This window comes from Neobacillus rhizosphaerae, from assembly GCF_937468385.1.
GTDB lineage: Bacteria > Bacillota > Bacilli > Bacillales > Cytobacillaceae > Neobacillus > Neobacillus rhizosphaerae.
The window spans coordinates 1-230,686 of the sequence record NZ_CALBWS010000001.1 but is presented as its reverse complement, the minus strand read 5'-3'; the positions used below and the strand labels follow the sequence as shown (position 1 = coordinate 230,686).

Below are 230,686 nucleotides of genomic sequence, written 5' to 3'. Positions count from 1 at the left end.
TTGCTTGGATGCTGGAGTTCCCGTAAACCATGTGAACAATTTAGGTTGGTCCGCCCTACTCGAGTCTGTCATTTTAGGTAATGGCGGCAGGCTTTATTCTAATATCATTCAAGAACTTGTGGATGCTGGTGCAGATGTGAATGTACTAGATAGAGACGGGAAGTCTTCACTTCAGCATGCCAAAGAAATGGAGCAACATAAGGTTGTTAGCATTTTGAACAAGGATTATGTAGAATCGAATGAATCGATTAACAAAGCAAAAATGCTTGCTAGAATCGATAAGTATGAAGAGGCGATCGTAGAGGTTGAAAAAGGCCTTGAAAATGATAGTCAAAACCTTGATTTAAGATACTATAAAGGCTATTTCTTACAAGAATTAAAGTGGTTTGAAGAGGCACTTGATGAGTACAACAAGGCATTGGCATTAAATTCAAATGATTTGGATTTCTATTTCTACACAGCCAATTGTTTAAGGTTAATGAAAAAACCTGAAGAAGCCCTAGCAGAATATGATAAAGCTAGTGAGCTTAATCCTAATGAGACGTTTTATCGCTATCACAAATCCAATTATTTAAGAGAATTGGGAAGGCACGAGGAAGCAGTGCATGAAATGAATCAGCTACTCTCACTACAGCCGCATCGATATGATTTTTCATTTCATAAGGCAAATAGTCTGAGATCATTAGGTAAACATCAGGAAGCAATAGAGGCTATAGAGAATGCCATCGAACATGACCCGACGAATCCTTTATATCATATGCATAAGGAACAGTCTATTGAGTTACTTAATAAGAAACAATAGTAAGGGTATTTGATAGATTTTGGCCGAACTTCTCATCTATTCGTGGAGATGCGAACTTTTTTGGATTATCAATTGCAAAACTAATTGCTTATATTATTCTTTGAGAGCAGGAAAGAAATTGGGGATTAAGGAGCCTATTGACTGTATAATTTATACAACCATGGCGATTAAATTCATTACTTAATGCTTATTACAATTTAGTTGTAATAAAAAATAATAGATTTTTAAGGAGAATTTTACATGGGGAACGTATCTTTTTGGAAAAAGGGAGACTTTGCTGCTTCCTTCGGTTTGTTCGTTAATGTTTTGACAGACTTTTTAGTTATGATCTCATTATTAATTGGTGTAGTTGGTATGCCAAAAGAGTTTGTTTTTAAACAAATTGTTCCTGGCTTTGGATTTGCTGTATTGCTATCTGGCATTATGTTTGCTTATTTTGCTTATAAATTAGCTAAGAAAACAGGTAGAAATAATATTACCGCACTACCATCAGGTTCTAGTTCACCTGGTATTTTTCTTATCGTATTTGTGATTATGCTTCCTCTATATCATCAAACAAAAGATGCTGCTTTCACAACAACAGTCGCTGTGCTTTGGGGCTTTGTTGAGGCTGCCATTTTAATAATAGGTGCATTCCTGGGTGAAGCTATTAGAAAGATCGTCCCAAGAACTGTATTGCTAGCAGCCTTGGCTGGTTTGGCATTTGTATTCTTGGGTATGAACCCAATGCTACAATCTTTTGAAATGCCTGTAGTGGCATTTGTTGCATTAATAATCATCTTCATGAACTGGTTAAGTAAACATCCAATATTGAAGAAAATACCTACGGGTTTATTATTGATAGTAGTTGGAACTGCAATTGCTTGGATAGCTGGATATCAAAATCCTGCTGATGTTACTGAAGCTCTAAAATCATTCGGCTTTAATCCTCCTATGTTGCATTTAAATGGGTTTGCCGACAGTTTTAACGCTGCTTTGCCATATTTATTAACTGCTGTACCTCTAGGATTATCAAACTACATTTTTAATCTGGAAAACGTTGAAGCTGCTGCTGTTTGTGGGGATGAATACAAAACTAGAGACGTTATGCTTACAAACGGTTTTTGTACTGCAATAGGTGGCCTTTGTGGTAACCCATTCCCAGTAACAGTATATGTAGGTCATGCTGGTTGGAAAGAAGTTGGTGCAGGTTTAGGCTATTCTATTGCTAGCTCTGTTGCAATATTCCTATTATCGGTTTTCAGTCTTATGGGTCTGTTGCTAGCTGTTGTCCCAATTGCCGCTATTGTTCCGATGCTCGTGTTTATTGCGATTGTAACAGGGCATCAAGTTGTCAAAGAAAGTCCGAAATTTGAAGCTCCGGCAATCTTTGTATGTTTCTTCCCATGGGTTGCTAACTGGGCACTTGTTGCTGTTAATAATGCACTTTCAGCTGCTGGTATGTCGGTAGGGACAGCTGCCAATCAAGTTTCTTCACATGCCCTGCACAATGCTGGACTTTTCTACGATGGCTTGGTTGCTCTAGGTAATGGTGCTCCTATTACTAGTGTTATTTGGGGTTGTATAGCTATATTTACTATCCGCAACACGCCTATTGGAGGCATAATAGCTGCAGTGCTAGGAGCCGCTTTAACTTTTGTTGGTGCAATTCATACAAGCACTCTCGGACTTGCACAAGCAACTGCTATGCCTTTCGTTTGGGGATATCTACTAATTGCAGCATTTTTAGCGTATAAACTCTATGTAAATAAGAAAGATAATATTGGTCCTGTTACAGAGTAAAAATAAAAACCACTCAGGAATAAGAACATTTTGATCCTACTCTTGAATAGCAAACATAATCAAAGTTTATAAGATATATTTTTATAAAACTATCTGCAATAAATAATAGGAGGAATTTGATTATGGATTACATGAAATTGGCAGCAGAAGCAACGATTAAAGGGATGGATAAAAAAGTTGGGGGACCATTTGGTGCAACAATCGTTAGAGGCGATGAAATTATCGCTGTTGTAAGCAACACAATGATGAGAGATACAGACCCATCTGCACATGCAGAAATGGTAGCTATTAGAGAGGCTTGTAAGAAACTAGGCACAATGGATTTATCTGATTGTGTAATATACGCAACTTGTGAACCATGTCCAATGTGTTTGTCAGCTATCATTTGGTCAGGCGTTAAAGAAGTTCATTATTGTAACACAAGAGATGATGCTCATGATCATGGTTTTTCAGACATGCATCTTCGTAACTATCTAACTGGGGAAGATAAAAGCGTACTTAACATGGTAAAGGTAGAGCAAAGAGATGATTGTGACAATCTATTTGAGCATTTTCACAAACTAAATCAGAAGTAGGATTTCTCTACTACTTTTGAGCAGAAGAAAAGCAGACAATCTATCAGATTGTCTGTTTTTCTCTTTAGCTTGGGATTTAGTAATATCAATAAATAGCTTATTCTGATAAGTGAATTTGCAGAAATTCAATCATCTGATTAAGTGCATCTTGAACAACAGGATGATGAAAATCTTTATCAAATACATGCTCTCCATTTGGAATAGTAATTAACTTGGTTTCTATCTGTTCCTTTATAAGGGCGGCTCTCATAAATACAGATTGTTCGTAGGGAACATCTGTATCCTTTGTCCCGTGTAATAATAGGGTAGGTGGGTAATCCTTGGTAATATTTTGTTTCGGACAAAACTTTTGGAGTACTTCCTTATTAATTGTTGGATTAACACCTGTAATTTCTTGAATCCACTCTCCGTGCTGTCTGGCATATACATAAAGGAGAAATCGCTGTTCTATCGATGCCTCTGTTAAGATATGGTCTGAAATCAGCCTTTTCGCAAGTTCATTAGGAACTAGGTCTTTTTGGCAATAGAATTTGCTAGGACTCGTAGCCCAATTACCAACAATATCTCCATATCCATAAAAGGAGACGATTGCGCGTGGTTTATGAGTAAAGGTTCCTGTACTAAGAGCCAAAAAACCACCTGCTGAACTACCCACCACAGCTATTCTTTTGGGGTCAAAGCTAAAATGCTTTGGTCCTTCTGACTCTATCCAGTGAAGTGCGTCTTGAATGTCTTCAATGATGTCTGGTAGTTTTGTCTCAGGTGCTAGCCTATAATCAATAGAAAACAAGGCAAAACCATTATCAGTGTAAAGTTTTATCATTTCATCACTAATATCTTCTCTTGTTCCCCAAACGAGCCCACCACCATGAATATAAACGACAACGGGTGCGTGTGTATGGTTAGTTTCATAAAAATCAGCCTTAATTGTAAAACGATCATCTTGCTTGTATATAACTGTCTTCTTCATTAATCTTTCCCCGTCCAATCAAGAAAGTAAGGTAAAGTAAAGGTGTAACTATTATGATAAGAATATCGAATTTTAGTTTATCAAAATGCTGAGGATAAGTCATTAAAGATCCCTTTCAACAATGAACCAAAAAACTATCTTCACAAATGATAAAACTTTCAGAGGTTTTTCCATGGGAGTTACCAAACTTAAATGCTGCGGTAAATTTGGGTATACATACTTCCTTCAGCAATGTTTTCGAGAAAAAACTCACCAATGAGTTTTAAGTATTCTTCATCATCGAACATCTTTTTATTTTGTAATTCCATTTCTGCTAATCCTTCATAAGTAGAAAGAAGTGCATACGTATAATCTCCCCCAGAAACTGGTGCTAATAATTCTACCTTGTGATCATAATTTTCATTTCGAAATTTTTTAATCTCTTTTAAATTTTCAATTCCCTCTTTGAATTTATTTTGCTTAATCACAAACGTCTGATATACATATACAGACATTTTGGACACCCCCAAAAATTTTAACAAACTTAACTATACTATTTACGTAATCAGAGTATTTATTCTTCTCTTGTGAAGGGAGATTTAAGATTTTCCAGTTTATTTTATCCGATACCCAAATTTTTAATTTTCTATTGAGATAAAATAAAGCAAAAGAACTAGTTTTTGATTTTTAGCAGGAGAATGGAAATTAAAATGGAATAGAAAAGGTAAAACATTAAAACTAATGTCTTGCGGAACGCGTCTAAAAAATATAAGGATGTTATAAGATTCACGATAAAAAGGAAAAGTTGGGGGAAAATGGTTAAGTTTACATGGGTAATTTCACTTTTATTAGTAGGAAGTTTACTAGGATTAACTGGATGCGCCGAGCAAACGACGAAAGAAAATCCTGTCAAGGCCTCGGAACTACAAAAGAAAAGGGAAAAGGAGGAAGCCAAGAAGAAAGAAGAAGAAAAGCCGGTAATAGTAAATATCATCGATCCAAATACGAAAAACATGATTAAAACCTTTACTCCAAAGGAGATTGGATTTGGGATTGATAATGAAAAGTATAAAGCGGAAATAGGAATATGGGCAAAGGAACTAGCCAGAGGGACTAATGAAACCCTTGGTTATGACAAGAGGATGATTCTTGATAAGCTGGATGCAAATGGTCAAGTTATTAAAGGAACACCGCAAACAATCCTTAATGAATCAGAGTTAGTTGAAAAAATTCTTAAGGCTTCAGAAAAGGGCGGAAGTGTAGAAATACCGCTTTATGTCACTGCAAGTGGTTATAAACTTGAGGAGGCAGCAAATTTGGGCGAAGTCGTAATCGCTTCCTATACTACCCATTTTAATAGCAGTGTCGTTGGAAGATCTAAAAATATTGAGTTATCAGCACAAGCAATCAATAATATTATTATTGGAAACCAAGATGCCTTCTCGTTTAATACGACAGTAGGACCGAGTGATGCCGCGCACGGGTATCAAAAGGCACAGGAAGTGGTTGAAGGAAAATTGGTTGAGGGCATTGGCGGGGGCATTTGCCAGACATCTTCAACATTGTTTAATGCGGTTGATAAATTAGCTGTAAGTTATATAGAAAAGCATCACCATTCTTTGCATGTTGGCTATGTTCCAACAGGAAGAGATGCAACGGTTTCCTATGGAGGTTTTGACTTTAGATTCAAAAATACTTCAGGTGTACCAATTTTATTAAAAGCAATTGTCAGAAAAGGGTCACTTACTGTAGAGGTAAGGACAGCCAAGGCCTACCAGGGTCTTATAAAGAAGCGTAGTTAATAACTGAGTTGAAGAAGGTTTCACTAATAAAATCAAAATATCCCTTCATGAACCACTGATTAGATGGTTTATTGAAGGGTTTTTTATTTTTTGAAATTATGTTTGTATCCTCTCGAGATTATCTCATTTCTTCCCAATCTGTATAATGACCGCTGCCCTGACATCCTGAACATTCAAAGGAATTAAAGTAGGCAAATTCATTATAGGGGTAAACGGTATAACCTCGACCCTGACAATCAGGACATTTGCCTTGGTCTTTCATATTGGAGACATGATTTTGATAGCGCGTCTCTTTCCATTGATTAAATGAGTTGAGTAGTCCCATTTTCTTCACCTCATCTTTTTTCCTTAGTATGAAGAAAAAATGGAATTATTATACTTATGTTTTTCTTGAATTTAGGGAAACTATCGGAATGGACAATTCCACTTTTTATCTACTGAAGTTATTTAGTGATAATAAATTATATGAAAAATTGCTCATGTTTGTGAGTGCTTAATACAGTTACTACACTCTTTCCATTTAAATTGGATGAGTTTTTTTGTTATGAAATGGAGAATATTTTATTGTTAGGGAAAACTATTATGGAAGAGGTGATTTTGATGGGAAAATGGAATGAGCAGGCCGCGCCAAATAATAATTTAGCGCCAAAAACAATCAAGGCAGGAGAGTTAGTAGGGGATGAGGCAAAACAAGAGTTTTCCGAAGAATTATCTGATGGTGGGGAAAGGGATCAATATATTGAACTTGAACATAAAAATAATCGAAAAAATATGAAATAGGCAATTAAATTAGGAGTGGCGATTGCAAAATCGTCACTACTTTTAATTTGTAAAAAAAAATCCTTAACCTCTTTACAAAGTCAAATAAAAAATGTAGAATTTCTATGTACCTAATATTTCTAGGTAGGTGATAATCATGTTTAACCGTGAATTGGTAAAAGGCAGTACGTCCTTAATTTTGCTTCAATTATTACACGAGCGAGATATGTATGGCTATGAATTAGTCAAAGAATTAGAGCAACGGAGTGATAATGGCTTGAGTGTAAAGGAAGGAACTTTGTATCCAGCACTTCACAAGCTTGAAAAGCAAGAGTACATTGAGTGCTATTGGCAGGAGCAGGAAAAAGGTCCAGCGCGAAAATATTACCAAATTACAAAAGCAGGGAAAGAACTTTTAGGTGAAAAAACGCGTGAATGGCAGGACTTTGTTAAAGTAATGAACAAAGTTATAGGGAGATCAAAGCATGGAACGGCCGAAGAATAGGTTTCTTAGCGAGCTTGCAAACGGGCTAGGAAACCATCCAGATAAAGAAAATATCCTTCTCGAGTATGAGTCACATATTGAAGAAATTCTGTTGGAATCTTTTAATAGTACGAACGAGGAAGAGGTTGGCGAAAGGATTGTCTTACGGCTTGGCAGACCCGAAGAAATTGCTGAATTGTGGAGAGCAGAGCTAACTGTTACACCGAGTAATATGAAATGGATGTTTATTCTGTTAAATATCCTCTTTTTCGGGGGAGGCAGTCTATTAACACTCGCTCACAATCTTTTTCAATGGGAATGGTTGACAGTCATTTGGAATCACTTAACGGCAATCCCTACCTTAATTGCCTTTTTGTATCTGTTCTTTTGGGCATTACTCGGTTATGAAATTGGCAAAGGCTTCGGGCATGGTGGACGAACGCTTCTTAGAAAGACGTTTTTACTCTCACTCATACCAAATTTAATGTTAATGTTCCTAACGGTTTTTCAAATCATACCGCATTCTTGGTTCGCCCCATTATTAACAAAAACGTTTATTATAGCTTGTATCATTTTTACCGTCATCCTTTACCCAGTAAGCTGGATTGGCTACCGTTGGGGGAGGAAGGCCTCGATATGAGCAGTTTTTTTTGCTTATATACCTAGTAAAACTATATATATAGAAAATCTACACAAATGAGGGATGAAATAATGGAAATGAAAATTAGTAAAGCGGATTGGCTCTTTTTATTCTTCTGTCTGCTGCTTGGGATTCTAGCAGAAGAAGCGTTTTTCCGTGGACAAATCGGGATTTCCTATATTGTGTTTGTCATGGCATTTTATACGGTGTTTTTGTGGCGTTACCGTCGTTTCCCATTTTCACATCAACGCTTTGGCTACCTTGTGATTTGTTGTATATGGCTTCTAGCAACCAGTTATTTGTTAAACGATAACATACTTTTTTATGCTCTTAATATCATGGTGATTCCAGGATTAATTATTTTTCATCTTGTATTAGTTACCAGTCCGAAAAACTTCCAATGGGCGAAACCAGTCTTTGTTATCTATTTATTTTCAAGGCTTTTAGAAGCGATTAAGTATAATGCAGCTTTTGTAGCACTATTTGGAAAAGGTTTGAAGCAAGACGTGGATGAGGACAAATTATTAATCTGGAAAAAAATAATGATTGGGATGTTAATTTCCGTTCCAGTTTTGTTGATTGTATTAAAATTGCTAATTTCGGCAGATACTCAGTTTGAACGAATGATTGGCGGCATTCCAGATTGGTTCCGCATTTTGGATGCAGAAGTGCTTATCCGATTAATCATTATTCTCATCTACACCGGTGCCTTCTTCGGATTCATGCAGGTGCTAGTCAAAAAACAAATAAAAGTGAGGAAGCAACAAGCGGATACTCAAGTGGTCCATCTCGATTCGATTATCTCACTAACAGTCTTAATTGTGATCAATACGGTTTATGTTTTATTTACACTCGTTCAATTTAAATATTTCTTTGGCGGTACATTACAGGGTGACTATACCTATGCAGAATACGCAAGAAAAGGTTTTTTTGAGCTATTGTTTGTCACACTTATTAATTTGTCGATAACCGTTGTTATCCTAACCTTTGTTAATCATACCACAAGTGTTATGAAGCGAATGACTCAGACCATGTTAACCATCCTAGTATTAGCCAGTTCGGTAATGTTAAGCTCTTCCTTTTTAAGGTTACACCTTTATGAGGAGGTTTATGGGTTTTCATTCATCAGGGTGCTTGTCCATTCGTTTATGATATTCCTGGCCGTCATTTTCACCTATACATTGGTGAAAATTTGGGTGGAGAAGCTATCTTTATTTCACTTCTATTTTATTACTTCTCTAATATATTACACAACGATTACAGTGATTGATTTGAATAAAATCGTTGTGAAAGAAAATATGAACCGCTTTCAAACGAGTGGAAAAGTAGATGTTCATTATCTCAATAGCTTATCTTCTACGGGAGTGCTTGGATTAATTGAACTTTATAAAATAGATCAAAATATACCGGATTTACGAACCATTTTACAAGAGCAAAAAAATGAGGCCATGAAAAAGAGCTCTCCGTGGCAATCGTATAATCTAAAACGAGAGCAAGTATTAACAGAACTTAAAAAGCTAGATTTAGAATAGGAAGAACCTGGCATGCATAAAAAAATGCATGCTTTTTAAGTTCTTTTGAAACATTATTTATCCCAATTCGTCTAATAGAATTGAGAATGTTGCAAAAACATCTGTTACAATGAAAATAAGGGCAAGGTCTTAAGCTATAGATATTAAAGTTTTTGAGGTGGAAAAATGAAGCGATTGTTACGTGCAATTATTAGACTTGTTTTAATCTTAACCGGTTTTCTCTTTATTTTTAATCTTCCTTTATTATTAGGAATTGGAAAAGATTCAGTGGAAGTAAATTTCAACATGTTTTGGGAGAATGTAAAGGCAGATTTTCAATATTTACTACAGATAAAGGACGCTATGTACTTGAGCTTTTTTAAGGAACTGGATATATCAGGAAGTTATAAATACACTATGACGATACTCCTTGGCAGCCTAGCAGTTATTATTCTTGTTGCCATGGTTATGGCTATTTTAATTTTGATTGCTCCGAAAAAGGTTAGAAATCGATTAAAAAGCGGCGTCAATTTATTCGAAGCAGTCCCGGATTTACTGATAATTTTTCTTTTTCAGTTTTTTGTCATTACGCTTTATAAATCAACGGGTTTAAAGTTTTTACAGCTTTACGGTTTTATGGATGTAAAACCTTATTTTGTTCCAATTGTAACAGTCTCCTTCCTGCCGCTATTTTTATTATTACAGTTTCTCATTAGGGTCATTATTGAGGAACAAAATCAGCCATATGTTCTCTACGTAAAAGCAAAAGGAATGGGTCGATTAAGAACATTACTTGTACATATAATCCGCAATATTTTTCCACTTTTAGTTTTACAGTTAAGAACCATCATATGGGTATTATTATCAAATATTTATCTTGTAGAATTTATGTTTAACATTAACGGGTTTAACCGGCAATTTGGAAATGTTATTTTTCGCGGAGGAGATTTTGCTTCTCTAATAGCCAGTTTATTGATGCTATCTATTCCACTGTTGGTGATTGAAGCAGCAGGATGGTTGATTTCAAAGCAGATTAAAGGAAAGGAGGTCATCGGTTTATGAGAACTTATAAAAAGACACTCATTGGTTCTACTTTGCTTCTAATCCTTTTATTAATGAGTTGTTTATATCCATATTACGGACCTATTGATTTTAATCACCAGGTTCTAGTTAAAGATGAACATGGTAAAATAATTGACAGAGCTCCCTTTCCACCATCTGAAAAACATTGGCTAGGAACAACCCGCAATGGTGAGGACTTGCACTGGCTTTTACTATATGGTGCGAAATTTACGTTAATAACTGCATTTAGTGTTGCCGTCCTAAGGGTTCTTTTGGGTGGAATTTTTGGAATGTTCTTATCACTTTGGGCGCCATTTTTAAAAAGTTATTTTAATGACTTTTTTTTATCTATGCGGTATATACCGTCCATTTTAATTGCATATATTTTGATGAAATCAATTGTCGGGGCTCCTAACGATGTTGCCATCACCTCTATAGTTACTTACCAACTGATTATTTTAGTATTTATCGGTTTTCCTTCGGTAACCCTTTTTGCATCAGATATAACGGATGAGTTATTAAAAACCTCGTTTGTCCAAAGTTCATACTTATTGGGAGCGGGGAAATTACATATTGTAAGAAGACAATTACTACCGTACATGCGTTCTTATGGTATTTTATTTACCGTTCAGCAGATTATAAGTACCTTGCAGATCACCATGCAATTAAGTATTTTTGGACTTTTTCTTGGTGGAATCAATAGGGCTGGGATTTTTGGATATGATGATGCAGAAGATCGACCAAAGCCGGCATCCTTATCTAATGAATGGGCCGGATTGATTGGCCAAAATTTTACAGAGTTTGTCCTGTCACCTTGGATTGTCTTCGTTCCTGTTTTTGGTTTCTTCTTGGTTATTGTGATTGTCAATATGATAAAAAAAGAATTAGAAGACAATATCTTAGGGATTCAGACGATGAAAATGAAACGGAATAAAAAAGAAGTACCCCTTTCTGTGAAAATACCATCCAAGGGAAAATTTGATTTAATAAATTAAAATATAATGAACTCCATATTTTTTCAGGGAAGGGGCTACTTCAATTTGGTTATTATCGTTTCCTTTGTTGAAAAACAAAAAAACAGGATTTGATGATCCTGTTTTTTTGTATTGATGAAGGACTCATTATCAGTCACCGCTAAACATATCAAAAATTCCTTTTGCCATGCTGCCTTCATCTTTTGATCCTCCACGAGAAGGCGCAGCTGCAAATACCCGGCTGGCAAGCCTACTGAATGGTAGAGATTGAACCCAAACCGACCCTGGTCCGCGCAGCGTTGCAAAGAACATTCCTTCGCCACCGAATAACGCTGTTTTTACTCCTTTTACAAATTCGATATCATATTGAACATTGCTGGTCATCGCTACTAAGCATCCAGTATCCACCCGCAAGGATTGGCCAGGCAGGAGTTCTTTTCTAATAATGGTGCCTCCAGCATGAATAAAGCACATTCCGTCGCCTTCAAGCTTCTGCATAATAAATCCTTCACCACCAAAGAAGCCCACACCCAGTTTACGCTGGAACTCAATTCCTATTGAGACTCCTTTTGCTGCCGCAAGGAAAGCGTCCTTTTGACAAATAATTTTACCTCCATACTGTCTTAAATCCATTGGAATAATTTTTCCAGGGTAGGGGGATGCAAACGAAACGTGTTTTTTCACCATTCCTGTATTTGTAAAGGTAGTCATGAACAAGCTTTCACCGGTAAGAACACGTTTGCCAGCATTAAACAATTTGCCCATTATCCCGCTTCCTGTGCCGCTGCCATCTCCAAAAATAGTCTCCATATGTATTTCATCTTCCATCATCATAAAGCTTCCTGCCTCAGCTACAACCGATTCCTGCGGGTCAAGCTCTACTTCAACGAACTGCATGTCATCGCCGTAAATATGATAATCGATTTCATGGTTATTCATAGCCATACCTCCGTTTGTTAAAAATTTTATTCCTATATTCATTATAAAAAATTTATGAAAATAGTGCTAATTTAATATAAAAAAGGACGTCTGTAAAAACAAACGTCCTTTGCGTATTGAGGCGAAGAACCACACTCCACATAGTGTGCTCCATAAGGAATGTTCCTCGGCTTACACAACTCAGCTCATCGCTCAATTATTATAACATTTTTTTCGTGGAAGAACAAGCGATTTTTTTTTTTTTACAAAAGTCTTGATTATTTAATGCTATTATTCTATATTCAAATAATCAGATATATAAAGAAAACTCGTCGATTGGCAAGCCGTTAGGCGAAGACAGAGGCGTAGTTGCACTTATGCCTGATAGGAAAGTTCTACTTTCCTATCGGCCAAAAATAAAAAGATAAGAAGGATGAATATGTTTACTGACAAAAGATTCCATCATTATTCCTTAAGAAGCTTGCCAAAGGATCTCCTTGCAGGGTTGATTGTCGGGGTCATCGCGATTCCGCTTGGTATGGCGTTCGCAATTGCTTCAGGGGTGAAGCCTGAGTATGGAATCTATACGACTATTGTTGCCGGGATTCTCATCTCCCTATGCGGGGGATCAAAGTACCAGATTGGCGGTCCAACCGGAGCTTTTATTCCGATTTTGTTTGGTATTGTGATGACGTACGGTTATGAAAATCTTCTCATTGCAGGATTTATGGCTGGGGTTATTCTCCTATTGATGGGGATATTTAAACTTGGATCATTGATTAAATATATACCAAGACCTGTAACAATTGGGTTTACCACTGGAATCGCCGTCACGATTTTTACAGGGCAATTAGCTAGTTTCTTAGGTTTAGAGGGAATAAAGAGGCATGAGGAATTTATTAGAAACATTCAAGAAATCTGTATTCACCTTAACTCAACCAGTATTTTTAGTGTTTTAACGGCAGCTATTTGCTTGGGAACCGTTATTATCACCCCAAAGATAGCTCCGAAGATTCCGGGCCCCCTGATAGGGTTAATTGTTTCTACCTTGATTGCAACTGTCTTTTTCCCTAGTCAAGTAGCAACAATCGGAACTGCCTATGGAGATATCCCAAGTACATTGCCGAAAATTCATATCCCGACCATAAATATGGAGATACTTATTAAACTAATAAAGCCTGCATTTGTTATTGCCATGCTTGGTGGTATAGAATCACTTCTTTCGGCGGTCGTAGCAGATGGGATGACAAATAGTAAACATAACAGCAACAAAGAGTTAGTCGGTCAGGGAATTGCAAATATGATTACCCCATTATTTGGTGGAATCCCTGCAACCGGTGCAATAGCCCGTACGGCAACCAATATTAAAAATGGAGCTATTTCGCCTGTTTCCGGAGTCATTCACGGGGTAGTTGTATTACTCATTCTGGTGTTTTTTGCTCCTTATGCTTCGTATATTCCATTAGCAAGTATGGCACCTATCTTAATGGTTGTTGCATGGAACATGAGTGAAAGAAAGGTATTCACCCATATTTTAAAAACAAAATCAACCGATTCGCTTGTACTTGTGGTCACGTTTTTATTAACCGTTTTTGTCAATTTGACTATTGCAGTCGAAGTAGGCCTTATCATGTCTACGATTCTGTTTGCAAAGAGAATGAGTGATGTAATGGTTACTAAAAAAGCGCTGCCAAATCCGCAAACTAAACACGAAAAGCTTGAAACAGAGATGGTTACAGATACACACGACTGCCCGCAAATCAGTATTTTTAATGTGGAAGGCCCATTGTTTTTTGGAGCGGCCCTTACATTTGAAGAAACAATCATGAAGACCATTAATTATCGTCCAAAAATTCTCTTGTTAAGAATGGGAAGAGTTCCTTTTATTGATACAACAGGTGAAGCGAATTTATCGAGGATTGTTCACCATTTTTCGAAAAATGGTATAGTGATAATATCGGGTCTAAATTCTCAGCCGGAAAATGTTTTGAAAAAGACAGGCCTACTTGAAATCATTGGTGAGGAACATTTTTTTGATCACACAGGAGAGGCCATTCAATATGCTCTAACTCAAATTAATAAAAATAAATGCCTCGGGTGTAAACATTTTGCCTTTAGGGAATGCAAAAACCTATCAGTTGTGGAAAGTGTGGAAGGTAGCAGGAAAAAGCTTACAGCTACTTTCTAAGAGTAGAAAGGTGATGATGAATTGAATTTGGAAATGCAACGATTTAAAGCGGAGTTTTTTAAAGCATTAGCACATCCATTAAGAATCCGTATTTTAGAACTACTTGCAGAAGGGGACAAGAATGTAAACGAAATTCAAACCCTTGTTGGAAGTGAAGGTTCCGCTGTTTCACAGCAATTAACCATTCTAAGAGCGAAGAATATTGTCTCAGGCACGAAAGAAGGAAATAAGGTCATTTACACACTAAAGGACCCGATGATTATTGAATTACTAGCAGTAGCAAAGCAAATTTTTAACAATCATCTCGTTGATACAATAACCATATTAGATATGTTTAAAGAGGATGAAGAGGAACCAGCCATGCCGAAGAAATAAATTCTTCGGTTTTTTCTATTTCTATGTTGAAAAGGAGGTTATTGTAACATTTTGGAAATTATCGGTTTTTTGTAATATTTCAACCAGTTATTACTTAAAACATAGGTTAATATTATAGTAGAAGTACTTGATATTGTATTTTAGGATGGTGAATGAATATGTATGATTTGGTATTGTTGCACCCCCCAACGGTTTATGATTTTCGGAAAGAGATGTTGTTTACTGGTCCCATTAGCGATGTGGTTCCTTCTTCACCTGTGTTTGAAATGTACCCGATTGGATTAACAAGCATCGGCGATTATCTAGAACGATTTGGATTAAAAGTGAAGATTATTAATATTGCCAATCGTATGCTGTTAAATCCTAATTTTGACGTAGAAAAGAAAATCAGAAGAATTAAAACAAAGGCGTTTGGAATTGATCTCCATTGGCTCCCACATGCACATGGTAGCGTGGAACTTGCAAAAATTATTAAGAAATATCACCCAGATACACCAGTAATGTTCGGCGGACTATCCAGTACTTACTTTCATAAGGAATTGATTGAATATCCTTGTATCGATTTCGTTATCCGTGGTGATACAACAGAAAAGCTCATCTTAATGCTTCTGAATAAGCTAGAAAATAAATCTAATGACGGTTTTTTTGATATTCCAAATCTAACTTGGAAACGTGGAGATACCTACCATTTTAATGAGATGACCTATATACCTGACAGTCTGGATGAATTTAATTTACCTGGCTATCGTTATATCATTCGATCCGTCTTTAAGTATTTTAATCTATTAGATCCTTTGCCTTACAAAGGGTGGCTACACTACCCGAACACCGCCATCTTGACATCTAAAGGTTGTACGTATAATTGTTTGATTTGTGGAGGATCTAAGGATGCCTATGAGCTAAACTGTAATCGAAAAAAGTTGGTAATGAGGTCGCCAAAGAAAATGCTTGAGGATATCGCGTTAATTCAACGATTTACCAGAGCTCCGATATTTCTTTTAAATGATATCAGGCAGGGCGGACAAGAGTACGTTAATGAATTCTTTAGTGGATTAGAAAAAATGGACTTGAAGAACGAAATCGTTTTCGAATTGTTTAATTACGCAGATGAGGAATTTTTTAAGCGGCTCAACAAGGCTATACCTAAATATAGTATTGAGCTTACGCTCGAATCGGCCGACGAAGATATTCGTAAATATAATGGAAAACTTCCATGTACAAATGCTAAGGTAATTGAAATGCTCCAATATGCTCTAAAACATAACTGCGCTAAGATTGATTTATTCTTTATGACGGGAATACCTAATCAAGATTATAACAGTGCGATGAGGAATGTTGATTTTTGTGAAATAATTCACAAAGATTGTGGTGAAGATATGCGTATTTCGTATTTTGTTGCACCACTTTCGCCATTTCTTGATCCTGGAAGTCCAGCCTTTGAAAATCCAGAAAAATATGGCTATAAAAAATTCTGCCATAAGCTTGAAGATTTCCGTGCGGCAATGAAACAGCCATCTTGGAAAAATATGCTGAGCTATGAAACAAATAAAATGACTAGGGAGGATATTGTTAGAGCCACTTACGATTCTGCACTACAATTAAATGAGTTTAAATACAAACATAACATCGTTAATAAGGAAGTTCATGATGAAGTAGCTGCTAAAATTAAAAAATCAGTCGAATTCTTGCAACGGTTGGATGAGCTGTCACTTTTACCGCAAGAGGAACAAAAGATAGAAATGGCAACTATTAAGGAAGAGGTAGAGCAAATCAATCGGCACAGCATTTGCGGGAAGAATGAACTTAAATGGGAGGTTAAAAAGCTATTTGCTGATTTCCCATCGTTAACGTATATCGGTATGGAATTACTTGTGAAGGACATCATTAAAGGGCTAAAATGCCGTTTTGGAAAAATTGACAGACATATCGTTGTTAAGCCAAATCCGCAAAGTGGAAAAGTTGAAAAATAATGACTAAAAAGGCAGCTACAAATACTGCCTTTTTTATTGGATAATACTTTCCTACAAAATGTGACAAAAGGGACTGGGAAACTGTCCTTGTGAGGCCTTAATACTCCCAAAATTCCTACTAGTTTTAATTGAAAAATGTAGATTTATGTAGGTCTTTGTCAACCGTTCATTCATTGACTTTTAGGCTAAAAAATGATAAATTTTACTCAGCCGTTGCACGAGATTAGATTTATATAATAAGCTTGTTCAAAGTTTTAACCGATGTTTGGATAAGGAAATGAAGGTAAAGCTATCACGTTGTAATTTGGTGAATTTACACATGGCTTATATGTAAGCCAATAGGAGGATTTTTTCACATGAAAAACGGTAAAGTTAAATGGTTTAATTCAGAAAAAGGTTTCGGATTCATCGAAGCAGAAGACGGAAACGACGTATTCGTTCATTATTCCGCAATCCAAACAGAAGGTTTCAAAACTTTAGAAGAAGGTCAAGAAGTTTCTTTCGAAGTAGTTGAAGGAGCTCGTGGACCACAAGCTGCTAACGTAACTAAAAAGTAATTTTAAAAAAACTAATTATAACAGTCCGGACTATGCTCCGGGCTGTTTTTTGTTGTTTTCTAACAGTAACTTTTCACTTTTAATTGCCCATCATTAAGGATTTTCCAGCTCGTGGCAAATCGTATTTTTGCTATAATGATAGTATTGAAGAACACAGCAAAAAAAATTGGGGTGAAGCAGATGAAATTTATCCATACAGCCGATTGGCATTTAGGCAAGCTGGTCCATGGCGTCTACATGACGGAAAATCAACGGGAAGTACTTGAGCAATTCGTTACGGTCGTCGCGGAGGAAAAACCGGATGCAGTGGTCATTGCCGGTGATCTTTATGACCGATCAGTGCCACCAACAGATGCAGTAGAGTTACTTGATGAAATGCTTTTTAAAATCAATGTAGAGTTAAAAACGCCTGTTGTTGCAATCGCTGGAAATCATGATAGTGCAGAGCGACTCTCGTTTGGCAGCTCGTGGTATAAACATAGCCAATTTTATCTATCAGGGAAACTTACAAACAGCTTTAACCCTGTTCAAATTAATGGAGTGAATTTCTATCTTGTACCTTACGCAGAGCCTGGTGTCGTTCGCCAATTACTCGAGGATGATTCTATTCACTCCCATCAAGATGCGATGAAGACTCTAATTGGCAAAATGGAAGAATCTTTAAATCCACATGAACCGAACGTCTTAGTTGGACATGCCTTTGTATTAGGCGGTCAAACTTCGGATTCTGAACGTGTTTTATCTGTAGGTGGCTCTGGATGTGTTGGTGCTGAATTGTTCGAACCATTTTCCTATACAGCACTCGGGCATCTTCACAGTCCCGATGCGATATACCATAGTAAAGTGAAATATTCAGGTTCTCTCTTAAAATATTCATTTTCCGAAGCAAAACAAAGAAAATCCATCTCGATTATTGAAATGGACGAAAAAGGGGAATTTACTCATCGATATCGATCGCTCACACCGAAGCATGATATGCGTGAATTAGAAGGACATTTAGAGGAGTTACTTGATCCTCATTTTTATGAAAAAGAACGAATCGATGACTATTTAAAAATTACCTTACTCGATGAGGGTGCCTTAATCGATCCAATTAATAAATTGCGTCAAGTATATCCAAACGTCCTCCATCTTGAACGGAAAATGGATATTACCGATTTGAAGAAAAAACAATCCTTCAACTCTATCCGAAGTGAGAAAAAGTCGGAGATTGAGTTATTTGAACAATTTTACACGGAAATGACAACCGCCGAATTTACACAGGATAAAAAAGAAGCAATGGCTACGGTAATTGAAAAGGTTCTTAGAGAGGAGGGGTTGAAATGAAACCATTAAGACTTACGATGCAGGCGTTTGGTCCTTATGCAGGCTGTGAATCGATAGACTTTACCCAACTAGGGAACCGCACGATGTTTGTGATTTCTGGCAAAACTGGTTCTGGGAAAACCACGATATTCGACGCGATAACCTATGCGATATATGGAAAAGCAAGTGGCGAGGATCGTAATGGCCCTGAACTCCGAAGCCAATTTGCAGCCGATGACCTATTAACAGAGGTTTCACTTGACTTTACCCTACGAAATAAGGTGTATTCGATTACAAGATCACCTCAGCAACCGAAGAAAAAAGACAAAGGTGAAGGCTATACGCAGCTGGGAGCAAAAGCAGAGTTGTATATGTGGGATGAACATGGCGAGAAAAAACTACTGGCCTCTAAAATCAATGATGTTGAGGAAAAAATTAAGGAAATCATGTTAATCGATGCAAACCAATTCCGGCAAATCTTGATGATTCCACAGGGGGAATTCCGCAAGCTGTTGACCTCTGATAGTAAGGATAAAGAAGTAATTCTGCAGCGATTGTTCCATACTCAGTTGTATAAAATGGTCGAAGACAGGCTGAAGGAAGAAGCGACTGAGCTGAAACGGTCAGTTGAGGATCAGGTTCAATCCAGAAATGAGGCCATTCGCCGCATTCATACAGTGACAAATGGTGAGCTCCGCGACAATATTGACGCTGACAGTGTGAATGACACGATTATTATGCCGCTGTTACAATTAGAAATTGCCACGATGGGTGACATGCTTGAACAATTAAACAACCTATTTAAAGATAAACTTCAGCTGCAAGACCGGTTAAAGGAACAGCTCTTTGAAGCTGAAGCGATTTTGAAACAGCTACAAGCAAAAGAAAAATTGAAAGAACAAAAAGCACATCTTGAATCTCAAAAGAATCTCATTGTTGAAAAAGAACAGCAGGTGCAGAGAGCGCAAAAAGCAGCAATATTGGTGCAGCAAGAGGAGCTTTGCCATCGCTTAAAGCGGGATTCTGATAAGCTGACAGAAGATATCCATACATTAAAAGTGAAAATAGAAAACTTGAACGGGCTTGTTAAACAGCACGAGGCGCAGCAGCAAAAAGAAATGGAAAGGGAAAATGAGCGGCAAGCAGCCCTTGCTGAAGTGAATCATCTAGTTACGATCAAAGAGGATGTTTATTCTTATGCTGCCTTGGTTAAAGAAACGGCAATGAAGGGGGCCTTCTTAAAAACGACTAAGGAAAAGCTGCACACCATAGAAAGAAATTTTGAACAAAATGAAGAAATGATGAAATCCCTTTTACAACAAAAGTCCGAGATTGAAAAGGGACAGTTAACCTACTTAGAAAATGAGAGACAGGTTGAAAAGCTGCAAGCTGAACTTGATCGCTTTGAAAAATATGAAACCTTATTTGATCGTCATCAATCGACAGAGCAAAATCTAAAGGTGATAACCGGACATTATGAAAATACTATAGCGAGATTACAGGATGCGAAAGCACTTGTTGAGGATTTAGAGAGAAAATGGTTCCATGGTCAGGCCACACTCCTAGCTTCAAGACTTCAAGAGGGAGAAGCATGCCCAGTATGTGGGTCCGAGCACCATCCGTCCCCTGTATTACAGCAGGATGAAAGGATTCCAAATGAAAAGGATATGAAGGCCGCGAAAGATCAGGTTGCTAAATGGGAAAAGGAAAAGTCTGCAGATGAAGCAAAGCTTTACCAGAGCCAATCAGATGAAAAAACGCAAAAGGAAGCTGCATTAGAGATACTGCAGGAAATTCGTACCTACCGGGCCGATTTTACCGAAACGGATTTACTATATGCAAAAACAGAGGTTGCTACAGCCAAAAACTCGCTTCTTCAAATTCAGAAGGACCTTGCTAAACAGATGAAGCTACTGGACCAAGTGAAAATTGACCTAGATAAAAGGGAATCCGAAAGGGGAACTTTACAAAAATCGATTCAACAATTTACGGCTGAAGTAACAGATTTAACGGTGCAATTCACAGAGAAGAAAACGAATTTAACAAGAATGATGAAGGTCATTCCTGAGAATCTGCGTTCGGAAGCGGAATATGAAAAAGCACTATTAGCTGCCACAAACCAGCATGAAAGACTGGTGAAACAGCTTGAAGTTGCACAGAAGCAATTGCAGGAAGTCAGAGAAAAGCTTTCCAATGAATCTGCAAGATTACAAGATGCAGAAAAGCACTTAACCGACAAAATGCAGGAGCTTGCTACAGAACGTGAAAGCTTTATTCATAAATTGTCAGAGGAAGGCTTTGAAAAATATGGTATGTATGCTTCTTCTAAACTTAGTGAAGGAGAAATCCGAAGTCTTGAGACTGAAATCCGCAGCTATCGTGAAGAATTGCGCTCGGTTTCTGACCGATTGAATGAATTAATGGAATTTTTGACAGATGTAAAAACACCGGATGTTGAGGGATTAAAGGTTGAGCTTTCAAAGCTAGGACATGAAATTGAAGAACTTAATCAAAAGCATAATGATCTATTTGTTAAAAAGCGGGACAACGAAGAAATTTATGGCCGGGTGAAACAATTGAATGAAAATATGAAGGTGCTTGAGGAGCGTTACAAACTTATTGGCCATTTATATGAGATAACAAAGGGTCAAAATAATTTCCGAATCACCTTTGAACGATATGTACTAGCTGCCTTTTTAGATGATATTTTACGAGAAGCGAATGTTCGTTTAAGAAAAATGACATCTGGACGTTTTCAGTTATTAAGAAAAACAGATCGGTCTAAAGGAAATGCACAAAGTGGTTTAGAATTACTTGTGTTTGACCAATATACTGGCCAAGAACGCCATGTTAAAACCCTATCGGGTGGTGAAAGCTTTAAGGCATCTTTATCGTTAGCATTGGGTCTAGCTGATGTTGTACAAAATTATGCAGGGGGGGTATCTCTGGAGACGATGTTTATCGATGAAGGGTTTGGTACGCTGGATCCCGAATCACTTGATCAAGCTATTGAAGCATTAATGGATATCCAGAGCAGCGGACGTTTGGTCGGAATTATTTCACACGTTCCGGAATTAAAAGAAAGAATGGATGTCAGACTCGAAGTTATTGCAGATCAGGCTGGTAGTAAGACAGAATTTATGTTTACAAATTAAATCCTCAGAAAAAAAAGAGTATATCCCTAAAGGTGAGTCTTTGGGAATACTCTTTTTTATATTTTAAGAGGATCAACACGATTTATCAGAAAAAAATAGATTATATCAGCAAAACAAAAATTCCAACCTTCTTACTACTATCAAGCAAATTTAAGGCTACCTCGAAATCATCATAAATTAATGACATTTTAAGACAGCCTTTTCGCTTGTTTAAGGATGTTACCCTAATTCCTTCGCAAGAGCACGTCCAGCCTGCCTCCCTGTAAACAGGCAGCCACCGACGAATGTTCCTTCTAGGGAGCGATAACCATGAATGCCGCCCCCGCCAAACCCGGAAACTTCCCCAGCAGAATAGAGACCTGGAACTGGGTTTCCAGATGTATCTAGGACTCTACCGGATAAGTCAGTTTGTAGTCCGCCAAGCGTTTTTCGACTGACGATGTTTAGGCGGACAGCAATTAATGGACCCATTTTTGGATCAAGAATCTTATGTGGAGATGCTACTCTAATCAGTTTGTCGCCCAAATAATTCCGCGCACCGCGCATGGCGGTTATTTGCAAATCTTTTGTAAATTTGTTTTCTATCTCTCTGTCTCTAGCATGAATTTGCCGCTCAATGTCAGCAAGATTGAGTAAGTTTTCACCGGTGAGCTTGTTCATTCCGGCAATGAGTTCCGGCAAAGTATTGGCAATAACAAAGTCCTCACCTTTATCCATGAATGCTTTTACAGGAGCGGTCGGGCCAGGAAGGACGCGACCTAACACTTTTTTAATACTCTTTCCCGTTAAGTCAGGATTTTGCTCGGACCCTGATAAGGCAAACTCTTTTTCAATAATTTTCTTTGTTAAAATGAACCACGAATAATCAAAACCAGTCTGCATAATGGCATCAAGAGTTCCTAATGTGTCGAAGCCTGGAAAGTTCGGTGCCGGAAACCGCTTTCCTGTTGCATCAAGCCATAGGGAAGAGGGACCTGGAAGAATCCGAATACCATGCATTGGCCAAACTGAATTCCAGTTTTTAATGCCTTCTGTATAATGCCACATTCGGTCTCGATTGACGATTCGGCCACCTGCCTTTTCAGTGATGGCCAGCATTCGGCCGTCTACATGTTCAGGAACACCGGAAATCATTTTTTTGGGTGCATCGCCAAGTCGTGCCGGCCAATTTTTTCTAATCAGTTCGTGATTTCCACCAATACCGCCGCTAGTTACCATCACAGCTTGGGCATGAAACTCAAAATCTCCTATCGTCTCACGGGAACTTGCTTCCCCACGAGCAGCGGAGCTGTGAACGAGTATATCTCCACTGGCTCCAATAACGGTACCATTTTCCGTTAATAATTCATTCACACGATGACGTGGACGGTAATCGACAAGACCCTTTTCCATCGCTTTACGAACTCGATCCTCGAAGGGTTTTATTATTCCAGGGCCTGTTCCCCAAACAATGTGAAATCTTGGTACGGAGTTGCCATGCCCCTCAGCAAGGTATCCTCCACGCTCTGCCCAGCCCACCACTGGAAAAAATCGGACCCCCATTTCATATAGCCATTTGCGTTTTTCACCCGCAGCAAAATCAACATAGGCCGCAGCCCACTTTTTCCCCCAGTAATCCTCGTCTTCTTCTCGGTCAAAGCCAGCGGCTCCTAACCAGTCTTGCCAGGCAAGTTCAAGGGAATCCTTGATGCCCATCCTTCGCTGTTCGGGTGAATCGACGAGGAATAATCCACCAAACGACCACCATGCCTGTCCCCCAAAAGATGCTTCCGGTTCCTGATCTAAAAGGAGCACTTTCTTACCTGCATCTGCGAGTTCAGCAGTTGCCACTAAACCAGCAAGTCCGGCCCCAATCACAATCACGTCAAAATTCAAACTTCATCCCCCATTTCATAACGATTTTTCCAAAAGTTGTTATGTTTATTTTCTGAAAAATCAATATTTTTAATTATACCATGACTTTTTAAAAATATTCGATTACCTCATTGTTAAGTAACATTTCCTATGAATATTTTGGAAGTTATGGTATTGATTAATATGTCACAACGTGATATAGTCATGACGAGACATATCTATTTATGACATAGTTTCAACCATTTCACCATACATAGAACCTAGAATTGGGAGGTGAGGATTTTGGATATTGATAAAGTTTTAAAAAAATATGTACCGATGACAGAAACGGCGTTCTATATTCTTTTATCGCTAACGGAACCGCGCCACGGTTACGGAATTGTTAAACATGTAGAAGACATTACAAACTCAAGAATCTTATTAGGATCTGGGACCGTATACGGAACGTTAACGAAAATGCAAAAAGATGGAATCATTACGGTATTTGCTGACGAGGAAAGGAAAACAGTTTATGAAGTAACAGATACAGGGAAAAAATTAATCACTGCCGAGATTAGTAGACTCAAGGAACTTCACCAGAATGCATTGAAATTTGAGGGGGATTTTTTATGATCAAAAAAGTATTGAGGCCATACTGGAGTTATGATGTACAAAAAACAGAAAAATGGCTCTCGTCAATGGCAGAAGACGGTTATTTTTTAGTAAAGGTCAATCGCTTAACACGTTGCTTTTTCTTTCAACAAGGCGAGCCTAAGAAGCTAATGTACCGAATCGGGTACGATAAAATGCAAGGGGAGTCACTTTCGAAAGGGCTAATAGCAGAGGGATGGACAAAGGTTTTACGGACTGGCAACTGGTTTGTAACGGTTAATGAAAAGCCACTGGAGCAAATTAAAACCTCCCCTGTCCGGGAAGGAATTATTAAACATAATCGAATCATTATGTATATTTTCGGTGGCATAGTATTATATTTTTCAATTATGGCAGTATTTTTTCTAAGTATATTTGGACTAATTCTATTTTCTGCAGATTCCCAAGTTGAGGTTGAAGAAAGTCCATATTGGATTTTCACTTATTTATATTTTGGTGCCGTTATAGCCACATTCGCACTTTCACTTTATTCTGTTATTAAAATTCATCGGACAAATAAAAAATTAATGAATGAAAAAATAAATAGAGATGAATTTTTCGGTAAGACCCAAGGTGAAAAAAAACTAAGCAAAGTGGAAGAAAGGCAGTTAAAGCGTTCCGGACAACTGGTTAAAAAAAGAAAGCTTGGATGGATGTATGCTCCGGATAAACTAGAGAAGTGGCTCGAAAAAATGGAGGAAGAAGGATATAATCTCTACCGAGTCAGTAAAGCAGGAACGACCTTTCATTTTCTAATTGGGCACCCGCGAAAGGTAAGTTATTGTGCAGATTATCAAAACATTGCCGATGAAAGCTACTTTGATATCCACAGAGATGCGGGCTGGAAAAGTGTTTTCAGCTCACTTGGATCATTACAAAAATGGTCGATCTGGAGCCGTGAATATTCAGAGGACGAAGAACGGCCACAAATTTATAGCGATAAAACTAATCAATTAAAACATGCCAGAAAGATTGCTATCGCCTATACATGTTTGTTCCTTCCTTTAATTATTGCCTATCTGTTTAATTTATGTTTGGGTTTAGAAATGATTAGTCATCACAAACTAGATAAATTGCAAATTTTTAGCATGGTTATTATGTTAATAGCCATTCTGTCTTTTGGGAGCTATTCAATCAGGACATGGATGTATTACAGGCGATTAACAAAGCAGGTTGGTTGAAAATAAAGGGCAAAGACCAGAGTGGAGATTCCATTCTTTTTACTCTTTATGGTACGTGAAATTAATGGGATAAAGAGGTAATCCTTTCCTCATTGGAGAATAAATAAATAGTGCACTGTAGGAAAGGAGTATTTTATGAAAGTTTTTTTCAAAAATGCCTTAAAGGTTTCATTTACATCTCTGATTGCAACGATTATTGTGACCATTTTATTATTGGGTTTGCTAAATTTGGCAGGTTTTGATTCAAAAATCATCCATATGATTGGAAAGGTTTTTATTGCTATTGCCTTACCGTTTTTAATCTTGAATCCAGTATTTGGTTTCATTTACTCGTTTTTTGTCAAAGGAAAAATGAAAATCCTATTTATATTTTTACATCTTGCTTCTATTTGTACGATTTCAGTACTTGCGTTCATAAGTTTTATGTTTAGATATTTTGTCCCTTTTGCTCCTTAAATCGTAACTAAAGTACATTTAATGGAATTATGATAAGTTTGATAAATTGAAAGGAAAAATTTAACTTTAGGAGACCGTGTCATGAAAACAGAAAAAGAAAAGATGATCAACGGTGAACTTTATAATGCTGCTGATTCAGAACTTGTAAAAGAACGTGAGAATGCAAGGAGACTAACAAGATTATACAATCTTACATTAGAAACAGAGGGGGCCAAACGGACAGAACTCTTAAAAGAATTGTTTGGTTCAACAGGAGAAAATATATATATAGAGCCAACCTTTCGTTGTGATTACGGTTTCAACATTCATGTTGGCGAGAATTTTTATGCAAACTTCGATTGTGTTTTTTTAGACGTTTGTGAGATTCGGATAGGTAAGAATTGTATGGTAGCACCGGGTGTTCACATTTATACAGCAACGCATCCATTGAACCCGGTTGAGAGAATTTCTGGCGTTGAGTTTGGGGATCCAGTACAAATTGGTGATAATGTGTGGATTGGCGGGAGAGCCATTATTAACCCCGGAGTTAAAATAGGTAATAATGTCGTTATTGCTTCAGGTGCAGTGGTTACAAAGGATGTACCCGATAATGTTGTGGTTGGGGGAAATCCGGCAAGAATAATAAAAAATATTGAATTATAGTTCATGAAAGACTTTCAAATAGTATAGATCATCCCGTGATGTAGAATAATATGTTCATACATTGTTAGGGGTGATTTTTTTTGATGAAAAAAACAACATTCATTATTGCAGGCCTTTACGTATCGCTTTGTTTTAATTCCTTTAAAGCCCAGGCTGATGAACTACCCAGACTATCACCTGAATGTATTGAAAATATGAAAAATCGAGATGTGCAATACAATAAAGAGTTAATGAAAGATATAATTTCAAGTTTTAATTTGGATATTGATGATCATACATACCATGAGGTAACGGATAGAGATTTGGATGCAGCAAATCTTATCTATGGTGGAAAAGATATAGACGAGTATTACCAGTCATTACATAAACAATTTATTGTCGCCTCCCGCGGTAAGCCTACATTGTTTGTCAAACCTTCAGAAGCCTATTTGCTTTATAAACAGCCGGATAATACGAATGTCGCGGTACATTTAAAGCTCAACAATCTTAAATGGGAAGTTATTGAGAAGAATAAGAAAGGAGGTAACGCTGTTAAATATAAGCTGTTAAAATGTGAAAAGGAATACTTGAAGGAAAAGAGGGAATATAACAACAATGACTAATTATTATGACAAGGCATTCTCCTCTAATAAAGGAGTGGCCTTTTTATTTTTCTATGAAGAAGAAGGAATTGTGAATTGGAAAAGAGAATTTTTTTATTAACAAAGTAGTAAACAAGGATTTTTAATATTTTTTGAAATTTAAGACTTTAAGGAGAATTTTATTTTGATTAAAACTGAAAATGAAATACGTAAACTGATAAAAAGTGATAAATGGATGATGGATATTTTAAAAGCCGTACGGTCAATGAATTTGCCTGATTGCTGGGTCTGTGCAGGCTTTGTCCGGTCGAAAATTTGGGATGTTTTACACGAAAGAAACGAAAGGTCCTCTATTCCAGATGTTGATGTCATTTATTTTGATCCTACCAATCTTGATGAATTAAACGAGAAGAAACATGAGGAGAAACTAAGGATGATCCTTCCAGATGTACCTTGGTCAGTAAAAAATGAGGCACGGATGCATATTCGAAATAACATGTTGCCGTATTCTTCCTCAGTGGATGCGATTGCGAAATTTCCTGAAACAGCAACTGCCCTAGGGGTGAAACTAGACATAAACGACAAGTTGATTCTAACTGCTCCTCACGGAATTATGGATTTAATAAACTTGGAAGTTAAACCTACCCCCTTTTTCACAGAAAACATAGATCAAGCAGCCATTTATGAAAATCGAATAAAAAAGAAAAACTGGAAATCAATTTGGAACAGAATCAAAATCCATCATATTCAACCTTAACAAATGCACGATTTAATAAAAGGAAAAAAATGAAGTATTAGTACATTTGCTAGCGTTTCTTAAATTGCTTTACCAGAACAACTGGATGGCAGTTGCTCGCTTTAATTGTCCCATTAGGAAAAGCAACAAAAGAAACTTGATTTCCCACACTATTACACTCGTCCCTTTTATAAGGATGACTGTTTTAAACGTAAATAATATTTACATAATTTCCATCCATATATTTATTAACCTCCTACCGAAAATCAATCATTTCGCTTCAATTTAATGCCGGAGCATGAGAAAATAGAACTAATTCGGAAAAGGGGAACCTATATGTTTAAAAGATATACACCAAAGATAGAAGGTAGTAACTCAGTAGCAGAATTAAAAAAGCTTACTATTGGTGGTGTGGACCAATGGCTGTTAATAAGAGGGGAAAATAAAAACAATCCGTTATTGTTAATGATACACGGTGGACCTGGTGCAGCACAAATTGGTTTTAATAGAGATTATCAACAAGAGCTTGAAAAACATTTCATTGTTGTGAATTGGGACCAAAGGGGAGCGGGATTATCATATTCCAAAAATCTTCCAAAGGAAACGATGACGGTTGATCAATTTTTATCCGATACGATTGAGGTAACAACTTATTTGAAAAAAGCATATCAAAAAGAGAGCATTTTCTTAATAGGTCATTCTTGGGGAAGTATGCTGGGTTTGTTAGCAATTCACGTACACCCTGAACATTTTACACACTATTTTGGTGTTGCTCAGGTTGCTAGCATGAAAGCGACTGAAGAATTGTCATACGAATTAATATTGAAAAAGGCAACGGAATTAAACGACCAAAAGGCGATAAAAGAGTTAACACAAATAGGAAAACCACCATGGAACAGTCTAAAACATGACAAGGTACATCAGAAATATCTAGAGTTATTTGGAGGCGGTATCTCCCATGACGGAAAGTTAGTAAAGGAATTCATTAGAAAACTACTTAAGAGTAAAGAATACACCTTTTTCGATGCAATTAACCATGTAAAAGGACAGCTATTTAGTATGAAAACGATGATTAATGAATTAAGAGAACTTGATTTGAAAAATATTATTCAAAAAGTTGAAGTGCCGATTACCATGATTATGGGTAAACATGACTTAACGGTGCCTCACGCCCCAACACAAGCATTCTTTGACCAATTGGTAGCACCGAGTAAAGAATGGATTTCCTTTGAAAATTCAGCCCATTCACCTAACTATGAAGAACTGGAGAAATTCACCCAAGTAGTGTTAGATCGATTGAAAGGTTATTAGACACATTATTGTCAGGGGGGGATCAAGGGGTATTTTCTAAGATGATGCGAATTTTATCCGTATGAATTTTAGCTAAATTTTTTGTGGAATATTTGAAATTTTCCATACTTGCCTTTTTAGGAATACCCATATTAACTAACTGATTATCAAGCTTTTCAAGAATAAAACGGGTGTCCTCATCATTTTTTGCTCCACTGGATTCTGCTGCAGCTAAATCAATTTTAGTGCCGTCGTTTAATTCAATAATGTAAAAAAAATCACCTTTTGAGTGACCGAAAAATTGTTTTTCACCATAAACACCTGCTGTAATTTTAATAATATCTTTAAAGCTGTATTCCTTGCCCTGTGGTGAAAGAAAAGAATGGTCTACGATTTTATTATTGGAAACAACTGTAACATTTGTGAGTATTGAATATAGTAAAATGATATTAAATACCCCAAATATAGGAAGAAAAAGTTTCCTGTATTTTTTAAGGAAGACTGAAACTGATTTTCTTATATCATTATTAAAAAAGTAGAAAAAAACAAAGATTATATATAACTCATAAATAAATTCCAATCTTGAAGCAGGGTATTTAGTAACCCACATAATATAGTCACTAGTCGTAAAAAGTGAAACTTGAATAAATGAAATGGATATTAAAATACCTATTGTTACAATTAAAAGAGCAATAAATGAAAGTATTTTCAAAATAACAGATAGTAATGTTCTCAAACTTACAACTCCTAAACTTTATCGAACTTATGAAGATTATTATTTAAATCTTCAATAATTATATTTTCACTTTAATTTAATAGTAACAGATAAATCAAATAACAAAAATATACATTTTATAAAAAATTAGGGTGTTCCTTAAAAAAAGAACTGAGGGATGCTGGGAGAAGGTTACTAATAGAAGGGAATATTAGCATGATAAAAAAGTTTGATTTTCAAAATATGAATCTAGTTAGGGCTCTGTTTAATCTGCAAAGAGCATCCTATCTCGTTGAAGCAAAATTAATCAATTTTTTCGAAATCCCCCCGCTAAAGGAGTCTATGGAGGAGCTTATAGAAAGTCGCGAAACCTTTTTCGGATATTTTATAGGGGAGGAGTTGGCTGGTGCCATCTCCTTTACAAACGACAATAATGAACTGACAATTTGCCGGATGGTTGTCGATCCCAATCATTTTCGCAAGGGAATTGCACAAGCTTTATTGAAGTTTATCGAAAAAGAACATCCGGATTTAACAATGATGAAAGTTTCAACCGGAAAGGATAATGCTCCTGCCAAAAGTTTTTATTTGAAAAATGGCTTTATATTAGTAGGTGACCTTGAGGTGGTACCAGGTTTATATATTAGTAACTTTGAAAATAGAAAGAATGAACCTAGATGATAGTACAAGAGCCAACAACATTCTCGCATATTATTATGCCAAACGTTGTCTGTCAGTTAGTATAGACAACCAGATTGAGCCGTTTTATTTTATTTATGCATATGAGGCATTAAGCCGAGCCAATGCTTTATTAGGTCGTCATGATTTATCTAAAGGGCAAGTTGAACAAGCAAATGAATTTGCACACAAAGTTAAAGATAAAAAATCAAAAGAAATGCTGATAAAGGATTTGCAAATGATAGATTTCCTATAAAGTATGAGAGGAGAAAAGGATGGACGAGTCCAAATTCTATGCTTATTGTCTACAGGGGGATGTAACCGCTGCCTATGAGTACCTTCGCTCGATACCGAATAAAAGTAAAAAATATCAGCAGTTAGAATCCAAGTATTATCACCGTTTTTTTGGCGGAAAGCCAATTTATCGGTTTAAAACGGACGACCCCTGGATTAGAAAAGTTTTATTGGCTTATTTTCAATACTTCACTTCCGTATTAACCGGAAAGAATGTCGAAGAAGTGGAAACCCGACTTGTACAGTCGTTAGTGGGATTAATTTCGGATAAAGATTTTATCGACAACCTCGATTTAATCGAAGAGAAATTAGAGAGAATTTTTCAAGAAAAGGGCTATCGCTTCTTAGGTGGTGTGACGTCTCCGTTCAGAGGTCCCTATATTTGGAAGATAACAGATAAAAAGAACTTTATGGTTGAGCTACCACACCAAACAGTGGAGGTTACGGTTTACTTCTTAAGTAATTTCATTATGCAAAGCTGGATCCATTTTGCTACCTTTGGTGAAAAATTTGCCGGTGGCTGGGCTAAAGAAGATGGACTTTATTATGTTAATGAAAGTCCTAAGAAAAAGAGAACAAAACTTGATAGCAGTGAGTTTCAAGTCAGTTATTTAAAGCATGAGGCCCAGCATATTAGTGATTATTCTCGCTTCCCAAATTTGCAGCCAAAAGATTTGGAATACCGTGCCAAGCTGGTTGAACTAATTTATGAATCGAAACCGATTAGATTACTGAAGAAATTTTTTTATGAAGCTAAACATGACCCGAATTTTCCCCATCCCTATTCTTCCTATATCCTAATGACAAGATTGTCTAAACTGGCTTTTGGAATAGAAGAGATTCAGACCCTTGAAAATTGGAAGTCTGTGGATTCTGCATTGATTCGAAACTGGGCTTGCAATTTATATAATGGGCATACAGAACAACTCATAGTAAGTGGTGAAGGTACAGTGGGAGTCATCTAGTCTCCTTAAGAAATGACCAAAATTTGAAAAAACATCATCTTCGGTTGAGGATGGTGTTTTTTTAAACTTCATTCATGTTAAGCCAAAAAGGTTTGAATAACCCACCAAACATTTAAGTCTAATATGAGGACTGTAAATCCTGTTGTAAGGACAGTAGTCAATGGTTTGTTTGTGAGTACATCCGCTAATTCCTTCTTTTGTGTGAAGTGAATGAATGGAAAAATAAAAAACCAGAAGCAAAGTTCTGGTTTTTGTTATTTTGCTGGGTTTTCTTGTAGGAACCTAGTTAGTTCATTTAGGTTCTTAGATTGATAAACAACGCCATTATTATCAAAGAGAATGTAGGCTGATTTACTCTTAACGGAAAGCTTGGGATAAACTTTTTGAGCCATTTCTTTTGTAGGTAAGCTCAAAATGTTCTTGACATTTTTGATGATTTTTTGGTCTTTCTCAATGGGTGTTTTGTCATCCTCTTCACCAATAACCAGAAGAGAATAGGACTGGGCATTCTCAGCTAACAAATTCGGGTATGGAAAAGTGGAGTCTGTTTTCTGTTCAACGGTTTGTTTTAGTTTTTCAGGTGTTTGCTTTACTTCGTTTTTCTTTGGCTCGCTGTTCTGACAAGCTGCTAAGAGAATTAAACTTGCTATCATTGACCAAACCATCTTTTGCATATGCAATCTTCCTTTGTTGTAAAAATGTTCTTTTAATAAACATAGCACACTAATGAAAACTATGGACGTGATGAATGTGGAGGAATCGTGAAAAGAAAGCATTGTCTAAAAATGTTCTCTTGAACAAATGAGTCATAAAGGCTACAGTAGAATGGTAGAACGATTAAGAAGGTGGCAATCTTGGAAAAACGATATTTTACGATTGGCATGGCGGGACATATTGACCATGGGAAAACGTCGTTAACTAAAGCGTTAACAAATGTCGATACCGACCGGTTAAAAGAGGAAAAAGAGCGGCAAATCTCGATTGAACTCGGTTTTGCTCCGTTATATGAAGATACTGAAATTCAAATATCTGTTATTGATGTTCCAGGACATGAACGCTTTATCCGGCAAATGATTGCCGGAGTTGCCGGAATCGACCTGGTTGTATTAGTTGTCGCTGCGGATGAAGGCGTGATGCCGCAGACGAAGGAACATCTGGATATCTTAAAATTCTTAGGTGTGAAAAATGGTTTAGTCGCGATTTCGAAAATTGACAGGGTTGACGAAGAATTTATTGAGCTTGTTAAAGATGATATTTTAGAAGAGCTAACCGGCACAGTCTTTGAGGATGTTCCATTTGTACTCGTCGATAGCCTTTCAAACAAAGGTATCGAGGAAATAAAAGAATTAATTATTAAAACATTAAAAGAGCAAGAAATGCGGGATGCAAAGGGGGCATTCCGGCTTCCAATTGACCAAGTGTTTACGGTTAAGGGTCAAGGCACGGTAGTTCGTGGAACCGTATATGAAGGTTCTGTCGAGGAAGGGCAAGCACTAAAAATTATGCCAAAAGGGCTTGAGGTAAGAGCCAGACAGATTCAGGTCCATCATAAACAAGCTGGCAAGGCCTATGCTGGACAGCGGACCGCGATTAACCTTTCGAATGTTTCCAAGGAAGATTTAGAACGTGGGGATGTACTTGTCTCGTCTGAGCATTTTATTGTAACGAAAACATTAGATGTTGCTATTTGTGTAGTCGAGGATCTTGAACATATGGTCAAGCAGCGGATGCCGATTAAGCTTCATATTGGGACGGCAGAGGTAATGGGGCGAATTGTGTTCTTTGATCGTAACGAAATTGAAGAAGAAAATGGTGAAATTCTTTGTCAGCTACGGCTCGAGGAAGAAATTCTTACGAAGCGAGGCGACCGCTTTATTTTACGCAGGCCCAGCCCCCAAGAGACTATTGGTGGCGGCTGGGTGATTGATCCGCGTGGAAATAAGTATCGATTTGGAAATCAAACGATTGAAGAGCTAGAGAAGAAAAAAGTGGGGTCACCTAAGGAACGAATTACAGCTAGTTTGATAGAAGCGAAAACCTTGCCGTTAAACGAGTTGATTAAGCGGACAGCTCTTGATGAAGCAACATTAATTGAGCAACTAAATGATGCGGAATTTTTATTTTACAATGGAAAAGAATATACTCTTCAGCTGTTAATCAATTCTATTGAAGAAGATATTTTTGATCAGTTACAGGATTACCACCTTACTCATTCAATGAAGCCTGGTGTAAATAAGGCAGAACTTTTACAATCTATGCAAAAGAGATTCCCTAAGTCTTTGCTTGATTTTGTGGTTGAAAACGGAATGGAAAAGGGTGTTTTTAAACGCAAAGAGCAATTTGTCTCTCTTGCTGACTTTGTTCCCCATGTTCCGAAAAGCTGGGAGAAGCGAACAGAAAATATGCTCGAGGAATTGAAGAAGGATGGATTAAAGGTACGTTACCTAAAGGACTATTTTTCAAAGGCAGGAATTCCGGAAATTCTAGAATTCGATTTAAAAAGATTTCTGGAAGACCAAGCATTGCTTGTTCAGCTAGATGAGCAGTTTGCCTATCACGGAGAAGTGTTTAGTGAGGCTGTAGATAAACTTCGCAGCCAAACAGGTTTAGAGTTTGAAGTCGGAGATGCGAAAGATGTACTTGAATTATCTCGAAAATACATGATTCCATTTTTAGAGAGATTGGATGCCAAGGGATTGACGAAAAGAGTAGAGAATAAACGAGCTTGGAAAATATAAAAATAAACAGCCTCCATCAATCGGAATAAGTAGTTCCGTTTTCGTGGAGAAACATTTTAAATAGCTTATAAATTAGCATATCAATTAACATAGTTATTGGTATGCTTTTTTGTTGATTTAGCAACATTTATAAAGAAAATTAGTATAAAATCGCATAGCAAATAACCTACCAAATAACAACGTGACAATATCTATTGTCATCGTGTGAATTAGGGTGTTAATTTTATCGGTATTTGCTATATTAATTCTAAGTTCGTTGTGAAAAAAAGGAAGGGTAAATGGCATTTTATGTTAAAATGTTAAAATAGATTGTGAATATTTGAACTTAAACCAACGGGCAGGTTTTTTGAAAAACAATGGAGAATAAATTATAAAAAACCACCTTAAAAATCACCATGTAAGAACGAAATTCCCTTTCATTTTCTGTGGGGAATCCCTGCTTCATAGTTGGCTAAAGGGCAAAAATCCCAACAATTAATTGGAAAATAGTGTTAGAATGGTCAAATATAAGGGGGAGTGTAGCTTTATAAAAAAGATTGATTGTTTAAAACAAAGTTTTAATATAAAGATTGATAATTTGCAATAAAGTTTGATTAAAACATTCAAGAAGATGATATGAATTTGGAAATTCGTATTACCTTCTACTATTTCTTGGAATAATAATTGTAAGAATATTTCAGTATTCGATAATTTAAAGAATGGACAGGATGGAGGACTGCAGGTATGAATGTAAAAGATGTGATACCTAACTTAGTTATTATAATAAAACCTATTTTATTTTTTTCGACGTACTGAAAATATGAAATATCATAAAGAATATGTAGTAATGATAAAGGAGGGTATAATGTACACAGTTGGACAAGTAGCTAAATTTTTAAATGTTTCTAGAGATACCTTAAAATTTTATGAGGAAAAGGAATTAGTAAAGCCTAAGCAAAATAGTGAGAATGGGTATAGAAAATATAATCATTTTGATATATATGATATAACAACAGTAAATTTCTATAGAGAAATAGATATTGAAATAAAAAAAATACAAGAATTAAGAAAAGGTAAGAGTTTAGAGGGAATACAATCATTATTAGAAGAGAAAGAACAAGAGGTTTTAGAGAAAATAGAATATAAAAAACTACTGTTAAAAAAGCTTCAGGTCGTAAAAGAAGATTGCGAAAAAATTAAACAATTTCTAGGTGTATACGCAGTAAAAGAAATGAAGCCTTTAGAAATAAAAGGAGAAATAGAGCATTATACTGCATATGATGAATATGACACTCTAAAAGAAAGCACAGACAGTTTAAAAAAAGCAGTGATTCTCACATCTTTAAGAAGAGTCATACGTTTCAACGAAGAAGGTATTCTTGAAGATAAATTTATCATTGTAAGAAGAGTAGAAGATTGTGATAAAGCAATAGAAGGTGAAATTCTATCTCATCCAAAATGTATTTATACAGTTGTTGAAGATGGAAGATGGTCAACGGGTGGAAAAAATACTGACCATAAAGTGGAAGCTAGTTTAAGAAAAGTAGCAAAAGAAAAAGGGTATGAACTTTTGGGGCTTGTTTATATAAATCTATTACTTACCACTTATGAAGATGGACTTGAACGTATTTTTTTAGAAATTTATGTACCTATAAAGTGAAAATTTAATCAGTGGGGGGCTTTATCTTCCACTGGATATAGGAACACAACTAAAACCTGCACATACTGTTATAACTGGTGGAGAATTATTGCTCATTCATGCGGGGAAAATAATGCAGACATGTATTGACCTGTGAGTAACCCCTAGGTTTATGCTGAAGGTATTCGTAAATATGAGCGTTATGATATTGACGAAATACTTAGTTTGAAGCGGGGGATCTGTATGAGTAGAGAAAAGAAGCTAAAAAAGCCAGTAGCAAGTTTTATTCTACTAACCAATATCATTTTTTTGCCACTTTTTTGTCTTGTAGGGGCCATAAAGATATTGGGATTTCCTACATGGTTTTTTGATGTCGCGCGCTGTATATCAGCTTGGTCTTCAACCTTTGCTTTTGCAATACTATTTAAAAAAATCTATCCTGGGCAGAGTTTTATACATTTTGTTAAAAATAAATTCAAGACTAAACTTAAATTTTCTGTGATCCTTTCTGTAAGTACGATTCAAGCCTTCATATTTATTCTGATTTTGTTTCTCGTATTGAATAATAGTGAAGTAGACTCTATTTTTACTATATCTTCATGGGGAATGCTGTTCTATTACTTTTTAAAAAACCTTCTGTCAGGGCCACTAGGTGAAGAATTAGGGTGGAGAGGTTTTGCTCAAGTCGAGCTTCAAAAGAAGCATTCGCCATTAAAAACTTCGATAATCATAGGATTTTGGTGGGGTATGTGGCATCTACCCATATGGTTTACTACAGGGTTTATGGGCATGGATTTGATCAAATATATTCTATTCTTTATGATTTCAATCGTATCTACTACGATTGTCATGGCAGCATTTTATAATTTAAATCAGACTTTAATCATCCCAATCATCATCCATCAATTCTTTAATTTTTTTATTGGCTTAATAAACGGAAACTTAATCGATTTAATCATGTATAACGCAATTTTTTATTTAGTAGTAGCAGTTTTAATCATCATTATCAATCCAAAGAAAGTATTGTATGGCAAGAAAGCTACAACCATTATTAAAGGAAAGCATTACATGATTTAGTGATAGTTTGTACAGCAATACTTTTCAACTATCGGGTGCTTGAGCTTAATAGGATTCTGCGGAGATCTTTTTTCTTATTCGACTAACGGTCCAGATTAAAAAGTTATAGCGGAAGCTCTTTATCTTGTTACACTAAAGGGAGTTTAGTGCAATAAGGAAAATGACTTATTTATTTCGCATTTCACCTAATATATAGCCCTACTTGTATATCGATATTAAAAATTTGCAACGTCTTTAAGTGAAAAATAAAAGAGTCAGTTTTGGCTGACTCTTTGTTAAGAAAAATATCAATAATTCTATTGCCTTATAAAAATGATTATTTGAGCATCTCTGATTTGCTTTTTTAAATGGTTGCTTGCTCTGCATATTTTTTGAAATTATTTAGAATCGCTTGCCATCCTTGTTGTTGTACCTCAATTGGATTCTCAGTTTCAGCATCAAAAGTTTCAATTACTTCGGTTTCGTTTTCTCGACCTTTAAAAGTGATTTTAACTTTTCTTCCATCGCCCATTGTATAAGCGATAACCTCATGTAACTTTACTTCATCATAAATGCCACCAAAATCGAAACCAAAACTGCCATCTTTGGCTTCCATTCTGGAAAGGAATTTCCCACCTGCTCTTAAATCATTCTCAGCAAATGGTGTGTGCCAGTCATCCGAAGCTGCGCTCCATTCCCTTATATGAGTTGGCTCTGTCCAATATTTCCATACCTTTTCTACTGGTGCTTGAACTGTTGTTGCTACTGTTATTTTTTTAGATGTTTCCATTTCAGATTACCTCCTCATTAAAACGAATATTTTTTGACGGTTTGTCCACAATAGATGCCTGATTATATTGTATGATATTTCTAAATATTAGGCTACTTTTTCATTGGTTGCTTTTACCACCCCTGTACTCCATTTCTTCCCTTTAACTAACCTTGTAACAATGGGTGGCGTGCTATGCCTTAGCTGATACGGATGAATTTTCTTGTTAATGCCCGCTCGTTTTGAAATTCGCTTGATAAAAATTCTTAACTGGGCGATGCTCATTCGATGAGGATGATGTTCAGTTACAAAAATAAAAAGATTGTGAAGAATTGTACTTAAACAAACGGGTGCAAGAGTTAAAGATCCAGCTGCCATTTTTGGTGGCTTTTTTTGTTATTGAACTAAATGGCAGGAGTTGAAGAAAAATGTTATGGAGATTGACACATATATGGAAGGAAGAATATTGATATAATCAACACTATACTGTCATTATTTTTAAAAGAAAATTTGATTCTAGGGGACCTTGAAAAAATGAATTATTTTAAGTTTTTTATTTATCAAGCCTTATTAACTATTATTGGTATAGCAAATGATATTCTGTTTAGATATTATTTAAATGAATTGCCTTTCTTAAATAATAAGTTTATTTCAGCCTCAGTGGAGGCACCTATTAATTTGGTAATACTTTATTTTGTCTTTAAGTTATATGATTTATTAAAAACTAAATTACGATACAAGATTTTAATTCATATAGTTGCTTTTATTTTCGGAGCGGTAGCTTTAGGTTTAACTGGAAGTATAATGGATTTATAAAAATTCATAATCCATAGAAACTATTCTTCTTCAACAATAGGGTGCATTATTTAAAGATCCGGCTGCGGTTCCAGCGGGATTTTTCTTCTTCGACTAAATGGCAGGTTAATTGAATAAGTAACTTATAACAGATAATCACCGTCTATATAAAAAGGGGGAGGATGTCATGAAAAATATACTGCTACTACTATCAATATTGCTTTTACTCTTGGGAGGATGTTCGAACAGTATTTTCGAAAATGATACTACAATTACAAGTATTGAAATTATGAAATTCGCAAGTGAGTCACCAAGTCCTGAAGAATACAGAAAGCAAGAAGGAGAAATTATTTCAGTCATTAAATTGGAAGAAGAAATAAAGCGAATTATTAATTCCACTAAAAGAGCAAAACAAGAAAGCACTGAAAACAGTAATATTGCATTGCCAAATCATTTAATCATATTTAAAGAAAAGGAAGATGTAATCCTAACACTTGGCTATTATCCCAATATTATTAATTCAAAAGATAAATTCCTTGATATTAGTAAAGATAAAATGTATGTAACTGACGCACTGAATTTAATTGAGTAAAAATAAATATCCAAACTGTCTTGTTAAGCTAACGGGGTGCTTTTATTTAATACCGGAATACTTGGCGATCCTTTTTATTCTAGAATTGGATGAGGTTAATCATAATGCAATCTGCATTTGTTTCAATGTGTTAGTTGGTTTAAATGAGGTTAGATACAAATTAGGAGGTATTATAGTTGGCGTGGTTAAAGGGAGGTCCATTCCTTGAGGTAAGTTTTTTCTTGGCAATAAAACAGGATCTAATAAGAGAAATAATAGATAAACTATCTGATGTCCGCACAAAAATTGAAGTAATTGATAAAAATATAGAAGAAATAATAAATAATTTTAATGAAGGTTGTCCATATGATCCAGACTCACCTGAATCAGTAATTATTCATAGTGTGGATTTAAGGACCATTGTACACTTGCCAAGGAAACGTAAAGCTACTTTACATATAAAACAGGTATCTTCTAATGCTATCTTAGTTAACTTTTGGTTTTTTGGGAGTAGTTTTGATGCTCCTGAATGGAACCAAGTAGGGATAAAAGAAAATGAATTATCTGATTTCACTTTCTTTTTGGAAGACCTCTTCGAGACATTCGACTTTAAGATTGGTGGAATAGCTATAGAGGAGGATATACTTCAGATATTTGAATATGATGAGACTTATCCAAATGAATGCTATAAATTTGAAAACATTAACCTAAAACAGCATCCTTCATTTCCTTCATATTTTTATAATGTAATATGGAATGAAAAATACCAAAAGTTAGATGATATTCCCTTTAACTATCAAAGGATTAATAAACAGGGAATTATGATAATGTTATCAACTAAATATACTGAGTTTTAAATGGATAAATTTTAACGAGTCTTTACTCTAAAATTGAGCTGGTATTTCTTATTCATCTAACGGTGGCTTGAGTTAAACAAAGGGTTGCTGCTGCGGCTCTTTTTCTTGTTCCACTCCCTCAGTTTAGTGAAAGAAGGAAAAAATTCTACTAAGGCTGAATTTATAAATAATTAGTTAAATAGTGAGGTGTCTTTTTAATGCTTTACGAAGTAAGAATATGGGGTAAAGACTTAAAATGTGATGTCTGTTTTGAAAACCAATGGTTTAAAAGCACACTTAAAACAGAACTTGTAAGTGAGGAAAACGGCTGGGAATATAACAAAGAAGTTAGATATATGTTTGAATGTAAAAAATGCGGTAATTGTAGGATATTTGGGAAAGTATCTAACGAAGATAACATTGAAGATGTGAAAATAACTATTAGTCCTATATTGGAGGTTCCTCCAATTATATCCATTGATGTATCAAATATAAAAAAGTCAAAAGAGTTACATTTACTACTCAAAGAAAAGCTTGAGTTCCCAGACTTTTATGGGGAGAATTGGGATGCTTTTTGGGATGCAATTACAGGGCTTGTTGAGTTGCCTGATAAATTGGAGTTTATTGGATGGGCAAAGTTACAAAAAAAGTTGCCACGAGATGCAACAATAATGAAAAAGTGCTTGGTAGATTATAATAAAGAATCTTATGTGAAAAAATGTGAATTCATTTTCAACTAACGGTGTTTGAGTTAACAGCAGGGGGTGCGGCGGCATCCTTCTTTTTATTGAACTAAAGGGCAGTTTACTTCAAGAAGGAATTTAACAATTCAATGAAGAAATCAATGGATTATGCCATTATAGGAGGATTTAAATGTCCAATTTTATAAATGTAAAGGACTTTAAAAAATGGATACTAGAGAAAGATTTAGAGCGAGAAACTATTGAAGGGTTTTGGGAGAATTTTAATAGTTGGAGAGAAGAGTACCCTGAAGAATATGAAGAAACATTTAAGGAAGGCTTTAAATCTGAGAAACTTTCCATTTATATTAATACAGTTTCTTTTACAATTACAAACTATCCAGATGAGGACTTTAATCACGTAGTTTTAAGACTCAATTTTGAGTACGATGATTCAGTGATAGGCGAATATAGAATGGTTTTTGATTATGAAACAGGTGAAGTATTTGATGATATATTTAGTGTGTATTAATTCTGCACCTTTCTTAAGCTAACGGGAGTTTACTTGAATAAGGATTAAAGCTCCTTCTGTAGAACTATTGTTCTAACGATTCAGTTTTTATTGAGAAGACTTCGGAAAAAAGGTGAAGTTTATGGAATTAAATTTCTTTATTGAAAGAGTAACCATTATGGCTGGAATGGTTTATATTGCACATCAAGCCCCGCCTTCTGCTATTAAACGATGGATAGAAGAACAGGGATTATTTCAAAATGTTACAGAGTTTGAAAAGGATATTTTAGAGAAAAGTGAGATCGAAGTTACACCAACAGAGATAATGAGGTTAAAATGGTATGTTGAAAGCCTTTGGGCTTTAGTTTGGGTATTAGGCATAAACAATAATTTTCGCATAAATGAACCCGTAGGCGATAACTTAATCCAAATGGTTCCAGATGTAAGAAAGAAGCAGGATTTTTCTACGTTAGTAGCCAGAACATTTATGAGAAGCGAAAAGAAAATATATGAACAAGTAGATTTATTTTATAGGCTTCATTGGTACTTAGTCGATGCACGATTAAACGGAAAAAAACATAATAAGCTTGACGAAGGCACGATTATGGAAAGAAGAAAAGCACTCGAATGGGTCGTTACTCCTGGTGAAGAATGGGATGAAATAGATTTGAGTACATAAGCCTGGGTTGTTTCACTAACAAGGTGCGATTTTTGAATAGGGAGGATCGCTTTTTCCTTATTGAAGTATCTTGGCAGGTTGAAGAAGGAAAGGTATATATTTTATACAACTTAATGTTAAGGCTACTCTGCTGGGTGGCTTTTTTATTATTAGGCTCTGTTAAATTTTAATGTTGATATTTAAATAAAAAACAAGGGAAACCAGATTAATAAGGTTTCCCACTTCTTTTATGACTAATCTTTTTGTGACTATTGAACTTCTACAACAAATGTATAGGAAATTGTTCCGTTAGTCCATTCTGCTAATACTTCATAGATAAACTTACCTTTACTTGAAGGAACGATTATTTGATTAGCATCTTGTTCGATTTCTTTTTCTATTCCTTTTTCATTCCATAAATAAACTTTAATATCTGGGTTTCCTTCAATCTTAATATCAACCTTTTGATTTGGATTTGTGCTAATTGATTCCATATGCTCTGCCATTTGGTTCGGAGATGCGTGGTCTGTTTGCACAACTTCAGTTCCTAAACCTTTTTTTCTTTCCCATTTATAACCGCCTTTTTCCATCTGATATTCCATACCATTAATAATAATTATTCCAGTATAAGATGGAGGAAATTCACTATCTATGTCTTCAGTTCCTTTATCTACATTATTTGAACAACCCGTTATCAAAAATATAGAGAACACTAATATCATTATAAAAAAATGTTTTAATCTCAAAATATCCCTCCTTTTTTGAATTGACGATAATTTTTTTTAAAAGTTTCACTTCTTTGTCCTTATTCAAACCCATCTTATAAACAATAAACAATAGATTTTGAAGCTTTTTTTAGAAAATCCTTATAGTTTGTGAAGAATTGTACTTAAACTCGGGGGCGTTAGTGGAATAAGGAGCATTAAATTAATCAAACTTTTTTATAAAAAGTAATTCTGAAAAATAAAAAAGAGCCATCGTTTTGATCAATCTTTGTTAAAAACGATGGCTTTTTATATGCAGTGAAATCAAGGATTTAGAGTTATTTTTGATCAAACTTTATTCTAAAGCTACAGATATTTAATACCACTATAAAGATTGTGAAAAAATGTACTTCCACTAACGGAGTAGATTGGTGGTATATGTTGACAGTGATTTAATTTGGTTTATAATTGAGTAAATACTCAAATCTTAAGTCTATCAGGGGTGAATTTATTGGTATCAAAAAAGGATAAGATTGTACAAACTGCATTGGAGCTTTTTACAGAACATGGATTTAAAGCAACAACAACAAAAGAAATTGCATTAAAGAGTGGTGTAGCAGAAGGCCTTATATTCTATTATTTTAAAGATAAAAACGAACTTCTTAATCATTTAATTAGTGAGTTTTCATTTGTTGAGTCAATGTACAAGGAGATGAAGGAACTGTCGGAAATGAATCCCGTTCCAGCTTTAATTCAATTGGGACATTTATATTCCGATTTTTTATCTCGTAATAAAAGTTTTTTGTCATTTATTTGGTCCCCCGAAATGGTACAAAACAAAGATGTAAACGTAAAGGTTGTTGACCTTATTCATTCAATGTCTAAACAAATCAACACGCATCTGACAAGGGCTGTTTCTGGTCCTGTTAAAAAACAGACAATTGAATTAGCAACTTCAATGTTTCTTTCAACCTTATTAACGCATTTTTTAGTTGGGAAAAGAGCATCAGATGAAATCCCTCTTGAAAATGATAACTATATTGAGAGTGTAGTAAATCTTATATTAAAAGGACTTGATATTTCTAATTGAGCATACTATATTTTTTTTGAACGATATTGAGTATTTACTCAGGAGGCGTAATGTATGAATGATTTTATTAAAAAATATGGTCCATGGGCAGTAATAACTGGTGCAACATCAGGAATGGGATATCAATTTGCTCACAAATTAGCTGAACAAGGGATTTCATTAAGTACTAGTTGCACGTGAGGACGGGACTCTTATACAAACCAAAGAAATTATCAGGAATCGATATAATGTTCAAGTGAAAACAGTCGTAACAGATTTATCAACTCCAAATTCTATTTCTGAAATTGAAAAAATCACTCAAACATTAGAGGTAGGGCTATTAATCAACAATGCTGGTTAAAGCATTACCGGAGAATTTCATCGTGAAAATTGGGAGAACCAGAGCAAACTGCTTGAAACCATATTAAAAACCCCTATGGCACTTACACATTTTTGTGTTAATGAAATGGTTAAACGTGGTCGGGGTGGAGTCATTTTAGTTCCGGCCTTATGGAACCAGAAAACGTAGTATCGTCTCTTAGTTATCTTGGCACTAAGACTACCTTATTACCTGGAATGGCAAATAGAATTATTTTTCAAGGCTTAGGAAGATTTTTACCAAAGTATATAAGGTTACCACTATTCGAGAGTCTTATGAAGAAATTCAAAAGATGAAGCAAGGTGGGTTACTGTAACAAATAAATCCCTTAATTTCCACAAAACAGATTCTTTATTATGAGTTACGGGTACTAACGTTGTAATACAGAGTTATTAAGGTAGAAACAAGGTGTAAAGAGGTGTTGATAAATGAACAATATTCAAGTTATTATATGGCTTTTCCCTATACTTTTTATTATTCATGATTTTGAAGAAATAATATTTATGCGAGCATGGATAAGTAAAAATAAAAGTTATTTGTGTGATAGATTTCCTACATTATCAAAAAAGTTACTACATCATTTTGATCATATTACAACATCTGCTTTCGCTTTAGGGGTAGCGGAGGAATTCATTTTAATTAGTATAATTACAGTTGTTTCCTATATGACGAATTGGTATAGTTTATGGATAGGCTCATTTATTGCCTTTACTTTGCATTTGTTAATACACTGTTTACAAGCACTCGTAGTAAGGAAATATATCCCTAGTATTGTTACGAGCGTCATTTGTTTGCCTATTTGTATATATATTATTAAGCAAATAATACAGATATCTACGTTAAATACCATCACTTTGTATTCAATTTTGTGCTTTATTATAATGGTAATCAATATAGGTTTCATTCATAAGGTAATGGCTATATTTAGCAAATGGATAGTCCGATATGAACATCAAAGTTAATGAACATAAACAGAACTTTGGATAATGAACAATATTCTTATTATATGTAACAAAGATTATTCCCTTGTTCAAATAACGGGTACAATAGTTTAAGATCTAGCTGTCATTATGGCAGCTTTTCTTATTGTACAACGTGAAGGATAGTGAAAATTGCAAAGTTTTAAGGACAGATTTAAAATTCGCGTAAATCTGTCCTTATAGGGCAAAATATGTAACGGTATTGTGCTGGCAAGCACTTGCCTATTCTAAATAAGGAGTGAGATGAGTGGCTGATAAAAACGAACGTAACCGTGTCGATAATGATGCTGGCGAAGCGGTAGGAACTGGTGTCGGTGCTGTCGCTGGAGCTGCTTTGGGTTCTGTTCTTGGTCCACTTGGTACCGTTGCAGGGGCTGTTGCAGGAGGAGCGATGGGTAACAAAGTCGGCGAAGGTGCCAATGAGGCTAATGACAGTGTTGCGAACCGAGAAGATTAAACTTTAACCAAAGTGGCACTAAATGAATTGGATTCCCAAAAAGGGAGTCCTTTTTTTATTAAGCTAATTCAGCTTTTTTAGGTAAATTCCCAGTAAGATTGTGAATCAATTCACTTAAAGTAACGGGGGCGATGCTTCAATAACGGAGGATCGCTTTTTCCTTCTTCAATTAACGGTCACGATAGTTCCATATAAAGATGGAATTCATTTCTCTTTTATTCATATTTGACACCTATTGTTCACTTCTTGATCCTTTTAGATTCACGATAAGACACTATTCCAACTAGGACGATTTCAGGGTATTTCAACTAATACAGGAAGCAAACCAATGGGGTTTCTATTAAGTTCAAAAAGACCAATTTTTTATCACCTCAAAGTACAAGTTATGAAAGAATTTTTCAGCTTACAGAGAGAAATATTCTGCTTTTAGTACCATAAAAATTGCATTTCTATTTGAAGGGGATGTATTCCTTTTAAAGGAAGCTTAACAATTAAAAAATGACTTCCAGCAGGAAGTCATACATTAGGAGAGGTCTTTTACTTAAAGCGGGTAATTAAACTAAAGTAGGGTCAAATCTTATAATTTCTGACGTACTGATACTTGTAATGGGACAGCAAATTGTAGAGGAGCTGAAAGAGGAACTAATGTAGTTCCAACTGTAGTAAATCCAACAGGATAGACTCGTGGAGCTTTACCAGCCCCACAACCAATTTGCAAAGCTCCACCATTGACCATCGCACCAATTTTCAAAGTACTGATATCAAATGTTTGTTGAAGATGGTTATCCATTTTAATCACCTCTTATTAATATATGATTAAGAGTTAGGTTCAATTCTGATAATCATAATAATAATGCCAAAAAGTAAACGAGAAATTAACTCATATTGCGAGGTGAGATCATGAAAATTCTTGTTTGTGGTTATTGTGGAGGAGAAAAATTCACTTAGATAAATCCAGATCAAGACCAATGTAAAAAGTGTGGTGCACTTCTTGAAAATCTTTCTGATTACAAAGTCATCGAAAAGAATTAATTGCTCAATACGAATATATTGGTAAAGACTGTACTTAAAGTAACATGATTTAGTTCAATAAGAACTCCAAATTTAATTCAAAACGCTTGGGGTCACTTCATACTTCAAAGTGACCCCAAGCGTTATTTGTGTGCTAATTACAATGTTATTTAACCTATTGTTTATGTCGTTAAAATCATTGGTCATTTTATATTGTGGTTTAGCTTTTACTCCAAGTTATCGGAACTACTTACAATCTGAATGGGGGCTGTTTATTTTTTATTACGACAGGAATTCAGCAGGGTTTAAGCCGAGCTCATGGCAAATGTCTGCTACCATTTGCTTTTCATTATTATCAAAATTTCCATCAGCATAGCCGATTGCAATACAATAGCGGGCAATTAACCGGGCAATCTCAGGTTTTGTCCTTATTTTTCCAAGTGCACGGAATGCTTCTGCACGTCCCATCATTCGATCATTTTCCATCTTTGATACGAAAAAATTAAATTTTTGAATCACTTTATTGGTATCAAAAACACGTAATTCTTCACTTTGGTGAACAAATTCAAGCATTTTTTGCCGTTCCGAGGCATCTAAGTTACCATCAGCCATTGCTACTAGGGCACAGCCTGCCACCACTGCCTCAAGTACATCTTGGCTTTTATAACGATTGAACACATCTTGGGCTTTTCTCTTTTGAGTATTTGCCCACTCTGCATAATCCGTTTGTGAAGGGGACCACGTGCTTCCACAGTTGTTACAAGTTAACTTAAGTTGATTTTTCCCTACAAAACCGCCAAGTAAGCCTACAGGACCAAGGATTAACCCACCAATTGCTGCTTTGCCAAGACCGAATCCTTTTTTTCCTGTTCGAACATTTGAGGAATGGCAACGCGGGCAAATAATATCATCTCCACCATATGTGTTCTGTGAACTTGGTGTTGAAGGATATGTCGACTGTGCCGGATAACCATAGGCTGGCTGCGAGTATGAAGGCAGGCTAGATTGGTTTTGTTGGGATGGATTATAGCTATTTGGGTTCTGCTGAAAAGGACTATTTTGATTAGGATGGTGCTGATTTTGCTGGTACGAATTCCTTTGCTGAAAAGAGTCATGGTTACTTTGGCTCTGCTGATAGGTCGGCTGCACTAACGGTGGTGCTGATGGTGCACTTACAGGCGGGTCATCAACCGTTACACCGAAGTTGCGGCATAAAGCAGCTAATCCACCTTGAAACCCACTGGCAATTGCATTAAATTTCCATTCGCCGTTATGCCGATAAAGTTCTGCTGCTACTATAGCCGTTTCTACAGTAAAATCCTTTCCTAAGTTAAATCTTATTAATTCCTCATTGGTTAATTCATTAAAAATACGTACATACGCATCCGCAATTTGTCCAAAATTTTGCCGTTTAACTTGGGCATCGTGAATAGTAATGGTAAAGGCAATCCGGTGAATATGGGCTGGAACTCTGTTTAAATCAATTCTTATCTGTTCATCATCCCGCACACCTGATCCGATTCGGTTGTCTCCGCTATAAATAATCGAACCATTTCCACCTGATGGATTGTTATAGAAAACAAAATCCTGATCACTTTGTACCTTTCCAGTTTGCCCTAATAAAAATGCCGAGGCATCCAGATCAAAATTGGATCCTAAATGACTTACATTCCAACCTAACCCAACAACGACATTTTGCAGGCCGGGGTGAGCTTTTGTTAGATCAACTTTTTGCCCCTTGCTAAGAGTAACACCCACACTTTTCACTCCTCTTCCATTGTATATATGTACATTATAAATCTATTTTTTAAAAAGGGAAAAACTTCTAGGCGAATTTCTAGATATTTATCAGTTTATCTACTGTTAAATAATACGAGTATTGAAATGAAAAGTTTCAAAAAATATGCATTAATTGATCATTACCAGGGATGGGACTATAATACTATAATTAACGCAATTTTATAAACAATTTGAATAAAGGGAATTATTATTCTATAATAGATAGATAATTTGAATTAATTGTAAAGGGGAAAGACTATGAAATTATACATTTCAGTTGACATGGAAGGAATAACCGGACTTGTTGACCATACACACGTTGATTCCGACAAGTCGAATTATGAGCGCAGTAGAAAAATCATGACAGACGAGGCCAATTATGTCATCACTACTGCTTTTGAGGAAGAATGTAAGGAAGTCGTTGTAAATGATAGTCACTCGAAAATGAATAATCTATTAATTGAGAGACTCCATCCAGAAACACAATTAATTACTGGTGATGTTAAGCCATTTTCTATGGTTCAAGGATTAGATGGGTCTTTTGCTGGTGCCATGTTTGTTGGCTATCATGCACGGGCATCACTACAGGGAGTTATGTCGCATTCGATGATTTTTGGTGTTCGTAATATGTACATAAATGATGTTGCTGTTGGTGAAATGGGATTTAATGCTTATGTTGCAGGTTATTATGATGTCCCTGTTTTAATGGTTGCTGGTGATGACCGGGCGGCAATCGAGGCAGAGCAGCTTATTCCTAATATTACAACAGCGATTGTGAAAGAGACGATCTCTCGGTCTGCAGCAAAATCGTTAACACCGATCAAAGCCGGACAGATCCTCCGAGAAAAAACGGCTCTTGCAATTAAAAATAAAGGTTTAATGAAACCGCTTACTCCTCCTGATAGACCACTACTAGGGATTGAATTTGCCAACTATGGACAAGCAGAGTGGGCAAATTTGATGCCAGGAACAGAGATTATTCCTGGAACAACAACGGTCCGTTTTCAAGCCCAAAACATATTAGAAGCGTACCAAGCAATGCTGGTAATGACCGAATTAGCGATGAGAACAACATTCTGTTAGGAAGTGGTCGAGCATGAAAACTTACTTTTTTAAACGATTGATTGCTATGATTATCACCTTATGGCTCATCATTACCGGGACATTTTTCTTAATGCACTCGGTACCTGGTTCACCATTTAATGAAGAGAGGACCACAAATGAGCAAATCCAAAAAAACCTTGAATCCTACTATCAGCTCGATAAACCACTTTTAGTTCAATACGGCAATTACTTAATGGCTCTGGTCAAGTTTGATTTGGGACCTTCTATTAAAAAGTCATCCCAAACGGTCAATGATTTGCTTGGAAGAGGCTTTCCAGTTTCGTTTGAACTCGGCTTTTATACGTTGATTGTTGCGATAATATCCGGGATTACCTTAGGTGTGGTCGCCGCCCTTCGCCATAATGGTATCATTGATTACCTGTCAATGAGCATTGCTGTCTTAGGGATATCGATTCCGAATTTTGTATTGGCAACTTTTTTGATTCAACAGTTAGCGGTTAATATTCCAATCTTCCCAGTAGCTACGTGGTCTAGTCCAAAACATATGGTATTACCGATATTGGCACTGGCAACTGGACCGATGGCGATTATCGCTCGCTTAACTCGAACAAGTATGCTTGAGGTTTTAACCCAGGATTACATAAAAACGGCAAAAGCCAAAGGACTTTCACCAGTCAAAATTGTTTTTAAGCATGCATTAAGGAATGCGCTGTTACCAGTAGTAACTGTATTAGGGTCATTAGCCGCAAGTATTTTAACAGGAACGTTTGTTATTGAAAAAATATTTGCCATCCCTGGAATGGGGAAATATTTTGTTGATAGCATCAATAATCGTGATTATCCAGTCATTATGGGGACGACCATCTTTTATAGCGCCATTTTGATATTTATGCTTTTATTAGTGGATTTAGCATATGGTGTTCTAGATCCTCGAATTAAGCTTCATAAAAAGGAGGCGAAATAATGGAACTGCGCAAATATGAAAAACAGAATATTTCGCCAGATGTACCAGATGAATGGTTTGTTCCTTTAATCAAGAGAAATTCAGAAGCAGATGTAGTCGTGAGACCTAGCTTATCGTACTGGAAGGATTCCTGGTATCGGCTTTTAAAAAATAAATTAGCTATGGCTGGAATGGTTTTCTTAGTCTTTCTTACGATTCTAGCCATTTTTGGTCCGATGATATCACCTCATTCGATTGAAACACAAAAGTTAACGATGCAGAATTTACCCCCATCGAGTAAGTTTTGGTTTGGAACAGATGATTTAGGAAGAGATGTGTTTACAAGAACCTGCTACGGTGCACGAATCTCTCTATTTGTCGGTTTAATGGCTGCCCTTATTGATTTTCTTATAGGTGTTGTTTATGGAGGCGTTGCAGGTTACAAGGGTGGAAGAACCGATAATTTTATGATGAGATTTGTAGAAATTTTATATGGATTGCCTTATTTGCTTGTTGTCATTTTAGTGATGGTTGTCCTTGGCCCTGGTTTAACCACGATTATCATTGCCCTTTCGATAACTGGATGGGTTGGGATGGCGCGAATTGTCCGAGGACAGGTCTTGCAAATTAAAAATTATGAATTCGTACTAGCTTCAAAAACGTTTGGAACGAAAACTGCCCGGATTATCCGGAAGAATCTACTGCCAAATACAATGGGACCGATTATTGTTCAAATGACATTAACGATTCCATCTGCCATATTTGCCGAAGCATTCTTAAGCTTTATTGGCCTTGGAATTCAAGCACCGCATGCCAGCTGGGGTGTTATGGCGAATGATGGCTTATCTACGATTCTATCAGGATACTGGTGGCGTTTGTTCTTCCCGACCTTATTTATTTCGTTAACGATGTTTGCATTTAATGTTTTAGGTGATGGACTCCAGGATGCCCTAGATCCAAAATTGAGGAGGTAGCAGCATGGAAAAAATCCTTCAAATTAAGGATCTTCACGTATCCTTTTCAACATATGGAGGGGAGGTGAAAGCAGTTCGAGGGGTAAGCTTTGACTTACATAAAGGAGAAACACTAGCGATAGTTGGAGAGTCGGGCTGTGGAAAAAGTGTCACCTCCCAAAGTATTATGAGATTGATTCCTGAACCACCTGGTAAAATACACGGCGGAGAAATTATTTTTAAAAACAATGATTTAATCAAATTAAAAGAACAAGAAATGCGAAAAATTCGCGGTGCTAATATCTCGATGATTTTCCAGGACCCAATGACGGCCTTAAATCCTACCATTACCATTGGTGAGCAAATTATGGAAGGGATTGTACAGCATGAGAAACTAACAAGGACTCAGGCGAAAAGGGTTGCCCTAGCAATGTTGAAACTAGTTGGTATCCCTAATCCCGAATTACGGCTAAAACAGTATCCGCACCAGTTTAGCGGAGGGATGCGGCAGCGGATTGTCATTGCAATGGCGCTCGTGTGCCGGCCAGATGTATTAATAGCAGATGAGCCGACAACGGCCCTAGATGTAACGATTCAAGCACAAATTTTGGAGTTGTTTAAGGATATTCAAAAGAAAACAGGAGTCTCCATAATATTAATAACTCACGATTTAGGAGTGGTCGCACAGGTTGCTGACCGAATTGCTGTCATGTATGCTGGGAGAATTGTGGAATTAGGGACAAGAAGAGAAATCTTTTATCAGCCACAGCATCCATATACAAAAGGGTTGTTACAATCTGTCCCCCGCTTAGATATAGAAATGGAAGAGCTGATTCCAATCCCAGGCACACCTCCAGATTTATTTTCACCGCCGCCGGGATGTGCTTTTGCAGCGCGCTGCCCATTTGCGATGGAAGTATGTAAACGAGTTTACCCGTTTAAAACACAAAAGAGCAACAAGCATCATGTAGATTGCTGGTTGCAGGATGAACGGGCGCAAAAATTGGCATCATCATAAGTTTTTTATAAATAAAATTACTAGGGGGAAGAAGATGAAAAAGTTTACTACCATGCTGATTGCAGTTATGATGCTATTTGCTTTGTCGGCTTGTACAGCAAATAAGGATGCCGGAAGCGAGCCAAAGGATGATGGAAAAGGAAAGACTAACGAAAAGACAGAAAAGGTTCTCTATTTGAATAATGGGCAAGAACCCACTTCATTTGACCCACCAATTGGGTTTGATGCTGTATCGTGGAATTCCTTGAACAATTTAATGGAAGGTCTAACACGATTAGATGAATCCCATCAGCCCAAAGCTGCCACAGCAAAAAACTGGGATGTCTCACAGGATGGAAAAACCTATACGTTCCATATCCGTGACAACGCAAAATGGTCCAATGGTGATGATATCACGGCGGAAGATTTTGTATTTGCATGGAAACGTTTATTAGATCCCAATACGGGTTCTCCAGCAGCCTTTTTAGCTTATTTTATTGAAGGCGGGGAGGCTTATAACAACGGAAAGGGTTCTGCCGGTGATGTGAAGATAAAAGCTGTAGATAAAAAGACCTTCGAAGTGACGTTAATCAGCCCGCAGGCCTATTTCTTAAGTGTCATTTCAAATCCATGTTTCTTCCCAATTAATGAAAAAGTTGCAAAGGAAAATCCAAAATGGTTTTCTGAAGCAAGCACATTTGTTGCTAATGGTCCATTTAAATTAGCCGATTGGAAACATGACAGTGAGTTTACAATGGTCAAAAATGATAAATATTGGGATGCAAAAAATGTGAAAGTGGATAAAGTGCATTGGGCTATGGTTGATGATCCCAATACTGAATACCAGATGTATACAACTGGTGAACTAGATACGTCTCCCGTTCCAGCAGAGCTAGCCGATAAATTGTTTAAAGAAGGCGACGTAAAGGTAGAAGATCAAGCAGGTGAATATTTCTACCGTTTTAATTTGACAAAGGAGCCTTTCCAAAATGAGAATATCCGAAAGGCATTCGCATTGGCTGTTGACCAGAAACAAATGGTTGAGCATGTCACAAACAATAAGGAAAAGCCTGCCTATGGATTTGTTTCCTACGGATTTAAAGACCCTGACGGCAAAGACTTCCGTGAGAAAAATGGAGACTTAATTAAAACAGATGTTGCGAAAGCAAAAGAGCTTTTGAAAAAAGGGATGGAAGAGGAAAAGTATACGAAACTTCCTGAGGTTACATTAACCTATAGTACTAGTGATACGCATAAGAAAATTGCCGAAGCCTTACAGCAAATGCTCAAGGAAAATTTAGGTGTTGATGTGAAACTAGCGAATATGGAAAGCAATGTATTTGCACAGGACCAAAAAGCATTGAAATTCCAGCTTTCACGCAGTTCATTCCTAGCTGACTATGCTGATCCAATCAACTTCATCGAGAATTTTATCACCGGTTCTCCAATGAACCGTACTGGCTGGAGCAATGCTGAATTTGATCAATTGATTAAAGATGCAAAACATGAAAAAGATGAAAAGAAACGGTATGAGATGATGTATAAAGCTGAAAAGATTTTATTTAGTGCAGCACCAATTATTCCAATTCACTTCTACAACCAGGTGTACTTACAAAATAAAAAGGTAACAGGAATCGTGCGTCACCCAGTTGGTTACTTAGAATTAAAGTGGGCAGATAAAAAATAAAACTGGGAAGGGGATGTTCGTTTGAACATCCCTTTTCCTAAAAATCTGAAAGGAGAATTTGGGATGCATCTAGTAAAGCCATTTCGCCTAAAAAAAGGAGATACTGTTGGAGTCATTGCTCCTGCCAGCCCGCCGAATCTAGATAATCTTGAAAGAGGAATCGGTTTTTTACAGGAGTTAGGTTTAAAAGTCATGAAAGGGAGAAATGTCAGCAATATTTATGGCTATTTAGCGGGCTCCGATCAAGAAAGACTTGAGGATTTACATGAAATGTTTTTAGACAAAAAGGTTAAGGCAGTCATTTGTGCGTGCGGGGGATACGGAACAGGAAGAATTGCAGCAAACATTGACTACGAAATAATTAAAAATAACCCGAAAATTTTTTGGGGTTATAGCGATATTACTTTTTTACATATAGCTATAAGGCAAGAAACCGGACTAGTCACCTTCCATGGTCCAATGTTGGGGTCTGATATCGGAAAGGAAGATACCCATCGATTATCAAAAAATGGATTTTTGCAATTGTTTCAACCAACGGAGTTGTCCTATACTGAGCAACTATCACCATTAGAGGTGTTAGTTGATGGTGTAGCAACCGGTGAACTTGCTGGTGGGAACTTGTCCCTCTTAGTTAGTACGCTTGGTACTAAGTTTGAAATAGACACAAAAGGAAAGCTTTTGTTTATTGAGGATATAAATGAAGAACCACGTTCAGTGGACAGGATGCTGAATCAGCTTTATATGGCTGGAAAGCTTGAAGATGCTAGCGGAATTCTCCTTGGAGACTTTTGTGACTGTACACCAAAAAGAAGTCTATCGTTAACACTGGATGAAGTCATCAGTCATTATATAAAACTAGCAAACAAACCTGCACTAAGAGGATTTCAAATTGGTCACTGCAACCCGCATATTACCATTCCTTTGGGTGTTAATGCTATGTTAAACACAGCAGAAAAAAGACTATTTATCGAAAGCAGCATCATGTAAAGGACTGATAAATAATGAAGATTGAAACAATTAAAACATTTAAAGTTGCTGTCCCCCTTATTAAGCCTTTCAAAACAGCACTAAGGACCGTTACAACTGCCGAGGCTATTTTAGTAAAAATATACTGTGATAACGGAATCGTAGGCTGGGGAGAGGCTCCCCCAACCGGCGTTATCACGGGTGACAGTTTATTAAGTATTGAATCCGCCATCCACCATGTAATAAAACCTTTTTTAGAAAAGAAAAGTCTTTTAAACTATGAAATGATTTTTCAGGGCCTGAAAACGATTTTAGTAGGAAATCCAAGTGCAAAAGCAGCAGTCGATATGGCTCTTTATGACTGTCTTGCCCAATATTGCAAGTTGCCGCTTTATCAATTCCTTGGGGGCCACAAAAAAGAATTGGAGACCGATTATACCGTAAGTGTGAATGGACCGGAGGAAATGGGTGACGATGCTGTTTCTTACATCCAGCAAGGATTTAATGTATTAAAAGTAAAGGTCGGTAAAGATGATATTAGCACCGATCTCGAACGAATCCGCGAAGTTAGGAACCGGGTTGGTAACGAAATCAAAATTCGGCTGGATGCGAATCAGGGATGGACCGCAAAGGATGCCATTCGAGCTATCCGCAAAATGGAGGATAGCGGCTTACGAATTGAATTGGTGGAACAGCCTGTAAAAGCGGACGATATTGAAGGACTAAAACAAGTGACTGACAATGTCTCTACGCTTATTATGGCAGACGAAAGTGTTTTTTCACCAAAGCAAGCTTTTCAAGTATTGAAAACAAGAAGTGCTGATTTAATTAATATTAAGCTGATGAAAGCGGGCGGAATCTATCAAGCTCAGATTATTAATCAGCTCGCCGAGACTTGTGGTGTCGAGTGCATGGTGGGCAGCATGATTGAAACCCGTCTTGGCATTACAGCCGCAGCCCATTTTGCTGCAAGTAAGCAAAATATTACCCGTTATGATTTTGATGCGCCGCTTATGCTTGCAAAGGAAATTATTGATGGGGGAATTCAATATAATAATAGATTTATCACGATGCCAACAGAGTCTGGTCTGGGGATTAAAGAGGTAATTATTGAAGGGGGAGTTTCTGTTGGATAAATGGCTCGTTAATGTACCGGTTGCAACAGTTTGGACATCTTTCGATTCGGCCAGGGAAATAGATTGGGATGCCGTAACTAATCCCGTTAATATGGATGCTTGGTTACATGGTTTAACATATGAAACAAGGCTAGGTTTATGTGAGGACAACCTTGTCCAAACGCAAGTTTTATTCGGTCAAGAGGTTTTGCTGATGGAAGAAAAGGAGAATTGGGCACATATCATTATTCCCAGCCAGCCGTCTTCAAAAAATGAAAGCGGCTATCCTGGATGGGTGCCAAAGTCACAATTGGTTAGAAGTGAAGCTGAGTGGAATTTACATGATGGACCAGTGGTAGTTGTAACAAGTCCCAAAGCGATTTTATCTGGAGAAAACATTTTGGAACTATCATTTCAAACGACCCTGCCACTCATTAATGAAGAGGATTCAAAGGTATTCGTCCAAACTCCGAAAGGAATTGGTGAGTTAAGTTGGGAAAATATTGTTGTATTTGAAACAATGGCTGCACGTTATAAAGGGATGGGAAGCGATATTGTTTCAGCAGGAGAACAATTTCTTGGCCTACCCTATCTTTGGGGCGGCATGAGCAGTTATGGATATGATTGCTCTGGTTTCAGCTACTCGATGTGTAAGGCAAATGGCTATATTATTCCCCGCGATGCCCATGATCAAGCAAATGCAGGAAAAACAGTTCCATTATCAGAAATAAAACCAGGTGATTTATTGTTTTTTGCCCATGAAGAGGGGAAAGGAAGTATTCATCACGTAGGCATATATTACGGAAATGGGAAGCTACTTCACTCTCCAAACACTGGCAAAGCGGTAGAGATTATTTTGTTGGCAGGAACGATTTATGAACGTGAGCTTTGTGCAGCAAGGCGCTACTGGTATGAGACGGAGGCATAATGATGGAAAAATTATTACAGGTTAATAATTTGAAAAAGCATTTCCATTTGGGACATGGTGAGGTCTTGAAAGCAGTTGACGGGGTATCCTTTCATATCAATAAGGGAGAAACCTTCGGAATTGTGGGTGAATCCGGATGTGGAAAATCTACTGCTGGAAGGACAATCATCGGTCTATATGATCGGACCGAAGGGGAAGTTTTGTATAACGGAAAAAACATCCACAGCTTAAATTCGAAAGACCGGTTTGCTTTTCACAAGCAAATGCAGATGATTTTTCAAGATCCGTATGCATCGCTAAATCCAAGATCAACCGTCAGTGAAATCATTTCTGAACCGATGGAGGTCCATGGTCTGTATCCTAATAAAAAGGATCGTTTGAAGCGAGTCTATCAATTACTTGAGGATGTTGGCTTGAATAAAGATCATGCTAATCGCTATCCTCATGAATTTAGCGGCGGCCAGCGTCAGAGGATTGGAATAGCCCGTGCTCTCGCACTAGAACCCCAATTTATTATTGCCGATGAACCGATCTCTGCCCTAGACGTATCCATCCAGGCTCAGGTAGTGAACTTGTTGAAGCGGCTGCAACAGGAAAAAGGATTAACCTATCTGTTCATTGCTCATGACCTTTCAATGGTAAAGCAATTTAGTGACCGCATCGGTGTTATGTATTTAGGGAATTTAGTCGAACTAACAGCTAGTAAGGAATTGTATAAGAATCCTCTCCATCCCTACACACAAGCCTTGCTGTCAGCAATCCCGATTCCTGATCCTGACATCGAGGATAAACGGGAGCGAATTATATTAACTGGAGAGTTACCAAGCCCCATCAATCCACCAAGCGGTTGTGTTTTTAGAACGCGCTGCTCAATGGCAATGGAAATTTGTGCAACAGAAAAACCAAATTGGCAGGAAATTGATGCTGGTCATTTTGTATCATGTCACCTTTATAATAATAACAAAACTGGTGGGCACGATTATTCTCAGGTTGCCGTGACAATTTAGCCGATGAAAATTCTAGAAGCAAAAATAACAGAGGAAATTAAAGGATTAAAAGGTCGGATAGGTTTGGTTATTGAGATTGGAGAGGAACAAATTCAAGTGAATGGTCTTGATGTGTTTCAGTCCGCAAGCCTGATCAAAATTCCTATTTTAATAGAAGCACTAAGGCAATGTGAGGATGGGAAGATGAGTGAGAGTGATCCTGTCCCAATAGTAAAGGAAGCAATCGTGGGTGGGTCAGGTGTCTTGCAGGCCCTGTCACCTAATGCATTGTTAACAGTAAAGGACTTAATGACATTAATGATTATAGTCTCAGATAATACGGCAACAAATTTATTAATAGATCTATTGGGAATGAATACGATTAATCGTTTTTTGAGGCAGTTTGGACTAACACGGACTGAACTTAATCGAAAAATGCTGGACTTTCAGGCAATAGAGCAGGGAAGAGACAATTATACGAGCCCGCTAGACATTGTTCAATGTCTGAAGTGGATGAAGGAAGGGACTGTTCTTTCTAAGGATAGTCAGTTGATTGCGCTAGAAATCATGCGAAACCAGCAGTTTAAAGATAAGCTTCCAGCACAAATCGATCATAATCAGGTGTTCGTGGCCAATAAAACGGGTGAACTTCCAAAAGTGGAACATGATTGTGCTGTGATTCAATATGGAGCGAAAACCGCTTTTGTGTCAGTCTTGATGGACCAGCTTGAAAATTTACATGCTGGAAAGCAAACACTGAATATAATTGGAAAACATATTTATGATTATTTAGTTGATTAGGCTTAAAAAGGGACTGACTCATGATTGAAGTCAGTCCCTTCCTTCTTTTTTATTCATTCGAATGATTTACGTTATTATTCTTTTTTCTAAATGGCCACCAATTGGCTTCACCAAATGTTTTCACCATGACAGGTACAAACAAGGGAAGGACAATTAATGCGTACAAGGCAAGACCGATTAATAGAATTGTAGCAATTTCGAGCAATGATAAAACGCCGGATGGCATCATTGCGGCGAATGTCCCACCTAAGATGATGGCAGCTGAAATAATGACGGTGCCCATCTTTTTCATCGATTGCAGGATCGCTTGTTCAACCGGTAAATGCCGGTATTCATTGAACCGGTCCATTAAGAAAATACTGTAATCAATACCAAGCGCAACTAATATGACAAAGGCAAAGAATGGTACGGCCCAGCTAATTCCTGAATAACCCAATAAATGGACAAAAATCGATTCTGTTATAGCCATCGAAGTATAGTAGGTTAATATTAATGAACCAATTAGGTAAAGTGGCATAATGATAGAACGAAGTAAAATAATTAAAATGATACTAATCCCTATAAGCATAAGCACAACGGTCCGTGTATAATCTGCCTTGGAAATCATCTCAAGATCATTGTGCATACTAGACACACCACCAATGGCCACTTTTGCATTTTCAAGTTTAGTATCCTTAATTGCTCGTTTGACCGCGTGTTTAATTCCTGGGATTCGATCAATTGCTTCATTGGAATAGGGATTTTTATTAAAGACGACATCAATCGTCATTACTTTGCGATCCTTGGACAAATAGGCGTTGAGTGCTTGCTCAAAATCCTTGCTATCCAGCACGTTCTGCGGAATATAAAACCCGTTTTGTTTCTGCTTTGATACATCCGTCAGATAATCTTGGGCAGAATTAAGACCATCAGATACTTGATATAACCCATCAGCACTTTGGGTTAAGCCGTCTGAAAGCTGTGAGATTTGGCTACCCATGTCTTCAAAGCCTGTGAGGAGTTGCTGCTGCCCTTCATTTAAACCGCTTAAACCAACCGTAAATTTAGGAAGGCCATTTATGATTTTTCCTTGGCCGTCATCCATCTTATATAGTCCGGCTTCTAGCTGTTCAATGCCTGACAAAAGATGTTCCATTCCGTTTACCAACTGTTGTTGACCAACAGTTAACTTGGCAAAATTACTGTTAGCAAAATTAAGTCCGTTTGTGGCATCTTTTAGGCCGGCATTTAAGGTGTTTAGACTGGTAGCTAATGAAAGTTTTGGATCTTTTATTGTCGAATCAGTTGCAGCTTTTGCACCTGCTACGGTCATTTTAATTGCTTGATAGTTTTGATTTTGCTCGATGTCGGGATAATCATTTTTAAGATTTGTAAAATATTGATCTGTTGCTTTAAGAGATTGATGTAAAGAATCAAGACCCCCAGCGATTTGGTCGTAATTTTCGGCAAGAGTTGATAATCCTGTCCCAGCCTGTTTATAGCCATCTAGTAATTGTTTGCTTCCAGCTAAAACTTCTTTTGATTTATCCTTGATCTGTGCCAGCCCTTCTTTTATCTGGGTAGACGCAAGGGAGCCGCCTTTAAGTCCCTTCTCTATTTCTGAAAGACCTCCTTGAATATCTCCCATCCCTGTTTTTAAATCGTTGGTTCCTGTAATTAACTGACTAATACCATTTGTTGCTTCCTGGATTTTAGGCTGATTTGCAGCCATCTGTCCGCCAGCTTCAGAAAGACCGTCTCTGATTTTTTTAATCCCATCATTTCCTTTGCCCAGTCCGTCCCCAAGACTTCCCACTTGTTTTGAAAGATAAAAATCATCAATCGGAGTGCCAGTCGGTCGGGTGATAGAACGAATCGTTTTAACGGCAGTTACTTTACTCAGCTCCTGGCTAATTGTTTCAGTAAGGGCAATATAGTCGGATGTGTTCATTTTATCATCGTTTTTAATGACAATTTGCGTCGGCATCGATTCACCGGGGCCAAAGGAGTCAGAAATGATATTGAAGCCTTTTATCGAAGGATAATCATCGCTGATTTCTTCAAGCGAGTTAAATGATAATTGATCTTTATAGGTGAATAAGAATGGAACTGAAATAATGGCGACAATGATTAAAGCAATCAACGGTCGTGCTAGTGCAAATTTTCCGGCAAATCCCCAGAATTTACTATCACCATGCTCAAGTTTGCCTTTTGATGGCCAAAATAGTTTTTTTCCAAGTACTGCCATAAAAAATGGAACCACTGTAACGAGGGCAATTAACAGAATCGCAACCCCGACAGCGACGGCTGCTGCCGATTTGTAAAGCTGAAAGGTTGAAAAACCAATAGATGCAAATCCAATTAAAACCGCAATACCACTAAATAAAACGGTTTTTCCTGCAGTTCGATACGTGGTAATAATGGCTTCAATAACATGTTCACCTTTAGCAAGTTCCTCCTTAAAACGGCTAAGAAGCAAAATACAATAATCCGTCCCTATCCCGAAAAGTACTGCGACTAAGAAAATTTGCGTAAAGGTGGATATGGGGAAATTAACGTTATCAACTAATAAACTAACAATGGATTGGGCGGTAAGATAACTGAATCCTACTGTCACTAGCGGTATAATTGGTGCAACAGCAGATCTAAATACTAAGAGTAAAACAACCAAAATGAATCCAACTGTGATGCCTTCGGTTTTTTTCAAGCCTTCTTGTGAATTAGTAACAAGATCCTCATTAATCACCCAACTGCCAGTATAATAATGATTAAGTTTGACATGGTCAATCGCTTGATATAAATCTTTTGAAATATCTTTTGCCTCTCGCCCAGTTGCTGTCACTTTCAGTGATACGAGGATCGTTTTTCCATCCTTTGACACAAGCTGACCCTTCAATTGTTCCTGATTGAAATGGGTAAGAATTTCAGTAATGCCGAGTTCATTTTTGTTCTTTTCAAGCTGTTTAACAGCTTTTTCGGCCTTCGAAAAATCTCCTTTCGTTAGCTTTTTATCACTATGGAATACGAGTGCTGTTTGCAAATAGTTGCCTTTGTTTTCACTTGACTGTACATCTTTAAGAATTTTTTGCGCAATCGTAGAGGAGTACCCTTGCGGAACGGATATTTGTCCTTTCTCACGCACGAGAGTTTCCATATTCGGCGCTACGATAAAAAGAGTAGTGATAACGAAAATCCATGCGACTAAGATAATCCATTTTCCTTTAATTATCGCTCTCACTTTCAATTCCCCCCAATTCTTCCTGTTTCATGTTGTCCAATATCAGGGCCAATTTTTCATACGTATTGATAAAAGTGGTAATTTCAGTTTCGTTAAATTGCGTAATAATCGACTCGACTAATAGTGTAACTTTTTCTTGGCAATTTTGGTAAAGATTAATCCCTTCATCGGTTAAAGTTAAATAAACAACTCTTCGATCGTTTTCATCACGCGTCCTTTGAATCAGTCCTCTGTCGGCCATCCGATTGATAATCGCTGTAATCGCACTTTTATTCACCTGAAAAGCATCCGCTAATTCCGTCGAAGTACATTCCCCGGACTGATGGATATACCTTAATGTGAAGTGCTGATCGTTTGTCAATTCATTGCTAAGCTGTCCTTTAATTAACGACTCGGCTTTTTTATGTACTTGAAAGGAAACGGTTACATAGCGGTCAATTAATTCTTGAATAATCTTGTTGTCCATAGTGATTTTCACCTCTTCGAAAAATTAGTTAAACCATTTAACTATTCACTTGTTAAACTATATAACGGATTAAGTAATAGTGTCAATTAATTGTTTGGTTCATTATTTTTGTATGGAAAAGGGGCGGAGCGCCGCAAAAATGAATCACTTTAACCAGTTAAAGTGAAATGCCCATTTCACTAGACGAAAGATGTGAAGTCTAGCTCTGCTCTCACCGCCTTTATTAGGTGACTAAGGCATGTTCTCTAAATTTATTTCCATGGTTGGGTTGGGAGTTGAGGCTCATGATAGTTTTTTTAAGAAAATCTTAAGGAACTCCTTTCATAATGAGTTTATCAATGGCACAAGCAAATGGTGTGCAACAAGAAAATCTGAAGGGAGAAATTAATTAATGAAAAAAATGAGAAAGGCACATTTATGGATCGGCTTAATTGCCTCCGTTTTAATTTTTATGGAGTCCATCACTGGATTGTTGATGAATGAGCCTTGGTTAATCGGTCAATCACAAATTGAAGTGGGAAGGGGTACATTCCAATCGGGACAATATAATCAAGGACAGGCTACCCCAGGAACGACACAAGATTCAGGCCAAGCTAACGGCCAAACTAATGGTCAGTGGCAAGGACAGAATGGTTTTAATGGAGGTGGACAATTTCAGGGCCAGCGAGGATTTGGCGGCAACGGAAACTTTAACGGAGGATTTCGAGCACGGGAGTCTCAAGGAATACTAGGCACTATTCGCAGCCTACACGAAGGAAGAATTGGCAATACAAACATTAAGTGGTTAATTGACCTAGCTGCAATTGCGATGATGTTCCTAACTGGTTCAGGTATTTATTTATCGATAAAGGTTCTCCGTACGGAGAGGAAGAGAAAGAAGCGTCAGAACGATGACCTAGAGGGAATATCAAACTAAAGAATAGGCTGCCGAGAATCATCGGCAGCTATTATTTTGGCTTCAATATGCATGTGGAATATTTCTATCCAAATGATGATTGCCTTATTTATCTATTCAACAATAACTGTTCCTTTATACATTTTCATACCACAGCTAAAGGTGTATTCGCCTGTTTTATCAGGAGTAAAGGTTAATTTCGTTGTACCGGTTTTAAGGTTGATGTTGTTTAAATTAAAATCTGGCATCATAAAGGTTGAAAAGCAGCTATTATTACCGGGATTTTCAATTTCAAGTTCCACTGGTACACCTTTTTTTACGCGGAGTACGTTAGGAGTGTACCCTTTATTAGTGACTTGCATCTTGATTTTTGGAGTGCTTTCTTTCGTAACATCCACTTCCGTTTTATCAGCGGTTGAACCGCTTGCATCTTGGTTAACTTGTGTTTGTGCTTGAGCTGAATCATTTTTACCAGGAATTTTGACCATATCACTGCTATACATAAATAAAAACAAAGATACAATCACCACTCCTCCTGCAATAATGGCAAAAGGCGAAAGCTCTTCTGTATCAAGGGTAAATTTATTGTTCGTTTCCACGAAAATAAACGCTATCACGAATCCAATAATGACCACATAAAAACCTAATAAAATACCCAACAAAATTGTCGGATTGATAAATTGGATAAAGACACCAAGTATTGCGCCAATGATTCCGCCCATCAACCCAGAAATAGATCCCATGAGGATGGCCAAAATTCCGACGGGATGTCCAGCTAAGAATCCAATCACAAAACCAATAATCATACTAACACCAACGACAAGAAACATCTCACCAGAGAGAATTCCAGTGATACTACCGGAAAGTAGCCCTGTTATGACCGCAATAACCATGCTGATCATAATTCCTGATAGGTTCGTCAGTTTATCTTTATTTTGGTATACAAGATAAATAGAATAGCCGGTGCCAATAGCAACGATCGCTGCTGAAATAATCGAAAAAACTGTCATTTTATAGCTCCTCTTATGTGAATTTAATAGATTAAATAAAATAAACAACATAAGAGTATTATAAATGCAAATAGCTAATTCAAATTTGTATATTACGTGATTAATATGAATTTTTTATGAATCTTACTGAAGATAATTGTTCAGGAAGAATATTGGGAAAAGGTTATTTATCTTTTTCTTTATCAAGTGTATTTTTATAAATTCTCTTTAGGGCTTCATTTTGCATTTTGATGTAATCAAGTAAAAATTCTTTTTCTTCTTCCTCTTGCTCGAATTCATCCTTTTCATCTTTCTTCATGCACATCACCCCGTTTTTTCTAATACTTGCATTTTAACCTACTTATTGTTTAGTTTAAAGAGGAGAAAGGTGAGTATTTGAGGCAATTGATAAAAATTTTCTACGATAGAATTGACTTTTGAACTTGGGAACTATATAATTTTCAAAAATACTATTGAAACAATGACGGGGATTAGTAAATTGAAAATGTCTTACCAAGAGAGGAAACCACTGGTGCGAGGTTTCTTAAGACGGTCATTTGAACCTGCCTCCGAGTTCTGTATCGGATTAAATTGAAGATACATGCGGATAAAGTCCGTTATCATGGAAAGAGTATAAAGCAATGGCTTTATGAATTTAGGGTGGTACCGCCAGGCCTTGGTCCCTTTTTAGGATCAAGGCCTTTTTGTATTGAGAAAAGCACAAGCGCCCGTTTAGTGGCGTATCGACGGGAGCGCTTCGAATGAGTATTGGAAACACGGAGAGCAATAGCGATCCGATGTTGACTTATCGCAGGGAGTAGAACGAAGTACACTAGCCGTTGGGCGTTGAAGCTGGCCAATTCTCAAAGTCGAAAATTTTTTGCTTTTTTATAAAAAAAATAATGAGGTGTCAAAAATGGCTAAGGAATTTGTTAAAGATGTTACTAGCATGGACGAGGATTTCGCCCAGTGGTATACAGATGTAGTTACGAAAGCAGATTTAATTGATTATTCAAGTGTTCGCGGTTCGATGATCATCCGTCCATACGGATATGCTTTATGGGATAATATTAAAAATGAACTTGATCACCGTATCAAAGAAACTGGGCATGAAAATGTTTATATGCCATTATTTATTCCAGAAAGCTTGCTTCAAAAGGAAAAAGATCATGTTGAGGGCTTTGCACCTGAAGTAGCATGGGTAACTCATGGAGGGTCTGAACCGTTAGCAGAAAGATTGGTTGTCCGCCCAACGTCAGAGGTTCTATTTTGCGAACATTATAGCAATATCATTCATTCATATCGTGATTTACCAAAACTATATAACCAATGGGCAAACGTTGTCCGCTGGGAAAAAACAACTCGTCCATTCCTTCGCACATTAGAGTTTTTATGGCAGGAAGGCCACACTGCGCATGCAACCGATGAAGATGCCATGGAAGAAACCATTAAGATGCTGAATGTTTATGCCGAACTTTGTGAAACGATTCTTGCTATTCCAGTTGTAAAAGGGCAAAAGACGGAGAAGGAAAAATTTGCAGGTGCAAAAGCAACTTTCACGATTGAAAGCTTAATGCATGATGGTAAAGCATTGCAATCAGGTACTTCTCACCATTTTGGTACTGGATTTGCCGAGGCGTTTGGAATTCAATACACCGACAAAGAAGGAAAGCTGCAATATGTGCATCAAACATCATGGGGTTTTACAACAAGGATTATCGGTGCCTTAATTATGGTTCACGGCGACGATCGAGGCCTAGTCATTCCACCTAAAGCAGCACCAACACAAGTTATGATTGTGCCAATTGCCCAGCATAAAGAAGGGGTCCTTGATTTTGCCTATGATTTGAAGAAGTCGCTTGGACAGGTTGCACGTGTCAATATTGATGCAAGTGATAAAAAGCCAGGCTGGAAATTCAACGAGTACGAAATGAAGGGAATCCCAGTCCGACTTGAAGTGGGACCAAAAGACATCGAAAATAAACAGGTTGTGCTGGTAAGAAGAGATACCCTTGAGAAAGTAATCGTTCCTTTAGATCAATTAGATACAAAGCTTGTGGAATTATTGGATGACATTCAATCAAATTTATATAACAAAGCATTAATGCATCGTGAAGAGAGAACATCAATTGCTGAAAACCTTGTGGAATTAAAAGAAACCCTAGAAGCAAAACCTGGTTTTATCAAAGCGATGTGGTGCGGCGAATTAGCCTGTGAGGAAAAAATCAAGGAAGATACAGGAGCAACATCAAGATGTATCCCATTTGAGCAAGAACAGGTCTCAGATAAATGTGTTTGCTGCGGAAAAGACGCGAAACAAATGGTTTATTGGGCAAAAGCATACTAAAATAACTTTTTGACAGGGCTCTTCCATACTGGAAGAGTCTTTTTTTGACTCTACTCTAAAAGAGTGTACGAGGGTGAGAAAAAAAGACTTAGATGGGACTCAGAGAGTGACGATTCCACTTTAACAGTGATTTCTGCAAGTTTATCAGCGATTAGATCATTATTCATTTTCTAGAAAAAAAGGAATTCAAAGAATTTTAGCGAATTTTTACTATTTAGAAGGGGGAAGCATACATATGAAACCCATTTTATTAGATTTTCCAGAAGAGTTTTATACTAAGAGATTGTTCATACAAAAGCCAATGCCTGGAGATGGGAAAGCGGTATATAAGGCAATACAGGCATCATTAAATGAACTGAAGCCTTGGCTGCCGTTTGCACACAAAGAACAAATACAACAGGATGTAGAGGCAAATATTCGGGACGCACACGCCAAGTTTTTAATCAGAGAGGATTTAAGACTGCACATATTCAATCGGGAAACTGGAGAATTTATCGGTTCTTCTGGTTTACATAGAATCAACTGGGATGTGCCAAAGTTTGAAATTGGTTATTGGATTGATACGAGATATACCGGAAAAGGCTACATGACTGAGGCAGTAGAGGGAATCATGAACTTTGCTTTCAGTGAGTTGAAAGCAAGAAGGGTTGAGATTCGCTGTGATCCAAGAAATATTAGAAGTAAAGCTATTCCTGAACGATTAGGTTTTGTATTAGAAGGAATTTTAAAAAATGATGGTATTTCTGCAGATGGCAAAGAAATTCGTGATACATGTATATATGCAAAAATAAAGTGATAAATGAATGAAGAGCTCGAACTGGAGGTCGAGCTTTCATTCAATCAAGGAGATATCTTTTCAAATAGAATTTTGTAATCGCCAAATATTCACGGGTATAGGATTTAAAAACAGCCTTCAATGGTGTCTTTGCCGGGAGTCCATTCACAACTAAATCCTGATCACGGGCAATTGAAATCGCTCGATAAAGATGGAAATTATTCGTAACGATAAGTCCGAGCTTAGCATCTTGTGGGATCAGCTTTTTTGAAAAACTAATATTTTCATAGGTATCAGTGGAACGATCCTCTAAAATAATCCTCGACTCTCCAATCCCTTGCTTTACTAGTTCTCTTTTGATTGATTCCGCCTCAGAAATTTCTTCTCCAGGACCTTTTCCTCCTGATGCAATGACGAGTGTTTCTTTGTTTTTCTTTAAATACGCAGCTGCTGCATTAATTCTGCTAGCAAATGCCAGTGAAGGGACAGTACCTTTCACCCTTGCCCCAAGCACGATTAAATAATCTGCGTTCTTTGGTGCTTCCACATGGCTATACTGACTTATTTTAAATTGCAGCAGGCCAACATAGATCACTCCTAAAGCCACTAGAAAACCAAGTATTGATATCATTCTTTTCTTTTTCTTCATCTTTACCAATCCATTTCTACATTATTAGTAGCAATCGCATTAAGAGTACAATCATATTTTGATAGTACCATAAAATAACATTTTTTTAATATTTTTTTAAAAAAATGAAAAAGGCACATAAACTTTCATGCGCCTTTAAGCCATCGATATTAGTTTTTTATTCACAAACCCAGGAAAGTCCAAGTGTTCCAACACCTGTATGGACTCCGGCAACGGTTATTAGCATCAAGATTTCTGTTTCTAAATTTGGAAGTGTTTCGTTAATATATTTTTCAAGCTCGGTTGCTTTTTTAAGATCATTAGCATGGACGATGGCTACTTTGCTGACCGTTTTCGTTTCAAGGTCTTCTTTTAATTTATTTACCAGCCAGGCTATGGCCTTTTTTTCGGTACGAACTTTATCTTTAATCCTTGCTGCTCCCTCTTCAATCGATAAAATCGGCTTGATATTAAAAAGAGAAGCTAATATTTTTTGACCTCCGGATACTCGACCGCTTTTCTGAAGCTGATCTAGATTTGATGGAACTAAATACAATCGAGTGTGTTCGCGTAATCCCTTTAATTGTGTAACCACTTCTTTAACATCAAGCCCTTGTTCTACTAGGTCAATGCCTTTTTTTATTAAAAATGACAGTGGGAAAGAACCTGTTTGTGAATCAATCGCAAACAGTTTGAAGCCTTCCATCTCAGCTGCCATGACCGATGATTGATAGGTACCAGTTAACAAACTAGAAGCATGAATGGCAATGCCAAAATCGTAGTTTTCCTTTAATTCCTTATAAAGATCCACAAAGTCCGAAATTGACGTCTGGGAGGTTTGGAATTTCCCTTCTTCATCTTTCATTCGTTGATAAAATTCCTGTTCAGTAATATCAACCGTTTCTTTGTAGAATTCATTGTTAATGACAACGTGCAAGGGAATAACATGTATTTGATGATGCTCAATAAATTCTTTGCTGAGCGAAGCCGTTGTGTCGGTAATCCAAGCAATTTTGGCTTTGTTCATAATTATCCTCTTCCTCCAGTAGCATTCTCTTAAAAGTGCCAACTAAATATGTAAGTTTATTCATAAATAATGACCTAGGGCATATTGTCTAGAACTAGATTCAACAATACAAGAATGAAAACTATCCTACTAGTTATATTTGTCATGTTGAAAAATGAAAACTTTGTGAAGTTTTGAGGTCAGTAAAGACGTTAAAAGCAAGAGGAAGAAACTGAATGATAGTCATTTTTCGAAATGTGGCTTCTCTTTGGTAAAAAGCAGTAATATGTTTCGGTTTCATAAAAAAACAGGATAATTGGTCTAGCTCGAATTATTCAAATATAACATAAAGTGATTTAAATCACTTATCCATTGCGTTAAATTTCATATAATCACTATGCACATAGTAAAAACACACAAGGAGTGTTTAGTTTGTTAAATCAAAAAACAATTGAAATCATTAAATCAACGGTACCAGTACTAGAAAAACACGGAGAAACAATTACCACTCGATTTTACCAATTGATGTTCGGTAACCATCCAGAATTATTAAATATATTTAATCATGCCAATCAAAAACAAGGCAAACAGCAAAAAGCACTTGCAGGAACGGTATATGCCGCTGCCATGTATATTGATAATCTTGAAGCGATTCTTCCAGTGGTAAAACAAATTGCTCATAAACATAGAAGTCTTGGAATTAAGCCTGAACATTATCCAATTGTTGGTAAACACCTTTTATTAGCGATTAAGGATGTGTTAGGAGAAGCAGCAACAGATGAAATCATTGATGCCTGGGGACAAGCATATGCTGTAATCGCTGATGCCTTTATCAGTGTTGAGGCAGAAATGTATGATGAAGCGGCGAATAGGCAGGGAGGCTGGGACGGATTCCGCAACTTCGTTGTGGACCGAAAAGTGGTCGAAAGCGATGTTATTACCTCTTTCTACTTAATGCCTAAGGATAATAGGGGAATTGCTGATTTTATCCCGGGTCAATATATTAGTATTAAACTAGAAATTGCAGGTGAAAAGTACACACATATTCGCCAATATAGCCTCTCTGATGCTCCTGGTAAGGATTATTATCGGGTCAGTGTTAAGAGAGAGGCAGGAACCGCAAATCCTGATGGAATGGTATCCAATTATTTACATGATGGTGTGAACGTTGGAGATGTTTTAAAAGTAAGTGCCCCTGCAGGTGATTTTGTTTTAGATACGGAGAAAAATACTCCTGTTGTGTTACTTAGTGGTGGAGTAGGTTTAACACCAATGATGAGCATGTTAAAAACTATTGTTGAAATTCAGTCAGAACGTAGTGTTACATTCGTCCATGCAGCTGCAAATGGGAATGTTCATGCACTAAGAGGAGAAGTAGAGGATTTGTCTAAGCTTGAAAACGTAACTTCCTATTTCTTCTATGATTCGCCTACTGAAGAGGACCGACGGAACAATCGCTTTGATGTTGAAGGCTATGTAACACGCGAATGGTTGAAAGAGAAACTATCTATCACGGATGCAGATTTTTATTTCTGTGGACCGGTTCCTTTTATGAAAGCTGTTAATCGCTCATTATTAGAATTAGGAGTTAGGGAAGAAAGAATTCACTTTGAATTCTTTGGACCTAAGGGGAATTTAGAAGAATAAGAAACAGTAAGCCAGCTTCCAACAGAAAGCTGGCTTTTTTTGTGATTTTCATCATGAATTATCATAAATAAATTACTATGACTAGCTAAGGTAGGATAAAATACCAATTTGACATTTAAATCAGGAAAAAAGGGTATGCCGATCTGTTGTCCAATCCAAATAGGAAAGAATCATCGGGTACGAGCATAATCTGGAATCCACTTGTGGATTCCTTTTATCATCCCTGGAAATGTTAAGAAATTTCGAACCTTAAAGTATTTGTAGTAATATGTAGGAGTTGAAAGTTTGTTTCATATCTTAACTATGATTAAATTAAAGAAAAGGCCAGAAAGGATGTCATTCATGAATAAAAATGTCATACGTTCGATAACTGCCATAGCCGTATTATTTTGCCTCCTCTGGCTTATCGGGCTTGGCTGGGCAGTCGGTGAATATTATGCTGGAAAACCGGAGAAAGTTCCCGAGGCAAAGACCGTTAGCAAGAAGGTCGAAAATAAAAAAGGATTAACCATTGTGGCATTAGGTGATTCATTAACTAGAGGAACTGGTGATGAAACGGGAAAAGGCTATGTCGGTGACTTAATTGATGAAATTAAGGATAAAACAAAGCGTCCAGTGCAGCTTACCAACCTTGGAATTATTGGTCAAAGATCTGAACAACTTCGAAGTCAAGTGCAGGAAACTGAAGTTGGTCGTCAGATTCAAAAGGCAGATATCGTATTGGTGACGATTGGTGGCAACGATTTGTTCCGCGGGGGTCAAGGATTATCAGATTTTAAAACAGATGAAATTGCAACGATTGAAAAAAAGTATCTTGATAACTTGAAATTTATTTTTGACCAAATTCGCAAATACAATAGCAATGCTAATGTGTTTTTCATTGGATTGTATAACCCATTTATTGAATTAGATCAGGGAAAAGAAATGTCAAAGGTCGTTCGTCAATGGAATTATGATAGTGCAGAAGTAAGTGCCATCTATCCTAAAATCGTGTTTGTACCAACATTTGACTTATTTGAATTAAGAGTGAATGATTATTTATATTCCGACAAGTTTCATCCAAATTCAAAAGGATATCGTTTAATTGCCGAAAGAGTGGCCTCATTGCTCACCTGGTAAGGAGAGGAAATCGATGGAGAAAAAAATTACATTATCTGTTAAAAATATTAAAAAAGAAATTGGCAAAAGAGAAATCATTAAAGGGTTAACTTTTGATTTACAAGAAGGTGAAGTATTTGGTTTCTTAGGTCCAAATGGTGCCGGTAAAACAACCACGATTCGTATGATTGTCGGTCTTATCAAACCAACATCAGGTGATATCCACATCTGTGGATTCAATATTGAAGAGAATTTTCAGGAAGCAATGAGCAACCTTGGTTGTATCGTTGAAAATCCAGAATTATATCCATATTTATCTGGCTATAATAATCTTCTCCATTTTGCTCGGATGATTGAAGGGGTAAGGGAAGAACGAATTAGCGAAGTAACTGAACTCGTGGGTTTAACAGAAAGAATTCATGATAAAGTAAAAACCTATTCACTTGGAATGCGGCAGCGACTCGGAATTGCCCAAGCACTTTTAGGTGAACCCAAGGTGCTCATTCTCGATGAACCGACTAATGGACTGGACCCGGCAGGAATTCGAGAGATGAGACAATTTATTCGTTTTCTGGCAGAAAAGGAAGGGCTAAGCGTCCTTGTTTCAAGTCATTTATTAAGTGAAATACAATTACTATGTGACAGGGTAGCCATTATTTCAAAAGGGACGATTATTCGTGTTGACACCGTCCAGCATCTGCTTGAAAATCGGGAACGAGTGGTTTGGCGCCTTTCTCCTTTTGAAAAAGGAAAACAGGTTTTAAGCTTATTGACAACAATTGAAGAAAAAGAGGATGGTACCATCTTGACAGCGTTCGATGAGAAGAAAACACCAGAATGGAATAAACAACTGGTTGAAGCTGGTGTTTCGGTTATTGAAATCAATCGAAAAATGCCAGTGCTCGAAGACTTGTTCCTCGAATTAACGGGGGGTGATACCATTGAATAAGCTGATTCAAAATGAAATGATGAAGTTAATCGCCAAAAAACGACTAATTGTGATAGCGATTATCATAGGCGTTCTCGTAATGTTATTTACATATGCACAATACAAGCAAGTCCAAACACAACGTGAAAAACTCGGAACGAGTGATTGGAGAACCATTTTACAACAACAGATTGTTGATACCACTAATCGATTAAGTAGTAGCAGAATGACTGACGAATGGAAGAAACAGCTGCAAATATCCCTACAACAACAAAAATACTATCTTGACCATGATATCAATCCCACTGAGCCGGGTGCACCAACGTTTATGAGAATTTTCTTGGAAAGCTCCATCGATTTATTCATCCCATTAATGGTTATGGTCATCGCCAGCGATTTGGTTTCGTCGGAACACAGTCTTGGTTCGATTAAGCTGTTGTTGACGAGGCCGGTGAAAAGGTGGAAGGTATTGTTAAGTAAATATCTCACCCTTTGCTTGGCGATTTCATTGGTCATTGCGATAACAGGTATACTGTCCTATATAATTTCAGGAGTGGTGTTTGGATATAAAGGCTGGGGCGCACCAATCTTAACCGGTTTTAATGTAACGGACACAGGGTTAAACACCTCAGAAGTTAAACTTTTGAGCCTGTGGAAGTTTTTGTTAATGGATTTTGGGCTTGTGTGGTTTGTGGCTATTGTAGTGGGGACATTATCCTTCATGCTATCCGTATTAATACGTAGTACTGCTGCAGGAATGGGAGTAATGCTCGCTGCCTTAATCTCTGGGGCTATATTGAGTAATATGGTATCCTCATGGGAATCTGCCAAATATTTTTTTATGGTTAATTTACGGTTAACTGATTATATGAAAGGAACCGCTCCTCCAATAGAGGGAATGAATCTCTCATTTTCAATGATGGTATTGTTCGTTTGGTGGGCAGTCGCTTTATTCGTTTCATTTTTTGTCTTTACTAAGAAAGACGTTTATTAAAGAAAAGCTATTCCTTCGGAATTTCTTTTCTTTTATGTCAAAAAGATACGGTAAATCGGCACTTGTATTTGATAGAAAATTATAAATCTTATAAAATAGTTGAGTAGAAAGAAAAAAAGGAGGGTGAAAAATGGCATTTACATTGAAAAAAATTGATCATGTCCAACTTGCCGCGCCAAAGGAATGTGAGGAAGCTGCCAGAGAATTTTTTGCCGGAGTCCTCGGGCTAGTAGAGGTCGAAAAGCCAGAGGAATTAAAGAAACGGGGTGGGGTTTGGTTTGAATTTGGAACTTTTCAACTTCATATTGGGGTAGAAGAACCATTTTTACCAGCCAAAAAAGCTCATCCTGCATTTGTGGTTGAAAATATTGAAGAATTAAAAACTTATCTTAGCGAGAAGCAGGTTGCTTTTACTAGCGACGACAATCTCCCAGGAGCAAGCAGAATTCATCTATTCGACCCATTTGGTAATCGCCTTGAATTTTTAGAGTGGCAATAATCAAATGCAGTTAAAAAAACAGCCCAATTCCATATAATCGGAATAGGGCTGTTCGCCTTATAGGTAGGGGATGTAAGGCGTGTGCTATTAGGGATAATTCTAATCAATGAGTGGGCAGGGGAGGGGAATCCTGCCGACAGGGAAAAAGCATTTTTATCACAATCTTCGTTATTGTTTTACCGTAACTTTTACTGGTTCACGGCTAACACCAACGTGTTGCTTAATTATAAGAGATGGGCCGCCAAGATTAAACAGGTAGCGTGCCTCAATAACTTGCTTCATAAATGCTCCAAATAAGCCGGATAAGCGGAAATTACCTACTTTCCCAACAGCAGCCATAAGACCAATCGATGCAACTGAACCCTTATGGTGATATTCAAATGCTTTTAACGATTCACCTCGAATGGAAGAAACAATGTTCTTCGCACACAAAGGTGCTTGTTGCAGTGCCACTTGTGCAGTCGGTGCTAAGGCATTCTTTTCATCCTTCAAAAATAAAGAACAATCGCCAATACTAAAAACATTGTTCATGTTCTTAACGCGAAGATAAGAATCTACTGCGATTTTGCCCTTGACAATTGGTAACCCCCATTTATGAACTATCGTGTTTCCTTTTACACCACATGACCAAATTAATGACCTTGTAGGAACTTCAATATTATTTTCAAGTACAACTTTTTCAGGAGTACATTCAAGAATTTTCGTTCCTGTGATTAATTCAATATTTCGCTTTTCCAAAACGTTCATAGTATATTGAATGGACTGTTTAGGGAAAAACGGAATCACAGATGGGGCAGCCTCTATGGCAACAATTCTTATTTTTTCAAATGGAATATCGTGCTCTTTACATAATTTAGGTAAGCCATCAGCCAATTCTCCGAGCATCTCAATTCCAGTAAAACCGCCGCCAGCAACGACAAAGGTTAGTCGTGAAGGATCTTGATCTTCTTTATAAAGGTTAAATTGTTTAATGATATGATGATAAATAGCTTTTGAACTTCTAAAGCTTCGGATTTCTAACGCATTTTCCTTTATACCCGGAATACCAAACGTTTCAACCTCAAATCCAAGTGCAATTAATAAATAATCATAGTTAACCGTATCCCCGCCTTCAAGGTGCACAACTTGGCTTTTGATATCTACCGAAGATACGGATGCTTTAAGAAACTGTGTTTTGTTAGAATTGATTAGTTCAGGTATTGAGAGCGCAATCTGACGATCCGCAGCTGTGCCAACTCCTGTTTTGTGAAGCTGTGTTGTAAGGTAATGATAGTCATGTTTATTTATTAAGGTAACATCTGCTTCACCAGATTTTAATAATTTTTCTAGGCTTTTACTTGTGATTAATCCCCCGTAACCTGCGCCAAGGATCACAATTTTTGGTTTTGACATATTCCCCACTCCTAACACCTAATAATAGGTTTATTCTACGATTTATATTGTGAAGCATTTCACAATTGTGTTCTTAAAAATTAGAGCATACGCTCTTGTTTTTCTTGTGAAATATTTCACATATCTTCTATATTCATAGGATACGATAATTAGAATAAAATCTCAAGTATTTTATCACTAAAATTTTGTCAAATTGGTAAATTTTTTTTTGAAAAAGGGGAATAATAATTTCGTGCCGAAAAAAATTGAATTGATATTCTAAACATGAAATATGGAAGGTGAATTTATGAAGCTTAAAATGTTATTATTGACCCTGGGGTTTTTAGTATCAGTTCCAGGCTTTTCTGAAGCAAACGGTAAACTGCCTAACACCAAGGGGGGAAATTCGGAAAATGCACCTTGTGATTGTCAGGAAGGCAAGCACCATCATAATATGCATAGAGATTGGCAATCTCATATGGCTGAAAAAGAGCAAAAACTTCTTTTATGGGTTGACCAATTTTCTCCTGATAAAAAGGCCGAATGGACTAAGGTTCTTGCTGAAAAGAAAACTCTCAGCAAAGAATGGATGAGTCCGGAAAATGCCGGAAAACGGGAACAGTGGAAAAAAGCGAAGTTGGCCAAAATGGAAGAGCTAAAAAAGCAATTTGATGAAGGTAAGTTAACGAAAGAGGAATTTATTAAAAAGGCACACGGTGGAAAAGAAATAGGGCATTGGAAAACGTTCCATGATTTAAGAATTGCAGTTGGGAAAAAAGACGAAAAACAAGCAAAGGTTCTTTTAAACCAACTATTGGTTCAAACCAAACAGCATAATCAACGGATAAAAGAAATGTTGAAAAAGGAATAACGGTAGAAGAAAGAGCCAATTCTAATTCTGGAATTGGCTCTTTCTTAGGAATTATTAATAAATTATTATTTCTTCAACTCTATTTTATCTTGCTTTACTTCTTTTATATCTTCTTTTAATTCTTCTTTAATATCCTCAGCAATTCCTTCGGTTGCTTTTTTAAATTCACGGAGTGATTTACCAAAAGCACGTCCAATTTCAGGGAGTTTATTCGGTCCAAAAATGACTAAGGCAACAGTAAGGATCAAAATTAATCCAGGGACACCAATATTTGAAAACATTTTTTCATCTCCCAAAACGAATAATATCATCAAGTTTATTATAACTTTTTGTACAACATTATTCTACTTTGATTAAGCGAATGTTGCATGAATCATAAATAGAATTAAAAAGCCGATGGCTAGTTTAAAATGCCATTGATGATCTGCTCTCTTAAAGCGCTTTAAACCCATTAAGATGAGAAATAACAAAATAACCGTTGAAGCAATACCAGATAAATAGGTAAAGTTAAATTTAAATCCTCTGATAATGGCTAAAAGTCCGTGCAGTGCAACGATACCAGTTGATATGAGAGCGACAGGAACATGCCATTTTCTAGCCAGTTTAGCAAGGAATTGAAGAGGAGTTTTAACCTGAAAATCTCCTAAATGAAGATTCTTTATCTTTTTTGATTTTAATAATAGATAAATCGGATAAATGGACAAAACGGAAAAATAACCAATTCTTGAAATGGAACCTAATTGTTTAAATATCCCTTTGTAATGTCGAAAATCTTGAGTAAACAATTGCTGGTGATTAAGAAAGATTACTATTATCCCAGTAATAATCAAAATTATCGTTACCAGAGAAAATAGAATAATGATTTTTCGTTCTTTTGGATTAGGAATAATATTGGATAAAAAACCAGATTTTTTAGTTGCTGGTGAAGATTGAATGATTTAAATCACACACCTTTCATAATCAATTTAATGGTAGTATAACCAATAAATATTAAATTTTTATAAAAAGGCTATTAAAACATTCTAAATGAAAAAATAAAGTTGTTAGGGCTATCTTGCCCTAACAACTTCAACATCTATTTTTTTACCCTCATAAAAATCCTTTATTACTTTATCCGTATAAACCCAGCCTTTCCAGCCAATATGAATAGTATCCTTCATGAAGTATGGATCATATTCATGTTTGGAAAAATCAGCAATTTGAAAACCTTCGGACTCGATTTGATTCTTAATACGATCATAATACGCGGTACGGCCTTCTTTAGGAAAACCAGTATAGTCATACCATTTTCCGTTCACTGGAACAGAAATAAACAATGGATCTGCCCCTGACTGTTTAAGAAGGTCAAGCACCAATTGGAAATCATCGTATTCAGGAGATTCTCCATAGGATGCTCCTGCTTTCTTATTCTTTAATGATGGTACCAATTTTTTAATTTTATTATATTGGTAATTACTTACATAAAATTGATTATTCGTTGATCTTCTTTCACCAAAATGATTGGCTTGATCGACTAATTCGTGCCAATGTTTGTTTTTTACCTTAGGGCTGATTTCCCTCTTACGAGGAATGCCGCCTACCAAAGTATAATAAAGATCCTTTTTCACCATCAATTCACGATAGGCAAAGGCAATAGGCCGAACTAGCGTAGCCTTTCTTTTGGTCCATGGATTATCCGTTATCTCTGCTTTATACATGATTGATAGAAGTGGGTCGTTTTGAATGGGTGAAAATTTCAACAGTCGATGTATTGCCTTTCTCTTGATTGTTGGATCAATCCTTTTATTAAAAGCAAAATCGTATCCTTGTAGGGATGAGTAATTAGGAACAAAATGGGATTCGTCAGTCCCATTCGGCTGGAACCATTGTGGCGACAAGACGAAAACAATTTTCTTTCCCTTAAGCTCACCAGTATGTTCAGAAAAATTTAATAAATGAATTAATGATTCCGTTCCTCCTCGGCCAATAAGAAAAGGGGTAAAATCTTCTCTTGTTTCTTTAAAATAATTTGCCGGATGGAAACGATCAAGTCTTGCTAGTTCAGATGATCCATATATTGGCAAAAAATGTTTATCTTCCAGCATTTTTTGCTGAACATATTTACCTTGAAACATAAATGGATTTAATTCTGTTGCAGCCTGAGTGACTCTGGATTTTGGAATCATACTCTCAATCCATTTATTTGGTATCACTACCAAAATAACCATAACAAGAAAGGCTAGGATAATGGGTGAGAATACAGCTTTTTTCATTGCATATCAGCCAATTGAATGGCGATGTTGTTAGGGGTGTTCCAGACGTCACGATCGAACTCCGTGATCGGAACAAGTATGCCAAAACGTTCTTCGACTTGAACGAGTAATTCAACAGTCCCGAATGAATCTAATAAACCAGCGTCAAATAAATCAATATCTGGATTTTCCTTTACAATATCATCCTGGCAAATTTCAGCTAGTAAAGATATAACCTCATTTTTGAAATCCATAGTGATCAAACTCCTTTATGAAATAATTGTCCTGAGAAAATATAAAATCCAAAGCAAATAACATGGAAGGTAATAATAATAGCAATAATATGTGTAACCTTATTTTGTGGCCACCATTTGTGCTTTTTATTAAACCGTTCAAATGAATTGTAAGCTACCATTAATAATGCGTGGTACACCCCATAAATTATATATTGTACCTCTAAGCCGTGCCATATTCCCATTAATAAAAACAGTAAAATATAGCCAAGGTTGGAGAGGAGGTTACGGTTTTTAATCCATTTCTTCTTGGTCATCCAAAAGACGAATCGCATATAGACATAGTCTCTGAACCAAAAGGATAGGCTCATGTGCCAGCGATTCCAGAAGTCCTTAATATTCCGGCTAAGGAACGGCTTATTAAAGTTTTCTGGTGATTTAATGCCCATAATATAACTAACACCAATCGCAAAAGCACTGTACCCCGCAAAATCGAAAAAGAGGTAAAGACTATAAGCGTACATATAATAAAGCTGATGCTCAAAATGGCTGTGTGCAATAAATCTTAGATTGGTGATAAAAAAGTGATTAATAGAATAGCCGATAATGAACTTATATAAAAACCCGAGAAAAATTTTGTTGAGTCCTTCATAAAGCAATAATTGGTATTGTTCCCCCGATATGCCAACTTCCAAATCTTTGTCAAAACGGCGATAACGGTCGATTGGACCCGATGAGATAGTCGGGAAAAATAAAATGTAATAGAGTAAGCGGGATAGGGGTAGATCCTTTTTTATCAGTCCATCCCTTGTTTCCATAATTAATTGCGTACCCTTAAAAGTTAAATATGAAATACCAAGAAAGCCAACAAAATTTACTACTGAAAAATAAGGCAGCATCTTCGAAAGGACCAATGGCAGGATCGAAAGGATAACTGCAAAATAAAAGATCGTGTTCCCATTGTTTTTTTTTCGATAGGCGATATATACCTTTATTAGAACAACTTGCCAAATTGTAAATACGATTAAGGCGACAGCTTGATTAATGGATGACGAGAAAATGATCCCTAAAGCAATAATCGATACAAACATATTATAGGTATGAAATCTTTTTCCCTTTAAACCAAGAATAACCGTTGGTGCTAAAAGAACCGCAAGGATGAAAAAGAATGTAAAAGAACCATATGGTGTCATTGTAATACCATTTCCCTGAATTTTTTTCGGTCCATTTTTCCGTTTGGTGTCATCGGAAGTTCTTCATAATAGGAGAACTTTCTCGGAATCATATAAGAGGGAATTACTTCAGAAAGTTCTTTCTTTATTGCGCTCGTTAATTGATATTCCTTTTCAAACTCATGGTTACAAGGGATTATCGCCGCCAGTAAATAGTCAATTTTGTCATTTTGATAGACAGGAACGACTGCAGCTGATTTCACATACTTTGAATTGGAAATATGGTATTCAATCTCTTCTAATTCCATCCGGTAGCCATGAAGTTTTATTTGAAAATCAATCCGGCCTTTGTAAAAAATTAACCCCTCCTGATTGATATATGCGGCATCACCAGTTCGATATGCCTGTTCACCTTCATAGTGAAAAAAGGTCTTTTCGGTTAGCGATTGTTGTCCTAAGTAACCTTTACTTACACTTGGACCAACAATAATCATTTCACCTTTCTCTCCAGGCTGGACCGCTAAGCCATTTTCATCAACAAATAGTATTCGTGTATCTCCCTTTGGTTTACCAATTGGGAGATTCTGATACGTTGCTAATATTTCAGCTGTTACTTCAATTGAAGTGACAGCTACCGTTGCTTCTGTTGGTCCATAGGTGTTAAATATTTTTGCCTTAGGGAACCGATCTATTAATTGTAAGCAAATCGCAACTGGCAGGATTTCCCCGCAAAATAAAAACACGCTAAGTTCAGGCAATAGTTCTTGTGTAAACGTTGGATCCATTAAACACATCTGGACAAAAGAGGGAGTCGAAGTCCATACTTGGGTCTTCGATTTTTCTAATGCTTCAAATAAGAGTTTAGGCCTTTCAATCATTTCCTTTGTAATCGCAAAAATGGTCCCACCTGTAGCAAGCGCAGGGTAAAGGTCCATGACAGAAAGATCAAACGAGTAAGGAGCCTGATTTAAAAAGCGAAGATTGCCCGTTATTGGAAAATCTTTAACCATCCAATCGACAAAGCTCTGCAAATTTTTAGCAGAAATTTGCACACCTTTTGGATTTCCTGTGCTTCCAGATGTATAAATAATATAAAAATTTTCTTCACCGTATACCCAATTAGACGGGTCAATCGGCACTTCCGTTACTTGATTCTCCATGATTTTATCATAATTCACAACAGAAACTGTGGGATTGTCCATCACCATTTCTTGCCGTGAAGCATTGATAACCATTCCAGCTTGTGAACTATTGATAATTTTTATTACTCTTTCGATTGGAATCGAGGTATCTACAGGAATATAGGGTAGTCCTGCCTTTACACAGCCTAGGAAGGAGGTAATCATGGATGCATCCATATGACCATAAACTAGGACTGGCAGATGTCTTTCATTATTTTGTTTTAATAGATAAGCAGCAATTTGTTCTGATTTTCTCCAAAGTTCACCATAAGTGATTTCTTCTGAAGGAGAAATATATGCTAATGTTTCCGGAAGTGTAACTGCTGTGTTTCTTATTGTTTCTAACAGTTTCATATTGGCTTCCTCCCCTTAAAAATCGTTGTAAATATAGGATCCTGCGCTTGCATCGTTAAATCCGTACATAAAAAATAATAAAAGAAGAATAAGCAAATAGTAAACAAATCGGCCCATCCACTTTAGCTTTTGATTAGTAAAAAAAACTAGTAATCTTTTAATCATGGCGGTTTAACCCCCGAAGTATTGTTGTAAATAGTCCAATTTCTTAACAAATAAGAAAAAATAAAGGAATTTTGAGTCAGAAGAACTCTAATTTTGCCATTTCTTTCCCTTTTAACTGCCTTAACTATCATAATGTGCTTTTTAGTTTGTTGCAATTAAAATATGATTAAAAATAATTAAAATTTCACTTTCACCCTTAAAATCAAATTAAAAAAAGACCGACGGATGTCCAATCGGTCTTGAATAATATTCATCTTATCCGGGCCCTATAGAGCATTCATTGAGTTTTTTTTTATCTAATTATTGAACAAAAAGTGAGGTGGTTGACCAGGTCACTTTTTTTATAAAATTAAATCAGATTGAAGGTAATGATATAAAAGTTTGGCTGTATTTTCGATTGATGACTTGTGTGTCCTTTCAAAGGCATGTGATGAATCAATTCCTGGACCGATGAGACCGTGAACAATATCATGCCCTGAACGGATGGCTGCAGATGCATCTGAACCATAAAAAGGGTAAATATCTAGTTTATATTCAATATTATTTTCTTCAGCCAGGCGCACTAAATTTTTTCGTAATCCATAGTGATAAGGACCGCTCGCATCCTTTACACAGATGGAAACCGTATATTCATCTGTGGATTGTCCATCGCCCATTGCCCCCATATCTACAGCTAAGTATTCAACTGTTTCTGGGGTAATATTGGAGTTGCCACCGTAGCCAATTTCTTCATTGTTCGAAATGAGGAAGTGAGTTGTATAAGGTAAGATAATATTCTCCGCTTTAAGCTGTTTGATTAATTGCAGGAGAATGGCCACACTCGCTTTGTCATCTAAATGTCGCGACTTAATGTATCCGCTTGGAGTTACTGCTACCCGGGGATCAAACGCAACAAAATCACCGACTTCGATACCAAGTTTTCGGACTTCGTCGGCTGTATGTACTTTTTCATCAATCCGGATCTCGATATTATCCTGATTTCTTTCGGCTTTTCCAGCATCCTTATATACATGGACCGAAGTTTGATGCATTAGGATGGTTCCTGTATATTTTTTGCCTGCGCTTGTTTCAATTTGACAGTATTCACCCTCAATTGAATTGTATTTGAAACCACCAATCAAATCGATTTTTAATCTGCCGCTAGATTTTATTTCCTTTACCATCGCGCCAAGTGTATCGACATGGGCTGTCAGCATCCGATGTCTGCTCGAATCTTTTCCTTCAATTGTAGCTATTAAACCACCTTTTCGGTTCCTTATTGTTTTAATTTGCAGTTCTGCAAGGAATTTTTCGACAAAGGTAATAACCTCATTTGTGTTGCCAGAAGGGCTTGGAATGGAAACTAAGTTCGTTAATAATTTCATGGTTTCTTCTGTATTTATATAAGCCACTTTGTGTACCCCTTTCTGAATTTTCATTCTTTCCTATTATACAGCTAATTGAAAAGTTCATGTCAATAATCGTTTTTGTTGTTTTGGTCAACATTTTAAGTTTGAATGCATAGGTTATCTAATGATGAAATTTGATGTAGCAATGGTTAAATCCTTCTTTCATTGGACATAAATGTTATTATTCAAACTATTTAAAAAATAAGGAGTGCTAAAAATTTTGCCCAAAAATGACAAGGGAGAGGAGAAAAATTGACCAGAGTAGAACTATATCAAAATAAGCCGAGGCAATCCCCATGGAAGGGTCTATTTTTTTTCATTATAGCGTGCATGATTCTTGCAATGGGCTTTTTCGTTTTTCGTTATTATTATCAGACCACCATAAAAATTGAAGCACCAACTGAGAAATTGGGACAAAAGGTTGTTATTCATCTTCCAAACGGACAAAAGGTGTTTACGTATGAAAATTTGATTTTTGAAAAAGATGGGAAGACCTATTATAAGGGTGAGCGGAACACGATCGATTTAACCGGAGGAACAGTTGACTATCAAGATTGGGAATAGGACTTTCAAAAAAGACTAGCCATTTCGCATGGCTAGTCTTTTCACTATTTAAACCAACCTTTCTTAGTAAACCAAACTGTCATTCCGACTCCAATTAAAAACATGAAGATCAAAGCTCCGAAATATCCGTATTTCCAAGTTAGTTCGGGCATATGAGTAAAATTCATACCATAAACACCTACAATGAAGGTTAGTGGCATAAAGATTGTCGTGATGACCGTCAAGACTTTCATAACATGGTTCGTTTCATTAGAATTAATGGAAATATAACTATCGCGTATATCGGTGGTAAGTTCCCGACTTGCTTCAATCATTTCCGATAATTTTAGCAAATGATCATAAATATCAGAGAAATAGACTATTTTCCCTTGAATACTAGTTAATTTTTGTGAATTAAGAATTCTGTACAAAAGATCTCTCATTGGTGAAATCGTATGCCTTAAAGATAAAAGGTCATGCCTTGTGTCGAATAAATCCCTTAGCAAAGCATCCATCGATCTTCCCTTTGAATTCTCATCAATTTCATTTAACGTATCATCAATTTGATTGACTAATGGAAAATAATTATCCACCATTTTATCGAGAACATGATATAAGACATGGGATGGGTCCCATTGATTGGCATTTGCAGATTGACTAAAACGATTCCAAATGTCGTCAATTTCAGTCGAAGGTTTATGATGAAACGTGACAATATAATTTCGGCTGAGGAAGAAATTAATCTCTTCTCTTTTAATTGATTTTTGGTTCAATGCCTGGGTCACAAAAAAGGCATATTCGTCATAATAATCAAGCTTTGGACGTTGCAAATGATGGATGCAATCCTCAATCGCTAACGGATGGAAGGAAAGCGGATCCCTAAGATATTCGATTTCCTTGTCGGTTGGTTGATTAAAATCTATCCAGTACCACTTGAAGTCACCTGATACCAATTGCGAAATGTCAATGTCCTTCACAAGTTGATTATTTTTTTTGATAGCAATCGTTCTTAACATATAACTCCCTACAATCTTTAATTATTTAAGATAGATAAAAAGACATTACAATAATTTAAACATAATCAGAAGAAAAATGCTCCCTTAACAGTAACTCCAATGGAATCTAATTTCCTAGAATAAAATTCCAACCATCGAGGAAACTAAGATGAAAGAAGCATGCCTGTGAGGTATAAAAATGCCAACTAATAATGTTCAATCAATAAAAGAAAGTCTCATACATAAGTTACAACAGCCGGAAGACCTGGTTTTTAAAGAGAATCATACAAAAGAAAAATATATGGAAGTACTTTATATTAAGTCAATTAGTGATGAAGATGTCTTGCTCGAAAACGTTCTTAAGCCTTTTTTTGAAATAACTAGTTCAAAGGAATTTTTAGATTTCCTGCAATCACACCCTAAAGCAAGCGAATATGAATGTGAACAAAAAACGATTGATATGGTAATGAGAGGGGTAGCAATTCTTTTTTATCAGGATTTCGTTTTTTTATTTGATTGTAAAATGGACCGAAATAATGCAGTTATGGATACAACCGTTGAGACAACTATTCAAGGTCCACAAGCGGGATTTAGTGAGAGTTTACCCGTTAATCTTGGGCTTATCCGCCAACGTTATCCAAATGTTTCATTGAAAGTGGAATCAACAACAGTAGGTAATCTTTCCAAAACAAAGGTGATGATTCTACATGATACAAAGTTTGTTGATCCAGATACACTAAAAAGAGTCAAAAAATTTTTAGATGCTATCGATATCGATATGTTCCAAACAGGGGAGCAACTGTTCGATATTATTAAAAAATCTAACAGGGCACTATTTCCTTTGATGCTAGTTACTGAAAGACCAGATCGAGTAGCGATAAATTTAGCTTCTGGTAAAGTCATCCTTTTAGTTCACGGCTCTTCCTATGCTGTAATTCTACCGACAGTCATGAAGGATTTGATGTCCTCAATGGAGGATATTTATCAAACTTATTGGATTGCTAAATTTTTACAAATCCTTCGATATACAGCCTTTAACATAAGCATTATTCTTCCAGGTTTATATGTGGCAGTATCCAGCTATAATCCTGAGCTATTTAGGGTTCATCTAGCTATGTCAATTGCTGGAAGTCGAACGGGTATCCCTTATCCATCCTTTGTTGAAGTGCTGTTAATGTTATTTATGATGGAGCTTTTAACTGAGGCGAGTATCCGTCTGCCAAAAGCCATTGGTCCTACAGCCACAACCGTAGGTGGTTTGATATTAGGACAGTCTGCTGCAGAAGCTGGACTTGTTAGTAATATTATGATCGTGATTGTATCGTTTGTGGCTATTTCTAACTTTGTCGTGCCGATTAACGCTTTTAGTTTCACTATTAGAGTGTTGAAATACTTTATTTTATTATTAGCAACAATATTCGGATTGGTTGGCGTCGTAATAGGCTTCTTTATGCTCCTCGCCTATATGGTTAAACTTGATAGCTTCGGTGAGCCGTTTCTAACTATAATTCAAAGCAAACCAAGTAAAGAATAGTAGGAAATTGAGGAGGGGAGGGCTTTGAACCGATATTTTTTATACTTAGTGTTATTAAATATGCTTGTTAACGTTATCATCTTTGTGCCTAATATTTTAATCCAATACCGTTTTGAAGGTGCCGTAATGGGGGTGTTAATCGCCATTCCGATTGGAGTTGCACTGAATTATTTATTAAGCACTACTATCAATAAGTTTCCCGAACAAGGAATGCCAGAAATAATCGCCAATTCAAAGCACCGCTGGTTAAAAATCATTCATTTTTGCGGTATTCAATGGATATGGTTCACGGCTGGTCTGATAACCTTGGTTGGATTTATCGATATATTAGATCGATTTATTAACCCGGAAATGCCAAAGATGGCCTTGCTTGTTATATATTTAGCAGCGATTTTTCTAATTATCCAGCTCCCTACCGATAGGGTTATGTATTTTCTGGAAATTGTTCTATTCCTCAATACGCCATTAATCGCTTTTATTATTTTTAAGGCATTTACAAATGATTACCTTAGCTGGGATTCAATGCTCGAAGTTGGTACCCATATATTTGAAAGGCCAAGCTTAAAATCAATCGCTGCGGCTACGTATTGTTTTTCTGGTTACACCAACCTGATTATTTTTAACCGGCTGATTAAGGGGAGATTGAAGATTTGGAATTTTTTCGCTGTTTTCCTTTTGGGAATATTCAATTTATTCACCACCTTCTTCATTCCGATTGGTTTTCACGGGTCAGACGGTGCACAAGAATTTCAGTATCCGTGGATTTCAACAGCAGATTCACTCCGGTTAGCTTATAGTCCGATAGAACGAGTAATCTTCTTATTTTTAATGTTTTACATGAGTATTACTCTTATTAGTATCTCAGTCCATTGGCATGTTTCGTTTGAATTAATTAAGGGAACCTTTAAGGAAAAAATAAGTAAAAAAAAGAATTTGCTGATTCTTATTTTCTATGCGGGTTGTTCGGTTGCAGGTGTTATTTTTCTAAATACAATTCTGTTAAATAAAATAACCGTTTATTGGATGATTGTTCGTCTTGGGTTTGAAATCCTTTTGGTTGTCATATTTTTCATTTGGACTAGGAGGTGGACAGCTTGAAATCCATTAACAATTGGAAATCGCTTGTACTCGCTCTTCTTTCTGTAATGTTGTTAAACGGATGCGGCTTTAAAGACATTGATAAGCGTTTTTTTGTTGTAAGTATCGGAGTGGATACTGCCAAAAACAGCTCTAAGAAATACCTCGTCAGCCTTAAATTTGCTGTTCCAAGTTCATCAAAGAATAATCCCACTGAATTCATGATTGTTTCGGAAAAAGCAGATACCATGTCTGAAGCAGTACGAATTATTAAAACAAAAGTGGATAAAGAGATTGATTTCAGTCATGCAAAAGTCATTGTATTTGGTGATGAGGTTGCTAACCAAAAGGGTAATTCCGGGATCAATTATTGGTTTATTAGAAGAAGAGATATCCAATCAATTGCCTGGGTGGCCATTGGTAAACCAAGTGCATTAGAAGTATTAAAGGTACAACCTAAATCAGAGTATATCCCTTCAAATGCATTGTTCCTAGCGTTGGGGAGGGATGGGTCTGAGACCCCATATACCATTTCGGAGTATCTATTTGATTTTAAATATAGATTAAGTGAACGCGGCTTAGATCCGCTCCTGCCGATTATTAAAGCTGAAAAGGAAATTTTTGAAATAAACACGGTTGGCCTCTATAATAAAAGCCAGATGAAGTTGGTACTTAATCCAGAAGAGACAAAGATTCTAAATTTCTTAAGAAATCGTGAGGAAAAAAGTGCGAATAGAGTTACCAAAGGAAAAACAGTTATCATTATTGATACACAAAAAGTGAAAACGAAATATAAAATCTATACTCCTAGAGGTAAAGCTCCCTATATAAAGGTACTTGTTTCGATTGAGGGGATACTAGAGGAATCAACTCGCCGTGTACCAAATGAAAAATTATCCGACTATGAAAAAATCGCTGAAAAATCGATAAACAAGGAAATTGAGAAACTCCTTGTGAAAATCCAAAAAGCAAATCTCGATCCTATCGGATTCGGCCTCCGCTACCGTTCCCGTCATTTCAATAACGATGATTGGGAAGAGTGGAAACGAATCTACCCAACCATCAAATTTAAGGTGAAATCTAAAGTGCAAATTGAAGATACTGGTTTAATTGAATAAGAAAGAGGGTGAAAATCAAAGGAATGATAGAAAAACTTTTTCTAGTTCCCTTGGCTGAACTTATTGCTGCTTCAAGGATTTTATCCTTAATCATGAAAGGCATTCCAACAAGTTGGAATGCCTATTTCCATCTAATATTTAAACAAGCGGAGCAGCTTCTTTATTTCTCATTGCCTGCGGAATATAAACGCAGAATGGTTCGCTCTCTAAATAGTCGCCGGTAACCGCATAGGTTCTTGATCGGGAACCGCCGCAAATTTTATTATATTCGCAAACACCGCATTTTCCTTTATAGTTGTCTGGCTGGCGCAACTCCTTAAATATCTTTGATTCGCGGTAAATTTCCGCAAGCGGAGTGTCACGAACGTTCCCGCCTACAATTGGCAACAAGCCGCTTGGTAAAACATCACCGATATGAGAAACGAAGGCAAAGCCGTTTCCGTCGTTTACTCCTTTTGGTGCACGTTTTAAGCCATCATGCATCGAAGCAAAATCGGTTGTGATTGTATCTTCGTAATGAATTTCACCTTTATCAATTAAATGATCGCGCGTTTTCTGCTGAAGAACAACGCGGCGGTAATGCTGTGCTGCCGTAGTTTTAATGTCGTATGGTGCCGTTTTGCTTAGTTCATACAACCAACGGAAAACTTTTTCATGTTCAGCAGGTGTAATACAAGCATCTAATTGTCCACGGCCAGTTGGCACAAGCAAGAAGATGTACCACATGACTGCACCCATTTCACCCACAAGTTTTGACATTTCTTCAAGTGAGTCATAATTATAGCGAGAAATAACCGTATTGATTTGTAGCGGCATTTCAAGCTCGTTTAAGTATTTAATTTTTTCAAGTGTAAGCTCGAATGAACCAGGAGTTCCACGGAAGTGATCGTGAATTTCTGGTGTTGGCCCATCTAGGCTGAAGCCCCAACGTGATAAACCAACTTCTTTTGCCATCCTCATTTTTTCAATTGTTACATTTTGAGTGGCACTAGGTGTCATTGAAACCCGCATACCTTTCTTAATAGCATAATCAGCAAGTTCAAAAATATCTTCCCTCATCATGCAATCTCCACCAGTAAACACAAGCATTGGATTATCCATTTCATAAATTTGATCAATTAGATTGATTCCTTCGTCATGTGTAAGCTCTCTTGGGTCTGGTGTCAATTGTGCATCTGCACGGCAGTGAACACACTTAAGTTGACAAGCACGCGTCACTTCCCAAATAACGATAAATGGGTTTACATCATAGTCGATTCCTTTTCCCATTCCATGTCCATGAGGGCCATTACCCATAGCGTGTGGATGTCCTTTACCGATTCCTTCCATCATCATCACCAAACTTCATTATTATTTTAAAAACTATTTAAAATGTTTCTATAGGTTTATTATAAATTTGTCAGATTCCAGTGCATGGATGGTTTGTTACAATATTTCTACATTACATGAAGGGATTATTGAACTATTGGTGTGAATCTATAAAATGTTTAATTATTACAATTATGTTAAAACTGAATGGAGAAATAGAAGAAAATATTTAGAGGAATTCGTAATAGACCTTTTATGACAAGGGCTTGCACCGTTAAATATTTGTTAAATGAATGATTTCATCCCTGAGTGAGGGAATTATTTCCTTGTAAGCCATAACTTTGGTATTTTAATAGATTAGAAATCCCCTTATGATGGAGTTAACAACTACGAATCAAAGGAGAGCTGCCATCTATGAAAAAACATCTACTGACAGCCACTACAGTCGCAGGAATCCTGATTTCCACTTTTGCAGGGCCAGCAAGTGCACATGAGAATATTTATACAGTCCAACCAGGAGACACCCTTTGGAAAATCTCGCAAGCGAAACAAGTATCGATTGCTGATATGAAGTCTTGGAATCAGCTGACAACTGACACCATCTATGTAAATCAGAAACTATCATTACTAGCACCACACAGCCATGAAACAGCAACACCTGCCACAACGGCTTCCAGTGATACTGCCATTACTTATTTAGTAAATTCCGGCAATACTTTATCAGGAATTGCCAAAACGTATGGTACTACTGTAACAGATATAAAAAGTTTAAATGGATTAACCTCTGATACTATATATGTGGGACAGAGGCTATTGGTAAAGTCCTCTGTAAAAACAGTTTCAAAGGCACAATTGGTGATGAACGAAGCAAATAAATATATTGGGACACCTTACCTATGGGGAGGAAATACTCCTGCTGGTTTTGATTGCAGTGGATTTACCAGCTATGTGTTTAATAAAGTGGGAATCACTATTCCACGAACAGCTGCTTTACAGTGGTCTGGATTAAAGGTTAGTGCTACCCCCAATCCAGGCGATCTTGTCTTTTTTGAAACATACGCTGCTGGTGCGTCTCATGTGGGAATTTATTTAGGGAATAACAAATTCATTCAGGCCGGGTCATCAGGTGTGTCGATTGCAGATATGACAAATTCCTATTGGAAACCAAGATACCTTGGTGCTAGAACCGCATTTTAATAGAAATACAGCGAGGCCTTTCATTAACCGATGAAGGGCTTCTCAATTTTCCGAAAATTAGAATTCTAATACTTTAAGAAATGTAATTTTAGCTTTATACTTATAAAAGTATCTTTTTTATCGGACATCGATGACCATACGGATGGTATATCACAAGATAGATTATCAAAGAATGGAAAACCCTATTATGCAACGAAGGAAAAAGGGATTTGTCTTGGATTAATGGCAAGTTTTCCTTTCATTGAATGTACAATGGAAAAATCGTAATCGACAGTGAAGAAGGGCATGGCATAACTGTCACCATTTGATTACCTCAATTCCTAATCAAATAGAAATCCGATAACGGCGGATTTTTTCGCTAATAGGAAAAGGAGGGTGACGATGAAAAAATTCATTAGTTTTAGTTTAGTGCTTTTAATTATTGCGATTGGCTTTTTTCAAAAGGATGAATTGATCGTTCTTATTAAACAAGGTGGAACCATATCCATTTATCTCAGCATGTTATTGGTTGCGATTTGTGTCTTTTTTCCTATTATTCCGTTTCCCATATTAGGGGGAATAATTGGTGCTGTCTTTGGTGTGGCACAGGGAGTGGCCATTTCATTGACAGGCGCGATGGCAGGAACGATGGGCTTCTTCTTTTTAAGCAGGTTTGGTTTTCGGGATTTTGCCCAGGAAAAGATAGTAAAATATCCGAAAGTTCAGGAGTACCAAGGATTTTTGAATCGTCATTCCTTTATGGCTATTTTGACCTGCCGGTTTATTCCCATTATCCCAGCGTCAGTTGTTAATCTTATTTGTGGATTAAGTAACGTCAGATGGCTCATTTTTTTCTCCGCCTCTACAATTGGGAAAATCCCTAATATTCTCATTTTGTCCTATGCAGGGGCATCGTTTAACAGCAATAAGCTATATTCTATTGGTTTATATGGTCTCTATATGCTGTTTATTTTCCTAATTAATTTAATAGTCATATATCGAAATTCGCAAAAAAATCAAATTAATTAAAAATTCTTTGGGACATTGAAATCATTTTTGTTTTACAGCAATGGTGAATTCTATTGTTATTGACAATGTTTGTTGGAAGTATAGATGACAATAGAACAAAAAATTACCCGGCAATTATGCCGGGCATTTAAGCTAATCTATATAAAGGGGGGCGGAGGTTAAAGGTTCATCTGTGAACCTGTTTATATCTTAAACAATAAATATGAACAAACTATGAAAGAAAGATTAATAGTTTAAGAAATAGTTATCAAATAAAAAGTCTTTAGGAATCCCTACATAAATCTAGTCATGGTGGCGGAAGCACCCGGTAAGGCCGCATCATCTCATAATCTTCATGCTCTAACATATGACAATGCCAAACATATTGCCCTGTGTATGGGAAAAACGGGATGATGATGCTGGTAACTAGACCTGGAGGGCATCTTACTGTATCCTTCCAACCACGTTCTGAAAAATCTGGCTGAATTGGTGCTCCTGTATATTTGATATGCTTCGTTTTTTTATAATATTCAACATTGAATGCGCGTCGCTCAAGAATTTGAAATTGAACAAGATGCACATGAATAGGATGATCATCCTCATTTGTGTTGATAAAACTCCAAATCTCGGTTGAGTGGGCAAGCGGATTTTCAGTGATAGGGTCATCCCAGGTTTTCTTGTCAAGTAGAAAAAGCGATCTTCCAAATTGGTCCTTTTCCTCACTTAATTCTAGAAATCTCTGCCTTTGGGCAGTATTTGCGTGCAGCCATTTAATTGGCCCCATATAGGCAGGGATGACGCTCGTATCAATGCCCGAAAGAGGCTGCGATACTCGAAACTCCATGACGATTCCAGTAGTTTTTGGGTCAACTGGATCACCATTCGGGAAGTGTGTCGGTGCATCATTTTTCACAACAATTGATTTTCCTTCCATATTAGAAAAATTAATGATGACATCCAGTCGTTCTGCAGGTGCGAGCAGTAATGAGCCTACGCCAATCGGGCGTTCCAGAAAACCGCTATCTGTTCCGATTTGATAGAACAACTGACCTGAATCAAGAGTCAAACGAAAAAAGCGAGCATTTGCCGCATTTAATAGTCGAAATCGATATTTTCTCGGTTCTACCTCAAGAAATGGCCACACCTTCCCATTGACAAGAATTGTATTACCAAAAAAAGACGCAATAATGGACGGATAGATGCCAGAACCATTGTTTTCAGGCTGTTCTGGATACGATAACGAACCATCTACATGAAATGATCGATCTTGAAGCAGTAATGGGACTTCAAAAGGACCGCTAGGGAGATTGAATGAACGTTCATGGCTATTCCTGATGAAATAAAATCCTGCCAGTCCGGCATAAATATTTAATCGCGTCAGCCCGATGGCATGATCGTGGTACCAGAGTGTCCTTGCGCTTTGCTGATTAATGTAATGATAAATTTCTTTTTGAAAAAAGGGACCTTTTACTATGAATCCCTTTGTGAACCACGCATCAGGGTAACCATCACTATTGGGCTCTGTTCTTCCGCCATGAAGATGGACAACGGTGCGTACAGCTGGTTTCTCCTTTTCGGCACCATGTACAGTGTGATCAATCGGTAAAAGATGCCTTTCAGGCAGTTCATTCTTCCATTTTACATATACTCTTTCACCTGTTTCTACTTCAATGGTTGGTCCCGGATATATCCCTTCATATCCCCAAATTGTTGTTTTAGGTAATTCACTATGTAGCAATTGCTGTGTTTCCTTCATGGTTATTTCATAATACGTATATTCTCCTGATTTCCACCTTGGTTTTAATACTGGAGGAATTGGCAGTGGGTCTTTAAATTCTGTCAATTTCATCATAACCAGCTCCTTCAGATCTTTTTATAAATAAATTTATGTAATCGGTTCATGAAAAATTAATCATTCTAGGAATAGCTTCCTCATTAATATAAATATAGTAGGAATTTTTGTGTTTGAGGTGGGGGAACTGCGTGGAGGATTTTTATCAAATGTTAGACGTAATGGAACACCCAGGGGAAAAGGTGTTAGCAACGATCGTTCGTGTGAAAGGGTCTGCATATAAAAGGGAAGGCTCTTCGATGATGTTTTTTGAAGATGGAAGCCACGCAGGATTGTTAAGTGCCGGCTGCCTAGAAACAGATTTAGCCATACGAGCGGCGGAGGTATTTCAAAAGAATGAGGCTATAATCCTTCAATATGACATGTTTGAGGAAGACGATATGGGCTGGGGTCAGGGCGCAGGTTGTAATGGAACGATTGATATTTTACTTGAGCTGGTTACGGAAAAATTAACAGAGGATTTTCTATTAGTAAAAAGATTACTGGATAGACATAAACCGGTGATAGGTTTAAAAAAACTAGATAAATTGGGGGAGTATGTTTTTATTGAGGAGGAAGGTGAACCCTTTGGAAATTGGTCTGGGCCAATTCCTGTTATTGAATTCACCTCGAAAAGCGGAATAAGGGTAGAGGGGGCATTGACCTTTTATCAGCATACGTACCAGCCCAAGCCACGGTTGATTATTTTCGGGGCAGGGCCCGATGCTCGCCCCCTTGTATCATTAGCCGCAGAAACGGGGTTTTCGGTAACCGTCTGCGATTGGCGGGAACAGTATTGTCAGAAACAACACTTTCCAACGGCGGACAGGATTATCGTTGGCTTTCCAGATGCGCTTTTAAAACAAATATCTTTTTCACCCTATGATTTTGTGGTAATAATGTCGCATCACTTTCAAAGGGATCAAGAATTTTTATTGTCATTATTAAATAAGAATATTAGATATTTAGGTGTTCTAGGTCCAAGGAAAAGAACAAAAAAGCTACTAAATCGTGACCATATTCCAAGTTCAATCTTTTCACCAATAGGTGCTGCAATTGGAGCAAAGGGTCCAGTTGAAATTGCAGTGAGTGTCATGGCTGAAATGATTGAAGTGTGGAGAAAGCCTTTGCATGAAAGAGTGGAGCTCTTATGGACAATTTCAGATTAGTCGGTATTTATCTTGCAGCAGGGAAGAGCAGCAGGATGGGCAGTCAGAAGTTGAATTTACCAGTAGCTAATCATTATTTGGGTAGTATGGCATTACTGGCGGCGCTTGAATCAAGGCTGGATGTCACTATCGCCGTCACTCGAAAGGGAGATTCTCTTCGCTGGTTGACTCCTTTTTCAAAAAGAAAAAATTTGCGAGTGTTAGCATGTGAGGATGCTGACAAAGGACAAAGTGCTTCGCTTAAAGCAGGGGTGAAGGCCGCGGCGGATTTAGCGGCAACAGGGGTGGTGGTTCTGCTTGCGGATCAGCCTTTTGTCACCATTGAAATGATAAATAAATTAGTGGATGAATCTCGAACTTTTCAAGACTATGCCTATATTTCGTATTTGCACAGAGGAATTCCGAAGCCTCCTGTCTATTTTTCGAACTGCCTGTTTCCCATCATTACAGAATTAGAGGGGGATCAAGGTGCAAGGAATTTGATTCGAGGTGCTGATAAATTTAGCGGTAAACGAATGGAATCGGAGAAAGATGTGTCTTTTTTTGATGTCGATACGAATGAGGATTATCAGGAAGTGCTTGTTATTTGGGCTTCATTAATGGAACGGGAGGGGGGGCCATGGAGGTAATTGGAAAGGGTGTTTTCCGCAAGGAGTCGCTCGAAAATCAGTTGAAAGAAGTGGCTGCATGTGTATTAAGAGCTCCAAAAGAAGACCTTGAAATCGCAGGTAGCAGGGTTTTTTTTAGGGATGATCCATCCATTGGACTTCATTTTAAAGATATTGCCTATGGCTATAAATATCCGAATGGGAATGCCTTGTCGCTGGCAGCGGGTGTTTCACTACACAACCTGCCCCTGACTCCAGAGTTGATTTGGAAGGCAAAGGAGGCGAACTAGTAATGCTGCCTTTTAACTTTGATTATTATACGCCTAAAACAATGAAGGAGGCCGTCGATTTATATCAGGATTTAGACCAGCAAGGCAAACAGCCTATGTTTTTTTCAGGTGGAACAGAATTAATTACACTAGGCAGAATCAATTTGGCTTATACCGAAGCCGTCATAGATATTAAGGATATTGCAGAATGTAAGGTGATGCAGGTAAGTGGAGATCATTTGTTCCTAGGGAGTAGCCTCTCCCTTACAAGAATTGAGGAAGCCAATCTTTTTCCTTTATTAACGAAAACAGTTAGCGAAGTTGCTGACCATACAGCCCGCGTAAAAATAACTTTAGGCGGAAATATTTGTGCACAGATTTTTTACCGTGAAGCCGTTTTGCCGTTTTTACTAGCAGACAGTCAAGTGTTAATTATCGGCCCAGATGGAGAGAAGATCATCCCAATAAATGAGATCTTTCAAGAACAACTCAGGTTGAAGAAAGGTGAATTTCTTGTTCAAGTAGCAACTGAGACCCAGTTTATTGGAGCACCCTATTTTAGTGTCAAACGCCGTCAGCAATGGGAAACTGGATACCCGTTAATTACGATGGCTGCATTGAAAATTGATCGGGAGATACGTGTCGCGATAAGTGGGTTGTGTCCTTTTCCATTTCGCTCCAAGGAGGTAGAGGCTTCCTTAAATAACAGGGGGCAGTCGGTTGAAGCAAGAATTGATAGGGCTCTTGCGGTAATGCCAACGCCCATCTTAGAGGATGTAGAGGGATCGGCAAAATATAGGCTCTTTGTGCTCAAAAATTTGTTATTGGATGTGATGGCTGCATTGGATGGAGTGAGGGTTAGATAGCTTATTATTTTGGGGGAGAGTGGAACGTGAAATCTCATACAATTATGTTGGATATAAATGGTGACAGTCGAATTGTTACAGTCAGGTCTGCCGATACCCTATTAAATGCCTTAAGGGGAAAGCTTGGGTTAACTGGGGCAAAACCTGGGTGTTTAAATGGTGATTGCGGTGCCTGTACGGTGAATGTTGATGGATGGCCGATGAAATCATGTTTGATGCTTGTCGTGGAGGCGGTTGGGAAAAAGATAACCTCGATTGAAGGACTGAAACAAGCGCCCATTCAACAGGCGTTTATCGAAAACTTTGCCTTTCAATGCGGCTATTGTACACCGGGTTTTATTATGAACTGCCACTCATTGATAGAGCAGTATCCAGATGCCGACGATACAACCATTAAAGAGTGGCTTGAATCGAATATCTGCCGCTGCACGAGCTATATCGAAATTGAGAAAGCTGTGAAATCAGTGTTAAAAAGGAATTGAAGGCGCCGAACATGGCGCCCAATTCCATTTCTGTTATTGACTTTTCAATTGAAAATAGGTATCCATAACCCGACGGCCAATCTTGAGACTTGCACGGTTATCTACCGTTCCTTCGTATGCCCAAGGAACCAAAACGGCCATTGCTACTTCGGGATTTGTGCTTGGGGCATAGCTTACTAGGCTTAAATTCATAACAGGAGGTGGATCCTTACCATAATTACTGCGTAAGGGACCATCATAAAAAGCTTCGGCCGTCCCCGTTTTTCCTGCAGGTGAGTAAGTGGCACCTTCAAAGAATTTATAGGCAGTTCCCTCTGGTTCCTGCATCACCTTTTTAAAGCCAATTTGGACACGATTCATCCATTCCTTCTTTACATCAATCGTATTAAGGACGGTAGGATGGATTTCTTCGGCGACCGTTCCAAGTTCATTGGATTCAAATGCAGGCTCACGGATTTGTTTCACTACATGCGGCTGCATTCGATAGCCGCCATTTGCAATGGTTGAAACATACTGGGCTAGCTGCATCGCCGAATAGGTATCATATTGACCGATGACAAGGTCGAGCAAATAACCGGGCAGTTTACTTTGACCTTTAAATCCGGTCTGCTCATTTGGTAAATCAATTCCTGTTCTTGCTCCAAGACCAAAGGATGCAAAGGAGTTCCTAATATCCTCGAAGGCATTCTTATTACTAAAACTCAATGGCTGATCAAATTCATATCGCCCTTTTCCAATTTTAATCGCCGTTTGAAACATATAAACATTGGAAGATTTCTTTAATGCTTCGATTTCATCTAATTTTCCTAAATAAGCATATGACTTTTTAAGCGGGGTATCCTTTATTTTTATCCCGGCATCATCAAATGGAGTACCAGGAGATATTGCTCCTGTTTTATAACCGGTTAAAATGGTTGCCCCCTTTACTGCAGAACCAACGTTATATGTAGTGGTAAAGGTTCCGAGTGCGTCATCTTCCATTTCTGACGCGCCAGTCTCGTTGTTTTTAACAATTTTTTTTCCTGACATCGTTAAGACTTCACCTGTTCGTGGATCCATCAAGACGACGTAGGCTCGGTCTGTTAGTTTAGTACCTGGTGATTTCTTTGCGGCCCAAAGCTCCTCTTCGACAATCTTATCTATCTTCATTTGCAAATCCATATCAATGGTTAAGACCAGATCTTTACCTTTTTTTCCATGGGTAATTAGCTTTGTTTCAATGACATTCCCCGTATTATTTGTACTACTATTTATTTTTGATTTATTACCATGAAGAACATCCTCATACTGTAGTTCCAGCTGACTTTTTCCAATGCGATCGTTTCGGCTGTAACCTCGTGCCAAATAATAATCCAATTGCTCAGCAGGAAGCCCTTCGTCAGATTTTGTCACCTTCCCTAATACGGATCTCAAAGTATTTCCGAAACCATAGGACCGTTCCCAATCGGTTGTCGTATCAACCCCAGGGAGGAATTGAAGATTTTCGCTTATAACCGCAAATTCCTTTTCTGTAACATCTTCATTTTTTATGATTTGTGGTGTAAATTTATATCCACTGCTAATTTCCCGATAAATCGCTAGCACCTCAAGTTCTTCATCGGATAGACCTAATTCGTCCTTGGTGATTCGGTCCAATTTTAACTTATAAAGATCTATGTCAGTTATTTTTTTGGCATCATATAAGTCTTTTTCTTTTAGGGTGATTTTTTCGTTGGCAAGCATCGGATGCTTCATTATCCAAAAATTCTGCATGTCCCTTTCCGTCACCTTGTCCGTGTTTTTACTAATCAACTTGGCTAATTTCTCAGCTGTTACAAGCATTTCCTTTTGGCTAAATCCTTCATTTGTAAAAGTAATCGCTTTTTTCGGGTTATTATCGACAATCACTTTGAACTTACGATCGTACATATGTCCTCTCGGAACCGGATTACTGATTGTAAACTCTTCTTTTCTTTCCAAATCCCTTTTGAAATTTTCCCCATAAACTATTTGAACAAACCCTAATCGTAAAATAAGTACAGAGAATAGCAAAAACACACTGAAAAAAAGTAAATTCATTCGAAAGGAAAAATGGGATAATTTCTTTTTTTGTTTCTCCATTATGTTTCCACATCCTTTATATTAAATTTTAGTTTTTACATTAATATGTTAAATTTATACAGGTCAGCATCTTAGAAGTAGACGAAAACTAGAATTGTATATTTCATAAGTAATCGACATTCTTTTTCTTGATGGAGTTTTTTGTCCAATGAAAATTTTTCTAATTTTTTCCCTTATTTGAATTTTTAACTTATAATCAAAAAGGGATACAGTTGTTTCATAAACAAACATCCGTTAAAGAACAGAATAAAGAATAGGGGGTCTACAATTGAACCAAAAAGTGATTGATGCAACTGTACAGAAGGCATTGGAACAATTTAAGGCAATTGATGAAAAAATTACTCATTATTCAAGTATCATAGGGTTAGTTGATTGGGATCAAAAGGTTATGGCACCGAAAAAAGGGAGAAGTGTTTTTGCCAAAGCAACCGGAACCTTGAGGACAGAAGTGTTTAAGCTCTCGGTCTCACAGGAAATGGGCAATCTTTTAGAAACATTATCCTCCCAGGAAAATTTCAAGATATTAGACGGTGTGACTAAAGCAAAGGTTAGAGAGTACAAAGAGTACTACCAAAAATCTAAAAGCATTCCAGCTAATCTTTTTCAGGAATACAGCATTTTAACTGCGCAGGCGAATGATGCCTGGGAAGAAGCAAGGGAGAACAATGATTTTGCTCACTATCTGCCTGCTTTAGAAAAAATAGTTGATTTCAAAAGAAAGTTTGCTGAAATCTATGGGTACGAGGACCATCCGTATGATGCGCTGCTGGACGAATTTGAACCAGGTTTAACGGTGAAAAGATTAGATCCTTTATTTGCTAAACTAAGAGAATCAAGTGTAAAACTATTAGAGCGGATTCAACAATATGGAAAACCAACACAGGTTGAAGTTTTTGACCAATCGTTCGATATTGAAAAACAAAAAGAGTTTAACCGTTTCATCTTGCCAATCATTGGATTCGATATGGAGGCAGGACGTTTAGATGAAACGGTTCACCCATTTGCTCAAACGGTTAACATTGGAGATGTGCGGTTAACCACCCGTTATTTAGAGAAAAATGTCCGTTCCGCACTTTTTGGAACCATTCATGAAGCGGGACATGGAATATATGAGCAGCATGTAAATCCTGAATATGAAGATTCTGTGTTACAAAGCGGGGCCTCATTTGGAATTCACGAATCACAATCAAGATTTTTAGAAAATATGGTCGGACGGAGCATGGAATTCTGGAAATTCTTTTTCCCTAAGCTCCAAGAGTATTTTCCGAAGCAATTGGAAAATGTTTCTATTGAGGAGTTTTATCGTGCCGTAAATACAGTAGAGCCTTCTTTTATCCGTGTGGAAGCAGATGAGTTAACCTATAATCTTCATATTATGCTCCGATATGAAATTGAAAAGGCTTTAATTGGGGGAGAGATTGAAGCGAAAGACCTTCCGGCGATATGGAATCAGAAAATGCAGGATTACCTAGGTATTACACCAAGCAATGACACTGTTGGTGTATTGCAGGATGTACATTGGTCGTTTGGGGGCATTGGTTATTTCCCTTCTTATTCACTAGGTAATCTCTATGCTGCGCAAATTCTTCGTACGATTCAAAAAGATCTTCCTGATTTTTCTCAACATATCGAAAGTGGCAGGTTCGATTTGATTCAAGAATGGTTAAAGGAAAATATTCATCAGTACGGAAGGCTTTACACTCCGAATGAATTGATCGTTAGGGTAACAGGTGAGGAATTAAATGCTGACTACCTTGTCGAGTATCTTGAAAAAAAATATGCTAGGGTCTATGGACTATAATGGTAATCTGCTAAACTGACATTGACATCGGATTAAGAGTATAATATATTAATAGTAATAAAATATTTCCTTTTTAAAGGGGAGTAGCTGCTACAATAAAGTCGTCATTTCGAGAAATCTTTCTCCGGCTTTATTGGCAACATTACGTTGTTAGCAAGACCTTTACAGTACTGTAAAGGTCTTTTCTGTGTTTTCTAGGCCTTTACTGTAATCAGTAAAGGCCTATTTTTATGGGTAAAAGGAGTATTTTAGAAAAACACCTATTATTGAGGAGGAAATTATTTATGGATTTAACTCTGTTACTTGAATACGGATGGGTTTTAATCATTCTGGTGGCATTGGAAGGGCTTTTAGCAGCTGATAACGCCTTGGTACTCGCGATTATGGTGAAGCACCTACCTGAACAGGAACGGAAAAAGGCATTGTTTTATGGATTAGCAGGGGCGTTTGTGTTCCGCTTTGCTTCTTTGTTTGTGATTTCGTTTTTAGTTGATGTGTGGCAGGTTCAAGCTATTGGAGCTCTTTATTTGTTATTTATGGCCGGCAATCATGTTTTTCGAAAGGTTATAAAAGGAAAAGAGGAGGAAAAAGAGGAAAAAGAAGTTCGAAAACATAGTGGCTTTTGGTCGACGGTTTTAAAGGTGGAAGTGGCGGACATTGCTTTTGCGGTCGATTCCATTCTTGCTGCCGTAGCGATGGCGGTTGTGCTTCCAGATACACCACTGCCAAATATCGGTGGACTTGATGGAGGTAAATTCCTAGTTATTTTTGCTGGTGGTATTATTGGCTTAATAATTATGCGCTTCGCTGCAAACCAATTTGTAAAGCTTTTAGAAAGAAGGCCAGGTCTAGAGATTGCCGCCTTTACGATTGTTGGCTGGGTTGGTGTTAAGCTAGCCGTCTACACACTTTCACATCCGGCATTATCGATTCTTAATGAGGAATTTGCGCATTCAACTGAATGGAAGGTGACCTTTTACGTCGTGTTAGTAGGAATTGCCGCAGCAGGCTGGTTTTTCTCCAAAGATAAAGCCAATGAATCAGTGAAAAAAGAACCAAAAGTTTTATAACTTTAACAGAAATAATTTAAAGCAATTCTTCCATTATGGGGGGATTGCTTTTTCAATTTAATGATCATTGGTCCCATCCACCACTGATTACTTTTACCATAAGCTTCCGATTTAAGAAATTATTAATAGTTCATTAATAGTTTGTTTAGTTTGGTCATCTATTCTTATTATGTTACAACACTATGCATTGAAGGAGGAAGAAAAATGAATAAGAAAGTGCTGGCTGTTGCTGGTATCAGTGGATTATTAATGGTTGGAGGTGTTTTATCTGCATCTGCATCCACATCCGGATACGACCTATTCAAGACGGCTGTTAAAAAAACGCATACCATCAACAGTTTTACGGCTCATACTTCAGCGTCATTATCGGATAATGGCAAGGAGATGTACCTGGTTGATTCCTTGAACACAGCGAATTTAAAGGATGAATCTGGAAATAGCAATGTAAGTGTTACAAATGGCGGTACAACGACAAAAGTTGATTATTTTTCAAAAGCGAATCAGACGGTCGTGAAGAGCAGTAAGGACGATAAATACTATGTAAAAGAAGAAAGTGAACATAAGAAAGAGTTTAAGCATAAGGAGCATAAAGATGAAAACCTCTCACCAAAAATGCAAAAAGATGTAGAGGCAATCTTTGATGCTTTAACAAAAAATTATCAAGATAAGATTACAGCGAAAGATATAGCGAATGGGAATACCGAGTTACAGCTTGATCTTTCTAAAAATCAAATACCTACCGTTGGACAGGCTGTAGTATCTTTCTTCCTTAAGAACATCGACCAGCGGAAGAATCATATGGAAAAAGCGGAATTCGGTTCTTTACAGTTTGCTGACCTAAAACCACAGCTTCCACAACTAACAAATAACATAAACGTATCCCGTGTTGTCTTAAAAGGCGTAGTGGATAAGAATGAATACTTAGTCGGTCAAGAAGCCACTATTTATGTCTCCGGTGAGGATGTAAATGGTACACACCATGATCTTGTATTAAAGCTTGCAAATAAATTCGATCAGTTAAATAATTCAAAAGTTACAAACGTTGATTTGACAGGCAAAAAGGTTGTCAAAGTACAAGATAAGCATACAGGCCATGAAGATTAATTTGCTAAGGTAAAGATTATTACCAATGAGGCAGAGGGGACACTTTCCTCTGCCCTTGGTTCAAAAAAATGACTATTACAAGGGGAACCTTGCTTATATAAAACTGCTGTAAAAAGGAGTGAGAGGTGTGCCAGTTCTTGAACTGCAAAACGTAACAAAACAATATAAAAATGGACGCGGTGTTGAAAATATTAGTTTTTCGGTAGAACATGGTGAGATTTTCGGGTTATTGGGCCCAAACGGTGCAGGGAAAACGACATTGATGAAGTGTATCGTAGCATTAAGCCATCCTGAGCAGGGGAAAATATTGATTAATGGTTATAATGTCATGGAACATTTTGAACTGGCGATGCAATCGGTTGGAACACTTATCAGTGGGGTCGAAGCGTTTGATTATTTAACGGCCTATCAAAATCTTTTGTTAGCAGCAAGATTATATCCTTCCCTTGAAAAAGGGAGAATTGATGAAGTACTCCATTGGGTAGGAATGGAGGAGCATAAGCATGAAAAAGTGAAATCTTTTTCAACAGGGATGCGGCAACGTTTATATTTAGCGGCGGCACTACTTTCCAAGCCATCTTTTGTTATTTTGGATGAACCAACAAATGGCCTAGATATTGAAGGGAAACTTGATTTTCAGGAACTTATTAGCCGGTTAGCGAAAGACGAAGGTGTCACCTTTATCCTCTCTACTCATTTAATTGATGAGGTTGAGCGTTTATGTAATCGAATCGCCATTCTTTCAAAGGGGAAAATCATTGCCGAAGTGGATAAAAATCAACTAGCTGAAGGTCAAACCTTTGAATCCTTTTATATTAACCACATTCGTAAAGGGAAGGAAGTGAACCAAAATGCCCAACTTACAAAATGAGTGGAACAAGTTATTACGGAAAAAATCATCCATTGTGTTGTTTTGCCTCTCAGCATTATTCCCTTTACTTGTTGGCCCAGCTATTCAAATGATGCAAAACAAGTTTGGTTTCACAGCGTTTGATGGCGAGTCATTCCCACTCGTGATTTTAAGCTTAGCCGTATCCTTTTACCTACCATTATTATTGGCATTGTGTGTTAGTGATATGTTTGCAGGAGAACAAGAACAAAAAACACTGTCCTTCCTGCTTGTCCGTCCATTATCACGGTTCAAGCTGTTTACTTCCAAGATTGTCTGTACGGGCATATACTTATTGACTCTTTTAATGCTTGTCTGTCTTTCATCATTAATAACAGGGGCGATTTGGCTTGAGAACTTCACATTTAGTGGATTATTAATAAGCCTCTCAGCGTTTTTGTTATCATGGTTTCCATTAATGGCAATTGGGATTCTCTTGGTTTTCCTGGCACTATGGTTCGGTTCAAGCAGCAAGGCATTAACATTTTCTATCCTACTTTACCTAGTTATGGTAGTTTTAACCTATCTTTTTCCAGGTATTGCCCAGTGGCTGCCGGCCTATGATAACGATTGGTACCAACGCTGGATAAATAGCGGTTTTACTATGGTTACTATGGGAAGAACGATTTACCTCGTATCATTTAGTGCATTATTTTTTACAGTAGGCTACTATAAGTTTAGCAGAAAAGAATTCTAAAGAAGAAAGTTGTGGAATAGATGTCCATTCGTTTAAGACTTTTATTATCCTATCTGGCAATGATTCTAGTGCCAATATTATTTGTTGTTTTGTCCGGCCTTTTAGTGGCTTTACTTTTTAGAGGGGATATAAAAGAATTGCGAAACATCTACTTGCCACCAGAGCATCACCATCATATTTCTGAAAAAAATCAATTATATATTGATTTACACAAGGAAACAATGAAAAACTCAGGAAAATTTTTGGATCAAACCTATTTAAAGAAGATTAACAGTCAATTAAATAAAACGGGTGGCAACTCATTAGTGGTGAGAAAAGGAGATAAAATCATTTACTTACCAGCTAAATTAAAAGGTCTAGATGTGGAGGAACTTCCGCCATTTGGTTTATTTGGTGAAGTTGATCCCGTTGAACAAATTGATCATCAAGTAATCTCGATAAAAAAACTTGATTTTTTCTATCCAGATGGTTCTCAAGGTTCATTGTTCTTTGTAACGGATGCAAGTAGTTTTGCTAAATTTGTTCGGTCCTCGTTCCCAATTTTATTTATTGTTTTGATCGTTATCCTAATCGTAACAAATGGATTGTTGACTTACTATGTGTCGAGAAGTATCATTCGCCCAATTCGAGCATTACAAAAGGCTGCCAAGCATATGAAAGAAGGTGACCTTACCCTTCCAATTCCTGTAACATCTAAGGATGAAATTGGTCAGCTTGCCCAAGGGTTTGAAGAAATGCGTGTTAGGTTAAAAGAATCGATTGAAAAGCAGGTAGCCTATGAGGAAAATCGCAAAGAACTGATCGCCAATATTTCTCATGATTTAAAAACACCGATTACCACCATTAAAGGATATGTTGAAGGAATTCGCGATGGTGTAGCTAACAGCCCGGAAAAAATCGATCGCTATATTCAAACGATTCATTCGAAATCTATCGACTTGGATCATATGATTGATGAACTCTTTTTATATTCTAAATTAGACCTCCAGCGCCTTCCTTTTCATTTTGAAACGATTCATTTTGATCACTATCTTCAGGATTTTGTGGAAGAGCTTCGCTTTGATTTGGAAGAAATGAAAGTTGAAATTAACTTAAACATAGATAAAAATGGTGATTACCTGATAATAGGTGATCGGGAGCATCTGAAACGAGTAATAACCAATATTGTCGATAATTCTTTAAAGTATATTGATAAACCGAACAAAGAGCTTTCCTTTCATTTATCCACTGTAGATTCTTTTGTTCTTTTCAAAATGAATGACAACGGCCCTGGGATTTCTGAAGAGAATATACCCATGATTTTTGATCGCTTTTATCGTGCCGATATGGCACGAGGAACGGAAAAAGGCGGAAGTGGACTGGGATTATCCATTGCGAAGCGAATTATCGAAGAGCATCATGGTTCCATCTGGGCGGAAAGTCAACAAGGAAAAGGAACAACAATCCTATTTACGTTAAAAAAAGCGGGTGAAGAAAAATGAAACGGATCTTAATTATTGAAGATGATAAAAGTATCGCCGAGCTTGAGCGGGATTACTTAGAAATAGATGGATTTTCGGTTGAGATTGCGCTAACAGGTGATGATGGCTTAAAAAAAGCATTACGGGAAAAGGTTGATTTGGTGCTGCTCGATCTTATGCTTCCAGGGGTTGATGGTTTTCAAATTTGCAAAGCAATCCGAACTGAAAAGGATATCCCGATTCTTATGGTTTCTGCCAAAAAAGAAGACATTGATAAGATTCGTGGTTTGGGTTTGGGTGCAGATGATTATATCGTCAAGCCATTTAGTCCGAGTGAACTGGTAGCAAGGGTAAAAGCGCACCTGTCTCGTTATCAAAGACTTATTGGAAAGGAACCCCATAGTGACAATATTTTGATACGGGGTCTTCGAATTGATCAAGCTTCAAGACGGGTTTATGTCAATAACCATGAGGTTGTTTTTACCACAAAGGAATTTGACGTATTAACTTTTTTTTCCATGCATCCAAACCATGTCTTTAGCAAAGAGCAATTATTTGAAAAGCTATGGGGCTTTGATTCTTTAGGTGACATTTCAACCGTTACAGTACACATTCGCAAAATCCGTGAAAAGATTGAAACTGATCCTTCAAATCCACAATATATCGAGACTGTTTGGGGTGCTGGATATCGGTTTAAAGGGTAATTAAAATAAAAATATCAAGCATGGGAATTTTTTCCTCAATAAAGGACCGTAAAAGCCCCACTGATTGAAGTTTCACTTTATTAAGTGAAACGTATAGTCATTCAAGAAAAGTTTTTATTCTTCAAAAGGTAGGTATATTATGTCACATTTCATTCAGTCTATATTTGATTTGCTTTCAAGCCTAGGTTACTTAGGAATTACCCTTGGCTTAATGGTGGAAGTTATCCCTAGTGAAATCGTATTAGCATATGGTGGTTATTTAATTTCCATCGGAAAAATTTCATTCATTGGAGCTGTGGTAGCAGGGACAATAGGTGGTATTATTGCCCAATGGTTCCTATATTGGTTGGGAAGATATGGGGGAAGACCTCTGCTCGATAAATATGGGAAGTATTTGTTAATCAAACCACATCATATTGATCTTGCTCAACAATGGTTCAGCAAATATGGCTCAGGCGTTATCTTTACAGCCCGCTTTATCCCTGTTGTGAGACATGCCATTTCCATTCCAGCGGGTATAGCCCGGATGTCATTTGCGAAATTTAGCATCTATACCATTGTTGCAATTATTCCTTGGTCCATTCTTTTCCTTTATCTAGGAATGACACTGGGAACAAAATGGGATCAAATTAATCAGGCTGCAAAACCATATGTTACTCCTGCGATAATAATCGCAATCATATTTACCCTTTGTTATCTCATTTATAAATGGAAATTTAAAAAATCAAAAACGCAATAGCTAAATGTATCGGAGGATCATCCTATTATCCCATTAAGATGCTTCTACTTTTCAATAAATGAATCGTCAGGCATTAAGTGCTCGATGTTTATCAGATTGTATAGAGCTCAATAGTTCAATGATAACTAATCACATGAGGGGATAGCATGGATATGAATGATAAAAAAAAGGATAAAATTCTTATATTATCTGCCTCATTTGGAGACGGACATAAACAGGTAGCAAACGCACTGAGTGAAGCTGTACAATTTACGCTGCCAAATGTTGAGCCAATTATTCTAGATATCATGGAGTGGTTACATCCCAACCTTTTTCCAGTAAGTCATTACTTTTACAGTCGAGTCATTAAAAGGTTTCCTCGAGTGTATAGCTATCTTTATAATAGAACCCGTGAAAGAAATCCTTTCTCTGTGAAGTTAAATTCTTTTTTTACACTTGGAATGGGATCAATGCTTGATATTATAGAAGAAATTCAACCTTCTGTGGTTGTAAGCACATACCCATTCGCTGCTGGAATCATGTCAAAATTAAAAGAAAATGGTTTAGTTAATATCCCAGCTGTAACAATTATTACGGATTACACAGACCATTCTTATTGGATACATCCATTTACTGATCAATATATTGTGGGATCTAAGCAGGTAAAGGACCGACTGATTTCTCATGGAGTAGAAAGCCATAAAATTAAACATACGGGTATACCTGTTCGTAAAAAATTTGTGACCACACAGTCTCGAGAGTGTCTCGCAAAGAAATACAATTTGAACTCTAACCATTTCACTCTCCTTATAATGGGAGGAGGAGAAGGCTTAATTGGAAAGGGGATATCCACCTTTCGTGCTTTAGAGAAACTTTCATCCCCAATCCAAATCATAATTGTTTGCGGTAGGAATAAGAATTTAAAAAATCAACTGGGGGAGAAACTTAGCAGATCAAAGCACCATATACTACTCCTTGGATATAGCGAAAATGTAAATGAGTTGATGGCCCTTTCTGATTTAATGATTTCGAAACCTGGGGGTGTAACAACTTCAGAGGCAATGGCGATGGAGCTTCCTTTATTAGTTTATCATCCACTTCCAGGACAGGAAGAAGATAATGCCAATTTCTTAGTAGAATCTGGTTTAGCAATGCAAGCTGAAAATGATCACGATTTAATTGGAAAAATTGAAAGTCTCATAATGGACTCGAAACCATTATATAGGATGAAACAAAGATCCAGGAAATATCAATCCAAAACCTCCTCCAGTGATGCACTTAAGGTAATTATTCAGACAAGAAACTGTGTAAAAAAACACGAAAATGCTTTTTTTACTATGGGAATGAGACAAAGTTTATGATTTTATTGAACTCCTGGGGATTGGTATGAATGGGGAGTATATTGGGAAAATTTATCATGAGGTAAAAAAACGTCCAAGGTGTGCGATTGAAAAAGATTTATTTTCTCATCAAATGATTGAGCAGAAAGAAAAGAATTAAACGCTTTAGTAAAATAGGAGTGCGTATGAACTATCCATTTGTTCGCTTTATTATGGTAGGAATGATAAATACGATAGTGGGATTGTCCGTCATGTACCTTCTGTTACATGCGCTGGGACTTTCCTATTGGATGTCCACTTTCGTTGGCAATTCGATTGGTGCCGGTGTAAGTTTCTTTTTGAACAAATACTTTACCTTTAAAAGCAAAGATTCTGTTACAAAAAGTGCGCTTCGCTTTATCATAGTCATTCTGTGCTGTTACTTCATTGCCTATGATATTGGAAGAAGTTTTGTAGTATGGATACTGAAAAATAATGATTTCATCAATTCAGATGTTAAAACCGACCTTTCAATCCTAGTAGGTACCTGTTTGTACACCGTGTTAAATTATTTTGGGCAAAAGATCTTTGTATTTTCAAAAAAGAATACTGCTATTAAAGAAAATTTGGGGCTGTCCAATAAGTCACTAAAATAAAGCAGGTGGAGAAAAACGAATAGTTTATCTCCACCTGCTTTATTTTTTTTTCGATTTTTCCCTGAAAGTAGGGGATAGTTGTCTTTTTGGAGTCTTTTTTTCCTCTATCTTTAGAAGAAGTGTCATTTGAGTGTTATAAATTAATTTGTGATCGTTTGATTGCACACAAAAAAAATCGTCCTTACTTTAAATGTTGGTATGGTAACTTACATTTTACTAGATAGGACGATTTTTTTGTGTATTTTTTTAAAAAATTGGCTATTCTAAAGCCCAATGTTAATATTTTACACTCTGTTGATTGGAGCGGAAGGCGCGAAGACTCCTGCGGGAGTACGGGGCAGGGGAGACCCCGCAGGCGCTTGCGCCGAGGAGGCTCCCCGGACCGCCCGCGGAAAGCGAAGCGCCTGGAGCGGAAATCAACAGACAAGTTTAGCAGCCCCTTTTTTTTATTGTTATATCATGGTACGATATGATAAGTTTTTATAACGTTGAAAAATCACGCCTGAGAGGACCTTCTTATGAATCTTAAATTTCATTTAATTATCGCTTTCATCATAAGTTTAGTCTGCTTGATCGGATTCAGCTTTATTTCATTGTTCATAAGTGACCATAAAATTATTGATTTTGATAGCGATGTAATAGCAGCTATTCAAGGACTTGAATCAACATTTTTAACAAAAGTGATGAAATTTTTCACCTTTATTGGTTCTGCGCCAGTTGTTATCATCTTAAGTGTTATTCTAATGGTATTCCTTTATAAAGTATTACATCATCGTTTAGAATTGATACTATTCATTTCTGCTATTATTGGTTCAGCGGTATTAAACCAAATTTTGAAACAGATATTTCACCGGGTTCGTCCAAATTTCCATCGTTTAATTGATATTTCAGGGTATAGTTATCCAAGTGGTCATGCGATGAATGCATTTACCGTTTATGTCATTATTTCGTTCTTGCTTTGGCGTCACATTGAAAGTAAGTGGGGAAGAAGTCTGTTAATTTTCATTAGTGGCGTCATGATTCTTGGTATTGGAATAAGTCGAATTTATTTGGGGGTACATTATCCTAGCGACATTATTGGGGGATATTTGGCCAGCGGATTCTGGTTAACAATTGCTATTTGGTTTTTCCAATTTTATAAAGAAAAAGGTTATAATAAGAAATATAAACGTGGTGAATGATGGTTGTTTGATTAAATCATAGTGACCCACCTAATGAAACATTGGAGTGATACATATTATCAGAAATAGTATTCCTAACCTTTTTACCCTTGCTAATTTATTTTTTGGATTTTTATCAGTTATGTACTCAGCGCAAGGAGATTATAAGAATGCAGCTATTCTTATTTTAATTGGCATGATGCTTGACAGTATGGATGGCCGAATAGCCAGAATGCTGCGCGTAGAAAGTGAACTTGGAAAAGAACTTGATTCACTTGCTGACATTGTTACGTTTGGAGTAGCTCCTGCGATGATGGCCTATTATGCTTATTTTTCTTTCTTCGGGGCTGTCGGGATGGCTGTTGCCGGTCTTTTCCCATTATTCGGAGCATATCGGTTAGCGCGATTCAATATTAATGCTGTGAAATCATCCTTGCAGTTTTTTACAGGTGTCCCGATTACGGCAGCGGGGGGATTATTAACCCTCTTGACATTGTTTCATGGGAAAATGCAGGGTTTCATCTTTGTGATAGCCTTTTTCCTACTTTGCTATTTGATGGTAAGTACAATTAAAATTCCTAGTTTGAAGGATATCCCGTTGCCAAAATACGGTATTATTATCACCCTTTTTCTAGGCTATGCAATTTACATTGTCTTCAAAAAAGAACAGCATCGATTCCCTTATTTCATCTATGTAGCAATACCATTATATGTAGCCTTCATCGGATACCAATTGATCAAAACAAAAAGAAAAAATAATCCAAAATAAAATGGGTGTCAGGCACCATGTGAAAATTTCACATGGTGCCTGACACCTTTTTTCTTTCTTTACATCCCGAACGACATAACCCAAATCGATCCGGCAACGGTTACTACTGCGATAAATACTCCATATATAACGTTTATCGTTTGGGAATTACCGTCTTCACCTTCTTTTAAATGCATGAACATAAAGAGTTGAAGACCTGCTTGGACTATAGCAAGAGTGCCGATGATCCAAATAATCGTATTAAATGATAAAGATGTTTTTAAAGCAACGAATAGAGCTGCGAAGGTTAACACCAATGACAAAACAAATCCAAATACTTGTGACTTTGGAAATCCTTTTGAATGATTATCCATTGTTTACACCAACCCTTTTAAATAAACAAATGTGAAGATAAAGATCCAAACTACATCAAGGAAGTGCCAGTATAAGCCGATAATAAACGTCTTACGTGCAGTGACAGGCGTCAATCCTCTTTTTAATATTTGGATGATAACCATAGTAGCCCACCCGATACCCATACTAACGTGCAATCCATGTGTTCCTAATAGAACAAAGAAGCTCGATAAGAATGCACTTGTTTGCATGGTTGCACCTTCGTGAACATAATGAATAAATTCGGAGATCTCCATGCCGACAAAACCAAGTCCAAGTAATAGAGTAATAATTAACCAGGTTAATAGACCCTTCTTGTTATGACGGTGCATTTCATAGATGGCGATCCCACAAGTAAAACTACTTGTTAAGAGTAGGATAGTTTCTATCATCACACCTTTTATATCGTAAAGTTCATGTGGTGTCGGGCCACCTGCATAGCGAGTGCTTAAAACTGAATAAGTTGCAAAGAGCGTCGCAAATAAAACAATCTCTGCACCTAAGAACATCCAAAAACCTAGAATATTCATCCTATTTTGCTCTGTTTGGAATTCGAGTGGAAGCGATGTATTCACATTAGTTGACATGTTTTTCCACTCCTTTTTCTTTGTTTTGCCATCCATATTCTATCTCCTTAATTTCATCAACAGGAACATGGTAACCATCATTGTAATCAAAAGAACGAATAGCTAAGCAAATCAAGATACCTAAAGCTGCAACAAGAGCAGCAATTTTCCACTCAAAAACCAAGAGGAAGCCAGATATACCAAAGACGATACTCATGATAAAAGGGAGACCAGAATTGCTTGGCATGTGGATTTCTTCAAGCTCATCATTGCTGAATTTTAAGCCTTTATTCTTTTTCTTCATGTACCAGAAAGCATCAAGTGATGTCACTTCTGGTATCTTTGCAAAATTATAGAATTGAACGGGTGATGCAGTTGCCCACTCTAGTGTTCTTGCATCCCATGGATCGCTGGATATATTACGGTCTGCATAGCGAGCGCTCCAATAAATGTTATAGCAGAAGAAAGCGAAACCGATGGCTAAAATACCTGCACCAATAGCTGAAACGAGCATTAGCGGACCAAATCCGGATTCAGCAGAGTAGGTATAAGCACGTCTTACCGCACCATTTAATCCTAAGAAGAACATTGGCATGAAGGTCATATTGAAACCAATGACAAACAACCAGAAATGAAGTTTTCCAAGTTTTTCGTTAAGCATGTGACCAAACATTTTTGGCCACCAATAATATAGACCGGCAAATACGGCGAAGACAACACCAGGTATTAATACATAGTGGAAGTGTGCCACAAGGAAAAGGGTGTTATGATACTGATAATCTGCTGCACCCATCGCAAGCATTACACCTGTAATACCACCGATTAAGAAGCATGGGACAAAGGCAAGTGCCCAAAGCATGGCAGTTGTAAATTGAATGCGACCTTTTCTCATCGTAAATAACCAGTTAAACATTTTTACGCCAGTCGGTATCGCAATCATCATCGTTGTAATCGAGAAAATGGAGTTTACTCCTGGTCCGGCACCCATGGTAAAGAAGTGATGGACCCAAACTAACATACTAAGAATGGCAATTCCGACAATTGACCCAACCATTGATTTATATCCAAATAGAGTTTTACGGGAGAATGTTGAAATAACTTCAGAGAACATCCCAAATGCAGGTAGGACTACGATGTAAACTTCTGGATGACCCCATAGCCAGAATAAATTGACCCACATCATATCCATACCTCCGCCACTAAGTGTAAAAAAGTGGGTTCCAAAGATGCGGTCGAATGTCATTAAAGCAAGGGCAACTGTAAGAATTGGGAAAGACGCTGCAATAATTATCGATGTAACAAATGACGTCCATGAGAACATTGGCATTTTCATAAGCGTCATGCCTTTTGCTCTCATTTTTAAAATTGTTACGATAAAGTTAATCCCAGTCATTAATGTACCAATCCCGGCAATCTGAATCGCTACGGCATAAAAGTTATTACCTATCCCTGGACTAAACTCTTTTCCAGCAAGAGGGAAATATGCAGTCCAACCAGCATCAGGTGAACCACCAATAACAAACGAAATATTAAACAACATGGCACCACTAAAGGTTAGCCAGAAGCTAAGAGCGTTCAATTGAGGGAAGGCTACGTCGCGAGCCCCAATTTGTAGCGGAACGATCACGTTCATAATTCCAATTAAGAATGGCATAGCCATAAATAAGATCATTACGACACCATGTGTTGTAAAGACTTCATTATAATGTTGTGCATCGAGTAATTGTCCATCTGGTGTTGCGGTTTGGGCTTTCATTAATAACCCGTCAATACCACCGCGGAAAAACATTAATACACCAACAAGGATATACATAATCCCAATACGTTTATGATCTACGGTCGTAAGCCACTCTGTCCATAGCCATTTCCACTTTTTTAAATATGATACTAAAACAACAATTCCAATCATCGTTAACAGAATCGCAATTTGTGATCCTAAGATTAGCGGGTCGCCGGTAATAAAAAACCTATCCCATTTAATGCCCATTGTGTTCGCCTCCATTAGAATGTCCATCCATTTTCATATTCATATCCATGGATTTATCATCCGTTTTCCCAGCTTTGTTCTTTTGGTTATCCGGCTGTTTAAAAATCTGTCCTGGATAATCATGATTTCTGTACAATTCAGGGAACGTATACGTTTTCGAATTCATATCACCATGGTTGACCCAGGCTAAATGATTGTTTGAAAAAGTAAGTCGTCCTAAGTGAGTTGGCTTCAATAGATCTATATATTTCTTTTCCGTTAACTTCGGTGCAGTTTTCTTTACATCTTTTACCCACTTATCAAATGCTTGTTGGGATTTGGATTCAACCGTGAATTCCATATCGGCATATCCTTTACCATTGAAGTTGGTGTTTTTCCCTAGATATTCTCCAGGATGATCTGCTACTAGGTACAATTGTGTTTCCATTTTATTCATTGTGTATTTTTGCCCGCCTAAGGCTGGTACCCAAAAAGATTGCATCGTACCTGCAGAAGTAAGCTTAAACTTAACGGGCGTACCGACAGGAATGTTAACATAGTTAACGGTTTCTATCCCTTGTTCAGGATAGCTAAAAATCCATTTCCAGTCAGCAGAAGTAACATTTATCGTGATTGGCTTTTTATTTTCATAGCCTTCAGGTACTTTTTCAAGTTTGTAAATTGTATTTACCGTCGGGATTGTCAAAGCGATAACGATAAGAATTGGGATCGCTGTCCAAATGATTTCCAATTTAGTACTGCCGTGTTCCTCGGGGGGTTCGTAATCTTTATTATCAGGTCTTGCTCGGTATTTCCAAACGATATAACCAAATAAACCAAAAACGACAACAACAATAAGAAGCATGAAAACCAGTGACCAATTAATCAAGCCGAGTATTTCTCTTGCCACAGGCCCTTTCGGTTCAAAGACAACCATATTCGAATCGCAGCCGCTTAAAAGTAGTACTGGCAATAAAGCTAAAAGTGGAGCTAAATGGTTCTTTTTAAACATTTCTGTTTCTCCCTTTCGATGGTTGTTTAAGCTTTGATAAACATTGCGTGAATCTATTCACAAACTAAAATGAATGACGCCTTGTTTTTAACGAAACACACCGGTAATAAAATTAAATTAATTATTATTTAAGATTAATTACAGTAGGTATTTTTCCTATCACAATATTAACAACATAGTCATGATGTTAATATAGTTTTTTGGAAAAACATGTGACAAATTTGTTAAGGTTTTATTATGCTAAATTGGGAATTGCTTGGAAAAGTAAATCACTTACAGGTAAAAACTGATTTATTATCCTGTTATTACTAAAAAATTGTCTATTTTAGAATAATAGTGAGATAATAAGAGTGAATACATAGAAAGAGGAGAGCAATTAAACATGAAGGTTAAAATTAATCGCCATGCAGCAAAAGAATTGAAAAAAATGTTGGAACAAGAAGAAGATAAAGGGAAACTGTTCCGCGTTTATATCACCAGTATTCACGGAGATCACGCTCACTATGATTTGATGATTGATACTCCTACAGAAAAGGATGAAGTGGTCAAAACCGATAAAGATATCGATTTTATACTTGAAAAAGAAAATGAGTATTTGGATGGTGTTTGGATTCAGTTTTTCCATGTTCCGAAAGAGGAATGGCTGATTACGAATCCTGCAAAAGGCAGCCACCATCATCACCATTAATATTGAATCTGGTAAAAACGCTTGGAGCCTCAAATCCAGGCGTTTTCTTTTCGCAAAAATTTTCAAAATCCTTGAAATTGTCAGCTATTTTTTCGTATAATCCTATTATTGCTAACTATGAAAAAGGAGATTATTTATGATTCGGCGTTTCTTTTCTTATTATCGACCGCACAGAAGGTTATTCATCATTGATTTTAGCAGCGCAGTTATCGTTGCGGTTCTAGAATTAGCTTTTCCACTTGCGGTTAAATGGTTTATTGATGAATTGCTGCCAGGTGGCGATTGGTCAACAATTGTCTCTGTTAGTATCGGACTTTTCCTTGTTTATTTATTGAGCACCTTCTTGCAGTTTATTGTGAATTATTGGGGCCATAAGCTCGGAATTAATATTGAAACAGATATGAGGCAAGAGCTGTTTGAACATGTCCAAAAACAATCATTTCGTTTTTTTGATAATACGAAAACCGGACATATTATGAGCAGAATTACCAATGACCTCTTTGATCTTGGCGAACTTGCCCATCATGGTCCAGAAGATGTATTTATCGCGTTGATGACCTTTATCGGTGCTTTTTGGATCATGTTAACAATTAACGTCAAGTTAGCGTTGGTTGCCGTAATAATCCTACCATTTCTAATCTTACTGGTTGTCGTCTGTAATTTAAAAATGAACAAAGCTTGGAGTCAAATGTATTCTAGTATTGCAGATGTTAACGCACGAGTTGAAGATAGTGTATCAGGCAGTCGTGTCGTTCAATCGTTTACAAATGAAGGGTTTGAGATTGCTAGATTTAAAAAGAATAATCAGACATATAGGGGGGCGAAGCTTGGCGGTTATCGCGTTATGTCATATTGTCTTTCAGGTATTTATATGATGACACGACTGATCACAATTATCGTGCTTGTTTATGGTGCTTGGCTAAGTTTCTCCCACCAGTTGTCCTACGGAGAACTTGTCGGGTTTGTTCTTTATATCAATGTTCTTTTTAAACCAATTGATAAAATCAGCGCCATTATGGAGTTGTATCCAAAAGGAATGGCAGGATTCAAACGGTTTATCGACCTGATTGATTCTGAGCCTGAAGTGAAGGATACAGTGGACGCGGTGGAAGTTGCTTCACTAAAAGGAAATATCGTCTTTGATGAAGTTTCTTTTCGCTACGATTCGCATAAATCTGTTTTAGAAAATATTAATTTGGATCTCCGTTCAGGTGAGACGGTTGCCTTTGTTGGCCCATCGGGGGCTGGTAAGACAACCATTTGCTCTTTGATTCCACGGTTTTATGATGTGAATAGCGGAGGGATTTATATTGATGGTCTTGATATCCGTGATATGACCAAAAAATCCTTGCGTTCACAAATAGGAATCGTTCAGCAGGATGTATTCCTATTTACAGGGACACTACGCGAAAATATTGCATATGGAAAACAGGATGCAACCGATGAGGAAATTGCAGAAGCAGCAGGACGTGCTCATCTTGAAAAATTCATTTCTTCCTTACCTGATGGCTATGAGACACAAATTGGTGAGAGGGGCTTAAAGCTCTCTGGCGGCCAAAAGCAGCGGCTTGCGATTGCACGGATGTTTTTGAAAAATCCACCAATCTTGATTTTGGATGAAGCTACCTCTGCTCTTGATACCGAAACTGAAATGGTCATTCAGGAAGCTTTGACAGAACTTGCCCAAAACAGAACCACTCTTATTATTGCCCATAGGCTTGCAACGATTCGTAATGCCGACCGTATTATCGTCGTAACTGAGGACGGTATCGCTGAAGAGGGCAGACATGATGAGCTTATTGAGCAAGGTGGTATTTTTGCAAACCTTCATCGCTTGCAGTTTCAGCAATAATCTTTAAAGAATTCTCAAGAATTATATGTACTTTGGTTTACCTAATTTATTTGGCTATGATGTTTTTTCCTCCTAACTTATCTGTTAGTTTTGGTAGTCGTTTTGATGTCTTTAATAATTATTTTTCTGAAAATGGGTAATTTATTTTTAAAAAAAATTTTATTTCTTTTTGGAATTAGCTGTGTATAAGAAGATAATTGAAGGGCTAAAATAATTGGGCAAGTATAATTTGCAAAATCATGTAATTGTTACATGCTAGGAGGCTACAAAGAAATGGAACATGGTAAAGTAAAATGGTTTAACAGTGAAAAAGGTTTTGGGTTCATCGAGCGTGAGGGTGGAGAAGATGTATTCGTTCACTTTTCGGCAATTCAAAGTGAAGGATACAAGTCCTTAGATGAGGGTCAAGAGGTTACGTTTGAAATCGAAAATGGCCAACGTGGACCACAAGCGGTAAACGTTCGTAAATCATAATGACCAATGAATAAAACAGACTCCATCATTCGGAGTCTGTTTTTTCGTTAGCAGGCAAAGGGGCGCCTTGCACTTTTCTTATTTGTTTTGAATCTCTTTCACCCTGCCAACTTGTCCATTGGTTAATCTTACTTTAATTCCATGTGGATGAAAACTAGACTTGGTCAATATATCCTTAACTACCCCTGCTGTAAGAGTGCCACTTTTTTGATCCGCTTTTAGGACTATTTTGACAAAAGCACCAGGTAGAATATCTTTTCTATTTTGACCGTTAGACACCCATTTTTCTCCGAGAATTACTCACTTTTTTCGTCTGCTGGCTCTTCATTTGTTTGGTTGTTTGTGAATTATTTGAGCCGGAATTTCCTGCCGCTGCTTTGTTTTTCTTGTTTTCAAGCTGCAGCTTCATCGCTTCCTGTAAGCTAATTTTCCTTTTTGGCTCTTCTATTGTCTTTTTTTCATTTGTATCATTCATTGTAATCCTCCTAAACCTTATTAATTACAGTATAATCTATTTTCCCCCAGATTAAAATTTATCGTTAAAAAACTACTATGAAAAATGTGAAATTTGATGAAAATTTTAAGCGATATTTTTTATATTATTCTAAACTTTCGATCAATACTGATACATGGTAGAATAAAAGATAGGTGATGTCCTTCCACTATTTTCTATCTGCAACTAGGGTACGACTTCACAATTCATTTAAATAGAAATTTTTAGGACGTTATTCAGTAATTTTGGAATAACGTCCTTTATTTTTAATACCTATATTATAGTGGTAGATGTCTTCTTGACAATAAACAATATTACTTTATATTTATTATAATTTAGTATTGATTATTTATAAATTTATATTATAATTTAGTTATTGGCTCTAAAAAATAACTTACGAGGTGATGAAGTGAGTAATGAAAACAAACACTTAACAACGGGAACTGGAACTCCAGTCGGTGATAACCAAAACTCAATGACAGCAGGTATGCGTGGACCGACATTAATTCAAGATGTACACTTAATTGAGAAATTGGCTCACTTCAACAGGGAACGTGTGCCTGAGCGTGTTGTGCATGCTAAGGGTGCTGGAGCACATGGTTACTTCGAAGTGACAAATGACATGTCAAAATACACAAAAGCCAAGTTGTTTAATGGGGTTGGTAAGCGTACATCAATGTTTATTCGATTCTCAACAGTAGCGGGTGAACTAGGCTCTTCCGATACTGTTCGTGACCCTCGTGGATTTTCAGTAAAGTTTTATACAGAAGAAGGAAATTATGATCTTGTCGGAAATAACACTCCTATTTTCTTTATTCGTGATGCTATTAAATTTCCTGATTTCATTCATACGCAAAAAAGAGATCCAAAATCACATTTGAAAAATCCAAATGCCGTCTGGGACTTCTGGTCCTTATCACCTGAATCCTTACACCAAGTTACATACCTAATGGGTGACCGTGGGATTCCTGCCACACTTCGTCATATGAATGGTTATGGAAGCCATACATTTAAATGGGTAAATGCTGACGGAGAAGCTGTTTGGGTAAAATACCACTTTAAAACAGAACAAGATGTCAAAAACATGACGAATGAAGTTGCTGCTAAATTAGCAGGTGAAAACCCTGATTATCATACAGAAGATTTGTTTAATGCCATTGATAAGGGCGACTTCCCAGCATGGAAATTACATGTGCAAATTATGCCATTTGAAGATGCCTATTCATATCGCTTTGATCCATTTGATGTCACAAAGGTCTGGTCACATAAGGATTATCCGTTAATAGAGATAGGGCGGATGGTGCTTAATCGCAACCCTGAAAACTATTTTGCAGAGGTGGAACAGGCTACATTCTCACCTGGAACAATGGTACCAGGTGTTGAAGCTTCTCCTGATAAGATGCTTCAAGGTCGTATCTTCGCTTATTCTGATGCGCACCGTTATCGTGTCGGACCGAATCATAACTTGCTGCCAATTAACCGGCCAAAAGTGGAAGTAAATAACTATCAACGTGACGGTGCTATGCGGTCTGACAATAATGGCGGCGGTTCGGTTTACTATGAACCAAACAGCTATGGAGGCCCTAAGGAAACACCTGAACATAAGCAAACAGCCTTCCAGGTGACAGGTGTGGCAGAACAGGTTGCTTATGATGAGCACGACCATTACACGCAAGCGGGTGACCTTTATCGTTTAATGTCTGAAGAGGAGCGCTCAAGGTTGGTGGAAACGGTCGTCGGTGCCATGAAGCCAGTTGAGAGAGAGGACATCAAGCTTCGTCAGATTCAGCATTTTTACAAAGCAGATCCTGAGTATGGTGAGAGAGTCGCAAAGGGCTTGAATTTAGCGATACCGCAAGAAGTTAAATAATCTATTTAACTATTAGAAAAGAATCCTAAATGCATAAATGATTTTTATAACCCAGTGACCCTAAAATAATATTTGTTCAAGCAGCGGAACCATGTCTCCGCTGCTTTTTTTATCTATTTTAATACTATTTTAAAAAAATGGATGTTCAGGAAAATTATTGAAAAATGATGTTTTTTGTCGATATTTTATTATTTAGCAATTATAAAACTGATGATTTAGTCGAATTTTCTTTGCAGGATTTTAAGGGATATTATGAGAATTATAGAAATAAGATAGAGATTAAAGGGGGGATTTGCTTGGATATCCAAGTGATTGAAAAAGAAGATATAAATGTAGTAGGAATTTGTTGGAATGGCACATATTCACAGATGGGAACAATTCCGAGTCTCTTTAGAAACATGGAACAACGTCTTGATGAAGTATCATATCAGACGGATGAACCTGTTTTGATTGCCCCATTTCACAGCCGGGAAACGGAGCTTACCTATTATGTAACCAAACCAGTTGAAAAAATCAGTCAAATACCTGCAGGTATGGTCGGTTTTACGATTCCCAGTAAAAACTATGTTTTCACTACTTATAAGGGCAGTCTGGATGGAGTCGAAAATACATACCTACAAATGTTCTCTTGGATGCAAGAGTATGGCTATGAACAGGATCATCATGCATTAAGTTTAGAAATCTATAAAGAAAAATATAAACTCCAAAATGCGAATGGAGACCTGCATTTTGAAATATATTTACCAGTAAAGGCCTATAAAAAAAATAATCAATGAAAGAAATAAATTTAATTAATAGTAATGTGATTTTTGGGAGGAGTATCACCTCCCAATATTTTTTTGCTTCTTTTAGCAGAACTTTGTTTTGTGCATTTCCCTTTACTGTTTGAATTAAGTATAATAACATATAAATGTATATTCGAATAATTTCCTTCGGGGTCAGGTGAAATTCCTAACCGGCGGTGATGAAGCAATGCTTCTTAGTCCGTGACCCGGTTAACATATTTTGTTAAACGGTGGATCTGGTGAAACTCCAGGGCCGACAGTTAAAGTCTGGATGGGAGAAGGAAAAGGCAGGATTAAGGGTAGGGTGAATTGTACCTATTTTTAAGCCTTAATTTTCTATTGTCTTTTACAGGACCTTGAAGACCTTTTGTCTTCAGGGTCTTTTTATATCCTTTTTAAGGGAGTAAAAACTATGAATGATACCGACTACATGAAATTAGCTTTAAATCTTGCCAAAGGCACGTTAGGGCAAACATCACCCAATCCCGTTGTTGGTGCCGTACTGGTGAAGGAAAATCAAATTATTGGCATGGGGGCACATTTAAAGGCGGGTGAACCCCATGCAGAGGTACATGCCATACGAATGGCTGGAGATAAAGCGAAAGAATCAACATTGTATGTAACGCTCGAGCCATGCAGCCATCATGGGAGAACACCGCCCTGCTCAGATTTGGTAATAAGGACAGGTGTGCGTAAAGTATTTGTTGCAACTACAGATCCAAATCCCCAAGTTGCAGGTACAGGTATTGAACGAATGAAAAAGGCTGGAATCGAAGTGGAAGTTGGAATGCTACAACAGCAGGCACTAGAGCTGAATAAAGCCTTTTTCTATAACATCCAAACAGACCTTCCCTATGTCACCTTGAAATCCGCTGCCAGTTTGGATGGAAAAACGGCAACAGCAACGGGTGAAAGCATGTGGATTACAGGTGAGGAAGCGAGAAACGATGTTCATCAATTGCGCCACCAGCATGACGGGATTTTAGTTGGTGTAAATACGGTAATTCAGGATAATCCCAGCTTGACGACAAGGCTTGAGACAGGTGGTAAAAACCCTATTCGTATCGTATTAGATACTCACCTGAGGACACCGCAAAACGCGAAAGTAATTACAGATTTTCTGGCACCTACATGGATTATCACAGGGGCTGAAGTCGACCAAAAACGAGTAGAACAGTTTACCGAAATAGGGATTGAAGTGATTAAATCGGAAAAACAGCAGATAATCATTAAAGATCTGTTAGTGACTTTAGGAAAAAGGGGAATCACTTCGCTTTTTGTCGAAGGCGGATCAGAAGTGCAGGGCAGTTTTTTAAAGGAGCGTGCCTTCCAACAAATCATTACCTATATTGCACCGAAGTTAATAGGTGGAAAACTAGCCCCAACCCTATTCGGTGGTCAAGGAATTGAAAAAATGGCCGAGGCTGTTTTGCTGAACATTAAACAGGTGGATATGATTGGCAGCGATATAAGAATTATCGCTGAACCTAAGTAAGGAGAAGGAATTATTATGTTTACCGGAATCATTGAGGAAATAGGGGTAGTCTCGAATATCCAGCGGACTGGTGAGTCGTTTGTTCTTACATTAGAAGCGAAAAAAATCCTTAAAGATGTGCATCTTGGAGACAGCATTGCCGTCAACGGGGTATGCCTAACAGTTACAACTTTTTCGGGCAACCATTTCACGGTTGATGTGATGCCGGAAACAGTCAACGCGACCAGTTTAAAGATGGTTAAGCGGGGTTCCAAAGTTAATTTGGAAAGGGCAATGGCAGCTGGTGGAAGGTTTGGCGGTCATTTCGTCTCAGGACACATCGATGGAACAGGAATAATAAAAAGCAAGCAGGCCTTCGAAAATGCAGTTTATTATACAATTGAAGCCGATGAAGAATTGTTAAGGTATGTAATTTTAAGAGGTTCTATTGCAGTAGATGGGACAAGCCTTACTGTTTTTGGCGTAACGGAAAATAGTTTTACGATATCACTAATTCCACATACATTGTCGGAAACGGTCTTGGGACTAAAGGGTTCAGGGGATATCGTCAATTTAGAATGTGACATGATTGGAAAATACGTTGGACATTTTTTTAACAAGATGACATTGGATAATCAGCAAAAAAGTAGGATAGGGATAACCGCAAAATTTTTAGAAGAAAACGGATTTTTGTAATCGATACTACCGAAAACCTTGGTTCATCCATGGTTTTGTAATATAAAGAGGAGTGATATGGCGTGTTTAATACAATTGATGAGGCCATAACTGATTTAAAAGAAGGAAAGGTTGTCATTGTTTGTGATGACGAGGATAGAGAAAATGAAGGGGACTTTATCGCCCTAGCTGAAAAAACTTCACCAGATGTGATTAATTTTATGGTCACCTATGGACGAGGACTCGTATGTGTTCCGATCGAGGAAGAATTAGCACAAAAACTTGACTTACTCCCGATGGTTTCAAACAACACGGATTCACATGGAACTGCTTTTACTGTAAGCATAGACCACAAATTTTCAACAACAGGGATTTCTGCCTTTGAACGTTCCGCCACAGTTTTAAGCATGCTCGATCCAGCGTCTAAAGCTGCTGATTTTAAAAGACCTGGTCATATTTTTCCGCTTATTGCTAAAAAAGGTGGGGTGCTGCGAAGAACAGGACATACGGAAGCAGCAGTAGACCTAGCTAAATTATGTGGCGCCAAGCCTGCCGGGGTCATTTGTGAAATCATGAATGAGGACGGTACGATGGCGCGTGTTCCTCAGCTTCGAAAAATTGCTAATAATCTAAACGTGAAAATGATAACGATAAAAGACTTGATTGAATACAGAAACAAAAAGGATAACTTAATTAAACGAGAAGTAGAAATTAATTTACCAACAGAATTTGGCACCTTTAAAGCGGTCGGTTATTCGAATCTTGTTGACGGAAAAGAGCATGTCGCCTTAGTGAAGGGTGAAATTGATCCTGAAACTCCTGTCCTTGTTAGAGTTCACTCAGAATGTTTGACAGGTGATGTTTTCGGTTCGTACCGCTGTGATTGCGGACCACAGCTCCATGCTGCCTTAAGCCAAATTAATCATGCGGGGAGTGGTGTCCTGTTGTATATGCGTCAGGAGGGCCGTGGTATCGGTTTGCTAAATAAACTAAGAGCCTATAAGCTTCAAGAAGAAGGCTATGATACCGTAGAAGCCAATGAAAAGCTTGGTTTTGGTGCCGATTTAAGGGAATACGGCATAGGAGCCCAAATTTTGAAGGATTTAGGCATAAAAAAAATGCTGTTATTAACGAATAACCCACGAAAAATAAAAGGCCTAAAAGGCTATGATCTTGAGGTAGTGGAACGGGTGCCGCTACAAATGGAAATGAGAACGGAAAATGCCAATTATTTAAGAACAAAGCACGACAAGCTTGGTCATTTGTTTCATTATTAAACAATAAGTATATGGAGGTTTTCACAATGGGAAATATATTCGAAGGAAATTTGGTAGGCTCTGGATTAAAGGTAGGTATCGTGGTTGGTCGGTTTAATGAATTCATTACAAGTAAATTATTAGGCGGTGCACAGGATGCCCTTAAAAGACATGGAGTCAGTGGATCCGACATTGATATCGCCTGGGTTCCAGGTGCATTTGAAATTCCATTGATTGCTCAAAAGTTGGCCAATAGTAAAAAATATGATGCTGTTATCACACTCGGTACAGTCATTCGCGGTTCCACTCCTCATTTTGATTATGTATGTAATGAAGCGGCAAAGGGAGTCTCCACGACTGCATTAACTAGTGGCATTCCTGTTATTTTTGGAGTGTTAACAACTGATTCGATTGAACAGGCCATCGAGCGTGCCGGAACTAAGGCAGGTAATAAGGGCTGGGATGCAGCAGTTGCGGCAATCGAAATGGCTAACCTTTGCAGAAATATTGAACAATAAAACACATTACCTAGAATTCATTGTTGGTCAGAACTGAAGGAATTTCTTGGTTTCCTTACCAGGGAAAGGGTTAATCTGGATATAATAAATAATATAAAAAGTTCCTACTTAAATAGAGTTTTAAAATTAAAGCAAAAAACATATACAAACCATTCCACTTTTTTTATAATAGAATTAACAATATAATATTGATGAAAATTAGGTGCTAAAATCTTATTGGAAGACTTTTAGCTTAATTGGGAAGTTTGGTTAAAAGCCAACGCGGTCCCGCCACTGTAAATGGGAGCAACCTATAAAATGTCACTGTCAATGAGATGGGAAGACATAGGAAGCGATGATCATGAGCCAGGAAACCTGCCTAATTCTTGTGCGCCAATAAACCTACGAGGATAGGGGGGTGTTGAAGGCTAGACTCCTTTTACTTTATGTTAGTAATTGAATCTAATCGAACCAACATCTTCATTTCATATGGAGATGTTTTTTTATTGGCACAAGTCGGATTTATTTTTGTTACGGTCATTATATTTAAGCAGAAAGCAGGGAGAAGAAAAATGAAGAAATTGTATTCTTTATTGTTAATAGTTTTATTAACGGTAGGAGCTTTAGCAGGTTGTGCTGAAAAGAAAGATCAAGTTAATGAGGGTAATAAAGCAAGTGTTGAGAAAAAAACGGAAGTCACTTTTCCAGTTACCGTAAAAGATGCATTAGGTAATCAGGTTGTTTTAGAAAAGAAGCCTGAAAAGATTGTCTCATTGTTGCCAAGTAATACGGAAATTGCCTATTCCTTAGGTCTCGGGAAAGAAGTTGTCGGTGTTTCTGATTATGATAATTATCCTGAAGATGTCACGAAAAAAGAGAAAATTGGCGGACAAGATATTAATTTGGAAAAAATTATCTCTTTGAAGCCCAATTTAGTATTAGCTCATGCCTCTTCTGCCCATAATTCAAAAGAAGGGCTACAGCAGTTAAAAGATGCCGGAATTCCAGTACTTGTTGTTAATGATGCGCAAAATTTTGAACAAGTGTATGATTCCATTAATATGGTTGGCAAAGCTACCGGAGAAACAAAAAAAGCAGACGAAATCATCAAAGGAATGAAGGACAAACTAGCTGAAATTATCGCAAAGACGAAGGGTATAAAAGAAAAGAAAAAGGTATTAGTTGAAGTATCGCCCGCTCCAGACATATATACCCCTGGAAAAAAGACTTTTATGGATGAAATGTTAAGCTCGATTCAAGCGGAAAATATCGCAAATGATCAAGAAGGCTGGATCAAAATTGATCAAGAAGCAATGATCAAACGAAATCCGGATGTTATCATTACTACATATGGGTACTATGTAAAAAATCCGGCTGAACAAGTATTAAATAGAAAAGGCTGGGAAACTGTTAATGCTGTAAAAAACAAGCAAGTAATCGATGTCGATTCTGATCGTGTAACTCGCTCAGGTCCTAGGGTCGTTGAAGGAGTAGAAGATCTTGCAAAGGCTATCTATCCTGAAATTTTTAAATAATAAGTATGTTGCTTATGGACTAGCTGGAATTTTTCTATTCATCTCTATTTTATTAGGGATTTCAATAGGATCTGTTCCCGTTCCGATGCTAACAATTATTCAAATTATTAGTGCTAAGTTATTTGGGGGTATTTCACTAGGGTCTATTGACCCGATGTATTCAAGTATTGTGTTGAATATTCGCCTACCTAGAGTAATATTAGCAGGCCTAGTGGGGGCAGCTCTTGCAATTGCAGGAGCGGCCTTTCAAGGTCTATTAAGAAACCCGTTAGCAGATCCATATACATTAGGTGTATCTTCTGGGGCGTCAGTGGGGGCGGTCCTAACACTGTTTTTTCATCTATCCATCCCATTTATAGGTTCCTTCACCTTACCATTACTTAGTATCCTATTTTCCTTTTTGACCATCTTTTTAGTACTTGCTTTTGCCCGGAAAATCGAGCGCTCAATGAGAGTGGAGACGATTATATTAACGGGTATTATCTTTAGCTCCTTTTTAGGAGCCCTTATTTCTCTCATGATTGCACTAACTGGAGATGAGCTAAGGCAAATTATTGGCTGGCTCTTAGGAAGTGTATCGATGAGAGGTTGGGAATACATAAAAATCATTTTGCCATTTTTTATCATTGGTTCAGCGATACTTATCTTTAATGCAAAAGAATTAAATGCCATGTCATTTGGGGAAGAAAGAGCACAGCATTTAGGGGTGAATGTTCAAAAAAGAAAGCTAGTCATCTTAACGGCTGGTTCCATTTTAACAGGAGCTGCGGTTGCCGTTTCCGGAACGATCGGTTTTGTAGGGCTTGTTATTCCCCACCTTTCAAGAATAATATGGGGACCCGATCATCGGCATCTTCTTCCACTATCTATTTTAACGGGAAGCGGATTCTTAATTCTAGCTGATCTCCTGTCTCGGACGATTATTTCTCCAACAGAATTGCCAATTGGGGTGATTACGGCTTTAATTGGTGCACCAGTATTTGCATTAATCCTACTACAAAGAAAAAGGATGGAAAGAAGTGGATAGAAAGTGCTTAGCGTTCAACAGGTTTCAGGTGGTTACTCAGGTGAAGCTATATTAAAGGACATTTCTTTTCAAGTGGAACAAGGTGAATTATTCGGGGTTTTAGGACCAAATGGAAGTGGGAAAACAACCTTACTAAAAATGATTAGTGGTATCCTGCCATTTCAACAAGGTGAGATTTTAATTCGTGGAAAAAGACTTCAGGAATATGGGATCAAACAGCTAGCCCAAATGGTTGCCGTTCATTCCCAGCATTCTTCACAGTCTTTTTCCTATACGGTTAAAGAAACCGTATCACTTGGAAGATATGCTCATCAAAAAGGCTGGTTTCAGACTTGGTCGAAAGAGGATGAGGACATTGTTCAAAGAGTCATGGACCAGACCGGAATATCTTCATTTCAAAATAAAAATATTCAAGAGTTATCTGGTGGCGAAAAACAAAGGGTATTTCTTGCTCAAGCGCTGGCCCAGAAGCCTGAAATTCTTCTTTTGGATGAACCGACAAATCACTTAGATCTATCGTATCAAAAAGAACTTCTAGATCTTTTAAAATTATGGACGACAGAAAATGGATTAACGGTGATCTCGATTTTCCATGATTTAAATCTTGCTGGCCTCTATTGTGATCGATTGCTCCTGCTGGAAAAAGGAACCATCAACATCAATCATATTCCAAATGAGGTTCTTAGAGAGGATCGAATAAGAGACGTATATCATACAAAAATTCAAAAACACCCCCATCCAAAGGTAGCTGCACCGCAAATGGTGTTACTACCGGAAGTGAATAGGGGAACAAAAGTTATTGAAATTAATGAGACCATGTTACATGTTTCGAATGAGTTCATCGACTTAAGATCCCCGTCCCCATTAAGAACAATGTCTTCAGGTGTGGTTGGCTCGGGAACAGGCTGGCATCAATCTTTTGTCAATCGTCATGTTAGCAAGGACTATAATTGTGATGATCATCGGGTGGAAATGGCTTCCTTTTTAAAATCAAAGGGGTTTGAACCATCAGAGACGGTTGGAATGATGACAGCGGTATGGCTTGAAGATGTGGCGTACCAACTGCTCGAACAAAACAATTTCTCGATATTTGTTGTTGTCACAGCGGGGGTTGGAAATGCGGTTGATGCTTCGAAAAGTGAGCAGCATTCACTTCAATTGACTCCTGGTACGATTAATACCTGGATTTTCGTTAACGGTGAGCTAACGGAGGAAGCATTTATTCAAAGTATTATGACAGCGACTGAAGCAAAGGTAAAGGCCATGCATGATCTCATGGTGTTAGATGAAGTCACAGGAACCATTGCTACTGGTACCTCAACAGATAGTATTTTGATTGCAGCTTCTCAAACGGGAAAACTGTTAGACTTTGCCGGCACGATTACTCCTTTAGGAAAGCTTATTAGTAAAGCTGTCTATCAGTGCACGACTAAGGCGATTCAAAAATCTCAACAAAGGAAAAAAACATGATTGTCTATCACCTTATCTCGATAACATTTGCTTATATAATTGATTTGCTTATAGGAGATCCCCCTAAATGGCCTCATCCTGTAAGATGGATTGGATCGATAATAACATTTTTTGAGAAGCGATGGAATCAAAGGAAATTTAAAAGATGGAAAGGGGTTGCGATGCTCCTTTTTATTTTACTGTTTATTTTTTCCATCGTGTTCCTTGTAGTATTAATAGGATATAAGATTCATCCTTTTATTGGAATATTGGTAGAAAGTATCATTATTTCTACATCAATCGCCCAAAGAAGCTTGAAGGAAGCTTCTCTCGAGGTCTATCAACCGTTAAAATCAGGAAACCTAGTCGAAGCAAGAAAGAAATTATCCTATATTGTTGGCCGTGATACTGATAACCTTGACGAAAGTGAAATAGCAAGGGGAACGATTGAGACTGTTGCAGAAAATACGAGTGACGGAGTGACGGCCCCTTTATTTTGGGCACTAATCGGAGGAGCTCCTCTCGCTATGGTCTATCGGGCAACCAATACTTGTGATTCAATGGTTGGGTATGTAAACGAAAGATATAAAGACTTTGGCTGGGCATCAGCTAAATGGGATGATGTGATGAATTGGATCCCAAGCCGCCTAACAGGAATCATAATGCTGTTAGGAAAACGTCCAGAACATGGGAGTTATCGAAAAGCTTGGGAGATCATGTTCCGAGATGCGAAAAAGCATCCCAGCCCAAACAGCGGCTGGGGGGAAGCTGCTGTTGCTGCTATTTTAGGGATTCAGCTTGGCGGCAGGAACTATTACAAAGGGGTGGTTTCGAACCGAGCAAAAATGGGTGAACCCATTTATCCGATTCAGGCTGAACACATCATAAAGGCGAATTTCATTTTAGCAAAAACAGTATTTTTATTTATACTATTATTATGGATCGGAGGAATGCTCTTTGATTTGGCCTTCACATGGCTCTAATCCTCAGTACTTATATGAGGCAATGGGGCTTTCGCTCCCTAAGCATTATAATGATTTTAGCGCAAATATCAATCCTCTTGGTCCACCTCCTATTTTGAAAGAAAAATGGATGGAATTTTATCAAGAAATTTTCGTTTATCCAGATCCCTATGCTATCCAGCTGAAAAAAAGGATCGAGAACCTAGAACAGGTTCCTGTAGAATCTATTTTGATTGGAAATGGGGGAGCAGAGCTTATTACCTTGGTTGCACGAATGCTTGCAGGAAAAAGGGTATTATTGGTACAGCCAACCTTTTCGGAATATGAAAAAGCCTGTCAGGCAAACAAATGTGAAGTTCTGTATCATCAACTATGTGAGCCTCATTTCGAATTAAATCTTGATGAATTGCGAGCTAAACTAGCGCATGTCGATGCGATGTTCCTTTGTAATCCGAATAATCCAACAGGTATTCAATATCCTAGGTCAACGATTTTATCGATAATCGAGGAATGTAAAATGCACAATTGTCTCGTTATTTTAGATGAAGCATTTTTTGATTTTTTAATAGAATATGACTCATTCATTCCATACATAAGCAAGTTTTCAAATTTAATTATTATTCGATCGTTGACAAAAATGTTTGCGATTCCGGGCATTCGCTTAGGATATTTGGTCGCTCAACCTGATACAATTTTAATGCTTAGCCAACTCCAATCGCATTGGAGTATTAATACCATTGCATTAAGAGCAGGCGAGTTATGCTTAGAAAATGAATCTTTTATTAAGCTGACACAGGAATATATTAATAATGAGCGGAAAAGGATCTTTGAATTTTTTAAAAAAAATGAATTTGGCGTTTCTTCCTCCAACGTTAATTTCTATTTATTACGTGATCCATTTTTAAATGATCAGTTTAAATTGTTTGAATTTCTACTTCATAAAGCTATCGTTCCTCGACATACATTTAATTTTCCAGGTTTGGAGGGAAGATGGCTTCGTTTTGCTATTAAAGGCTGTGAAGAAAATAATCATCTAATGGAGGTGTTAGCGGAATGGCGTCATCATCATTAATCTTCATTACTGGAGGTGTAAGAAGCGGAAAAAGCAGCATGGCAGAAAGGCTAGCTTTAGAGATAGCAAGCCAATCAGGGGGACCACTATATTACATTGCAACGGGAGTTCCTTCTGATTCAGAAATGCAGGAACGAATTGAAAAGCACCAGAGCGATAGAGAAGCTGGGACATACCAATGGAAAACGATCGAACAGTCTGTTCAAATAGGTAGGCTTGCCGAAACTTTTTCTAGTGGTGATATCATTTTATTAGATTGTGTGACAACACTATTAAATAATGAACTGTTTTCTACTGAGCAAACGTGGAATGATTCTTTTTTAGAAACGGTTAAAGAAAAAATTATTACAGGGATCATTTCGATAAAAAATCGAGCAGGAACAATGATTGTTGTTAGTAATGAAGTTTTAAACGAGTCATTACCTGGAAATGATCTCGTATTTTTATATAGTCGATTGCTGGGACAGATCCATCAGGTTTTAGTTGAAGAAGCGGATCAAGCTTTTTTAGTGGAAGCAGGGATTCCAATTGCTATGAAGGGTGTGAGGCAATGAAAGGAGTCATGATTCAGGGCACTGCTTCGGATGTCGGAAAAAGTCTAATTGTTACGGCCATGTGCCGAATTCTTGCCAATGAAGGTGTAAAAGTAACCCCCTTCAAATCACAAAATATGTCTAATAATTCCTACGTGACAGTTGACGGAAAAGAGATCGGCAGAGCACAAGGAATCCAAGCTGAAGCTGCTAGAAATGAGCCAACAGTATGGATGAATCCCATTTTATTAAAGCCGCGTTCTAATCAGAACGCTGAGGTAGTTTATTTAGGAAAAGCGATCGAGACTTATTCGGGGCGTGAATATCGAGAACAATTTTATGAAAAGGGGATAGAAGTGATTAAGAAATCTCTTGATCATCTTGAGGAACATTTCGAGGTAGTGGTGATTGAGGGAGCAGGCAGCCCCGTTGAAATCAATTTAAAGGATCGGGAAATTGTCAACATGATGGTAGCTGAACTGGCGGATGTTCCTGTTGTGCTTGTAGCTGATATTGATCGTGGTGGAGTATTTGCAAGTATTGTTGGCACCCTTGATCTGTTGGAGCCTAAAGAAAGGAAAAGAGTCGTAGGATTGATTATCAATAAATTCCGCGGAGATATCACTTTATTTGAAGATGGAATCGATTGGCTGGAAAAGAGAACAGGAATCCCCGTATTAGGTGTATTGCCATTTATGGAGAATCATATGATCGATGGAGAGGATTCATTATCCCTCCGCTCCCAATTTTCAACCAAGAAAAAGGGGACTCTTGACATTGCAGTCATCCATCTACCTTATATTTCTAATTACAGTGACTTGGAACCATTCTTATATGAAGAAGATGTTTCGCTACGCTGGGTCAATCATGCTAGTGACTTTGGACAGCCAGATGCCATTATCATTCCTGGCACAAAAAGTACAATTAGCGATTTGAAAAACTTAAGAGATAAACAGTTAGATATCCTCATCCTACAACATGTCAAGACAGGCGGACATGTTGTTGGCATTTGTGGTGGATATCAAATACTTGGTGAGGAATTGATTGATGTAGATGGTTCTGATACTGGAGAATCGGCCTCAACGGTGTCGGGATTAGGATGTATTCCTGCGATAACCACTTTCTATGAAGAAAAAGAAACAAATCGAGTTATTGGCAAGTATCACAAAGACACTAGATTGCCAACCAACCAGCAGGTAGAAGGGTATGAGATTCATTTAGGAAAAACCGTTTTTTCTAACATGGGATGTTCGTTTTTAATATTAGACAATGGGGAAGAAGAAGGCTATTTCGTAAAGGACGGCCAAATCATTGGGACATATCTACATCATTTATTTCATAATGATGAGTGGAGAGGTCACTGGTTAAACATGATTCGGAAAAGAAAAGGAATTCCTGTTCAAGAACCCACTTATATTAACGACTTTAAAGATAAAAGATTTGATTTTCTAGCTTCCCAAATGAAAAGCCATCTAAAATGGGATTTGTTAAAAGACATAATCAATCAATGGAGTACAAGATGAGAAGATTCATAAAAGGATTCTTGATAAACCTTCAATTTTTCACAGCAATACCTATTTCCCTTGAATTACCGATGGATAAGCAACATCTAAGAAAGGCAGTGCAAGCTTTTCCTCTATTAGGATTATTACAAGGGGTCATCTATTTATCTCTATTTTATGTGTTTCAAGAACTAACACCTTTTTCTCATCTAGCATCTGCCTTCTTGCTTTGGCTGGCAACGATATTCCTTACAGGAGGAATCCATCTAGATGGTTGGATGGATGCGAGTGATGCTTATTTTGCCTATCAAGATCAAGAGAAAAGACTTGAAATAATGAAGGATCCTCGAACTGGTGCATTTGGCGTTTTATCCATCATTGTTTTATTAAGCTGTAGGTTTCTTTTTATCTATGAGAGTACGCTGAATGTCGAATACGTAACATATATCTTTATTGCGGGGATTCCTTTTTTGAGTAAGAGTGTAATGGGTGTACTGTTGTTAACGGTTAAGTCGGCCAAAAATGAGGGCTTGGGTTCGTTATTTCAAAGTGCGGCAAAACCGCAAGTACTTTGGATCTATCCCGTGTACCTTTTAGGTTTTCTATTTCTAGTTATCTTATTGAATAAAGAATTTTTACTTGTAGGATTATTGATTTTAGTTGCTACCTGTTGTTTATACTTTTGCCGTCGGAAAGCAGTGAAATGGTTTGGCGGGATTACGGGAGATGTATTAGGAGCTTCTGTAGAAGGGACTGAGTTAATATTGTGGATGACCGTGTGGTTATTGCATTATTTCGTCATGGGGTAACAGAAGAAAATAAACGAAAAGCTTATTTAGGCTGGAATGATTCTCCCCTTTGTGCTGAATCAAAAGAAATGTCGACAACAAAAAGATATGAGCGCTATTTTTCTAGTGATTTGCAAAGATGTATTCGTACATCGGATATATTATTTCCTAAAGCTAAGCTGGTTCTATTAGAAGAATTAAGAGAAATGAATTTTGGCAAATGGGAAGGGAAAACTTACGACGACCTAAGAGAAAATCGTCGCTATCGTCAGTGGCTGTCAGATCCTGTTGATAATAGTCCCCCAGCTGGAGAATCTTTTCATCAGTTCAGCAAGCGAGTTCAAGTTGGTTGGGATAGGATTACCTATGATGTTTTTTCTCAAAACTTGCAGAGTTGTGCGGTTATTTCCCATGGTGGAGTAATCAGATATCTTTTATCTAAATTTGCACCTGAACAGAAAGAGTTTTGGAGCTGGCAGATACGGCATAATCATGGGTTCGAACTTATTTTTGATCGATCCGTGTTAAGGAGGGGTGAACGATGCACTTTATTATTGGAGGTGCCTTTAACGGTAAAAGAGCATGGGTAAAAAAGACTTATCAAGTTAGTAAGCAAGATAATTGGCTATCAGCATATAATCACGATCCACTTCCGACAAATTTAATGGATATTGAAGAACCAGTAATCATCTTAGAGGGTGTAGAATTATGGTTGAAAGATTTAACGAAGAACTATGATGTCAACCATTCTCGTGAAATCTGGAACAGGTGTAAAGAAAATTGGCTTATTTGGGAGAAAGCTGGGGTTAATCGCAAATTGGTTGTTATAGGGACCGATATTACAAAAGGAATTGTTCCATTGGAAGTAGAAAATAGAGTATGGCGGGATGTAACAGGCTGGGCATATCAAGATATGGCAGCAAAATCAGATAAAGTCGATGTCATTTGGTATGGATTAAACCAAAATATTAAATAAGGGGATAATAGCAATGAGAATTTACACTAGAACTGGTGACAAAGGAAAAACAAGTATTATTGGTGGAAGGGTAGACAAAGATGACACGAGAGTAGAAGCGTATGGAACAGTCGATGAAGTGAATTGCTTTGTTGGTCAAGCGATAACGGAGCTTGAGCTGGAAATATTTAAGGATATATTAGATGATCTTGAAAAAATCCAACATGAATTATTCGATTGTGGAGGCGATCTTGCCAATGTGTCTGAAAAACGGGAATTAAAGCTTCATCAAGAATCGATTGATTACCTGGAACAAAAAATAGATGAATATATTGAAGAGGCACCAGAGCTAGAACGATTTATTTTACCTGGAGGAACAAAGCCATCAGCAACTATTCATATTGCTAGAACAGTTACGAGAAGAGCGGAAAGATTAGTGGTGAAGCTTTTGAAGACTGACCCGAAAACTCCTGAATTAGCATTAATGTACCTAAACCGTCTATCTGATTATTTCTTTGCGTTAGCTAGGATTATAAACTATCGACTAAATGTCAGTGACGTAGAATATGTGCGCAGTGCGAAAGTATTTAGGGATGGGAAGCGTAAGGATGAAAAGTAGGATGAGGGGAAAAATGGTAAGTTGGCTGGCGATGTTAACCGCATTGTCTGCTGTTGGAGCGATGATTAAGATACCAGCTATTGTTGACAGTGTAGCATTGGATGTATTACCAGCTTTATTGGCAGCGGCCTTATTTGGTGGAGTTGCTGGAGCGATTGTGGGCGCATTTGGACATCTAATTTCGGCGATGCTAGGCGGTTTCCCATTAGGACCCATGCACTTTCTTATTGCTGTAGAAATGGCTGCCCTCGTTTGGATTTTTGGAATTCTGTATAAAAATAACAAGAAAGTTATAGCTAGTTCGCTTTTTATTCTAGGGAATTCTTTTGTGGCCCCAATACCATTTATTTTTTTAATGAATAAAGGTTTTTATTTGGCCATTGTCCCTTCACTGTTAATCGGTTCGATCGTAAATACAGGTATCGCTATGGTATCTATACCACGACTAACTTCACTGGTCTCACATGGTTTATTTAAAAGAGAGACAAAACAATGAGGGATATTATAACCATCCCCTTTAAAGGTGAGGACTCGCTTATTATCGCTTGTGATAATAGCGGAGCCATTGGGATGAAAGGTCAGGATTCAGTTCATGTACCATACGAAACGGTTGCTTATTATTCCTTTAGAGTGGCGGTCATGGAATGTATCGCGGCTGGTGGACAGCCCCTTTCTGTCGTGCTCCATAATTTTTGCGGAAATGAACCATGGGATGAGCTTGTTAGGGGAGTACAAAAAGGGTTGTTCGAACTAGATTTAAAAAATGTGGTTATCACGGGCAGTACGGAAAGTAATTTTTCCCTATTACAATCTGCGGTGGGCTTGGTTGTTATCGGGAAAAAGTCTTTTGTACAAGCTACAGAGATGATTTACTCTGAACAAATGAAAATAGCAGTAGTAGGGATGCCTCTTGTTGGAAACGAAGTGATTGATCAAAATGAACATGTTGTCCCTCTTTCTATTTTTCAGGAGATAAGTTTAGGTGATAATGTAATGATTTGGCCTGTTGGCTCTAAAGGAATCTTATTTGAGCTAAATCAGATATTTTCTAATAAAGAGTTTTCAAAGGAAATGGTCATGTCAAATGTAGATGTTTTAAAATCATCGGGTCCAGCTACATGCTTTATTGTCATTTATTACCCTGATCAAGAAGATAAATTAATGAAGATGGCAGGGGATTTTTTTCATTCCGTGCAAATAAAAAGAGGTAAATAAGTAAAAAGTCTAGATTGGAAGCTTACAAAAAACTATCATGAGCCTCAACTCCCAACCCTACGATGGAAATAAATTTAGAGAATAAGCCGTAGTCACCTAATAAAGGCGGTGAGAGCAGAGCTAGACTTCACATCTTTCGTCTAGTGAAATGGGTATTTCACTTTAACTAGCTAAAGTGATACATTTTTGCGGCGCTCCGCCCCTTTTCCATACAAAAAGAATAGCTCGCAACTAGTGCGTGCTATTCTTTAAGACTTTTAACTTTTTCAACCAATGAATCGACCGTTTTGCCGACCGTATATAACGCCTTATCCAAGCCCTTTTTCCACCCTGGGGCTTTTTCTTTTATCGTCGAACCAAGCTTTTGGGCATTTTTATTTAATTCTTTACTTATTTCCTTTGCCTGCTCCTGAATGCTTTTCTCCGGCTTTACATCGCCAGATAACTGAGCATTAATCGATGCAGTTTCAAAGTTTTCTTTTGGAAGGTACTGTATTGACTCCTTCATCATTTCTTTGAAAATCGGTACCACATTGGCCGAGCTTGAGCTGGGCAGGTAGTGCTCTTGGTCCGTTTGATCATAACCAATCCAAACGGCTCCCACAAGGTTGGGCGTGTATCCGACCATCCATTGATCCTTAGTCCCATTTACCTTGTTAAATGGCAGCTGGGTCGACCCTGTTTTTCCGGCAATTTGTATCCCTGGAATATGGGCGCGTTTACCTGTGCCTGTTTCAACGACGTTAAGCAGCATTGAGGTCATTTCGCCCGTTACTTTTTTCGAAGTTACCTTTGTCGTTTTTGCTTTTCGTTCGGAAATAATGTTCCCAGTCGGTCCGACAATTTTTGTAATCAGATGGCTATCCTGTCGTGTCCCGCCATTTGGGAAAACGGAAAAAGCATTGGCCATTTGCAGTGGCGAAACTCCCTTACTCATCCCGCCAAGAGCAATGGCTAAGTTTTTGTCTGTTTTTTCAACTGGAATGCCAAAACGATTTAATGAATCCAGACCCTTGTTTAAGCCAACCTCATTTAGCAGCCAGACAGCAGGAATATTTAATGAGTCCTCCAGCGCCTTATACATCGGTACCTTACCCTGGTACGTTTTTGAAAAATTTTCTGGTTTGTAATTTCCGAACGTTGTTGGTTCATCGACAAGCTCTGATGAATATTTGTAACCATTTTCAAGAGCCGGTGTATATACAACCAGTGGTTTTATCGTTGACCCTGGTTGGGCCTGTAATTGCGTGGCCCGGTTAAAGCCACGGAAAACATGCTCACCGCGGCCGCCTACAAGGGCACGGACACCGCCGGAAGCAGGATCCATTAACACAGAGCCGCTTTGGACTAATGTATTTCCTTTTCCTTGTGGGAACAAGTAGCTATTCCGATAAACCTTTTCTAGGCCATCTTGAAGGTTGGAATCCAATTCTGTATAAATCCGGTATCCTCTTGTTAAAATCTCATCCTGAGTTAATCCATATTTATTTATTGCCTCATTTAACACGGCATCAACATAATAGGGATATTTCCGTTCAACGTAACTGCCGCCGCCATCATCAAGGCGAATTGTTTCTTTCTTCGCCGTGTTGTACTCTGTGGCAGAAATAAACCCGAGTTCCTTCATCTTTCCTAAGACGACATTGCGGCGTTTCACTGCCAAGTCATAATTATTATAAGGATCAAGATAATTCGGCGCGTGTAGAAGTCCTGCCAGCATCGCTGCTTCACTCACAGTAACATCCTTAATATCTTTGTTAAAGTATTTTTTGGAGGCATTGCCGATTCCCCAGGACCCGCTTCCGAAATAAACTTGATTAAGATACATTTGCAGAATCTCATCTTTTGAATAAACCTTCTCGATTTTAACCGCTAAAAATAATTCTTCGGCTTTTCGCTTATAAGTACGTTCCGGGGAGAGAAGAGCATTTTTCGTAAGTTGCTGTGTTAACGTACTGCCGCCTCCCGTAATCCTTCCCGAAAATATATTACCGAAAAAGGCCCGAGCAATCCCTTTTACATCAAAGCCGCCATGCTCATAAAAGCGTTCATCTTCAATTGCCACCACAGCATTTGGTACATACTTCGGCAATTCAGCGATTTTCACGCCCTTCGTCCGATTGGTCGCAACATTGCTGGCAACTTTCCCATTCTTGTCATAAATAACGGTTGGCTGGCTTAAACCCTCCTGCAACGATTGAACATTTGCTCGTGATGCGAGCCAGGCAAAATAAAGGATCACCGCCAGCACAACTACTAGGATGATTAATAGAAATATTTGTGTGAGGTGTTTCTTTTTCCAAAAACGGACGATTATTTCCCAAAACTGATGTAGCTTGTCCATTATATCTCCTTACTTTCAATAAAGGATTATTCAATTCATTTATTATAAGTTTTCTTATCGAAAAAGACCAACAAAAGGTTTTTTTTCTATTATTATCCCCTGCCCTATTATTTTTACTACTGATACCGTTTAACAATTTGTTGAAGAAAATGGCGAATAAATTTTTAGAAAAATGTAGGGGTTACTGAAACAAGCTTCGTCTATTAGGGTGAAGTAAGTGGAAGTAGGAGGAAATTATGATTACGATAAAAAAATTAAGTCATGATTTTGTGATTGGAAAAAAAGGCAGACAGACGATTATTCCAGTACTTAGGGATATCAATTTAACGGTTGGACAAGGGGAAATTGTAACGATTGTTGGAAGAAGCGGATCGGGTAAATCGACACTATTAAATTTAGTCAGTGGCTTTATTCATCCTAAAGAGGGGGAAATCTGGGTAAAAGAAGAAAAGGTTTCTGACCTGAATGAAACGAAATTTGCTGATTTCCGCATTAAAAACCTTGGATTCATTTTTCAAAGCTTTCAATTGATTCCAAGTATGACTGCCTTTCAAAATGTGGAGCTCCCGTTAATATTAAAAGGTATAAATGACCGAGAACGGAAAAAGAAAACTGAGGAAATGCTGAAGAAGGTGGGCTTACTGGAATACCAAGACCATTATCCAGGGGAACTCTCTGGCGGTCAGCAGCAGCGTGTCAGTATCGCTCGTGCCTTGATTGTCAATCCGCCGATTATCCTTGCGGATGAACCTACAGGCAGTCTTGATAGTGAAACAGAAGCAGAGCTGCTGAAATTCATCAAGGAATTAAATCGGGATTTGGGAATCACATTTTTGATTATTACTCATGATGATAAAGTGGCAGAGATTGGTCATCGCACAATTGAATTAAGGGACGGCCTTATTGTTGAGGAGGTGGCGAGTTTATGCAATTAAAAGATCAATTCCGCTTTGTGCGCCAAAATATGAAGAAAAATAAAACACGCGTCTTTATGACAATCCTGGCAACTGCTATGGGCTGTGCTTTCTTAATCGTTCTTGCCTCAGTTGGCTTTGGCTTACAGAAATCGGTTGTCAAGGAAATAACCGAACAACGGGTTATCACGCAAATTGATGTTCACGGGAAAGAACTTAATGACCAAGATGGTTTTCGACCTTTAAACGAAACGGATATTCAACTGTTTGAGAAAGTTAAGGATGTTAAAGCAGTAACTAGACGGAAAATGTTGCAGCAGGAAAGCACCTATATAATTGGGAATTACCAAGAATCAGCGCAAACTTATGTCACGAACTTCGCATCAGAAGTCAAAGCAGGGTTTGAATTGTCAGAGGGCAGACTTCCGAAAGGGAAGGATGAAATAGTGGTTGGTTACAATTTTTCGCTAAATCTCGCTTCTAAGGATGCTCCAGGCGATATATATGATAAAAAGGGGCAAATAAAGGCAGAGTACCGCTACTCTGGCAAACTAATTGGTCAGAAACTTGAATTAACGGTTAGACAAAACAAAGATGGGAAACAAGTGGAAAAAACGATTCCATTAACGGTTGTCGGGATTACTAAAAAGCCAACAAGGGAGTGGGCAGAGGATAGAACTGTCTTTATTGCTGATGAGATGTTAACGGAAATTGAGAATTTTACCGGGACGCCAAAAGGGTTGCTGCTAGATGAAAATAGTGAAGTTCCCGCGGAATTTAAAGCACAGGATAATTCCTATGATGAAGTAAAGATTTATGCGAAAAATATGGAAGCGGTCCAAAGTATTTCTGACAAATTAACGGAAAAGAAATACGGCACCTATTCTGTTGTGAATGAATTGAAGGAAGTCAATATGGTGTTTATGATTGCGAAGGCGGGACTCATTTTTATTGGGACAATCGCGATCCTTATTGCCTCGATTGGAATTTATAATACAATGACGATGGCGGTAACAGAACGTGCCCCAGATATTGGCATCATGAAAGCGATCGGTGCGAATCCGAAAACCATAAAGAGAATATTTTTGCTTGAAAGCAGTTATATAGGATTGATTGGTGCTCTAATTGGAACAGTAGTTTCATATGGGATTAGTTATACGGTTAATTTTGCAATTCCATTGATCATTAAACAGGCATTTGGCAAGGAAACACAAATTGACTTAATATTTAGTGACATTCCACTCATTTTACCGCTTATTTGTATTGTGATTTGTTTTGGAGTGACAATCATATCAGGATTCCGCCCAGCACAACGAGCAACGAAAGTGGATGTGCTTAAAGCGATGCGAAGAGAAGTATAATAATTAAATAGAAACCAGTGATAGTCGTGGACAACCATTTCTCGTTCAAACATATATTAATAGAGAGATCATTTAACATATGAGAAGGGGATGAGGAAATGATTAACTGGAAGATTCGTTTCAAAAACCGAAATTGGGTTATCGCGTTTATTTCACAACTCTTACTTGTTGCCCAAATGGGGTTGGCAGGTTTACATTCATTGGGTTTAGTTAATTTCCAGATTACGGATGCAATCCAAAATTCTATACTAACATTCGTTAATGCTGTATTGATTTTGTTGTCCATGCTCGGAATTGTACAGGACCCAACCACAAAAGGCTATGGAGACAGTGAGCGGGCGTTAAAATACAAGGATCCAAATTAATCTTTTTTAAGTCAGTTCCTTTTGGAGCTGGCTTTTTCTGTGGAAAAGGGGCGGAGCGCCGCAAAAATGAATCACTTTAACCAGTTAAAGTGAAATACCCATTTCACTAGACGAAAGATGTGAAGTCTAGCTCTGCTCTCACCGCCTTTATTAGGTGACTACGGCTTGTTCTCTAAATTTATTTCCATGGTAGGGTTGGGAATTGAGGCTCATGATAGTTTTTTATGAAGTTGTTAAATGAAAAGTTGAAAAATTCTTTACTTTTTCCGAACAAAATAGTTTACTAGAAAAGCAACCTTTAAATTTGTGAGGTATTACATATGAAAAAAATGAAAAACTATATCGGGCAATTCCATCCGATTGTATGGGTTTTATTAATTGGAACTGTTTTGACAAGAGGCTCCGCGTTTATGACGCTGCCATTCCTATCAATCTATTTATCAAGGAATATGGATCTTTCACCAATCATTATCGGCTTAACCGTCGGGATGAGTCCGTTAATGGGGACGGTGGGGGGATTTATAGGAGGCCATTTATCCGATCGGTTTGGTAGAAAACCGATTATGCTCACAGCGTTGTTTACATTAGCATTTGTTTATTATGGGTTTACAATTGCAAATGGGCAGGGCTGGTTTATCCTGTTAAATGCTATAAACGGTTTATGCTCATCATTTTTTGAACCGACTTCACAGGCTTTGATGGCTGATTTAACCGATAAGAAAAAGCGGATGAAGGTTTATTCTTTGCGCTATACGGCGATAAATATTGGTGCTTCCGTTGGACCTCTGCTAGGGGCCTATTTGGCTAATTCATCAGCAAAGCTATCCTTCGCCATCACCGGTTCAACCTATTTGCTTTATGGAATTGTCTTGTATATTTTAATGAAAAAACTAGTGATTTCTAAAGATGAAACAAATAAGAAAGTCGTTTCCTTAATTGATGCTTTTTCGATTATAAAATTGGATAAAGCACTGCGGTATCTTATCATTGGGAGTATATTAATTAATATCGGCTATGTGCAAATGGACTCCAATTTGCCCCAAGTATTAGAAGGAACACTCGAGAATGGTGTAGCTGTTTTTTCGGTGCTGCTGACAATCAATGCCGTAATGGTTGTATTCTTGCAGCTGCCGATTAGTCATCTCGCCGGAAGATTCAGCTTGTTGCAGGCAATGGCAGCGGGTTCGGTCTTTACTGCCGCCGGCCTAATCGGATTTAGCTTTATCAACGGCTGGGTGATTGCGATTCTAGCAATGATACTATTAACGATTGGCGAAATATTAATCTTCCCTTCCAACAGCATGATGATGGACGAGCTTGCCCCGGAACATATGCGTGGAACTTATTTTGGAGCAGGACAGTTCCGGAAAATAGGGAACTTTCTTGGTCCAATCATGGGGGGATATCTCCTCAGTCATTTCCAAGGGCAAATTATGTTTTGGGTAATCGCTATTTTGTCGCTGGGAAGTATTATTTTCTTCATAGCAGGAAACAGAATGTACTTAAGTAATAGAGTCAATCGGACGGAAAAAACGGTATAAACAATTAATTAAATAAATACCCCATATATAATACCCCTATAAAATTAGCTACGGTTACGTATAAATGTAACTGAGAATAATAGATAGGAGCCTTCAAGAACATGCAAACAATAAAAAAACTTGAGTCTGAAGAGATGAATAATGATAATCAAATTATCATGTTTGTCCAAAAGGTTAAAAACAATATGGGTGAGCAATGGAATCGAGTAGTTAATTCCAATAAAGAATCGTGGCATCGAAATTTTCAATTGTTCCAAAAAGTAGATGGAATTTCTTTGTGGAAAATTAATTATCAATTAAATAGGCTGGCTGTCAAAGGAATCTCCAAGGAAGTGTTAAAAAAGGGGAAGATTATCCTTTCTTTGCCTTCAAAACAAATGAGCGGAGCGACCTCTGATTTTCAAAAAGCCTATATTGAAAGAACTATTGATGAATTAGAAGGCTTTGAGAATCTTCGACTCAGTCATTTTTACAATTATAAACCTGTCTATGTTGAAAAAAAGGGATTTGCTGAAGTTTCACGATGGATTGAAATTGAGATAACGGAACTATAAAAAATTACTTACAACTTGGATAGGAAAAAGCCTCTGGACTTGAAATCCAGAGGCTTTTTTCTATCCTTTATTTTAAAATCTCTTCGATTCTCGTTAATGTTTCTTCGGTTAATTTCACGCCGGAAGCTTTTACGTTTTGTTCCACCTGCTCTGGACGACTTGCACCTACAAGTGCACTTGCGACATTTTTCTGTCTTAAAATCCAGGCAAGGGCAAGGTTAGCAAGGGAAAGGTCGTTGTCTGCGGCAACTCCCTTCAACAGTTCCACTTTATCTAGATTTTCATCTGTTAATAAACCGAAAAGGCTGTTGTATTTTTCCTGTGATGCTCGACTACCTTCAGGTGCTTTAGCACCTTTTTGGTACTTTCCTGTTAAGACACCCTGCGCAAGTGGCGACCAGACAACCTGCCCAATTCCATGCTTTTCGCTGACTGGAAGGACTTCTTTTTCAATATAACGCTCAAGCATGCTGTATTGCGGCTGATTGACAACGATTCGGTCGAGTAGCTTTTTATCAGCAAGAAGGACCGCTTCGGAAATTTGTTCAGCCGTCCATTCACTAACACCAACATAAAGAATTTTACCTTGACGGACAAGATCATCAAGAGCTCGCAATGTTTCCTCGAGTGGTGTTTCAGGGTCGAAACGATGGCAATAATAAATGTCCACATAATCCGTGTTAAGACGTTTTAAGCTTGCATGGCATTGTTCGATGACATGTTTCCTTGATAGACCACGATCATTCGGCCCATCACCCATCGGCCAGAAAACCTTGGTTGCAAGTACGTAGGAATCGCGTGTATATTTCTTTAATGCGTTACCAACAACAATTTCTGCTTCGCCGCGCATGTAAACATTAGCCGTATCGAAAAAATTAACACCTAGGTCATATGCCTTGTCAATGGACGCTGTGGCATTTTGTTCCTCTACATAACCACCGTATGTAAGCCAGCTGCCCAAACTTATTTCACTTACCTTTAAACCTGTTTTTCCTAAGCGGCGATATTCCATGGTTATTCCCCCTAATAAAATTTCGTTACTCAAAATAAAAGTACTACATTGAGTACCAAAATGTCTACTATTTAGTGACTTTTCTGATAAAATGAAGATGAGATATAATTGTAAAAGAATGGTAAGCGCGCCATGGTTGGTACTTCTTAAATAGTTATTCGAATAGGATAAATTATCTGTTTGAAAAGGGGTTCTTGATATGTGGTTTTGGATTACTATTTGCGCAATAATTTTCGTAGTATTCCTTATAGTGGAGGAATTAATTTATTATTTATGGAACCAATATGTGTACGGACCTAATGTTGAGAGGCAATTAAAACGAAAGGAAAGAGTTAAGTGGCTATTAGCCTTATTAAAAAAGAGACCTCATGCAAAATTCAATGATAAGAATCAAAAAGAAAGCTCGCTTTAAGCGGGCTCAGATTGTCGAGAAAGGGTATATTTCTCGGCGATTTTTTAATAATGGATTGGCCCTTTCTAAAGGGCCTGTTGATTTCCGCTCCAGGCACTCGCTTTCCGCGGGGAGGTCCGGGAGCCTCCTCGGCTCCTTTGGAGCCTGCGGGGTCTCCCGTGACCTCTCTATCCCGCAGGAGTCGAGTGCCCTCCGCTCCAATCAACAGGGTGGCAAATCAACCTAAAGAATGGCAACACACTTTTTCTAACATGGCTAAGTGTGTCGCAATCTTTTTTATATTTTGGCAAGCTGCAGTAAGGAGAGCCTGTTCACTTGCATTCTTTAATCCCCGTAACCGCCAGTAGCGAAGCCCATGCAGCTCTTTTGAGTTTACGAAGCTTCACTTAATTTTTTCCTTTCAAAATTTATAAAGCAATTTTCCCGATTTAGATAAGCGATTTAACCTTACCTTTTCCTTGTGCTCCTCCCATACATGTCGTGTTACAACTTTTACCATATTTTTCGAACGTGTACATTGGGATAGTAGTGGGCCGTTATCATTACTATAATAAGGGCGAACTTATTCAAGAAGAAACGAAAAATCAATATATTTATCAATCAAACGAAGGAGGTGATCATCAGGAACGAATTCATCAATAGACACAAATTCATATTCACTTTGGGAAAATTCTCTTGGTTTAAACAAAGATTTCACTACTTATTTTTTTACTTTTTTTGGTGGTGTGAGGACATTATTGAATTTGCACCTGTTGATTGGAGCGGAAGGCGCGAAGACTCCTGCGGGAGTACGGGGCAGGGGAGACCCCACAGGCGCTCATTAGCGCCGAGGAGGCTCCCCGGCACGCCCGCGGAAAGCGAAGCGCCTGGAGCGCAAATCAACAGACATGTTGCATGAATAATACTATAATAAATTAACGCAGTGAAATGTTAAAGCAACATAAAAAATAAAGGCTGTCGAAGGTTTTTCGACAGCCTGAGCTCGCTTTAAGCGGGCTTTTTCTGAACAAACAAATTAATACCTACGGCAAATGAAAAACTGACCAAAAGTCGTCATTCAACGACCTTCAGGGTCAGCCTCTTTTTTAGTTTTCAAATTGGGAATTTCCCCGCTTTGCACGAATCTGCTTTATGGGCAGAATTACTTCAACAGATGTCCCTTGATTTTTCTCACTTTTAAACCGAATCGTCCCTTTGTGTGATTGAACAATCTTAAAGCTGACCGTTAACCCTAAACCAGTTCCTTTTTCTTTAGAAGAATAAAACGGCTCGCCAATTTTCTCTAATCTTTCCTTTGATATTCCGCAGCCATTGTCTTTAACCGTTATGCGAATGTGTTCATTTTTTAGCGGTTCTAGAACTATAGAAACAGTACCGCCATTTATCGATGCTTCGATGGCATTTTTAATGACATTAATCAGTAATTGCTTGATTTGATTTGACTCGCATTCAATCATCAGGTTTTCTTCAGGTAAAATGGACTCAATTTGTACGTTATATAAACTGGCCTCTGTGTTTAATAACGAGATGACATCGATTAATAGTTTTTGAATCTCCACTTTGGTATATTTCAGATGCTGCGGCTTGGCTAACAGAAGCAGTTCCCCTACAATGTGATTGATACGGTTTAATTCATCTAACATAATTTGATAGTATAATTGATGCTTTTGATCTTCCATTTGCAGAAGCTGCACAAAACCCTTTAACGAAGTAAGGGGATTACGGATTTCATGAGCCACACTTGCAGATAACTCCCCAACGACGGACAGCTTTTCCGTTCTTCTAAGTTGCTCCTCCGTTTTCCTCAACGTAGTTACATCTCTTCCGTAGCCAATTATTCCAGTAGTTTTTCCATTAATAACCATTTGAACTGTTGTACATTGTAAGGTAATTGTTTCACCGGTAGCATGTGGTAATTTTATTTCAATCATTTGCGGTTTAATTTCTTCAATAGCAGAGGAAAATAATTTCTTCAGGTATAAATTATATTTTCTCGGTAATATGGTTCTTATATTTCTCCCAATTGTTTCTTCCCGCTTGTAGCCAGTAATGACATCAAATTGTGGGTTTAGGTTGGTAATATTTCCGTTCAAATCCATCATATAAACAATATCGGGACTGTATTCAAATAATGATTTATATTGCTGTTGACTTTCAATTAATTGTTGTGCCATTTTCTTTTTTTCTGTGATATCGCGGCCGATTATCACTAATCCCTGCCTGCTGCCATCCTGGTTAAACAGTGGAACCTTGATGGTGTCAAATATTTTCGAAGATCCATCAGGAACGGGAAGGACTTCTTCAATACGGGTAAATTCTCTATTTTTCCATGTTTCCTCATCTGATATTTCACAGTACCTAAGGGCATCGGCATAAAATTTTGTATATTCGGCTAACTCCGAGTCTTTTTTTTCACGATATTCAACATTTTCCAGCTGAAATAATTGTAAGCCATAGTCATTTGCCTCAATCCATCGGCCATCGCCATCTTTAAAATTAACGAAATCCACCATCGAATTGATTAACGTGGACAGTCGTTTTTGATCTTTCTTAGATTCATGTAACTCTTCTGTCTTATTAATGAAAAAATAAATAAATCCACCAGTAATAAGGATATAAAGGACTTCTTTACCCCTTTCTATTAGTTCAACAAGGGAAGAATGAACAAATTGATGAATGAAATAATTTGAGCCGAATATCCAAATAAAACTAGAGATAAAGTAAATGAAAACTACCTTTTTTTTATCCATGAATATCTCCAATCCCTTCAAGAAAGCTGTATCCAAGAACGATAGAAATTCTTTTCTTCAATTGATTAATAGTACTAAATAATGAGGGGATCTGGAATATTTCCATGGTGGAAAAATATGAATAATTTCTTTGGTTTATATAGGAAAATTTTCTTAGTGTGATTCAACTAGGAAGTCTTTTCCCAAGAATGAGTAAATCTCTTTCAACACCATCAAGTTCCGCCACTTTCGGAAGGTATGCCCATGTTTCAAAACCGAAGCCTGAGAAAAGTTTGATGCTTGGTTCATTAAGGGCAAAAATAAAACCAAGCAAGGTTTTGATTTGCAGCTCCGGGCAGGCTTCAATTGCTTTTTGAATCAGGAATTTCCCAAGCTTCCTACCACGGAAATCAGGGTGAATATAGATACTGATTTCGGCTGTGGCGTTGTATGCCGGCCTTCCATAAAAGGATTGAAAGCTTACCCATGCGCAAACCTCCCCTTGGCTCTCAACAATCCATAATGGCCGGAATTTCGGAGAATGCTCGTTAAACCACTGCACACGACTATCAACCGTGATTGGCTCGAGGTCAGCAGTCACCATTCTGCTGGAAATGGTTGTATTATAAATGTCAATAATCACGGATAAATCAGTAAGCTTGGCATTCCTAATCGTAAAAGTCTCAAACATTTTGACCACTCCTTTTAACACTACGTCTAATTTAATAGATTAAATGTTAAACTTCAGTTCAGTAAAAATCAATATTAAATTATAAAGAAAAAAAACCTTCTCGATTGACGAATGTAGAGGTGTAGTACGATAAAAAACACAGCTTTTCATCTAAGTAGTAATTGCTAAAGCAGTTTTTCTTAGAGCTCCTATGTAATCAGAATTTATGGATATACATTTTGATTAGTTGAAGAAAAACCTTTTCCTAGTACACAGTACCGAGAAAAGGTTTTTCTGCTTTTGGGAGTATGGCTGGTATACTCCCTCTGTTTCGTTTCATTGCCAGAGCTGTTACATGCGGTTTGCTTTGGCAACGCTCCTTAAGATGATTGTGGCTTGCGTCATTTGAGTTTGCCCGTTCACCTGAGACTTAGCATGTTTCGGTCTCGTCGTAGTGTGGTAAAAAAGCTCTGAGTGTGGATCTAAACGATCTTTATAACCCATTCAAAATCACCTCATCATAGGATACTTTGAAACGATGATATTCAAAAGGAATATCATATTTATCATTTGTAATATGACCAAAAAATAGTCACGATATAAAAAAAACGATGTTAAAAAATGCTTTTCAAATAAATAAACCTTGTATTTTCAGAAATTTCGAAATAAAATATAAGTAACATACCAACCGGTAAGTACGTTATGGAGCTAGTGACGGCTCTGCTTTTGTATTTTGGTTTTTTTCACTATCTACTTTGGGAGGAATAGACATGGCTGGAAGATTTGCGGGAAGAGTGGCATTTGTCACCGGTGGAAGCAGGGGCATTGGTAAAGGTATTGTCGAGCTTTTTGCACAAGAAGGAGCAAAGGTAGCCATCATCGATTTAAATGAAGCGGCGTTAAGTGAGACAACAAGTGAATTTAAGGAAAAAGGATATGAAGTTTATTCAAAGGTGGCCAACGTCGTTGATGCCAAGCAAGTGGATGATGCCGTTAAGGAGACATACGAGGCGTTTGGGTCGATTGATATCCTTGTCAATAACGCAGGGGTTATTCGCGATAATCTTTTGTTTAAAATGACGGATTCAGATTGGCAGACAGTCATGGATGTGCATTTAAAGGGTTCGTTTAATGCAGCTCGTGCTGCACAAAAATATATGGTCGAACAAAAATATGGCCGCATCATCAATATATCTTCTACTTCCGCACTCGGTAATCGCGGCCAGGCCAATTATTCTGCTGCAAAGGCAGGTCTCCAGGGATTCACAAAAACACTTGCTATAGAACTTGGCAGGTATGGCATAACGGCCAACTCTGTCGCACCTGGATTTATTGAAACAGAAATGACAAAGGAAACAGCTGCCAGAATTGGTATCCCATTTGAACAGTTAATTCAAGCAAGTGTAGCCGATATCCCTGCCGGCCGCAGTGGAAAGCCGGCTGATATTGCCAATGCTGTGGCATTTTTTGCCGACGAGAAATCATCCTTCGTTAATGGTCAGGTCATATATGTTGCTGGCGGACCAAAAAATTAATTTAGTGGTGAGGTGAAGTTGAATTGTTTAAAGATCAAATTGGCAAGCTGTCAAACAAGGTGAAAAATGTTGTCGAGAGAGGTGCGGTAAAGAAATTTGCAGAGGCCATTGGTGACCTCCATCCAATTTATTTTGATGAGGATACAGGCAGACTATCAAGGTATAAAAACAATATTGCCCCGCCCACCTTCCCAAGGATATTTGATTATGGTGTGATTTCAGACCTCAACCTCCCAAGTAAAGGATTGATCCACGGCGAACAAACGTTTCACTACGTTAGGCCACTAGTGGTTGAAGAAGAAATTTACTGTTATTTCAAGGTGAAAAAATATTTTGAGAAAAAAGGGAACTTTGGTGAAATGGGGTTCATGATACTTGAAAATTACGGGGAGGACTTGGGAGGAAAAACAATTTTTAGCTCAACCTCGACTATCGTCATATCTGAAGCGGTGAGGAAGGTGATCACTAGGTGAGTACGGTTGCGGAATTACAGGTAGGCAATGTGCTAAAGGAAATTCATCTTGAGCCTGTCTCAAGGCTGGACTTGATTAAGTATGCCGGTGCTTCTGGGGACTTTAATCCGATTCATACCATTGATGAAGAGGCAAAAAAAGCGGGCTTACCAGGAATCATTGCCCACGGGATGTGGACAATGGGAAATCTAGCCCAGCTTTTTACCGAATACTATGAAGAGGGTTTCATTCAGGATTATTCAATCCGCTTTAAAGGGATGGTATTTTTACATGATGTGATTACTCTTAAAGCAATCTTAAAAGAAAAACAGGAAAATAAGCTTCGCTTTAACGTCCAGGCAATTAACCAGGAAGGAAACGAAGTGTTAAAGGGTGAGGTTTTGTATCACCAATATTAGAAAATTCGTATTAACTTTTATAATTATTGTTGACCCGGCACCAATTAGGAATCCCTTTTTGAGGCTGGGTTTATTTCTATCTGGGAGGTAGCTAGTAACCGAGGGGGATTGATAGTGAAGGAAATTGTCATATTAAGATGATTTACATACCAACTAGTTAGTATGTTGAAAGGGTGGTAAAAGATGAATTTTAGTTATTCCGAAAAGGTAAAAGAGTTACAGAAAAAACTGACAGAATTTATGGAAGAATCCATTTATCCAAATGAAAAGGTTTATCTAGAGCAAATTGATAAAAAAGAACCATTTTCAAAGATTCCCCCGATTATGGAAGGACTAAAAGATAAAGCAAAGCAGGCAGGATTATGGAATTTATTTTTACCTGAAAGCGAATATGGCGCTGGTTTAACCAATAGCGAATATGCACCGCTTTGTGAAATTATGGGAAGGTCAGCTATTGCACCAGAAGTATTCAATTGTGCAGCCCCTGACACAGGAAATATGGAAGTTCTTGTCCGTTATGGAACTGAAGAGCAAAAGGAAAAATGGCTTAAGCCTTTATTAGATGGTGAGATCCGTTCTTGTTTTTCGATGACTGAACCCGATGTAGCCTCATCTGATGCAACTAATATACAAGCTAGTATTGTCCGCGATGGCGACGAATACATCATCAACGGAACGAAGTGGTGGTCATCAGGTGCAGGAGATCCTCGTTGTAAAATCGCAATTATGATGGGCAAAAATGATCCCGATGCCCCTACGTATGAACAGCAGTCAATGATTCTTGTTCCCCTAGATGCACCAGGGGTAACAATTAAGAGGATACTGCCTGTTTTTGGCTATGATCATGCGCCACATGGCCATGCAGAGATTGAGTATAACAATGTTCGGGTACCAGCGTCCAATATGTTATGGGGCGAAGGTAAAGGCTTTGCAATTGCTCAAGGGCGGCTTGGACCGGGAAGAATTCATCATTGTATGAGATCAATTGGTGCAGCGGAACGAGCACTAGAGGACTTATGTAAACGTGTTCAGAGTCGGACAGCTTTTAGAAAAAAACTCGCCGAGCAGGGTGTGATACAGGAATGGATTGCCGATTCGAGAATTGAAATCGAACAGGCTAGATTGCTCACGCTAAAAGCAGCATACATGATGGATACTGTTGGCAACAAAGAGGCGAAAGCGGAAATTGCGATGATTAAAGTCGTTGCTCCTAATATGGCATTAAAGGTGCTTGACCGGGCTATCCAAGCCTTTGGTGCGGCTGGGGTAAGCGATGATTTCCCATTAGCCGCCAGCTGGGCGAATATCCGAACACTAAGGTTTGCGGACGGTCCAGACGAGGTACACCGGAGAGCGGTTGCGAGATACGAATTGAAAAAATACCGCTGATGCTAGTTTGGGGGGAGATTTACGATACGTGTCAAGAAGCTGCTTGATTTATCAGGGAGAGTGGCAATTGTAACAGGCGGAGGCAGAGGGCTTTGGCGGGAAATTGCCGAAGGTTTAGCTGAAGCAGGGGCGAATGAGGTGGTCTGTTCAAGAAACCTAGATGCCTGTGAAAAAGAAAAAGAGAGTGTTTTTTGTTTTAATTAACTAGACTGCACGGTCGATTTTGTGGTTGTAATCAAAAATAATAACGATAACTAATAAAAGGAGACGATTTATGAGAATTACATTTAAAAAATTAACCGAATGTACTATTCAGGATGCAATAATGGCCTGGAATAAAGGATTTGAAGACTATTTTGTAAAAATGGAAATGACGCCCGAACTCTTTTTCAATCGTTTGGAAAATGAAGGTTTATCCTTGACTCATTCCTTTGTTGCTTTTGACCAGGAGGAGCCCGTGGCCATAGTTCTAAATGGATTTCGAGTAATTAAAGGAAAAAAAACCGCTTGGAATGGCGGGACAGGGATTGCAGTCAATTATCGTGGAAAAGGGGTTTCTAGATTGATCATGGAGGAGGCCCTTAAGATTTATTCAGAAGAGGGCAGTGAAGTGGCAACCCTTGAAGCAATAAAGGAAAATGAGCGAGCCATCCGTTTGTACGAGAGGTTCGGTTATCAGATAACTGATTCTCTTGTTTATTTAAGTGGGTTCCCGGAAGTGAAAGAAATATCTATACTAGCCAAGTCTATTCGCCCAGAACAGCTCTCAGCTTTCCCTTTTTATAACGAAAATGTAGCATGGCAATGTCAGTGGCAGAGTGTCAAGTCCGGTGAAGCGCAGATCTATTTTGACAAAGATCGGAATCCCCTTGGCTACTCTTTGTTTAAACGAGTTTGGAATCAGGAAGGGCAATTGGAGAAGGTATTCTTATTTCAATTCGAACTTTTCTGTGAAGTAACTGAAGAAAGCATTCAGGCTGTTTTCGCTTCAATATCTGAGGGTGAAAGGAATCCTGTTTGTTTTATCACGATAAACGCATCACTTTCAAATCCAGTTATTCAATACTTAATGGATCATGGGTTTAAGAAAACAACTGAACAAGTTCAAATGGTGAAAAAACTTTAAAGAAAAGCCAGCTCCGAAAATGGAAGCTGGCTTTTTCTGAATCAAAAACTATCAAAAAAGTTCAAAAAGAATCATTTAGTTTTTTCGTAATATAATAATATTAACGCGCCGATTTTCCTGTTTATGTTCCACAGTATCATTTGGAAAGAGAGGTTGGTATTCTCCATATCCAACAAATTGCAGCCGATTTTTGGCAATATTTTTTGATTCAAAATAATGAAGAACACTAACTGCTCTTGCGGAAGAAAGTTCCCAATTTGATGCGAATTCGGCAGTTTTGATCGGAACACTATCTGTATGACCCTCAATACTTACTGGATTTGACACAGTATTAATTAGCCCCACAAAAGCATCCAACATTTTTAAGGAATTTTCCTTCAAACTTGCTTTTCCAGTATCAAAAAGTATAACATCCTTTAACGAAATCTCGACACCGCGTTTCGTATCCTGAAGTGAAATTACCGTTTCTAAATGATTGTCAACAATGTACTTATTTAATTGTTCCATTAAATTGTTGAGTTCTATTTCTTCCTTACTTAGTCCAGGATCAGGTTCTTGAACTTGGGTTTGCTTTGCTGGCTCCTTCGCTGGAGGTGTAATAGTGAGCCCAGCTTCTTTACTATCAATGTTTGTACCAGTCAGTTCCGATTTGAAGGCTTCCATAATAGAGTGGTACTTCTCTTTATCGAGATTACTAGAAGCAAATAAAACAATAAACAAGGCTAATAAAAGTGTTAAAATGTCAGCATATGGAATCAACCAAGATTCACTAATATGCTCTTCATGATCTTCTTCAAATCTATCACGCCGTTTTTTCATGTAGGTCTTCCTCTATTTTATTCTCATACTTCTTGCGTTCGTTTGGAGAAATATAAACCGTTAATTTTTTCTCTAAAGAACTTGGTGAAATCCCTTGATAGATGGCTAACAAGCCGTCTATCGTCAAAAGCTTTAATTCTTGTTCTTTTTTAGAAAGACGTTTTAGCTTATTAGCTAATGGGTGCCACAGGACATAGCCTGAAAAAATACCTAACAAGGTTGCAATAAAGGCAGCTGAAATCGAATGTCCTATTTTATCCACATCAGTAATATTTCCAAGTGAAGCGATTAGTCCAATTACCGCTCCGAGTACGCCAAGTGTTGGGGCATAAGTTCCAGCTTGGGTAAAAATTAGTGCACCTGTTTTGTGGCGCATGTCAATGGCTGCGACCTCATCTAATAAGACCTCTTCAATGAACCCAACATCATAACCGTCAATAATTAGTTCGAGTCCTTTTTTAAAGAATGGGTCATTTGTATTTGTGGAAATTTCCTCGAGCGCAAGAATTCCTTCTTTTTTGGCAATTTCCGCACATGATACTAAATTTGAAATTTGCTCTGCCTTAGAAGGAATTTTTGGTTCAAACAGGGCGATTTTTATCAATTTAGGAAAATGTTTGATTTCACTAAATGGGAAAGCAACCATGATTGAAGCCGCTGTTCCTCCGAAAATAACTAAGTATGCCGCTGGATTATTTAATGCTGATAGTGAAGCTCCTTTCAAAACCATTCCGAATCCGACTGCTAGTAGTGCTAACAAAATTCCAAAAATACTAGACATCATTTTCTCCTTTTAGTGTATTTTATATAATTTAATAATCTTATTGTACGTCACAAGGCAAAATTCGACAATAATGTTTTTATTTTGTTTGATTCCATATTTACGGAAGGAACTTATTCCATTGACTAAAATCAATTGTGTCAACTTTTCGCAAATCGGGCAATACATAAAATAAATGTCCGATTATTAAAGTAGAAAAGGTGTTTGCTGATAAAAGACGGTTCCGTATCAAATTTAACCAAAAAACTACATATGGATAATTTAGACGTATAATTTTCATTTGACGCGAATCTATTTATCCAGTAATTTTATACTAACAAAGGAGAACTTTAAGCATAAAAATAAGACCTTTCTATATATTGGTTGACTGAGGAAGTAAAAGGTGATGAACATGCAAGATAACGGACTGGTAAAATTAAGCCAAATCATTTATGACTATTGTGGACTACGGTACGCCGATCGGCTTCCCACTCTAAAAGAAAAAGTTTCAAAACGGGTGTTGGAACTCGGCCTCTCGCACTGGGAATATTGTCAATACTTGAAAATGTCACCTGGAGAATGGGATGTAATTGTCGAGTTATTAACAATTAATGAAACATATTTCTATCGGGAAGAGAACCAATTAACCGAGTGTTGTTCTTATGTATTGTCACTTATTAAAAGAAAAAATAAAAATCGCCCTATACGAATATGGAGTGCAGCCTGTTCTAGTGGAGAGGAACCCTATTCCTTGGCCATGTTGATTCAGGAAACGGGGCAATTTCTGCCTGGATCGATAGAAATTATTGCAACAGATATTAACAAAAAGGTTCTTCAAAAAGCTGAAATGGGATGGTACCATCATGGGTCGTTTGCATTTCGTAGGACTCCTGAAAATCTATTGAAGAAATATTTCACAGATGAAGACGGGGGACACCAAATCAAACCATCCATTCAAAAAATGGTACAATTTCAGTATTTAAATCTCCTTGAACAAGATAAAATATTTCAACTTGGTGAGGTTGATATTATTTTTTGTAGAAATGTTTTGATCTATTTTGATCACGATACAACCAAACGGGTTATCCGAAGTTTACATCAAAATTTAGCAGATGGAGGGTACTTGTTTCTTGGTCACGCTGAATCCATTACGGATATGACCTTGGGGTTTAAAAAAGTGGACTCCGATAAGACTTTTTATTATCGAAAGGAATCTGATCAAAATGAGACAGTACAGTGTATTAGTGGTTGATGACTCTGCCTTTATGAGAAGGGCCATTAGCCATATGCTGGAAGAGGACCCGCAATTTTATGTAATTGGCATTGCAAGGAACGGGGTCGAAGCTGTAGAAAAGGTACAACGATTAAAGCCAGATCTTGTCACTATGGATGTAGAGATGCCGAAAATGAATGGCTTGAAAGCATTGGAGCAAATTATGCAAACTTCCCCAGTTTCAGTGGTTATGTTAAGCTCTCGAACCGGAGAAGGAGCGAAGGAAACTCTACATGCTCTTGAACTTGGAGCAGTTGATTTCTTTTTAAAAGAAAATCTTATTCGGGATCAGAGTGGCGTAGATCATACGAATGAATTTTTACAGCGATTAAAGGGTATTGTAGAAGCCAAACTTCCGCGTGTTGCCGTTTCATCGGTTCACCCGCAACGAAAACAAGTAAGAAAAATGAATCGCCAGAATACCGATCTCATTTTCATCGGTTGTTCTACTGGAGGGCCTTCTGCCTTACAAACAATTCTCCCTTGTTTTCCAGCGGATTTACCGATTCCCATTGTCGTTGCCCAACATATGCCACCGGGTTTTACTAAACCTTTGGCTGAGCGGTTTAATACCTTGTGTAAACTGAATGTTAAAGAAGCAGAAAATGGACAAGTAGTCCAAGAGGGGACAATTTATATAGCACCCTCTGGTTATCAAACCAGGTTTGATAAAAAAAACGATGGCACTGTGATTTTCAAAGTGGATAACGATGTAGGTGTGGAAGCTTTATACAAGCCTTCCATTGACATAACGCTTAAATCAGCAGCGCCTATTTTCACTGATCGACTATTATCTGTGATCTTAACCGGTATGGGTGTTGACGGGATGCAAGGATGTGGATTAGTGAAAAAATATCATGGAAATGTGTTTGTGGAGGCAGAGGATTCCTGTATTGTGTATGGAATGCCCAAAGCGGTTTTAGAAGCAGGATATGCAGATGGACAATATGTGCTTTCACAAATGTATCAAGAAATTATGTCCTTTATTTAGTCATTAGGGGAGTGAGTTTATAAGGATAAAGCTTCAATAATCAATTTCTTTCACAAACACTATTTGATAAATATATTTGCAGTGATAAAAAAATATCAAAAACTATCAAACAAAAATTTACTAGATAATTACTATTGTGTTAAAATGATACTATAAGTATTAAAATTACCAACACCATAAACATAATAAATAATAACTTCTTTTGACAGTAAAATAATCAAAAATTATTTGTAAGAAAAGTGAATAAAAATTTGATAGCCTTTAAAAAATCTCATGACGGAACCGGTTCTATGGGTTATAATGTAAGGTAATCGTGATTATTTATCTAAATGAAAGGAGGCAAGCTGTTTGGATGTTGCCCAAATTCAAATCAAAATAACTCAAACAAATCGATTAGATGAAGGAAAACCAAAGTCAACTTCACAAGCTGAAGATTCAGTGAACTCTTTCGATCAGATATTAGCTATGTTTAATTTTGGGGGTAATTCACCAAAATCAGACTCGCTTACAGGACTATCTTCTGTGCAAAACGGTTCAGTTAAGGAGAAAGGCGATCAGCTTGATTCGACAAATATCAATAAAGAAGATTGGCTGCAATTAGACGCCATTTTGACATCGTTGCTTGCAGTAATCCAGCAAGCACAAGTACCAAATGTACAAGCAAACGAGTCACTTCCATCGGGTGAATCCACTATGTTAAGTCCTCAGCAATTGATCACTACCGACGTTAGGAGTTCATTTGCCCAGTGGTTCCAAGTGGAGGAGGGATTCAATCAAACAACAACTATTGACACTAGTCAACTGATCCAGGGATTAGGACAGTTAATGTCTGAATTAAGTTCTCTAGAAAAGCAGAAATCGTTGGAAATCCCTACTAATATAAAGGATAAACTCCAAATGATTTTGGATGAAATAAAAACTGAGAATAACATTGATGGAACAACACTACATAACGTCCAATTACAAAAAAATGAGTTGTTTTCAGGTGAAAAAAAACAAGATCCTGGTATTGTAAAACCATGGTTGAGCTTGGATAAAAATCAAGTGATGTTTTCATCCGTACCCAACCCTGGAACAAGTATACAAGAGAGCAGTAATTTTGTCCGAGATCCATTATCTAAACAAGTAGAAGACCTAACAAGATTTAATGGGCTGACGATAATGGGGAATCATCAGTTGCAAGCACCTGAGGATTCAATTATGCCAAAGACTGGATCTCCCTCCCCACTTCTTCAAGTTTCAGAATTTGCTCCAGAAGTGAGTGAATGGATCAGTCGTAACATGAGGATTACTAACGGTCAGCCAGGAAGTACTGAGGTTAAATTTTCATTGTTTCCTGAACATTTAGGCCATATTGAAATAAAAATTTCTTCCCAGCAAGGACTTGTCTCGGCACAAATTTTGACGGACACTTTAATGGCGAAAGAAGCTTTAGAAGGTCAACTTCAGCAGCTCAGACAGTCTTTAATGCAACATGGCATAGTAGTTCAAAAACTTGATATCGTACAGCAAACACCAGTATCCAATGACTTGAATCATGCAAACCTTTCCTTTTCTCAAGGTGAATCCAGTTCATCCCAAGAACAACGAACCTTTAATTCCAATCAGGACGAATCAAAAATACTGATGGATGATGATCAAACGGAAATTGAGAAAGAGACGTTAGCGATCACATACGGGGGAGCAGCGCGAAAGACTGCTTCAAGTATCGATTTCACGGCATAGAAAGGGGTCAAGGTTAATGAGCAATTTTGTGGACATAACAAATGTTCCTAATAGCAATTCACCTTTTAATAATATCAAACCTTTTGAGGAAAAAAGTATCCTAGGAAAAGATGACTTTCTACGGATTCTTGTAACACAGTTAGCACATCAAGATCCTTCTAATCCACTTCAGGATAAAGATTTTATTGCGCAAATGGCAACTTTTAGTTCCTTGGAACAAATGACGAATTTAAATATTGCTTTTGGGAAATTTGCTACGAGCCAAATCAATCAGTATACTGCTGCGATTGGTAAACAGATAAGTTGGACACCAGCAGGAGCAACATCTCCAGTTACCGGTGTGGTAACCGGAGTATCTAGTCAAGATGGAAACTATTTTTATCTAGTTGGGAATGAAAAAATTCCTAGTTACCTAGTGACTGAAATCAAGGAAGTCACACCTGAATCGAAATAATTCTAGCAAAAATAAGAGAATAGGGAGGAAAATAATATGTTAAAGTCACTTTACTCTGGGATTTCGGGAATGAAAGGGTTTCAAACTAAACTTGATGTAATTGGAAATAATGTTGCCAATGTCAATACGGTAGGATTCAAAAAAGGTCGTGTCATATTTCAAGATATAATCAATCAAAATATCGCAGGTGCTACTGCACCAACTACTCAAAGTGGTGGGGTTAATCCAAAACAAATTGGTCTTGGATCAAAAATATCATCTATCGATACGATTCATACACCAGGAAGCCCGATGACAACTAATGTTGGAACAGATTTAGCTATTGATGGAGATGCATTTTTTGTTGTTACCCCAGATGATCCAAATAAAAATGGTGCGAGCTATTTAACAAAAGCAGGTAATTTCACAAGGGATGCGAATGGGAATCTAGTCAACTCTAATGGATATTTTGTTTCAGGGGTTTATGGGACTGCGAGTCCAAAGGATAAAGTAGCAATAAATATTACAGATTATACCGTCCCTGATCCGGCTGATCCTACTAAAACTATAACATTAAAATTTACATCCTATTCGATCGACTCAGAAGGTTATATTAATGTGAAGGATGAAGCAGGAAATAGTGGGAAATTAGCATTTGATGGAACGAATTATTATTTAAACTCGGACCCAGCAAAACCAAATGATAACATCTCCTTAGCAACTGCTGTTGTTTCCAACCCAGGTGGCCTAGAAAAGGTCGGTAATACAATGTTTGTGGTAACTGGAAATGCTGAAGCAGGTGGAAAATTGACAATTGATCGTATTCAGAACAATAGTGGCGGTACAATCATCTCCGGTATTTTAGAAATGTCAAACGTCGATTTAACAGAAGAATTTACCGAGATGATAGTTGCGCAGCGTGGCTTCCAAGCAAATGCTAGAACAATCACCACTTCGGATTCGATTTTGGAAGAAGTTGTGAATTTGAAACGATAGCATTGGTATAGGTTGGAGATAATTATTGTTTAAAAATATACAAAAAAAAAAAGATTCAATAACTCAGGGAAGAGTTAGGGGGATGCCCTTTGGCGGAAATATTATCGCAACAAGAAATCGATGCCCTCTTATCAGCCTTAAATAATGGCGAATTGCAAGCATCCGATGTAACAGAGGAGAAAGAAAAAGTAAAAGTATATGATTTCAAACGAGCGATGCGGTATTCCAAGGAGCAACTACGTAGCATTACGAGAATACATGAGAATTTTACCAGATTGCTGACATCCTATCTTTCAGCTCAACTAAGAACGTTCGTTCAAATTGAAATCGATCTCGTAGATCAAGTGAACTACCAGGAATTTATCGCGTCCATCCCCTCGCGTACGATTTTGAACGTCTTTGAAGTGAAACCGATGGATGAAAAAATGGTTATGGAAATTAATCCTCAAGTGGCCTACGCAATCTTAGAACGTTTGCTAGGTGGGCAAGGGGATCCGTCTACTCGAAACGGAACATTAACAGAAATCGAAGCGGTGCTCATGCAAAAGATTTTTACTCGTGCGTTTGATATGTATCAAGAAGTATGGAAAAACATCGAAAATATTAAAGTAAAATGGGAAGCGATTGAATCCAATCCGCAATTTATTCAGATCGCCTCCCCAAATGAAACTGTAATTATCATTGCTCTCCGTACTACTATTGGAGAAGTTACAGGTCGGATGACGCTATGTTTACCGCATTTAATCGTGGAACCAGTGCTGCCGAAATTATCTACGCATCAATGGCTTTCTTCCATGTCTAAAACTAACGTCCCTCAACAGGATAAATTAAAGCAAAACCTAGAACCGGTGCCTGTTCCCGTGATTGCTGAAATAGGGGAAGCAACCTTACAGGTTTCAGATTTATTCAACCTCCAAATTGGAGATGTGATAGGGATAGAAACAGGGAAACTACAAGTCAAAGTAGGTCGCTTGACAAGATTTTTGGGCAACCCCGGCATTCAAAAAGGGCATTACGCTGTCCAAATTGATCAAGTAATCCAAACGGAAGGAGATGGTCTATAAGATGGGCGATGGTTTATTATCTCAAGAAGAGATCAATGCACTGTTCAATCCAACAGATACAAAACGAGCTATTTCTATCGATGATTTTTTGAGTTCCATGGAGAAAGATGCATTAGGGGAAATTGGTAATATATCTTTAGGAAGTTCTACTACGGCTCTCTCCACTCTTTTAAATCAAAGGGTAGAAATTACTACCCCTACAATGGCCGTTATTGAGCGGGATCGAATGGAAGAGGGAATACAGCAAAAGAATGTGGCCGTGCACGTGGATTATACGGAAGGTATCCGCGGAAAAAATCTGTTAATGATTAAAGAAGATGATGCGAAAATCATTGCTGATTTGATGATGGGCGGTGAGGGTACTGGGGTGGACCTTGAACTTACGGAATTGCATCTAAGTGCCGTTCAAGAAGCTATGAATCAGATGATGGGGTCAGCAGCTACATCCATGTCGACTTTGTTTAAACAAAAAGTGGATATTTCGCCACCGTCTATTGATGTACTCGGTTTTCCACCAAAAAAATTAGAACACTTGGAGGATGACATTATTATCGAGGTTTCCTTCAGTTTAAAGGTTGGCAACCTCATAGATTCCAATATGATACAGTTAATTCCTTTGTCATTCGGAAAGGAAATGATCAATAAAATTCTTTTTCAGGAAGGTTCAGTCGTGAAAAATTCGGTTTTGGAGGAAGCAGTAGTTGCTCCCAATCAGGAAGCGGTTACCACAACCGCACCCACTTCGCAGTTTGATGGAAGGTCGATTCCACAAAAGCCAACACAGAATTCGGAAAATGCTAAAGTACAAAAAGTCGAATATGCGAGTTTCTCAGAGACACCAGTTGCCAGTGGAGCCAGTTCTGGTGTAGGCAATATCGACATGTTATTTGATATTCCATTGGGAATTACGGTGGAGTTAGGGCGTACGGAAATGCAAATCCGCAAAATCCTTGAATTGGGGCCGGGAGCTGTAATACAATTGGATAAATTGGCAGGAGAACCAGTTGATATACTTGCTAACCACAAGTTAATAGCCAAAGGGGAAGTGGTCGTGATCGAGGAAAACTTTGGTGTACGTATCACAGACATTATTAGCCCTATCGATCGTCTAACCAAAATGACCAAGTAAATTTCAACAATGAATATTGGAGGAGCAAATATGTCAAGGGTATTAATCGTTGATGATGCAGCTTTTATGCGCATGATGTTAAAAGATATTTTAAACAAGAATGGACTGGAAGTTGTTGGAGAAGCAGTGAATGGTGCAGATGCCATAGAAAAATATCGTGAACTACAGCCCGATGTAGTGACGATGGACATAACGATGCCTGAAATGGATGGAATTACGTCTGTTAAGGAGATAATAGCAATTTATCCACAAGCTAAGATTATTATGTGCTCGGCTATGGGACAACAACCGATGGTATTAGAGGCGATTCAATCGGGTGCGAAAGATTTTATTGTGAAACCTTTCCAAGCGGATCGGGTAATTGACTCAATCACTAAAGTGTTAGGAATTTAGATTTACCCTCGAATTCTTTGCTTAACAATATTAAGTAAAAAACACAAAAAGGGGGGAGACATTTGGGTACACCACAATTGACTAATTGTCCAAAATGCGGCAAGCTCTTCCTACGTATAAGAAATATTTGTGACGTCTGTTATAAAAAACAAGAAGATGATTTTTTGAAGGCTGCCGCTTACTTGCGTGAACATACTGGTATCACGCTTCAAGAATTAAGCGACGCAACTGACGTCTCGGTTACTCAAATCCGTCAATTTATTTGGGCAGGTCGAATCCTGGTGGATAACTTCCCTAACCTATCATATCCTTGCGAATCGTGTAGAAATATGATTCAAAAAGGGAGAAAATGTTCAAGCTGTACGGATACTCTTAATAGGTTAGCTAATCAAGTTGGGATTAAAGAAGAAAATGAAAAAAGAGATCCAAGCCAGGAACGTGATGGTATAACTGGTGGTTACATATCTCATTATTTAAAAGAAAAAAGCGAGAAGTGATCGTGTCTGGTCACCCTCGCTTTTTCTATTGATTCAGAATTATTCAGACGAAAACTTTTTATTTGATAGAAAAGAAATGCCTCTCAAACCACCTAACATATTAAAAAAAATTCAAATATGAAACAAAAAATCAAAAACGAATCAAAAAGAAATGTTTAAAATGTAAAAAATTATGCTAATATGAGGTGAATATATTTTTTTCATACATAATTTTTCGGATTTTTTAAACAATCTATTTGCTTATTCCAATTAGGAAAATCCTTGTCAACGAAGAGGGGAATGATAAATTTTAATTCCAATCAGTTTTTTAATGGGAAGGATGAAACTTCTCACTAAAAAGGATATTAAGTTATTTGAAACTGAAATAGGAGAGGGAAAATATGTTGAGAAATGTGTCAATGAATGTGAAACAATGGGGTAGTTATATCATTGTTATATTATTTTTTGTGGTTGTAACCGATGTTTCTTACAATAATGTAAACCATCTAAGAGATCAAACTCAAAATATTGGAAAAAAAGATGTGCCGAAGATTGTATTAGTAGGAACCTTAAAAGAAGAGTTTACACGTATTCGTTTAAATACAACCAAGCAAGCATTTGAGCACAACTCAGTAGATAAAACAAAAATGGAAAATTTCGTAAATGAAGATATTACAAATGTAAGAAAGAATATAAAGGCATTGGATCTACTTAGCCAATCTGAACAAGATCAAAAATTATTATCAGAGTTTAACAAAAACTTTGAAGAATATGTTGGTGTTCTTCCATCATTCTTCGAAAAATCTAGAAAGAACAATTATGATACAATACATACACAAATAGAGCTAATGACACCTCTTGGAGAAAAAACCGTCACTTCGCTTGATAATCTCTATATGGATGCCCAAAAAAATGCCAAGGCTACCCTCAAAGATTCCAATGAAGATTCAAATAGGTTTAATTATGAAATATTAATCCTATCAGTTATCGGTTCTCTCTTTAGCGTCTTTATTGCCTTCTTTATGACTAGACTCATTAGTCGTGCTGTCAATAGGGTAGTAAAAAATGTTGAAATTACCACGAATTCTGTTACAGAAATTAATAATTCGATTAATAAAACCACCACAAGTTCACATGAATTAGATGCTTCTATGAATAATGCAAACGGTTCTGTTAGTGAACTTGTTGCCTCTATACAGCAGGTTGCAGGGAACACCAATTTAACGGCAAATGGAGTAGATGAAATCTCTGCAGCGATTGAACAAATGAGTGCTACTATTAATTTAGTGGCAGAAAGTGCAAGTCATTTAGATAATTCTGCTGAAGAAACATCAGCTGCAATACAAGAAATGATGGCTTCTATCGAACAAGTGGCTGGTAATTCAGGTAATGTGGGCGCAAGTGTGGAACAAATCACCTTAGCGATTGAATTAATGAGCGAGTCCATCAATGGGGTAAGCAAAAATGCGATTAATTTGTGCCAAACTGCTGAACAATCTTCCGAAACGGTAGAGGAAATGGTTGTTTCTATTAAGAAGGTTGCTGACAGTGCACAAATCGTTAACCAACTTAGCAACACTGTTATGAATGATGCTCATGAAGGAACACTTTCTTTGAATGAAACATTAAATGGAATGAAAGAAATTTCTCAGGTTATTAACCAAACAAGTGATGTGATGGGAAACCTAGAAAAAAGTTCTAAAGAAATCGGCAGCATTATCGAAGTCATCGATGATATCGCCGATCAAACCAATCTATTGGCCCTAAATGCCGCAATTGAAGCAGCACGTGCGGGAGATCAAGGAAAAGGATTTGCGGTAGTTGCAGAAGAAGTACGAAAACTAGCTGAACGATCTGCAATGGCAACCAATCAAATTGCTCTCCTAATTAAAGGAATTCAAAATGAGACGGCAATTGCCCTCAACTCTATCAAAGATGGTGCTCATAAGGTTACGATTGGGAATCAATTGGCGGAAAAAACGAATCAAGCAATCATGAAAATTTCTGCTGGTATCGCCCAAGTTACAGAGGAAATGAATCAAATTGCCAATGCAACGGAAGAACAAACGAAGAATAGCGAATTTATCATAAAAGTGGTAGAGAATGTGACGGAGCAAGCAACAGAAATGAGGTATTCTACCAATGAACAATCGATTACGGCTGAAGAAATCGTAGTTGGCATAACCAACACAAAGAAACAGGTTCAACAAATTAGCATGGCAACGGCCGAACAAGCAAAAGGCAGTCATGCGATCGTTAATGCAGTAGAAAATGTCACAACCCAATCCAGTTCTGTAACAAACGCAACAAAGGAGCAGGCCCTTACTGCCGAAGAAATCGTCCGCAATATTAGTAGTATTAAAGATATGGTCCAACAAATGATGATTGCCACGAATGACCAAGCAAGATATGGTCAAGAAATCGCGTTAGAGGTTGGAAATGTTAAGAAACAAACAGAAGAATTAAATGCTAGCATAGAAACGCAAACTAAAGAAGTGGACGAAGTAGTACATGCAATCAATGATGTAAATTCCCAAATTATAAAACTAAAATAATTCATTTCAAGGATAAACGCTTTCGCAGAAATTGTGGAGGCGTTTTATGCTGTTACCCCTAAAAAGTTATTCTTTATCTTATATTTTTTGATTGATAAAAAAATCTTGTATCAAAATCATTGTTGATCTTGCGAAAAATATTCAAAAGTAAAAACTATCAAAAAAATTTGGATAAAAAGTCAAAAATTATGCTAAGATGAGATATATATCGATAAATTACAAAAAGTAAAATTATTCTGAACGGGGGAGAGCGTAAATAATGTTTCGTAAAAAGTCATGGAAGGTATTAAGTGAAGCATCAAGTAAGGCATTTAGTAAAGCATCAAGTAAGGCATTTAGTAAAGCATCAAGTAAGGCATTTAGTAAAGTAATGAATAAGTTGTCTATGAATGTGAAACAATGGGGTAGTTATATCACCATCCTATTATTTTTAGGATCTATAACTTTTGTTTCTTACAATAATATTAACCATTTAAATAATCAAATGCTTTATTTAGGAAATACACAAGTGCCTAAAATTGAAATAATAGGAAATTTAAAACAAGAGGTGACTAATGTTCGTTTATATGCAGCTAAGCACGTATTTGAACAAAATGAAGGAGATAAAGCAAAGTTAGAGAAATTTATTAATGGTGACATCGAAAAAGTAAGAAAAAACTTAGATGAGATAGAGAAACTAAATCTTGATGCAGAAAATAAAAAAAATTTAACAGCGTTCCGTAAAAACTTTGAAAAATTGGTTTCCTATATCCCATCTTTCTATGAACAGTCTAGAAGAAATGATGATGATTCAGCAAAATCACAGATGGCTATATTGGCAAACTATGAAGGGAACACTATCGTTTCGTTGAATCAATTGGCTATAAGTATTCAAAAAGATAATAAGGATATTCTTACAGAATCTGCAAAACAAGCGGCTAGCTCGACAAAACAGATCATTGTCTTTTCCATTGTGGCCATGATGTTTAGCATAAGTATTTCATTTTTTATGACTAAACTCATTCGTCGCGCCGTTTTTAGAGTTGTTAATAATGTTGACACCACCACTAAATCGGTTACTGAAATTAAAAGGTCAATTGATAAAACCGCTATTAGTGCACACGAATTGGATGCCTCTATGAACAAAGCAAACGATTCGGTAAGTGAACTCGTTGCCTCGATTCAACAGGTAGCAGGGACCACGAATGTAACCGCTTCCGGTGTGGATGAAATTTCAGCTGCAGTGGAACAAATGAGTGCTTCTATTAATTTGGTGGCAGCTAGTGCAGACCATTTGGATATTTCTGCGGAAGAAACATCTTCCGCTATTCAAGAAATGATGGTTTCTATCGAACAAGTAGCAATGAACGTTGGAAACGCTGGTACAGGTGTGGAACAAATCACAAAGGCCATTGAATTAATGAGCAAGTCCATTAATGGAGTTAGTGAAAATGCCATTAATTTAACGACTACGGCTGAACAATCCTATGAAACAGTGGAAGAAATGGTCGTATCGATTAAGAAAGTTGCAGACAGTGCGCAAACGGTTAACCACCTCAGCAACTCTGTTAAGAATGATGCCCTTGAAGGAACGATCTCGCTGAATGAAACATTGAATGGGATGAAAGAAATTTCTCAAGTGATTAACCAAGCAAGCGATGTAATCGAAAACTTAGGAAAAAGTTCAGAAGAAATCGGCAGTATTATCGAAGTCATTGATGATATCGCTGATCAAACCAATTTATTAGCACTCAATGCCGCGATTGAAGCCGCACGAGCTGGAGAACACGGAAGGGGATTTGCGGTTGTTGCTGATGAAGTCCGTAAACTTGCTGAACGGTCTGCAAAAGCAACAAAAGAAATTGCTGTCCTCATCAAAGATATTCAAAAGGAAACCGCTGTTGCCATCACCTCAATTAAAGAAGGTGAACAGAAAGTAGCTGTTGGAAATCAATTGGCGGAAAAAACGAATCAAGCAATCAAGAAAATATCTGCAGGTATCGCCCAAGTGACAGAGGAAATGAACCAGATTGCTAAAGCCACGGAAGAACAAACGAAGAATAGTGAATTCATCACCCAAGCGGTTGAGAATGTGACGAAGCAAGCCACAGAAATGACACATTCTACAAAAGAACAAACAATTACGGCTGAAGAAATCGTAATCGGAATCAATAATACAAAAGAACAAGTTGAACAAATCAGTCTAGCAACAGCAGAACAAGCACAAGGCAGTCAAGCAATTGTAGCAGCAATCGAAAATGTCACCACCCAATCGAGCTCTGTGACAAACGCCACCAAGGAACAAGCCCTAACGGCAGAAGAAATTGTTCGCAATATCAGCAGTATAAAAGAAATGGTCCAACAAATGATGATAGCGACGAATGACCAAGCTAGGTACGGTGAAGAAATCGCATTAGAGGTTGGAAATGTTCAGAAACAAACAGAAGAATTAAATGCTAGTATTGAAACTGAAACTAAAGAAGTAGACGGGGTAGTAAAAGCAATCACTGAGGTAAATACCCAAATTATAAAACTAAAATAATTGTCTATGGGATAAAACGCTTTCGCATAAGTAGCGGAGGCGTTTATTCGTTTAAATGTGAAAAATATATTGGTAATACGGCATTGTGAAAAATTAGTTTGATTAAAAATAGTATTTTTGTCAAAAACAGCTTGTTCTAATAAGTTTAAACAAAAAGCAACAAAACTAAAAAACTATCAAAAAAATCAAATGTAAAGTCAAAATATATGGTAATATGAGGTATATATTTGATTTCTACAATATATATTAACCCCCAATTTCCTTGGGTACTACTTTTGTATGCTATTTAGCGAGGGGAGTTTGAAATGGATTTAAATAATTATTTAGAAATGTTTATCGAGGAATCAAAAGATCATTTGCAGGCAATAAATGACGAATTGTTAAAACTGGAAACGGAACCAGAAAACATAGCCATCATAAACGAAATCTTTCGTTCGGCACACACGCTTAAAGGAATGGCTGGTACTATGGGATTCGAAGACCTGGCCTCATTGACTCATGAAATGGAAACAGTCCTAGATCTTCTCCGTAATTCACAATTGAATATCAGTCCAGAAATTATGGATGTCATATTTAAGTGTGTGGATTTCATCGAAAAAATGGTTTACAGCATCGAGCAAGGAGGCGATGGAAAAGAAAATGTAACGGACATCCTATTCCAGCTCGCAAAGATTCAAAATCCTTCTGTTTCCTATGACATAGACCTTGTTGACGCCTCTAGTGAGGTGGCCGTTACTGCGGAACTAGTGCTTGATGAGTTTCAAAATTCCTTGATTAACGAAGCAAGGCTGATGGGCAATACCGTATATCAAATCACTGTAACACTTGATGAAAGATGCGTGATGAAATCGGTACGTGCCTACATGGTTTTTCAAGTTGCTGAAGAACTTGGTGAGATTATTAAGACCGATCCACCTGTAGAAGAAATAGAAGAAGAAAATTTTGTTAATTCCTTTACCCTTATGCTGTTGTCACAGCGCGACATGAAAGAAATACAAAAACAACTTGCTAATGTCTCAGAAATAAAAGAAGTCACCGTAACTGAAAGAATAAATCAAGAATTGGTAGCGGAAAAACCAGCTATCAGAGACGTTTCAGAAACTGTTCAAACCAACCAACCTCAAATTAATGAAAATGCGAGTGAAAGCAAGAAAAAACAACGTTCAAAATCAATTCGGGTAGATATTGAAAAACTAGATCATTTAATGAATTTATTTAGCGAATTAATCATTGATCGTGGAAGACTAGAACAAATTTCCCGGAAGTCAGGGCTTTCCGAACTGACTGAGACAGTGGAGCACATGACTCGTATATCGACAGATTTACAAGATCTCATTTTAAACATGCGCATGGTTCCAGTGGAACAGGTATTTAATCGATTCCCGCGGATGGTAAGAGACCTTGCAAAAGAGCTAAACAAGAAAGTTCAATTGGTGGTGGAAGGTGAAGAGACAGAATTAGATCGTACGGTCATTGATGAGATCGGAGATCCTTTGGTCCATCTCCTCCGCAATGCCTTAGATCATGGGCTTGAGTCTACGGAGGAAAGATTAGCCAGCAAAAAACCCGAAGAGGGAAAGATTTTTTTGAAGGCATATCATGGTGGAAACCATGTGTTTATCGAAGTTGTCGATGATGGGAAAGGCATTAACCGTGAAAAAGTCCTGAATAAAGCGATTGAACGGGGTGTGGTAACGGTAGAGGAAGCTAAATCGCTTACAGATCAACAAATTTATGCCTTGATACTCTCTTCTGGATTTAGTACGGCAGAAAGAATATCAGATATTTCTGGTCGGGGAGTGGGCCTAGATGTCGTTAAAACCAAAATTGAATCATTGGGTGGTGTAATCAGTATTGATTCGACACCAGGACAAGGATCTATTTTTCACATCCAACTGCCGTTAACCTTATCTATCATTAATTCTATGTTAGTGAAAGTGGAAGAAGAAACATACGCGATTCCATTTAGTTCGATTGTGGAAATTACGATGATAACACCTGAACAAGTATCAACCCTTCATGGACAAAAAGTGATTCAATTCAGAGAACAGGTCGTTCCGTTAATTTATATAAACGAAGTTTTCAATGTTCCAGCTGTTGAATCAGAGTTCAAAGAACAAGAGCTATATATTGTTGTTGTTCGAAAGGGAAATAAGACAGTGGGGTTAGTGGTTGACTCCGTGCTAGGACAACAAGAGGTAGTATTAAAATCTTTAGGAGGCTTCTTACCCAACCAATTTGCTATTTCAGGTGCGACCATCCTTGGAAACGGAGAAGTGGCGTTAATTATAGATTCCAATCAATTTATTAATTAGAAAGGAAGGTCCTTTTCAATGACAATGTTTAAAATAGTCGCCTTTATATTGGGAGAAGAAGAGTATGGATTAGACATTGAATATGTGCAATCCATCGAACGAATCGATCAAATCACAAGGGTTCCAAATGCACCATCATTTGTAAAAGGTGTTTTCAATCTTCGAGGAAATGTCATTCCTGTTATTGACTTGCAAGGCAAGCTAAACCTTGGACAGGCAAAATACACTGATAAGACACGAGTGATTATCACAAAATTTGAGGACATCGAATTGGGGCTAATTGTTGATCAAACTAGCGATGTTATTGATGTGGCTCCTGAAGCACTTGAAGCCATTTCTTCAAGTGGTTTTGATTCCGACTATTTTGGAGGTATCGCCAAAATCGACGGTCGTTTGATCATACTGTTAAAATTAGCGGAATTGATGAAGGCGGAGAGTAACTAACAAAATATGCTTGTGGATTAGAGCTACTCGATTTTTTAAAAAGAAAAGGGGGATCGTATGAAGGATCAGATCACGTTACAAGATTTTAAGGCACTCATATTTAAAGTAGGTCAGGAAGAGTATGGGGTACATATTAAACAGGTCGTTTCCATTGAACGAATGCAGGCTATTACTCCCTATCCAAATCGGCCGGCCCATGTGATAGGAGTTACAACGATACGAGATGAAGTGATACCTGTTGTCGACGTACGGACAGCGCTGATACGGGAAACAATAAAACCGACCGATGACATGCGAATCATTATTGTTCAGACGGATGATAATGCAATTGGACTTGTCGTCGATGCTGCTACGGACGTGTTGGATATTGCTCCGGACACAATTCAACACTCAAACCTAATGGAGGAAAAAGATGTTTCTTACCTGTTGGGAATATCTAAACTAGACCAACGATTGATCATTCTCTTAGACATCGAAAAATTACTAGAAGACACAACGAATTTAGATGAATTGAAAGAAATAAAAAATGAGTTATAAAAGTTATTAGAATAGAAGGAGAAGTTTAATAATGATTAGTAAAGCATCAAGTAAAACAAAAAGGTTATTATCCATGAATGTGAAACTATGGGGTAGTTATATCATCATCATATTATTCTTAACAACACTTGCTGTGGCTGCTTATAACAACATTTACTATTTAGGTAACCAAATAAAATTTATTGGGGATAAACAAGTTTCTAAGTATAAAATATTAGGAGACTTAAAAGATGAGCAAACACGTACGCGCCTCTTTGTAGTCAAGCATGTGTATCTGCCAGATGAAGAAAGTAAAGTGAAAATTGAACAGGCTATGGATTCCGAAGTCGCAAAAATAAGAAAGAATATTAAAGAACTAGATAAAATACTAGTTTATGGTCAAACTAAAAAAGATTTAGCAGAGTTCAGCAAAAACTTTGAGGCCTGGCTCGCTACTACACCAACTTACTTTAAAGATTCAAGAACCAATAATTATGATATTATAAAACCACAGATGGCCATAATGACAAGTCTTGGGGAAAAAGCAAACACTTCTCTTTTTAAAGTAGAAGCAGGTATCGACAAATATAACAATACTATCATCAAATATTCTCGCCAAGATGCTGTTAGTGCCATATATCAAATTCTAATTACTTTTGTTGTTTCAGTGCTATTTAGTATTATCATTTCCATCTTTATGACTAGACTTATACGCCGTACAGTTAATGGGGTTGTAAAAAATGTAGATATTACGACGGATTCTGTTACTGAAATTAAAAAATCTATTGATAAAACCGCGATTAGTGCACAAGAATTAGATGCTTCGATGAACAAAACAAACGATTCGGTCAGCGAACTTGTGGCTTCTATTCAACAGGTAGCAGGGAACACGAATGTAACCGCTTCTGGTGTTGATGAAATCTCCGCTGCCGTAGAACAAATGAGCGCGTCTATTAATTTAGTAGCGGGAAGTGCAGACCATTTAGCTTCATCAGCTGAAGAAACCTCTTCGGCTATTCAAGAAATGATGGTTTCTGTCGAACAAGTCGCTGGTAACGCTGGTAATGTAGGCGCTAGCGTGGAACAAATCTCATTAGCAATTGAATTAATGAGCAAGTCCATTGAAGGGGTAAGCAGGAATTCAGTTAGTTTGAATCAAACTGCTGAACAAACTTCCGAAACAGTGGAGGAAATGGTCGTATCCATCAAAAAAGTTGCAGACAGTGCACAAACCGTTAACCAACTTAGCAACTCTGTTAAGAATGATGCCCTTGAGGGAACAGTTTCTTTGAATGAAACATTAAATGGGATGAAAGAAATATCTCAGGTGATAAACCAAACAAGTGATGTAATGGAGAACTTGGGGAAAAGTTCTGAAGAAATCGGTAGTATTATCGAAGTTATTGATGATATCGCCGATCAAACGAATCTTTTAGCGCTCAATGCAGCGATTGAGGCTGCACGTGCCGGAGAACATGGAAAAGGATTTGCGGTTGTGGCCGAAGAAGTCCGTAAGTTAGCCGAACGTTCAGCAAAAGCAACAAAAGAAATTGCTGTCCTCATCAAAGGGATTCAAAATGAAACGGCTGTTGCTGTTACATCTATCACTGAGGGTGCTGATAAAGTAAAAATTGGAAATCAATTGGCAGAAAAAACAAATCAAGCAATCCAGAAAATTTCTGAAGGAATTGCTAGGGTAACAGAAGAAATGAACCTCATTGCCAAAGCCACGGAAGAACAAACGCAGAACAGCGAATTCATTACCAAAGCGGTTGAGAACTTTACAGAGCAAACAACAGAAATGACCTATTCTACAAAGGAACAATCAATAACTGCGGGAGAAATTGTTAAAGGAATTACAAATACAAAAAATGAGGTACATCAAATCAGGATATCAACAGCTGAACAAGCGAAAGGCGGTCGTGCCATCGTAGAAGCTATTGAAAATGTCACAACCCAATCTAGCTCTGTGACGAATGCAACGAGAGAACAGGCCCTAACTGCAGAAGAAATCGTTCACAGTATTAGTAATATTAAAGAAATGGTTCAACAAATGACCATTGCTACAAATGACCAAGCAAGATATGGTCAAGAAATCGGGTTAGAGGTTGCAAATGTTCAGAAACAAGCGGGAGAGTTAAATACAACCATTGAGACTCAAACAAAAGAAGTGGACGAGATAGTTCAATCAATCACGGAGGTAAATACACAAATTTTAAAACTTAAGTAAAGTATTTTTAATTGCAGAAACGCTTTCGCAAATTTTCGAAGGCGTTTTTTTAATCACTTTTTGATAGAAAGTAGATAACCATCAAAAAAATTTGATGAAATATTTAAAAATCATGGTAATATAAGGTATAAATAGGTTTCTATATTGTTATATATGTGGGTATCAAATTTCTTTGATTGTTAATCAAACTAGTAATATTTGTGATATGGCTACTGAAGCTATCGAAATGGAGCGGTTAGTAGTTGTATTTCGGACTATTTTGGTGGCTGCGGAAAAATTATTAGGGTATTGATTGAAAGAATTAATATTATCCGTATGAGGAGAGGCTAAAAAATGTGGAGAAAAGGATCAAGCAAAGAATTAAGTGAATGGTTTAGTAGTGTAATCCATAAAATGACCAGTAAAGTTCCAAAAAAATTATCTAGGAAAGTGGCCATAAATATGAATATAAAACTATGGGGAAGTTTTATATTCATTCTTTTATTGTTATCATCCATATCGATTGTTTCATATAATAAAATAAACGTTTTAAGCGATGATGTGCTATACATAGGAAAAACTCAAGTACGAGAGATTCAATTAATAGGAGACTTAAAAGAAAAAGTTATTCAGATTCGTCTTAATGCAACTAAGCACGCTTATGAACAAAGTGATGATGATAAAGCAAAATTAGAAAAGGTTGTTAATGAAGACATCGTAATAGTAAGAAAAAAAATAAAAGAAATAGACAAAAAATTATCTTCTGATAAAAATAATCAATTATTTAAAGAGTTCGACAAAGAATTTGAAAATTTCGCTCATGTTATTCCATCTTTTCTTAAAAAATCAAGTAGCAATGATTATTATACAACACATGGAAGCTTGGGGGTATTAGCCTACCAAGGGGATATGACGATTGATGCACTTGATAAAGTTTCTAAAAATGTTCAAAAGGACACCAATGGGATTATCAATCAAGCCGAAAAGGATTCAACTCGTTCGTATATTCAAATTATCGTCGTTTCTGTTGTTGCGATCCTGTTTAGCATCTTAATAGCATTCTTTATTACGAGACTTATTCGTCTCGCAGTTATTAGAGTTGTAAATAATGTAGAAACCACCGGTAAATCGGTTGCTGAAATAAAAAAATCGATTGATAAAACTTCTTTTAGTGCACAAGAATTAGGTGCCTCAATGAACAAAGCAAATGATTCCGTAAGTGAACTTGTTGCCTCGATTCAACAGGTAGCAGGGAACACCAATGTAACGGGTTCTGGTGTGGATGAAATCTCAGCTGCAGTGGAACAAATGAGTGCATCTATTAATTTGGTGGCAGCTAGTGCAGACCATTTAGATATTTCTGCCGAAGAAACATCTTCCGCTATTCAAGAAATGATGGCTTCTATCGAACAAGTAGCAATGAACGTTGGAAACGCTGGTACAGGTGTAGAACAAATCACAAAGGCCATTGAATTAATGAGCAAGTCCATTAATGGGGTTAGTGAAAATGCCATTAATTTAACGACTACGGCTGAACAATCCTATGAAACAGTGGAAGAAATGGTCGTATCGATTAAGAAAGTTGCAGACAGTGCGCAAACGGTTAACCACCTCAGCAACACTGTTAAGAATGATGCCCTTGAAGGAACGATCTCACTGAATGAAACATTGAATGGGATGAAAGAAATTTCTCAAGTGATTAACCAAGCAAGCGATGTAATCGAAAACTTAGGAAAAAGTTCAGAAGAAATCGGCAGTATTATCGAAGTCATTGATGATATCGCTGATCAAACCAATCTATTAGCACTCAATGCTGCGATTGAAGCCGCACGAGCTGGAGAACACGGAAGGGGATTTGCGGTTGTTGCTGATGAAGTCCGTAAACTTGCTGAACGGTCTGCAAAAGCAACAAAAGAAATTGCTGTCCTCATCAAAGATATTCAAAAGGAAACCGCTGTTGCCATCACCTCAATTAAAGAAGGTGAACAGAAAGTAGATGTTGGAAATCAATTGGCGGAAAAAACGAATCAAGCAATTAAGAAAATATCTGCAGGTATCGCCCTAGTGACAGAGGAAATGAACCAGATTGCTAAAGCCACCGAAGAACAAACGAAGAATAGTGAATTCATCACCCAAGCGGTTGAGAATGTGACGAAGCAAGCCACAGAAATGACACATTCTACAAAAGAACAAACAATTACGGCTGAAGAAATTGTAATCGGTATCAATAATACAAAAGAACAAGTTGAACAAATCAGTCTAGCAACAGCAGAACAAGCACAAGGCAGTCAAGCAATTGTAGCAGCGATTGAAAATGTCACCACCCAATCGAGCTCTGTGACAAACGCCACCAAGGAACAAGCCCTAACGGCAGAAGAAATTGTTCGCAATATCAGCAGTATAAAAGAAATGGTCCAACAAATGATGATAGCGACGAATGACCAAGCTAGGTACGGTGAAGAAATCGCATTAGAGGTTGGAAATGTTCAGAAACAAACAGAAGAATTAAACGCTAGTATCGAAACTGAAACTAAAGAAGTGGACGAGGTAGTACAGGCAATTACAGAGGTAAATACACAAATAGTAAAGCTAAAATAATAGGATTATGAAAAAAATGCCTTCGCAGAATTTGCGAAGGCATTTTTTCTATTACGTCGAAAAAATTAAGATGGAATAGATTCGCTCAATTTGTTTTTGATGGATGAGTTTTTTATTAAAAACACCAAATAAACAAAAACTATCAAAAAATGTTTGAATCTATACTGAAAAATTATGGTAATATGATATATATATTCCTCTTCTTCGGGGACGACATTTTATTTTTACTACTAAATACGAAAATTTACTGGAAGACATCACAAATTTAGATGTACTGATAGAAATTATTAATGCTTTATTAATGATAAAGATTGATTTGAATCGGAAAAAGGAGTGAGTAAAAAATGTGGAATAAAGTATCAATGACTGTGAGAATTTGGGGTGGATTTATCTTCATCCTATTATTATTAGTGTCAATATCGATTGTTTCTTACAAAAATATCAACGTTTTAAGTGAAAATGAACATTTTATTGGAAATACTCAAGTCAAAAAAGCTGAATTAATAGGTAGTTTAAAAGAGGAGTTTACTCGTGTTCGACTTTATGTTGAAAAGCATGCTTATGAGCGTGCCCCAGAAGATAAAGCAAAAATGGAACAAGCTGTTAATAAAGAAATTTTAAACGTTAAAAAGAATATAAAAGAAGTGAATAAACTAAATCTTCCTGATGAAAATAAAAAGTTATTAGCTGAGTTCAGCGATAATGCGGAAGAATACTTTACCATGCTTCCCTCTTTTTACAAGGAATCTAGAGGCAACAATTATGAATATGTCCATGCAAAGATAAATATATTAGCACCTCTGGGAGAAAAAACCGTCACTTCTCTAAATGACCTTACGACTAGCGCTAATAGAGATATTTCTGCTTCAATAAAAAATTCTGAACAAGACACATCCCGTGCTACTACTAATATTATTATTATTTCTGTAATAGCTACCCTTTTAAGCATCATAATTGCATTTGTAATTACTAAACTTATTGGTCGTTCTGTAAGAGGGGTGGTTAATAATGTAGATATCACTATAAATGCTACAACTGAAATAAAAAAATCTATTGATCAAACCGCTGGTAGTGCCCAAGAATTAGATACTTCGATGAATAAAGCAAATGATTCAGTGAGTGAACTTGTTGCATCTATTAATCAGGTCGCGGGGAATACGAATGTAACTGCTTCTGGTGTGGATGAAATCTCTACAGCGGTGGAACAAATGAGTGCTTCTATTAATATAGTAGCAGGTAGTGCAGTTCAGTTGGATGGATCTACAGAAGAAACATCTGCTGCCATTCAAGAAATGATGGTTTCAATCGAACAAGTAGCTAGAAACTCTGTAAATGCTGGTGTTGGTGTAGAACAAATTTCAAAGGCAATTGAATTAATGAGCAATTCCATTGAAGGTGTAAGCAAAAATGCTATTAGTTTGCACCAAACTAGTGAACAATCTTCTGAAACAGTCGAGGAAATGGTCGTATCAATCAAGCAAGTGGCAGAAAGCGCTCAAACAGTTAACCAACTAAGTCATTCTGTTGAGAATGATGCACTTGAAGGAACCGCCTCGCTGAATGAAACATTAATTGGGCTGAAAGAAATTTCACTAGTGATTAACCAGGCAAGCGCTGTTATCGAGAACTTAGGAAAAAGTTCTGAAGAGATCGGCAGTATTATCGAAGTCATCGATGATATAGCGGATCAAACTAATCTGTTAGCTCTCAATGCTGCGATTGAAGCGGCACGGGCGGGAGAACATGGAAGAGGATTTGCAGTTGTAGCTAATGAAGTTCGTATACTTGCTGAAAGGTCTGCAAAAGCAACAAGAGAGATTGCAGTTCGAATCAAAGATATTCAAAATGAAACCGCTGTAGCCGTTACTTCGATCAAAGAAGGTGAGCAGAAAGTAAAAGTTGGAAATCAATTAGCAGAAAAGACTAATCTTGCATTCAAGAAAATTTCTAAAGGTATTGCCCAAGTGACGGAGGAAATGACCCAAATTGCCAATGCTACGGTAGAACAAACGAAGAAAAGCGAATTTATTATAAATGTGGTTGAGAATGTGACGAAACAAGCAACAGAAATGACGCATTCAACAAAAGAACAGTCGATCACGGCTGAAGAAATCGTAAAAGGCATCCAAGATACTAAGGGTCAGGTTCAACAAATCAGTATCGCTACGGCTGAACAAGCAAAAGGAGGTCGAGCCATCGTAGAGGCAATTGAAAATGTCACTTCCCAAACAAGCTCTGTGACAAACGCCACCAAGGAACAGGCCCTTACTGCCGAAGAAATCGTTCGCAATATTAGTAGTATTAAAGAAATGGTTCAACAAATGATGATAGCGACGAATGACCAAGCAAGATATGGTCAAGAAATCGCGTTAGAAGTTGGAAATGTACATAAACAAACAGAAGAGTTATATGCCAGCATTGAAATGCAAACCAAAGAAGTGGATGAGGTGTTTCATGCGATTAATGACGTAAATACACAAGTAAATAAATTGAAATAATCTATCACTATTGCATTTTATTAGAAAAGCAGACAAAAAGGAGATTTAGGGATGTTAAAAAATTTTTCAATGAAGACAAAATTATGGGCTAGTTTTATTGCTATTTTATTATTACTTTTCATTATAAGTGTTAGTTCTTATATAAACATAAATAAATTGTCTAATTCAATAAATGATATAACCAAAAAGGAAGTTATTCAAGTAACAACACTCGGTAAACTTAGCGTCAATATGACTCGGGTAAGATTATTCGTTGCAAAGCATGGAACGGCATATGACCAAGCCACGATGGCAATGTCAGAGAAATTTTTAAATGAAGATATTAAACAAATAGATGCTAATTTAAAGATTTTACGTCCAATGCTAATAGAAAAAAAAGACAAACAACGACTAAATGAATTTGAACACCAATTCAATGAATATCAAAAACTGATTCCACTTGCTTTGGATAGATCGAGAGCGATGGACATGAAAGGATTTACAGAGGTGTTTAATAAGTGTGGTCCAATTGGGGAAAAGGCTGTTGCTCAATTATCCGCGATGCAGACTGATCGAGAAGAGGCATTGAAGAAGACTACCGAAGAAACTTCAAAAGCTGCTAAGACAAGCAAGACTATAATAATAATGATTTCCGTTATTTCAACACTTTTAAGTTTAATTATTGTATTTTTGATTACAAAATTAATTTCGCGTTCGGTAGTAGGGGTTGTAAACAATGTAGAAAATACCACTAAATCTGTTACTAAAATTAAAAATTCAATTGATAAAACAGCTATCAGTGCACAAGAATTAGATACTTCAATGAACAAAGTGAATGATTCCGTCAGTGAACTTGCCACTTCTATTCAGCAAGTAGCAGGGAATACCAATGTAACGGCTTCTGGTGTCGATGAAATATCTGCTGCAATCGAACAAATGAGTGCTACCATTAATTTTGTGGCAGAAAGTGCAGGCAATTTGGATAGTTCTGCTGAAGAAACATCTGCGGCTATTCAAGAAATGATTGTGTCTATTGAACAAGTTGCTGGAAATGCTGGAAATGCCGGTATAGATGTGGAACAAATTACTTTAGCAATTGATTTAATGAGTAAGTCGATAGACGGTGTAAACAAAAATGCCATAAGCTTGCACCATACCGCTAAACAATCATCCGAAACAGTAGAAGAAATGGTTGTTTCAATCAAGAAAGTGGCAGAAAGTGCCCAAATTGTTAACCAACTTAGTAACTCTGTAAAGAATGATGCCCTTGAAGGAACTATCTCGCTGAATGAAACATTAAATGGGCTGAAAGAAATTTCTCAAGTAATTAACCATGCTAGCGATGTAGTGGAGAACCTAGGAAGAAGTTCTGAAGAAATCGGCAGCATTATTCAAGTCATTGATGATATTGCCAATCAAACTAATCTATTAGCACTGAATGCCGCAATTGAAGCGGCACGTGCTGGTGAACACGGGAAAGGGTTTGCGGTTGTTGCCGATGAAGTGCGGAAACTTGCCGAACGTTCTGCTCAGGCTACAAAAGAGATTGATATCCTCATCAAAGGGATTCAAAATGAAGCAGTTGTTGCTGTCACCTCTATCAAAGAAGGGGAGCAGAAGGTAGAAGCTGGAAATCAATTGGCGGAAAGAACAAATCAAGCCATCAAGAAAATATCTACCGGCATAACCCAAGTGACAAAGGAAATGAATCTAATTGCTAAATCCACCGAGGAACAATCGAGGAATAGCGAATTCATCACAAAAGCAATTGAGAATTTTACGGAGCAAGCAACAGAAATGACTTATTCTACCAAAGAACAATCAACTACTGCTGAAGAAATCGTTATAGGTATTACGAATACAAAAAATCAAGTTCAACAAATCAGTATCGCAACGGCGGAACAAGCGAAAGGCGGTCGTGCCATCGTAGAGGCAATAGAAAATGTCACGACTCAAACTAGCTCTGTGACAAACGCCACTAAGGAACAAACTCTTACTGCTGAAGAAATCGTTCGCAATATCAGCAGTATAAAAGAAATGGTCCAACAAATGATGATCGCGACGAATGACCAAGCAAGATATGGTCAAGAAATCGCATTAGAAGTTGGAAACGTTCAAAAACAATCAGAAGAGCTAAATGCCAGCATTGATACCCAATCCAAAGGAGTGGATGAGGTTGTCCACGCAATCACTGAGGTAAATACACAAATGGTAAATATTAAGTAATTTTCTTATGGGATGGAACGCTTCCACATCATAGGAGGAAGCGTTCCATCAGATTCCCGCTTAAAAAGGAAGAGATCATGTGATACATAAATGGATGGAATTGGCGTTGAAAATAAAGGGATTTTGCGGAATTGATTTTACTATGAATCTCGCAGGATTAGATTTGAAAGTATCGAGAAGGCTTAATGAATTGGGATTAATATTAGAAGAATACACCTCCCATTTACAAAAAGACCCAAAAGAATGGGATAAACTCGTGGAACATATCACGATAAATGAAACCTACTTTTTTAGGGAATTCAACCAACTAGAAGAATTTCAGAACTTGATAAAGAAACAATCAGGAAAATTAATCAATGTGTGGTGTGTTCCTTGTTCTACAGGAGAGGAGGCCTATTCACTAGCCATCTTGGCAAAGGAGTTAGAAGCTTCATCGGGCAATCGAGTTAGGATTGTGGCATCGGATATTAATAAAAAGGTGTTGGAGCATGCCAAAAAAGGATTTTATTCAAAGAATTCCTTATCATTCAGAAGACTTCCGGATAACAAAGAATATCTTAAAAAGTATTTTATTGAAACAGATATTGGCTATGAAGTAAAAAATGAAATCAAACAAATGGTTACATTTGAACCATTTAATTTGACCGATTACTCATCATACGCAAAATACAATCAAATTGATTTTATATTTTGTCGGAATGTCTTGTTTTATTTTAATGAAGCGATCATAAAAGAGGTAATTAGGAGTTTTCATGGGACACTTAGCAATGATGGATACTTATTTTTAGGTCACGCGGAGTCCATCTCAAGCTTTGAAAGCAAATTTGTCTCTGTACACACCAAAGATACTTATTACTACAAAAAAGATATTCTGTGATTTTTAATGAATTTTGTGTAAAGTTACGGTATAATGATAACATTATTTTGATGTATTTTGATATTTTTTCAAGGTAAAATTTAGGAGGTGAATCCTTTTGAAAATACAAGAACCGGTAAGGATAAATTTGGGTGACCAAAGGCAAGTAACAACCGAGCGGAATTCCGCTAATTCAGCATCTTTTCAAAAAATTATGAACTCCTATTCCAAAGAACTCACCCAGGATCACCTCCATCAATTGCTACAGGACATTGATAAACAAGGCGTGCAGCTAAGCGAAAAGCCAACTTTTAATGAACTCCGCAAATATAAAAATTTGGTCAAACAATTTATGGGTGAGGTAACAAAAAACGGGATGGGCTTGTACCAAACCGAAAGCTGGGATCCGTATGGTGGGAATAAAAAACTGAAAACTGTTCAAGTACTCGACAAAAAATTGATGGAATTAACGGATCACGTATTAAACCAACAAAATGGCGGTCTATCCATTTTGGAACGAATCGGAGAAATCAAAGGCTTATTAATTAACCTCTATACATAATCATTCCCTTGTTGATAAGACAATCATGTCATGGCAGAATGATGGGGAAAAAGGTCCATAGCCAATTTAAGCAAGCGGCGTTGTAACGATTCTGGCGATTACTACTTTAGATAAGATAACTAGAGAGGGAGCGAACAGGTGCAAACATATGTAAACGAAATCCTTTTAGGGCTCAATTTGATTGGCGTCATTTATTTGATTGTTCAGGGCTCGCTCCGGCGGAAGATTGCTCCTAAGGAGGAGTTGTATCAAAAAATGAACGATAACCAAAAACAATTGACTCGAGAAATCAGCGAACTAAAAATGACCCTCAAACATTATCAGCAAACATTAAAGCAGGAGTCCGAGCAATGGAGAATTGAGAGACAAACACTAGAAGCATCCATAAAGGCAACTAGAAAAACGATGAGTGGGCAGGATTTATTATTAAATGACAGGTATAAAGAAATATTTGATTTACAGGATCAAGGACTTTCCGTGGATCAAATTGCGAAAAAACTTGAAAAAGGATCCGGTGAAGTAGCCTTCATATTACAGCTGGCTGCTCAACAACGTAGCTAAGAAGGGGGTATAATCATGATAAGAGGTTTGTATACGGCAGCTTCAGGAATGTATTCTTTGGAGCGAAAGCAAGAAACATTAGCCGATAATCTGGCTAATGCGCAAACACCAGGATATAAGAAGGATGATACCGTCCAAAGGGCGTTCCCGAAACTATTAATGCAGCGGATTCAGGACTTTAATGAAAAAGGAAACGTCACATTTGGTGGCGACTTCCAATTACCTGGACAGCCTGTTCCGATTGGCGAACTTTATAACGGTGTGTATACACAGGAACGCATACCTAGTTTCGGTCAAGGGTCACTGGTACAAACGGATAATCCGTTGGACCTTGCAATTGAAGATCAAGGGATTCCTGCGCAAATGGTCAATGGTCGGCTAGTAAAACCGGCTGCCTTCTTTGCCGTACAGCTTCCTGATGGAACCGTTGGCTACACGAGAAATGGGAAGTGGGATTTAGATGCAAACGGTCACCTTGTAACATCAGAAGGTTACCAGGTTTTAGGAGCGGATCATAAGCCAATCCAAATCACAGATAGTATTCGTAAAGAAGATTTGTTTATTAACGCGGATGGTCAGTTAATTGCTTATCCTAATGATCCGTCCAAAACAAGGCTGGCCGGACAAATTGGGATAGCAGTGGTACAAAATCCAGCCGAACTTCATCGCTCTGGAGGGAATGTATTCCAATCTGCTAATCCAGTACCATTTATTCAAGATGCTGGAGGAACCAATCCTGGCATTTCTCTTTACCAAGGATTCATTGAACAGTCGAATGTCGATACAGGTCAAACGATGACAGACATGATGATGGCGATAAGAGGGTATGAAGCAAATCAAAAGGTGATTAGCGTGTACGATAACTCCTTACAACAACTTTACTCCGTTGGAAAGATGAATGGATAAAGTAAAGCTTCCCTAAATAGGAGTCGTGCTTACCCTAAATGTGCATTAATATAACTTTACGAATAGGAGATAAGGAATTTGAATACATCATTATTTATCTCATCAGGTGCTTTGCAATCATACCAGCAGAAAATTGATACTACGGCAAACAATGTGGCCAATGTCAACACTACAGGCTTTAAACGTAAGGACCAAAGCTTTTCTGAGATTTTAGCTTCGCAAATTAATAATCAACCTCGATCATACCAGGAAATCGGTAGGCTTACTCCTAATGGACTACGAGTCGGTTATGGCGTGCGGACAGGACTTACGCAACTCGATATGCAGCAAGGACAAGCGATTCAAACAGGTAATCCTTTTGACCTGATGATCTCTGGAAATGGATTTTTCCAAGTCGGTTATCCGTCTACAGCAGCGGGGGGACCTATTGATGTGCGATATACACGAGACGGGAATTTCCACGTAAGTCCGGATGCAAATAAACCGGGAAGCTATCATATAGTAAACGCAAACGGAGGTTATCTACTAGATCAAACTGGCAAACCGATTGAACTAGATGGTCAGTATCAAGTAAACATTGATTCAACAGGGCAAATTCAGCTAAAAAGTAAAAATGGTCAAGGTGCTTCATCCATCTCACCACAGCAAGTGGGCATTGTAGACATTCAAAATCCCCATGTCTTACAAAATGTTGGTAATAATGAATTTGCGATTGATCCAACCGCATTAGCAAATGGGACAAATGCATCCACCTATGTGAGAATGATGCTCCTTGGAGAAGCGCAAATCTCAACCGGATATCTAGAAGGATCGAATGTGGATTTGGGGAAAGAGATGACTGATCTGATGACTACGCAGCGGGGGTTTCAAATGAACGCTAGAGCGGTTTCGTATGCGGATCAGATGTCAGGGATTGCAAATAATATATTGAAGTGATTTTTAGAAACTGCCGCATCCTGGTGAATCCTGCTAGGTAATTGCGGCTTTTTTTACATATCTACCAAGTTGAAAATCATCTATGGATTAGGGTAGATAATATTATTAACTTCTTTTTAAACTATTTTGATATTTTTCCGATAGATAATAATACACGGGTAATTACTTATGGAATGCCTAAAAAAGAAATAATTCATCCTAGAATCGAACATAAAATCCCAAACGTAATAAAAAAATTTTTGCGAAAAATAGATTGTAATAAAGGAGGAACACGATATGGTTAACTTGACAACACATATATCCGGACTAGCATCAGGTTTGGATACGGAAAAAATAGTAAGTGACATGATGAAGGTAAATAGAATTCCTTTGGACAAACTGCAACAAGCGAAAACGCTTAACAAATGGAAAACGGATGCCTATCGAGAAATCAACTTGAAAATAGCTAGTTTCAGAGACGCAATGCAGGATTTAAGACTGCAAGGAACGTTTAACGCTCAAAAAGTGTCTTCGAGCAATGCAAGTATTGATGTTTCAATGGTAGGTGAGTCTAAACTTCTAAACTTCACGATTTCAGAAGCAAAACTTGCTACCTCGGCAACAGGTAGTTCAGTCAGTTTTGACACGAAAATAGGTAACGGCAAGGACAAAATCGACCCTAATGCTGTCGCTGACATAACGTTTAACCTTAATGGAATTGAAATCACCATACCTAAAGATAGTACCTTTGACCAGGCAATTGCACAAATCAATTCGAAAAGTGCAGACACAAATGCCAAAGTCGCAAATGTTGGGGGTTCATTAGTATTTTCATCCACTGAAGCAGGCGCAGGTAAACCAATCACGATATCCAATTCTAGCCCTGAAACGCAGTCGTTGTTAAAGATAACGAACGGAGCTACTAATGCTGCTAATCCAGCTGAACAATTTCCTAATGGTACCTATTCCAACGGACAAGCAGCTGAATCGGGTTATGTTGTCATCAATGGTACAAAAATCACTGTTTCTGATAACACCTTTACTTATGATGGTGTTCAAATTAAATTAAAAGCAGAGGTTTCTGCGGGTAACCCAGCTTCAGTAAGTGTCGCTTCAGATACCGATAAGATTTTTGACAAATTGAAGATCTTTGTTGATAAATATAATGAGCTAGTAAAAGATTTTAATGACAAACTCTCTGAGAGTAAAAACCGTAAATATCCACCTTTAACCGAGGCACAAAAGAAAGATATGAAAGAAGCAGATATTAAGTTATGGGAGGATAAAGCAAAAAGTGGTCTACTCGCAAATGATCCTGCGATCCGTCAATTCCTTACACAGCTTCGTTCAAGCATGAGTGAGATTATTAAAGGAGAAGGGATTAATCCATCTTTTGACTCGCTTCCAGAAATCGGAATCACAACTAGCAAGGATTACAAGGACAATGGTAAATTAGTTTTAGATGAGTCTAAGTTAAAATCACTTTTGACCACTAATCTGACTGATATCCAAAAAATGTTTTCCACCAAGTTCGAGACTGATAATCCGAATGATACAACTATAACAAGTGCTGACAAACACAAAAATAGTGGATTTGCGATCAGGGTTTATGATCGGATTAGCGATACTTTATCACAACTAAAAGTAAAAGCTGGGGCACCAGGAACGATTTCTGTTAACAGCGTATTAGGAAAAGAGGCAGCCTCAATTGACGAAAGAATGGTAAAAGTTCAGAACCGAGTATATGCGCAAGAGCAAGCCTTGTGGACAAAATTTAACGCTATGGAAAAAGCCCTGCAACAACTAAATAGCCAGAGTTCATTTTGGTCTAATCAACTTGGCCAATAGTAATTTCAACATTGTTCAAAAGAGTCATTCTTTATGATATGATCCCCTTATAGTAGACAGATAAAAGAAAGCATACTAATCTGTCTACTATGGAGGGGATTTTTTATGGGGAAAAATATAAGGATAACATACGATGTCACATTTAAGAAAAAAGCTATAGATATATACCTAATAGAGGGTATGGGGTAAAAAACCATTGCGAAGGAATTAGGTATTGATCATTCAGTCGTACGACGCTGGGTTAAACATTTTAAGGCTGAAGGATAAAGGGGCTGGAGGAGAAACGAGGAAAGGCAAAAGGACCTGGTATGGGCAGACCAAGAACCCACCCTGAGGATTCAGAAGTTAATATTAAACGTCTTGAAGCGGAGAACGAAATGCTAAAAAAGCTCTAAAAGATGTAAAAGGGGGAATGGAAGAAGTACCAACACATAAGAAATACGGAGTAGTCAAAGAAATGTCTGAGGGGAACTATTCTATTCAATTGTTATGCAAGATCGCACAGGTATCAAAAAGTGGATATTACGAGTGGTTAAAACGACAAGAGTCGCCCACTAAAAAGCAGCTAGAGGATGAAGAAATTAAGAAAAAAATCATGGAATGTTATAAATAACTTAAGGAGATTTACGGATATCAGAGAGTCCAGACATGGCTAGAGAAAACATACGAGCTAAAAATGAATCACAAACGTGTACAGCGTCATATGGGTGAATTAAGAATTCAGGGCGGTCATTCGAAAGAAGAAACCATATTACGGGAAGAAGGAAGCTTACGTTGTTTCAGACAACCATCTTAACAGAGATTTCCTGGCCTCCATGCCAAATGAAAAATAGGTAACTGTCATTACCTATTTAATTTTTAATGGTCAAAAAATGTATTTGTCCGCTATTAAAGATCTATACAATAATGAAATTGTTGCTTACCATGTTTGTGAAAGGAATGACCTGAAACTGGTTATCGATACTGTTAAAAAGGCAAAGAAAAAACGGAATGTAAAAGGTGTCCTCCTGCATAGTGATCAGGGTTTCCAAAATACATCCCGCCAATATAACAACCTAATTAAAAAATATCAGATGAAAGCTAGTATGTCCAGAAAGGGAAACTGTTGGGATATTGCATGCATGGAAAATTTCTCAAGTCACTTTAAAACGGAGTATTTTTACCTATACTCTTTCAGAACAGCTGATGAAGTTAAAGACGCTGTAAATAGACACATTCGTTTCTATAACCATCAACGTTTCCAAAAGAAATTAAACAACCTGAGGCCATATCAATACAGGACTCAGGCTGCATAATTGTGCTTTTTTATTACTGTCTACTTGACGGGGGTCATTTCACATTGAGTAGGGGGTATAAAATTATTTTAATGTATACTCATCAACTACAAAGCTTACAATTTTATCATACATAATATACTCTGTTCGAGCTTCTATATTACCAACATTAACATTTAGCCTAAAAGTATAGTATGGTTTACCTTCCCCTTTATCACGACCATCAATCCAATTAATAAACTTTTCAATTTCGTCCATAGACAAATCGTATTCATGTAAATCCCCTGTTGTTGTAGTTAATTTAAGAATACCTCTATTTGCATCTACTTTAGTGTCAGTTACTGTTACTTCGCATGTTGCAGAAAGATTACTACCATCAGTAGTTGTTGCAGTAATGGTTACATTTCCTGGTTTTAAACCAATTACGTTTCCGTTGTCGTCTACAGATGCAATTTCAGGGTTACTGCTTGTCCATTTGATTTTTTTGTTAGTTGCATCATCTGGTGTGATACTTGCTACTAAAGATTCGCTAGAGCCAACTTTTAATTCAAGAGAGTTTTTGTTTAGTTGTAAAGATTCTACTTTAGTGTCCGTTACTGTTACTTCGCATGTTGGAGAAAGATTACTACCATCAGTAGTTGTTGCAGTAATGGTTACATTTCCTGGTTTTACACCAATTACGTTTCCGTTCTCGTCTACAGATGCAATTTCAGGGTTACTGCTTGTCCATTTGATTTTTTTGTTAGTTACATTATCTGGTGTGATACTTGCTACTAAAGATTCGCTAGAGCCAACTTTTAATTCAAGAGAGTTTTTGTTTAGTTGTAAAGATTCTATTAATTTTTCATCAAGTAGGAGACCGTCAGAATCTATATCAACAGCATCTAATGAATTAAATTTGCTTGATTCTGACCACATTTCAACGGTATGAATACCCTTCGAAAGACCAGTTTTTTCAAACGATAACGCTTGTTCAACTGAACTCATAGTTATAGTTGATGAATATAAATTAGAATAACTAAAGATTTCACCATCTATACTAATTTTAATATCATCAGAAGCGGTATTATTGTTTTGAATTGATATAATCCTAATTTTAGTTCCTTCAAATAAAAATTTAACTTTCATATTTGGTTTATATGTGCCATCTGCGGCGTTTCTACGGTTTTGATGATAACCTCCATTATAAGCATTGACATTATTTGCATTATAAATAAAGTCGCTATCATATTTAAAAGCAGGATTTGTATCATCATATCGTTTCCATCCTGACTCGGGGGAAGTGAGTTTATCGCCTACCAAAGTAGGAGTTGGCAAAAGTTCACCTGTTTCATCAATATCAATCGCATCTAACATAATGTTATAATTGTTAGTGGTTCCTCCTGTAATAACGACAGTATGCTCTGTATCAGGTAAATCCGTTTTTTCATAGGCTAGTGTCATAGGTTTATTAGTTTCACTATAGGAAGAAAACGGTTCTTCAGGCCCACCGTCTATTGAAATGCTACAATCTGAAGAGGCTACAGGCATTAGATCCAAGATTAGTCTAATTTTAGTTCCTTTAAAGTTTAAAAAAGCACGGTTATATTTATTAAGGTTACCATAGCTTCTTGTTCCATTATAATAACCCGATTGACCCGTTGAGTGAACCCACCCGATTCCTCTATAAGTAATAAGAGGATTTGAATCATCATATCGTTTCCACCCTGCTTCGGGTTCTGATAATTTCTGTCCTATTGTTGCAGCCTCAACCTTATTACCCGATAGATTAAAGGTAGTGGTGCTTAAAAACATTACTAGTACTGACAAAACTACTAAAATCTTTTTCATGTTGTTCCTCCAATAAGTGTATTTATTACCAAATTTATTATATTATTGGTATTTTTGTAATTCAATATTCTTTTAGGAATCATTCACTAAATCACTAAATGGAGGACACATTCTGTTCATAATATACCTACCATAGAACTTCTAGGCGTGGATAATTGCAGATAACCAGTTGAAGTAAACGAAGCTTCTTTGAATTAGATTTCTTGAATTTGGCTATATTATACTTTTGTTTCTCCACGAATGCTTTATGAATCATTAAGTCATTCTTGCCCCTTTTAAAAATTACACCATCATCTGTTAATTCCACTGTAGTATGACAACCTGAGTCCATATCAATACAGGACTCAGGTTGCATAATTGTGCTTTTTTATTTCTGTCTACTTGACGGGGGTCACTTCATTATGGGTGACTCTTTTTTTATTGAACGCACCACAAAAATTTTCGATTTTAATTCCTTATATGTTTTTTATTTCAATACAAAAAAAGTTTGATAAAACTACTAAACCAATTGTTTGATCCTCCGATAACAATAAATACAAAGAATTCTTCGAAAAAAAGGACTGCAAAACAAATCGTTGAAAACAGTACACAATATGTTTGATGTCCGATGAGAATCCATACGATCGAATTCTTTTAGGAATTAAAAAAATGTAGGAAATAACTAAACGAATTATTTAATTAACCGATAAGAATAAATACCAAGGAAATCCTTCGGTAAAACAGAGAGAGATATTTTGATAAACGGTATGAGAATTCTAAAAATCTATAATGTAGAATTGTACAAAGATAAATACCAATTAAACTATCAAAATGTTCAAAATGCCTAAAATTTTATTAAATTTTTTTTGATAGTAGACCCTTAGGGTTTATTATAGATGATTTAAAATTACAAAAGTTATTTATTTTAAGGAGGAAATTTAATCATGCGTATTAACCACAACATTGCAGCACTTAACACACACCGTCAACTTGGAGGTGCAACAGCTGCACAAGGCAAGTCAATGGAAAAATTATCTTCAGGTCTTCGGATTAACCGTGCAGGTGACGATGCAGCTGGATTAGCAATCTCTGAAAAAATGCGAGGTCAAATTCGCGGTCTTGAAATGGGTTCAAAGAACGCTCAAGATGGCATCTCATTAATTCAAACAGCTGAAGGTGCATTAAATGAATCACATACAATCCTTCAACGTATGCGTGAATTAGCGGTTCAATCATCAAATGATTCTAACACTGATGCAGACCGTAAAGAATTACAAAAAGAAATGGATCAGCTTATTGGTGAAATCGACCGCATTGGAAATACAACTGAATTTAATACAAAGAAACTTATCGATGGTTCAAAAAATGGTGTTACTGAACAAATCGGAAACGTTAAATTTGACAACCAAGGTGACGATAAATTATTCACTGGAGTAGTTGCTCAATCTCCATCTACAGCAACATCTGTTGGTTCTGAAGCAAATGAAACACTTAATTTGAAAATTACAGATTACGATGCTGCTCTTAGTCAGTTTACTTTAGAGTTTACTGATCAAAGCGGTAATAAAAATACAATTACTGGTATTCCTGCTGCAGGTGGAGCTCAATCAATTATTACAGCAAATGGAAAATATGATTTAGCCCTAGGTGCAATTGGTGTTGAAGATATCGGTAAAGAAGCAACTTTCACTTCTCGTGCATCTGTAACAGAATATAAAAATAACGCATTAACGTTCCAAATTGGTGCAAACTCTTCACAAACAATGAATGTTGAAATTAATGATATGAGAGCAGAAGCACTTCATGTAGACAATATTAAAGTAAGCTCTGCTGCATCAGCAGAAGCTTCTATCTCTGCAATCAATAAAGCAATTGAAGATGTTTCTGGACAACGCTCAAAATTAGGTGCTTTCCAAAATCGTTTAGAGCACACAATCAATAATTTAGGAACATCTCAAGAAAACTTAACTGCTGCTGAGTCTCGTATTCGTGATGTAGACATGGCAAAAGAAATGATGGAACAAACGAAAAACTCAATTCTTGCTCAAGCTGCTCAAGCAATGCTTGCTCAAGCGAACCAACAGCCTCAAGGTGTATTACAACTTCTTCGTTAATATGATTAAATTGAGAGATCTTAATATTGTAAGATCTCTCTCTTTTTAGAAGAATAGTAATATTTTTACTTAATATAGTTTCAATGTAAAAGGATTTAATAATAAAACGACAATTTGTGAAAAAGGCAAACCATGGGAAACTGTGGGACGTAAAACCGAGGGCCTGTACCAACATGACAAGCTGGATGGCAGCCGGATACCACAAAAACATGTTATTGGAACTTTCGTTGCCTTTTTCCATGAAAAAGGAGTAAACGTTATGGTAAAGAAGTTTTCCATTTTTGCTACTATACTATTATGTTTTCAATTAGTATTTCCATTAATAAATGCGTTTGCTTTTGAATTACTTACCCCAACTAATTTAAAAGCGAGCCAAAACTATCCTGGTAATATTACATTGAGCTGGGATAAAGTTTCTGGAGCTAGTGCGTACCGTGTATACAAACTAGATGCAGGCAAGCAAGAACTAGTTAAACAGGTAACTTATGAATTCACAGAGACTACTATCTTTGGTGTACAGGAGGGAAGTAGCACTTTTGCTGTTTCTGCCGTAAGAAATCTTGATGAAACTTCACTTTCAAATAGCGTAACAGTTGAAGTTTTATACCCTGTGATGCAAAGCCCAACAAGCATTTCATCGACCATCCTTAGCGGAAATGATTTGACATTAAGCTGGAATAAGGCAACTTATGCGGCGGATTATAAAATTTATCAAGTTATCGATGGTACGAGAAAGCTAGTTACCACCACAACAGCTGTAAATTATACATTCCAAAATCATCCGGAAGGAAAATATACTTATGAAGTAACATCCTATAATAGCCGATTTGGTGAGTCCAAAGCCGGATTAAGGATTGAAGGTGAGGTCATTTTTCCTGAAATGAAATCGCCGCTCGTAACGTATTCCGTCCAGAATGGGAATGATTTGATTTTTAACTGGCAAAGAGTAAATTATGCTAGTAATTATAAAGTCTATGAAGTAATTGACGGAACAAAGAAATTGCTTACAACGACAAGATTAAACAGTCATATTATTTCAAATGTAACAGAAGGCAAGCATTTATACGAAGTCACCACATATAGTGATCGCTTCGGTGAATCAATAGAACCTTTTCAGTTGGACTTTGATATGGTTTATCCGCAAATGCTTGCTCCTAGCACCCTAACTTACACATTATCGAATGTAAATGATATCAATCTTAGATGGGCAAAAGTAGAATATGCAGATAAGTATAAATTATATCAGTATGTAAATGGTGAGAGGAAGTTATTATTAACTACTTCTGTATTGAATTCAACATTCGTTAATATGCCAGAAGGCAATTATAAGTATGAATTAGCATCTTATAGTGATCGTTTTGGGGAATCATCATCGGTGGCAAATCTTGAATTTGATTTAACTCATCCAGTTATAGAAGCTCCTAAGAATTTAAATATTACCGTTCAAAACGGAAATGATTTAGTCTTAAGATGGGATCCTTCCGATTATGCAACTGGTTATAAGGTTTATCAAATTATTAATGGTGAGCGTAAATTAATCACAACCAAGCTTGTAAACGCACACACTTTATTATATATGCCGGAAGGACACTATACATTTGAGGTGATCGCCTATAGTGATCGCTTTGGAGAATCTAAAACTGCTTCCCGGATTGAATACGATCTAAAGTACCCTGAATTGCAAGCCCCTGTTTTAACAGGAACCGTTGAGAATGAAACCAGTATTACCTTAGATTGGACAAAAACAGACAATGTATCTGGCTATAATATATACGAAATTGTCAATGGAACGAAAAAAAAGGTTGGAACGACTCCAAGTCTTCAACAAAAGCTTCCTAACCAGACTGAAGGGAAGCATATATTTGAGGTCACTTCCTATAATACTCGTTTTGGAGAATCTCAAGCTTCTAATCAAGTCACCTTGAATATTGGTTCAAATATAGAGGTACCTCCTGTAAAGGATACCATTCCGCCTGTTACGATTTCAAACATAGCAGACTCTTTCTACAATGAAGATGTAACAGTCCAACTGACTGCTACAGATAACCAAAGCGGAGTGGCTAAAACCTTCTATTCTATTAATGAATCAACATTTAAAGAAGGTACTACCTTTACCATCCAGGATGAAGGGAAGCACAAAGTTTCCTTTTACAGCGTTGATAATGCAGGAAACATTGAAGTAACGAAGACAGTAGAAGTAATAATCGACAAGACTGCGCCAACTACAACCTCGAATGCAACAAATTCTTGGTTTAAGGAAGATTTTTTCAATTTATCTTCATCAGACAATGTGAGCGGCGTTGCAAAAACTTTCTATTCTATAAACGGTTCTGATTTTGTAGAAGGAACAAGCTTTAGGGTAAAGGAAGAAGGTGTAACGAAAGTATCCTTCTATAGCATAGATAAAGCGGGTAACATCGAAGAAGTTAAGACCGTTGAGTTAAATATCGACAATATTGCACCAATTACGACTTCAAATATAACAAATTCTTGGTATAAAGACGACGTAACTGGCCTTTTATCTGTATCAGACCATGGAAGTGGCGTTGATAAAACCTACTATTCTATTAATGGTTATGATCTTGTGGAAGGAACAAGCTTTAGGGTGAGTAATGAAGGCGTAACGAAGGTTTCCTTCAATAGTATAGATAAAGCAGGTAACATCGAAGACGTTAACACAGTTGAAGTGAAAATCGACAAGACCGCACCAATTACGACTTCTAATGTTAAAAATTCTTGGTATAAAGACAACGTAACAGTCCTTTTATCTTCATCAGACAATGGAAGTGGCGTTGATAAAACCTACTATTCTATTAATGGTACGGATTTTGTGGAAGGAACAAGTTTTTCTGTGAGCGAGGAAGGCGTAACGAAGGTATCTTTCTATAGTGTAGATAAGGCGGGTAACATCGAAGAAGTTAACACCGTTGAAGTAAATATCGACAAGACCGCGCCAATTACGACCTCTAATCAAACAAATGAAGACGGAACTGTCCTTTTATCTCCATCAGACCATGGAAGTGGCGTTGATAAAACCTACTATTCCATTAATGGTTCTGATTATAAGGAAGGAACAAGCTTTAGTGTGAGTGAAAAAGGCGTAACGAAGTTCTCCTTCTATAGTATAGATAAGGCAGGTAACATCGAAGACGTTAACACCGTTGAAGTGAACATCGACAAAACCGCACCAATTACGACTTCTAATGTTAAAAATTCTTGGTATAACGACAACGCAACTGTCCTTTTATCTCCATCAGACAATGGAAGTGGCGTTGATAAAACCTACTATTCCATAAATGGTTCTGATTTTGTAGAAGGAACAAGCTTTAAGGTGAGCGAGGAAGGCGTAACGAAGGTATCTTTCTATAGTATAGATAAAGCGGGTAACATCGAAGACGTTAACACCGTTGATGTGAAAACCGACTATACCGCACCAATTACGACTTCTAATGTTAAAAATTCTTGGTATAACGACAACGTAACTGTCCTTTTATCTCCATCAGACATTGGAAGTGGCGTTGATAAAACCTACTATTCCATTAATGGTTCTGATTTTGTTGAAGGAACAAGCTTTAAAGTGAGTGAAGAAGGCGTAACCAAGGTATCCTTCTATAGTATAGATAAAGCAGGTAACATCGAAGACGTTAACACCGTTGAAGTGAATATCGACAATATCGCACCAATTACGACTTCTAATGTTAAAAATTCTTGGTATAACGACAACGTAACTGTCCTTTTATCTCCATCAGACATTGGAAGTGGCGTTGATAAAACCTACTATTCCATAAATGGTTCTGATTTTGTAGAAGGAACAAGCTTTAAGGTGAGTGAAGAAGGCGTAACGAATGTCTCCTTCTATAGTGTAGATAAGGCTGGTAACATCGAAGACGTTAACACTGTTGAAGTGAAGATCGACGAGACTGCACCAATTACGACTTCTAATGTTAAAAATTCTTGGTATAACGACAACGTAACTGTCCTTTTATCTCCATCAGACAATGAGAGTGGCGTTGATAAAACCTACTATTCCATTAATGGTTCTGATTTTGTAGAAGGAACAAGCTTTAAGGTGAGTGAAGAAGGCGTAACCAAGGTCTCCTTCTATAGTATAGATAAAACAGGTAACATCGAAGAAGTTAACACCGTTGAAGTGAATATCGACAATATCGCACCAATTACGACTTCTAATGTTAAAAATTCTTGGTATAACGACAACGTAACTGTCCTTTTATCTCCATCAGACATTGGAAGTGGAGTTGATAAAACCTACTATTCCATAAATGGTTCTGATTTTGTAGAAGGAACAAGCTTTAAGGTGAGTGAAGAAGGCGTAACCAAGGTCTCCTTCTATAGTATAGATAAAGCAGGTAACATCGAAGAGGTTAACACCGTTGAAGTGAATATCGACAATATCGCACCAATTACGACTTCTAATGTTAAAAATTCTTGGTATAACGACAACGTAACTGTCCTTTTATCTCCATCAGACAATGAGAGTGGCGTTGATAAAACCTACTATTCCATTAATGGTTCTGATTTTGTAGAAGGAACAAGCTTTTCTGTGAGCGAGGAAGGTGTAACGAAAGTCTCATTCTATAGTATAGATAAAGCGGGTAACATCGAAGAAGTTAAGAATGTTGAAGTAAATATCGACAAGACCGCACCAATTACGACATCTAATCTAACAAATGAAGACGGAACTGTCCTTTTATCTCCATCAGACAATGGAAGTGGCGTTGATAAAACCTACTATTCCATTAATGGTTCTGATTATAAGGAAGGAACAAGCTTTAAGGTGAGTGAAGATGGCGTAACGAAGGTAACTTTCTATAGTGTAGATAAGGCAGGTAACATCGAAGACGTTAACACCGTTGAAGTGAATATCGACAAGACCGCACCAATTACGACTTCTAATGTTACAAATTCTTGGTATAAAGAAGACGTAACTGTCCTTTTATCGCCAACAGACAATGGAAGTGGAGTTGATAAAACCTACTATTCCATTAATGGTTCTGATTATAAGGAAGGAACAAGCTTTAAGGTGAGTGAAGAAGGCGTAACAAAGGTATCTTTCTATAGTGTAGATAAGGCAGGGAACATCGAAGATAAAAAGACCGTTGACGTAAAAATTGATAAAAATGCGCCAATAGTCGTCTGGAATCTTGATGATGAGTATGCGCTTGGAACTTACCTGCCGGAATATTCAGCTATTGATACTGTTTCGGGTATTGCTCATGAAAAGGTTACAGTAAACGGACAGGAAATCACAGGACCAATTAAGTTTGATAAACCAGGTTCTTACACTCTAGTTTTAAGCGTAACTGATAAAGCAGGGTGGACAACAACAGTGAAAAAGACAATAAATGTATACGTTCATGCAACTATTGTTGTAAATCCAGGTATTATTAAAACTAACACTGGTGTGTTTACTGTTCAAGTAACAGTGCCAAAAGGCATTGACATGAAAAAATTCGATCTACACAGTGCAACATTAAATGGAGTTTCCGCTAATTCAGGAACGAACGGATTACTGCAGCAAGCTAAAAATGGTCAATTTAAGTTTGATCGTGATCAATTTACTTGGAAGCCAGGAACAGTAGAGGTTGAGTTCCGTGGATACGTAGATGGATATCTTGTTGTCGGAAGCACGACCGTAATAGTCAAATAGGTAAGATAAGTTTGGGTTTTTGATTTAAACAATCTATCTGTCCTTAAAACGGAAGAGACCTTAGGAGTTCTAAGGTCTCTTTCTCAGATTGTCGAGAAAGGGTATTTTTCTCGGCAATTTTTTATTCTGTCAAAATCTAAATACCAAATTTATTGATTGTCCCTGCGAATGGGCCTGTTGATTTCCGCTCCGGGCACTCGCTTTCCGCGGGGAGGTGTCCTGGAGCCTCCTCGGCGCGCATTGGCGCCTGCGGGGTCTCCAGTGACCTCTCTATCCCGCAGGAGTCGAGTGCCCTCCGCTCCAATCAACAGGGAGGCAATTCAATTTAATGTATTGCAACACACTTTCTCTAACCTTGCCAAGTGTGTTACAATCTTTTTTTTATTTTGGCAGGCTGCAGTAAGAAGAGCCTGTTCACTTGCATTCTTCACTGTAAAAGGATGGATTTTTTCAAAAAGAAACGAAAAATCAATATTTTTATCAATTAAACGAAGAAGATAGTCATCAGGTACCAATTCATCAATAGATACAAACTCATATTCACTTTGGCTAGACTTTTTGGCTTAAACATTGATTTCACCACTTATTTTTGTAATTTATTAGTTGAGTTGTAGGTCTTTATTGAAAGCACTCTGTTGATTGGCGCGGAAGGCACGAAGACTCCTGCGGGAGTACGGGGCAGGGGAGACCCCGCAGGAGCGAAGCGACGAGGAGGCTCCCCGGCACGCCCACGGAAAGCGAAGTGCCTGGAGCGCCAATCAACAGACCGGTTTAAAAGCCTATACACCAATAATAATCTAAGGTCTCTTTCTGCTTAATCCCTTTTTATTTCCAAAAGTTCTAATCATTTTTGCAATATTTCCGATAATACTTATAAATAATCATTTATAAGGAGGCAGAGGTCATGATTGAAAAACTGTCAAGTGCTAGTGGTCCAGCAATGGATCTTTCTATGAATAAAAATACTAAAAATACTTTTAGTTTAAGAGGAAATTCGAATACCCAGCAAGATCAGTTTATGCAGCAACAAGAGAAAGAAAAAGCTGAAAAAGTAATGAATAGTATGAACGATTTTTTAAAAGCTTCAAATACACACTTAAAATTTGAGTTCCATGAGGCTTTACAAGAATACTATGTTGCGGTTGTTGATGATGTAACGAATGAAGTCGTGAAAGAAATCCCTCCCAAAAAATTTTTAGATATGTATGCGGCAATGACAAAGTGTTTGGGACTATTAATTGATAGAAAAGTATAACACGATTTTTTCTTTATAAATAAAAACGTCGCAACTTGACATCAATTTTGATACCATTTTTATATAATAATATTAAGCAACAACAATTTAAGGAGTTGAAGTAATGCAACTACCTCAAATACGAATGCATCAAACCTATGCCCAAATTGGACTACGTACAGTTGAGCCTGTGCAGGAAATCCAACAGATTCCTGCCGATCTATCGATTAAACAGTATCCGTCACAGATGAATATTGTACGTAACCCATCACAACTTGAAATAGATCAAGAACAGGCATGGAATGAGTTGAATTGTAAAAAGATTAGTGTGTTAAGTGCTGACATGGCTGAATTTTCCAAACAAGAAGGGTTAGAGGCGATTGCTCAAATTTCTCAAGAGGGTGATCAATTAGCGAGAATTGAACAAAAGAACGATGCAATTGTGTCAATTGCCACGGAAAAAGGTAACCCTGAACCGGCCGATTTCAATATCGCTTTCATCCCAAGTTACGGCTCAGTGAAAATTCATTATACCCCAACTGAGTTGTTTATCAGTTGGAAACAGGGGGGGGCTGAAATTGAATTTACTCCGCATAAGCCAATACTTAACTATACTCCTGGAAAGACGAAGGTATACCTTCGCCAAATGCAAGATCTTCAAATCGATTTTGTCGGATTAAACGTGAATAAAAAATTGTGATAAAAGTTGATTAAAACAAGTAAAGGAGCTGTGGGGTATGAGGATCCTTTCCGTAGTTTTTCTTTATATTTCTTGGTTATTTATGCGACAATATATTGATTTATTATTAATTTAAACTAAACTATTTTTAAGTGTGACCGATTATTAATAATAAAGGAACAGGAGGGCAATGTTCATGCGAATAAATGATACGAAATATGGTTTTTATTCCTATCAAAATCAACAAAATCGTTCTAACATAGAAAATAATGTAAAAAAATCAAACTCTTCATCAGAAGTTAAAATATCTTCACTAGGTAGAGAAATTTCTCAAGCGATGAAATCAGAGCAAGCAGAGCGCCTAAATCGTGTTGAAGAATTGAAAAAACAGATTTCTAACGGGAACTATCACGTTGATAGCAGCAAAATTGCTGATAAACTAATCGGATTTTGGAAGAATAACTCCATTTAGGAGCTGAGAAAATGGATTATCTAAAAATGTTAAAGCACACAATGGAAACTCTTGTCGAAGTCCATACACGCTTATTGGATTTGGTTAGAGAGAAACAACACATCCTTGTTAAGGGTGACACTCATGATCTTCAGAATATGGTCCATCGAGAAAGTTTATGCGTAGCTGATATTCAAAAACTTGAAAGCAAAAGAAACCGATTAGTACAAGAGTTTTTTGAGCAGAAGGGCATAAAGGGTCCGTCTTTCACCCTTGAGGAAATAATGAAAATAGAGGACGATTCTGGTACAAATACCTCTTTAAAAATCATAGCCAAGCAGCTTCGTGTTCTGATTCAGGAAATTACCCATATAAACGAAAGTAACCAACAATTAATCCATACATCCCTTTCTTATGTCCAATACTCTATTGGGATGTTAGTTCGGAAAGAAGTAGCTATTGGCTATGGACCACATGCTGTCAATAGTTATTCAAACCTGTTAGATGCAAAAATTTAGTTGTATATTAAATTTGATAGAAGGAAGGAATGGGGATGACTTCAACCTTTCATGGTTTAGAATTAGGGAAAAGGGGCCTTTATGCTCAGCAATATGCGCTTTCTACCACTGGTCATAACATTACCAATGTAAATACGATTGGATATAGCCGTCAACGGGCAGAAATGCAAGCAACTAAAGCGATTCCTTTTCCAGGAATGCACGGTGATAAATCTCCTGCTCAATTGGGAACTGGTGTAGAGGTTAATAAACTGATTAGGTTAAGAGAAGAATTTTTAGATGTTCAATTTCGTAATGAATACAAAAATCTAGGTTACTGGGATGCGAAAAGTGATACTTTTACAAGAATTGAAGAACTTCTGAATGAACCCACTGAAGATGGTCTAGCGCATACAATGGATGAATTCTGGAAGGGATGGCAGGAGCTAGCGAAAAACCCTGACAGTGCAGCTGTCCGTGCGGTAGTCAGACAAAAGGGAGTAGCTGTTGCCCAAACTTTCAATAACATAATGGATTCTTTTAATCAGATGCAGAATGATCTCAAAAACGTTATAAAGACTAAAACGGACGAGGTTAACTCTTTAGCTTCACAAATTAGTATTTTAAACGAACAAATATCACGAATGGTAGTAAACGACTATCAAGCAAATGATTTACTTGATCAACGAGATGTCTTAATCGACCAACTTTCTAATATAGTGAGTATAGATGTTAAGGCTTCTTCGAATGGCATGGTAGACATCAGTGTAGGTAATGGTGCTTTAGTAACAGGCAAAACATCTAGTACGCTAACAATCGACTTTGACCAAAATAGCGGATTAGTAAATCCAGCAGATATAAAAATTGATGGACAAACAGTAAATTTGGATTCAGGGGAATTGTTGGGAAGGATTGAATCATATGGAATCGTAGGAGGAAATCGAAATTCAACTATTCCTTTTTATAAGGATAAAATCAATGAAATGGCGATGACATTCGCAAATGCTGTAAATGAAGTTCATTTAAGTGGTTTGAATTTAGATAATATTTTAGGTGTATCGAATCAAAAAGTGGAATTTTTTACAGGTTCTTCAGCGAAAGACTTGCAAGTAAATCCAGAAATTATGAAATCTTTGAATTTAATTGCTGCTGCAAAAGACGAGGGCTCTGGACAATCATCTACAGGTAATGGTCAACTCGCTCAAGAAATTGCAAATATTAAATTTAAAAGTCTAAGTTTTACGGATAGTACTTCAACTGCAGATGATTTTTTTCGTAATATCATTGGTCAACTAGGTATTGATTCACAAGAATCTCAGCGCATGCAGAACAACTATGAAAAGATTATGAATCAGGTAGAAAATCGTCGCCAATCCGTTTCAGGTGTATCCTTAGATGAAGAAGTAGCCAATATGATAAAATTTCAACAAGCATATAATGCTGCTGCACGAGTAGTTACGTCAGTGGATCAATGTTTAGATAAAGTGATCAACGGCATGGGCCGAGTAGGATTGTAGGAGGGGTAATATGGGCTTCCGTGTGACTCAAAGTATACTAAATCGAAATATGTTGATGAATTTACAGCAAAATAATCGGGCGATGGAAAAATATCAAAATCAAATAACTTCGGGTAAAAAGGTAACGAAGCCATCGGACAATCCTGTGACAGTGGTACGCGGCATGACTTTCCGTTCTTCCCTAAATGAAATCGAACAATATAAAAGTAATGCAGACGATGGGCTTGCTCAGATGACGACTACTGATGACGCACTTAATGAGGTTAGTTCTGTTATGCAACGGGTCCGTGAGCTTACTGTCAAAGGTCTTAATTATGGTACGAATGATCAAAATGCACGGTATGCGATTGCCGAAGAAATTAATAAGTTAAAAGAACATTTAGGGGAAATAGCCAATTCACAAATTGCAGGAAAATACATCTTTGCTGGTACCGATATAAAAAATCCTCCATATACCAATGATCCTTTGGACCCAAGCTCACAAAAAGAGTTTAGAAATACAAACAATGAGCCATTGGAGTTACAGGTGGGGCAGACGAATATTGTGCAAATAAATGTCCTGGGAACTAATGTGTTTAATAATGACGGGAACGGCGGAGTATTTAAAGTATTGTCAGATATTGTTGACCATTTAAATTCAGCGGATGAGGGTAATAGTGACCATTTAGCAAAATTGGATACCCAGATGGATAATCTCTTAAAGGAACGCTCTGAATTGGGTGCCCGTACAAATCGGATGGAGCTTAGTATCTCACGTCTAGATGGGTTGGAGGTATCCACAACAGGTTTGTTATCAAAGGAAGAGGATGTAGATATTTCTCAAGCCATTATCAACCTAAAGTCACAGGAAAATGTGCAGCGTGCTGCATTATCCGTAGGTGCTCGTATTATTCAAACATCCTTACTTGATTTTTTACGTTAATTTTATGGGGGGTAGCACAAGCAGCTTTTGTGTTAGCCCTTTTTTTAACTTGGATTTCTGATGAAAAAAACATTCACTATCTATTGGCTAGTATTTCCAATAAACAGTATCCTTTTTCCTATTTTTCTGATAAACTTGAATGGACAATTTTTATCTTAATAATGACGATAGCAGGTGTAGTCGATGTATCCCAAAGTAAATCAGAATATTATGATTGATTTAAAAAGCCATGATCAATCATGTCGATCAATTATTGCAGAAATTGGGGAAAATGAGATTCTAATCAGTTTCCCTTTGGATAGGAATATGATTGGGTTGTTAATGGAAGGAATGCAAGTAGATGTCATCTTTATGATGGATGATGATCAATATAAGTTCCAAACAGAAATCATTGGAAGAAAAAACGACAAGATCCCTTTATGTCGAATATCGAAGCCACAAGAAAAAGAGATCATTAGGATTCAACGACGTGATAATTTTCGAGTGAATTCCCATTTACTTCTGTTGTTAAATGAAACCAAGCTAAACACCATCAATATAAGCGCAGGTGGAATGTTATTTAGTTGTGGGATGGATTTAGAACTACAGCAAGGAGAAGTGGTCTCAGGGACTTTGATTGTTCCTGCTATTCCGAACAAGAACTCAGCGCTTATTCCCTTTCAAGCTCAAATCAAACGAATCCATTTGATCAAAAATCAAGATAGAAAAAATGTTGCTTTGAAGTTTATTGAGATGGATAAGCAGGATCAAATGAAAATCGTTCAACATTGTTTTGAAAAACAAAGGCAAATGCGCTTGAAGTCACGATAGTCAAAATCATTGCAAAGATAAAATAAAATACATCCTAAGCCCGCTTTATGAAAAAGAGGGCTATCATTAATAATGAGGTAATAAAAACTAAGTCTATCAGGTTCAAAGCTTATTTTTTAAAAATTCAAACCAATCATTTACAAATCCTTACAAAATTAGTATGATTATCTTATACCAAATAAATGTTAAGTTTTTGATATACACCCAAAAAAAATTCATAAGTGCGAATCATATAGTAAAACATCATATATGAAGAGAGTTTGAAAAAGTCAAAATTAGTTTTACCTTTTTGTAGATGGGCAAAAAAGTTTGTAAAACCAAGTACGTTCAAATCTCGTATTCATTTTGGAGGTATTCTAATGAGTTTAAAATCTGCATTATTTGAGATGAAAGAAGCAATAATGAATCAAGTAGTAGGACCATCAGAACAAGATTACATTCATAATTTAGAAACTAAAAACCGTTTACGTAATGGATCGTTGGTTTTTTATTACAATAATTTACTGATGTTAACTATGAATAGCTCAGAATATGCAAACCATTCTCTTGTTGATTCGAAAAAAGTTAACCGTAAATGGATTAAAATCGAAATTGAGTTCATGTTTCATTATATTAAGGAACGGCAAGAAGAAGGTGCGCTAAATATTACAGAGATATTGGAGGAAGTAGCCCAATTATTAAATCGTGGCTACCAATCAGTTAACTATAAATATTATTCCCTTATAAAGACAAAAGATAAAAAGGAAGCAGCCAATCAAAATAGTTATCAGTTTATTACGATTACAGAGAAGGATGTTCCAGTGCTATCAACTGAAGTAATAAGGGATACGCCTCTAGCAACTCAAGTTAACCAGTTGGCACCTGCACAAGATAATGATGATTTGCTTGACATTTTATCGGGTTTAATCTCCAATGTACAACAACTTCCAGGGATTAATTTAAACCAACTGCTCAGAAGTTTATTCCAACTTACTAACCTAGCACTTCAGAATCAGGATGCAGTTCAACAGATAGAGAGTATGAAATCGGAAGTCAATCTTGAAAAAGAAGCAATGCAAGAACAGTTAATGAAAAAGGAACAACAATTCATTCAGGAGAAAAAGCGTAATGATGAATTGCAATTCGAGGTTTCTAAATTGGCAAAGGAAATATCAGCCTTTAACCTGTTAGGTGATGCGGCAAAAATACAACAACTGAAATCTTACAATCAAAGACTAAACTACATTATTGACAGCTTTGGATTAGTACTTAGAGTCAGTAGTTAAGTTACATCCTAAATCGATTTTAAATTTGATTAGCAAAAGACATCCAATAAATTAACCTTTATCTCCTTAACTATTTTTCTTTTTTACCGATAAAAAATAGAAAGTAGGAAATGGATTTTAAAAGGAGTAATCAAACATGGCATTTAGTAATCCTTATCAAACCTATCAAAAACAAGCGGTCACTACTTCTAAACCAGAAGAATTAACGCTCATGTTATATCAAGGCATGGTTAAATTCATCCGTAAGTCCAAAATGGCCATCGAACAAAATAATCTAGAGGAAAGTCACATTTACAACCTAAGAGCCCAAGATATTCTGAGCGAGTTAAAAGTGACTTTGAAACCAGGATACACCATCTCAGATTCCTTGCTTTCCCTATATGATTATATGAAATCTCGCTTAATTGAGGCCAATATTCATAAAAGTTTGGATCTATTAGAAGAAGTGGAAGGGCACGCTTTAGAATTATCGGAAACATGGTCAACAGCTATTAAGCAAAAGAATACTAAGAATTAAGGGCTGGTATACCAATGGACGAATTAATTGCAACCATTTATGATATCACTGTAGACATGGATCGTGCATTAAAAGAAGAAAATTTCGAGGATTTTGAACAGCTGTTAAATAATCGAAACACCATGATGATCCAGGTAGAGGCGTTTAAGGATGATCATCCGGGATGCAAGTATCCAGCAAAAGCAAAACAATTGTTGGAAGACGCTCGTTGTCTTGATCAACGTTTAACTTTTCTTTTAAAAGAAAACATAACTGAAACTCAAAACTCACTTATTCAAATTAAACAAAATAAACAGGTTTCAAAAAAGTTTCGACCATATCTTAAACAAACAAATGGGGTATTTTTAGATTCCAAAAAATAATATTGTGCCTGATCACATTACGAAATGCATAAATCATGCATTTTTTTTTTGCAAAAAAAAGATAAAAAATGATAAGTGACAGTTTTGTGACCTCTTCGCTCGGTGGAAAATATGCTTATTTACGTAATAAACGTATTATTTATGATAAATAATGACTAAAATAAACCATTTGACCTAGTAATTTCGACAATAAATGATAAAATAGTAGTATATTCGATATTGGAAAAACATTCTATTATTTATTAAGAGAATAGTATAAATTACAAATACAGTATTTTGTAAAAGGCATAGCTGATGAAAATCAGTGACGCAAAGCTATAGGGACTAAGGTACATTTTGTACTATGTCAGCCAGTTACCTAAAGATCAAGGTATTTTTCATAGGTATTAAATATCTAGCTAGATAGATTATTTGTGTCTAAAAAGATATTTTTGTCTATTACCTCCCTTTTGGTAAAGGCGAGGTTATTTTTTTGCTTAAGCAAAGGAAGACCATAGTACTCTTTAATATCCAGTTAGTGGAGAGGAAGATATTCATGATCGTGCAGCAAGGAATAACAGCCAATCGAAGGAATGGTAAGCTTTATAATTTCATGGAGTATAAAAAGATGAAGCCATACTTCGTAAAACCTATTAAAATTACAATGGGTAACCCAATAAATGATACCTATTACCTTGTGAAAAATGTGGTATACAAGGGAAAGCAAATTCTTGCAATGAAGCAAATACTGGATTCAAACACGATTATTTTAGTAGAAGCGAAAATAGAAGATGGACAACTCATACATATTTCCAAGCTTTCGGAAGAATTTTTAGGAGACATTAGCGGGATGTTAGAAAGAACCATGTAATACTTAAAAGGTTTTATGGGGTGGGAATGGAATATAAAAAGACTGAAAAATCCCACTCCTTATTTTTCGACCACCTAATCAAATTTCGTGGTCATGTTTCTACTTCATTCACCTAAATAATAAATGAGAAGCGATTATTTTTAGTTGTTTTGGATGATTTTTGTTACAAAAAATACGTGGAAAGAAAGGATGCTATCCATTGATTAACAGTGATAATTGGTTTACTAAAACAATGCTAGTTAATACACTATCTAGGACTGAAAATTTACGATCCCAGATGGAAGGGACCACTTCTGATGGAAAGAATCTTTTTGCTGCAGTCTTAAGTCAACTATTGATGCAACAGGAATTTCAATCGACAATACCTCAAATCAATTCTGTTGTTCCTAATATTATTTCTGAAATGAACCCTAATATAAGTGATCAAACTATGTCTTTGAACGCGAATGAACCATTACGTTTCGAATCATTTAACCCAGATAAATTAAATCAAATGTTGGGTGGGAAATTAAAAGGAATGGGGGAGGTTTTTGTACGAGCTGGAAAGCGGTTTAATATCAATCCAGCGTTACTTACGGCTATCGCTCAACATGAAACAGGCAATGGGAAATCCCGTGCAGCCAATGAAAAAAATAATGTTGCAGGAATGATGGGTGTAAATGGCTTGAAATCGTACTCATCCATTGAAGATAGCATAATGGATATGGCTCGCAATTTAAGTAAGAACTATTTAGGAATAGGCTTATCCAGTATTTCCAAGATTGGTGCGAAGTATGCACCCATTGGAGCAGATAATGATCCTACCGGTCTAAACAATCAATGGGTATCTGGAGTAAATAAGTTTTTTGAAAGGCTTAGAGTGTAACAAAATTGTGAAGATGACTTCGGCTATGAAAAAAATTGTGGCTATGGAGCCTATTTTTTAGTATATTGATGTAGAATGTTAGTCTTTTTTGATATTTATCAAAAATAATCAAAAAATTGTCTTAAGATGGAAAGGAGAGTCGTCCTCATGAATAATATAGGCATCCTACAATCAGCACTAGGTGCTTCCAGTTTACGTCAACAGGTCATTTCTAATAATATCTCGAATGCGGAAACTCCTGGATATAAAACAAAACAAGTTTTTTTTGAGGATATTTTAAAGCAGCAATTATCCAATCAAACAAATTTTGTAGGAAACCGTACCGACTCCCGTCATTTCACGATTGGGAAATCTACTGACATTCCAACTGCAAAAACTGTAGAGAATACGGATACAGTCATGCAAAACAACGGCAATAACGTAGATATCGACAAAGAAATGACTAGTATGGGGAAAAATTCATTGTGGTATTATACGCTAACGCAGCAATTAACTAGTGAATTCCAACAATTATCGATTGCTATCAGAGGGAGGCGTTAACCGCGATGTTTGATTCATTAAATATAAGTGCATCAGCCTTAACTGCTGGGCGCTTAAGGATGGATGTAACTTCATCTAATATTGCCAACGCCTCAACTACCCGTGGGAAATTAGTGAATGGAGTATGGGAACCCTATCGCCGGAAGATGGTAGTGATGGAACCAAGAGAGAATGCCTTTAATCAGGTTTTACAGGGGAAAATGCAAAAACAAGCTGGGTCACAATCAAACCTACAAGGGGTGCGGGTGACTGGAATTGTAGACGATCAAACACCATTTAAGACAATCTATGATCCTACGAACCCTGATGCTAATGCGGACGGCTATGTTAAGATGCCAAATGTTGATCTGTCAAAGGAAATGGTTGATATGCTTGCTGCATCAAGAGCATATGAAGCGAATGTAACGTCGTTCAATACAGGAAAATCAATGATGTTAAAAGCTTTAGATTTGGGCCGTTAGGAGGCATATAGATGAATGTTTCAAATGTAAGTAGTGGATTAATCAAAATTAATCAAAATCCATTTCATAATGTTGAAGTTGATAAATCCAAATCCTCGTTTGCAGGCGTGCTCCAAGGATATTTGGAGAATGTGGATAACACGGTTAAGCAGGCCGCAGATTTAAGTACAAAATTGGCTACAGGTGAGATTGATAATATACATGATGTCATGATCGCTTCACAGAAAGCGCAGTTAGCATTGGAACTGACGGTAACCGTCAGAGATAAGGCAGTGGAAGCATATCAAGAAATGATGCGCATGCAAATTTAAAGAATGATGGAAAGCTGGGCAGGGTGAGAAATGAATCGATCATGGATAGATCAAATCAAACATACCGGAGAGCATTTTAAAAATTATTGGAAAGAGAGAAGCTTGAAACAAAAAGGGCTCCTCATAGGGACATTCTTATTTCTTATAGTGGCCTTATCTACTTTTATCTTTTTAGCATCTCGTCCGCAATATGTACCTCTTTATACAGGTCAATTGACGCAGCGAGAAGTAGGGGATATAAAAGCTGAATTGGATAAACAAGGGAAAACCAACTATAAGATATCTGATAATGGTACGATGTTGCTTGTTCCGAAAAAAGATGCATCCGATTTAGTCGTGAGTCTTGCTTCGAAGGGATATCCAAAAGATAACAAAATTAATTACGATATTTTTGGACAAAATCTCTCATTCGGAGCAACAGATCGACAATACAATATTCTTGAACGTGAAGCGATGCAAAATCAAGTCGCTGAAGTCCTTACACATGTATCGGGAATCAAAAACGCGGAAGTCATTTTGACTTTACCTGAAGATTCCGTGTTTATCAGACAAGGCCAAGAACAAACTGCTAGCGCTTCAGTAATGGTTGAGGTAGAGCCAGGGGTACAACTTAACTCACAGCAAATTAAGGCGCTTTACACTTTAGTTTCACGCAGTGTACCGAAACTCCCGGTAGATAACATTACCATCATGAATCAGTACAGTGAGACATTAGCTCTACAGGATACTACCAATGGCGATCAGACAGTTGATAAGTATGATGAACAGCGGAAAATTCAACAAGATTTACAAAGAGATATTCAACAGAATCTTCAAGGATTGCTAGGAACCATCCTTGGGAATAAAAAAGTCTATGTACATACCTTTATTAAAATGAACTTTGATAAAGTGAAAACAGAAGAAAAATTGGTAAAACCGGTAGATCAAAATAATAACGGTATTGTGATAAGCTCTGATAAAAGCTCCAAATCTGCCACTGGGACAGGATCAAATTCAGGCGGAGTGGTGGGATCAGGTGAAACCGATGTTCCTGGATATCCTGGTGCTAGTTCTGGTGGGGATAGTAGTTACGAAGAATCCGATAACAAAGTGAACTATGAGGTCAATCGAATTAATAACGAAATTATTAAAAGCCCTTATCAAATAGAAGATATCACGATAAATGTTGGGGTTGAATCCGATCCAGCTGCTCCCAACAGGTTACCGAAGGCGACACAAGATAACATTCAAAATATCGTTGCCAATACAGTACGTACGGCACTTGGACATCCCGATTTAACTCAACAAGAGATTGACCAACGAATTACAATTTTCCCGCATACATTTGCGACGAATACCACTACACAAAATGGCTCTACCATGAATTGGCTTTATATCGCTGGTGGAATAGCACTAGGTATGATTTTACTTGGCGGTCTAATTTGGTGGTTAGTGAGTCGAAGACGACAAAATCAACTTGATTTTGAAGAGGAGATGGCGTATTCAGCTCCAGTCGAAGAACCGGATTATTTTGCTGAACAAGATATGGGCGTGGAAAGTCAATTAAAGAAATTGCTTGATCAAAGACCTGAAGATTTTTCCAAAGTGATCAGAACATTGCTACATGAAGAGGAGGCATAATCTCAATGGCGACAGCATTAAGGTTGACTGGAAAACAAAAAGCAGCAATTTTGCTCATTTCGATGGGAAAGGATGCTTCCTCAAAAGTGTTCAAACATTTGTCTGAAGAGGAGATTGATGAACTTACTCTTTCGATCGCCAATATTCATAAAGTGGATGGCAAAGAAAAAGAAGAAGTGTTGAAGGAATTTCATGAAATGTGCATTGCTTCGGATTATTTGGCAACCGGCGGGATTAACTTTGCACAGGATGTATTGGAATCTGCGCTAGGCAAGGAACGGGCGAAACAGATTATTTACCGATTAACATCACAACTTCAGGTTAAACCCTTTGAGTTTGCCCGACGCATTGATGCTATGCAAATCTATCAATTCTTGCAAAATGAGCATCCGCAAACGATTGCGCTTGTATTAGCCCATTTGGAGACTCAACAAGCATCCATGATTCTATCATCACTTCCTAGTGAACTTCAATACGATGTCGCTAGACGAATCGCGTTGTTAGAGCAAACTTCACCAGAAGTTATTAAAGAAGTAGAAGGTATTTTGGAACAAAAGTTAGCCTCTACGATCCGCGAGGACTTTACAGTGGTAGGTGGAATAGAATCTATCGTCAATATCCTAAACGGTGTAGACCGTGGTACAGAAAAAGGTATCTTAGAGCACCTGGGGATGAAAGATGAGGAATTGGTAGAAGAAATCAAAAAACGGATGTTTCTATTTGAAGATATCATTAATCTCGATCGGCGTGCGATTCAACGAGTTATTCAGGAAGTGGAGAATCACGACCTACTCCTTGCATTAAAAGCCTCCAGTCCAGAAGTCAAAAAAATTATTTTTGAGAACATGTCGCAAAGGATGGTCGAAACATTCGAAGAAGATATGCAATTCCTCGGTCCAGTCAGAGTTAAAGATGTTGAGGAAGCGCAAGGAAGAATCGTATTTGTCATTCGCCGCTTAGAGGACGCTGGTGAGATCGTCATTGCTCGAGGTGGAACTGATGGCATCCTATTCTAAAGTTTTTAAGGCTACTAATCTCTCTTTGATAGAAGAAGTGAAGGTCATTACCCAGCCCCTTATTCCATTAAACCTCCATGGAGAACCTATGGCTGATGAGGTACCACAGGAGGGCGATGAGGGGATTGAGGCGCAACAAACAAACCAATTGATTCAAGCGGCTAAAGCAGAAGCGCAAGCGATCATAGAAATGGCGGAGCAAACGGCCCGATTATTAGAAGCGTCCACTACAGCTAAAATCAATCAATGGTGGGAAGAAAACCAGCAGAAGCTAGAGTCCTTATCACTTGAAGCTAAACAGCAGGGCTATGAAGAAGGACTAGCTACAGGAAAACTGGAAGCTAGGACTCAAATTCAGCAAGAATATCAAGAAAAATTAGAGCAAGTTCAATATTTGTTGCAAGCAGCCTATGAACAAAAGGAAGCGATTATCTCAGAAGCAGAACCGTTTTTACTTGAGTTGAGTACGGTTATTGCTTCCCAAATTGTGAAACAGGAATTAGAAAGTCGTCCTGATCAATTTGTGGAGTTAATTAAATTACATATTCTTCGCTTTAAAGAAAAAGAGTCGATTACGGTCTGCGTTCATCCTGATGATTTTGATTTTATCCAATCACAGCGGATCCACCTTATTGCTGTTGTTAACGGGGAAACAGAAATCAAGGTCATCCCGGACCATTCCGTTTCACCAAAAGGATGTATTATCCGAACTGCTTACGGCAGCGTCGATGCTCGTATTGATACCCAAATTGAGGAAATTAAAAGGGTCATTCTAGAGGCGAGAAGGGAGCCGGAAAGTGGGATTATCAACTAAGAGATACATTAAGCTCATTAGAAATATTGACCCGGTAAGAGTCAACGGAAAAATAACACAAATCATCGGGCTAACGATTGAATCTCAAGGACCTGACGTAAGGATTGGTGAACTGTGTTCGATTTACCCTTCTCAGTCACAGACTCCCATTCAAGCAGAGGTTGTCGGTATTAAGGAGAATAAGGTGCTGCTTATGCCTCTTGGCGAGGTCCGCTCCATCGGTCCAGGCTGTGATGTGGTCGCAAGTGGCAAACCAATGAGGGTAAAGGCCGGCAACCAATTACTGGGACGGATTCTGGATGGTTTGGGTCAACCCATCGATGGCAAGCCCCTGCCACTAGGCTTAGAGGAAGTGCCTACCCACGCAATCCCCCCTAACCCACTTAGTCGTCCGCGGATTCATTCACCTTTAGGTGTAGGTGTCCGAACGATTGATGGGTTACTCACCATGGGGAAGGGGCAAAGAATGGGAATCTTTGCTGGGAGTGGGGTCGGTAAAAGTACACTCCTAGGAATGATTTCTCGAAATACGACAGCTGAAGTGAACGTCATCGCCTTAATTGGAGAGCGAGGACGTGAAGTTCTTGATTTTATTGAACAAAACTTAGGGGAAGAAGGGTTGAAAAAGTCTGTCGTCATCGTAGCGACATCTGATCAACCAGCTCTTATTCGAATAAAAGGTGCTTTGACAGCGACCTCCATTGCAGAGTATTTCCGAGACCAAGGAAAGGATGTATTACTTGTGATGGATTCTGTCACTCGCTTTGCTATGGCACAAAGAGAAGTTGGTTTAGCGATTGGCGAACCTCCTACGACCAAGGGGTATACTCCATCTGTGTTTGCGATGCTGCCACAACTATTGGAACGGGCTGGAACGGGACCAAAAGGGTCGATTTCAGCCATTTATACGGTTCTGGTAGATGGGGACGACATGAACGAACCGATTGCAGATGCCGTAAGAGGAATTCTCGATGGACATATTGTCCTAAACCGTGCAATTGCTGGGAAAGGAATTTTTCCTTCAATTGATGTATTAAACAGTGCAAGTCGGGTCATGACCGAAATTACCTCGGACGAGCATTTAATTGCAACACAAAACTTCAAGAAATTACTTGCTTCCTATAACGAAGCAGAAGACTTAATCAATATTGGTGCTTATAAGAAAGGCTCCAATCGGGACATCGATTTGGCGATGCGACTAAAGCCAACAATGGATAAATTTTTACGACAAGGAATTTATGAAGCTTCTAAGCTAGAGGAGGCAGAGTCCTTCTTACTTTCACAATTTGGAGCGATGATGCGATGAAATTTACGTTTTCTTTTCAAAAAGTGCTTGATGTTAAAGAAAAAGAACAGGAAATTGCCAAGCAAGAGTATGGTACTACTAAACTTCGTCAATTGGAACTAGCGGAAGAGATGGAAGGGCTAGAAGTGGTCAAGGAGAATGTTTTCAACCAATACAATGATGTTGATCGAAAAACGGTCAAAGAAATTTTAGCGTTTCAACAAGAAATTGACCATGTAAGCCTTCGGATGAAACGGTTGGAGGATCAATCACAGCAAATCCATCAGGAAGTAGAACAAAAACACCAAGTACTAATCGAAAAAAATCAGGAAACAAAAATGTGGAACCAGTGGAAGGCGAAATCAATGGAAGCTTTTCAAAAGCAACTGGACCGAAGTGAACAAGCCATGTTGGATGAAATGGCCGTCTTACGCTATACCCGAAGGATATGAGGAGATTAACCAATGGAAGAGAAACGACGCGGAAAACTAGGGAGTATTTTATTCTGGGGAATTTCGTTACTAATTACCGTTCTATTAATATTGTTCCTGTTAAATTTTGTTGGCTTTCCTGTGTGGAAGACATTTCAAGATTGGGGAAATAAGATTCCTGTCGTGAACCATATCATTCCAGATTCTAATTCCACAGAGGCCAAAAAGCCCGCTGATAGTTATGACTGGAAAGACAAATATGTAAAGAACCAATCAGTATTGAAAGAAATGGATCAACAAATATCCGAGTTGAATAAGCAACTAAAGTCCGATCAAAATGACTTAAAGGTTTTAAAGAAAAACAACGAAGAATTACAAAAACAGCTAGAAAATAAGCAAGGACAAGTTGTTCAGGAGCAAATAAAAAAAGTAGCAGGAATTTATGCCAATATACCTGCATCAAAAGCTGCTGCAATAATTGCGTCTATGTCCCTTGAAGAAGCTTCTTTAACCCTTTCCCAACTAGATATAGAACTACAAGGGAGTATTCTTGGGAGCATGAAGGATGTCAAAAAAGCAGCTCAAATATCCATGTTGTTAAAAGAGATTGCAGGGCTAAATGAAACCAATCAAAACGTCCTTGCACAACAGGTACATGACCTTGCTCTTAAACATGAAAATCCAACAGAAACCTTAGCTGAAACGGTTGCAGGGATGCCACCTACTCAATCTGCTGGCCTTATTCAATCGATGATGGGGACGAACTCACAAGTAGCAATGAATCTTTTGAAAAATATCAACACAACGAGTCGGTCACAAATATTAACGGAAATAGCAAAATCTGATGCCAAATTAGCAGCTACCATCGCGGCAAATTTAAACAATTAGAAAATAACTCCAAGGAAGGAGACAATCATGAAACGCACCATGTTTTTATTTGTTTTGTTTTTTTATTTATTTTCTTTTCAACCCACCATTTTTGCCGCGGGTTCAACTTCTAACGGCGAGATTTCCTATTATGACTCTATCCAAAAAGGTGAGGGGAAACCGTCACCTCCATCGACAAAAGTCGGGGATACCGGGTCACCTTCCGTCTTTCCCTTATTTATCAAATTTATTCTCTCATTTATCTTGGTTATTGGTTTATTGGTTGTGTTATTGCGTTTTCTAGCTAAACGAAGCCGCCAAACGCAAACAAATGGCCTCGTCCTCCCATTAGGCGGCCATGCACTTGGGAATAACAAATCGTTACAGGTCCTCCTCATTGGTCAGACGATTTATATCATCGGTATAGGAGAGAACGTAACCATGATCCGTTCCATTTCCCAAGGGGAAGAATATCACCATCTTCTTGAAAGCTATGAAAATCAAGGAGATGGACAAACACCGAATTGGTTAGCAAATGATTCGTTAAAAGGCTGGAACACTGTTTTTCGAAAGCAGATGCAGAAAATAAGGAACATTAACGGAGAGGAGTAGGATTAATGAAACGAAAATTAGCTATACTTATTCCGCTTCTTTTATTAGGTGTTTTTTCTACTGCCTTTTCCGTTGAAGCTAGCCAAACGATTCTTCCAGGAATAGACTTGGGCTCCAATGATCCTGATAAAGTCTCAAATACGTTACGAATTATCCTTTTAATTACGGTGTTGTCCATTGCACCTGCCATTCTTATTTTAATGACAAGTTTTACCCGTATCATCGTTGTGTTAGGGTTTGTTCGTAATGCCCTTGGTACTCAGCAAATGCCACCCAATCAAGTATTGATTGGGCTATCGCTATTTATGACTTTTTTTATCATGGGTCCTACTTTTTCACAAATAAATAAAGACGCACTGCAACCGTTCATGGCTGGAAAAATGACGCAGCAAGAAGCCTATGAAGCGGGCAGTACGCCGATGAAGGAATTCATGGCCAAGCATACACGTGAGAAAGACGTAGCGCTGTTTATGGATTATGCAGGGATGGATAAACCGAAAGAAGTGAAGGACATCCCACTAACTGCATTAGTTCCTGCCTATGCGATTAGTGAATTAAAAACAGCCTTTCAGATGGGATTTATTATTTTTATCCCATTCCTAGTGATTGATATGATTGTTTCGAGTATCTTGATGTCTATGGGGATGATGATGCTGCCGCCGGTGATGATTTCATTGCCATTTAAGATCCTGTTATTCATTTTGGTAGATGGTTGGCATTTAATATTCCAATCATTGCTGTTGAGTTTTTAAGAAGGAAGTGTAATCCATGACTACTGAAATGATCATCGGACTTGCCCAAGAGACTGTCTATACCATCCTTATTGTCATCGCTCCGGTTGTCGGTGTGGCCTTATTGGTCGGGTTATTGGTAAGTATTTTTCAAGCCACCACACAGATACAGGAACAAACGTTATCGTTTGTCCCAAAAATCATAGCAGTATTCCTATCTATCCTCGTCTTCGGGTCATGGATGTTGCGGCACGTGCTTGATTTCACTCAAAATTTGTTGGGGAATCTTTCCAAATTTGTGGGGTAAGTGATGAATATTGATGCTTCTTCCTTGTTGAATTTTTTACTTGTATTCGTAAGAATCACTTCATTTATGGTAACCGTCCCGGTATTTTCTGGGCGTCAAATACCAGCCCGCTTCAAAATTGGTTTTAGTATCGTGCTTAGTGTCCTTTGTGTCGGGGTAATTAATGAACCGATCCACTCCTTTTCACTGGGGACGATGGTCCTATTGATTCTTAAAGAGTTTATGGTCGGTATCGTGTTAGGAATGGTCGCGAATATCCTATTTTATGCTGTCCAGCTGGCGGGGGCCTTATTGGACCTTCAAATTGGCTTTTCGATGGCGAGTCTATTTGATCCTACCTTTGGGACGAATTCACAATTAACGGGGCGGTTCAAAAATATCTTAGCCATCCTGGTTTTACTTGCAACAAATGGTCATCATCTACTTATTCAAGGGATATTAGCTAGTTTTGAATGGATTTCGTTGCCAGCCTATGTTCCTGCGTTGATGGACGGGAGAATGTCCACCTTTCTACTGGAATGTGTCCAGCAAATGTTTATGATTGGTTTTATGATGGCAGCGCCACTGATTGGTACGTTGTTTATTGTCGATATTGCCTTAGGTATTATCGCAAGGACCGTACCACAGATGAATGTGTTTGCTATTTTCCCTCCAGTCAAGATTTTGATCCATTTCTTGATGTATATTTTTGTTTTACCTGGTTTCTTTTATTTACTAAAAGTCCTATTTGAAACCATGTTTGGATCAATGAATTCTATTCTGAAAATAATGGGGGCGTAAATCTTGCTGCTTCGTTTAGATCTGCAATTATTTTCTGGAGAAAAAACGGAAAAGGCAACCCCGAATAAACGTCGAGAGACAAGGAAAAAAGGGCAGGTTGCGAAGAGTCCGGAAGTCGCATCAGCTCTCACCTTGCTTCTCTGCTTCGCTTTTTTAATGGTTGGTGGAAAGAGCTTAATTGCCGGGTGTCTTACTATTTATCGTCGTAGCTTCCAAGAATATTTGCTTTGGGATATTTCCATCTCCAGCACGCAACTTTTATTCAACCAGTTGTTGTGGGAGGTTGTTAAATTGGTAGCACCCATCTTTGCGGTTGTAGTAGTGGCGGGTGTTGTTGCCAACTATTTGCAGGTTGGATTTATGTTCAACCCCGAATCGTTGAAAATGAATTTAGGAAAACTTAACCCACTTGAAGGAGCGAAACGGATCTTTTCCCTTAAGTCGCTGGTGGAATTAATTAAGTCGATATTAAAAATTGTGATTACTTCCAGCATCGCAGGTTGGATGATTTGGAAACAGAAAGACGAATTGTTTTTAATCGGTCAAAAAAGCCTCTGGGATTCTTCTAGATTCATAGGTTCTCTAACCATCCAAATCGGGCTCGTAGTAGCCAGCATTTTGGTGATCCTTGCGGCAGCGGATTATTTTTTTCAAAAGTTTGAATATGAAAAGAAAATCCGGATGTCAAAGCAGGATATCAAAGATGAATATAAGAAAATGGAGGGCGACCCGTTCATTAAAGGAAAGCGGAGAGCCAAACAACGCGAGTTATCTATGAATCGAATGATGCAAGAGGTGCCAAAGGCCGACGTTGTTATCACCAATCCGACGCACTTCGCTGTGGCTATCCGCTATGATCTTGAAACGATGGATGCGCCCGTTGTGATTGCCAAAGGAAAAGATTATATCGCTTTAAAAATCAAAGAACTTGCCAAACAAAATAAAATTATGACGGTAGAAAATAGGCCGCTCGCTCGTGCCTTATTTGCTTCAGTGGAAGTCGGCGAGCCCATCCCGGAAGAGATGTTTAATGCAGTGGGAGAGATTTTGGCTTATGTTTACTTTCAGGAAGGTCGCTATAAGGGGATGATGACTTGAAAACAAAAGATTTATCCGTTTTGATTGTTGTCATAATGATTGTCGCAATGATGATTATTCCACTGCCAACAATATTATTGGATTTTCTATTAATTATTAATATTAGCGTGTCATTGTTGATCTTGATGGTGGCTATGAATACAAAAGAACCATTAGATTTTTCTATTTTTCCAACTGCATTATTAATAGCTACACTTTTTCGTTTAGCACTTAATGTGTCGACCACTCGTTCGATACTTTCAAATGCCGATGGAGGAAAAGTGATTGAGACGTTTGGATCGTTCGTCGTTGGAGGAAGTCCTGTTGTCGGTTTTGTTGTATTCTTAATACTTGTTGTTATCCAATTCATTGTCATCACGAAAGGTTCGGAACGGGTAGCGGAAGTAGCCGCTCGTTTTACCTTGGATGCAATGCCTGGAAAGCAAATGAGTATTGATGCCGATATGAACGCCGGGTTAATCAGTGACCAAGAAGCTCGTATGCGCCGCAAGAAGGTCGAACAGGAGTCGGATTTTTACGGGTCCATGGATGGAGCCAGTAAATTTGTCAAAGGCGATGCGATTGCAGGGATCATTATCTTGATCATCAATGTCGTTGGTGGATTTATCATTGGGATGGCCATACATGGCATGGGATTTGCTGAATCTGCCAGTACCTTCACCTTGTTATCTGTAGGGGATGGATTGGTTAGCCAAGTGCCTGCCTTACTCATTTCCACTGCCACAGGGATAACTGTTACTCGAGCAGCATCGGATGGTTCTTTAGGCTCCGATATAATGAAACAGCTGTTTAATTATCCAAAGCTTCTTTATATCGTGGCTGGAACGATTCTTATTTTAGGTATTTTTACACCAATTGGACTTTTTTTAACTCTTCCAGTGGCGATTTTATTAGCCTTCGGTGCTTATTCCATGCAACGTTCTGTACAAAAAGAGCAACAGCAAAATGAACTGGTTGAAATGGAAGGGCAAGAGGAAGACATTAGCAGTCCAGAAAAGGTAATTAACTTGCTCCAGATCGATACGCTGGAATTAGAGATAGGTTATGGCTTGATTCCTTTGGCCGATCAAAAACAAGGTGGGGACATTCTTGATCGAATTGTGATGATCAGGAGACAGTTTGCCATAGAATTGGGCTTGATCATTCCAACCATTCGTATTCGAGATAATTTACAATTAACACCCAATCAATATGTTTTAAAATTCCGCGGCAATAAAATTGCGTCAGGAGAAGTATACCTTGATCATTTTCTTGCCATGAATCAAGGCGGAGATATAGAAGAAATTGAGGGCATTCATGTGATGGAGCCTGCTTTTGGTCTACCTGCTACTTGGGTAAGCATTGATGCGAAACAAAAAGCCGAACTGATGGGTTATATTATCATCGATCCTTCTTCCGTGATTGCGACACATTTAACCGAGGTATTAAAAAGATATGCTTACCAGTTGTTACGCAGAGAGGAAACAAAGCAATTAATCGAAAACTTGAAAGAAACCCATCCAAATCTGGTCGAAGAGATTGTTCCAAACTTACAGTCAGTCGGAGATATTCAGAAGGTATTACAGAATCTTCTGCGCGAACAGATATCCATTCGTGATTTAGCGACAATCTTTGAAACTTTGGCAGATTTCGCCGTCTATACAAAGGAACCAAAGGTGTTAACGGAATATGTGCGCCAGTCCTTGACGCGGCAAATCACAGAACAATATGCTGAAGAAGGAGTCATTCATGTGTTAACGGCTGGAGCGACGCTCGAGAAAGGGATTTCCGATTATATTCAACAAACGGAAGCAGGAGTGCATTATTTATCGATGGATCCACAAATGTCTCGAAAAATAACAGAAGAATTACAACAACAAATTGATCGTGTCATCAAGGCTGGTGGACAACCGATATTCCTAACTTCTCCTTCCATCCGAATGTATTTGAAACAGTTTGTTGAGAAAATTATGCCGACCGTACCCGTTCTTGCTTATACGGAGCTGGAGCCCGATATTGAGATCCAAAGTATAGGAGTCGTGAACATATGAAAACAAAAAAAATCGTAGCCGATTCAATGCCCCTTGCTTTAAAAATGGTCCGACAACAGTTAGGGGATAATGCCATTATCGTGAATACCAAAGCGATAAAAACGGGTGGAGTGTTTGGTTTATTTGCGAAACAAAAATTTGAAGTTACGGCTTATTCCATAGAAAAAGAAAGCGTTAGTTCAGCACCAAAATTTTCATTAGAACTCAAAGCGAAAACGGAGAATAACAACAACAAGATTGAAGAAAACAATAACTCTGTTTTCCACAAGAAACCACAAGAGCTCTATAATTATTATTCGCAACCGACTGCTGTTACGGAAAAACCTGCTTCACCACCGACGCAAACTTTGGAAAAGGAAAATCCATTGCTTGATGAACTGCAACACATGCGAAAAATGATGATGACCTTCATGATGAATGACAACCAAGGAAATACCATGCCATCTGGATTAGCCACATACGTTAACCGTTTAAAAAAACAGGGTGTGGATGAGGAGATTGTTGAGCATATTGTGAGTAATATGCTAAAGAAGTATGAGTCAATGAACGATCTAGCTGATCATGTCATTGAAGAAGAAGTCATCTCCATTGTCAAAGAAATCATTGAAAAGCGAGTCCCTAAGTCAAACATGGTTAACGAGAGTACGCGCATGATCAATGTCATTGGCCCTACTGGCGTTGGAAAAACAACGACCATCGCCAAACTAGCGACCGAACAAGTGTTAAAACAAAAGCGCAGAGTGGCCATGATCACTACCGACGTCTATCGAATTGCCGCCGTAGAACAACTAAAAACGTATGCCGGAATCTTGAATGTGCCACTTGAAGTGGTTCGTACGAAAGATGAATTAGAGAAGGCACTTACCAAACTTGCGCACTACGATCTAATCTATATGGATACCACTGGACGCAATTACAAAGAAGTCAAATACCGTGAATCCATTTCCGAATTTTTAAATCATCCGCTTGAGAGTGATAATTACTTGGTTTTAAGCTTGACCACAAAGTTTGAAGATATGCAAATCTTGTTAAATGAATTTTTGAAAAGTCCCGTTCAGAAACTGATTTTGACGAAATTTGACGAAACAACAAGCTATGGTTCGATTCTTAATATAGCTTATAAATATCCATTTCAATTAGCCTATATCACCAACGGCCAAAGTGTCCCAGAAGATATAACGTCAATCGATGCGACACTGCTTGTGAGATATTTATTAGGGAAGGAAAAATAAAATGGATCAAGCGCAAAGTCTTAGAGAATATATGCAGCGATTTAATGTTCAACAACAAAAAAACCATTCCGCTCGTATGATTACAATCACGAGTGGAAAGGGTGGGGTCGGTAAATCTAATTTTACGCTTAACTTTGCCTTAGGCTTACAATCAGTCGGTAAAAAGGTTGTGGTCTTGGATTTAGATTTATCAACAGCGAATATTAATATTCTAATGGGGATAACGCCGCGGTATAGTCTTGTAGATGTCTTGAATCAGGAGAAACAAATATGGGATGTGTTAGAAAAAGGCATGGAAGGAATTGAGTATATTTCAGGTGGATTCGATATCCAGGATCTTTTAAAATTGGAACAAAACACGCTCTCGTTTTTTTGGAGTCAAATTCAAGAGCTTCAAACCTATGCAGATTTTATTTTACTGGACACAGGTGCTGGAATATCAAAGGAACTCGTGGACTTTATCGTAGCTTCTGATGAAACCATAATGGTCACCACACCTGAGCCGACATCCATTGCTGATTCCTATGCTGTTATCAAAACCGTTCATCAATACACAAAGCAATCTCCAAGATTTCAATTGGTCGTTAATCGTGCTCAATCCTATCGTGAAGCGGTTGAAACATCAAGAGTTATGAAAAATGCCTGCAGTAATTTTCTTAAGCTGAATTTAAAAACACTGGGCTTTCTGATGGAGGATGCCCATGTTTGGAAGTCGGTTAGATCGCAAACGCCATTCTTTATTTCGTATCCAAATTGTGAAGCATCAAAAAACATCAAACAGATAGTTTATTCCTTTTTACCTGATTTGGATGAACCCTCTTCTGTTTCGACTAAGGGAATTCGAGGGTTTTTTGAGAAAATTTTATCAGTAAGTAAATCGTTGTAAGGGGTGAATGCCAAATGTCAGTAAGTTGGAAAGTAAATGGATTTATGGGATTAATCGCATCGCTGTTTACTTATTTTTTTTCCTATCCGAATAATACATGGCAAACCTCCTTATTTCGAGCAGGCTTGGGTTTTCTTCTATTTTATGTTTTAGGCATCATGTTACAATTTTTATTCCATCAGGTTGACACAATGAATAGCACAAATAGGGATCAGAAACAAAATCGCTCAAAGGATACCCCAGCGAAATCGGAAGCAAATATTCAAGGTGGAGATATTCCGCTGGAAGAACCATCATTCCAAGCCTTTCCACTAGAAGCATTGCATAGTGGTGGGGATGAAAAGGATCTTGAAAAAACCGTACAAACCATTCGTACTTGGAATTTGCAAAACCAGGAGGGATAACGCTTGAGACCGGCTGTCAAAGAAACCATACCTCATTTTCCTTTATGGAGGAAGTACCGTGAAAATCACGATTCAGTAACACAGGAAAATCTAATAAAACAATATGGGCATTTGGTAGAGCAAATGGCCAGCCGATTGAGCCTGACGATCCCCAAGAATATTATTCCGAAGGAGGATTTAATCGGGTTAGGTTATATCGGATTAATTGAAGCAATCCAAAAATTTGATTATAAAAAAGGATATCAATTCGAAACATTTGGATTATGGCGCATAAAAGGGGCCATGATAGATGGAATTCGTAAGATGGACTGGGTTCCGCGCGGATTAAGAGAGAAAGCAAAAAAATTAAATACCGCCTTTCGCCAACTCGAACAAACATTAATGAGATCACCTTCCGAAGAAGAACTAAGTCAGTATTTAGATATGTCTTTAGAAGAAGTTGATCAGGCACTTTCTACGTTATCATTTTCCACCCTTCTATCTCTGAATGAACCAATAAATGCCAATGAAGAAGACGGGAAAAAGCAGAGTAGATTGGATCAAATTAGTGATAATAATTCCATATCCCAGGTACAGCAGCTGCAAATGGAAGAATTTCGTAAACTTATTTCCAACGGTATTGATATAATGCCTGAGAAAGAAAGACTTGTCATTTCCTTGTTATATTATGAAGGATTGACACAAGTAGAAATTGCTGAAGTGTTAAATCTAACCAAAGGGAGAATTTCCCAAATTCATTCTCAGGCTATTCTTCGTTTGCGTCGAAGCTTCGAAGCACAGGGTTTTTCATTAGATTCATTTATGTGATGTTAAAGAGACTGATATTTTGATACTTTTATTAATTTTGAAATAAACATTTTCTAAATAACCGTCAGTTGACGGTTGTATTTTTTTGATGTATGGGGTGTCTAGATTTGGAATTTTTCACTAATCGGCGAGAATTTAATAGAATCGTATTTAATAATCCTATTCAGGCTAGCATTGAATCCGTAGCAACGTACCCTGAACAATTGAATTGCCCCATATTGATTCTAGATATGAGCGCTGGCGGTCTAAAATTTGTTAGCAAATTTGAATTTATGGTAAATTTCATTGAATTATACAAGCTAAATCTAACTTTAAATAATAAAGATTTAGTTATGTATGGGAAAATAATCAGAAAAAAAATACTGAATCATGATTTTTATGAATATTCCATGAAATTTAATTTTTTTAATAATGAAAAGATTTAAGTGGAACAGAACTTAATTATTAGTCTAGATTTTTGGTTTGGATGCAAAAGAAACTTAATTTTGAAACTGTTAGAGAAATCATATATAATTTTCGAGTGGGGTCATTCATATTCCGGATGGCTTGTCCTACATAATTTCAAACGATTGGGAGTAGTAATATGGAAAAAGTACTTATATTCGGTCATAAAAACCCTGACACTGATACGATTTGTTCTGCGATTGCTTATGCAGATTTAAAAAGACAGCTAGGCATGGATGTCGAACCAATCCGCCTTGGACAAATTAATGGAGAAACTGAGTATGCCTTAAACCAATTTAATGCCGATGTTCCGCGCTTGGTGGAGCAGGTTTCAGCAGAGGTTAATTCTGTCATATTAGTTGACCATAATGAACGCCAGCAAAGTGCCAACGATATTACGGATGTTCGTGTCCTAGAAGTCATTGACCATCATCGAATCGCCAATTTTGAAACAAGCGATCCATTATACTATCGTTGCGAGCCTGTTGGCTGTACGGCGACAATATTAAATAAAATGTATAAAGAAAACGGCAAAGAGATTAAACCAGAAATTGCCGGACTGATGCTATCGGCGATTATTTCTGACTCATTATTATTTAAATCACCTACCTGTACAGCAGAAGATGTAGCAGCGGCACGTGAATTGGCCGAAATTGCCAGTGTCGATGCTGACATGTACGGTCTTGAAATGCTTAAGGCCGGAGCTGATTTAAGTGATAAGACGGTGGAACAATTAATCTCGCTTGATGCTAAGGAATTTGAAATGGGCTCAAGCAAAGTGGAAATTGCTCAGGTCAATGCTGTTGACACTAATGATGTGCTCGCACGTCAAGCTGAATTGGAAGCAGTAATCTCAAATGTAATCGAGAAAAAGAACTTAGATTTATTCTTGTTTGTCGTTACGGACATTTTAACTAACGATTCGATTGGCTTAGCTTTAGGAAGAAAGACAAGCGCTGTCGAAAAAGCCTACAACGTGACACTATCCAATAATACGGCTGTATTAAAGGGCGTAGTTTCACGCAAAAAGCAAATTGTTCCTGTGTTAACGGATATTTTTAATAAAGGTGAATAGTAAACAAAAAAACGTTCATGCGCCCAATAAGCATGAACGTTTTTTTGTTTAAATGGGATATTCCATAAGATTTGGCTGGTATTTAATTCATATATAAAAACGGTTTTAATACTGCCAACATAGGATTGTCAAAATTGTGTCAAATAGGTCTGCGGAATGTGAATATTTTACAAAAAAACCTTAAAAATCAAACTATAAATTTCTATTTTCGCTTAGTATAGAGTTGTAGAATTTCACCTTAAACCTGATTCATAAGGGAGGAAGATGGGCTTTGGAACTAACAAGGAGATCACTATTGAAGGCTACCGCTGTATCGATGACGCTAGCAGCCGCGGGATGCAGTAAGAAAGACAAAAACGCAGAACTAAACAGTGCACAAGCAGCTAATATTGAACCAGATGAGTGGAAAACCACCGTGTGTCGTTTTTGCGGAACAGGGTGCGGTATTTTAGTTGGCGTGAAGGATGGCAAGGTTATTGCAACCAAGGGTGATCCAGAGAATCGTTCAAACAAGGGTCTAAACTGCATAAAAGGCTATTATATTGGAAAAATCCTCTTTGGGAAAGACCGGTTAACGAAACCACTTATCCGTGAAGACAAATCTAAAAAAGGTACCAGAGAAGGATTTAGAGAAGCTACGTGGGAAGAAGCCTTAGATCTGGTGGCCAAAAAATTGAAGGAAGCCTATGATGCTGATCCAAAATCTGTTGCCTTCTATGGTTCAGGGCAGCAATCCATTATGGAAGGATATGCGTCCGTTAAGCTCTGGAAAGCAGGTCTATTGAGTAATAATATTGACCCAAATGCCCGCCATTGTATGGCCAGTGCTGTAGCTGGATTTATGACCACTTTCCAATCAGATGAACCGATGGGTTCCTATCGGGACCTTGATGAAACAGAAGTTTATGTCACCTGGGGCGCAAATATGGCTGAAATGCATCCGGTGCTTTACTCCCGCCTCACGGCCCATAAGCTGAAGGATAGCGGTATTAAGCATTATGATTTAACAACGAGATATTCTCGGACTTCCGAACTTGCTGATGTCGTGATGGTATTCCGGCCGCAGACGGATTTAGCGATTGCGAACGCGATATGCAATTATTTAATCCAAAATAATTTATATGATCAGAAGTTTGTAAATGAACATACCCAGTTTAAAGCAGGAACGGAAAACCTTGGTCACACCTTTGATGATAATTATGAAGCAACAGAGGTTGGAAAAGTAGCTGATAAAGACTGGGTTATCACATTTGAAGAATTTAAAACAAGGGTTTCAGAATATACGCTTGAAAAAGCAGCGCAAATGTCCGGTGTACCTGCAAAGGACATTGAAGCATTAGCCAAAGAATTTGCTGACCCAGACAAAAAAATAATGTCCCTTTGGACAATGGGAGTCAATCAGCATACACGCGGCACATGGATGAACAATCTCATTTATAATGTCCATCTACTTTCTGGAAAAATTGCAAAGCCAGGAAGTGGTCCTTTTTCATTAACCGGGCAGCCAAGTGCGTGCGGAACGGCTCGGGAAGTTGGCGTCTTTTCTCACCGGCTGCCAGCAGACCTAGTCGTTAAAAATCCGGAGCATCGCAGGTATTCTGAGTTGATTTGGAACCTGCCGCAAGGCTACCTAAATCCAATCGAAAATCCAGGGATGCATACGGTTAAAATGTTCCGTGAGTTAGGTAATGGCAAGATTAAGTTTTTATGGAGTATGTCCAATAACTGGGGCCAGTCTAACCCTAAATTAAATCGATCTAGAGGAATTGATGCCAACGGTAAAGGTGTCATTGATGGCTTTATTGTTGTTTCTGATGTTTACCCAAACCGCTCAACAGAAATGGCGGATGTGGTCTTCCCAGCAGCGATGTGGGTTGAGCGTGAAGGACAATTTGGTAATGCCGAGCGCCGGACATCGATATTTGAAAAATGCGTCGAGCCCCCTGGAGAAGCGAAATGGGACTTGTGGGCAATTGTGCAAGTGGCCAAGCGTGTTCTTGAAGGTAAAATGATTGGCGATAAACCTGCATTTGATGTTCTTTTTGGAATGGTTTGGGATAGTAAAAAAAATGATTTGCTTGAGGACGAACACGAAGTAAATAGTCGTCTTTGGAAGGAATATCGCTTATTTACGAATCCGCATGAGCATCTAAACAAAGAAGCCCAGGAGTTAGGTGCCAAGTTAAAAATGAAAGCAAAACAATTGGCTCCATATGATGAATATTTGAAACAGCATGGAATTTGCTGGCCAGTCAGAAATGTTAATGGAAAATGGCTCGAAACGAATTGGCGGTATTCTTATGGTAAGCAGGAGGATGGCTTCGACCAATACGGTGTAGAGGAATTTGGTCATAAAGGAAAATACAATGATCTCGATTTCTATAAATCGGCGGATCATAAACCAGCCATCCTATTTCGGCCATTTGAGGAAGCAGCAGAGGTTCCAGATCAGGAATATCCACTCTGGTTATGTACGGGTCGGGTATTAGAGCACTGGCATAGCGGTACAATGACAAGAAGGGTTCCAGAACTTCATAAGGCATTCCCAGAAGCACTTTGCGAAATTAACGCAGAAGATGCTAAGGCACTTGGCATCAAAACAGGTGATATGGTGAACGTGATTTCACGTCGTGGCGAAGTAAAGGTGAAGGCAACAACAACTGGGAGAGGCAATCCGCCTAAGGGACTGATTTACGTGCCATTTTTCGCCGAAGAAACACTAATTAATCTCGTAACCTTAGATTGTTATTGTCCAATTTCCAAGCAGACAGATTTTAAAAAATGTGCGGTTAAAATTGTGAAGGCATAATGGGGGTGGGAAGGTCATGAAGGAAAAAGGAATTGTTTATATTGTTGGGTTTATCGTTATTCTTGCAATAGCCATTGGTGTAACAAAGTATCAATGGTCCTTAGGATCAACAAAAACCCAAGGAGCAGTTAGTACTCAACCAGTACTCGTGCAACTGACTGAAAAGGGAAGACCTGATGCAACAACCATGGGACTAATAAATGTACCACCATTACAGCCAGCCACCCACGTGGAGCGATGGAATCCGAAACTCCATCAAGACAGCTGTTTGGCATGCCACGGCAAAGCTGGAACAGGGGCACCAACACCAACAGCTGCCCACTTCTATGATAATGATACAAAAGGAAAAATATTTAGAGATAATTGCGTTCAGTGTCATGCCCAGCAAAATGAGACCAAAACCAAAACGGCATTTACCAATTAAAATGTAAGCGAAAGCCTATTGTTTTTGAATAGCAGGCTTTCCTGCCACACCATAAGAGGGGGTTAGCTATAGATGGTTATTTCGGGAATATATGTTGAAACAATCCCAGGTCAGGCAGAGCAGGCTGCAGCACAACTGACAAAACTTGATGGTGTGGAAGTGCACCATATTCACGAGGAAAAGAAGGTTATCCTCACGCTCGAAACCGTGACGGTAGACCAAAGCTATAAAACGGCAGAGAAATTTAAAGATGTTGACGGTGTGCTAGCGATTTGCCTTGTTTATACCAACTTCGAGGACGAACCTTTTTATCAGGAAGTGGCTGGTGTTCAATGACTGAGAGATTAAACAGACGTGAATTTCTCAATTTAAACTGGGAGTCGACGCTTGGTTTCTTGGGGAATTTCCTTGCACCACAAATGGAAATAGAACGTGACTTTTTTCGCCCGCCAGGGTCCTGCGGTGAGCTGGAGTTCCTTACATCGTGTACTAGATGCGGGCAGTGTCAGGATATTTGCCCAGAACAGAGTATCCGCTTATTTACGCTGGAAAATGGAGCCAAGCTGGTGAATACACCCTATATGGTTCCGAATGAGTCGCCATGTACCTTTTGCAAAAAGTGTATTGAGATATGTCCGACAGGTTCTTTAAACCTCACTGATTTTGCGGCTCGTCCAGCTCTTGGGTACGTTAAGGTGCAAAAAGACAGATGTCTGGGGTATCAAAATGTCATGTGTGATTATTGCGTCAGATCATGCCCAGTGAGTGGAGCTATCAGAATTGAAAACAGTGTCCCAGTGGTTTTAATACAGCACTGCACAGGCTGTGGGATTTGCGTTTCTCATTGTATCGCTGAAGGAAGCGCCTTAAAGGTCATGATGAAAGAAGATTAAAAAATACGGAATTACTTAGTAGAGCATCTTGAAGGAGATTTTTTTCCTTAAGATGCTCTTTTGTATGAAAATAACTTGGTAAAAATGCCATACGAAAGCAGGCCCTCCATCTATTAATTTTTTTTTGAAGAGCTAATTTATAATGTTTTATATATTATTATTTAGGCAGATTGTTGATC

At 37.6% G+C, this 230,686-nt stretch carries 223 protein-coding genes, 4 pseudogenes, 4 riboswitches and 1 other annotated feature (1 of these 232 cut by a window edge); of the genes and pseudogenes, 181 read left to right on the top strand and 46 right to left on the bottom strand.

The window, feature by feature from the left end; genetic code table 11:
• From M5A78_RS01115 to M5A78_RS01105, 3 genes are all read left to right on the top strand, one after another.
• On the top strand, positions 1 to 802 hold the 3' portion of the coding sequence (locus M5A78_RS01115; RefSeq protein WP_248733442.1) for an ankyrin repeat domain-containing protein. Its footprint begins 368 nt before the window's first position; only the last 802 of its 1,170 coding nucleotides appear in the window; its start codon lies beyond the left edge, outside the window; its stop codon occupies positions 800 to 802.
• A 240-nt stretch (positions 803 to 1,042) separates the two neighbouring features.
• Entirely contained in the window at positions 1,043 to 2,584 is a 1,542-nt protein-coding gene (locus M5A78_RS01110; protein WP_248733441.1) for a xanthine permease, read from the top strand.
• Between the two features lie 122 nt (positions 2,585 to 2,706).
• Positions 2,707 to 3,159, top strand: coding sequence for a nucleoside deaminase (locus M5A78_RS01105; RefSeq protein ID WP_248733440.1), 453 nt, complete (start codon positions 2,707 to 2,709; stop codon positions 3,157 to 3,159).
• 97 nt (positions 3,160 to 3,256) lie between these two features.
• On the opposite strand, the gene M5A78_RS01100 is transcribed toward M5A78_RS01105, so the two are convergent.
• Together M5A78_RS01100 and M5A78_RS01095 are read right to left on the bottom strand one after the other, a co-directional pair.
• Entirely contained in the window at positions 3,257 to 4,129 is an 873-nt protein-coding gene (locus M5A78_RS01100; protein ID WP_248733439.1) for an alpha/beta hydrolase, read from the bottom strand.
• Between the two features lie 188 nt (positions 4,130 to 4,317).
• The gene (locus M5A78_RS01095) at positions 4,318 to 4,623 is read right to left on the bottom strand and encodes a hypothetical protein (RefSeq protein ID WP_248733438.1); all 306 of its coding nucleotides are present in this window, start codon (positions 4,621 to 4,623) and stop codon (positions 4,318 to 4,320) included.
• A gap of 300 nt (positions 4,624 to 4,923) precedes the next feature.
• Here M5A78_RS01095 and M5A78_RS01090 point away from each other — a divergent pair, with 300 nt between their 5' ends.
• On the top strand, positions 4,924 to 5,910 hold the full coding sequence (locus tag M5A78_RS01090; protein ID WP_248733437.1) for a VanW family protein: 987 nt from the start codon (positions 4,924 to 4,926) through the stop codon (positions 5,908 to 5,910).
• A 118-nt stretch (positions 5,911 to 6,028) separates the two neighbouring features.
• Here the strand turns inward: M5A78_RS01090 and M5A78_RS01085 are convergent, their stop codons facing one another.
• Positions 6,029 to 6,235 carry a methionine aminopeptidase gene (locus M5A78_RS01085; RefSeq protein ID WP_248733436.1) on the bottom strand — a complete coding sequence of 69 codons (207 nt, stop codon included), beginning with the start codon at positions 6,233 to 6,235 and terminating at the stop codon, positions 6,029 to 6,031.
• A gap of 275 nt (positions 6,236 to 6,510) precedes the next feature.
• On the opposite strand from M5A78_RS01085, the gene M5A78_RS01080 reads away from it, so the two are divergent.
• The 6 genes from M5A78_RS01080 to M5A78_RS01055 all read left to right on the top strand — a co-directional run bounded on the left by M5A78_RS01080 (position 6,511) and on the right by M5A78_RS01055 (position 11,361).
• Complete coding sequence (locus M5A78_RS01080) at positions 6,511 to 6,690, top strand: hypothetical protein (RefSeq protein WP_248733435.1); 180 nt, start codon at positions 6,511 to 6,513, stop codon at positions 6,688 to 6,690.
• 136 nt (positions 6,691 to 6,826) lie between these two features.
• Entirely contained in the window at positions 6,827 to 7,174 is a 348-nt protein-coding gene (locus M5A78_RS01075; RefSeq protein WP_248733434.1) for a PadR family transcriptional regulator, read from the top strand.
• Complete coding sequence (locus M5A78_RS01070; protein ID WP_248733433.1) at positions 7,155 to 7,793, top strand: HAAS signaling domain-containing protein; 639 nt, start codon at positions 7,155 to 7,157, stop codon at positions 7,791 to 7,793. The genes M5A78_RS01075 and M5A78_RS01070 overlap by 20 nt, the downstream gene beginning before the upstream one ends.
• 71 nt (positions 7,794 to 7,864) lie before the next feature.
• The gene (locus M5A78_RS01065) at positions 7,865 to 9,325 is read left to right on the top strand and encodes a DUF4153 domain-containing protein (RefSeq protein WP_248733432.1); all 1,461 of its coding nucleotides are present in this window, start codon (positions 7,865 to 7,867) and stop codon (positions 9,323 to 9,325) included.
• Positions 9,326 to 9,490: 165 nt separating this feature from the next.
• On the top strand, positions 9,491 to 10,366 hold the full coding sequence (locus M5A78_RS01060; protein WP_248733431.1) for an ABC transporter permease subunit: 876 nt from the start codon (positions 9,491 to 9,493) through the stop codon (positions 10,364 to 10,366).
• Entirely contained in the window at positions 10,363 to 11,361 is a 999-nt protein-coding gene (locus M5A78_RS01055; protein ID WP_248733430.1) for a hypothetical protein, read from the top strand. Before M5A78_RS01060 ends, M5A78_RS01055 begins: the two co-directional genes overlap by 4 nt.
• 129 nt (positions 11,362 to 11,490) lie before the next feature.
• Here the strand turns inward: M5A78_RS01055 and M5A78_RS01050 are convergent, their stop codons facing one another.
• Positions 11,491 to 12,279, bottom strand: a complete 789-nt coding sequence (locus tag M5A78_RS01050; protein ID WP_248733429.1) for a TIGR00266 family protein — start codon at positions 12,277 to 12,279, stop codon at positions 11,491 to 11,493.
• Positions 12,280 to 12,697: 418 nt separating this feature from the next.
• On the opposite strand from M5A78_RS01050, the gene M5A78_RS01045 reads away from it, so the two are divergent.
• The 6 genes from M5A78_RS01045 (at position 12,698) to M5A78_RS01020 (ending at position 21,808) form a co-directional block, all read left to right on the top strand.
• Positions 12,698 to 14,446: a SulP family inorganic anion transporter gene (locus M5A78_RS01045; protein ID WP_248733428.1), complete on the top strand. Its 1,749-nt coding sequence runs from the start codon at positions 12,698 to 12,700 to the stop codon at positions 14,444 to 14,446.
• Between the two features lie 21 nt (positions 14,447 to 14,467).
• Positions 14,468 to 14,821 (top strand): ArsR/SmtB family transcription factor, encoded by a 354-nt coding sequence (locus tag M5A78_RS01040; RefSeq protein WP_248733427.1) that lies wholly within the window; start codon positions 14,468 to 14,470, stop codon positions 14,819 to 14,821.
• Positions 14,822 to 14,973: 152 nt separating this feature from the next.
• Positions 14,974 to 16,791 (top strand): TIGR04190 family B12-binding domain/radical SAM domain protein, encoded by a 1,818-nt coding sequence (locus M5A78_RS01035; RefSeq protein ID WP_248733426.1) that lies wholly within the window; start codon positions 14,974 to 14,976, stop codon positions 16,789 to 16,791.
• A 356-nt stretch (positions 16,792 to 17,147) separates the two neighbouring features.
• The gene (locus tag M5A78_RS01030) at positions 17,148 to 17,348 is read left to right on the top strand and encodes a cold-shock protein (protein ID WP_007083969.1); all 201 of its coding nucleotides are present in this window, start codon (positions 17,148 to 17,150) and stop codon (positions 17,346 to 17,348) included.
• A 180-nt stretch (positions 17,349 to 17,528) separates the two neighbouring features.
• The gene (locus M5A78_RS01025; RefSeq protein ID WP_248733425.1) at positions 17,529 to 18,674 is read left to right on the top strand and encodes an exonuclease SbcCD subunit D; all 1,146 of its coding nucleotides are present in this window, start codon (positions 17,529 to 17,531) and stop codon (positions 18,672 to 18,674) included.
• The gene (locus tag M5A78_RS01020) at positions 18,671 to 21,808 is read left to right on the top strand and encodes an AAA family ATPase (RefSeq protein WP_248733424.1); all 3,138 of its coding nucleotides are present in this window, start codon (positions 18,671 to 18,673) and stop codon (positions 21,806 to 21,808) included. Before M5A78_RS01025 ends, M5A78_RS01020 begins: the two co-directional genes overlap by 4 nt.
• A gap of 219 nt (positions 21,809 to 22,027) precedes the next feature.
• Here M5A78_RS01020 and M5A78_RS01015 read toward each other — a convergent pair whose 3' ends face one another.
• Positions 22,028 to 23,683 carry an FAD-binding dehydrogenase gene (locus M5A78_RS01015; RefSeq protein ID WP_248733423.1) on the bottom strand — a complete coding sequence of 552 codons (1,656 nt, stop codon included), beginning with the start codon at positions 23,681 to 23,683 and terminating at the stop codon, positions 22,028 to 22,030.
• Positions 23,684 to 23,944: 261 nt separating this feature from the next.
• Between M5A78_RS01015 and M5A78_RS01010 the strand changes: the two genes are divergently transcribed.
• The 7 genes from M5A78_RS01010 to M5A78_RS00980 all read left to right on the top strand — a co-directional run bounded on the left by M5A78_RS01010 (position 23,945) and on the right by M5A78_RS00980 (position 29,199).
• Positions 23,945 to 24,274: a PadR family transcriptional regulator gene (locus tag M5A78_RS01010; protein ID WP_248733422.1), complete on the top strand. Its 330-nt coding sequence runs from the start codon at positions 23,945 to 23,947 to the stop codon at positions 24,272 to 24,274.
• Entirely contained in the window at positions 24,271 to 25,473 is a 1,203-nt protein-coding gene (locus M5A78_RS01005; protein ID WP_248733421.1) for a DUF2812 domain-containing protein, read from the top strand. The genes M5A78_RS01010 and M5A78_RS01005 overlap by 4 nt, the downstream gene beginning before the upstream one ends.
• A 135-nt stretch (positions 25,474 to 25,608) precedes the next feature.
• Entirely contained in the window at positions 25,609 to 25,929 is a 321-nt protein-coding gene (locus tag M5A78_RS01000) for a hypothetical protein (RefSeq protein WP_248733420.1), read from the top strand.
• An 81-nt stretch (positions 25,930 to 26,010) separates the two neighbouring features.
• A complete protein-coding gene (locus tag M5A78_RS00995) occupies positions 26,011 to 26,571 on the top strand; it encodes a maltose acetyltransferase domain-containing protein (protein ID WP_248733419.1) in 561 nt (186 codons plus the stop codon).
• Between the two features lie 80 nt (positions 26,572 to 26,651).
• A complete protein-coding gene (locus tag M5A78_RS00990; RefSeq protein WP_248733418.1) occupies positions 26,652 to 27,173 on the top strand; it encodes a hypothetical protein in 522 nt (173 codons plus the stop codon).
• A 160-nt stretch (positions 27,174 to 27,333) separates the two neighbouring features.
• Positions 27,334 to 27,909 (top strand): nucleotidyltransferase family protein, encoded by a 576-nt coding sequence (locus tag M5A78_RS00985; RefSeq protein WP_248733734.1) that lies wholly within the window; start codon positions 27,334 to 27,336, stop codon positions 27,907 to 27,909.
• Between the two features lie 315 nt (positions 27,910 to 28,224).
• Complete coding sequence (locus M5A78_RS00980) at positions 28,225 to 29,199, top strand: alpha/beta fold hydrolase (RefSeq protein ID WP_248733417.1); 975 nt, start codon at positions 28,225 to 28,227, stop codon at positions 29,197 to 29,199.
• A 22-nt stretch (positions 29,200 to 29,221) separates the two neighbouring features.
• Here M5A78_RS00980 and M5A78_RS00975 read toward each other — a convergent pair whose 3' ends face one another.
• Entirely contained in the window at positions 29,222 to 29,914 is a 693-nt protein-coding gene (locus M5A78_RS00975) for a hypothetical protein (RefSeq protein WP_248733416.1), read from the bottom strand.
• A 195-nt stretch (positions 29,915 to 30,109) separates the two neighbouring features.
• On the opposite strand from M5A78_RS00975, the gene M5A78_RS00970 reads away from it, so the two are divergent.
• The 3 genes from M5A78_RS00970 to M5A78_RS00960 are packed head-to-tail and all read left to right on the top strand — an operon-like array spanning position 30,110 to position 31,830.
• Positions 30,110 to 30,574 carry a GNAT family N-acetyltransferase gene (locus M5A78_RS00970; protein WP_248733415.1) on the top strand — a complete coding sequence of 155 codons (465 nt, stop codon included), beginning with the start codon at positions 30,110 to 30,112 and terminating at the stop codon, positions 30,572 to 30,574.
• Positions 30,561 to 30,827 carry a hypothetical protein gene (locus M5A78_RS00965; RefSeq protein WP_248733414.1) on the top strand — a complete coding sequence of 89 codons (267 nt, stop codon included), beginning with the start codon at positions 30,561 to 30,563 and terminating at the stop codon, positions 30,825 to 30,827. The genes M5A78_RS00970 and M5A78_RS00965 overlap by 14 nt, the downstream gene beginning before the upstream one ends.
• Before the next feature lie 19 nt (positions 30,828 to 30,846).
• Positions 30,847 to 31,830, top strand: a complete 984-nt coding sequence (locus M5A78_RS00960; protein WP_248733413.1) for a hypothetical protein — start codon at positions 30,847 to 30,849, stop codon at positions 31,828 to 31,830.
• Positions 31,831 to 32,084: 254 nt separating this feature from the next.
• Here M5A78_RS00960 and M5A78_RS00955 read toward each other — a convergent pair whose 3' ends face one another.
• Positions 32,085 to 32,504: a hypothetical protein gene (locus M5A78_RS00955; protein WP_248733412.1), complete on the bottom strand. Its 420-nt coding sequence runs from the start codon at positions 32,502 to 32,504 to the stop codon at positions 32,085 to 32,087.
• A gap of 180 nt (positions 32,505 to 32,684) precedes the next feature.
• On the opposite strand from M5A78_RS00955, the gene selB reads away from it, so the two are divergent.
• The 3 genes from selB to M5A78_RS00940 all read left to right on the top strand — a co-directional run bounded on the left by selB (position 32,685) and on the right by M5A78_RS00940 (position 37,263).
• Positions 32,685 to 34,568 carry a selenocysteine-specific translation elongation factor gene (gene selB, locus M5A78_RS00950; RefSeq protein ID WP_248733411.1) on the top strand — a complete coding sequence of 628 codons (1,884 nt, stop codon included), beginning with the start codon at positions 32,685 to 32,687 and terminating at the stop codon, positions 34,566 to 34,568.
• Positions 34,569 to 35,412: 844 nt separating this feature from the next.
• Positions 35,413 to 36,207, top strand: coding sequence for a MerR family transcriptional regulator (locus M5A78_RS00945; protein ID WP_248733410.1), 795 nt, complete (start codon positions 35,413 to 35,415; stop codon positions 36,205 to 36,207).
• A gap of 222 nt (positions 36,208 to 36,429) precedes the next feature.
• Positions 36,430 to 37,263, top strand: a complete 834-nt coding sequence (locus tag M5A78_RS00940; protein ID WP_248733409.1) for a CPBP family intramembrane glutamic endopeptidase — start codon at positions 36,430 to 36,432, stop codon at positions 37,261 to 37,263.
• 343 nt (positions 37,264 to 37,606) lie between these two features.
• Here M5A78_RS00940 and M5A78_RS00935 read toward each other — a convergent pair whose 3' ends face one another.
• Positions 37,607 to 38,032 carry an SRPBCC family protein gene (locus tag M5A78_RS00935; RefSeq protein WP_248733408.1) on the bottom strand — a complete coding sequence of 142 codons (426 nt, stop codon included), beginning with the start codon at positions 38,030 to 38,032 and terminating at the stop codon, positions 37,607 to 37,609.
• 87 nt (positions 38,033 to 38,119) lie between these two features.
• A complete protein-coding gene (locus tag M5A78_RS00930; protein WP_406603652.1) occupies positions 38,120 to 38,389 on the bottom strand; it encodes a hypothetical protein in 270 nt (89 codons plus the stop codon).
• 156 nt (positions 38,390 to 38,545) lie between these two features.
• Here M5A78_RS00930 and M5A78_RS00925 point away from each other — a divergent pair, with 156 nt between their 5' ends.
• The 6 genes from M5A78_RS00925 (at position 38,546) to M5A78_RS00900 (ending at position 42,083) form a co-directional block, all read left to right on the top strand.
• Complete coding sequence (locus M5A78_RS00925; protein ID WP_248733407.1) at positions 38,546 to 38,827, top strand: hypothetical protein; 282 nt, start codon at positions 38,546 to 38,548, stop codon at positions 38,825 to 38,827.
• A 166-nt stretch (positions 38,828 to 38,993) separates the two neighbouring features.
• Positions 38,994 to 39,398, top strand: a complete 405-nt coding sequence (locus tag M5A78_RS00920; RefSeq protein ID WP_248733406.1) for a hypothetical protein — start codon at positions 38,994 to 38,996, stop codon at positions 39,396 to 39,398.
• Between the two features lie 176 nt (positions 39,399 to 39,574).
• Positions 39,575 to 40,234 (top strand): hypothetical protein, encoded by a 660-nt coding sequence (locus M5A78_RS00915; RefSeq protein ID WP_248733405.1) that lies wholly within the window; start codon positions 39,575 to 39,577, stop codon positions 40,232 to 40,234.
• 449 nt (positions 40,235 to 40,683) lie between these two features.
• Positions 40,684 to 40,953 (top strand): barstar family protein, encoded by a 270-nt coding sequence (locus M5A78_RS00910; RefSeq protein ID WP_248733733.1) that lies wholly within the window; start codon positions 40,684 to 40,686, stop codon positions 40,951 to 40,953.
• A gap of 133 nt (positions 40,954 to 41,086) precedes the next feature.
• Positions 41,087 to 41,425, top strand: a complete 339-nt coding sequence (locus M5A78_RS00905; protein WP_248733404.1) for a hypothetical protein — start codon at positions 41,087 to 41,089, stop codon at positions 41,423 to 41,425.
• Between the two features lie 121 nt (positions 41,426 to 41,546).
• Positions 41,547 to 42,083 (top strand): DUF4272 domain-containing protein, encoded by a 537-nt coding sequence (locus tag M5A78_RS00900; RefSeq protein ID WP_248733403.1) that lies wholly within the window; start codon positions 41,547 to 41,549, stop codon positions 42,081 to 42,083.
• Positions 42,084 to 42,331: 248 nt separating this feature from the next.
• Here M5A78_RS00900 and M5A78_RS00895 read toward each other — a convergent pair whose 3' ends face one another.
• Positions 42,332 to 42,808, bottom strand: a complete 477-nt coding sequence (locus M5A78_RS00895) for a hypothetical protein (protein WP_248733402.1) — start codon at positions 42,806 to 42,808, stop codon at positions 42,332 to 42,334.
• A 469-nt stretch (positions 42,809 to 43,277) separates the two neighbouring features.
• Here M5A78_RS00895 and M5A78_RS00890 point away from each other — a divergent pair, with 469 nt between their 5' ends.
• The 4 genes from M5A78_RS00890 to M5A78_RS00885 all read left to right on the top strand — a co-directional run bounded on the left by M5A78_RS00890 (position 43,278) and on the right by M5A78_RS00885 (position 45,651).
• A complete protein-coding gene (locus tag M5A78_RS00890; RefSeq protein ID WP_248733401.1) occupies positions 43,278 to 43,856 on the top strand; it encodes a TetR/AcrR family transcriptional regulator in 579 nt (192 codons plus the stop codon).
• A 54-nt stretch (positions 43,857 to 43,910) separates the two neighbouring features.
• Complete coding sequence (locus M5A78_RS24655) at positions 43,911 to 44,036, top strand: hypothetical protein (protein ID WP_264760424.1); 126 nt, start codon at positions 43,911 to 43,913, stop codon at positions 44,034 to 44,036.
• 606 nt (positions 44,037 to 44,642) lie between these two features.
• Positions 44,643 to 45,176: an HXXEE domain-containing protein gene (locus tag M5A78_RS24845; protein ID WP_406603651.1), complete on the top strand. Its 534-nt coding sequence runs from the start codon at positions 44,643 to 44,645 to the stop codon at positions 45,174 to 45,176.
• A 265-nt stretch (positions 45,177 to 45,441) separates the two neighbouring features.
• Positions 45,442 to 45,651, top strand: coding sequence for a glycine zipper domain-containing protein (locus tag M5A78_RS00885; RefSeq protein WP_248733400.1), 210 nt, complete (start codon positions 45,442 to 45,444; stop codon positions 45,649 to 45,651).
• Between the two features lie 577 nt (positions 45,652 to 46,228).
• Here the strand turns inward: M5A78_RS00885 and M5A78_RS00880 are convergent.
• Both M5A78_RS00880 and M5A78_RS00875 read right to left on the bottom strand, forming a co-directional pair.
• Entirely contained in the window at positions 46,229 to 46,441 is a 213-nt protein-coding gene (locus M5A78_RS00880) for a hypothetical protein (RefSeq protein ID WP_248733399.1), read from the bottom strand.
• Positions 46,442 to 46,944: 503 nt separating this feature from the next.
• Positions 46,945 to 48,420, bottom strand: coding sequence for a TerD family protein (locus tag M5A78_RS00875; protein ID WP_248733398.1), 1,476 nt, complete (start codon positions 48,418 to 48,420; stop codon positions 46,945 to 46,947).
• A 279-nt stretch (positions 48,421 to 48,699) separates the two neighbouring features.
• On the opposite strand from M5A78_RS00875, the gene M5A78_RS00870 reads away from it, so the two are divergent.
• From M5A78_RS00870 to M5A78_RS00825, 10 genes are all read left to right on the top strand, one after another.
• Positions 48,700 to 49,524 carry a M55 family metallopeptidase gene (locus M5A78_RS00870; protein ID WP_248733397.1) on the top strand — a complete coding sequence of 275 codons (825 nt, stop codon included), beginning with the start codon at positions 48,700 to 48,702 and terminating at the stop codon, positions 49,522 to 49,524.
• Positions 49,525 to 49,537: 13 nt separating this feature from the next.
• Positions 49,538 to 50,470 carry an ABC transporter permease gene (locus M5A78_RS00865; RefSeq protein ID WP_248733396.1) on the top strand — a complete coding sequence of 311 codons (933 nt, stop codon included), beginning with the start codon at positions 49,538 to 49,540 and terminating at the stop codon, positions 50,468 to 50,470.
• Positions 50,470 to 51,423, top strand: coding sequence for an ABC transporter permease (locus M5A78_RS00860; RefSeq protein WP_248733395.1), 954 nt, complete (start codon positions 50,470 to 50,472; stop codon positions 51,421 to 51,423). Before M5A78_RS00865 ends, M5A78_RS00860 begins: the two co-directional genes overlap by 1 nt.
• A 4-nt stretch (positions 51,424 to 51,427) precedes the next feature.
• Complete coding sequence (locus M5A78_RS00855) at positions 51,428 to 52,420, top strand: ABC transporter ATP-binding protein (protein WP_248733394.1); 993 nt, start codon at positions 51,428 to 51,430, stop codon at positions 52,418 to 52,420.
• 34 nt (positions 52,421 to 52,454) lie between these two features.
• Positions 52,455 to 54,086: a peptide ABC transporter substrate-binding protein gene (locus M5A78_RS00850; protein WP_319942245.1), complete on the top strand. Its 1,632-nt coding sequence runs from the start codon at positions 52,455 to 52,457 to the stop codon at positions 54,084 to 54,086.
• Between the two features lie 63 nt (positions 54,087 to 54,149).
• Entirely contained in the window at positions 54,150 to 55,073 is a 924-nt protein-coding gene (locus M5A78_RS00845; protein WP_248733393.1) for a S66 peptidase family protein, read from the top strand.
• Between the two features lie 14 nt (positions 55,074 to 55,087).
• The gene (locus M5A78_RS00840; protein WP_248733392.1) at positions 55,088 to 56,188 is read left to right on the top strand and encodes a dipeptide epimerase; all 1,101 of its coding nucleotides are present in this window, start codon (positions 55,088 to 55,090) and stop codon (positions 56,186 to 56,188) included.
• Entirely contained in the window at positions 56,181 to 57,095 is a 915-nt protein-coding gene (locus M5A78_RS00835; protein WP_248733391.1) for a C40 family peptidase, read from the top strand. Before M5A78_RS00840 ends, M5A78_RS00835 begins: the two co-directional genes overlap by 8 nt.
• Positions 57,095 to 58,102, top strand: coding sequence for an ABC transporter ATP-binding protein (locus M5A78_RS00830; RefSeq protein WP_248733390.1), 1,008 nt, complete (start codon positions 57,095 to 57,097; stop codon positions 58,100 to 58,102). Before M5A78_RS00835 ends, M5A78_RS00830 begins: the two co-directional genes overlap by 1 nt.
• A gap of 3 nt (positions 58,103 to 58,105) precedes the next feature.
• Positions 58,106 to 58,882, top strand: coding sequence for a serine hydrolase (locus M5A78_RS00825; protein WP_248733389.1), 777 nt, complete (start codon positions 58,106 to 58,108; stop codon positions 58,880 to 58,882).
• Between the two features lie 49 nt (positions 58,883 to 58,931).
• Here the strand turns inward: M5A78_RS00825 and M5A78_RS00820 are convergent, their stop codons facing one another.
• Together M5A78_RS00820 and M5A78_RS00815 are read right to left on the bottom strand one after the other, a co-directional pair.
• Positions 58,932 to 62,099, bottom strand: coding sequence for an MMPL family transporter (locus tag M5A78_RS00820; protein ID WP_248733388.1), 3,168 nt, complete (start codon positions 62,097 to 62,099; stop codon positions 58,932 to 58,934).
• Positions 62,083 to 62,565, bottom strand: coding sequence for a MarR family winged helix-turn-helix transcriptional regulator (locus tag M5A78_RS00815; protein WP_248733387.1), 483 nt, complete (start codon positions 62,563 to 62,565; stop codon positions 62,083 to 62,085). Before M5A78_RS00815 ends, M5A78_RS00820 begins: the two co-directional genes overlap by 17 nt.
• A 391-nt stretch (positions 62,566 to 62,956) precedes the next feature.
• Between M5A78_RS00815 and M5A78_RS00810 the strand changes: the two genes are divergently transcribed.
• Positions 62,957 to 63,481: a PepSY-associated TM helix domain-containing protein gene (locus M5A78_RS00810; protein ID WP_248733386.1), complete on the top strand. Its 525-nt coding sequence runs from the start codon at positions 62,957 to 62,959 to the stop codon at positions 63,479 to 63,481.
• A 92-nt stretch (positions 63,482 to 63,573) separates the two neighbouring features.
• On the opposite strand, the gene M5A78_RS00805 is transcribed toward M5A78_RS00810, so the two are convergent.
• Positions 63,574 to 64,470, bottom strand: coding sequence for a cupredoxin domain-containing protein (locus tag M5A78_RS00805; protein WP_248733385.1), 897 nt, complete (start codon positions 64,468 to 64,470; stop codon positions 63,574 to 63,576).
• Between the two features lie 163 nt (positions 64,471 to 64,633).
• Positions 64,634 to 64,768 carry a hypothetical protein gene (locus M5A78_RS24650; protein ID WP_264760423.1) on the bottom strand — a complete coding sequence of 45 codons (135 nt, stop codon included), beginning with the start codon at positions 64,766 to 64,768 and terminating at the stop codon, positions 64,634 to 64,636.
• A 153-nt stretch (positions 64,769 to 64,921) separates the two neighbouring features.
• Positions 64,922 to 65,137, top strand: a binding site (T-box leader).
• Positions 65,138 to 65,365: 228 nt separating this feature from the next.
• Here M5A78_RS24650 and proS point away from each other — a divergent pair.
• Together proS and M5A78_RS00795 are read left to right on the top strand one after the other, a co-directional pair.
• Positions 65,366 to 66,796, top strand: a complete 1,431-nt coding sequence (gene proS / locus M5A78_RS00800; protein ID WP_406603650.1) for a proline--tRNA ligase — start codon at positions 65,366 to 65,368, stop codon at positions 66,794 to 66,796.
• A 235-nt stretch (positions 66,797 to 67,031) separates the two neighbouring features.
• Positions 67,032 to 67,592, top strand: a complete 561-nt coding sequence (locus M5A78_RS00795; protein ID WP_248733384.1) for a GNAT family N-acetyltransferase — start codon at positions 67,032 to 67,034, stop codon at positions 67,590 to 67,592.
• A 40-nt stretch (positions 67,593 to 67,632) separates the two neighbouring features.
• Here M5A78_RS00795 and M5A78_RS00790 read toward each other — a convergent pair whose 3' ends face one another.
• Both M5A78_RS00790 and M5A78_RS00785 read right to left on the bottom strand, forming a co-directional pair.
• Positions 67,633 to 68,220 (bottom strand): YdcF family protein, encoded by a 588-nt coding sequence (locus tag M5A78_RS00790; protein WP_248733383.1) that lies wholly within the window; start codon positions 68,218 to 68,220, stop codon positions 67,633 to 67,635.
• Between the two features lie 157 nt (positions 68,221 to 68,377).
• Positions 68,378 to 69,226, bottom strand: coding sequence for a DegV family protein (locus M5A78_RS00785; RefSeq protein ID WP_248733382.1), 849 nt, complete (start codon positions 69,224 to 69,226; stop codon positions 68,378 to 68,380).
• A 411-nt stretch (positions 69,227 to 69,637) separates the two neighbouring features.
• On the opposite strand from M5A78_RS00785, the gene hmpA reads away from it, so the two are divergent.
• The 5 genes from hmpA to M5A78_RS00760 all read left to right on the top strand — a co-directional run bounded on the left by hmpA (position 69,638) and on the right by M5A78_RS00760 (position 74,371).
• On the top strand, positions 69,638 to 70,852 hold the full coding sequence (gene hmpA / locus M5A78_RS00780; RefSeq protein ID WP_248733381.1) for an NO-inducible flavohemoprotein: 1,215 nt from the start codon (positions 69,638 to 69,640) through the stop codon (positions 70,850 to 70,852).
• Between the two features lie 342 nt (positions 70,853 to 71,194).
• Positions 71,195 to 71,971, top strand: coding sequence for an SGNH/GDSL hydrolase family protein (locus M5A78_RS00775; protein ID WP_248733380.1), 777 nt, complete (start codon positions 71,195 to 71,197; stop codon positions 71,969 to 71,971).
• A 13-nt stretch (positions 71,972 to 71,984) separates the two neighbouring features.
• A complete protein-coding gene (locus M5A78_RS00770) occupies positions 71,985 to 72,899 on the top strand; it encodes an ABC transporter ATP-binding protein (RefSeq protein WP_248733379.1) in 915 nt (304 codons plus the stop codon).
• Positions 72,892 to 73,872: an ABC transporter permease gene (locus tag M5A78_RS00765; protein WP_248733378.1), complete on the top strand. Its 981-nt coding sequence runs from the start codon at positions 72,892 to 72,894 to the stop codon at positions 73,870 to 73,872. Before M5A78_RS00770 ends, M5A78_RS00765 begins: the two co-directional genes overlap by 8 nt.
• A 130-nt stretch (positions 73,873 to 74,002) precedes the next feature.
• On the top strand, positions 74,003 to 74,371 hold the full coding sequence (locus M5A78_RS00760) for a VOC family protein (protein WP_248733377.1): 369 nt from the start codon (positions 74,003 to 74,005) through the stop codon (positions 74,369 to 74,371).
• Between the two features lie 168 nt (positions 74,372 to 74,539).
• On the opposite strand, the gene M5A78_RS00755 is transcribed toward M5A78_RS00760, so the two are convergent.
• Positions 74,540 to 75,763, bottom strand: a complete 1,224-nt coding sequence (locus M5A78_RS00755) for an NAD(P)/FAD-dependent oxidoreductase (protein WP_248733376.1) — start codon at positions 75,761 to 75,763, stop codon at positions 74,540 to 74,542.
• A gap of 286 nt (positions 75,764 to 76,049) precedes the next feature.
• Here M5A78_RS00755 and M5A78_RS00750 point away from each other — a divergent pair, with 286 nt between their 5' ends.
• A complete protein-coding gene (locus M5A78_RS00750) occupies positions 76,050 to 76,613 on the top strand; it encodes a hypothetical protein (RefSeq protein ID WP_248733375.1) in 564 nt (187 codons plus the stop codon).
• A 65-nt stretch (positions 76,614 to 76,678) separates the two neighbouring features.
• Here M5A78_RS00750 and M5A78_RS00745 read toward each other — a convergent pair whose 3' ends face one another.
• From M5A78_RS00745 to M5A78_RS00710, 8 genes are all read right to left on the bottom strand, one after another.
• Positions 76,679 to 76,894, bottom strand: a complete 216-nt coding sequence (locus M5A78_RS00745) for a twin-arginine translocase TatA/TatE family subunit (protein WP_248733374.1) — start codon at positions 76,892 to 76,894, stop codon at positions 76,679 to 76,681.
• A 72-nt stretch (positions 76,895 to 76,966) separates the two neighbouring features.
• Positions 76,967 to 77,443 (bottom strand): hypothetical protein, encoded by a 477-nt coding sequence (locus M5A78_RS00740; RefSeq protein ID WP_248733373.1) that lies wholly within the window; start codon positions 77,441 to 77,443, stop codon positions 76,967 to 76,969.
• A 219-nt stretch (positions 77,444 to 77,662) separates the two neighbouring features.
• A complete protein-coding gene (dltD, locus tag M5A78_RS00735; protein ID WP_248733372.1) occupies positions 77,663 to 78,865 on the bottom strand; it encodes a D-alanyl-lipoteichoic acid biosynthesis protein DltD in 1,203 nt (400 codons plus the stop codon).
• Complete coding sequence (dltC, locus tag M5A78_RS00730; protein WP_248733371.1) at positions 78,862 to 79,098, bottom strand: D-alanine--poly(phosphoribitol) ligase subunit 2; 237 nt, start codon at positions 79,096 to 79,098, stop codon at positions 78,862 to 78,864. The genes dltD and dltC overlap by 4 nt, the downstream gene beginning before the upstream one ends.
• Positions 79,099 to 79,103: 5 nt before the next feature.
• Entirely contained in the window at positions 79,104 to 80,270 is a 1,167-nt protein-coding gene (gene dltB / locus M5A78_RS00725) for a D-alanyl-lipoteichoic acid biosynthesis protein DltB (protein ID WP_248733370.1), read from the bottom strand.
• Positions 80,267 to 81,784 (bottom strand): D-alanine--poly(phosphoribitol) ligase subunit DltA, encoded by a 1,518-nt coding sequence (gene dltA, locus M5A78_RS00720; protein WP_248733369.1) that lies wholly within the window; start codon positions 81,782 to 81,784, stop codon positions 80,267 to 80,269. The genes dltB and dltA overlap by 4 nt, the downstream gene beginning before the upstream one ends.
• 15 nt (positions 81,785 to 81,799) lie before the next feature.
• Positions 81,800 to 81,949, bottom strand: coding sequence for a teichoic acid D-Ala incorporation-associated protein DltX (gene dltX, locus M5A78_RS00715; RefSeq protein WP_264760422.1), 150 nt, complete (start codon positions 81,947 to 81,949; stop codon positions 81,800 to 81,802).
• Between the two features lie 341 nt (positions 81,950 to 82,290).
• Entirely contained in the window at positions 82,291 to 83,313 is a 1,023-nt protein-coding gene (locus tag M5A78_RS00710; RefSeq protein ID WP_406603657.1) for a M42 family metallopeptidase, read from the bottom strand.
• Between the two features lie 276 nt (positions 83,314 to 83,589).
• On the opposite strand from M5A78_RS00710, the gene M5A78_RS00705 reads away from it, so the two are divergent.
• The gene (locus M5A78_RS00705; RefSeq protein ID WP_248733367.1) at positions 83,590 to 83,901 is read left to right on the top strand and encodes a hypothetical protein; all 312 of its coding nucleotides are present in this window, start codon (positions 83,590 to 83,592) and stop codon (positions 83,899 to 83,901) included.
• 44 nt (positions 83,902 to 83,945) lie between these two features.
• Here M5A78_RS00705 and corA read toward each other — a convergent pair whose 3' ends face one another.
• Positions 83,946 to 84,896: a magnesium/cobalt transporter CorA gene (gene corA, locus M5A78_RS00700; protein ID WP_248733366.1), complete on the bottom strand. Its 951-nt coding sequence runs from the start codon at positions 84,894 to 84,896 to the stop codon at positions 83,946 to 83,948.
• A gap of 178 nt (positions 84,897 to 85,074) precedes the next feature.
• On the opposite strand from corA, the gene M5A78_RS00695 reads away from it, so the two are divergent.
• From M5A78_RS00695 to M5A78_RS00685, 3 genes are read left to right on the top strand one after another with little or no spacing between them, the layout of a single operon-like run.
• On the top strand, positions 85,075 to 86,409 hold the full coding sequence (locus M5A78_RS00695; protein ID WP_248733365.1) for a spore germination protein: 1,335 nt from the start codon (positions 85,075 to 85,077) through the stop codon (positions 86,407 to 86,409).
• Between the two features lie 24 nt (positions 86,410 to 86,433).
• Complete coding sequence (locus M5A78_RS00690) at positions 86,434 to 87,507, top strand: GerAB/ArcD/ProY family transporter (RefSeq protein ID WP_248733364.1); 1,074 nt, start codon at positions 86,434 to 86,436, stop codon at positions 87,505 to 87,507.
• Positions 87,504 to 88,604 carry a Ger(x)C family spore germination protein gene (locus M5A78_RS00685; protein ID WP_248733363.1) on the top strand — a complete coding sequence of 367 codons (1,101 nt, stop codon included), beginning with the start codon at positions 87,504 to 87,506 and terminating at the stop codon, positions 88,602 to 88,604. The genes M5A78_RS00690 and M5A78_RS00685 overlap by 4 nt, the downstream gene beginning before the upstream one ends.
• A 138-nt stretch (positions 88,605 to 88,742) precedes the next feature.
• Here the strand turns inward: M5A78_RS00685 and M5A78_RS00680 are convergent, their stop codons facing one another.
• Positions 88,743 to 89,900, bottom strand: a complete 1,158-nt coding sequence (locus M5A78_RS00680) for a TIGR04053 family radical SAM/SPASM domain-containing protein (RefSeq protein WP_248733729.1) — start codon at positions 89,898 to 89,900, stop codon at positions 88,743 to 88,745.
• Positions 89,901 to 90,326: 426 nt separating this feature from the next.
• On the opposite strand from M5A78_RS00680, the gene M5A78_RS00675 reads away from it, so the two are divergent.
• Complete coding sequence (locus tag M5A78_RS00675) at positions 90,327 to 91,109, top strand: C40 family peptidase (RefSeq protein ID WP_248733362.1); 783 nt, start codon at positions 90,327 to 90,329, stop codon at positions 91,107 to 91,109.
• Positions 91,110 to 91,490: 381 nt separating this feature from the next.
• A complete protein-coding gene (locus M5A78_RS00670) occupies positions 91,491 to 92,117 on the top strand; it encodes a TVP38/TMEM64 family protein (RefSeq protein WP_248733361.1) in 627 nt (208 codons plus the stop codon).
• A 286-nt stretch (positions 92,118 to 92,403) separates the two neighbouring features.
• Here the strand turns inward: M5A78_RS00670 and M5A78_RS00665 are convergent, their stop codons facing one another.
• Positions 92,404 to 93,945 (bottom strand): multicopper oxidase family protein, encoded by a 1,542-nt coding sequence (locus M5A78_RS00665; RefSeq protein WP_248733728.1) that lies wholly within the window; start codon positions 93,943 to 93,945, stop codon positions 92,404 to 92,406.
• Between the two features lie 134 nt (positions 93,946 to 94,079).
• Here M5A78_RS00665 and M5A78_RS00660 point away from each other — a divergent pair, with 134 nt between their 5' ends.
• The 5 genes and pseudogenes from M5A78_RS00660 (at position 94,080) to M5A78_RS00640 (ending at position 97,321) form a co-directional block, all read left to right on the top strand.
• Complete coding sequence (locus tag M5A78_RS00660) at positions 94,080 to 95,096, top strand: XdhC family protein (protein WP_248733360.1); 1,017 nt, start codon at positions 94,080 to 94,082, stop codon at positions 95,094 to 95,096.
• Positions 95,078 to 95,725 (top strand): nucleotidyltransferase family protein, encoded by a 648-nt coding sequence (locus tag M5A78_RS00655; RefSeq protein WP_248733359.1) that lies wholly within the window; start codon positions 95,078 to 95,080, stop codon positions 95,723 to 95,725. The genes M5A78_RS00660 and M5A78_RS00655 overlap by 19 nt, the downstream gene beginning before the upstream one ends.
• Before the next feature lie 38 nt (positions 95,726 to 95,763).
• Positions 95,764 to 95,994, top strand: a pseudogene (locus tag M5A78_RS00650) (hypothetical protein); the annotation flags it as partial.
• Positions 95,995 to 95,996: 2 nt separating this feature from the next.
• Positions 95,997 to 96,839, top strand: a complete 843-nt coding sequence (locus M5A78_RS00645; protein ID WP_248733357.1) for an FAD binding domain-containing protein — start codon at positions 95,997 to 95,999, stop codon at positions 96,837 to 96,839.
• Positions 96,840 to 96,883: 44 nt separating this feature from the next.
• Complete coding sequence (locus M5A78_RS00640) at positions 96,884 to 97,321, top strand: (2Fe-2S)-binding protein (RefSeq protein WP_248733727.1); 438 nt, start codon at positions 96,884 to 96,886, stop codon at positions 97,319 to 97,321.
• Between the two features lie 33 nt (positions 97,322 to 97,354).
• On the opposite strand, the gene M5A78_RS00635 is transcribed toward M5A78_RS00640, so the two are convergent.
• The gene (locus M5A78_RS00635) at positions 97,355 to 99,421 is read right to left on the bottom strand and encodes a peptidoglycan D,D-transpeptidase FtsI family protein (protein ID WP_248733356.1); all 2,067 of its coding nucleotides are present in this window, start codon (positions 99,419 to 99,421) and stop codon (positions 97,355 to 97,357) included.
• Between the two features lie 268 nt (positions 99,422 to 99,689).
• On the opposite strand from M5A78_RS00635, the gene M5A78_RS00630 reads away from it, so the two are divergent.
• The 12 genes from M5A78_RS00630 to pssA all read left to right on the top strand — a co-directional run bounded on the left by M5A78_RS00630 (position 99,690) and on the right by pssA (position 111,768).
• A complete protein-coding gene (locus M5A78_RS00630) occupies positions 99,690 to 101,222 on the top strand; it encodes a carboxypeptidase M32 (protein WP_319942244.1) in 1,533 nt (510 codons plus the stop codon).
• A gap of 284 nt (positions 101,223 to 101,506) precedes the next feature.
• The gene (locus M5A78_RS00625; protein WP_248733355.1) at positions 101,507 to 102,292 is read left to right on the top strand and encodes a TerC family protein; all 786 of its coding nucleotides are present in this window, start codon (positions 101,507 to 101,509) and stop codon (positions 102,290 to 102,292) included.
• Between the two features lie 204 nt (positions 102,293 to 102,496).
• Entirely contained in the window at positions 102,497 to 103,396 is a 900-nt protein-coding gene (locus M5A78_RS00620; protein ID WP_248733354.1) for a hypothetical protein, read from the top strand.
• Between the two features lie 127 nt (positions 103,397 to 103,523).
• The gene (locus M5A78_RS00615) at positions 103,524 to 104,267 is read left to right on the top strand and encodes an ABC transporter ATP-binding protein (protein WP_248733353.1); all 744 of its coding nucleotides are present in this window, start codon (positions 103,524 to 103,526) and stop codon (positions 104,265 to 104,267) included.
• Entirely contained in the window at positions 104,248 to 104,982 is a 735-nt protein-coding gene (locus M5A78_RS00610) for an ABC transporter permease (protein ID WP_248733352.1), read from the top strand. Before M5A78_RS00615 ends, M5A78_RS00610 begins: the two co-directional genes overlap by 20 nt.
• A 20-nt stretch (positions 104,983 to 105,002) precedes the next feature.
• Positions 105,003 to 106,463 carry a sensor histidine kinase gene (locus M5A78_RS00605; protein ID WP_248733351.1) on the top strand — a complete coding sequence of 487 codons (1,461 nt, stop codon included), beginning with the start codon at positions 105,003 to 105,005 and terminating at the stop codon, positions 106,461 to 106,463.
• On the top strand, positions 106,460 to 107,146 hold the full coding sequence (locus tag M5A78_RS00600) for a response regulator transcription factor (RefSeq protein WP_248733350.1): 687 nt from the start codon (positions 106,460 to 106,462) through the stop codon (positions 107,144 to 107,146). The genes M5A78_RS00605 and M5A78_RS00600 overlap by 4 nt, the downstream gene beginning before the upstream one ends.
• A 139-nt stretch (positions 107,147 to 107,285) precedes the next feature.
• A complete protein-coding gene (locus tag M5A78_RS00595) occupies positions 107,286 to 107,885 on the top strand; it encodes a DedA family protein (protein WP_248733349.1) in 600 nt (199 codons plus the stop codon).
• A gap of 146 nt (positions 107,886 to 108,031) precedes the next feature.
• On the top strand, positions 108,032 to 109,225 hold the full coding sequence (locus M5A78_RS00590; protein WP_406603649.1) for an MGDG synthase family glycosyltransferase: 1,194 nt from the start codon (positions 108,032 to 108,034) through the stop codon (positions 109,223 to 109,225).
• Positions 109,226 to 109,389: 164 nt separating this feature from the next.
• A complete protein-coding gene (locus M5A78_RS00580) occupies positions 109,390 to 109,839 on the top strand; it encodes a GtrA family protein (protein ID WP_248733347.1) in 450 nt (149 codons plus the stop codon).
• Between the two features lie 518 nt (positions 109,840 to 110,357).
• Positions 110,358 to 111,020 carry a phosphatase PAP2 family protein gene (locus M5A78_RS00575; RefSeq protein WP_248733346.1) on the top strand — a complete coding sequence of 221 codons (663 nt, stop codon included), beginning with the start codon at positions 110,358 to 110,360 and terminating at the stop codon, positions 111,018 to 111,020.
• Positions 111,021 to 111,066: 46 nt separating this feature from the next.
• Positions 111,067 to 111,768, top strand: coding sequence for a CDP-diacylglycerol--serine O-phosphatidyltransferase (pssA, locus tag M5A78_RS00570; protein WP_264760421.1), 702 nt, complete (start codon positions 111,067 to 111,069; stop codon positions 111,766 to 111,768).
• Positions 111,769 to 111,827: 59 nt separating this feature from the next.
• Here the strand turns inward: pssA and qoxD are convergent, their stop codons facing one another.
• From qoxD to qoxA, 4 genes are read right to left on the bottom strand one after another with little or no spacing between them, the layout of a single operon-like run.
• Positions 111,828 to 112,121, bottom strand: a complete 294-nt coding sequence (qoxD, locus tag M5A78_RS00565) for a cytochrome aa3 quinol oxidase subunit IV (RefSeq protein ID WP_248733344.1) — start codon at positions 112,119 to 112,121, stop codon at positions 111,828 to 111,830.
• Between the two features lie 3 nt (positions 112,122 to 112,124).
• The gene (gene qoxC / locus M5A78_RS00560) at positions 112,125 to 112,727 is read right to left on the bottom strand and encodes a cytochrome aa3 quinol oxidase subunit III (protein WP_248733343.1); all 603 of its coding nucleotides are present in this window, start codon (positions 112,725 to 112,727) and stop codon (positions 112,125 to 112,127) included.
• Positions 112,717 to 114,693 carry a cytochrome aa3 quinol oxidase subunit I gene (qoxB, locus tag M5A78_RS00555; protein WP_248733342.1) on the bottom strand — a complete coding sequence of 659 codons (1,977 nt, stop codon included), beginning with the start codon at positions 114,691 to 114,693 and terminating at the stop codon, positions 112,717 to 112,719. The genes qoxC and qoxB overlap by 11 nt, the downstream gene beginning before the upstream one ends.
• Positions 114,683 to 115,684, bottom strand: a complete 1,002-nt coding sequence (qoxA, locus tag M5A78_RS00550) for a cytochrome aa3 quinol oxidase subunit II (RefSeq protein WP_248733341.1) — start codon at positions 115,682 to 115,684, stop codon at positions 114,683 to 114,685. The genes qoxB and qoxA overlap by 11 nt, the downstream gene beginning before the upstream one ends.
• A 382-nt stretch (positions 115,685 to 116,066) precedes the next feature.
• Here qoxA and M5A78_RS00545 point away from each other — a divergent pair, with 382 nt between their 5' ends.
• The 3 genes from M5A78_RS00545 to M5A78_RS00535 all read left to right on the top strand — a co-directional run bounded on the left by M5A78_RS00545 (position 116,067) and on the right by M5A78_RS00535 (position 118,698).
• Positions 116,067 to 116,372 carry an iron-sulfur cluster assembly accessory protein gene (locus M5A78_RS00545; RefSeq protein WP_248733340.1) on the top strand — a complete coding sequence of 102 codons (306 nt, stop codon included), beginning with the start codon at positions 116,067 to 116,069 and terminating at the stop codon, positions 116,370 to 116,372.
• 136 nt (positions 116,373 to 116,508) lie between these two features.
• A complete protein-coding gene (locus M5A78_RS00540; protein ID WP_248733339.1) occupies positions 116,509 to 118,224 on the top strand; it encodes an ABC transporter ATP-binding protein in 1,716 nt (571 codons plus the stop codon).
• A gap of 273 nt (positions 118,225 to 118,497) precedes the next feature.
• Positions 118,498 to 118,698 carry a cold-shock protein gene (locus M5A78_RS00535; RefSeq protein WP_248733338.1) on the top strand — a complete coding sequence of 67 codons (201 nt, stop codon included), beginning with the start codon at positions 118,498 to 118,500 and terminating at the stop codon, positions 118,696 to 118,698.
• A gap of 78 nt (positions 118,699 to 118,776) precedes the next feature.
• On the opposite strand, the gene M5A78_RS00530 is transcribed toward M5A78_RS00535, so the two are convergent.
• Together M5A78_RS00530 and M5A78_RS00525 are read right to left on the bottom strand one after the other, a co-directional pair.
• Positions 118,777 to 118,977, bottom strand: coding sequence for a YwbE family protein (locus M5A78_RS00530; RefSeq protein ID WP_248733337.1), 201 nt, complete (start codon positions 118,975 to 118,977; stop codon positions 118,777 to 118,779).
• Positions 118,970 to 119,173: a hypothetical protein gene (locus M5A78_RS00525; protein WP_248733336.1), complete on the bottom strand. Its 204-nt coding sequence runs from the start codon at positions 119,171 to 119,173 to the stop codon at positions 118,970 to 118,972. The genes M5A78_RS00530 and M5A78_RS00525 overlap by 8 nt, the downstream gene beginning before the upstream one ends.
• 427 nt (positions 119,174 to 119,600) lie before the next feature.
• On the opposite strand from M5A78_RS00525, the gene katA reads away from it, so the two are divergent.
• The 19 genes from katA to M5A78_RS00430 all read left to right on the top strand — a co-directional run bounded on the left by katA (position 119,601) and on the right by M5A78_RS00430 (position 137,405).
• Positions 119,601 to 121,061 carry a catalase KatA gene (gene katA, locus M5A78_RS00520; RefSeq protein ID WP_264760420.1) on the top strand — a complete coding sequence of 487 codons (1,461 nt, stop codon included), beginning with the start codon at positions 119,601 to 119,603 and terminating at the stop codon, positions 121,059 to 121,061.
• Positions 121,062 to 121,357: 296 nt separating this feature from the next.
• Entirely contained in the window at positions 121,358 to 121,837 is a 480-nt protein-coding gene (locus M5A78_RS00515; protein WP_248733335.1) for a GyrI-like domain-containing protein, read from the top strand.
• 148 nt (positions 121,838 to 121,985) lie between these two features.
• Positions 121,986 to 122,133: riboswitch (FMN riboswitch) on the top strand.
• Positions 122,134 to 122,258: 125 nt separating this feature from the next.
• The gene (gene ribD, locus M5A78_RS00510) at positions 122,259 to 123,341 is read left to right on the top strand and encodes a bifunctional diaminohydroxyphosphoribosylaminopyrimidine deaminase/5-amino-6-(5-phosphoribosylamino)uracil reductase RibD (RefSeq protein WP_248733334.1); all 1,083 of its coding nucleotides are present in this window, start codon (positions 122,259 to 122,261) and stop codon (positions 123,339 to 123,341) included.
• A gap of 15 nt (positions 123,342 to 123,356) precedes the next feature.
• Entirely contained in the window at positions 123,357 to 124,016 is a 660-nt protein-coding gene (gene ribE / locus M5A78_RS00505) for a riboflavin synthase (protein ID WP_248733333.1), read from the top strand.
• A gap of 62 nt (positions 124,017 to 124,078) precedes the next feature.
• Positions 124,079 to 125,272 (top strand): bifunctional 3,4-dihydroxy-2-butanone-4-phosphate synthase/GTP cyclohydrolase II, encoded by a 1,194-nt coding sequence (locus M5A78_RS00500; protein WP_248733332.1) that lies wholly within the window; start codon positions 124,079 to 124,081, stop codon positions 125,270 to 125,272.
• A 26-nt stretch (positions 125,273 to 125,298) separates the two neighbouring features.
• Positions 125,299 to 125,769, top strand: coding sequence for a 6,7-dimethyl-8-ribityllumazine synthase (gene ribH, locus M5A78_RS00495; protein WP_248733331.1), 471 nt, complete (start codon positions 125,299 to 125,301; stop codon positions 125,767 to 125,769).
• A gap of 183 nt (positions 125,770 to 125,952) precedes the next feature.
• Positions 125,953 to 126,145: riboswitch (cobalamin riboswitch) on the top strand.
• Between the two features lie 175 nt (positions 126,146 to 126,320).
• Positions 126,321 to 127,283, top strand: coding sequence for an ABC transporter substrate-binding protein (locus M5A78_RS00490; protein ID WP_248733330.1), 963 nt, complete (start codon positions 126,321 to 126,323; stop codon positions 127,281 to 127,283).
• Positions 127,249 to 128,310 (top strand): FecCD family ABC transporter permease, encoded by a 1,062-nt coding sequence (locus tag M5A78_RS00485; RefSeq protein ID WP_248733329.1) that lies wholly within the window; start codon positions 127,249 to 127,251, stop codon positions 128,308 to 128,310. The genes M5A78_RS00490 and M5A78_RS00485 overlap by 35 nt, the downstream gene beginning before the upstream one ends.
• A gap of 3 nt (positions 128,311 to 128,313) precedes the next feature.
• Positions 128,314 to 129,780 carry an adenosylcobinamide amidohydrolase gene (locus tag M5A78_RS00480; RefSeq protein ID WP_248733328.1) on the top strand — a complete coding sequence of 489 codons (1,467 nt, stop codon included), beginning with the start codon at positions 128,314 to 128,316 and terminating at the stop codon, positions 129,778 to 129,780.
• Complete coding sequence (gene cbiB, locus M5A78_RS00475; protein ID WP_248733327.1) at positions 129,777 to 130,742, top strand: adenosylcobinamide-phosphate synthase CbiB; 966 nt, start codon at positions 129,777 to 129,779, stop codon at positions 130,740 to 130,742. Before M5A78_RS00480 ends, cbiB begins: the two co-directional genes overlap by 4 nt.
• Complete coding sequence (gene cobD / locus M5A78_RS00470) at positions 130,717 to 131,793, top strand: threonine-phosphate decarboxylase CobD (protein WP_248733326.1); 1,077 nt, start codon at positions 130,717 to 130,719, stop codon at positions 131,791 to 131,793. Before cbiB ends, cobD begins: the two co-directional genes overlap by 26 nt.
• Positions 131,775 to 132,347 (top strand): bifunctional adenosylcobinamide kinase/adenosylcobinamide-phosphate guanylyltransferase, encoded by a 573-nt coding sequence (locus tag M5A78_RS00465; protein ID WP_248733325.1) that lies wholly within the window; start codon positions 131,775 to 131,777, stop codon positions 132,345 to 132,347. Before cobD ends, M5A78_RS00465 begins: the two co-directional genes overlap by 19 nt.
• Positions 132,344 to 133,849, top strand: a complete 1,506-nt coding sequence (locus M5A78_RS00460; protein WP_248733324.1) for a cobyric acid synthase — start codon at positions 132,344 to 132,346, stop codon at positions 133,847 to 133,849. The genes M5A78_RS00465 and M5A78_RS00460 overlap by 4 nt, the downstream gene beginning before the upstream one ends.
• On the top strand, positions 133,846 to 134,637 hold the full coding sequence (gene cobS / locus M5A78_RS00455) for an adenosylcobinamide-GDP ribazoletransferase (protein ID WP_248733323.1): 792 nt from the start codon (positions 133,846 to 133,848) through the stop codon (positions 134,635 to 134,637). Before M5A78_RS00460 ends, cobS begins: the two co-directional genes overlap by 4 nt.
• On the top strand, positions 134,607 to 135,206 hold the full coding sequence (locus tag M5A78_RS00450) for a histidine phosphatase family protein (protein ID WP_248733322.1): 600 nt from the start codon (positions 134,607 to 134,609) through the stop codon (positions 135,204 to 135,206). Before cobS ends, M5A78_RS00450 begins: the two co-directional genes overlap by 31 nt.
• Entirely contained in the window at positions 135,158 to 135,592 is a 435-nt protein-coding gene (locus M5A78_RS00445; RefSeq protein ID WP_248733321.1) for a bifunctional adenosylcobinamide kinase/adenosylcobinamide-phosphate guanylyltransferase, read from the top strand. Before M5A78_RS00450 ends, M5A78_RS00445 begins: the two co-directional genes overlap by 49 nt.
• Positions 135,593 to 135,605: 13 nt before the next feature.
• Entirely contained in the window at positions 135,606 to 136,190 is a 585-nt protein-coding gene (locus M5A78_RS00440; protein ID WP_248733320.1) for a cob(I)yrinic acid a,c-diamide adenosyltransferase, read from the top strand.
• Position 136,191: 1 nt separating this feature from the next.
• Complete coding sequence (locus M5A78_RS00435; protein WP_248733319.1) at positions 136,192 to 136,686, top strand: ECF transporter S component; 495 nt, start codon at positions 136,192 to 136,194, stop codon at positions 136,684 to 136,686.
• Entirely contained in the window at positions 136,683 to 137,405 is a 723-nt protein-coding gene (locus M5A78_RS00430; RefSeq protein WP_248733318.1) for an ATP-binding protein, read from the top strand. Before M5A78_RS00435 ends, M5A78_RS00430 begins: the two co-directional genes overlap by 4 nt.
• A gap of 241 nt (positions 137,406 to 137,646) precedes the next feature.
• Here the strand turns inward: M5A78_RS00430 and M5A78_RS00425 are convergent, their stop codons facing one another.
• Positions 137,647 to 139,749, bottom strand: coding sequence for a transglycosylase domain-containing protein (locus M5A78_RS00425; protein WP_248733317.1), 2,103 nt, complete (start codon positions 139,747 to 139,749; stop codon positions 137,647 to 137,649).
• Positions 139,750 to 139,985: 236 nt separating this feature from the next.
• Here M5A78_RS00425 and M5A78_RS00420 point away from each other — a divergent pair, with 236 nt between their 5' ends.
• From M5A78_RS00420 to M5A78_RS00400, 5 genes are all read left to right on the top strand, one after another.
• Positions 139,986 to 140,684, top strand: coding sequence for an ABC transporter ATP-binding protein (locus M5A78_RS00420; RefSeq protein WP_248733316.1), 699 nt, complete (start codon positions 139,986 to 139,988; stop codon positions 140,682 to 140,684).
• Positions 140,675 to 142,024: an ABC transporter permease gene (locus M5A78_RS00415; protein ID WP_248733315.1), complete on the top strand. Its 1,350-nt coding sequence runs from the start codon at positions 140,675 to 140,677 to the stop codon at positions 142,022 to 142,024. Before M5A78_RS00420 ends, M5A78_RS00415 begins: the two co-directional genes overlap by 10 nt.
• A 98-nt stretch (positions 142,025 to 142,122) precedes the next feature.
• The gene (locus M5A78_RS00410; protein ID WP_248733314.1) at positions 142,123 to 142,389 is read left to right on the top strand and encodes a phage holin; all 267 of its coding nucleotides are present in this window, start codon (positions 142,123 to 142,125) and stop codon (positions 142,387 to 142,389) included.
• A gap of 320 nt (positions 142,390 to 142,709) precedes the next feature.
• On the top strand, positions 142,710 to 143,930 hold the full coding sequence (locus M5A78_RS00405; protein WP_248733313.1) for an MDR family MFS transporter: 1,221 nt from the start codon (positions 142,710 to 142,712) through the stop codon (positions 143,928 to 143,930).
• Between the two features lie 101 nt (positions 143,931 to 144,031).
• Complete coding sequence (locus tag M5A78_RS00400) at positions 144,032 to 144,484, top strand: hypothetical protein (RefSeq protein WP_248733312.1); 453 nt, start codon at positions 144,032 to 144,034, stop codon at positions 144,482 to 144,484.
• A gap of 67 nt (positions 144,485 to 144,551) precedes the next feature.
• Here M5A78_RS00400 and M5A78_RS00395 read toward each other — a convergent pair whose 3' ends face one another.
• The 5 genes and pseudogenes from M5A78_RS00395 to M5A78_RS00375 form a co-directional block, all read right to left on the bottom strand.
• On the bottom strand, positions 144,552 to 145,496 hold the full coding sequence (locus M5A78_RS00395) for an aldo/keto reductase family protein (protein WP_248733311.1): 945 nt from the start codon (positions 145,494 to 145,496) through the stop codon (positions 144,552 to 144,554).
• Positions 145,497 to 146,125: 629 nt separating this feature from the next.
• Positions 146,126 to 146,440: pseudogene (locus M5A78_RS00390) on the bottom strand (transposase); the annotation flags it as partial.
• Between the two features lie 553 nt (positions 146,441 to 146,993).
• The gene (locus M5A78_RS00385) at positions 146,994 to 148,658 is read right to left on the bottom strand and encodes a PAS domain S-box protein (protein ID WP_248733310.1); all 1,665 of its coding nucleotides are present in this window, start codon (positions 148,656 to 148,658) and stop codon (positions 146,994 to 146,996) included.
• A gap of 163 nt (positions 148,659 to 148,821) precedes the next feature.
• Entirely contained in the window at positions 148,822 to 149,328 is a 507-nt protein-coding gene (locus M5A78_RS00380) for a GNAT family N-acetyltransferase (protein ID WP_248733309.1), read from the bottom strand.
• 330 nt (positions 149,329 to 149,658) lie between these two features.
• Entirely contained in the window at positions 149,659 to 149,811 is a 153-nt protein-coding gene (locus M5A78_RS00375; protein WP_248733308.1) for a YpzG family protein, read from the bottom strand.
• 266 nt (positions 149,812 to 150,077) lie between these two features.
• On the opposite strand from M5A78_RS00375, the gene fabG reads away from it, so the two are divergent.
• The 6 genes and pseudogenes from fabG (at position 150,078) to M5A78_RS00345 (ending at position 154,228) form a co-directional block, all read left to right on the top strand.
• Complete coding sequence (gene fabG / locus M5A78_RS00370) at positions 150,078 to 150,842, top strand: 3-oxoacyl-ACP reductase FabG (RefSeq protein ID WP_248733307.1); 765 nt, start codon at positions 150,078 to 150,080, stop codon at positions 150,840 to 150,842.
• 23 nt (positions 150,843 to 150,865) lie between these two features.
• Positions 150,866 to 151,315, top strand: a complete 450-nt coding sequence (locus M5A78_RS00365) for a MaoC family dehydratase N-terminal domain-containing protein (RefSeq protein ID WP_248733306.1) — start codon at positions 150,866 to 150,868, stop codon at positions 151,313 to 151,315.
• Entirely contained in the window at positions 151,312 to 151,713 is a 402-nt protein-coding gene (locus M5A78_RS00360; RefSeq protein ID WP_248733305.1) for a MaoC/PaaZ C-terminal domain-containing protein, read from the top strand. Before M5A78_RS00365 ends, M5A78_RS00360 begins: the two co-directional genes overlap by 4 nt.
• 183 nt (positions 151,714 to 151,896) lie before the next feature.
• A complete protein-coding gene (locus M5A78_RS00355; RefSeq protein WP_248733304.1) occupies positions 151,897 to 153,102 on the top strand; it encodes an acyl-CoA dehydrogenase in 1,206 nt (401 codons plus the stop codon).
• 24 nt (positions 153,103 to 153,126) lie between these two features.
• Positions 153,127 to 153,276, top strand: a pseudogene (locus M5A78_RS00350) (SDR family NAD(P)-dependent oxidoreductase); the annotation flags it as partial.
• Positions 153,277 to 153,376: 100 nt separating this feature from the next.
• On the top strand, positions 153,377 to 154,228 hold the full coding sequence (locus M5A78_RS00345) for a GNAT family N-acetyltransferase (protein WP_248733303.1): 852 nt from the start codon (positions 153,377 to 153,379) through the stop codon (positions 154,226 to 154,228).
• 75 nt (positions 154,229 to 154,303) lie between these two features.
• Here M5A78_RS00345 and M5A78_RS00340 read toward each other — a convergent pair whose 3' ends face one another.
• Complete coding sequence (locus M5A78_RS00340) at positions 154,304 to 155,047, bottom strand: flagellar motor protein MotB (protein ID WP_248733302.1); 744 nt, start codon at positions 155,045 to 155,047, stop codon at positions 154,304 to 154,306.
• Positions 155,031 to 155,828, bottom strand: coding sequence for a flagellar motor stator protein MotA (gene motA, locus M5A78_RS00335; RefSeq protein ID WP_248733724.1), 798 nt, complete (start codon positions 155,826 to 155,828; stop codon positions 155,031 to 155,033). The genes M5A78_RS00340 and motA overlap by 17 nt, the downstream gene beginning before the upstream one ends.
• Before the next feature lie 385 nt (positions 155,829 to 156,213).
• On the opposite strand from motA, the gene M5A78_RS00330 reads away from it, so the two are divergent.
• From M5A78_RS00330 to M5A78_RS24840, 28 genes and pseudogenes are all read left to right on the top strand, one after another.
• Positions 156,214 to 157,059, top strand: a complete 846-nt coding sequence (locus M5A78_RS00330; protein ID WP_248733723.1) for a CheR family methyltransferase — start codon at positions 156,214 to 156,216, stop codon at positions 157,057 to 157,059.
• Positions 157,031 to 158,071, top strand: coding sequence for a protein-glutamate methylesterase/protein-glutamine glutaminase (locus M5A78_RS00325; protein ID WP_248733301.1), 1,041 nt, complete (start codon positions 157,031 to 157,033; stop codon positions 158,069 to 158,071). Before M5A78_RS00330 ends, M5A78_RS00325 begins: the two co-directional genes overlap by 29 nt.
• A 348-nt stretch (positions 158,072 to 158,419) precedes the next feature.
• Complete coding sequence (locus M5A78_RS00320; RefSeq protein ID WP_248733300.1) at positions 158,420 to 159,796, top strand: flagellar hook-length control protein FliK; 1,377 nt, start codon at positions 158,420 to 158,422, stop codon at positions 159,794 to 159,796.
• 16 nt (positions 159,797 to 159,812) lie between these two features.
• Positions 159,813 to 160,250 carry a flagellar hook assembly protein FlgD gene (gene flgD / locus M5A78_RS00315; protein ID WP_248733299.1) on the top strand — a complete coding sequence of 146 codons (438 nt, stop codon included), beginning with the start codon at positions 159,813 to 159,815 and terminating at the stop codon, positions 160,248 to 160,250.
• A 36-nt stretch (positions 160,251 to 160,286) separates the two neighbouring features.
• Entirely contained in the window at positions 160,287 to 161,225 is a 939-nt protein-coding gene (locus M5A78_RS00310) for a flagellar hook-basal body complex protein (RefSeq protein ID WP_248733298.1), read from the top strand.
• A gap of 89 nt (positions 161,226 to 161,314) precedes the next feature.
• Positions 161,315 to 162,289 (top strand): flagellar motor switch protein FliM, encoded by a 975-nt coding sequence (gene fliM / locus M5A78_RS00305; RefSeq protein WP_248733297.1) that lies wholly within the window; start codon positions 161,315 to 161,317, stop codon positions 162,287 to 162,289.
• Between the two features lies 1 nt (position 162,290).
• Entirely contained in the window at positions 162,291 to 163,418 is a 1,128-nt protein-coding gene (fliY, locus tag M5A78_RS00300) for a flagellar motor switch phosphatase FliY (RefSeq protein ID WP_248733296.1), read from the top strand.
• Between the two features lie 30 nt (positions 163,419 to 163,448).
• Positions 163,449 to 163,811 (top strand): response regulator, encoded by a 363-nt coding sequence (locus M5A78_RS00295; RefSeq protein WP_248733295.1) that lies wholly within the window; start codon positions 163,449 to 163,451, stop codon positions 163,809 to 163,811.
• 62 nt (positions 163,812 to 163,873) lie between these two features.
• Entirely contained in the window at positions 163,874 to 164,308 is a 435-nt protein-coding gene (locus M5A78_RS00290) for a flagellar protein (RefSeq protein WP_248733294.1), read from the top strand.
• 380 nt (positions 164,309 to 164,688) lie between these two features.
• Positions 164,689 to 166,842: a HAMP domain-containing methyl-accepting chemotaxis protein gene (locus M5A78_RS00285; protein ID WP_248733293.1), complete on the top strand. Its 2,154-nt coding sequence runs from the start codon at positions 164,689 to 164,691 to the stop codon at positions 166,840 to 166,842.
• A 259-nt stretch (positions 166,843 to 167,101) separates the two neighbouring features.
• A complete protein-coding gene (locus M5A78_RS00280; protein ID WP_248733292.1) occupies positions 167,102 to 169,363 on the top strand; it encodes a HAMP domain-containing methyl-accepting chemotaxis protein in 2,262 nt (753 codons plus the stop codon).
• A gap of 305 nt (positions 169,364 to 169,668) precedes the next feature.
• On the top strand, positions 169,669 to 171,678 hold the full coding sequence (locus tag M5A78_RS00275) for a chemotaxis protein CheA (protein WP_248733291.1): 2,010 nt from the start codon (positions 169,669 to 169,671) through the stop codon (positions 171,676 to 171,678).
• Between the two features lie 18 nt (positions 171,679 to 171,696).
• The gene (locus tag M5A78_RS00270; RefSeq protein WP_248733290.1) at positions 171,697 to 172,122 is read left to right on the top strand and encodes a chemotaxis protein CheW; all 426 of its coding nucleotides are present in this window, start codon (positions 171,697 to 171,699) and stop codon (positions 172,120 to 172,122) included.
• 57 nt (positions 172,123 to 172,179) lie between these two features.
• Complete coding sequence (locus M5A78_RS00265) at positions 172,180 to 172,659, top strand: chemotaxis protein CheW (RefSeq protein ID WP_248733289.1); 480 nt, start codon at positions 172,180 to 172,182, stop codon at positions 172,657 to 172,659.
• 31 nt (positions 172,660 to 172,690) lie between these two features.
• Positions 172,691 to 174,868 carry a HAMP domain-containing methyl-accepting chemotaxis protein gene (locus M5A78_RS00260; RefSeq protein WP_248733288.1) on the top strand — a complete coding sequence of 726 codons (2,178 nt, stop codon included), beginning with the start codon at positions 172,691 to 172,693 and terminating at the stop codon, positions 174,866 to 174,868.
• A gap of 333 nt (positions 174,869 to 175,201) precedes the next feature.
• Positions 175,202 to 177,445, top strand: coding sequence for a HAMP domain-containing methyl-accepting chemotaxis protein (locus M5A78_RS00255; RefSeq protein ID WP_248733287.1), 2,244 nt, complete (start codon positions 175,202 to 175,204; stop codon positions 177,443 to 177,445).
• 344 nt (positions 177,446 to 177,789) lie between these two features.
• Positions 177,790 to 179,943: a methyl-accepting chemotaxis protein gene (locus M5A78_RS00250; RefSeq protein ID WP_248733286.1), complete on the top strand. Its 2,154-nt coding sequence runs from the start codon at positions 177,790 to 177,792 to the stop codon at positions 179,941 to 179,943.
• Positions 179,944 to 179,994: 51 nt separating this feature from the next.
• Positions 179,995 to 182,148 carry a HAMP domain-containing methyl-accepting chemotaxis protein gene (locus tag M5A78_RS24775; RefSeq protein WP_319942242.1) on the top strand — a complete coding sequence of 718 codons (2,154 nt, stop codon included), beginning with the start codon at positions 179,995 to 179,997 and terminating at the stop codon, positions 182,146 to 182,148.
• A 79-nt stretch (positions 182,149 to 182,227) separates the two neighbouring features.
• Complete coding sequence (locus M5A78_RS00235; protein WP_248733285.1) at positions 182,228 to 183,025, top strand: CheR family methyltransferase; 798 nt, start codon at positions 182,228 to 182,230, stop codon at positions 183,023 to 183,025.
• A gap of 97 nt (positions 183,026 to 183,122) precedes the next feature.
• The gene (locus M5A78_RS00230; RefSeq protein WP_248733284.1) at positions 183,123 to 183,566 is read left to right on the top strand and encodes a YaaR family protein; all 444 of its coding nucleotides are present in this window, start codon (positions 183,123 to 183,125) and stop codon (positions 183,564 to 183,566) included.
• Between the two features lie 138 nt (positions 183,567 to 183,704).
• The gene (locus M5A78_RS00225; protein WP_248733283.1) at positions 183,705 to 184,127 is read left to right on the top strand and encodes a DUF6115 domain-containing protein; all 423 of its coding nucleotides are present in this window, start codon (positions 183,705 to 183,707) and stop codon (positions 184,125 to 184,127) included.
• A gap of 15 nt (positions 184,128 to 184,142) precedes the next feature.
• Positions 184,143 to 185,033, top strand: coding sequence for a flagellar hook-basal body protein (locus M5A78_RS00220; RefSeq protein WP_248733282.1), 891 nt, complete (start codon positions 184,143 to 184,145; stop codon positions 185,031 to 185,033).
• Positions 185,034 to 185,111: 78 nt separating this feature from the next.
• Positions 185,112 to 185,969 carry a flagellar hook-basal body protein gene (locus M5A78_RS00215; RefSeq protein ID WP_248733281.1) on the top strand — a complete coding sequence of 286 codons (858 nt, stop codon included), beginning with the start codon at positions 185,112 to 185,114 and terminating at the stop codon, positions 185,967 to 185,969.
• 276 nt (positions 185,970 to 186,245) lie between these two features.
• Complete coding sequence (fliD, locus tag M5A78_RS00210) at positions 186,246 to 187,796, top strand: flagellar filament capping protein FliD (protein ID WP_248733280.1); 1,551 nt, start codon at positions 186,246 to 186,248, stop codon at positions 187,794 to 187,796.
• A 195-nt stretch (positions 187,797 to 187,991) separates the two neighbouring features.
• Positions 187,992 to 188,191: pseudogene (locus tag M5A78_RS00205) on the top strand (helix-turn-helix domain-containing protein).
• 17 nt (positions 188,192 to 188,208) lie between these two features.
• Positions 188,209 to 188,409 (top strand): hypothetical protein, encoded by a 201-nt coding sequence (locus M5A78_RS00200; protein ID WP_248733279.1) that lies wholly within the window; start codon positions 188,209 to 188,211, stop codon positions 188,407 to 188,409.
• A gap of 9 nt (positions 188,410 to 188,418) precedes the next feature.
• Positions 188,419 to 188,592, top strand: coding sequence for a transposase (locus tag M5A78_RS24645; protein ID WP_264760426.1), 174 nt, complete (start codon positions 188,419 to 188,421; stop codon positions 188,590 to 188,592).
• Between the two features lie 46 nt (positions 188,593 to 188,638).
• Positions 188,639 to 189,091 (top strand): transposase, encoded by a 453-nt coding sequence (locus M5A78_RS24840; RefSeq protein WP_406603656.1) that lies wholly within the window; start codon positions 188,639 to 188,641, stop codon positions 189,089 to 189,091.
• Between the two features lie 63 nt (positions 189,092 to 189,154).
• Here the strand turns inward: M5A78_RS24840 and M5A78_RS00195 are convergent, their stop codons facing one another.
• The gene (locus tag M5A78_RS00195) at positions 189,155 to 190,900 is read right to left on the bottom strand and encodes an Ig-like domain-containing protein (RefSeq protein WP_248733278.1); all 1,746 of its coding nucleotides are present in this window, start codon (positions 190,898 to 190,900) and stop codon (positions 189,155 to 189,157) included.
• A gap of 923 nt (positions 190,901 to 191,823) precedes the next feature.
• Between M5A78_RS00195 and M5A78_RS00190 the strand changes: the two genes are divergently transcribed.
• The 39 genes from M5A78_RS00190 to M5A78_RS00005 all read left to right on the top strand — a co-directional run bounded on the left by M5A78_RS00190 (position 191,824) and on the right by M5A78_RS00005 (position 230,507).
• Positions 191,824 to 192,993 carry a flagellin N-terminal helical domain-containing protein gene (locus M5A78_RS00190; RefSeq protein ID WP_248733277.1) on the top strand — a complete coding sequence of 390 codons (1,170 nt, stop codon included), beginning with the start codon at positions 191,824 to 191,826 and terminating at the stop codon, positions 192,991 to 192,993.
• Between the two features lie 114 nt (positions 192,994 to 193,107).
• Positions 193,108 to 193,197, top strand: a riboswitch (cyclic di-GMP riboswitch).
• 55 nt (positions 193,198 to 193,252) lie between these two features.
• Positions 193,253 to 198,661, top strand: coding sequence for an OmpL47-type beta-barrel domain-containing protein (locus M5A78_RS00185; protein WP_248733276.1), 5,409 nt, complete (start codon positions 193,253 to 193,255; stop codon positions 198,659 to 198,661).
• A 904-nt stretch (positions 198,662 to 199,565) separates the two neighbouring features.
• The gene (flaG, locus tag M5A78_RS00180; protein WP_248733275.1) at positions 199,566 to 199,916 is read left to right on the top strand and encodes a flagellar protein FlaG; all 351 of its coding nucleotides are present in this window, start codon (positions 199,566 to 199,568) and stop codon (positions 199,914 to 199,916) included.
• 103 nt (positions 199,917 to 200,019) lie between these two features.
• Positions 200,020 to 200,595, top strand: a complete 576-nt coding sequence (locus M5A78_RS00175) for a DUF6470 family protein (RefSeq protein WP_248733274.1) — start codon at positions 200,020 to 200,022, stop codon at positions 200,593 to 200,595.
• 175 nt (positions 200,596 to 200,770) lie between these two features.
• Entirely contained in the window at positions 200,771 to 201,046 is a 276-nt protein-coding gene (gene flgM / locus M5A78_RS00170; RefSeq protein ID WP_248733273.1) for a flagellar biosynthesis anti-sigma factor FlgM, read from the top strand.
• Positions 201,047 to 201,057: 11 nt separating this feature from the next.
• Positions 201,058 to 201,543 carry a flagellar protein FlgN gene (locus M5A78_RS00165; RefSeq protein WP_248733272.1) on the top strand — a complete coding sequence of 162 codons (486 nt, stop codon included), beginning with the start codon at positions 201,058 to 201,060 and terminating at the stop codon, positions 201,541 to 201,543.
• 29 nt (positions 201,544 to 201,572) lie between these two features.
• Positions 201,573 to 203,039, top strand: coding sequence for a flagellar hook-associated protein FlgK (flgK, locus tag M5A78_RS00160; RefSeq protein ID WP_248733271.1), 1,467 nt, complete (start codon positions 201,573 to 201,575; stop codon positions 203,037 to 203,039).
• Between the two features lie 10 nt (positions 203,040 to 203,049).
• The gene (gene flgL / locus M5A78_RS00155; RefSeq protein ID WP_248733270.1) at positions 203,050 to 203,961 is read left to right on the top strand and encodes a flagellar hook-associated protein FlgL; all 912 of its coding nucleotides are present in this window, start codon (positions 203,050 to 203,052) and stop codon (positions 203,959 to 203,961) included.
• Between the two features lie 183 nt (positions 203,962 to 204,144).
• Positions 204,145 to 204,771, top strand: coding sequence for a flagellar brake protein (locus M5A78_RS00150; RefSeq protein ID WP_248733269.1), 627 nt, complete (start codon positions 204,145 to 204,147; stop codon positions 204,769 to 204,771).
• Between the two features lie 359 nt (positions 204,772 to 205,130).
• Positions 205,131 to 206,036, top strand: coding sequence for a hypothetical protein (locus tag M5A78_RS00145; RefSeq protein ID WP_248733268.1), 906 nt, complete (start codon positions 205,131 to 205,133; stop codon positions 206,034 to 206,036).
• A gap of 136 nt (positions 206,037 to 206,172) precedes the next feature.
• On the top strand, positions 206,173 to 206,553 hold the full coding sequence (fliS, locus tag M5A78_RS00140) for a flagellar export chaperone FliS (RefSeq protein WP_248733267.1): 381 nt from the start codon (positions 206,173 to 206,175) through the stop codon (positions 206,551 to 206,553).
• Between the two features lie 14 nt (positions 206,554 to 206,567).
• A complete protein-coding gene (locus M5A78_RS00135; RefSeq protein WP_248733266.1) occupies positions 206,568 to 206,915 on the top strand; it encodes a hypothetical protein in 348 nt (115 codons plus the stop codon).
• A gap of 274 nt (positions 206,916 to 207,189) precedes the next feature.
• Positions 207,190 to 207,277: riboswitch (cyclic di-GMP riboswitch) on the top strand.
• Positions 207,278 to 207,450: 173 nt separating this feature from the next.
• The gene (locus M5A78_RS00130) at positions 207,451 to 207,765 is read left to right on the top strand and encodes a hypothetical protein (protein ID WP_248733265.1); all 315 of its coding nucleotides are present in this window, start codon (positions 207,451 to 207,453) and stop codon (positions 207,763 to 207,765) included.
• A 199-nt stretch (positions 207,766 to 207,964) separates the two neighbouring features.
• The gene (locus tag M5A78_RS00125; RefSeq protein ID WP_248733264.1) at positions 207,965 to 208,630 is read left to right on the top strand and encodes a glucosaminidase domain-containing protein; all 666 of its coding nucleotides are present in this window, start codon (positions 207,965 to 207,967) and stop codon (positions 208,628 to 208,630) included.
• Between the two features lie 147 nt (positions 208,631 to 208,777).
• Entirely contained in the window at positions 208,778 to 209,170 is a 393-nt protein-coding gene (gene flgB, locus M5A78_RS00120) for a flagellar basal body rod protein FlgB (protein WP_248733263.1), read from the top strand.
• 5 nt (positions 209,171 to 209,175) lie between these two features.
• Positions 209,176 to 209,631: a flagellar basal body rod protein FlgC gene (flgC, locus tag M5A78_RS00115; RefSeq protein ID WP_248733262.1), complete on the top strand. Its 456-nt coding sequence runs from the start codon at positions 209,176 to 209,178 to the stop codon at positions 209,629 to 209,631.
• 11 nt (positions 209,632 to 209,642) lie between these two features.
• Positions 209,643 to 209,942 carry a flagellar hook-basal body complex protein FliE gene (gene fliE, locus M5A78_RS00110; RefSeq protein WP_248733261.1) on the top strand — a complete coding sequence of 100 codons (300 nt, stop codon included), beginning with the start codon at positions 209,643 to 209,645 and terminating at the stop codon, positions 209,940 to 209,942.
• Positions 209,943 to 209,972: 30 nt separating this feature from the next.
• Positions 209,973 to 211,562, top strand: coding sequence for a flagellar basal-body MS-ring/collar protein FliF (fliF, locus tag M5A78_RS00105; RefSeq protein ID WP_248733260.1), 1,590 nt, complete (start codon positions 209,973 to 209,975; stop codon positions 211,560 to 211,562).
• 5 nt (positions 211,563 to 211,567) lie between these two features.
• Positions 211,568 to 212,578 carry a flagellar motor switch protein FliG gene (fliG, locus tag M5A78_RS00100; RefSeq protein ID WP_248733259.1) on the top strand — a complete coding sequence of 337 codons (1,011 nt, stop codon included), beginning with the start codon at positions 211,568 to 211,570 and terminating at the stop codon, positions 212,576 to 212,578.
• Positions 212,562 to 213,392 (top strand): FliH/SctL family protein, encoded by an 831-nt coding sequence (locus M5A78_RS00095; RefSeq protein ID WP_248733258.1) that lies wholly within the window; start codon positions 212,562 to 212,564, stop codon positions 213,390 to 213,392. Before fliG ends, M5A78_RS00095 begins: the two co-directional genes overlap by 17 nt.
• Positions 213,376 to 214,698: a flagellar protein export ATPase FliI gene (gene fliI, locus M5A78_RS00090; RefSeq protein WP_248733257.1), complete on the top strand. Its 1,323-nt coding sequence runs from the start codon at positions 213,376 to 213,378 to the stop codon at positions 214,696 to 214,698. Before M5A78_RS00095 ends, fliI begins: the two co-directional genes overlap by 17 nt.
• Positions 214,695 to 215,129, top strand: coding sequence for a flagellar export protein FliJ (locus M5A78_RS00085; RefSeq protein ID WP_248733256.1), 435 nt, complete (start codon positions 214,695 to 214,697; stop codon positions 215,127 to 215,129). The genes fliI and M5A78_RS00085 overlap by 4 nt, the downstream gene beginning before the upstream one ends.
• Before the next feature lie 12 nt (positions 215,130 to 215,141).
• Entirely contained in the window at positions 215,142 to 215,996 is an 855-nt protein-coding gene (locus M5A78_RS00080; protein ID WP_248733255.1) for a MotE family protein, read from the top strand.
• Positions 215,997 to 216,023: 27 nt separating this feature from the next.
• Entirely contained in the window at positions 216,024 to 216,587 is a 564-nt protein-coding gene (locus M5A78_RS00075; protein WP_248733254.1) for a flagellar biosynthetic protein FliO, read from the top strand.
• A gap of 5 nt (positions 216,588 to 216,592) precedes the next feature.
• Positions 216,593 to 217,339, top strand: coding sequence for a flagellar type III secretion system pore protein FliP (fliP, locus tag M5A78_RS00070; protein WP_248733253.1), 747 nt, complete (start codon positions 216,593 to 216,595; stop codon positions 217,337 to 217,339).
• A 16-nt stretch (positions 217,340 to 217,355) separates the two neighbouring features.
• Entirely contained in the window at positions 217,356 to 217,625 is a 270-nt protein-coding gene (gene fliQ / locus M5A78_RS00065; RefSeq protein WP_248733252.1) for a flagellar biosynthesis protein FliQ, read from the top strand.
• Between the two features lie 3 nt (positions 217,626 to 217,628).
• Positions 217,629 to 218,405: a flagellar biosynthetic protein FliR gene (fliR, locus tag M5A78_RS00060; RefSeq protein ID WP_248733251.1), complete on the top strand. Its 777-nt coding sequence runs from the start codon at positions 217,629 to 217,631 to the stop codon at positions 218,403 to 218,405.
• Positions 218,406 to 218,408: 3 nt separating this feature from the next.
• Positions 218,409 to 219,503, top strand: a complete 1,095-nt coding sequence (gene flhB / locus M5A78_RS00055) for a flagellar biosynthesis protein FlhB (RefSeq protein ID WP_319942241.1) — start codon at positions 218,409 to 218,411, stop codon at positions 219,501 to 219,503.
• Positions 219,500 to 221,533, top strand: coding sequence for a flagellar biosynthesis protein FlhA (gene flhA, locus M5A78_RS00050; RefSeq protein ID WP_264760419.1), 2,034 nt, complete (start codon positions 219,500 to 219,502; stop codon positions 221,531 to 221,533). Before flhB ends, flhA begins: the two co-directional genes overlap by 4 nt.
• On the top strand, positions 221,530 to 222,765 hold the full coding sequence (gene flhF / locus M5A78_RS00045; RefSeq protein ID WP_248733250.1) for a flagellar biosynthesis protein FlhF: 1,236 nt from the start codon (positions 221,530 to 221,532) through the stop codon (positions 222,763 to 222,765). Before flhA ends, flhF begins: the two co-directional genes overlap by 4 nt.
• A gap of 1 nt (position 222,766) precedes the next feature.
• Positions 222,767 to 223,651 carry a MinD/ParA family protein gene (locus M5A78_RS00040; RefSeq protein WP_248733249.1) on the top strand — a complete coding sequence of 295 codons (885 nt, stop codon included), beginning with the start codon at positions 222,767 to 222,769 and terminating at the stop codon, positions 223,649 to 223,651.
• 14 nt (positions 223,652 to 223,665) lie between these two features.
• Positions 223,666 to 224,055, top strand: coding sequence for a hypothetical protein (locus M5A78_RS00035; protein WP_248733248.1), 390 nt, complete (start codon positions 223,666 to 223,668; stop codon positions 224,053 to 224,055).
• 3 nt (positions 224,056 to 224,058) lie between these two features.
• Positions 224,059 to 224,862, top strand: coding sequence for a sigma-70 family RNA polymerase sigma factor (locus M5A78_RS00030; RefSeq protein ID WP_248733247.1), 804 nt, complete (start codon positions 224,059 to 224,061; stop codon positions 224,860 to 224,862).
• A 92-nt stretch (positions 224,863 to 224,954) separates the two neighbouring features.
• Positions 224,955 to 225,287, top strand: coding sequence for a PilZ domain-containing protein (locus M5A78_RS24835; protein WP_406603648.1), 333 nt, complete (start codon positions 224,955 to 224,957; stop codon positions 225,285 to 225,287).
• A gap of 158 nt (positions 225,288 to 225,445) precedes the next feature.
• Positions 225,446 to 226,381: a manganese-dependent inorganic pyrophosphatase gene (locus M5A78_RS00025; protein WP_248733246.1), complete on the top strand. Its 936-nt coding sequence runs from the start codon at positions 225,446 to 225,448 to the stop codon at positions 226,379 to 226,381.
• Positions 226,382 to 226,652: 271 nt separating this feature from the next.
• Positions 226,653 to 229,190: a nitrate reductase catalytic subunit NapA gene (gene napA / locus M5A78_RS00020; protein WP_248733245.1), complete on the top strand. Its 2,538-nt coding sequence runs from the start codon at positions 226,653 to 226,655 to the stop codon at positions 229,188 to 229,190.
• Positions 229,191 to 229,206: 16 nt separating this feature from the next.
• The gene (locus M5A78_RS00015) at positions 229,207 to 229,614 is read left to right on the top strand and encodes a nitrate reductase cytochrome c-type subunit (RefSeq protein WP_248733244.1); all 408 of its coding nucleotides are present in this window, start codon (positions 229,207 to 229,209) and stop codon (positions 229,612 to 229,614) included.
• Between the two features lie 72 nt (positions 229,615 to 229,686).
• On the top strand, positions 229,687 to 229,950 hold the full coding sequence (locus tag M5A78_RS00010) for a chaperone NapD (RefSeq protein ID WP_248733243.1): 264 nt from the start codon (positions 229,687 to 229,689) through the stop codon (positions 229,948 to 229,950).
• Positions 229,947 to 230,507, top strand: coding sequence for a 4Fe-4S dicluster domain-containing protein (locus M5A78_RS00005; RefSeq protein ID WP_319942240.1), 561 nt, complete (start codon positions 229,947 to 229,949; stop codon positions 230,505 to 230,507). The genes M5A78_RS00010 and M5A78_RS00005 overlap by 4 nt, the downstream gene beginning before the upstream one ends.
• The last annotated feature ends 179 nt before the right edge of the window (positions 230,508 to 230,686 follow it).

Coding starts and splice junctions, on each gene's coding strand:
- dltB (WP_248733370.1), bottom strand. CDS start 80,270: ATGACACCATATGGTTCTTTTACATTCTTTTTCATCCTTGCGGTTCTT.
- M5A78_RS01080 (WP_248733435.1), top strand. CDS start 6,511: ATGGGAAAATGGAATGAGCAGGCCGCGCCAAATAATAATTTAGCGCCA.
- M5A78_RS00955 (WP_248733412.1), bottom strand. CDS start 32,504: ATGCAAAAGATGGTTTGGTCAATGATAGCAAGTTTAATTCTCTTAGCA.
- M5A78_RS00670 (WP_248733361.1), top strand. CDS start 91,491: ATGAAAAAATTCATTAGTTTTAGTTTAGTGCTTTTAATTATTGCGATT.
- M5A78_RS00415 (WP_248733315.1), top strand. CDS start 140,675: ATGCAATTAAAAGATCAATTCCGCTTTGTGCGCCAAAATATGAAGAAA.
- fliG (WP_248733259.1), top strand. CDS start 211,568: ATGGCGACAGCATTAAGGTTGACTGGAAAACAAAAAGCAGCAATTTTG.
- M5A78_RS00270 (WP_248733290.1), top strand. CDS start 171,697: ATGACAATGTTTAAAATAGTCGCCTTTATATTGGGAGAAGAAGAGTAT.
- M5A78_RS00695 (WP_248733365.1), top strand. CDS start 85,075: ATGCCAACTAATAATGTTCAATCAATAAAAGAAAGTCTCATACATAAG.
- M5A78_RS00085 (WP_248733256.1), top strand. CDS start 214,695: ATGAAATTTACGTTTTCTTTTCAAAAAGTGCTTGATGTTAAAGAAAAA.
- M5A78_RS00905 (WP_248733404.1), top strand. CDS start 41,087: ATGTCCAATTTTATAAATGTAAAGGACTTTAAAAAATGGATACTAGAG.
- M5A78_RS00385 (WP_248733310.1), bottom strand. CDS start 148,658: ATGGATAAAAAAAAGGTAGTTTTCATTTACTTTATCTCTAGTTTTATT.
- motA (WP_248733724.1), bottom strand. CDS start 155,828: ATGTCTAGTATTTTTGGAATTTTGTTAGCACTACTAGCAGTCGGATTC.
- M5A78_RS00610 (WP_248733352.1), top strand. CDS start 104,248: ATGCCCAACTTACAAAATGAGTGGAACAAGTTATTACGGAAAAAATCA.
- M5A78_RS00925 (WP_248733407.1), top strand. CDS start 38,546: ATGAATTATTTTAAGTTTTTTATTTATCAAGCCTTATTAACTATTATT.
- M5A78_RS00535 (WP_248733338.1), top strand. CDS start 118,498: ATGGAACATGGTAAAGTAAAATGGTTTAACAGTGAAAAAGGTTTTGGG.
- M5A78_RS00750 (WP_248733375.1), top strand. CDS start 76,050: ATGAAGCTTAAAATGTTATTATTGACCCTGGGGTTTTTAGTATCAGTT.
- M5A78_RS00190 (WP_248733277.1), top strand. CDS start 191,824: ATGCGTATTAACCACAACATTGCAGCACTTAACACACACCGTCAACTT.
- ribD (WP_248733334.1), top strand. CDS start 122,259: ATGAATGATACCGACTACATGAAATTAGCTTTAAATCTTGCCAAAGGC.
- M5A78_RS00380 (WP_248733309.1), bottom strand. CDS start 149,328: ATGTTTGAGACTTTTACGATTAGGAATGCCAAGCTTACTGATTTATCC.
- M5A78_RS00255 (WP_248733287.1), top strand. CDS start 175,202: ATGTGGAGAAAAGGATCAAGCAAAGAATTAAGTGAATGGTTTAGTAGT.
- M5A78_RS00680 (WP_248733729.1), bottom strand. CDS start 89,900: ATGGGTAATGGCCCTCATGGACATGGAATGGGAAAAGGAATCGACTAT.
- M5A78_RS00460 (WP_248733324.1), top strand. CDS start 132,344: ATGAAAGGAGTCATGATTCAGGGCACTGCTTCGGATGTCGGAAAAAGT.
- M5A78_RS00825 (WP_248733389.1), top strand. CDS start 58,106: ATGAAAATTCTAGAAGCAAAAATAACAGAGGAAATTAAAGGATTAAAA.
- M5A78_RS00220 (WP_248733282.1), top strand. CDS start 184,143: ATGATAAGAGGTTTGTATACGGCAGCTTCAGGAATGTATTCTTTGGAG.
- M5A78_RS01070 (WP_248733433.1), top strand. CDS start 7,155: ATGGAACGGCCGAAGAATAGGTTTCTTAGCGAGCTTGCAAACGGGCTA.
- M5A78_RS00150 (WP_248733269.1), top strand. CDS start 204,145: ATGTATCCCAAAGTAAATCAGAATATTATGATTGATTTAAAAAGCCAT.
- dltA (WP_248733369.1), bottom strand. CDS start 81,784: ATGAAACTGTTAGAAACAATAAGAAACACAGCAGTTACACTTCCGGAA.
- M5A78_RS00355 (WP_248733304.1), top strand. CDS start 151,897: ATGAATTTTAGTTATTCCGAAAAGGTAAAAGAGTTACAGAAAAAACTG.
- M5A78_RS01105 (WP_248733440.1), top strand. CDS start 2,707: ATGGATTACATGAAATTGGCAGCAGAAGCAACGATTAAAGGGATGGAT.
- M5A78_RS00410 (WP_248733314.1), top strand. CDS start 142,123: ATGATTAACTGGAAGATTCGTTTCAAAAACCGAAATTGGGTTATCGCG.
- qoxD (WP_248733344.1), bottom strand. CDS start 112,121: ATGGATAATCATTCAAAAGGATTTCCAAAGTCACAAGTATTTGGATTT.
- M5A78_RS01055 (WP_248733430.1), top strand. CDS start 10,363: ATGAGAACTTATAAAAAGACACTCATTGGTTCTACTTTGCTTCTAATC.
- cobS (WP_248733323.1), top strand. CDS start 133,846: ATGAGAAGATTCATAAAAGGATTCTTGATAAACCTTCAATTTTTCACA.
- M5A78_RS00580 (WP_248733347.1), top strand. CDS start 109,390: ATGAACTATCCATTTGTTCGCTTTATTATGGTAGGAATGATAAATACG.
- M5A78_RS00175 (WP_248733274.1), top strand. CDS start 200,020: ATGCAACTACCTCAAATACGAATGCATCAAACCTATGCCCAAATTGGA.
- flaG (WP_248733275.1), top strand. CDS start 199,566: ATGATTGAAAAACTGTCAAGTGCTAGTGGTCCAGCAATGGATCTTTCT.
- M5A78_RS00815 (WP_248733387.1), bottom strand. CDS start 62,565: ATGGACAACAAGATTATTCAAGAATTAATTGACCGCTATGTAACCGTT.
- M5A78_RS00005 (WP_319942240.1), top strand. CDS start 229,947: ATGACTGAGAGATTAAACAGACGTGAATTTCTCAATTTAAACTGGGAG.
- M5A78_RS00465 (WP_248733325.1), top strand. CDS start 131,775: ATGGCGTCATCATCATTAATCTTCATTACTGGAGGTGTAAGAAGCGGA.
- M5A78_RS00935 (WP_248733408.1), bottom strand. CDS start 38,032: ATGGAAACATCTAAAAAAATAACAGTAGCAACAACAGTTCAAGCACCA.
- M5A78_RS00625 (WP_248733355.1), top strand. CDS start 101,507: ATGGATTTAACTCTGTTACTTGAATACGGATGGGTTTTAATCATTCTG.
- M5A78_RS00675 (WP_248733362.1), top strand. CDS start 90,327: ATGAAAAAACATCTACTGACAGCCACTACAGTCGCAGGAATCCTGATT.
- M5A78_RS00960 (WP_248733413.1), top strand. CDS start 30,847: ATGGACGAGTCCAAATTCTATGCTTATTGTCTACAGGGGGATGTAACC.
- M5A78_RS00710 (WP_406603657.1), bottom strand. CDS start 83,313: ATGAAATTATTAACGAACTTAGTTTCCATTCCAAGCCCTTCTGGCAAC.
- M5A78_RS00185 (WP_248733276.1), top strand. CDS start 193,253: ATGGTAAAGAAGTTTTCCATTTTTGCTACTATACTATTATGTTTTCAA.
- M5A78_RS01085 (WP_248733436.1), bottom strand. CDS start 6,235: ATGGGACTACTCAACTCATTTAATCAATGGAAAGAGACGCGCTATCAA.
- M5A78_RS00575 (WP_248733346.1), top strand. CDS start 110,358: ATGAATCTTAAATTTCATTTAATTATCGCTTTCATCATAAGTTTAGTC.
- M5A78_RS00010 (WP_248733243.1), top strand. CDS start 229,687: ATGGTTATTTCGGGAATATATGTTGAAACAATCCCAGGTCAGGCAGAG.
- M5A78_RS01020 (WP_248733424.1), top strand. CDS start 18,671: ATGAAACCATTAAGACTTACGATGCAGGCGTTTGGTCCTTATGCAGGC.
- M5A78_RS01000 (WP_248733420.1), top strand. CDS start 25,609: ATGAAAGTTTTTTTCAAAAATGCCTTAAAGGTTTCATTTACATCTCTG.
- M5A78_RS00645 (WP_248733357.1), top strand. CDS start 95,997: ATGCTGCCTTTTAACTTTGATTATTATACGCCTAAAACAATGAAGGAG.
- M5A78_RS00965 (WP_248733414.1), top strand. CDS start 30,561: ATGAACCTAGATGATAGTACAAGAGCCAACAACATTCTCGCATATTAT.
- M5A78_RS00845 (WP_248733393.1), top strand. CDS start 54,150: ATGCATCTAGTAAAGCCATTTCGCCTAAAAAAAGGAGATACTGTTGGA.
- flgL (WP_248733270.1), top strand. CDS start 203,050: ATGGGCTTCCGTGTGACTCAAAGTATACTAAATCGAAATATGTTGATG.
- corA (WP_248733366.1), bottom strand. CDS start 84,896: ATGTTAAGAACGATTGCTATCAAAAAAAATAATCAACTTGTGAAGGAC.
- M5A78_RS00420 (WP_248733316.1), top strand. CDS start 139,986: ATGATTACGATAAAAAAATTAAGTCATGATTTTGTGATTGGAAAAAAA.
- M5A78_RS00250 (WP_248733286.1), top strand. CDS start 177,790: ATGTGGAATAAAGTATCAATGACTGTGAGAATTTGGGGTGGATTTATC.
- M5A78_RS01050 (WP_248733429.1), bottom strand. CDS start 12,279: ATGAATAACCATGAAATCGATTATCATATTTACGGCGATGACATGCAG.
- flgK (WP_248733271.1), top strand. CDS start 201,573: ATGGGGATGACTTCAACCTTTCATGGTTTAGAATTAGGGAAAAGGGGC.
- M5A78_RS00075 (WP_248733254.1), top strand. CDS start 216,024: ATGAAACGCACCATGTTTTTATTTGTTTTGTTTTTTTATTTATTTTCT.
- flgM (WP_248733273.1), top strand. CDS start 200,771: ATGCGAATAAATGATACGAAATATGGTTTTTATTCCTATCAAAATCAA.
- M5A78_RS00595 (WP_248733349.1), top strand. CDS start 107,286: ATGTCACATTTCATTCAGTCTATATTTGATTTGCTTTCAAGCCTAGGT.
- M5A78_RS00945 (WP_248733410.1), top strand. CDS start 35,413: ATGTACACAGTTGGACAAGTAGCTAAATTTTTAAATGTTTCTAGAGAT.
- M5A78_RS24650 (WP_264760423.1), bottom strand. CDS start 64,768: ATGAAGAAAGATGAAAAGGATGAATTCGAGCAAGAGGAAGAAGAAAAA.
- M5A78_RS00810 (WP_248733386.1), top strand. CDS start 62,957: ATGAAAAAAATGAGAAAGGCACATTTATGGATCGGCTTAATTGCCTCC.
- M5A78_RS00345 (WP_248733303.1), top strand. CDS start 153,377: ATGAGAATTACATTTAAAAAATTAACCGAATGTACTATTCAGGATGCA.
- M5A78_RS00795 (WP_248733384.1), top strand. CDS start 67,032: ATGAAACCCATTTTATTAGATTTTCCAGAAGAGTTTTATACTAAGAGA.
- M5A78_RS24835 (WP_406603648.1), top strand. CDS start 224,955: ATGGGGTGTCTAGATTTGGAATTTTTCACTAATCGGCGAGAATTTAAT.
- M5A78_RS01110 (WP_248733441.1), top strand. CDS start 1,043: ATGGGGAACGTATCTTTTTGGAAAAAGGGAGACTTTGCTGCTTCCTTC.
- M5A78_RS00755 (WP_248733376.1), bottom strand. CDS start 75,763: ATGTCAAAACCAAAAATTGTGATCCTTGGCGCAGGTTACGGGGGATTA.
- M5A78_RS00620 (WP_248733354.1), top strand. CDS start 102,497: ATGAATAAGAAAGTGCTGGCTGTTGCTGGTATCAGTGGATTATTAATG.
- M5A78_RS00600 (WP_248733350.1), top strand. CDS start 106,460: ATGAAACGGATCTTAATTATTGAAGATGATAAAAGTATCGCCGAGCTT.
- M5A78_RS00590 (WP_406603649.1), top strand. CDS start 108,032: ATGGATATGAATGATAAAAAAAAGGATAAAATTCTTATATTATCTGCC.
- M5A78_RS00855 (WP_248733394.1), top strand. CDS start 51,428: ATGGAAAAAATCCTTCAAATTAAGGATCTTCACGTATCCTTTTCAACA.
- M5A78_RS01100 (WP_248733439.1), bottom strand. CDS start 4,129: ATGAAGAAGACAGTTATATACAAGCAAGATGATCGTTTTACAATTAAG.
- M5A78_RS00440 (WP_248733320.1), top strand. CDS start 135,606: ATGAGAATTTACACTAGAACTGGTGACAAAGGAAAAACAAGTATTATT.
- fliY (WP_248733296.1), top strand. CDS start 162,291: ATGGGCGATGGTTTATTATCTCAAGAAGAGATCAATGCACTGTTCAAT.
- M5A78_RS01035 (WP_248733426.1), top strand. CDS start 14,974: ATGAATATGTATGATTTGGTATTGTTGCACCCCCCAACGGTTTATGAT.
- M5A78_RS00080 (WP_248733255.1), top strand. CDS start 215,142: ATGGAAGAGAAACGACGCGGAAAACTAGGGAGTATTTTATTCTGGGGA.
- M5A78_RS00285 (WP_248733293.1), top strand. CDS start 164,689: ATGTTGAGAAATGTGTCAATGAATGTGAAACAATGGGGTAGTTATATC.
- M5A78_RS00840 (WP_248733392.1), top strand. CDS start 55,088: ATGAAGATTGAAACAATTAAAACATTTAAAGTTGCTGTCCCCCTTATT.
- M5A78_RS01060 (WP_248733431.1), top strand. CDS start 9,491: ATGAAGCGATTGTTACGTGCAATTATTAGACTTGTTTTAATCTTAACC.
- dltX (WP_264760422.1), bottom strand. CDS start 81,949: ATGATTAAAAGATTACTAGTTTTTTTTACTAATCAAAAGCTAAAGTGG.
- M5A78_RS00280 (WP_248733292.1), top strand. CDS start 167,102: ATGTTTCGTAAAAAGTCATGGAAGGTATTAAGTGAAGCATCAAGTAAG.
- M5A78_RS00870 (WP_248733397.1), top strand. CDS start 48,700: ATGAAATTATACATTTCAGTTGACATGGAAGGAATAACCGGACTTGTT.
- M5A78_RS01025 (WP_248733425.1), top strand. CDS start 17,529: ATGAAATTTATCCATACAGCCGATTGGCATTTAGGCAAGCTGGTCCAT.
- M5A78_RS00375 (WP_248733308.1), bottom strand. CDS start 149,811: ATGGGTTATAAAGATCGTTTAGATCCACACTCAGAGCTTTTTTACCAC.
- M5A78_RS00330 (WP_248733723.1), top strand. CDS start 156,214: ATGAACATGCAAGATAACGGACTGGTAAAATTAAGCCAAATCATTTAT.
- M5A78_RS00525 (WP_248733336.1), bottom strand. CDS start 119,173: ATGAATGATACAAATGAAAAAAAGACAATAGAAGAGCCAAAAAGGAAA.
- M5A78_RS00445 (WP_248733321.1), top strand. CDS start 135,158: ATGCACTTTATTATTGGAGGTGCCTTTAACGGTAAAAGAGCATGGGTA.
- ribH (WP_248733331.1), top strand. CDS start 125,299: ATGGGAAATATATTCGAAGGAAATTTGGTAGGCTCTGGATTAAAGGTA.
- M5A78_RS00760 (WP_248733377.1), top strand. CDS start 74,003: ATGGCATTTACATTGAAAAAAATTGATCATGTCCAACTTGCCGCGCCA.
- M5A78_RS00275 (WP_248733291.1), top strand. CDS start 169,669: ATGGATTTAAATAATTATTTAGAAATGTTTATCGAGGAATCAAAAGAT.
- M5A78_RS00430 (WP_248733318.1), top strand. CDS start 136,683: ATGAGGGATATTATAACCATCCCCTTTAAAGGTGAGGACTCGCTTATT.
- M5A78_RS00970 (WP_248733415.1), top strand. CDS start 30,110: ATGATAAAAAAGTTTGATTTTCAAAATATGAATCTAGTTAGGGCTCTG.
- proS (WP_406603650.1), top strand. CDS start 65,366: ATGGCTAAGGAATTTGTTAAAGATGTTACTAGCATGGACGAGGATTTC.
- M5A78_RS00015 (WP_248733244.1), top strand. CDS start 229,207: ATGAAGGAAAAAGGAATTGTTTATATTGTTGGGTTTATCGTTATTCTT.
- M5A78_RS00850 (WP_319942245.1), top strand. CDS start 52,455: ATGAAAAAGTTTACTACCATGCTGATTGCAGTTATGATGCTATTTGCT.
- M5A78_RS00295 (WP_248733295.1), top strand. CDS start 163,449: ATGTCAAGGGTATTAATCGTTGATGATGCAGCTTTTATGCGCATGATG.
- M5A78_RS00770 (WP_248733379.1), top strand. CDS start 71,985: ATGGAGAAAAAAATTACATTATCTGTTAAAAATATTAAAAAAGAAATT.
- cbiB (WP_248733327.1), top strand. CDS start 129,777: ATGATTGTCTATCACCTTATCTCGATAACATTTGCTTATATAATTGAT.
- M5A78_RS24655 (WP_264760424.1), top strand. CDS start 43,911: ATGAATGATTTTATTAAAAAATATGGTCCATGGGCAGTAATAACTGGT.
- M5A78_RS00920 (WP_248733406.1), top strand. CDS start 38,994: ATGAAAAATATACTGCTACTACTATCAATATTGCTTTTACTCTTGGGA.
- M5A78_RS00200 (WP_248733279.1), top strand. CDS start 188,209: ATGGAAGAAGTACCAACACATAAGAAATACGGAGTAGTCAAAGAAATG.
- fliP (WP_248733253.1), top strand. CDS start 216,593: ATGAAACGAAAATTAGCTATACTTATTCCGCTTCTTTTATTAGGTGTT.
- M5A78_RS00195 (WP_248733278.1), bottom strand. CDS start 190,900: ATGAAAAAGATTTTAGTAGTTTTGTCAGTACTAGTAATGTTTTTAAGC.
- dltC (WP_248733371.1), bottom strand. CDS start 79,098: ATGGATTTCAAAAATGAGGTTATATCTTTACTAGCTGAAATTTGCCAG.
- M5A78_RS00040 (WP_248733249.1), top strand. CDS start 222,767: ATGGATCAAGCGCAAAGTCTTAGAGAATATATGCAGCGATTTAATGTT.
- M5A78_RS00400 (WP_248733312.1), top strand. CDS start 144,032: ATGCAAACAATAAAAAAACTTGAGTCTGAAGAGATGAATAATGATAAT.
- M5A78_RS00135 (WP_248733266.1), top strand. CDS start 206,568: ATGGACGAATTAATTGCAACCATTTATGATATCACTGTAGACATGGAT.
- M5A78_RS00805 (WP_248733385.1), bottom strand. CDS start 64,470: ATGACAGTTTTTTCGATTATTTCAGCAGCGATCGTTGCTATTGGCACC.
- M5A78_RS00095 (WP_248733258.1), top strand. CDS start 212,562: ATGGCATCCTATTCTAAAGTTTTTAAGGCTACTAATCTCTCTTTGATA.
- M5A78_RS00635 (WP_248733356.1), bottom strand. CDS start 99,421: ATGGAGAAACAAAAAAAGAAATTATCCCATTTTTCCTTTCGAATGAAT.
- flgB (WP_248733263.1), top strand. CDS start 208,778: ATGAATAATATAGGCATCCTACAATCAGCACTAGGTGCTTCCAGTTTA.
- M5A78_RS01045 (WP_248733428.1), top strand. CDS start 12,698: ATGTTTACTGACAAAAGATTCCATCATTATTCCTTAAGAAGCTTGCCA.
- M5A78_RS00865 (WP_248733396.1), top strand. CDS start 49,538: ATGAAAACTTACTTTTTTAAACGATTGATTGCTATGATTATCACCTTA.
- M5A78_RS00930 (WP_406603652.1), bottom strand. CDS start 38,389: ATGGCAGCTGGATCTTTAACTCTTGCACCCGTTTGTTTAAGTACAATT.
- M5A78_RS00940 (WP_248733409.1), top strand. CDS start 36,430: ATGAGTAGAGAAAAGAAGCTAAAAAAGCCAGTAGCAAGTTTTATTCTA.
- M5A78_RS00145 (WP_248733268.1), top strand. CDS start 205,131: ATGAGTTTAAAATCTGCATTATTTGAGATGAAAGAAGCAATAATGAAT.
- M5A78_RS01095 (WP_248733438.1), bottom strand. CDS start 4,623: ATGTCTGTATATGTATATCAGACGTTTGTGATTAAGCAAAATAAATTC.
- qoxA (WP_248733341.1), bottom strand. CDS start 115,684: ATGTTTAAAAAGAACCATTTAGCTCCACTTTTAGCTTTATTGCCAGTA.
- M5A78_RS00640 (WP_248733727.1), top strand. CDS start 96,884: ATGTTGGATATAAATGGTGACAGTCGAATTGTTACAGTCAGGTCTGCC.
- M5A78_RS00310 (WP_248733298.1), top strand. CDS start 160,287: ATGTTAAAGTCACTTTACTCTGGGATTTCGGGAATGAAAGGGTTTCAA.
- M5A78_RS00880 (WP_248733399.1), bottom strand. CDS start 46,441: ATGGATAACCATCTTCAACAAACATTTGATATCAGTACTTTGAAAATT.
- fabG (WP_248733307.1), top strand. CDS start 150,078: ATGGCTGGAAGATTTGCGGGAAGAGTGGCATTTGTCACCGGTGGAAGC.
- M5A78_RS24845 (WP_406603651.1), top strand. CDS start 44,643: ATGAACAATATTCAAGTTATTATATGGCTTTTCCCTATACTTTTTATT.
- M5A78_RS00995 (WP_248733419.1), top strand. CDS start 26,011: ATGAAAACAGAAAAAGAAAAGATGATCAACGGTGAACTTTATAATGCT.
- M5A78_RS00785 (WP_248733382.1), bottom strand. CDS start 69,226: ATGAACAAAGCCAAAATTGCTTGGATTACCGACACAACGGCTTCGCTC.
- M5A78_RS01090 (WP_248733437.1), top strand. CDS start 4,924: ATGGTTAAGTTTACATGGGTAATTTCACTTTTATTAGTAGGAAGTTTA.
- M5A78_RS00980 (WP_248733417.1), top strand. CDS start 28,225: ATGTTTAAAAGATATACACCAAAGATAGAAGGTAGTAACTCAGTAGCA.
- M5A78_RS00035 (WP_248733248.1), top strand. CDS start 223,666: ATGTCAGTAAGTTGGAAAGTAAATGGATTTATGGGATTAATCGCATCG.
- M5A78_RS00545 (WP_248733340.1), top strand. CDS start 116,067: ATGAAGGTTAAAATTAATCGCCATGCAGCAAAAGAATTGAAAAAAATG.
- fliF (WP_248733260.1), top strand. CDS start 209,973: ATGAATCGATCATGGATAGATCAAATCAAACATACCGGAGAGCATTTT.
- M5A78_RS00830 (WP_248733390.1), top strand. CDS start 57,095: ATGATGGAAAAATTATTACAGGTTAATAATTTGAAAAAGCATTTCCAT.
- M5A78_RS00395 (WP_248733311.1), bottom strand. CDS start 145,496: ATGGAATATCGCCGCTTAGGAAAAACAGGTTTAAAGGTAAGTGAAATA.
- M5A78_RS01065 (WP_248733432.1), top strand. CDS start 7,865: ATGGAAATGAAAATTAGTAAAGCGGATTGGCTCTTTTTATTCTTCTGT.
- M5A78_RS00790 (WP_248733383.1), bottom strand. CDS start 68,220: ATGAAGAAAAAGAAAAGAATGATATCAATACTTGGTTTTCTAGTGGCT.
- M5A78_RS00405 (WP_248733313.1), top strand. CDS start 142,710: ATGAAAAAAATGAAAAACTATATCGGGCAATTCCATCCGATTGTATGG.
- M5A78_RS00435 (WP_248733319.1), top strand. CDS start 136,192: ATGAGGGGAAAAATGGTAAGTTGGCTGGCGATGTTAACCGCATTGTCT.
- flgD (WP_248733299.1), top strand. CDS start 159,813: ATGAGCAATTTTGTGGACATAACAAATGTTCCTAATAGCAATTCACCT.
- M5A78_RS01005 (WP_248733421.1), top strand. CDS start 24,271: ATGATCAAAAAAGTATTGAGGCCATACTGGAGTTATGATGTACAAAAA.
- M5A78_RS00340 (WP_248733302.1), bottom strand. CDS start 155,047: ATGAAAAAACGGCGTGATAGATTTGAAGAAGATCATGAAGAGCATATT.
- flgC (WP_248733262.1), top strand. CDS start 209,176: ATGTTTGATTCATTAAATATAAGTGCATCAGCCTTAACTGCTGGGCGC.
- dltD (WP_248733372.1), bottom strand. CDS start 78,865: ATGAAAAAAGCTGTATTCTCACCCATTATCCTAGCCTTTCTTGTTATG.
- M5A78_RS00490 (WP_248733330.1), top strand. CDS start 126,321: ATGAAGAAATTGTATTCTTTATTGTTAATAGTTTTATTAACGGTAGGA.
- fliR (WP_248733251.1), top strand. CDS start 217,629: ATGAATATTGATGCTTCTTCCTTGTTGAATTTTTTACTTGTATTCGTA.
- M5A78_RS00655 (WP_248733359.1), top strand. CDS start 95,078: ATGGACAATTTCAGATTAGTCGGTATTTATCTTGCAGCAGGGAAGAGC.
- M5A78_RS00025 (WP_248733246.1), top strand. CDS start 225,446: ATGGAAAAAGTACTTATATTCGGTCATAAAAACCCTGACACTGATACG.
- M5A78_RS01075 (WP_248733434.1), top strand. CDS start 6,827: ATGTTTAACCGTGAATTGGTAAAAGGCAGTACGTCCTTAATTTTGCTT.
- M5A78_RS00665 (WP_248733728.1), bottom strand. CDS start 93,945: ATGAAATTGACAGAATTTAAAGACCCACTGCCAATTCCTCCAGTATTA.
- M5A78_RS00605 (WP_248733351.1), top strand. CDS start 105,003: ATGTCCATTCGTTTAAGACTTTTATTATCCTATCTGGCAATGATTCTA.
- M5A78_RS00265 (WP_248733289.1), top strand. CDS start 172,180: ATGAAGGATCAGATCACGTTACAAGATTTTAAGGCACTCATATTTAAA.
- fliS (WP_248733267.1), top strand. CDS start 206,173: ATGGCATTTAGTAATCCTTATCAAACCTATCAAAAACAAGCGGTCACT.
- qoxC (WP_248733343.1), bottom strand. CDS start 112,727: ATGTCAACTAATGTGAATACATCGCTTCCACTCGAATTCCAAACAGAG.
- M5A78_RS00260 (WP_248733288.1), top strand. CDS start 172,691: ATGATTAGTAAAGCATCAAGTAAAACAAAAAGGTTATTATCCATGAAT.
- M5A78_RS00540 (WP_248733339.1), top strand. CDS start 116,509: ATGATTCGGCGTTTCTTTTCTTATTATCGACCGCACAGAAGGTTATTC.
- M5A78_RS00775 (WP_248733380.1), top strand. CDS start 71,195: ATGAATAAAAATGTCATACGTTCGATAACTGCCATAGCCGTATTATTT.
- M5A78_RS00130 (WP_248733265.1), top strand. CDS start 207,451: ATGATCGTGCAGCAAGGAATAACAGCCAATCGAAGGAATGGTAAGCTT.
- fliE (WP_248733261.1), top strand. CDS start 209,643: ATGAATGTTTCAAATGTAAGTAGTGGATTAATCAAAATTAATCAAAAT.
- flhF (WP_248733250.1), top strand. CDS start 221,530: ATGAAAACAAAAAAAATCGTAGCCGATTCAATGCCCCTTGCTTTAAAA.
- M5A78_RS24775 (WP_319942242.1), top strand. CDS start 179,995: ATGTTAAAAAATTTTTCAATGAAGACAAAATTATGGGCTAGTTTTATT.
- M5A78_RS00165 (WP_248733272.1), top strand. CDS start 201,058: ATGGATTATCTAAAAATGTTAAAGCACACAATGGAAACTCTTGTCGAA.
- M5A78_RS01030 (WP_007083969.1), top strand. CDS start 17,148: ATGAAAAACGGTAAAGTTAAATGGTTTAATTCAGAAAAAGGTTTCGGA.
- M5A78_RS00325 (WP_248733301.1), top strand. CDS start 157,031: ATGAGACAGTACAGTGTATTAGTGGTTGATGACTCTGCCTTTATGAGA.
- qoxB (WP_248733342.1), bottom strand. CDS start 114,693: ATGGGCATTAAATGGGATAGGTTTTTTATTACCGGCGACCCGCTAATC.
- fliD (WP_248733280.1), top strand. CDS start 186,246: ATGGTTAACTTGACAACACATATATCCGGACTAGCATCAGGTTTGGAT.
- ribE (WP_248733333.1), top strand. CDS start 123,357: ATGTTTACCGGAATCATTGAGGAAATAGGGGTAGTCTCGAATATCCAG.
- M5A78_RS00425 (WP_248733317.1), bottom strand. CDS start 139,749: ATGGACAAGCTACATCAGTTTTGGGAAATAATCGTCCGTTTTTGGAAA.
- M5A78_RS00860 (WP_248733395.1), top strand. CDS start 50,470: ATGGAACTGCGCAAATATGAAAAACAGAATATTTCGCCAGATGTACCA.
- M5A78_RS00900 (WP_248733403.1), top strand. CDS start 41,547: ATGGAATTAAATTTCTTTATTGAAAGAGTAACCATTATGGCTGGAATG.
- fliQ (WP_248733252.1), top strand. CDS start 217,356: ATGACTACTGAAATGATCATCGGACTTGCCCAAGAGACTGTCTATACC.
- M5A78_RS00745 (WP_248733374.1), bottom strand. CDS start 76,894: ATGTTTTCAAATATTGGTGTCCCTGGATTAATTTTGATCCTTACTGTT.